Genomic DNA, 222543 nt, shown 5'->3' with positions numbered 1-222543 from the left:
CGCTGGCGGACCCCACCCGGCGCGCGCTCTTCGAGCGGCTGTGCCGCGAAGGCGAGAAGACGGTGGGAGCGCTGACGGCCAAGGCGGGCGTCTCGCAGCCGGTCGTCTCCAAACATCTGAACCTCCTCAAGCAGGCAGGCCTCGTGCGCGACCGGCACGAGGGACGGCAGACGCATTACAGCGCCCAGCTCGGCGCGCTCGCGCCGCTTATCGACTGGACCAGCCAGATGGCCCGGTTCTGGGAAACGCGCTTCGACGATCTCGAAAATTTGCTGAGGAGAATGGATCAATGAGTGACGCAACACCCGAGACGCGCGCCGTCGTCGTCGAGCGCGAGATCGCCCATCCGCCGGAAAAGCTCTGGCGCGCACTGACGCAGCCGCATCTCATCTCGGAATGGCTGATGAAGACCGATTTCGCCCCCGTCGTCGGCCATGATTTCACCCTGCGCGGCGATTGGGGTAGTGTCGATTGTCGCGTGCTGACGGTCGAGCCCGGCAGGATGCTGAGCTATACGTGGGATCATGTGCATGACGACCCCGCCTTCGACCTCCGGAGCGTGGTGAGCTTCACGCTGACGCCGACGGCCACGGGAACGCATCTGCGGATGGAGCAGACGGGGTTCCGGTCGGAGCAGAAGCAGGCCTTCGGCGGCGCCCGCCATGGCTGGCAGGAGCATTTCACGAACCTGGAGCGGGTTCTGGCGGGACTTGCATAACGCGGAGCGAGGATCATGACCGGCGAGACCACCAAGAAGGCGCCCAGGAAGCAGGCCGGGCAACCGGTCCTGCTTTCGGGCGGCAATCCGCAGATCGCCAAGGGCTACGGCGACGGGCCGATTCAGGCCTATATCGCCGCCATGCCGGGCTGGAAGAGCGACATGGGCCGCCGGCTCGATGCGCTGATCGAGAAAACGGTGCCCGGCGTGTACAAGGCGGTCAAGTGGAACTCGCCGTTCTACGGCATCGAGGGTGACGGCTGGTTCCTCGGCCTGCATTGTTTCAACAAATACATCAAGCTGGCCTTCTTCCGCGGCACCGCGCTCGATCCGATGCCGCCGGTCGCTTCCAAGACCGCCGAGACGCGCTATTTCCACATCCACGAGGACGACGTGCTCGACGAAGCCCAGCTTGCGGACTGGATCCGCCAGGCAAGCCGGCTTCCCGGCGAGCGCATGTGACGAACGAAAGGATGGAAACCATGGACCAGGTCAAGAGTGAAGCGGAATCCCCCTCCCGTCTGATCGACAAGAGGATCGAGGAGCTTGCCGATTGGCGCGGCGAAACCCTGGCCCGGTTGCGCGCCATCATCAAGAAGGCCGATCCCGACATCGTCGAGGAATGGAAATGGCGCGGCGTTCCGGTCTGGGAGCATGACGGCATCATCTGCACCGGCGAGACCTACAAGGCGGTGGTGAAGATGACCTTCGCCAAGGGCGCATCGCTGCCCGACCCGGCCGGGCTGTTCAATTCCAGCCTGGAGGGCAACACGCGCCGCGCCATCGACGTGCATGAGGGCGAAGCGATCGACGAGGCTGCGCTCACCGCGCTGGTGCAGGCTGCCGTCGCCCTGAACACGGCGAAACGCCCGAAGAAGACGTAGGAATCACGACAAATTGAGTGCGGGCGGCCGGCGTCCGCAAAATGCCCCAATTGCCCGGGAGAACTCGGGCAGTGCGTCGGTTTGTGCGGTATCAATCCGGCGAAATACGCTCTAGACTTGCCGAAACGGTTGAAATCGCGCGCCGCATTCTGCATGTGACAGGCTAACGCGGTCAAAGCCGCATGCCCGGGTCGGGCTCCACAGCGGAGTTTTCGGCACGCGGGCGAGAACACGAGGCATGAGAGTGACACAAGCACCCGCCACACCGCTGCTCGACAAGGTCCACATTCCGGCGGACCTGAAGGGCGTGGACGATCGCGACCTGCCGCAGCTGGCAGCCGAACTGCGCGCCGAGATGATCGACGCCGTATCGCGCACCGGCGGGCATCTGGGCGCGGGCCTCGGCGTGGTCGAGCTCACCATCGCCATCCACAAGGTGTTCGACACGCCCAAGGACCGGCTGATCTTCGATGTCGGCCACCAGTGCTATCCGCACAAGATCCTCACCGGCCGGCGCGACCGCATCCGCACGCTTCGCCAGGAAGACGGCCTTTCCGGCTTCACGCGGCGCGCCGAGAGCGAATACGATCCCTTCGGCGCCGCCCATTCCTCGACCTCGATTTCCGCCGGCCTCGGCATGGCGGTCGCGGCCGATCTTTCCGGCGAGAACCGCAATGTCATCGCCGTCATCGGCGACGGCGCGATGTCCGCCGGCATGGCCTATGAGGCGCTGAACAATGCCGGTGCGCTCGATGCCCGCCTCATCGTCATCCTCAACGACAACGACATGTCGATCGCCCCGCCCACCGGCGCCATGAGCGCCTATCTCGCGCGGCTTGCCTCCGGGCGCACCTATATGGGCTTCCGCGACCTCGGCAAGAAGCTGACGGCCTATCTCGGCAAGAAGGTCGACCGCGCGATCACCCGCGCCGTCGAGCATGCACGGGGTTATGTGACCGGCGGCACGCTCTTCGAGGAAATGGGCTTCTACCATATCGGCCCGATCGACGGGCATTCGTTCGAGCACCTGCTGCCCGTGCTGCGCAATGTGCGCGACAATTCCAAAGGCCCGGTGCTGATCCACGTCGTCACCCAGAAGGGCAAGGGTTATCCCCCGGCAGAAGCCGCCGCCGACAAGTATCACGGCGTCAACACCTTCGACGTCATCACCGGCGCGCAGGCGAAGGCCAAGCCCAATGCGCCCGCCTATACCGCCGTCTTCGCCGATGCGCTGGTGCAGGAAGCCGGTTTCGACGAGAAGATCGTCGGCGTCACCGCCGCCATGCCGAACGGCACCGGCCTCGACAAGCTGGCGGCCGCCTATCCCATGCGCACCTTCGACGTGGGCATTGCCGAGCAGCATGCGGTGACCTTCGCCGCCGGCCTCGCGTCCGAAGGCTACAAGCCGTTCTGCGCGCTCTATTCCACCTTCCTGCAACGCGGCTATGACCAGGTCGTGCACGACGTGGCGATCCAGGGCCTGCCGGTGCGTTTCCCGATCGACCGCGCCGGCTTCGTCGGCGCCGACGGGCCGACCCATGCGGGTTCCTTCGACACGACCTATCTTGCCACCCTGCCCGGCTTCGTGGTGATGGCGGCCGCCGACGAGGCGGAACTAAAGCACATGGTGCGCACCGCCGCCGCCTATGACGACGGCCCGATCTCCTTTCGCTATCCGCGCGGCGAAGGTGTCGGCATCGACATGCCGGCACGCGGCGAAATCCTGCAGATCGGCAAGGGCCGCGTCGTCAAGCAGGGGTCGAAGGTGGCGTTGCTCTCCTTTGGCACGCGGCTGGCCGATTGTCTGCTAGCCGCCGAGGACCTCGATGCCGCCGGCCTTTCCACGACGGTCGCCGATGCGCGTTTCGCAAAACCGCTCGACCACGACCTCATCCGCCAGTTCGCCCGCCACCACGAGGTGCTGATCACCATCGAGGAAGGCGCCGTCGGCGGCTTCGGCAGCCATGTGCTGCAATTCCTCGCCATGGAAGGCCTGCTCGACCACGGCCTGAAGGTGCGCCCGCTGGTGCTGCCGGATATCTGGATGGAACAGGCCAAGCCCGACGCCATGTACGCCAAAGCCGGCCTAGACCGCGCCGGCATCGTCTCCACCGTCTTCAAGACACTCGGCCAGAAGGCCGTGGGTGTGGGCGCAGCCGGCTGACCTTAGCCTATTCGATGAAGCCCGCGCCGCCCGGTCCTACTGCGCGGTGCTTGGTTTCAGCAGCAGGATGTCGATCTCGTTTGCCGGCGTGAAATCCTTCGCCTTCATCTCGAAGGTCGTCGGCCCCGTCTTTTTGATGCCTTCGCCGCAGAAGCTGACGACGTTTTCCGGCGCGCCCTTGTCGATCGTCAGCGAAAAATCCTTGATCGGGCCGGACCAGTTGGCGCCCGTCGTCAGGATGTAGGAAATCCAGTTCTCGAAGAGGTAGGATTTTCCAGCCTGCATGTCCTGTTCCGACTGCTGGGCGCGACGCACGATGTTTTCCTCGATGCAGTAGCGCTTCACATAGTCCTCATAGCGCTCACCCTTTGCCGCCCCCTCCTCCAGGAAGCTGATGCCCACCGTTCCGCCGACGCTCGGCTTGTAGCGGTGCTGGACTTTCACCTCCTTGCCCGCCGGGAAGGTCGTGCGCCACCAATAGACGGATTTCAGCGACCAGAGCGGCGTGCGGTAGTCCTTCATGCCGTTGCCGTCATTGTCGTAGGTGTCGATGAAGATGAGCCCGCGGGCGATCCAGTCGGCCGCCACATGCTCGGGGAGCTTTTTCAGCGCGTCCTTCGTCGCCGTCGCGAAGGGAAGCAGCGGAACGCCGCTGGCCTTAAGGTCTTCGGTCACGTCGATATCCGAGGCATAGGCGCGCTGCTGGAGATTGACGGCGACGGTCTTGCCGTCCTGTGATGCCGTGAAGGCGAGATAGTTATCCGTCTCGAAATCGCCCATCGCGACATTCGCATAGGGATCGCCGCCGATATCGGGCATCGGGAAGGCGACGAGGCCGGAAACATCCTTTTGAGACGTGTTGGTGAAGACATAGTCGACGCGGATTTCCTCCGGCGAGATGAAAAGGGCCTCGCTCGTCATCTCGACCTCCGGCGTGCGCACGAAGGTCAACCCGCCCGTCTTCAGTTCCGCCATCGTGTCGTTGGCGAGCGCCGGCGCTGCAAACAGCGCGAGAAGCAGCGGAGCAAGGCGGAGAGCGGCGTTCATGGATGTCCTCGCAAGATGTCTGTCGGTCGCGATATCAGCCGAAACGACACCGCGCAGCAAGCGCGAAACGCGGTCACGCTTTCTCAACCATCCCGTTTTGCAACCGCGTAACCACATCCCTTGGGCGTTCCGAAACCTCCGGCTGCTAGGTTCCGGCTCAACGAAAAGAAAGACCGGACAGGGATTTTCCATCATGCGTTTCGCGCTGCTTGCGGCTCTCGCCGCCACGCTTTGCCATGCCTCCATCGCGGCGGCCGACGAACGGCCGTCGCATGACCCGGCCATCGAGGCCGCAGCGCTGGCCATCCTGCAGAAGAAGCTGCCGGAGATCCGCAAATCGCACGAGATCGGCCGCGATCCGGTGATCGTGCGCGCAGCGCGGCCGGAAGCGGAGCCGCAAGGTATTTCCGCCCTTATCGACATCGATTCGCTGCAAAATTTCCCGGGCCGTATCATCTGGCTCTGACGGCGAAGGGCACATCCGGCCCTCCCAAAGGGTGGAATGCAGCGCGCGGGGCTTGCCACCTGCGGCGCGAGGCGTCATGAGAGGCGATGTCCGAACCCACAGAAACCATCCGCCTCGACCAGCTCCTGCTGAATGCCGGTCTCGTTGCCAGCCGTTCGCGGGCGCGCGACGCGATTTCGCGCGGCACCGTCAAGGTCAACGGCCGCACCGTTACCAAGCCGAGCTCCACCTTCCCCGCCTCGGCCGTCATCGAGATCGATGATCCGGCGCAGGCCTATGTCTCGCGCGCAGCGTTGAAGCTGAAGGCGGCGCTCGACGACTTCGGCCTCGATCCGGCGGGGCTCGATTGCCTCGACATCGGCGCCTCGACCGGCGGCTTCACCGATATCCTGCTGGAGCGCGGCGCCAGCCACGTCATCGCGGTGGATGTCGGCCACGACCAGCTTCACCCGCGGCTGAGAGCTGACGAGCGCATCACCAATTACGAAGGGCTGAATGCGCGGGTGCTCGACGAGGATCATCTCGAAGGGCGCGAAATCGGCGCCGTCGTCTCCGACGTCTCCTTCATCTCGCTGAAGCTGGCGCTGCCGCCGGCCCTTGAAATGGCCGAGCCCGGCGCCTTCTGCGTGCTGCTGGTCAAGCCCCAGTTCGAGGCCGGCCGCGAGGCGATCAGCAAGGCGGGGCTCTTGAAGGACCCGGACAGCGCGCCTGCGGTTGCGGCGGAGCTGGAGCGCTGGCTGGTGGAGGACATGGGCTGGAAGAGCCTCGGCCTCCTGCCCTCGCCGATCACCGGCGGGGACGGCAATGTCGAGTTCCTGCTCGGGGGCCGCAAGCCATGACGACGGAGACGCTGACCATCGCTCGGCTCGGCTCGGGCGGCGACGGCATTGCGGAGGCGCCCGGTGGCCCGGTCTACGTGCCCTTCACGCTGCCCGGCGAAACGGTCGCCGTGGCGCGCGTGAAGAACATTGGCACGGTCATGTCGATGTCGGTCGCCTCGCCCGAGCGCGTCGAGCCGCCCTGCGTGCATTTCGGCCCGGACGGCAAGAATGGCATCTGCGGAGGCTGCACGCTGCAACATGCGGGCGACGCGCTCTACCACGCCTTCAAGCGCGAACTCGTCGTCAATGCGCTGAAATCCAAGGGCCTGACGCCCGAGGTGGCGCCGCTCGTCATCGCCCGGCCGGGCGAGCGCCGGCGCGTCGTCTTCACCGCGCGCAAGACGGAAAAGGCCGTGCTGCTCGGCTTCAACCAGGCCGGCAGCCACCACATCGTCTCTATCGACCACTGTCCGATCTCCAGCGACGGCATCATCTCGCGGCTCGACGCGATCCGCCGCGTCGCGGGCGCCATCGCCACCAGCAGCGAACCGTTTCGCGTGACGGTGCTGGAGACGCTCGCAGGCCTCGACCTCGCCTTCGAGGGCATCAAGAAGGTGGGCGACAAGGAACGGCGTGCCGTCACCGCCTGCGTGCTTTCGCTGCCCGGCATCGCGCGGGTTTCCAGTGACGGCGAGATCCTGATCGAGCCGCAGCGGCCGGTGATCGATTTTTCCGGCGTGCGTGTTTCCCCGCCGGCCGGTGGTTTCACCCAGGCGACGAAGCCGGCCGAGGACGCGATGGCCGATCTGGTGCTGGCGGCCCTCGGCAAGGCCAAGCGCGTCGCCGACCTCTTTGCGGGCTCCGGCACCTTTGCCTTGCGTATCGCCCGACAGGCCAAGGTGCATGCGGTGGAGGGCGAGGAGAAGGCGCTGAAGGCGCTGGACCAGGCCGCGCGCAACACGCAGGGCCTGAAGCCCGTGACGGTGGAAAAGCGCGACCTCTTCCGCCGCCCGCTGATGACCTCCGAACTGAAGGTTTTCGACACCGTGGTCTTCGACCCGCCGCGCGCCGGCGCGGAAGACCAGTGCAAGGAACTCGCCCGCTCCGGCGTAAAAACCATCGTGGCCGTCTCGTGCAACCCCGTCAGCCTCGCGCGCGACCTTTCGATCCTGACAGCCGCCGGCTACCGCATCCGCCTTGTGACGCCGATCGACCAGTTCCTCTGGTCGGCCCATGTCGAGGCGGTGGCGGTGCTGGAGAAGTAGGCGGACCTAGAGCATTTAAGGTGAGCCGGAAATGCTCTGGGCTTTTGTTTTGGCGCATTATCCGACGCCGAAGCGATGCCGCTTCGGCTGGAAATGCTCTAGCCGGGGAACACCCCGCCATGATCCGCATCCAGCACGATGGAGAGCGACACGTTGCGCGGACGCGTGACGGCGAACAGCACGGCCTCCACCACATCCCGATTGGTGGCGCGCGCGCTCTTGGCCCGCCCGGGCGCCTCCGCCCATGCGGGTTCGCCGGGCTGGATGTCGTCCAGATCCGGCGGGTGCAGGATGATCGAGCGGACGGGCGTTCCCGACAGCATTTGCCGCAACCCTTCCGCAATCGCCGTCTGGCCCCGCTTGGCCGCGTAGAAGGGAACGGAAACGCCGTCGAGCATCGCATTCGCCAGGCCGCTGACCGAACCGATGGTCACGATATCCGGGTTGGCGGAGCGCCGGAGAAGCGGCAGAAGGCCCTGGCTGAACAGGAATGTGCCGGTGACGGCGGAGTTGATGACGCCGAGGACCGTCTCGACCGGGAGCGGTTCGTCGCGCGCCTCCAGCCACATCGCGCCGTTGTTGATCAACAGGTCGATATGCTCGTGCGCGCGGGTGATCGCATCGACCGCCTGGCGCACGCTTTCGCTCTCGGCGAGATCCATGGCGATGCAGGCGGGGCGGCGGCCCGTGGCGCTGGCGATCCCATCGGCCACCGCTTCGAGCGCCGCGAGGTTGCGGGCGCAAAGGACCAGGTTGCACCCCGCCTCCGCCAGAGACGTGGCAAGTGCTGCGCCCAGCCCGCGTGCTGCACCCGTGATGACGACCGTTCGCCCCTCCAATTCACCCATTCTTCGCGTCCTCGTATCAGCAATGCGGAACCTGGTTATACCCGCTAAGGCCTTGACCGGAAATGCCAAAATAAAAAGGCCCGGGAACGATCCCGGGCCTTTTTCTTAACGTGAGACTGCGGATTATGCCGCGCGGCGGGATGGCGTGGCGGCGTAGCTTGCGCCGCCACCCAGCCGGAACTGCGCCAGCAGCGCGTTGAGGGCGGCTGCTTCGGTCGCGAGGCCGTGGCTGGCGGCGGTCTGTTCTTCCACCATGGCGGCGTTCTGCTGGGTGCCCTGGTCCATGGTGTTGACGGCGGTGTTGATCTCCTGGAGGCCGGTCGATTGCTCGCGGGCGGAGAGAACGATGGCGTTGACGTGGCCATTGATCTCCTGCACCTCGCGCACGATCGCTTCGAGCGCCGCACCCGTCTCGTCGACCAGCGCCACGCCGGAGCGCACCTGTTCGCCGGAGGCAGTGATCAACGCCTTGATCTCCTTGGCCGCGTTGGCCGAGCGCTGGGCGAGCTCGCGCACTTCCTGCGCGACGACGGCAAAACCCTTCCCGGCTTCACCCGCACGGGCGGCCTCGACGCCGGCATTCAGCGCCAGCAGGTTGGTCTGGAAGGCGATGTCGTCGATGACGCCGATGATGTTGGAGATCTCGCCCGAGGACTTTTCGATGCCCTGCATGGCCGAGACGGCGCGGCGCACCACTTCGCCCGACTTTTCGGCGCCGGTGCGGGTGCGCGAGACGAGCGAGCCGACCTCTTCGGCGCGGCGCGTCGAGTCCTTGACCGTCGTGGTGATCTCCTCCAGTGCGGCAGCGGTCTCCTCGACGGAGGCGGCCTGCTGTTCCGTGCGGCGGGCGAGGTCGTCGGCGGCCGAGCGGATTTCCGTGGCACCGGCATCGATGGCGCGGGCGTTCTGGCCGACCGTCGTCATCGCCGTGTGCAGCTTGGTGACGGAGTGGTTGAAGTCGGTGCGCAGGCGATCGAGATGGCCGGCGAAGGGCGCGTCGATGCGGTGGGCGAGATCGCCCTCGGCAAGACGGCCGAGGCCATCCGCCAGCGCCTCGACGGCGTGCTGGATTTCGGCCACTTCGCGGGCCTTCAGGGCTTCGCGGTCGCGGCGCTCGCTTTCGGAAAGCACGCGGCCCTCCTCGGCGGCGTTTTCGAGACGGGTGCGCTCGATGGCATTGGCGCGGAAGACGGCGACCGCGGCGGCCATGCGGCCGATCTCGTCGGTACGCTCCTGGCCGGGAATTTCGGTGGTGACGTCGCCCGAGGCGAGCTTGTCCATGGCACCCGTCATGTCCGTGACCGGGCGCACGACGAGGCGCGAGAGCACGGTGGCGAGGAAGCCCATCATGACGACGACGGCGAGGATGGTGGCGATGGTCGCCGCGATGCGGAACTGGTCGATCGCCGCATAGGCCATGCCGCTATCGATGGTGAAGCCGAGATACCACTCGACCGACGGCAGGCCGGTGACCGGCACGAAGGAGACGAGCACCGGCTTGCCGGCATAGTCCGTATGCGTGATGCCGCCGCCGATGGCCGGCGTCGTCTGCGGGAAGGCATCGGTGAGCGACTTGGTGACCAGCGCCTTGTCCTGGTGCACGAGGATCTGGCCGTTCTTGTTGACGAGGAAGGCGAAGCCCGTGCCGCCGAGATCGACCGAGTTGACCATGTCGACCAGCGACTTCAGCGAGAAATCGCTGCCGGCGACGCCGAGCAGCTTGCCGTCGCGCTTGACCGGGGTCGCGGCGCTGATGATCAGGTCGTTGGTGGAGGCGTCGGTATAGGGCTCCGTCAGCACGCTGCCATTCGCCTTCACGGCATCCTGATACCAGGGGCGCTGGCGCGCGTCGTAGCCTTCCGGCATGTCCGACTTCGGCCACATGGTGAAGGTGCCCGCCTCGTCGCCGACATAGGTGGTCATGAACTGGCCGACCAGCACGTCGTTCTGGAGAACGGCCTCGATGCCGGCGGCGTCATTGGCCTTGCCGGCGGCCTTGCCGGCGGCGTTGCCGGCCATTTCGGTCAGCGCCACGCGGGCGTTCAGCCAATTGGCAATGCTCTGGGCGGCCTGCTTGCCGGAACTGTCGATGCTTTCCTCGACGGAGTTCGTCAGCACGCCGCGCTGCAAGCTGTCGATATAGAGGGAGAAGCCGGTGAAGGCGGCGATGACGACGAGCGACGCGACGACAAGGATGCGCGTCATCAGATTGGAGCGCTTGGACATGGGCGCGATGTTCCTTCGGAAGCGCCTCGCCAGGACGGCGGGCGCATGGTGCTGAACGGCATGCCGGAAAGGCGAGTGTCGGGCGCATCATGCGGCCGCCGGCACGGAGCACCGGAGAATGGCCGCACCCTAGGAAAACGTGTTTAAGGCCCTCTTAAAATTGATAGACCACAAATTGCAGCCGGCCCCTTTCGGCTACGGAAATCCGCTCAGCGGCGCGCCATGAAGGCCTCGAAGGCGGCGCGCGCTTCCGGGCTTTTCAGCTGTGCGGCGAAAAGCCCCGCCTCCTCGTCGATGCGCGTCGCCACTTCGCCGCGGTCGCCGCGGATGAGGTTGCGGGCGATCGCGAGTGCCTTCGGCGGCTTGGCGGCAAGCCGCGCCGCGGCGGCAAGCGTCTGTTCTTCGACTGCACGCGGTTCGACGACGGCATAGACGAGGCCCGCATCGCGCGCGGCAGTCGCGGAAAATCCATCGCCCGCGGCGAGCAGCGCGAAGGCGCGCTGGTGGCCCATCAGGCGAGGCGCGAGCAGGCTGGAGGCCGCCTCCGGCACCAGCGCCAGGTCGACGAAGGGCGTGCGGAACTCCGTGCGGATCGAGGCATAGGTGAGGTCGCAATGCAGGTGGATCGTCGTGCCGATGCCGATCGCCAGGCCATCGACGCCGGAGACCAGCGGCTTGCCGTGGGCGGCGAGTGCATGGAGGAAATCGATCACCTCGCGGCCCATCGTGCCGCCCATGGCGAAGGCCATGAAGTCGTTGAGGTCGTTGCCGGCGGAAAAGCAGCCCTCGGAGCCGAGGAAGACGGTCGCTCGCACCGCCTCGTCCGCGTCGCCTGCCGTCAGCGCATCGGTCATCGCCTGGTACATGGCGCGCGTGATGGCGTTCTTCTTGTCGGGGCGGTTGAGACGGATCACCATGACGCCGGGGGCGTTTTCCGGGCGTTCGATCAGGATGTGGTCGGTCATAGTGTCCTCTTCTTCCGAATGATGTCCGTGCCGCCCTCGGCAGGCTCCCCGGACAGGCCGGGCGCGTCGTTTCGATTTGAGCAGGGTTCCAACCCCCTGCCAATCTCCCCCATCAGGGGGAACGTTGGCAGGCAGAGGGGGTAGCGACTGCCTCAGCCCAGAACCGCCCGCGCCGCTGCGAGGCTCGCGGCACCCGACATCACGCGATCCCGCAAAGCCGCCGTTTCGCCGATGATGTTTTCGGCGGCGAAGCGGCAAAGCGCGGCGCGTTCGGCATTGCGGCCGTCGCCGCCGTCGGCGAGTGCGCCCTTGGCGAGGTAGGCGCCCGTCAGGACGAGGCCGAAGAGGCGCTGGTAGGGCGTGGCGCCGGCGAGCGCCTCGGCTTGCTTTCCTTCCGCGAGTGTCGTGAGCAGCCATTCGGTGGCAGCTTCGAGGTCGGCGATGCTGGCCTCCAGGCGGGCGCCGGTTTCGCCAACCGCGGGCGTGTTGGCGGCCCCGGCCTTGGCGGCGATCTCGCGCAATTCGACAATGAAGCCGCGCACATGGGCGCCTTCCGACAGCGGCAGTTTGCGCGTGACGAGGTCTATCGCCTGGATGCCGTTCGTGCCCTCGTAGATCGGCGCGATGCGGGCGTCGCGGAACAGGCGGGCGGCCCCCGTCTCCTCGATGAAGCCCATGCCGCCATGCACCTGCACACCGAGCGAGGAGACATCGACGCCGGCATCGGTGGCAAAGCTCTTGGCGATCGGCGTCAGCAGGCTGGCGCGCTCGCTCCAGTGTTTTGCCTCCTCGCCATGCGACCGGTCTACGGCATGAGCACAGGCATAGGTGATGGCGCGCGCACCCTGGGTCAGCACCTTCATGGTCAGCAGCATGCGGGCGACATCCGGGTGTTCGATGATCGGGCTCATGCCCGAGCCCTGCCAGCCGGGCGCCTTGCCCTGCGTGCGGTCCTTCGCATAGGCGAGCGCCTTCTGCGTCGCGGCCTCGGCGATCGCCACGCCCTGCATGCCGACGGCAAGGCGGGCATTGTTCATCATGGTGAACATGCAGGCGAGCCCGCGGTTTTCCTCGCCCACCAGCCAGCCGATCGCGCCGGCCTCCTCGCCAAAACGGCCGTCGCCATAGATCATGGTGCAGGTCGGCGAGGCGTGGATGCCAAGTTTATGTTCGATCGAATGGCAATAGGCATCGTTGCGGGGGCCAAGCGAACCATCCTCGTTGACGAGGAATTTGGGCACCAGGAAGAGCGAGATGCCGCGCGTGCCGGCCGGCGCATCCGGCAGGCGGGCGAGGACGAGATGTACGATGTTGTCGGTAAAGTCGTGTTCGCCATAGGTGATGAAGATCTTCTGGCCGAACAGGCGATAGGTGCCGTCGTCGCGGCGTTCGGCGCGGGTCTTCATCACGCCGAGGTCGGAGCCGGCATGGGGCTCGGTCAGGTTCATCGAGCCCATCCATTCGCCCGAGACCATTTTCGGCAGATAGGTGGATTTCAGATGGTCGGAACCGTGCACCGTCAGCGCCTCGATCGCGCCGATCGTCAGCGTCGGGCCGATCGCAAAGGCCATCGAACCGCTGTTCCACATTTCGAGCGCCGCGACATGCAGCATATGGGGAAGCCCCTGCCCGCCGAAATCAGGAGAAGCGGTCAGCGAGTTCCAGCCACCTTCCGCCCAGGCCTTGTAGAGCGCCGGCCAGCCGTCGGGCATTTTCACCGCGCTGTCGACAAAGCGGGCGCCCTGCTTGTCGCCGATCTCGGCGAGCGGGGCCACCTCCTCGGTGGCGAATCGGCCGGCTTCGGAGAGGATCGCATCGACGAGGTCATCCGTGAGATCACCGAGATGGCCGCCCTCCAGCGCGGGTGCCAGCCCCGCCACGTGTTTCAGCGTGAACGCAATCTCCTCGACCGGCGCCTTGTACATGTCTATCCTCCTCCACGACGTGCTGGCGGGCAGATTATTGATTTTTACGTAAACGTCAACTTTTCCCACGCAAATCCCCAAACGGAAACAGGCCGGCCGGTGATTAGACCGGTCAGCCTGCTTCCTGTGCCGGGGGGACCGTCCGGCACTTTAAAATCAACCCTTAGCTATAGGGCGAGATGCACTGGCGACGCGGGCCGCCATAGGGCTGGAACGTGTTGTCGTAGGCGCGATACGAACGGTAGCGGTTTGCGCACCAGTTCACATGCGAGCCGCCGCCACCGACATAGCCGCGGTCGTTGGCGATCGCACCGCCGATGACGGTGCCCACGCCGAATGCGGCCAGCGGGAACCAGAAGCCATTGTGGTAGCGGTAACCGCTGCGCTGGTAGCGGTAGCCGCGGTGGCCACGATACCAACCGTTGCGGTAGCCGCGGTCACCGCGCCAGCCGACATTACGGTCACGACCGCGCCAGCGGCGGCTTTCACGATAGCCACGATTGTTGCTCCAGTTGCGGCCGCGGTCAAAGCGTTCAGCGCGCCAGGTGCTCCCCCCGCGCCGCCAGATACGGCGGTTGTGGTCGCGCACGAGCTGCACCGAGGTTCCACCTTCGGTCGCAGTCGACTGGATCTTCGCGACGGGAAGCGGCATGGCGCTCGCCGGCACGACCGGCGTGGCGGCGAAAAGCGCCGACATCGCCACCGCAAGGACTTTATTGATAAACTTCATGACAATTCTCCCTAGGCGTGCCCTTCAGCATTTGCTCGAATGGCAATTTGAACGCGAAACGCACGAGAGTCCCTTTCGTTCCATATGCGGTCTTCCCGCGCGCGTTTCAATGGCTCGGCTCGTCACAAATTCGGGAGCCTTGTTCTGGAACCTTGGGCGGATTAGCGCTCCGTTAACCATGTCTCGTTCACCATGCTCGCTTGATCCGGCGCGGGATTCGAACAGGAGCGTCCATGAACCCGAAGCATCTTTCCGGCCTGGCGGCCCTCATCCTGCTGGCGGCCCTGCCCTTTTCGGCCCGCGCGGTCGATGTGGAACCGTGGAGAAAGCCGGAAAACGCCATCGTCATCGATGCCTATGAGCTGAACGAGATCGACTGGTCGGAGATGCTGTCCGACAAGCGCATCGCCGGCTTCATCTCGAAGGCCTCCGACGGCCTGCCGGAAAGCTACAGCTGCAAGGGCGAGCACAGCGGCGATACGGTGGCGCACTGCAAGACCATGTGGCGCAAATATGCGGTGAGCCGCGAACTCTACGAGACCCGCCGGCTGCTCGCGCGCTCGAAGGGCCTGCTCTGGGGCGCCTATCACCTCGCCCGACCGGGCAACCCGGTCGACCAGGCCAATCATTTCCTCGACTATGCCAATCCGCAGGATGACGAGATGATGGTGCTGGATATCGAGGGCATCGATCCGGACACCTACATGTCGCTTGCGGATGCGCAGGTTTTTGCCGGCCATATCAAGACGCGCACGGGCCGCTATCCGGTGCTCTACACCAACCATTCGACCGCGCGTTACATCGCCGCCCATCGCGACGAATACCGCATCCTGTCGCGTCTGCCGCTCTGGTATGCCCGCTACAAGCCGGGCATCGAGGGCGCCTTTCCGATGGGCAACTGGGACAATTATGCGCTCTGGCAGTTCTCCGCCGGCGTCAACTGCTCGAAGCGCCGCTGCCCCTACCGCGTGAAGGGCGCGCTCAACGACATCGACGTCAACGTCGCGCCGATGAGCAAGGCCGCACTCGGCAAGGCCTGGGCCTTCGGCGGCCTGGTGCCGGAAAAACCCTTCGAGCCCGTGGACGAGATGCTCACAGCCTCCATCCCCACCGGCGGCGCGCTGCAGGCGACCGTCGAAGCGGCCGCATCTATCGGCGCCGAGGCGCAGACGACGGGCGCCGTCACGCTCGCTTCCGGCACGACAGCGTCGTTCCCGGTGACGGTAACGGCCGAAGTGCGCGCCGGCCTCGCCGCAAAGGGCGCGGCGACTGCGGCGCTTGGCCAGCGTGTGGTCGACGTGACGCCGTTGAACTACCAGGATTTCTGAGTTTCACGCCTCGATCGACACATCCCCGATCGGGCGCGAGCAGCAGGCGAGGATGTAGCCTTCCTCGATCTCGTCGTCGAGGATGCCGCCGTTGTGGCGCATGTCGACTTCGCCCGAGACCTTCATGACCCGGCAGGTGCCGCACAGGCCGCCCTCGCAGGCGGCGCCGATGCGCACGCCGGCCGCGCGGGCGGTTTGCAGGATGGTCTGGCCGGGCGGGCACTTGGCGTCCTTGCCGGCCATGGTGAAGGTGACGGTGGAGATCGCCTCGGCGTCCACCTCGCCCGGGCCGCCGCGAATGGCGAGTTCTTCGGGCGCGGGTGCGGCGGCCGGCTGGAAGCTCTCCTCGTGGTAGCGCTCCATGTTGAAGCCGCAGACCTTCAGCATATCGCGCACGCCGCGCATGAACGGCTCCGGGCCACAGCAGAAGACGGTGCGATCGCGGAAATCGGGCGCCAGCAGCGAGAGCCGGGCGGCATCGATGCGGCCGCGCAGGCCATGCCAGCCGTCACGCGGGTTGTGGCCCTCGACCACGAAACCGAGCGCAAGGTTCGGCATGTGGGCGGCGAGACATTCGAGCTCCGCCTTGAACAGCAGGTCCTCCGGCTTGCGCGCGCAGGTGACGAAGGCGACATCCGACTGCGGCGCGCAATCCGACATCCAGCGCGTCATCGACATCATCGGCGTCACGCCGGAGCCGGCCGAGATGAAGAGATACTTTTCCGCCGGATAGCGCACGAAGGAAAAGTCGCCGAGCGGGCCGAAGGCCTTGAGCTTCACGCCGGGGCGCAGGTTGTCGAACATCCAGCGCGTGCCGATCGAATTCTTCTGCACCTTCACCGTCACGGAGACGGCGAAGGGGCGCGACGGCGTCGAAGACAGCGTGTAGGTGCGCATCACCGGATCGTCCGGCGCCACCGGCAGCTCCAGCGTAACGAACTGGCCCGGCAGGTAGCGGAACCAGTTGTCGCGATCCGAGCGGAAGGTGAAGGTCATCACATCCGTCGTCTCCGCCGTCACGGCGATGCATTCCAGCAGGTGCTGGCGATCGTTCCACGGATAGAGTTCGTCGAAATGGTGGAAATGGCTCGCGACCGTCATGTCAGGCCACCCGCGAGAGCGGCTTTTTGGCGCCGTCGAGCCGTTCGATCATGAAGTTGGCGTACCATTCGACGAATTGCATGACGCCGCCTTCGTCCTCCGGCGAATAGGGGCCGGGCTGGTAGGCGGGCGAGCGAATGCCGAAGGCGTTTTCCTCGACGATCCGACGGTCCTGGTCGTTGGTCTCGGTCCAGACATGGGTGAGTTCGTCGAGACGATAGTCGATGCCTTCCACCGCATCCTTGTTGACGAGCCACTTGGTGGTGACCTGGGTCCGTTCGGGGCCGAGCGGGATCACGCGGAAGGTGATGGCATGGTCGGCCAGCACATGGTTCCACGTCGTCGGATAGTGGAAGAGCAGCAGCGTGCCGATATGGCTCTCCAGCACGTCGCTCGACAGCGGGCGCTGGACGGCGCGCGCACCGGACATGGTATAGCTCTCGGCGTCCTGGATGAGCGGCATGCGCGCGGCGCGGAACTGGCCCGTCGGCGACATCCTGAATTCGCTCGGCAGGCCCGCGGCCTCGCATTTCGCCCAGTGCTCGGCGATGACGGGATCGTCCTTGGCGCCCTGCACGCCGGTGGCACTGGGGGCTTCCGGATAGGTGCGGCAGAGTTCCGGATGGTTGGCGGCGCAGTGATAGCACTCGCGGTTGTTTTCCCAGACGAGCTTCCAGTTGCCCTTCTCGATGATCGTGCTTTCGAAGGCGACCTTGGTCTCGCCGAGGCGATGGCGCGCGAGATAGGGCTCGACCAGATTGCGGAAGGCGGAGAAATCCGGCGCCTGATCGGCCAGGCAGATGAAGATGTAGCCGCCGACCGTCTCGCAGTGGATCGGCTTCAGGCTGTGCTGCGTCTTGTCGAAATCCTCGGCCATGTGGCGGGCGAAGAGCAGGGAACCGTCGAGTTCATAGGTCCACTGGTGATAGGGACAGACGAGTTTTGCCGACGTTCCCTTCTGCTGGTTGCAGACGCGCGAGCCGCGGTGGCGACAGGAATTGTGCAGCGCGCGCACCGTGCCCTTGCGGTCGCGCGTGATGACGACGGGATAATCACCGACCTGGACGGTGAAATAATTGCCGGCCTTGGGGATCTCGCAATCATGGCCGATGAACAGCCAGTCGCGATACCAGATCGTCTCCATGTCGAGCTTGTAGTGGTCGGGGTCGATGTAGAAGGCCTGCTCGAGGCTGTAGCCATCGCGCCGGTTCTTGAGCTTGCGGAGCACGTCGCTGCGAATGTCCATGCCGGATCCTCGGATAATCTAAATTGGGGCTGAGGCGCACGGAAGAAGACGGCATCCGGGCGGCGAACCGCACGGAATGCACGCTTCCCAGCCGCCCGCCGCAGCCAGTCACGATCGTTTCTCCAGGCTGGTTTCCGGGCTGAGGAGCGTTCTGCGGGGCATGACCTTGTCGGGTCATTCCTCTTCGAACCGTCGCGGCGCCTTCCCAGACCTCCCGTCCAGTGACGTATGCCGCGTCTTGCTCCAACACCGTTGCGGGGGCAGCGCCGGATTTTAACCGGCTTCCCAATTCTCCAGGCTCCTTTCGGGAACTTGGCACCTTGAGTGTGCTTATCTAACCGCAAGAATCGTCGCGCGACATGTCGAAAAACGACATGCCATCATGATTTGGCGACAGGATTTTCGCGTGGTTAAAAAGCGGAACGCCAAGATTTCTGCATATATGTCAGGGTGATATGCCTAGCTTTGCGGCAGGGTGCCCATCCCCTTGGCAGTTTGCTGCTCACGATCATGCGCTTGTCATATTGCGACCCGGTGCCCTTGCCTGCAAGGAATGGGGAGCGGACAGGAAAGGATTGTTTAACGTCGTTTGCATAAACTTCCCAGCGATCAAGGCGCTAGGATGGGGTGCTCGCCACGTGCAGCAGACGAAGTTCCGATATTACGACGCCGTCGCCTACAAGCGCGCGAACCCGCCCAAATCCGCCGTGCACACGGAATTCCTGCGCACCGGCCGCATCGATCGCAACCTCGACTGGCTGCCGAGCGAGAAGCGCTACCTCACCTACCAGGAGGTGGCCGAGCGAACGGGCCGCAAGCTGGAGCGAGCTGGCACAGTCACGCATGACCGCATCAACGGCTTCCACCGGTCGATCCAGTTTCCCAAGCTGATCTTCCACCGCACGCTCGCCCACACGCCGCATCTCGGCTATTGCCACATCACCGTCGCCAATTCGCGTTTTGCCGAATTCGAGAGCGTGCAATGGGCCTTCTACATGGCAAACTTCTTTGCCGACATCGGCGACGAGGAGCAGTTCTTCGCCGGCATTTCGCAGAAGCCCGGCCGCATGTATTTCGCCGTCGCCATCGTGCCGGGCGAGGAGGAAGGCCGCTTGCAGATCGACCGCAAGGTGCGCGGCAACGGCGTGATTTTCCGCACGGACGACCCTGCCCTTGCCATGAAGAACGTGCTGATGCTCGGCGCGCGCGACGAAGCGCTCCGCAAGATCATCCGCGCCATTTGAAGCTAGAACGCATGTCGTTATCGCAAAACCGCTGCACACTTTTGCGCGACATGCTTTAGGCTCTATACAGCAGCCATTCCTTGCCCGCCGGCACTTCGTCGCCGCGGCCGTAGACGATCACGAGATCCCCGCCCGCCCCCTTTGCCTCCGCAAGCGCCCGTTCGCAGGCGGACGAGATGTCGAGCGCGCTGTCGGCGCGGTCCGACATGCAGACGCCCGCCGAAAGGGTCAGGTGGCCGAGGTTGCGGCCGGTGCGCGGATCACGCAGCGCCATCGTCTGGAAGGCGGCGCGCAGCAGGTCGATCAGCCGCGTCACCTCGCTTTCGTCGGCGGTGTGGAACAGGAAGCCGAAGCGCAGGCCATCGATGCGCACGGCAAGCTCGCCGGCCGGGAAGACCTGGCGGATCAGCCCGCCGTAGAAGCTCACGAGATGCTCCGACAGGGCTTCGATCTGGGCGGGCGAGAAGCGGCGGTCGGCATCGACCTCCGCGACGGCGACGCCGCAGAGCATCGGCAGGTCCGGATTGGAATAGATGCGGGCGAGCGCCTTGTTGAAGGCGCGGCGGTTGCCGAGCTTGGTCGGCGGATCGACGAATTTCATCGCCTCGAACTCCGCCATCTCCTTCTGGATGCCGTCCATGATGGCCGATTGCGCGGCGACCTTTTCCGCCATTTCCGCCGTGTGGGTGACGCGCAGCTCGGTCGCCCGCTGAAGGGCTTCGAGCGACGAGCCGAGCGCGCCCTCGCCCGCCGCGCTGCGGATGACCTGCGAGGCCTCACCGATCAGGCGGCCATAGTCGGACAGCGACGTGCGCTCCTGGCTGAGCAGCTCCATGAAATTGCCCATCTCGCTGCTGATCGCGCCGGCGGAGCGTTGCAGCACGCTCGCCTCGTGCTGGTGCGGCAGGTATTTGCGCCCGAGCTCGTCGAGGGCTGCCTGCGTCTTGTATTTGCCGAGCGCGATGAAATCGCGCACCAGATCCGGGTTGCAGCCGGCATAGGCCTCGTAGACCAGCTCGTAATTGCGCGGCAGGCCATCGATGCCCATCTGCTTCATGGCGGTTGCGACGCGGAGCGCGATATCGGTCGTCGAGGATTTCTTGTGAGCCATCAATGCGGGACCTGTGTGCGGGACTTTTCACCCCTTCGTAACAGCCCCCGCTTTCAGTCGCTCTAATCGGGTCGCTCGCATTTTAGGGAAACCGCCGGCCCTTGGCATTTCCCGGCAAAGGGCGGTAAAGGAGGCCGGGAGTGACGGAAGGGCAAGATGGCAGATATCGTGGATACGCGGACGGAACCGGAGGTGGCACTTGCCCGGGCGTGCGAGGTGCTCGGCCGCGGCGTGCCGGTCGCCATTCCCACCGAGACGGTCTATGGCCTCGCCGCCGACGCCACCAATCCGCTGGCCATCACCCGCATCTATGAAATGAAGGGCCGGCCGCGCTTCAATCCGCTGATCTGCCACATGGCCGACCTAACCATGGCGGAACGGCATGCGGTCTTCGATCCGCTGTCGCGACAGATCGCCGAGGCCTTCTGGCCCGGCCCGCTGACGCTGGTGCTGCCGATCCGGCCGGACAGCGCCATCCATCCGCTCGCCCGCGCCGGGCTCGACACGGTCGGCATTCGCGTGCCGGCGGGTTTTTCGAGCCGGCTGCTCGCCGCCTTCGGCCGGCCGCTGGCGGCCCCGAGCGCCAATACGTCCGGCCGCATCAGCCCGACCACTGCCCGCCACGTCGCCGAGGATTTTGGCGCGAAGCTGGAGCTGGTGCTGGATGCGGGGCCGGCCGTCGTCGGCCTCGAATCCACCATCCTCAAGGTCGAGGGCGAGACGATCCGGCTGCTCCGACCCGGCGGGCTCGATGCCGCGGAGGTCGAACGCATCACCGGCCGCCCGGTGCTGCGCAACGACAAGGCCGGCGCGACGATCGAGGCGCCGGGCATGCTCGCCTCGCATTATGCGCCCGATGCGCCCGTGCGACTCGATGCCCGCGAGGTGCGGCCGGGCGAGGTGCTGATCCGCTTCGGCGGCACACCGCTGCCGGGCGAAGCCGACGCGGCGCTCGTGCTGGATCTGAGCCCGGGCGGCGATCTCGCGGAAGCGGCGGCCAATCTCTTCGGCTATATGAAACAGGCGGATGCGACGGGTGCTGCCGCCATCGCCTTTTCGCCGATCCCCTCGACCGGCCTCGGCGAGGCGATCAACGACCGTTTACAGCGCGCCGCCGCACCCCGCGGCTAGAGGAATAGACGATGGTCCAGGCAAAGCTTTCCCCCGATCTCATCGCCCGCTTCGCCGCCATCACCGGCCCGGCCTATGCGCTCGTCGAGGACGGGGATATCGCGCCCTATCTCGTCGAAAGCCGTGGGCTTTACCACGGCACGTCGCCGCTGGTGCTGCGCCCCGGTTCGGTCGCCGAGGTTTCGGCCATCCTGGCGCTCGCCACTGAGACGCGCACGGCGATCGTGCCGCAGGGCGGCAATACCGGCCATGTCGGCGGTGCCGCGCCGCGCGAGGGAGAAGCCGATGTCGTGCTGTCGCTGTCCCGGCTCAACCGCATCCGCGATGTCGATCCAGTCGGCAATGTTATCGTCGCCGATGGCGGCGCCGTGCTGGCGGAGATCCAGAAAGCGGCCGAGGCGGTCGACCGGCTGTTTCCGCTGTCGCTCGGCTCGGAAGGCTCGTGCCAGATCGGCGGCAACCTCTCCACCAATGCCGGCGGCACGGCGGTGCTCGCCTATGGCAACATGCGCCAGCTCTGCCTAGGCCTCGAAGTCGTGCTGCCGACCGGCGAGGTCTGGAACGGGCTGCGCCGCCTCAAGAAGGACAATACGGGCTACGACCTGCGCGATCTCTTCATCGGCGCGGAAGGCACGCTCGGCGTCATCACAGGGGCGGTTCTCAAGCTCTTTCCGCGGCCGCTCGGCCATGAGGTCGCCTTTGCCGGGGTGAAATCTGTCGCGGACGCGCTCACCCTTTTCGAACGCGCCTCCAGCCGCTGCGGCCATGCCCTTACCGGCTTCGAACTTATGCCGCGTCTCGGCGTCGAGTTCACCACGCGCCACATTCCCGGCGTGCGCGATCCGCTCGCCACCCCGCACGACTGGTATGTGCTGGTCGACATCTCGACCTCGGATGCCGCGGAAACGGCGACGCGCATGATGGAAGCGCTGCTGGCCGAAGGCATCGAGGCCGGGCTGGTGGAGGATGCGGTGATCGCGTCGAGCGAGGAGCAGCGCCGGGCGCTCTGGCACATGCGCGAGAACATGTCGCCGGCGCAAAAGCCCGAGGGCGGCTCGATCAAGCACGACGTCTCCGTGCCGGTCTCGGCCATTCCGGCCTTCATGGCTGAGGCCGACGCGGCGGTGATGGCGGCCATTCCGGGCGCGCGCATCTGCTCCTTCGGCCATATGGGCGACGGCAACATTCACTACAACATCTCGCAGCCGGTCGGCGCCGACAAGCAGGCGTTCCTCGACCGCTGGAGCGAGATAAACCACCTCGTGCACGGCATCGTGCTCAGCTACAACGGCTCGATTTCCGCCGAACACGGCATCGGCCAATTGAAGCGGGATGAACTGGCCGCAGTGCGCGAGCCGATAGAGATGGACCTGATGCGCCGGGTGAAACGATCTTTCGACCCCGCCGGCATCATGAATCCCGGCAAGGTCGTCAAAGTTTAAGAGCCGCCGGTGCGCAGTTGCGCCAGCGACATCATCAGGTCGGCGCTGATGCCTGCGGAGCCGGTGCCGTTCAGCACGGAGAGCGCCGGATCGACGGTGGTCTGGTTGTCCAGGTCGTAGAGCACGGCGAACTTGACGATCATCTTGGAGACCTTCTCCGGGTCCTGCAGGTCCTCAAGTTCCAGATAGCGCTCGATCATGCTGGCCTGGGCGTCGATGTCGGCGCTGCCGATCTCGTCCGGCAGCTGGTAGATCGTCTTGAAGACCTCGAACAGCGCGTCGTCGGCGAGCAGGTCGTAGGGGCTTGAGATGGTTTCCGCCTTGCGCTCGAAATAAAGCGCCAGGCGCACGCCGGCATTGTCGTTGCCGGCCTCCTCTTCCAGTTTCTGGCGCACATAGCTGTCGAGCGTCTCGTAGATGCCGCGGCGCGACTGGATCTGCGCGTCGTCCGGACGCTCGACCAGGCCCTCAGCATTGAAGTTGAACGAGGCGACGAGCTTGCGGTAGTCGCGATCCGCTTGCTGGTTGACGAAGCTCTTCGGGTCGTCGAGGTCGGAGGTGAAGATCTTTGCCATGAACTCAGCATCGACGCTTTCCGGGTCGATGCCGTTGGCCGTCAGCACGAAGGCGACGAGGCGCGGATCGGCGAGGAATTCCTTGACCGATTCCACCTTCTGCATCTGCACGGAGTAATATTTCGCCTCTTCCTCGGCAAGCGTGCGGTCGTCCTCCGTTCCGAAACGGGATTTCTCCACCACATAGGCGCGCGACATCACCAGGATCTCGGCCTCGGATTGTGCCAGCTTCGGCACGGTGATGTTGCCGTCCGACCCGAAATTGAACGCCTTGGCGAGTTCGACGTAACGCTCGTCCTTCAGCTGGTACACATAGCTCTTCGGATCGTTGAGGTCGCTTTTCAGCACGTTCTTGATCGTCAGCGGCGTCACCTTGGCCGGATCGAGGCCGAAGGCTTTCAACGCGAAGTCGTAGATCGTTGCCTCGCCGACGAAGTCCTGCACGGTCTTCACCGCGCCGATCTGGCTCTTGAAGCGGTTGACCGCAAGCTCGTCCGCCTCGTCGTCGACGTCGTTGTAGCGGATCATGTAATTGTTGGCGGTCGTCGTGGTCTGCGCGGCCGTCTGCGGCGTGTCGCCGGGCGCAAGCGTGCCGTCCTGCTGGAAGTTGAAGGCGGCGCGCAGCGCCTTGTACTGCTCCTTGTCGGAACCGCCGAAGAGGTTGATGTAGCTCGTCGGATTGTTCGGGTCCGGATCGCTCTCGATGATGTTGCGGATCGTCAGGTTGGTGACGGCCGGCTTGTCGAGCCCGAAGGCAACCTTGAGATAGGAGACCAGGCGCGGGTCGTTGGCAATCTCGTCAGTCGTGGTGATGCTGGCGATACGGCTTTCGAAATAATCGCGGTGGATCAGTGCCGCCGCCGTCGTCACGCGTGGATTGGAGAGCGTATAGAGCTCCTTCGTGCTGGTCTTCTGGCTATCGGTCTGCACCGTGCCGGCGACCGCCGTGCCATCCGACTCGAAATTATAGGCCAAGGCGAGCACCTGGTACTTGTCGACATTGGCAAGCACGCCGTTCTGGCTGGCGATTTCCGCTTTCAGCGCGGCGATGCGCGCGGCAGCCTCAGAACGCGGAACGAGCACCGCATCGAGATCGGCGACGGCAACCTGCTTGTCCGCCAGCTCCGTCTGGTATTCCGCCCGCCGGGTCTGGAAGAGCGTGATCTCCGCCCGCTTGCCATCGATGATTTCCTCCAGCTCCGCAGCCGGCAGGCCATTGGGATTGGTGGAGAGCGTGGCGATCTCGGCTTCGAGCGCGGTGATGCGCGTCTGCATCGCCGGAATATCGGTTTGCAGCTTGGTGATGCGCTTCAGATGGCTCTCGCGCAGTTCCAGCGGCTCCAGCGCGTCGCTTGCCGCCTGGCGCGCCGCCAGGGCATCCGCCGCCCGGCCGCCGAACTGGGTGTTGAAGAAGCTGTTCGGGTCGTCGAGGTCGCTCGTCAGCACGTTGCGGATCGTCTGGCGCGAATAGGTATCCGCGTTGATGCCGAACGCGGTCAGCATGTAGTTGCGCAGGCGATCATTGTTCAGCAGCTGGTCGACGCTCGTCACGCCGTCGATGACGGCATCGTAATAGCGCGTCTCCTCCTTGATCGCCGTGCCGGCATTGGCGGCGGTCGAGGAATAGAGGCCGATGATTTCGTCGAGCTGCACTTCGGTCTGGGCGGTCGCGGCCGTCGAGGCCTCGAAGCTGAAGGCGTTGGCGAAGGTGCGGTAGCGCTCGTCGGTCAACAGGTTGACGAAGCTGTTGGCGTCGGAGAGATCGCTTTCCAGCACCTTGCGCATGAAGGCCTTGGCGTAGGTCATCTCCTCCAGGCCATGCGCCTTCATGGCATAGGTATAGAGCCGGTAGTCGTCGAGGAACTCGTCGACCGAGGTGACCTTGCCGATCGTCTCCTTGTAATAGGCCGTGTCGCGCGCATTGACCGTTTCGTTCGCGGTGCGGTCCAGCGACGTCAGCATGTCGCGCGTGATGAGGTTGTAACTCGTGTAGGTGGACAGCATCGAAAGCTCTCTTTTCCGGGCGCGGGCAGGCCGATCGAAGGCCATTTTCGCGCGCGAGGCTTGTCCCGGCCTGTCGGGGGCGTGGCACAGATTGGCCGGCCCGCGTTCACCTCTCCTAAACCCTGCGCCGTGGAGTTTTGCTAACCATCAGGAACTGCAAAGTTTTCTTAACCGCAATTTTTAAGCGGCTCGGAAGGGGCCGCGCCTATTCTCGCCCTCAGAGGACGAAAAGTCCCGATGAGAAGACCGGACACCGGCTCTCAAGGAAAACAAGGGCGAAAGACATGCTGAATACCGTTTCCAAGCCGGCCTGGGCCGGCACCACGCTCCGGCTCGACCCCAAGCGCTTTCCGCAGCAGGTGACATTCGAGCTGCGCGCCGAGGGAACCAATGCCACGATCACGCTCGACGAACGCGGCGCCGTGCTGCGCAAGGTGCTACCGTCGAGCGGCCTGCCGCTCTCGATAGCCCTGCCGCCCCGCGCCTTCAAGGGCGTGGCCGCCCGCGCCATCGATCACGGCAACGGCCAGGTCACCGTCACCCTCGAACTGCACCACGACGACCCGGACCTCTGCATCCCGCTGCTCGTGGCGCACGATCTCTGCGATATCGCCGCCGACTGGCGCAGCTGGGCCGAGGCCTATCGCATTCCGATGCTGATGGTCGAGGCCGACGGCATCGCGCGGCCGCTCGACGACAACCTGACGGTCGGCAGCCGCCCTGCAAAACCCCGCCGCCGCCACTCGTTCTTCGCCGATCGCCGCCCGCGCTTCCTCGTGCGCCGCACCACCGGCAAGCTCGGCGTGCAGATGAAGATCAACGGCCGGGAGATCACCGCCCGCAGTTGAGCCTGCAATGAAAGAATGACCTCCAAGAAGCCGGCCGTCCCCTGCGGCCGGCTTTTTCGTGCGCCTGTTCCCCTGTTCCCTCAGGAACACTTTTCACGCCGCCATCGTGGGAAACAGCTTCCAACAGACCGGCCCAGACCGGCACCGCGAAGCAAGGGACAGATCGCCATGGCAAAGTTCATCACCACCCTCCTCGGCCGCATCCGCACCGGCGAGAGCGCCACCACCGAACGCGCCCGCCCGCCGCGCCGCGGCTTCGAGATCGCCCCGCACCCCTCCATGCTCCGCCGCCTGGAAGACCGCCCGCAGACGGGCGCCCGGGCACCGCGGCACCGCTAAAGGTCAGGCAAACGGGATCGCGATCGTCAGGGCGAGGAAGAGGCAGAGGCCGACCACACCGTTGAACTTGAAGAGTGCGAGGCACTGTTCGGGGTCGTCGATGTCGAGGGTGGCGATCTGCCAGGCGAGCATGAGGGCCGCGATGGCGAGGCCGAGCCAGGCGACGAGGCCGATGCCGGCGAACCAGAAGGACAGCGCGACCAGCACGACGGTCAGGCCGTAGAGGCCGATCAGCCATTGCGCCGTGCGCTCGCCGAACAGGCGCGCGGTGGAGCGCACGCCGATCAGCGCATCGTCTTCCTTGTCCTGGTGGGCGTAGATCGTGTCGTAGCCGATCGTCCAGGCGATGGCGGCGATATAGAGCGCGACGGAGGCGCTCGACACTTCCGCGAATTCTGCCGCCCAGCCCATCAGCGCCCCCCAGGAGAAGGCCATGCCGAGGAAGAATTGCGGCCAGTCGGTAAAGCGCTTGGCGAAGGGATAGATCGCGACGATGGCGAGCGAGGCGACACCGAGCAGGATCGTGAACAGATTGAACTGCAGGAGCACGACGAGGCCGACGAGGGCCTGCAGGCCCATGAAGATCTTCGCCTGCCGGCGCGTGACGCGGCCGGACGGCAGCGGGCGCGAGCGGGTGCGGGCGACGGCCTGGTCGATTTCGTGGTCGACGAGGTCGTTATAGGTGCAGCCGGCGCCGCGCATGGCGACGGCACCGACGAAAAACAGGAAGAGCTGGGTGAGGAAGCGCACGGTGTCGAAGGTACCGATCGCTGCCGAGACATTGGCCGCCAGCGCCGTCGACCAGAGGCAGGGCAAAAGCAGAAGCTGCCAGCCGATCGGCCGGTCCCAGCGCGCGAGCTGCGCATAGGGCCAGGCGCCGCGTGGCAGCACGCGGTAGACCCAGTTTCTGGACGGCGCGTCGGCGACGCGGCCGGAATCGGAGGGAGAGCTGATCATATCCCTCAATCGCAAGCGGCACCGCGCGGGTCAAGCCGGCGCGGTGCCGCAGCGCTCAAGGCACCGTAAAATCGAAGCGGTAGGTGGCGGACAGGCCGATCAGCAGCTGGTCGCGGTCGCCGCGCTCTTTGACGAGGCTGGACTTGGCCGCGTCGCCGACGAGGCGCTTGTATTCGGCAAAGGCGCTCGTTTCGATCTTCTCGTTGACCTGCCAGGTGATCGCCGCACCCGCGCCGACGGAATGGATGCCGCCGTCCGGATCGTAGGCGGCGAGGCCGGATTTGGCGACCTGGTTGCGGTTCACGCCGTAATAGGTGTCCATATAGTCGTTCGAGGCGAGCGTCACGCGGGGGCCTGCGGAAATGCGCACGTCCGGCCGCACGTCGACGAAGGCGTCCGCGGCAACATCGGCGACGATGCCGTCATGGCTGCGGATACCGTGGCGCACTTCGCCGCGCACGCGCAGCCAGTCGGTCGGGTAGGCTTCGGCGAAGCCGCCGAGTTCGCCGCCGAACTTCACCGGCGTCAGGCCGCGCAGGTCCTTCGAATCGTCGTCGTCACGCGGCATGATGAGCTTGCCGGTGGCGCCCGCACGAAAACCGCCATTGTCGATCAAGGCGAAGGACGGGTTGTCGTTGCGCGAGGAGAAACGCACCGTGCTGCCGGCCTTGCCGAGCGAGATCATCGGGGTGACCTGGAACAGGTATTTTTTCGCGCCCTCGTAGCGCGGCGCGGCAAAGCCGGCAGCGCCGACCTTCAGATACCAATCCCCGGACCAGAAATAACCGCCTTCGCCGGCAAGGGCCGAAACGGGCGCAAAAAGGAGAGCGGCCGCAGTCATTGCGGTCGAAACACGGATACTCAAAACACAATCCTCGCTTCACCGGCAGGTCCGCCGCGGGCTGCCGAAACCTTTGATTGCGTCAACATTAGCCCCCTTTCATTACCGTTTCGCTAACCATCCGCCGGGTCGGTCGATAGGAACGATTCGCCCCAGTCTGCGTTTTCTGCGAGACGAAACAAGGAGTTTCCCGATGACCGTCAGCACGATGGAACTGAAGCTGCAGGCAATCCGCTCCGACGAGGGGCTTTCGCGCAAGGAGAAGATAGCCCAGCTGGAAAAGCTGCGCACCGAGGCCCGCGCCCTGCAACGCGCCGCCAGCGAAAGCGCGATGGTGGAGGATGACGGCTGGTACGAGGACGTGCACCTGATCGACACCGAGCTTGAAAATCTCGGCCGGGGCACACCGGAAAAGGGCGCGGCGACGCTCTGACGCCGCGCAACCCTTGACCTTTCAGCCCCATCCCCTTAACCCGCCAACAACCAAGGACGGATCGAGGGTATGGGCATGAAGGTTCTGTTGATCGGATCGGGCGGACGCGAGCACGCTCTGGCCTGGAAGCTGGCGCAATCCCCCCTCCTCACCACGCTCTATGCCGCCCCCGGCAATCCCGGCATCGCCGAATGCGCGACGCTCGTTTCCCTCAATATCGACGACCACGCCGCCGTCTCCGCCTTCTGCAAGGAAAACGGCGTGACCTTCCTGGTGGTCGGGCCGGAAGCGCCGCTGGTCGCGGGCATTGCCGATGCGCTTCGCGCTGACGGCATCGATGTCTTCGGCCCGTCGGCCGCCGCGGCACAGCTCGAAGGCTCCAAGGGTTTTACCAAGGACCTCTGCGCCAAATACGACATTCCAACCGGCGCCTATCAGCGTTTCACCGATGCCGCCGCCGCCAAGGCCTATGTCGAGGCGGAGGGTGCGCCGATCGTCATCAAGGCCGACGGGCTTGCCGCCGGCAAGGGCGTGACGGTCGCCATGACGCTCGACGAGGCGCTGGCCGCCGTTGCCGACTGCTTTGATGGCGCCTTTGGCGCGGCGGGTGCGGAAGTCGTGGTGGAAGCCTTCCTCGATGGCGAGGAGGCGAGCTTCTTCTGCCTCTGCGACGGCGTGAACGCGCTGCCGCTCGCCTCTGCGCAGGACCACAAGCGCGTTGGCGACGGCGATACCGGCCCCAACACCGGCGGCATGGGCGCCTATTCGCCGGCCCCCGTCATGACGCCGGAGATGGTCGCGCGCACGATGCAGGAGATCATCGAGCCGACGATCCGCGGCATGGCGGCGGATGGCCATGCGTTCCAGGGCGTGCTCTTCGCCGGACTGATGATCACCGCCAAAGGCCCCGAGCTCATCGAATACAATGTGCGGTTCGGCGATCCGGAATGCCAGGTGCTGATGATGCGGCTCGAAAGCGATCTGCTGCCCATCCTGCATGCGGCTGCCACCGGCCGGCTCGACACGGTTTCCGCCGCCTGGCGCGACGCCCCGGCGCTCACCGTCGTCATGGCCTCCAAGGGTTATCCCGGCGCTTACGAGAAGAACACGCCGATCCTCTCGCTGCCGGCCGATGACGCTGCCACGAAAGTGTTTCATGCCGGCACAGGCCTGAAGGACGGCCAGCTCGTCGCGACCGGCGGGCGCGTGCTCAACGTCACGGCCGTCGCACCGACGGTCGCCGAGGCGCAAAAGGCGGCTTACCAGGCGCTCGACCGGGTGGAATGGCAGAATGGTTTCTGCCGCCGCGACATCGGCTGGCGCGCCGTCGAGCGTGAAAACGGCTGAATCCGGCCCATAAAAAACGCGTGGTCGTTCAAAGTTTACCATTTCCCCTGACGGGACCGTAACCGGCGGGCGCTATTCTTCCCTCAACCCTGAGGGAGAACCGTTTCATGCGTACCCTGCTGCCGACCCTTGCCCTGATGCTTCTCGCCGCCCCGGCCTTTGCGGGTTCGATCGAACCGCTCGCCAGCGCCACCGCCGACGGCACCAGCGTCGCGACGATCCGCTGCGAGGATTGCCCGGCGCTGAAGCCGAAGGCCAAATCCGCCACCTACCATGTCGACGCCATCGAGCCCGGCACGCAAAAAGTGGAGATCCGCGAGCAGAACGGCGAACGCAAGATGTTCCGCACCGAAGCCTGGATGGGCGGCTCGCCCGTGCTCTTCGTGAGCAAGGCCCCGGCCGAGACGGTGCAGGCTGCCGACGCCGAAACGCCGCTGGACGAGAAGGCGACGGCGACGGAAACCGTCGATGCGGGCGCGAAGACCGGCGCGCTCGACGGCACTGCCGCCCGCGACGCGGCGACGGCCGCGATGGCGACTTCACGGGAGTTTGATCCGGCAGGGTTTGAACTTCGCCTCAACTGACCGCATACTGCAGACCCCTGCCTCTCAGTCCCTCCAGGCTGACAGGAATCCGCGAAAGCGGACGTTTTGCGCCCCTGACCTCAAGCGGGGGCGCAATCGTGTCGGCCGGCCTCTCCCAAATCGCTGACGAGCTGGTCGACCTCACGGTCGGAATAGACGGCGATGCCGTTGCGGCGCAAAAGCGCTGCCGTCACCCCCTGCCCCGCATGCCTTATACCTGAAAAGCTGCCGTCATAGACGAAGCTGGAGCCGCAGGACGGGCTGCCGTCGATCAAGAGCGCATGCAAGCAGCCGTTTTCCCGCGCCACGTCGAGCGCGATGCGCGCGCCGTCGATATAGGCCGCCGAAACATCCCCTCCGGAAACCTCCAGCACGCGCGCCCGCCCGTCGAGCACGTCGTCGCCATCGAGCCCCGCTTCGATCTCCGCCGGCGGACGTGGCACCTGGAAGCCGCCCGCAAGCTCCGGACAGAGCGTCACCAGCCGCCGCTGCGACCGCCAGCGATCGACGGCGTCATGCAGGAGCGGTTTCGCCGAGCCATTGTAACGGACCGGCAGGCCGGCAAGGCAGGCGCTGATGAGGATTTTTCCCGGCATCAGCGCCTTCCCCTTATCCCGCGATCTTGGAGAAATCCGCCACTGTGCCCGTGGCCGCGCGGATGGCGGCGAGGAGTGCCAGACGGTTGGCGCGAATGGCCGGGTCCTCGTCGTTGACGAGCACGTCGGTGAAGAACTGGTCGACCGGCGCGCGCAGCGCCGAGAGCGCTTCCATGGCGGAGCGGAAGTCCTCACGGGCGACGGCGGCGGCCGCCTCCTTCGAGGCGGTTTCCACGGCGGCGTAGAGCGCCTTTTCGGCGTCGAGCTTCAAGAGATCGGCCGAGACGGCGCCTTCGACGACGGTGCCCTTCTTCTCTTCGGCGGCGAGCAGCTGCGTTGCGCGCTTGGTGCCGGCAAGCAGGTTCTGGCCGTCTTCCGAGGTGATGAACGCCGTCAGCGCTTCGACGCGGCGGGCGACCATCAGCAGGTCGTCGGCCTCCGGCGTCAGCACGGCGTCGATCAGGTCGTGGCGGGCGCCGAGATCGCGGAGGTAGACCTTCAGGCGATCGTGGAAGAAGTGAAGTACCGAGTAGTAGGACGGATACGCGACAAACTTACCATTGTTGAATTTATCGCCTTCAACCAACCGCTCATGCAAAGCGGCTTCTTCCAGAGAAGAACGCCCGTACAAGGGTGATATCGAACCCAACAAAGCGCGAGCATCTTCACGCGCCGCTTGCGGATACCATTCTAGATTGAGTTCAAGAAGTTGTGAGCGCAGGGAAAGCCTAATGCCCCGCTCCAGAAGCATTCGAACCACGCCGAGTGCGGCGCGGCGCAGCGCATAGGGGTCCTTCGAGCCGGTCGGCTTCTCGTCGATCGCCCAGAAGCCCGTCAGCGTATCCAGCTTGTCGGCAAGCGCCACGGTCACGCCGATCTTGTCGCCCGGCAGACGGTCGGAGGGGCCGTTCGGCTTCCAGTGATCCTCGATCGCCTCGGCGACCGCAGCGTCCTCGCCCTGGAGGAGAGCGTATTTGCGGCCCATGATACCCTGGAGTTCGGGGAATTCGCCGACGGCTTCGGTGCGCAGGTCCGCTTTCGCGAGCACCACGGCACGGTCGACGAGCACCAGATCAGCGCCCGTCACCTTGGCGAGTTCGGCAGCGAGCTTACGGATGCGTTCGACGCGCGCACCCTGCGTGCCGAGCTTGGCATGGAAGGTCACGTTCAGCGCGTCGAGCTTCGCCATGCGCTGGTCGAGCGGCTTTGCGAGATCGAGGCCGAACTTTTCGGCCGATGCCTTCAGCGTATCGAGGTCGGGCAGGTCGCGCTGGTCGCGCTGCCAGAAGTGTTTTGCGTCCGACAGGCGGGCGCGCACGACCTTTCCGTTGCCGTGCACGATCTCTTTGCCGCCGTCCTTCGCCTCGATGTTGGAGACGAGGATGAAGTGGTTGGAGAGCGTGTCGGCGCCTGGCTTGCGGGTGACGAAACATTTCTGGTTGGTCTTGATGGTCAGGCGGATGATTTCCGACGGGATCGCCAAGAATTCCTCCTCGAACGTGCCCATCAGCACCTGCGGCCATTCGACGAGGCCGGAGACTTCCTCCAGCAGGCCCTCGTCCTCGACCAGTTCAAGGCCGTTGGCAAAGGCGATGTTGTTGGCGTCCGTCGCGATGATCTGCTTGCGGCGCTCGGCATCGAGCACGACCTTCGCCTTTTCGAGATTGGCGGAATAGTCCTCGAAGCGGCGCACGGTGATCGCGTCCGGCGCATGGAAGCGGTGGCCGTAGGTGACGTTGCCGGCCACGAGCCCGTCGACCTCGAAGGGTACGACGCGCGTCTCTTCCGTCTCCGAGCCGAAGGTGCAGACGATCGATTGCAGCGGGCGCACCCAGCGCAGCGCGCCGGGTTTTGCCGAGGCGGCACCGGAGCGCATCGACTTCGGCCAGGGGAAATTGCGGATGATGCCCGGCATCACCTCGGCGATGATCTCATCGGCCGGCCGGCCCGGCTTGACCGTGTGCGCGACGTAGAAATCGCCCTTCTTGGGATCGCTGTGCACATGGGCCTCAGCGACCGAGGCAAGGCCCGCCTTGCGCAGAAAGCCCTGGATCGCCTGCTCGGGCGCCGAGGTCGCCGGACCCTTGATATCCTCGCGCACATCGCTGGAGCGGGCATTGAGGCCGCGAATATCGAGCGTCAGGCGCCGCGGCGTCCAATATTCGCGCGCACCCTCATAGGTCAGGCCCGCCTCCACCAGCGCGTCCGTGACGAGTTTCTTCAGATCACCCGCCGCCTTGCGCTGCATGCGGGCGGGGATTTCCTCGGAGCGGAGTTCAAGCAGAAGATCGGGCATAAGGGTCACTGACTGGTGGAGTTTTCGACTGGCGGGGACTTAGCAAGCCCCATGCAAAAAGTCATCCAGTGATTGCCCGAAAAGTCGCATATCAGGCCGCGTCGTGAACGGGGATGCGCGCGATGTCGGCCTTCTTGCGTTCGGCCTCGATCTTGAGCTCGTATGCGGTCTGCAAGTTCATCCAGAATTCCGGCGTGGTATCGAAGAATTTCGCAAGACGAAGCGCAGTATCGGACGTTATGCCGACACGGCCTGCAACGATGCGCTCGACACGCGTGCGCGGCACCTTCAGTTTGCCCGCCAGTGCGCCGGCGCTCATCTCCAGCGGCGCCAGATAGAGGTCGTTCAGGATTTCACCCGGATGAATGGGCGGCAATTTTACCGAAATCATGACGTCATTCCTATCTTCAATGGTAGTCGACAATTTCGACATCTTCCGGCCCCGCATCGGTCCATCGAAAACAGATCCGCCATTGCTTGTTGATGCGCACCGAATGCTGGCCGTCCCGATTACCGACCAGTTTTTCCAGCCGATTTCCCGGCGGTGAACGAAGGTCGTCCAGGGTGACCGCTGCGTGCAGCACGGTGAGCAATTGCTGGGCACGTCGAACGAGTTCAGGCGGAAACCCCTTCTTCACCGTGCCGTCGGCGACCGATTCGACAAGCTTCCCCCTGTACGAGCGGATCATTTCACTGCCTTCGCATTTGTATCACTGAATGATACATCCGTCCATCCACTGCTTATGGCAGCCTACCACCCGCCTCCCCCACCGCCGCCGCCGCCTCCCCCCGAGGAGCCGCCACCGCCGCCGCCGGAGGAAAAGCCGGAGGAGGAGCTTTTTGGTGGGTCGGGGAGCGAGGAGGTCATGGTGCTGGCCATGGAGCCGGCGAAGCCGCCCATCTGGTCGGAGAAGCGGCCGGAGGAAAAGCTGTCGCCGTGATACCAGGCGGGCTGGTAGGCGGCAGCGGCGGCGCCGGCGGCCGCCGCAGCCAGGAGCCAGCGGTCGAAGGTTTGCGACCAGGGTTTTTCGACGCCGAGGGCTACCGCATAGGGCAGCAGCGTTTCGAAGTGGCGGGGCGACATTTCCGGCACGCCGGCCATGTTCATGCGGTCCTTTTCGGCAAGCGTCAGATATTGGCGCAGGCCCTCGATGCCATCCATCAGCTTGCGGCCGAGCGGCGTGGGCGCGCCCATCAGGAAGAAGAAGACGAGATTGGTGACGATGATGCCGCCGACGGCGGCAAAGAGCGGCATCTGGCCGGCGCCAGCGGTCGTCAGGAAGATCGCGACGGTGATGCTGCCGAAGACGGTGAGCGACACGAAGCCGACGAAGGCGGCGATAGCGACGGCGAGGATGCGCGCGCCCAGCGAATTCGCCCGCTTGAAATTCTGCCCGAGCGCCACTGCGAAGATCGACACGAAGACCGAGGCGAAGAGCGGCAGGATGACCAATGCGATGCTGTCCTCCGGCAGCCCGCCGAAGATCAGCAGGCTGGCAAGGCAGGCGAGCGACAGGAGGATGCCGCCGATGACCTGGGGCCAGTTGGCGAGGTAATATTTGCGCCGGTGCTCCTTTTCCATCGCATCGCGAAAATCGCTGCCGAGCGTCTGCACGCGCTTGCCGTTGGCCTTGTCGATGACGAGGCTGGCGCCGGGGCTTTTGAGCGCGTTGAGCAGCACCTTCTCGCTCGTCGGCAATTCACCCTCGACGGGTTTTTCCGTGCGGGTGACGGTGAGCGAGTTTTTCAGGTCCTGAAGCTCGACCAGCCCCTTGACCGCGAGATTGAGGAAGGAGGCGGAAACCGCCGTCCAGCCGCGCCCGCCAAAACCCTTCTCCTCGATATAGTTGACGAGGGCGGGCGACATGCCCTCCGGCGCATCCCAGCGCGGCACGACGACGCCCTCCGGCGGATCGCGGCCGACGGAGAGCCAGGCCCAGAGATAATAGCCGATGACGAGGACGAGGCCGCCGAAGGCGAGGATAAGGCTGCGGTTGTCCTTGAAGAACAGCGCGCGCTCCTCGGCTGCCGTCGGCTTGTCGATGCTGCCGGCCGGCATCTTCACGCCGATCGTCAGGCCCTCCTGCGGCCCAAGTTCCCGCGTCGTATCGAAGGTCGCCTGGTTGCCGCGGTTTTCAGCCCGCGCATTCCTGTCGGTCGCGCCGAAGGGGCCGGTGAAGAAAGTCAATTCCTCCGCATTCACGCCCGGCGGCAGCGTGACCGTCGCGCTCGCCCGGTAGATCGGAAAGGCCCATTCGGTGCCGGTGACGTTCCAGAACAGTTCGTCATGCGTGTCGAAGAAGCGGATCTGCCGCGTCGTCTCGTAGGTCAGGCGGTATTGGTGGAAGCCCGGATCGATGAGCACGTCGGCGGAGCCGAAATAGATGCGGATGCCGCGGCGGATACTCTCCGTGCGGTAGGGTTCCGGGCGGCCATCGCGCTCGACGCTGAGGATCTTGAAGCCCACCTCGCGCTCGCGGCCCTCGGCGTCCACGAAGGTCAGCGGGAAATCGCGGTATATGCCGCGGCGGATCTGGTTGCCCTCGGCATAGACGCGGATCGCCTCCGTCACCGTCAGCGTGCCGTTCTTGGCGACCGTGATATCGGAGTGGTAGCGGTCGAAATATTCTTCCGCCCGGGCCGCGCCTCCGACCAGAAGGCAGAGCCACAGCGTCAGGAGGGCGGCAATCCGCATCATGGAGGACTCCAGGTCTAGAATTTCACGGTCGGCACGGCCCTGTCAGCCGGGTTCTCGATCTCGAAATAGGGCGCCTTCAGGAATTTGAAGAGGCCGGCGACGAGGTTCGAGGGGAAACTCTCGACCTTGACGTTGAGATCGCGCGCCGCACCGTTGTAGTAGCGCCGCGACATCTGGATCTCGCCTTCCAGCGTTTCCAGCGTCTGCTGCAATTCGGCAAAGTTCTGGTTGGCCTTGAGGTCCGGATAGGCCTCGGCGAGCGCGAAGATGCGGCCGAGCGCCTGGCTCAGCATGCCTTCCGCCTGGGCGCGGCCGGCGACGTCGCCGGCAGGCACGGCCTGCGCGCGGTTGCGCAGGTCCACGACGTTTTCCAGCGTCTCCTTTTCGTGCGCGGCATAGCCCTTCACGGTTTCGATGAGGTTGGGGATGAGGTCGGCGCGGCGCTTCAGCTGCACGTCGATGCCGGACCAGGCCTCCTCCTTCACCTGCCGTGCGCGCACGAGGCCGTTGTAGATGATGATGGCGTAGATGACGACCACCGCCGCGATTGCCAGACCGATCATGAGGTTCTCCGCTCCTTCAGTGCGTTCGGCGCGAGCTTAGCATCCGAAGCGCCGCAGGAAAGCCCCGCAAGGCCGGATGAAGCGTCAATTTTCCCAAAGACATCAGCGTCCTGTCACCCCGGGAACCGCGGGAGGACGGGCTTTCATCGATAGTCGCTTCATCAACAACACGAACCCCGAAGCAACCGCCATGAAAGCCCTCGTCCTCACCATCAACGTTCTCGGTTTCACCGCCCTCTTCCTCGCCTACACGATGGGTGCAGCGGTCGACCGTCCGAAGGGTGTACGCCGGGCTCTCCAGACCTATGCCGGCCAGCTCCCGACCGGCACGTTCCCCACCCTGAAGCCCGTCTGGGAACTGGGCGTGAAGGCCTCCACGCTGGCCTGAACGAAAACGCCTCCCCGGCGAAACCGGAGAGGCGAAGGCAGTCGCAATGTTCGCCGTGTCAGATCGAGCGGGTGATGCCGCCGTCGACGCGGATGTTCTGGCCAGTGATATAACCAGCACCGTCGGAGGCGAGGAAGGCGACCGTGGCTGCGACCTCCTCGCTCGTGCCGTAGCGCTTCATCGGCACGCCGTCACGCCGTTCGTCCGTCGCCGGCAGGCTGTCGATCCAGCCGGGCAGCACGTTGTTCATGCGGATGTTTTCGGCCGCGTAGGTATCGGCGAAGACCTTGGTGAAGGAGGCGAGGCCGGCGCGCGCGACGGCGGATGTCGGGAACATGGCGCTCGGCTCGAAGGCCCAGGCGGTCGAGATGTTGATGATCACGCCGGATTTCTGCTTCTGCATGACCGGGGTCACGAGGCGCGTCGGACGCACGGCGTTCAGGAAATAGACGTCGATACCGGCATGCCAGTCCTCGTCGGTCAATTCGAGGATCTGCTTGCGTGGGCCATGGCCGGCGCTGTTGACCAGCACATCAATGCGGCCCCAGCGTTCCAGCGCGCCGTCGACGAGGCGCTTCAAGTCGTCGTTCGACTGGTTGGAGCCTGTGACGCCGAGGCCGCCGAACTCTTCCGCCAGCGCCTCGCCCTTGCCGGAGGACGAAAGCACGGCGATCTTGAAGCCATCCGTCGCCAGCCGCCGCGCCGCAGCCGCGCCCATGCCGCTGCCGCCTGCGGTGATGATTGCCACTTTTTCTACTGCCATCTTCCATCTCCCTGTCGAGAATGCATGGCGGACGAACCGCCTTTCTTCGTGATGTTCCAAGTGATACCATCGGCAGGCCAGGAGCGCGAGCCAGTTCCACGCTCATCATCCAGTAGAAATTCTATCGCATGTCCGACGCCATACGCCGCCTCCCCTCGCTGAATGCCTTGCGTGTTTTCGAGGTCGTGACGCGCCATCTCAATTTCCGGCTCGCCGCCGAGGAGCTCGCCGTCACCCAGGGTGCCGTCGCCCAGCAGGTGCGCGGGCTGGAGGCGGAGCTGGGGCTAAAACTGTTCGATCGCCAGCCGCGCACGCTCGCGCTGACGGAAGCGGGGCGCAGTTATGTCGCCAATGTCCGCCGCGCCTTCGAGCTGATCGCCGAGGCGACGGAGGCCCTGCGGCCGGAGCCGCAGCACCTGACGATCAGCGTCACGCCGACCTTCGCCTCGAAATGGCTGATCCCGCGCCTGCCCGAGTTCACCGCCGCCCATCCCGATATCGACCTGCGCATTCTTGCGACCGACCGGATTTCCAACTTCCAGACGGACGCCGTCGATCTGGCGGTGCGCTACGGCCGCCCGCCCTTCGGTCCAGGGCTCGATGTCGACCTGCTGTTCGAGCAGGTGGTGGTGGCGGTCGGCAGCCCACTCCTCATCGAAAAGCTCGGCAGCCCGGCGCAGGCGGAGGCCTTTGCACGCTATGCGCTGCTGCACGACGCGCATGATTTCTGGCCGCAGTTCCTCGAACAGGTCTTTCCGGAAGGGGCGCCGGCCGCGCCGAAGAACATCCGCTTCAACCAGACGGCGCATGCCATCGAGGCGGCGATTGCCGGCCAGGGGCTGGCGCTGGCGAGCCGGCTTTTCGTCGAGGGGGATATTCGCGACGGCCGTCTGACGCGGCTATTTGCCGTGGAAATGCGGGCGGGGGCGGATTTTTATGCCGTCTCGCCCCGCAAGCCGCGCCATGCGACATCCGTCGCTGCGGTGCGGACCTGGCTTGCGACCGCGGACGGCCGCAAGCGCTAGAAAACGGTCAGGCCGCGTCCTTCGTCCAGTTCACGCCGCCGGCATCCGTCAGCAGGAAGGCCTCGCCGCAGGCCTTGGCCAGCGTGCGCACGCGCAGGATGTAGCTCTGGCGTTCGGTGACCGAGATCACGCCGCGGGCATCGAGCAGGTTGAAAACGTGAGACGCCTTGATGCACTGGTCGTAGGCCGGCAGCACGCATTTGTGCAGACGCTGGTTGTCGGCATCGCCCGGGGCACCGGCGGCCAGAAGCGCCTGGCACTCCTTTTCCGCATCGATGAAATGGCGGTGCAGCATGGCGGTGTCGGCGAATTCGAAGTTGTGTCGGGAATATTCCTGCTCGGCTTGCAGGAAGACGTCGCCGTACGTGATCTTCTCGTCGCCCTCGCGGCCGTTGAAGTTCAGGTCGTAGACGTTGTCGACGCCCTGCACATACATGGCGAGGCGTTCGAGGCCGTAGGTCAGTTCGCCGGCGACGGGCGCGCATTCGATGCCGCAGACCTGCTGGAAATAGGTGAACTGCGAGACTTCCATGCCATCGCACCAGCATTCCCAGCCCAGCCCCCAGGCGCCGAGCGTCGGGCTTTCCCAGTCGTCCTCGACGAAGCGCACATCATGCAGCAGCGGATCGAGGCCGATCGCCGCCAGCGAGCCGAGATAGAGCTCCTGAAGGTTCGACGGGTTCGGCTTCAGGATGACCTGGTACTGGTAATAGTGCTGGAGGCGGTTCGGGTTTTCGCCGTAACGACCATCCGACGGGCGGCGCGAGGGCTGCACATAGGCGGCGCGCCAGGGCCGCGGGCCGAGCGCACGCAGCGTCGTTGCCGGGTGGAACGTGCCGGCGCCCACTTCCATGTCATAGGGCTGAAGCACCGCGCAGCCCTTGTCCGCCCAATAGTTGTGCAGCGTCAGGATAAGCCCCTGGAAGGAGCGCGTCGGGTTCATATGGTCAGGCAGGGCGGCTGAGGTCATCGGTTTCGTCCGGGCATTCTTTGAAAAAGCTGGCGGACTGGTGCCACGATGCGCCGGAAGGGTCAAGGGTTTCGGGCGGCTCACCCGAAACCTCTCAGTGCCGTTCGAGCGAGCGGAACAGGCCGGAGCCGGCGGCCTGGGTGACAGCCTGCACGCGCTGGGGCGCCAGATCCGGCACCTGATGCAGCTGCCGGCGCAGGCCCGCCGGCACGCGGGCACCATACCAGGCAGCGAGCATCGGAAGCTCGCGGCGCAGAGAGCTCTTCGCCTGCCAGCCGAGCGCCTTCAGCGCGCGCGTATCGAGCGGCGGGCGGCCGACATTGTCGGGACGGCCGGCGGTGAAGCTCACGCCGGAGACGGGATCCTGCACCGCATCGAGCACCAGGCGCGCGACGGAGAGGATGTCGTGCAGGTCGTCGCCCGCGACATTGTAGGTGGCGTTTTCCGCGCCGCCGGTCACGACCGTGCGCAGCGCCGAGCAGAAGTCCGTCATGGTGACGAAGGCGCGCGTCTGCATGCCATCACCATGCACCGGCAGCGGGCGGCCGACGGTTGCGAGTTCCAGGAAGCGCGGCAGAAGCTTTTCGGTGTTCTGGCGGGTGCCGACGATGTTGACCGGGCGCAGCACGCGGATATCGAGGCCGAAGGAGCGGCGCAGGCCTGCGATCAACATTTCGGCGGCGGCCTTGGAGGCGCCGTGCGGATTGTCGGGAAGCAGCGGCGCAAGCTCGCCGACCAGCCCGCCATTGCCGGTGCCATAGACTTCCGCCGAGCTGATATGGATCATCAGCGGCACGCGGCGGCGGCCCATCGCCTCCACCAGCACCTGGGTGCCGAGCGCATTGGCGAGCGTAAAGCGTTCCGGCACGGAGAAGGCGCGCTCGACATGGCTTTCGCCGGCCGCATGCACGACGAGGTCGGCATCCTTCAAGACCTCGGTCACGAGATCGAGATTGCCGACGTCGCCTTCCTGGAGCGCTACGCGGCCGGTGCGGAAGGCGGCGTCGAGATGCGACATGTCGGCGGCATAGGTGAAGGAATCGAGCACGCGCACGCGGGCATTCGGGCAATGCTGGAGCAGGTCGTCGACGATATGCGAGCCGACGAAGCCGGCACCGCCCGTCACGACGATGGTGCGGATCCGATCGAGATCGAGCGAGGCCATGGTATACTCCCGTTTCATCGCAGGCGCTTTGCGGGATGCCATCATGGCGACCCTTGCCGTTAGATCGGGCTTCCTGCCCGCGCGGGCAACGCCAACCTTGGGCTGCAAAGGAATAAATGCGGCATTAACCTTACGACGCTTGGTTAATGTCCCGGCGCGGCACGGTGCGAGCTGTAGGCCGCTCCCGCGACGGCACGAAAACGTGCCGAAAGGCTACTCGTCGTCGCGGCGCAGGCGGTATTCGCCGGTTTCCGGATCCTTAACGAGCGTGCCGGTGGCGCCGGTGCGGCGCTCCTCCTCGCTGCGCTTGCGCAACTTGCTCAACCGCTCGGCATCCGCCACGAACTTGCGATAGCCGAACCAGGCAAGGCCGACGACCAGAAGCAGAAAGATGATCTGGGCCATCGCCCCTCCCCTATTCTTTTATTGTGCGCGCTATCAGGAAAGGCCGAAGCGGCCCCAGAGCGCCTTTTCTTCCGCGAGACTGGCCACGGCCGCCACGCCGGCAGAGCCTATACGCTCCGCCACGTCGCCGGAAAGCCCCCCGATGCCCGGCGCCTTGCGGCCAAACAGCCCCTTGGGCGCCGAAACCAGCTCCAGCCGCGTCTTCGGCCCATAACGCCGCTTCAGCTCCGAGCGCATGTCCGAGAGACCATCGACGAGGCCAAGCGCGACACCGCGCCCGCCCGTCCAGAACAGGCCGGAAAACAGGTCCGGATCGTCGGCGAGTTTCGCGCCGCGGCGGTCCTTCACCATGTCGATGAAGACCTGGTGGATTTCGAGCTGGAGGGATTTCAGATATTCGATCTCGTTTTCGCGCTCCGGCTGGAACGGGTCGAGGATCGCCTTGTTGGTGCCGGCGGTATAGACGCGCCGCTCGACGCCGATCTTCTTCAGCATTTCCGGAAAACCGAAGCCGCCGGAAACCACGCCGATCGAACCGACGATCGAGGTGGGATCGGCAAAAATCTCGTCACCGGCCAGCGCGATCATATAGCCGCCGGACGCCGCGACATCCTCGACGAAGACCAGCACGCGCTTGTTCTTTTCCGCCGCAAGTTCGCGGATACGCTGGAAGATCAGCCGCGACTGCACCGGCGAGCCGCCGGGCGAATTGATGGAGATGGCAACCGCCGGCGCATCACGATAGGCAAAAGCCTTTTCCAGTGCCGGCGCGGCAGTCGAAAGATTGAGCGGCGGACGGAACTGGCTACCCGCCGCCATGATCGCCCCTTGCAGCCGGACAACGGGGATCGCGACCCCCTCCTTGCGGAACCTCTTCGGCACCAGCGACTTCAAAAATCCGGCCATCGCGCGATCCTGTCTCCTGTTTCGTTGCCCGGCTGATGTATGCACGACCGGGGAAAACGCAATGGCGAGTGCCGAAATTCAGGGTTTTCGCAGCCGCGGATAGCTTGTGCGGCCGTTGTTGAGATCGTCCACGAAGGGTGTGAAGGCGTGTTGGGGGCCGTCATGCATGACGAGCGGCATGCGCAGAGCGAGGCGGGCACGGGAGCCCTTGATGGCGGTGACGAGGATGCGCAGTGCGCTCTCGCCGGCGCGGGGGTGGATGGGGGTGATCTCGATGCCGCCGAAGCGGCGGCCGCAGGCGGCGATGATCTCGGCGATCGATTCCGGCCGGGCGATGAGCGAGAGCTGGCCGCCGGGTTTTAGGATGGCGCCGGCCGTGCGGATCCAGCGCTCGAAAAGGTCGTCCTCCATCGCATGCGCCTCGGCCTTCAGCGCATCCGGCGTGCGCCGGTCGGCACCGTCGTTGAAGGGTGGATTCATGATGACATGGTCGTGCACGTCGTCGGCAAGACCGGCCGCGACGCGCGCCCTGCCGGCGAGCGAGACATCCGCTTCGATGACCGAGACACGGCCGGCGAAGGCGGCGTTCAGGTCCAGGGCCAGCGACTTGCGGGCGAAATCGGCCATGAGCGCGGAACGCTCGACGAGCAGCACCTCGGCCTTTTCGAGGCGCGCGGCGACGGCGAGACCGGCCGCACCCGCGCCCGCGCCAAGATCCGCCACCCGCATCGGCCTATCGCCGGCAACGAGGGCGGCGAGCAGCATCGCATCCATGCCGGAGCGGTGCCCGATGCCCTTCGGCTGGACGAGATGGAACCGGCCGCGGTGGAAGGCATCGACGGTTTCGGCGATGGCCATCCGCGCATCCGCCTGCTCCTGGCTCACGGCCGCAACTCCGCCGCCAGCCCCGCGTCCCTGAGGATGCGGCGTGCCTCGTCTTCCCGGTCGGCTTCCACCAGGAAGCGGCGCGGCAGCATGCCGAGGGAGCCTTCGAGGATGCTCATCGCCTCGTCGGCGATCAGGCAGTGGATGCCGGCCTCCTTCATCAGGCTTTCCGCGAAGGAAAGCAGGACGACGTCGTTGGTGCGGATCAATTCGATCATACGGGTTCTTTTTCCAGCCATAATTGCCGAGGCGGGACAATTCGCCTCTTGCCGCAGGAAGCCCCGCTTTCTATTGTCTTTCAACAAAAATGAACAGGAGTCCGGGCATTTGGGCGTCGTGATACCGCTTGAAGAAGGCAAAAACAAACAGGCATCGGTGAAGCCGCTCGTCGATCTGACAAAGGCCGACATGGAGCGGGTGAACCAGCTTATCCTGTCGAAAGCCGGCTCCGACGTGCAGATGATCCCGGAGGTCGCCAACCACCTGATCTCTTCGGGCGGCAAGCGCCTGCGCCCCATGCTGACGCTCGCCGCCGCCTCGATGTTCGGCTATGACGGCGACCATCACATCAAGCTCGCGACCAGCGTCGAGTTCATGCACACGGCGACGCTGCTGCATGACGACGTGGTGGACGAAAGCGACCTTCGCCGCGGCAAATCCACCGCGCGCATGATCTGGGGCAACCAGGCGAGCGTGCTCGTCGGCGACTTCCTGCTCGGCCAAGCCTTCAAGATGATGGTCGAGGTCGGGTCGCTGGAAGCGCTCGACGTGCTTTCCACCGCCGCCACCGTGATCGCCGAGGGCGAGGTGCTGCAATTGTCGGTCGCCAAGAACATGGAGACGACCGAGGACGACTATCTTCAGGTCATTCGCGCCAAGACCGCTGCCCTCTTCGCGGCCGCTGCGGAAGTCGGCCCGATCATCGCCAGCACCAATAGGGCCGAGCGCAACGCGCTGAAATCCTACGGCATGAATCTCGGCCTCGCCTTCCAGCTCGTCGACGACGCGCTCGACTACGGCGGCAAGGCGGCCGACCTCGGCAAGAACACCGGCGACGATTTTCGCGAGGGCAAGATCACGCTGCCCGTCATCCTCGCCTGGCGGCGCGGCACGACGGAAGACCGCGCCTTCTGGCGCGAGGCCATCGAGGGCGGCAAGAGCGACGATGCCAACCTGGAGCGCGCTTTCAACCTCATCACCCGCTATGGCGGCCTGACGGACACGATCGCGCGTGCCCAGCACTATGGCATGATCGCGCGCGACGCGCTCGCCCCCCTGCCGGCGAGCCCGTGGAAGGACGCGCTGCTCGAGGTCATCGACTTCTCGATTGCCCGCGTGAGCTGAGCCACGGAAGGTTGAATTCGGTCCGGCAGGATTTTCTTGCCGCACCGCGCCAAAAAAGCCATTCTCTACCGTCATGAGTCCGTGACTGATTTGGGCCTGATCGTGGCCGGATTTGGCGCGACCGGCCTCCGGGGCGAACTCTACACTTTCTGGCGAAAGGCATTTTGATGCGGCATTCCCTTCTCCTTCGGCTTCTCTCCGGCGTGGCGATAGCGGCCAGCATCGTGCTTGCCGGTCCCCTGGCCGGCCCCCAGGCGGCCTATGCGGAGGACAAGCCCGCAGCGGCAGCCGCCGAAGACACGCCGTTCGATCCCTTGAGCGTCAACACCTTCTCCGGCGCGTTCCTGGCCGCCCGCACGGCGGATTTCGACAAGGACTACGAAACCGCCGTCGCGCTCTACAAGATCGCGCTGCAGTTCGACGCCACCAACACCGACGTCAAGCAGCGCCTGATGGTGACGCAGCTGATGAACGGCGACTTCGAGGAAGGCGTGAAGCTCGCCGATGCGCTGCGCAACGACCCGGCCGTCGAGCGCATCACCGCCGTGGTGCGCGGCATGGAGGCGATCCGCAAGCGCGAATACAAGAGTGCTGAAAAGATCCTCGTCTATAACGGTCCGAACGATCTGGACCGCATGATGAACGACCTGCTGCTCGCCTGGGCGAAGTTCGGCGACGGCAAGTCGAAGGACGCCATCAAGCTGATCTCCAGCATGGACGGGCCGGAATGGCTCGCCATCTTCAAGAACTACCATGCCGGCGCGCTCGCCGCCGCGGCCGGCGACAAGGCGACGGCCCGCGCCCGCCTCAACGATGCAGTCCTCGACCGCAATGGCGCCAGCGCCGCGCCGGACACGTTCATCCGCGCCGTCATGGCGCTTGCTCGGCTTGAGGCCCACGAGGGCAACAAGCAGAAGGCGCTCGATGCGATTTCGGTCGGTGACAGCTTCATCACCAGCTACGCGCCGCTGAAGGCGCTGCGCCAGAGCATCGAGGCCGGCGAAAAGCAGGAACAGCAGGTGCGCACGGCAGCCCAAGGCGCCGCTGCGGTGCTGTTCTCGATCGGCGGGGCGCTGAACCGCGAAGGCGCGGAAGACATCGTCTCGCTCTATATGCAGGCGGCGCGCGCGCTCGACCCGGATAGCGACGACATGCTGGTGCTGCTCGGTGGGCTTGCCGAAAACCAGAAGAAGCCGGAACGCGCGATCGAATATTACCGCGCCGTGCCGGAAAAGTCGCCGATGCGGCGCATTTCCGAATTGCAGCTCGGCCTCAACCTCGCCGATACCGGCAAGGTGCCGGAAGCCAAGAAGCACCTCCAGGAGCTGATCGAGGCCGACCCGTCGGATCTCCGCAGCTATCTGGCGCTCGGCAGCGTGCTGTCGGACGCCAAGGATTACAAGGACATGGCGGCGCTCTATGACCGCGCGGTCGAGGCCATCGGCCCGGTGCCGACGCGCAACCACTGGAGCGTCTTCTTCCAGCGCGCCATCGCCTATGAGCGGCTGAAGGAATGGGAAAAGGCCGAGCCGAACTTCCGCAAGGCGCTGGAGCTCAACCCGGAACAGCCGCAGGTGCTGAACTATCTTGGTTATTCCTGGGTCGACATGAACATCAACCTCGACGAGGGGCTGGACATGATCCGCCGCGCCGTCAGCATCAAGCCTGACGACGGCTATATCGTCGACTCGCTCGGCTGGGCCTATTATCGCCTCAACCGCTTTACCGACGCCGTGGCGGAACTGGAGCGTGCGGCGGAGCTGAAGGCCGGCGACCCGACGATCAACGACCATCTGGGTGATGCCTACTGGCGCGTCGGCCGCAAGCTGGAAGCCACCTTCCAGTGGAACCGCGCGCTCGGCCTGAAGCCGGAAGAGGCGGAAATCCCGAAGATCAAGCTGAAGATCGAAAACGGCCTGCCGGAACTCAAGAAGACCGAGCCGGCCTCGGCGGAAGCCAAGGACGAAAAGCCGGTGCAGAACCCCTCGCCGGAAGGCACGGCGGTCGACCGCAAGTCCTGACCGCATGCCTGACGCCGACCCGCTCTCGGGCTTCGCCGTCCTTGAACGGGCGCCTGCCAAGATCAACCTCGCGCTCGCCATCGTCGGCCAGCGCGAGGATGGTTATCATCTCCTCGAAAGCCTCGTGACCTTCACCGCCTATGGCGACCGCATCGGCCTGTCGCCGGCGGCAGAGGATCTCTTCACGCTATCCGGCCGCTTTGCCGAGGCACTTGCGGCCGATGGCGACAACCTCGTCACCCGCGCACGCGACCGGCTGCGGGCCGCGCTGGCGAAGCATGGGCAGTCCGCCCCGCCCGTGCACATCCACCTTGAAAAGAACCTGCCCATCGCATCGGGCATCGGCGGCGGATCGGCGGACGCGGCGGCGACCCTGCGCGGGCTTCTGGCACTCTGGCAGGCGGACCTGCCGAAGGACGAGCGCGACGCCATCGCCATCGGCCTCGGCGCAGATGTGCCGATGTGCCTTGTCGGCCAGCCGCTGATGGCCCGCGGCGTAGGGGACAGCATCACGCCGCTGACCATGCCATCCATGCCGATGGTGCTCGCCAATCCCATGGTCGGCGTTTCGACGCCGGCGGTCTTCAAGGCGCTCGCCTCCAAGCACAATCAACCCTTCGTTCCCGTCACCGGCCGTGAAGGCTGGGTGAGCCTGCTTTCGCGGCTGCGCAACGACCTCGAACCCCCTGCCCGGCAGCTCTGCCCCGACATCGCCGCTCTTTCGGAGAGCCTCTCGGCCACCGGCGCGGATCTCGTGCGCATGTCCGGTTCCGGCGCGACATGCTTCGCGCTATACAAATCGGATGACGCCGCCCAAGCCGCAGCCGCCGATCTTGGCAGGCAGCACCCGCACTGGTTCTTCGTGGCGACCCGCACGATTGGAGCAACCCATGGCACGCATTGACGAGACAAGGCCTTTCATCCCGGTCGGCATCGCCGTGCTTACCGTCTCCGACACGCGCACGCCCGAAACGGACCGCTCCGGAGATACGCTCGTCGCCCGCATCGCCGAAGCCGGCCACCGGCTCGCCGCCCGCGCCATCGTGACGGACGACGTCGCGGCGATCCGTGCGACGGTGGAGGCCTGGACGCGCGACGAGGCGATCGACGTCGTCATCACCACCGGCGGCACGGGTTTTACCGGCCGCGACGTGACGCCGGAGGCGCTGGAGCCGATCTTCGAAAAGCGCATGGACGGCTTTTCCGAAGTCTTCCACCGCATCTCCTATGACAAGATCGGCACCTCGACGATCCAGTCGCGCGCGACCGGCGGCGTCGCGAACGCCACCTTCATCTTCGTGCTGCCGGGCTCGCCCGGCGCCTGCAAGGATGCCTGGGACGGCATTTTGAAGGCGCAGCTCGACTATCGCCACATGCCCTGCAACTTCGTGGAAATCATGCCGCGCCTCGACGAACACCTGAGGCGCACCGCCGGCTGACCTGTTCCTTAGGAGACTGCGCGCGCCCGCATCGCCACCTATGACTTTCCCAGCAATCGAAGAGTTGAGGAGAGAACAATGGGACGCACGATTAACGGCACCAACCGCGCAGACCGCTTCGTACAGGGCAGCAGCTTCAACAATGTCGAAGTGACGATTTTTGCGCGCGGCGGCAACGACACCATCATCCTCAACCGCACCGACGATTTCGGCGGCCGCAACCAGGTGGATGCCGGCGCCGGAAACGACAGCGTCGTCAACATGAAGGAAGACGGCAGCGTCATCCTGCTCGGTGCGGGCAACGACACTTATGTCGGCACGGGCTTCGGCTCCTTCGTCAACGAGCGCGCCGACATCGTCAAGGCCGGCGCCGGCAACGACAAGATCGCCGTCAGCACCTTCAAGAGCAGCTATTTCGGCGAGGGCGGCAACGACCGCTTCTTCTCCGTCGGCGAGCAGAACACCTTTCATGGCGGCTCGGGCGTCGATTCGATCAGCTACCTCCCGCGCGACGACGACAATGTGGTCGGCGGAACCGGCGTCGGCATCGATCTCGGCAATGGCCTGGCGCAGACCGGCTCCAACCGCTTCGAGCGCCTGATCAGCATCGAGAATGCCGAGGGCACCAATGCCGGCGACATTCTCTTCGGCTCCAGCGTCTCGAACCTCCTGAAGGGCCTTGGTGGCGACGACCAGATCGCCGGGCGCGGCGGCAACGACGTGCTTACCGGCGGCCGCGGCATGGACCTGCTGCAGGGCGACAGCGGCGCCGACCGCTTCGACTTCAACGGTGTCTTCGAATCGGCGGTGGGCGCGCGACGCGACGTCATCCTCGATTTCACCGGCGGCGAAGGCGACAAGGTCGACCTGCGCGACATCGACGCCAATGCCGGCCGCGGCGGCAACCAGGCCTTCGCCTTCATCGGCGGCAACGACTTTTCCGGCAATGCCGGCGAGCTTCGCGTCCAGGGTGGTGTGGTGTCCGGCGACGTCAACGGCGACGGCCAGGCCGATTTCGAGATCGAGGTCCGCGGGCTGGACGGCCTCTTCCGCAGCGACTTCCTGCTTTAATCCACGCTCTCGGCCCGCATGGCCTTCACCGCCCAGGCGGGCACGATCTCGGCGACCAGCTTTCGCACGCCGGAGCGGCCCGCCATGTCGGCGAGCGCCATGCCGGTGCGCACGGTCGCCGATGCCTGGCGCTTGCTGACGAGATACCCCTGTTCCAGCGGCGCGGCGCGGCGCACAAACCGCTTGAAGAACGGCCGGCGATGGTTGCGCGAGCCGAGAAAACGCGCCGGGTTCTTGTTGATCGACACATGGTCGACGATGGCATCGACCCAGCCCGCCAGCGGGCGCGCGCCCGGCTCCAGCAGCAGCAGCCAGTCGCCGCGCGCCGAGCGCACGACATCCTTCATGTCCCAGCTCGTCAGGAACCGGCAGCCAGCCGCATCCGCCACCTTGGCCGAGCCGTCGCGCGAGCCGTGGTCGAGCACGATCACGTCGCGCACGATGCCCTGCACGGCGCCCGTCACCAGCGCCGACAACGTCTGCGCAAGCTCGGCCTCGTTGTCGCGGCATTCCAGGATGATTGTCAGCATTCCTTTGCAATACCGCATTGCAGCATGGATTTCCACCGCCCCCGCCCCGCCATGTTCCGGCATGGTTAGAAAGCATGGTTAGCGGCGCGGGGAATTTTGTTCTTGCATTGTTCTCGTTTCGGCGATAGGAATATAGTCATTGGAACGGGGGTCTGCCCCGCCGGAGACAGCCATGAACGATCTTGCCGATCTCAGGCAGGGCGCCCTCGCGCCCGGCCACACGAAAGACGTTGCCGAGGCGCTGATGGCACAGACGGGCATGCGCGTCGATGGAGACCGCCGGCGCGGCCGCGGGGCCGGGCTCAACTTCACCGGCCGGTTCGAGCCGGTGACGCGCGAGACGGTCGACGACGGCTGGCAGACGCTGGAGGAGCTTCCGCCCTTCCGCACCGAGGTGCAGGTGGAAAAGCCGCGCACCATCATCACCAGCAACGATTCGCCCGATATCCCCTTCGACCGCTCGATCAATCCCTATCGCGGCTGCGAGCACGGCTGCATCTATTGTTTCGCCCGGCCGACCCATGCCTTCATGGGCCTCTCCGCCGGCCTCGATTTCGAGGCGAAGCTGTTTGCCAAGCCGGATGCGCCGAAACTGCTGGAGCGCGAGCTTTCCAAGCCCGGCTACAAGCCGCGGGTCATCGCGATCGGCACCAACACCGATCCGTACCAGCCGATCGAGAAGGAATGGCGCATCATGCGCCAAATCCTCGAAGTGCTGGATGCCGCCAATCATCCGGTGTCGATCGTCACCAAGTCGGCGCTCGTCATGCGCGACATCGACATCCTCGGCCGCATGGCGGCGCGCGGGCTTGCCTGGGCCGGCATATCGGTCACCACGCTCGACCGAAAGCTGGCGCGCACCATGGAGCCGCGCGCCGCGACCCCGCCGCGCCGGCTGGAAGCCATTCGTGCGCTGTCGGAGGCCGGCATCCCCGTCGCCATCATGATGGCGCCGATCATTCCAGGCCTCAACGACCACGAGATCGAGCGCGTGCTCGATTCGGGCAAGGCGGCCGGTGCCTGCGAGGCGAGCTATGTGCTGCTCCGCCTGCCACTGGAAGTAAGCCCGCTCTTCCGTGACTGGCTGCTGCGCCATTATCCGGATCGCTACCGCCACGTCATGTCGCTGGTGCGCTCCATGCGCGGCGGCAAGGATTACGACGCGGAATTCGGCAAGCGCATGAAGGGCGCCGGTCCCTATGCCTGGCAGATCGCCCGCCGCTTCGAGATGGCGGCCAAGCGGCTGGAGTTGACCCGCACCCGCCGCAGCCTCGCCAGCGACCAGTTCGTGCCACCTTCGGGCAGCGGCGTGCAGCTTTCGCTGCTTTAGCTGTACCCCGGGCGGTCCCGGGTCGCGCGAAAACGACATTCGACCGGGCGTTCGCGCCCGGCATCATCTTCCGGCCCGTCTTCCCCGGGCGTGCCGGTTGCTCCTCCGGCATCCGCCTCCTGCCGGGGGACTTGCAGGGAATCGGACGGATGTGCGAGGTTCGCCGCATGTCCCGTCCCGCATCCTCCGATTCCCGCCTTCTTTTCGACCTGCCCGAAGGGCCGGATTTCCTGATGGAGCTTGCCGCCCGCAAGCGCGGCCTCTGGCCGGTCGCCGGCACGGACGAGGCGGGCCGCGGTCCGCTCGCCGGCCCCGTCGTCGCGGCGGCCGTGGTGCTGGATCCGGATAATATTCCGGAGGGGCTGAACGATTCCAAGCAGCTGAGCGCCGCGAAGCGCGAGCAGCTCTTCACGCTCATCATGCAATCGGCCTTCGTCTCCGTCGCCTCCAGCTGTTCGCGGCGCATCGATGTCATCGACATCCGCAAGGCAAGCCTCGATGCCATGCGCCGCGCCGTCGCCGGGCTCGAAGTCGCACCCAAGCTGGTTCTGGCCGACGGCCGCGACGTGCCGCCCGGCCTTGCCTGCGAAGGCCGCGCCGTCGTCAAGGGCGACGCCCGCTCGGTTTCCATCGCCGCCGCCTCGATCGTCGCCAAGGTCATGCGCGACCGCATGATGGCGCGTGCGGAAGCCACCTTCCCCGGCTACGGCTTCGCCCTCCACGCCGGCTATGCGACCGAGGTCCACCGCAAGGCCATCCAGGCCATCGGCCCCTGCCGCCTGCACCGCATGAGTTTTCGCCCGCTGAAGCAGGAATAGTCCACCCCTGTTCCATCCGGAACAGCGCGCATCTCAGCGATATGGGAAAGTCTGATCACTGGATGAGAGAGGCTCATCCCTCACAGAGATCAGGAGAGACCCCCATGCGCAAGATCATCGTTTCCGCCACCATCGCCCTCGTCGCCGCCGTTTCCTTCGCCGCCCCGTCGCAGGCCGGCTACTACAGCTACGGCTACAAGCCGCATTGCTTCGTCAAGAAGATCCATTCCTACGACTACTACGGCAACCTGATCGTCAAGAAGATCAAGATCTGCAAGTAAGCGTCACCCTCGCTGACCTCCCCGAAGGCCCGGATGTTCCCCTGCATCCGGGCCTTTTGCCGTCCGCCAAAAAGCAAACGGCCGGATCGCTCCGGCCCTGTTCCATCCGGAACAGCGGGCGGCCAAGCGATATGGGAAAGTCTGATCACTGGATGAGAGAGGATCATCCCCAACCAGAGATCAGGAGAGACCCCCATGCGCAAGATCATCGTTTCCGCCACCGTCGCCCTCGTCGCCGCTGTTTCCTTCGCCGCCCCGTCGCAGGCCGGTTACTACAGCTACGGCTACAAGCCGCATTGCTTTATCAAGAAGATTCATTCCTACGACTACTACGGCAACCTGATCGTCAAGAAGATCAAGATCTGCAAGTAAGCGTCACGCCCACTGACCTCCCCGAAGGCCAGGATGTTCCCCTGCATCCGGGTCTTTTGCCGTCCGCCAAAAAGCAAAAAGGCCGGATCGCTCCGGCCTTTTTCAACTCATGCTATGAAAAGACCTCAGTTGAGGCGGGTCTTTACTTCGCTGATGGCGTTGTCGAAGAGTGCCTTGCCGGTGGCGGCATCGGCCTTGGCGGCGATGACCTTTTCGGCGGCAGCGACTGCGAGGTCGACGGCGGCGGCGCGCACGGCGTTGATCGCGTCGGCTTCCGCCTGCTTGATCTTCTGCTCGGAGAGCACCGTGCGGCGGGCGACGTATTCCTCGGTCTTCTGCTTGGCTTCCGCGGTCAAAAGGCTCGCTTCGCGTTCAGCGGCGGCGACGATGCTGGCGGCTTCCGCCTCGGCATCCTTGCGCTTGCGCTGGTATTCGGCGAGCAGGTGCTGGGCTTCCTCGCGAAGGCGCTTGGCTTCCGCCAGCTCGTTCTGGATCTTTTCCGCGCGGGCGTCGAGGCCCTTGGCCATCATGCCCGGAACCTTGAGGTAGGCGATGAGGGCCAGGAACAGCAGGAGGCCGACAAAGGCATAGAATGTTGCGTCGAATGCCATGGGATGCTCCTTATTCGCCTGCGGCCGATTTGACGGCCGACGCGACTTCGGCCTTGGTAGCCTTGGCGCCGATCAGCTGCTCGACCACGGCTGCCGTGGTTTCCTCGGCGATGGCGCCGACATCGGCGAGCGCCTTGGCCTTGATTTCGGCGATGCGGGTTTCGGCACCGGCGATCTTTTCCTGCAGCGAGGCTTCGATCTTGGCGCGCTCGGCGTCGGCCTTGGCCTTGGCTTCGTCGCGGGCGGTCGAGGCGATCGCATTGCCCTTGGCGCGGGCGGTGGCGAGATCCTGCTCGTAGGCAGCGATCGCAGCATCCGCTTCGGCCTTCAGGCGCGAGGCTTCGTCGAGATCCTGCGCGATGCGGTCATGGCGGGTCTCGAGGATAGAGCCGATGCGCGGAATGACGACCTTCGACATGAGAAGGTAGAACAGACCGAAGGTGATCGCCAGCCACAGGAGCTGCGATGCGAACGTGGTCTGGTCGAAAGGCGGGAAGACGCCGGTGGCGTGTTCGTCGCCATGGGCCACACCCGTTTCGGTGTGCGTTTCGCCTGCCGGCTGAGCCGCATGCGCATCCGCAGGGGTCTCATGCGTTTCCGCAGAGGTTGCCGCCTGGGCGATTTCGAAAGGGGTGGACTCGGCCGATGCCAAGGTCACAGACATGCTGACCTCCAGGGGGCATTCTCAATCATGTACGAAACGTACGATGGACCACGGCCCGCAAGGGCCATGGTCCAGTCCTCGGCCGATATCAGACGGCGAAGAGGAGGAGGAGAGCGATGAGCAGCGAGAAGATGCCCAGAGCTTCCGTAACGGCGAAGCCGAATACGAGACGGCCGAACTGGCTGTCAGCGGCAGACGGATTGCGCAGAGCGCCGGCAAGGTAGTTGCCGAAGATGTTGCCGAGGCCGAGAGCCGTGCCGGCGAGACCGAACGTGGCAAGACCTGCGCCGATGAACTTTGCTGCTTCCGCTTCCATGATGAACTCCTTGAATGGGTTGTTGCGGCTTATGAGCGACGCCCGAAGGCGCCGGCGACTGTTTCCTTAGTGACCACCCGGATGCACGGCATCGTTGAGGTACATGCATGTCAGAACTGCGAAGACGTAGGCCTGCAGGAACGACACGAGGAATTCGAGACCGGTCAGGGCGACGGTCATGAGAAGGGGCAGGATCGAGCCGACCACACCGACGGCGCCAAGGGCGCTGAGCGAAGTGACGAAGCCGGCGAAGACCTTCAGCGTGATGTGACCCGCCAGCATGTTGGCGAAAAGACGGATCGAGAGGCTGATCGGACGCGAGAGGAACGAGATGACCTCGATCGAGACGACCAGCGGCAGGAGCGCGCCGGGAACGCCCGACGGCACGAAGAGCTTGAGGAAGCCGAAACCGTGCTTGTAGAAGCCGTAAACGACGACCGTGCCGATGACGAGCAGCGCCAGCGCAAACGTGACGATGATCTGGCTCGTGACGGTGAAGAAGTAGGGCATCATGCCGAGCAGGTTTGCCGTCAGCACGAACATGAAGAGCGAGAAGACGAACGGGAAGAACTTCATCCCGTGGCTGCCCGCCCCTTCCCGGAGCATCGAGGCGATGAACTCGTAGGACATTTCCGAGACCGACTGCATGCGGCTCGGGACCAGGCCGCGCTGGCCGGTCGTGAAGTAGAGGAAGCCCGTGGCGACCGCGACGGTGGCGACCATGAAGAGCGAGGCATTGGTGAACGAGAAATCGATACCGCCGATTTCGATCGGAACAATCTTGTTGACCAGGAACTGATGGGTCGGATCGTTGGACACCGCTTATCTCTCTCGCTTGCCCGCCTTGCGGCGGAAGTCACCCATTAAGTGGACCGCACCCTCAGGCGCCATCCTTCGTCTCGGTTTCTTTCCGCCCGCTCCCGGCCTTACCGGGATCGCGCCCGGCCAGCCTGTCGACCGGATGGGGCGATGCCACCATGCCAGCCGCGCGCATGACGTTCAGAACGCCGGCGCAGAAGCCGAGGAGCAGAAGAACGATCATCCCCCACGGCCCTGTACCTGCAAAATGGTCCAAAAGATAGCCCAGAAGCGCCCCGACGATGACGGCAGCAACGAACTCGCTCGAGAGCTTCATGGCCACCGCGTAGCCCTTGCGGCTCTCGGATGCCCGTGCCTCGGCGGCCTGTTCCACCCCGTCGTCCTTGCGCCGTTCCGCGAGTTCCGCGTCCAGGCGCTTCAGCCGGTCTTCCAGACTTCCCTTTTGCTGATCGGTCATGGCGTCCTCCCGTTCGTTCCCGCCGGAGCTTTCGCCCCATTGCGGACATATTGAAGGCTAGGATTCAAGCCATATCCGACCCCTTTCGAAGTCGGCCGCAACATAGTTTTAGGTGCCAGCATAGTCAAGGCATGGCGAAGCTTTGCGCCACAGCAAATATATTGAAGAAAATCAATAAATTATCGGGATTCACGCCGGAGGCGCGACCGATCGTCCCGGGAATCGTTTCCGCTTGCGCGCGGACTCACCTGCAGCCGCGACAGCGCGCCCCTCAACTCCAGCCGCCGCCATAGGTGCGGTAGAAGATGTGCTGGCCGATCTTGGCGACCCGCTTCATGGTGCGCCCCCACGGCGGCTTCACATAGGTCGCGTGGTAGTGCGTGGCTGAGCCGACGTCGTCGAGCCAGATCTTGCCCGCGGTGACCGCCATGGCGATCTCCTTGGCGGTCTTCCAGTGCCAGGGGGCGAGAATCAGGTCGGGAATGCGGTCGCAGGCAAAAGAGAACTGGCAGCGGTTGCGCCAGTTTTCATTCTGGTAGACGACGCCGCAGATGGTGTTCGGATAGGTTGGGTTGCGCACGCGGTTAAGGATGACCTGCGCCACGGCGGCCTGGCCCTTCACCTCCTCGCCGCGCGCCTCGAAATAGATGCCTTCGGCGAGGCATTTCTGTTCCTTGGCGGTGAAGACCCCGGCCGGCAGCGGGGTCGCGGCCCAGGCGTGGTCTTCCGGAGAGATGTCGGGGATGAAGCGACCAAGCTCCTTGTTCGGCTTCAGGATCGAATCGAAGGGTGATTCCCGGGCGTAATCCGGCTCGACGCGGGCATAGGCGGTGGCGAGGATGTCGGCCTTGTCGCTGGTGACGAGGCTTGCGATCATCGGCGAGAGGCCCTCGTCCTTATGGACCGGCTTCTTCTTGTAGAAGGCCGTGGCGATCTCGATTTCCTTGCCCTTGATCTGCGGCTTGGCGAAGGCCATGCGCTCGCCGGTGTCGAAGACCGGCGAGAAGATCGCGCTGGTGCGCTCCAGGATGGAGCCGGCGGTAAAGCCCTTCGGCGGCGTGACCGGCAGGACGGCGATGATGCGGCCCTTCTTGTCGCGGCGGTTGACGCGGTCCTCGTCGGGAATGCCGCCCTTGCCCTTGTGCTCGCTGCGCAGCGCGGCCTTGACGCCGCCCGGCAATTCCACGCCGGCGCCGCTCTCGATGCCGCCGGTGGTCATGGCGTCGGCAAAGGCGATCTCGACTTCGTGGATGGAGCCGGCGGGCGAGCGGGTCAGCACCATGGTCTGGTTGCCGCCCTTGCGGTTGAGGCCGGAAAGGTAGGTGGCGAGGTCCGTATGGGCCGCCTGGGTGGGAAAGCCGGCGACGATGCCGAGGCCGACAACGAGCGGGATCTTCCATTCCCGCTTCGCAAGGGTCTCACGCAATTCCGCTGTGCATCCTTGCCGGAACTGCCGCAGAAAGGCCAGGAAGCGCCCTGCCCCTGCATGACGAATGCTACGCTTACGCAACTTTTTACTCCGCACGCATGCGCAGGCACGCCGCCACTATGCGATGGCGTGTCTTCCTGCCCGAAACTGACTGTATGGGAGCCCTGCCGCGCCGAAGCACGGGCCCGAAGCGGCTCGTTGTCAGGGTAAAATGAAGCATTAACCTTGATGCTTGGTTAATGCTGATAAACCGCATTGGGGAGGCCAGTCACCTCCCCTTCACATTTTCGTCAGATGACGACGTGCGAGCCAAGCTCGACGACGCGATTGGTCGGCAGGCGGAAGTAATCGGAGGGGTCGGTCGCGATATTGGCGAGGCCGATGAACAGCCGGTCCTGCCACATCGGCATGCCCGATTCGGCATCCGGGACCAGCTTGCGGCGGCCGAGATAGAATGAGGTCGACATGATGTCGAACTTGTGCCCCGCCTTTCGCATAAGGCCGAGCGCGTGCGAGACGTTCTGCGTCTCCATGAAACCGAAGCGCATCTCGATCCGCGAGAATCGGTCGGAAATCCGCTCCACCGAGAATCGCTCGGCGGGGATGACGCGCGGCGTGTTGGACGTCTTGACGGTCAGGATGAAGTTCTGCTCGTGCAGGACGTGATTGTGCTTGATGTTGTGCAGCAGCGCCGCGGGCGCAAAATCCGGATCGCTGGTCAGGAAGATCGCCGTGCCGGTGACCTGCACCGGCGCATGCGCGCTCTGCTTCTCAACCGACTTTACGAAGGCCGGCAGCGGCACCTCGATGCGCCGTGTCTTGTCGCGCAGGATGCGGGTGCCGCGCGTCCAGGTCCACATCAGCACCACGACGGCACCGGCGATGGCCACCGGCACATAGCCGCCGTCATGCACCTTGAGCAGGTTTGCGCCGAGGAAGGTCAATTCGAGCAGGAAGAGCGGCAGCAGCACGGCGACGGTGGCCAGCAGCGACCAGCGCCAGCGTTTGCGAAGGAATTCGAAGGCGAGCACGGTCGTCACCACCATCGCGCCGGTGACCGAGATGCCGTAGGCGGTCGCGAGCGCCTCGGACGAACCGAAAATGAAGACCAGCATCATCACGCCGAACAGCAGCACCGTGTTGACGCCCGGCAGGTAAATCTGGCCGGTCTGGGTTTCGGATGTGTGGAAGATTTCCATGCGCGGCAGGAAGCCGAGATGGATTGCCTGGCGGGTCAGCGAAAAGGCGCCGGTGATGACCGCCTGGCTGGCGATGATGGTGGCCGCCGTCGCCAGGATGACGACGGGCAGCAGCGCCCAATTCGGGAACATCAGGAAGAACGGATTCTCGATCGTCTCGGGATGCGCCAGCACCAGCGCGCCCTGGCCGAGATAATTCAGCGTCAGCGCCGGGAAGACCAGACAGAACCAGGCCCACTGGATCGGACGGCGGCCGAAATGGCCGAGGTCGGCGTAGAGCGCTTCCGCGCCGGTGACGGTCAGGAAGACCGCGCCCAGCACGACGAGGCCGACATAACCCTCATTATACATGAAGAGCACGGCGTAATAGGGATTGAAGGCGGCCAGGATGCCGAGGTCGTCACTGATATGGTTGATGCCGGCGACGCCCATGACGATGAACCAGACCGCGGTGATCGGCCCGAAGAACCGCGACACGGCGGCCGTGCCCCATGACTGCACGGCAAAGAGCAGCACGAGGATGACCACGGAAATCGGCACGACATAGTCGCCGAGCGTCGGCGTCACCAGCTTCAGGCCCTCGACGGCCGAGAGAACCGAGAGCGCCGGCGTGATCATCGCATCGCCGATGAAGAGTGCGGCGCCGGCCGCCCCCATGAAGAACAGCACGGTGGCGCGGCGGCCCGCCGTTTTCATCAGCAGCGCCAGAAGCGAGAGCGTGCCGCCCTCGCCATGGTTGTCGGCGCGCAGCAGGAAGAGCACGTATTTCAGCGTGACGATGATCGTCAGCGTCCAGATCATCAGCGAGATCAGGCCGATCACCTCGACGCGCGTGACGCCGTCGTCGGCGACCGGGCGGAGCGCCTCACGGAAGGCGTAAAGCGGGCTCGTCCCGATATCGCCATAGACGACGCCAACGGAGCCGAGGGCGAGAAGGAACAATGTGCGCGCCCTGTTGTGGGAATGCGGGGCGCTACCGGCGTGTTCGTGCATGGGGCGATCAGGCTCTAGAGCCAGCCTTTCCAGCGAAAGAAGAAGAACGGGAGGATGGCCGACAGCAGCATGGCCGCCAGCGTCAGCGGGTAGGCATAGGCAATGTGCAGTTCTGGCATGAATTCAAAGTTCATGCCGTAGGTCGAGGCGATCAGCGTCGGCGGGAGCAGCACGACGGAGGCGATCGAGAAGATCTTGATGATGGCGTTCTGCTCGAGATTGATGAGGCCAAGCGAGGCATCGAGCAGGAAGGTGATGTTGCCGGCGACGAAGCTTGCATGTTCGGACAACGACTGCACGTCCCGCGTCACCGTGCGGCAGAGTTCGAGGCTCTCGCGGTCGGATTGCAGCGCCGGCACGCCATGCAGGAAGGTCAGCATGCGTGAGAGCGACATGAGGCTGTCGCGCGCCTTGGCCACAAGCCGGTGCAGCGCGGAGACCTGCACGACGCGGTCTTCCAGGTAGTGCGCCGGGCGACGGCTGAGATGGTGGTTGCCGAAAACCTCCAGCGAGAGCTTGTCGGCACGACCGACCGCGATCTCCAGGATTTCGGCGGTGCGGTCGGCGATGGTTTCGAGAAGCCGCGTGATCAGCACGGTCGGCGAGGCACAGCCGCCCGGGATGCGGTGCATGCCGGCCTTGAACAGCGAGAACGAGCGCGGCTCGGCATAACGCACGGTCAAAAGCCTGTCCGACGTCAGGATGAAGGCGACGTCGGTCAGGTGCGGCAGGTCGCTTTCGGCCTTCACCATCAGCGAGGCGGTCATGTAGGTCGCGTTGCCGTCGGTGTAGAGGCGGCTCGACGGCTCGATGTCCTTGAGTTCGTCGCGGGTGGGCACGTCGATCCTGAGCGCCCGCTCGATCAGCGCCTCGTCGTCGCGGGTCGGCTCCATGAGGTCCACCCACACGGCACGATCGAGAATCTCGGCGGCGGCGGAATCGCTTTCCGCCGGCAGGGTGCATGCCTCGCCGTTGGGACGGAAAACCGTGATCACCGGCGAATGGCTCCGGAACGGACCATCGCTCACACTCCTGATTGAACGCCGCCTGTGGCGGGGTTGGCCGCGCATATTGCGCGGCGCAACATAAAAATCAAGCTCACGGCGCTGAACGCGGTTGGGGACCGAAAGGTTCGCCTATTCGAAGACGATGGCCGGGGCGCCGCGCCCACCCTTGCCCTGCACCGCCTGCAGTTCCTCCCAGACCCGGGTGGCGATGGCGCGGTAGGTCTTTGCCGCCGCACCGTCCGGGTTGGAGACGACGACCGGCGTGCCGGCATCGGAGGTCTCGCGGATATCCATGGTCAGCGGCACCTCGCCGAGGAAGGGCACGCCGATGCGTTCCGCTTCCTTGCGCGCGCCGCCATGGCCGAAGATGTCGTAGCGGTTGCCGGTGTCGGGCGCGATGAAATAGCTCATGTTCTCGACGATGCCGAGCACCGGCACCTCGACCTTGTTGAACATGTTGAGACCTTTTCGCGCGTCGATCAGCGCGAGGTCCTGCGGCGTCGAGACGATGACGGCACCGGCGAGCGGCACCTGCTGGGCCATGGTGAGCTGGGCATCGCCCGTGCCGGGCGGCATGTCGACGACGAGCACGTCGAGCTCGCCCCAGGCGACCTCGCGCAGCATCTGCATCAGCGCCGACTGGATCATCGGCCCGCGCCAGATCATCGCCACTTCCTCGTCGACGAGGAAGCCCATCGACATGACCTTGATGCCGTAATTCTCCATCGGCTTGATGATACGGCCGTCGATCTGCTGCGGCCGGCCGGAAATCTGGAGAAGCCTCGGCATGGAGGGGCCGTAGATATCGGCATCGAGAATGCCGACCCGCAGGCCATTGACCTTGAACCCGAGCGCCAGGTTGACCGCGGTGGTCGACTTGCCGACGCCGCCCTTGCCGGAGGCAACCGCGATGATGGCGCCCACACCCGGAATGCCAGATTTTGCGCGCTGCTGCGGCTGGGCGGGTGCCGCGTGGGCATGGCCTGCGTGGGAGTGGCCCGCATGAGAATGGCCGGAGTCGCCGCGGCCCGGCGGCGGCGGGGCGGGTGCGCGCGTGGCGGCGGGGCCGGTGGCAGCGCGCTTGTCGGCGGTCAAGGCCACCATGGCGGCCTTGATGCCGGGGATTTCCTTGACGACACGCTCGGCGGCGGCGCGCATCGGATCGAGCTCACGGGCGCGGTCGGCAGGCACGGTGATCGAGAAATAGGCCTTGCCGTCGGAGATGAAGACGTCCGAGACGAGGCCGAGATCGACGATATTGCCGTCCATCTCCGGCCCGCGCACCGTGCGCAACCGTTCCAGCACCTGTTCCTTGCTTACATCCGTCATGAAACCCTCGATCGTCCTGTCGTGGCGTCAAACCACAGCCCTGCCCCCGTAGATAGTGTACGGGACGGCCATCGCCAAACGAATTTCCCTGTGACAGAAAGCTCAGGCGATCAGCCCGCGGCGGATCGCCTTGACCACCGCCTGGGTGCGGTTGACCGCTTCCAGCTTGCGGGTGACCTGGTTGAGATAGTGGTTCACCGTGTGCTCGGAAAGGCCGAGGATTTCGGCGATCTCCAGGCTCGTCTTGCCCGCCGCCGTCCAGCTCAGGCACTGGATCTCGCGTTCGGTGAGCACCACCTGGCCGGATTTCCACGCCGCACCGATCTCGGCCAGGCGGTTGAACAGGTGCACGGAGATCATCTGCAGCATCAGCCGGTCGTCGCGTGCCAGCGTTGGGCCCTCGCCGCCCCAGACGACCGCGCCGCGATTGCCGAGTGCATCGTGGACCGGGAAGAAATGGCCGACCAGCATGCCGTGATTGGTCATCATGTCGAGCAGTTCGGTAAAATCCGCCTGCTCGGAGGATTCGCCGATCCATTCGCGCATGTCATACGTAAAAGGCACCGTGGTGAGCCGCAGCTTCCGGATTCCGGCGGAGTGGCGCACCATGCGCAGGGCATCGTATTTGGCGAGAATTTCCTGCGGCCAGTTGCTGACGATGGAATAGGCCGACAGCTTTTCCGCCTCGAAGCCCGGCAGGTTGAAGACGATGAAGAATTTGAGCCCGTATTCCTCGCACTTGCGCCGCATATAGCGCACGATATCGAACTGCGTTTCGAGGGCGGCGATGTCGCTGCCCTCGTCCTGTAGCTGGTTGTCGGTACTGCTTGTCTCGTCAGCTGTCATGGTCCCCCGCAATTTTGTTCTTAGCCTTGAGCAACTGGAGCCGAGCCGCACGTGTTCCAGAAGATCGCAAGGTTTTTTTGTGCATCAGTTCAAAAGTCCGGCGCGGATCGCCTTTGCGACCGCCTGGACCCGGTTGACGGCATCAAGCTTGCGCGTCGCCCGGTTGAGATAGTGGTTGACCGTATATTCCGACAGGCCGAGAATTTCCGACATCTCGACACTGGTTTTCCCGGCAGAAGCCCAGGACAGGCACTCGATCTCGCGGCGCGAGAGAGAGACGTTCTGCCGGCGCCCGGCGCGCAGGTCGACGACCTCGGTGAAGATGAGGTTGGCGACCGCGTTGAGCTCGGCCATTTCACGCGGATTGAGGGTTTCGCGCGTGCCGCCGAAGGCAAGCGCGCCGCGCAGGCCGGCCGAATTGTGCGCCGGGAAATAGGCCCCGCGCGACAGGCCGTGCTGATCGAAGAGGCAAGCTGCAATCGCCGACTTGCCATCGATCCGCCCACGGTTCGTGCGGTCCGCATCATAGGTGAAAGGGTTGGTGCTCTGGCGCAGTCGCTCAATGACGGGGCTGCCGAAAATCAGGCCGGCATGGTCGTATGTCTTGAGCATCTCGTCCGGCCAGGACGTCAGCAGCACATTGGAGGAGAAATCGGTCGACGTTTCGGAAGGAACGTTGATCAGCAGGTAGCTGCGAAAGCCATAATGCTTGGCGAGGCCATCCAGCGTCTCGGCAACATCCTCCTCCGAGCCCAGAGTCGAGGGACTGACGTCCCAGCGATGCCGAAGCTGTGCAGATGTCGTGTGAAATCGATCCGCCATATCCATTTTCCTTCAGCACGCACGCGAACGTGCGGCAAAACATGCCGACACGATGCACTGCTTGCTTCAGGAACCCCCGTATCCCAATGCAAGTATGTAAGATGAACCGCGCCTCAAGTTCGCGGGTGAGCGACGCAAATCTGAGCCGGCCAAGAGGGAAGCTAATGGTGCCCCCATCCCGCGTCCAGCGCGATTTTCTAATTTACCGTAAAATGGGGGTCGAAGACAACCATGCCATTATTTACGTACCTCAAACCTCGACCTACCGTTGCGGGCCGAGGCGAGCCGCCAGTTCCGCCGTGATGGCGCGGGCAGCATGGCTGACGCGCGGCGCCCAGCCGTCGAGCTGCTCCTGCCCGACCCGATAGGCCGGCCCCGTCACCGAAACGCCCGCGAAAAGCGCGCGGCCGGCATCGAAGACCGGGGCTGCGACGCAGCGGATGCCGGGCTCGTGCTCCTCCCGGTCGAAGGCTATGCCGCTCGCCCGGATTTCCGAAAGTTCGGCGAGAAGCGACGCTCGGTCGGCGAGCGTCTGCGGCGTAAAGCGGCGGAATTCCAGGCCCGACAGGATGGCATTGAGCGCGGCCGCATCGAGCACCGACAACGCCGCCTTGCCGACGCCGGTGCAATAGACCGGCGAGGCGTTGCCGATCTGCGAATTCATGCGCACGGCCTGCCGGCTCTCCACCTTGTCGAGATAGATGATTTCCCGCCCGCGCAGGACCCCGAGATGCACGGTCTCGCCGGTCTCCCGGTGCAGCGCTTCGAGAAAGGGCGCGGCGACGGCGCGGAATTCGTTGCGCGCCCAGCTGGCGGAGGCGAGTTTCAGCAGGCGCAGGCCGGGCGTATAGGAATGGTCGGGGCGCAGTTCCAGGAGCCCCTCCTGCACCAGATGGGAAAGCTGGCGGTGCAGCGTGCCGCGCGGCTGGCCGCTGACGGCGAGCACGTCGGTGAAGCGCATGGGGCGGTCGGCAAGCGCCACCGTCTCCAGCACGGCGATCGCCTTTCCGAGCGTGCCGGTGGCCGCACCGCCCTCGTCCTGCCGTTCCGGTTCCATTGTCGCAGCTCCCGCCGATCCCTTGACAGAGGCGTATAGTAACGGAATAATTCCGAATAATCAAACTCAGTTCCAAATAATGGAATTTATGTCGGGAGCGTGACGATGGCGAGCCGCTATTCGGACCTCGCAGGACAGGGCGTTTTCATCACCGGCGGCGGATCGGGCATCGGGGCGGCACTGGTGGCGGGTTTTGCCGCCGAAGATGCGCGCGTCGCCTTCGTCGACATTGCCGAGGCGGAGAGCCGCGCCCTCGTCTCTGATCTTGACGGCAAGGTCGACCACCTGCCGCATTTCATACGGGCGGACCTGCGCGATATCGCGGCTTTGCGCAGCGCGATCACCGAGGCGGCGGCGGTGCTCGGCGGCATTCGCGTGCTCGTCAACAATGCCGCGCGCGACGACCGGCATGATCTCGACACCGTCGAACCGGACTATTGGGACGACAACCAGACGGTCAACCTGCGTCCCCACTTCTTCGCCGCGCAGGCCGTCGCCCCGTTCATGCGGCAGGCCGGCGGCGGCGCGATCGTCAATTTCTCCTCGATCGCCTACCTGCTGAACATGGGCGAGTTTCCCGGTTATGCGGCGGCCAAGGCCGGCATCGTCGGCCTCACCAAGTCGCTCGCCGGCCGGCTCGGCCCGGAGAAAATCCGCGTCAACGCCATCCTGCCCGGCATGGTGTTGACCGAGCGCCAGAAGCGCCTGTGGATCGACGAGGCGGCGATTGCCGGCGGCATCGAGCGGCAATGCCTGAAGCGCTCCCTGACGGCCGACGACATGGTCGGCCCCTGTCTTTTCCTGGCGTCGGAAGCCTCCGCCGCCATCACCGCACAGACGCTTATCGTCGATGGAGGCATGCTCTGATGACTGAACCCGCTTATGTCGCGGTCGACTGGGGAACGTCCAGCTTCCGCCTCTGGCTCATCGGCCGGGATGGCGGCGTGATCGCCGAGCGCCGCAGCGGCGAAGGCATGACGACCGCCGCGCGCACCGGCTTCGCCGACGTGCTGGCAAGCCACCTCTCGGCAATCGCCGCGCCGGCCGGCCTGCCCGTGCTGATCTGCGGCATGGCCGGCGCCAAGCAGGGCTGGGTCGAGGCCGGTTATCTCGATACGCCGGCGGCCCTCTCCGCCATTCCCGCTGCCGCCGTGCGCATTCCCGGCACCGAGGCCGATATCCGAATCCTTCCCGGCCTCGCCCAGCGCGATAGCGCGGCACCCGACGTCATGCGCGGCGAGGAGACGCAGCTTCTGGGGGCTGCCGGCGAACTCGGCAGCGGCGACCACCTCGTCTGCATGCCCGGCACGCACAGCAAATGGGTGCGCCTCTCCGGCGGCAAGGTGCCGGGTTTTTCCACCTTCATGACCGGCGAGCTTTTCGAGACCATCGCCAAGCACACGATCCTCAGCCACGCGATCGCCGATGCCGGCGCGATTTCGGGCGGCAGTGCCGCGTTTCGCGATGCCGTGACCCGCATGGTCGCAAACCCCGCCATCGCCACCAGCCAGCTCTTTTCCGTGCGCGCGGGCTCGCTGATCGCCGGCCTTTCGCCGGAAGACGCCAAAGCGCGGCTTTCCGGCACGCTGATCGGCCTGGAGATCGCCGGTGCCCTCTCGCTCGTCGCCGCCGGCACGCCGGTCGCGCTCGTCGTCTCGGGCGGGCTTGGCGCGCTCTACAAGGAAGCGCTTGCCGCCGCCGGCATCACACCCTCCATCATCGACGCGGACACGGCCGTACGACACGGCCTTGCCGCAGGCGCCAAGGCGCTCTGGTCCCTCTGAGAAAGCAAAACAAGATGTCCCGCATTCCCTTCCCCCCGATGAAGTACCCGCTGATCGCCATCCTGCGCGGCCTGAAGCCGAGCGAGACCGAGGCGGTCGTCGGCGCCCTGATCGAAACCGGCCTGACGGCGATCGAGATCCCGCTGAACTCGCCCGAGCCCTTCAAGTCGATCGAGATCGCCGTGAAGATGGCGCCGGAAGGCTGCCTGATCGGCGCCGGCACGGTGCTCACCGTCGAGGATGTCGGCAAGCTTGCCTATGTCGGCGGGCGGCTGATGGTGAGCCCGAATGTCGACCCGGAGGTGATTTCCACCGCCGCCGCCCGGGGCATGGTGACGATGCCGGGCGTCTTCACCCCCACCGAGGCGCTCGCGGCCGCGCGCGCCGGGGCGACGGGCCTGAAATTCTTCCCGGCCAGCGTGCTCGGCCCTTCCGGCATCCAGGCGATCCGCGCGGTGCTGCCGGCCGAACTGGAAATCGCCGCCGTCGGCGGGGTTTCGGAGAAGAACTTTGCCGATTATGCCGCGATCGGCGTGCGCAGCTTCGGCCTCGGCTCCAGCCTCTACAAGGTGGGCATGGGCGCCGACGAGGTGCGCGCCCGGGCAAAAGCGACGATCGAGGCCTATGATGCCGTCTATGGAGGAAACCGATGACCGAGACCCATTCCTTTAACGGTCGCATCCTGTGCGACGTCGCCAGCGAACTCGGCGAAGGCCCGACCTACGATCCGGCGACCGACAAGGCGCTGTGGTTCGACATCAAGGGGAAGAAGCTGCACGAGTTGCACCTTTCGACCATGACCAAGGTCGTGCACGACCTGCCTTTCCTCGGCAGCGTGCTCGCCGTCATCGATGCGGAGCGCCAGCTGATCGTTTCCGACCAGGGCCTCTTCATTCGCGCCACTGCGGACGGCAAGCTTACACCTTTTACCACGCTGGAGGACAAGGCGCATAACCGCTCCAACGATGGGCGCGTGCATCCCTCCGGTTCGCTCTGGGTCGGCACGATGGGGCGCGAGGAGGAGAAGCGGTCCGGTGCGATCTATCATGTGGCGCGCGACAAGGTCACACGGCTCTATTCCGACATCACCGTTCCCAACGGCATCTGCTTTTCGCCGGACGGCAACATCGGCTATTTCACGGATACGGGCGTCAATCATCTGATGCGCGTGGCGCTCGACCCGGCGACCGGCCTGCCCGTCGGCCAGCCGGAGGTGCTGAGCGATGAAACCGCTAACGCCGGCGGCATTGACGGCTCGGTCTGCGATGCGGACGGCCTCATCTGGAACGCGCGCTGGGGCGGCAACGCGGTCGAGGTCTACAAGCCCGACGGGACGAAGATCGCGCGTCATCTGGTGCCGGCGTCGCAGGCGACCTGCCCCGCCTTCATCGGCAGCAAGGCCGACCGCATGCTGGTGACCTCCGCCTGGGCGGGATTCGATGCGGCGCGGCGTCTGGCCGATCCGCATGCCGGCCAGACCTTCGAGCTCGGCATCGCGGTAAAGGGGCGATTCGAACCGAAATTCCTGCTCTAGATTTGTTTAGCCGCATTATCCGACGCCGCAGCGATGCCGCTTCGGCTGGAAATGCTCTAGACGCATAGCTGCAATCAAAAACGAGGCAATTTTTATCGGAACCAAACCAGGGGGTCGCCGTTCCTTGTCCATCAGCCGGTGCGGACGGGCACTTCAAAACCTCCGCCGCGCCTTGATGCCAACGAGACGAAAGGCAGGTTCCAAAATGACCAACAAGCTTCTTACTTCCGTTGCCGCTGGTGCAGTTTTCCTGGGCGCGGCTCTTGCTCCGGCAGCGTATGCGCAGGACACCACCCAGCCGGCCGCCGGTGAAACCCAGACCATGGAAAAGCCGGCCGTAATGCCGGGCGATGACGCGACGGGCACGACGCCTGGCGACACCGCCGCCAACCCGACGACGACCCCGACCGACGACACGGCCCAGACGCCGGCCACCGGTACGGCAACCCAGGATACGGCTGAAACGCCGGCAACCGCCACGGAAGACACCGCCCAGGCTCCGGCCGCCGGTGGCGACTACCTGACGGCCCAGTCGCCGGAACAGATCAGCGCCAACACCTATATCGGCCAGGCTGTCTATAACAGCGCGGACGAAAGCATCGGCAAGATCTCCGACCTGATCATGGAGAAGGATGGCGGTATTTCCGCAGCTATCGTCGGTGTTGGCGGCTTCCTGGGCATCGGTGAAAAGTGGGTTGCGGTTCCGTTCGAGAAGATCTCGATCGCGCAGGTTCCGGACACGGATGACGTCAAGCTGACGACGACCGAAACCGCCGAAAGCCTGCAGGCCGCGCCGGAATTCAAGACCACGGCGCAGCAGGTAGCCGAACGCCAGGCCACGACCCCGGTCGACACCTCGACGACCTCGTCGACGACCGATACGGGCACGGCCCCGGCGACCACCCAGCCGGTTGAATAACCGCCCAGCCGGTTGAATAATCCGGCAGGTATTTTCTGACCTCTCCAGCCCGGTGGCGTCCCCTGCGCCACCGGGTTTTTCGTGTGCAGTCTAAAACAGCACCCCGTATCGCAGGGCATCGTAGATGCCGGCGTGGATGTTGCGGCTGTGAACGGCGTCGCCGATGCGGATGAGGTCGAAGGCGCCCTCCGGATTGCGGGCCGCGATGGGGTTTTCCTGGCGGATCAGCGCCTTGTAGTCGACGGCGCCGAGATTGCGCGACAGGGGCTTCAGCTCGAAATAGAGATCGGCCATCGGCATGGTGCCGTGTTCGACCACGACCTGCGCGACGCGGCGTTCGGCGGAGGCGGTCGGCGAAAAGTCGGAACAGAGCGTCGCCACCAGCGCATTGCCGTCACGGCGCACCGACTTCAGCCGCGTGTTGATGGTGACGCGGACGTTCTTCTCCGCGAAGGTTTTTGCGTAGGGAACGTGGTTCATGCCGCCGATTTCAGGGGCGAAGAAGCGTTCCGGCGAGACCACTTCGAGCTCGGCGCCGGATTTGGCGATCAGCTCCGCCGCCGTCATGCCGCTATGCGCGCCGTTATCGTCATAAAGAAGCACCGGACCTTCCGGCCGAACGGCACCGGCGATGATGTCCCAGCTCGACACGACGAGATCGTCGCCCGCTTCCAGCTCGGGATTCTGCGCGATGCCGCCGGTGGCGATGACGACGAGATCCGGGTTAAGGGCAAGCACGTCATCGCCGCCGGCAAAGACGTTGTAGTGAATCGGCACGCCAAGGCGTTCCAGTTCGGCAAGCCGCCAATCGACGATGCCGACCAGTTCCTTGCGGCGCGGATTGCGGGCGGCGAGCAGGATCTGGCCGCCGGCCTCGCCGGTCGCCTCCAGCACCTCGACCGCATGGCCGCGCTCGGCGAGCACGCGGGCGGCCTCCAGCCCCGCCGGGCCGGCGCCCACCACGACGGCCTTGCGGGCCGGGCCTGTCGTCTTGGAGATGACGTGCGGGATGGTCGCCTCGCGGCCGGTCGCCGCATTGTGAATACAGAGTGCGCCACCGCCCTCGTAGATGCGGTCGAGACAGTAGGTGGCGCCGACGCAGGGGCGGATCTGCGCCTCCCTGCCCTCCTCGATTTTTTTCACGATATGCGGATCGGCGATGTGGGCGCGCGTCATGCCCACCATGTCGAGCTTGCCCTCGGCGATCGCGTGCCGGGCCGTCGCGACATCGGCGATGCGGGCGGCGTGGAAGACCGGGAATTTCGTCGCCGCGCGCACCTCGCCCGCGAAATCGAGATGTGGCGAGGCGGCCATGCCCTGGATGGGGATGACGTTGGTCAGGTGCGCGTCGTGGTCGATATGACCCTTGATGATGTTGAGGAAATCGACCTTGCCGGAGCCGGCAAGCCGGCGGGCAATCTCGATGCCCTCCTCTCTCGAAAGGCCGATGTCCCAATCCTCATCCGCCACCATGCGGATGCCGACGATGAAATCCGGCCCGACGGCCTTGCGCACCGCCTCCAGCACCATGTCGGAAAAGCGCAGCCGATTGTCGAGCGAACCGCCGAACTCGTCCTCGCGCCGGTTGGTGGCGGGCGACCAGAAGCCGTCCATCAGGTGGCCGTAGGCTTCGAACTCGATGCCGTCGAGGCCGGCGGCCTGCATGCGTTGCGCGGCGGCAGCATAGTCCCCGACGATGCGCTCGATGTCCCAGTCCTCGATCTCCTTGGGGAAGGCGCGGTGGGCGGGCTCGCGCACGGACGAGGCTGACAGCACCGGCAGCCAGTCGCCCTTGTTCCAGCCGGTGCGGCGGCCGAGATGGGTGAGCTGGATCATCACGGCGCAGTCATGCTCATGACAGTCGTCGGCGATCTTCTTCAGCCACGGCACGATCTCGTCCGAATAGGCGTAGAGATTGCCGAAGGCGGGCGGCGAATCCTCCGACACGATGGCCGAGCCCGCCGTCATGGTCAGCGCCACGCCGCCCTTGGCCTTTTCCAGATGATAGAGCCGGTAGCGGTCCTTCGGCATGCCGTCTTCGGAATAGGCCGGCTCGTGCGAGGTCGACATGATCCGGTTCTTCAGCGTCAGGTGCTTCAGCTGGTAGGGCTGGAGCAGCGGGTCTTTCGATGGCGTCATTTCAAGTCTCAATACCACGCATCTGCCATGGCGGCCTTCTTGCTGTCCATATAGTCGCAGAGCGCCGCGTCGATGGCGATATCCAGCGGCGGCGCTTCATATTCGGCGAGCGTCTTTTTCCACTGCCGATTGGCGCGCGTCGCCATGTCCGTCGAGCCGCCCTCCTCGCTCCATTTCTCGAAGGGCTCGTTGTCGGAGAGCGTCGAATCCCAGAAGGCCGTCTGGTAGTTGCGCATCGTGTGGTCGCAGCCGAGGAAATGGCTGCCGGGGCCGACCTGCAGGAAGGCATCCATGGCGAGCGTGTTGTCGTCCACGACGACGCCCGCGAGATAGGAATGCAGCGCGCCGCAGAGATCCGCATCCATCACGAATTTTTCGTAGGACATGGCGAGCAGGCCATCCAGGAAGCCGGCGGAATGCAGGATGAAGTTTGCGCCGCAATGCACGGCCGACAGCATGGACATCAGCCCTTCCTGCATGGCCTGCCCGTCCGGCAGCTTGGAGTTGGAAAAATTGCCGGCGCAGCGCAGCGGCAGTTTCAGGCGGCGCGCGAGCTGGCCGACGACCATGGAGCCGATCGCCGGTTCCGGTGTGCCGAAGGTCGGAGAGCCCGAGCGCAGCGACATGGACGACAGGAAGTTGCCGAAGATGACCGGGGCGCCCTTCCTTTCCAGCTGGGTCAGGGCGCAGCCGGCGAGCGTTTCGGCGAAGGATTGCGCGATGGCGCCGGCATTCGTCACCGGGCCCATGGCGCCGCCGAGGATGAAGGGCACGATGACAGCGGCCTGGTTGGCGCGGGCATAGGCGCGCAGCGACTTCGTCATGGTGCCGTCCCAGACGAGCGGCGAGTTGACGTTGACATTGCCGAGGATGACGCAGTTTTGATCGACGAAATCGGCGCCGAACAGGATACGCGCCATATCGATGGAATCCTCCGCGCGCTCCTCCGCGGTTATCGAGCCCATGAAGGGCCGGTCGGAATATTTCATATGGCTGTAGACCATGTCGAGGTGGCGCTTGTTCACCGGGATGTCGACCGGCTCGCAGATCGTGCCGCCGGAATGGTGCAGCCAGGGGCTCGACTGGGCGAGCTTGATGAAGTTTCGGAAATCCTCCAGCGTGCCGTAGCGCCGGCCCTTGTCGAGATCCATCACGAAGGGCGAGCCATAGGCGGGCGAGAAGACCACCTTGTTGCCGCCGATCTGCACGTTGTTGGCCGGATTGCGCGCATGCTGGGTGAATTCGGCGGGCGCCGAGGAGACGATCTCGCGCAGCATGCCGGGTTCGAAGCGCACGAGCAGGCCTTCGACCTTGGCGCCCGCCCGCTTCCAGTGCTCGATCGTCGCGGGATCGTCGCGGAATTCGATGCCGACCTCGGCGAGGATGCGGTCCGCGGCACCCTCGATCTTCAGGAGATTCTCCTCCGACAGCACGTCGTAGGTCGGGATGCCGCGCACGATATAGGGCACGCCGAGCGGCTTTGCGCTGTTGTCCCGACGCGTTCCCCTCGTCCGCCGTGCCGGTGCTTCGATCGTCGCTGCCTCGCCCATGCTCGCCTCCATAATTTGAACCGAGGCTAGGCGCGAAAAATCCCGCTGTAACGCTGGAAAAAACTTACCGAGACTATAAGCTGCATTTATGGAAACCCTGCGCCGCCTGCTCCCCTCCGCCTCCAGCCTCATCATCTTCGAGGCCGCCGGGCGGCACCAGAATTTCACCCGCGCCGCAAGCGAGCTCGGCATGACGCAGGCCGCCGTCTCCTATGCGGTGCGCAATCTGGAGGAACAGCTCGGCGTCGCGCTCTTCCACCGCGTCCATCGCGCGGTGGAGCTGACGGACGCCGGAGAGCGCTTCCATGCCGACGTGACGCTCGGCCTGTCGCGCATCCAGAAATCGGCGGAGGATATTCGCGCCAAGGGGCGGGAGGCGAATGTGACGCTTGCCGCCTCCACCGCCTTCACCTCGATGTGGATGCTGCCGCGGCTCGGCAAGCTGCGCGCCGACCTGCCGGATGTCGATCTCAGAATCCAGACCAGCGTGCGCGATCTCGACCTCGATGAGGAGCCGATCCCGCTCGGCATTCGCGGCGGCGATCCGGCAAAATGGCCGCGCTACCACGCCGCGCTGCTGGCGCCGGAGGTGATCACCGCCGTGGCGAGCCCCGCCTTCATCGAAAGCCGAGGGCACCCGAAGACACCGGAGGAACTGCTGAAACTGCCGCTCATCCATCTGGAAGAGCCGGTCAGGGCCGCTTGCGACTGGCCGGAATGGTTCGCCAGCGCCGGTGTGCGCTATCCGTCACAGGCCCGGCGGCTGTCGATCAACGATTATGTGCTGGTGATCCAGGCGGTGCTGGCGGGGGAAGGTGTGGCGCTCGGCTGGCAGCACCTCATCGAGGGGCAGGTGCGCTCGGGGGCGCTCGTCACCGTCGGCGGCCATGTGCTGCGGATGGAGGAGGCATTCTACGTGGTGTGGCCGCGCTCGCGGGAATTGAACGGCCCGGCCCGGCGGGTGCGCGACTGGCTCGTGGAAGAAGGCCGGCAAAGCCGGGCCGGCGAGGCCTAGCGGCGCAGGACCGGGCGCACCTCTTCGTGGAAGAAGCGGAAGTACGAGGTGATCTGCGCCAGCGCATTGGTCGATAGCTTGTACTGGATGCCGAGGCGACCGTTGCGGAACCAGCGGATCGTGCCGCTGAGCCTGCCGAGTTCCTCGCTCTCGATGGTCACGAGCTGGCCCGGTATCGCCTGCACCGGCTTTTCCAGGTCGAGCGCCATGCCGTTCTCCGACAGGTCGACCACACGGCCGCGCGTCGACTGGTGCATGACGTGCACCGTCGCGAAAATACGCACATTCGAACGGCTGGCGGCCCTGACGGGCATATCCTTGATGGTGGTCATCCGCGGCTCCACTCACGAATTCATTCAATGGAGCTCACCATAATGAGGAGTGTTTGCCGCTCCGCTAAACGAAAGCGTGCAATTTTACCGAACTGCCCTATTCGGAGACAAATCGTCAGGCGGAGGCGGCGCGGCCTTCGATGCTGACATAGCGGTCGGAGAGGTAGCGCATGGTGGCGACGGCATCGGCCGGCTTGCCGTAGAAATAGCCCTGCCCCATGCCGCAGCCGAGCGCCTTCAGCTTCAGCGCCTCGGAGAAATCCTCGATGCCCTCGGCGACCACGGCAAGGTCGAGCCCTTCGCACATGGCGACGATCGCCTTGATGATGTGCTCGGAGGCCTTGTCGTTGGAGATGCGCGAGACGAAGGCGCGGTCGATCTTCACCTTGTCGAAGGTGAAGTCACGCAGGCGCCCGAGACTCGACTGGCCGGTGCCGAAATCGTCCAGCGAGATACGCACGCCGGCAGCGCGAAGCTCGCCGACGATCTTCTGGGCCGTGTCGGCATCCGTCATCACGGCCGTTTCGGTGATTTCCAGCTCCAGCCGACGCGGATCGAGCCCGACGCGGTTGAGGATCGCCAGTGTGTTGAAGGCCGTCTTCGGGTCCATCAACTGGGCGGAGGAGAGGTTGAACGACAGGAAGAGCTCGCGCGGCCAGGACAGGGCCGCTTCCGCTGCCTTGCGCAACAGCGTGTCCGACAAGGCATCGATGAAGCCGCGTTCTTCGGCGAGCGGCACGAAGACGGCGGGCGAGACATAGCCGAGATCGGCATCGCACCAGCGCGCGAGCGCCTCGAAACCGACCACCGTATCGTCGCGCAGGCTGACGATCGGCTGGAAATGCACGTCCACCTCGTTGGCGATGATGGCATTGCGCAGCGCCTGTTCGAGCTGCGTCGCGCGCTTCATCTCCTGGGCGATTTCCTGCGAATAGACGGTGATCTGGCCGCGTCCACGGCGCTTCGAACGGTAGAGCGCGGTGTCGGCGCTTTTCAGAAGCTCGGTGAAATCCTCGCCGGCGAAGGGATAGATGGAAAAGCCGAAGGAGGCGGAGAGGCGCACGTTGCGGTCGCCGAGATCGAAGGGGGCGGACAGCACCTCGCGCAGCATCTGGCCGATCTTCTCCGCGCCCTTGCGCTCGAAAACCAGCGGCAGGACGAAGGCGAATTCGTCGCCGCCATGGCGGGTGACGGTGGCGCCATCCGGAATGCAGGCCTTCAGGCGGTGGGCGACCTGGCAGAGGATCTCGTCGCCGGCACGCGGGCCAAACAGGTCGTTGATGGGTTTGAAGCCGTCGAGATTGGCGATGCCGACGGCGAAGGGTGCGGGATCTTCCTCGCGCTCCTTGGCGATCTGGCGGACCTTGTCGCGCAGGCGATAGAGATTGCCGAGCCCGGTCAGCGGGTCGGTATAGGCCATGGCATGGAGGTCAGTCTGGGAAACATCCAGCGCCGCATGATTAGCAGACTTCATCAATGATTTCCCGTACTTGCCTCGACCTCCGACGACCGCTTCACGATGAGGCATGATCGTTAACAAAAGCATATCAAACGATCGTCACTCCTGTCCTCACGCCTCCCCAAATCTGGGGAGTTGACCGGTCCTTTTCAACTTATGCGACAGATTTCTCCGGTTGCGGGATGGCGTAGCGCCGATAGATCACCTCGATCATGTCGGGGCTGACGGGCTTGGTGATATAGTCGTCCATGCCGGCGTCCATGCAGTTCTGCATGTCGACATTGAGTGCCTGTGCGGTGACGGCGACGATCGGGGTGTGGGTGCCGGTCAGCTTCTCGGCGGCGCGGATTTCCATCGCCGCGTCGATGCCGTTCATCACGGGCATGGAGATGTCCATCAGCACGAGGCGCGGCTGGTGCTTGCGCCACAGCATGACCGCCTCCTCGCCATTTTCGGCGATGCGGTGCGAGATGCCCATGCCTTCGAGGATCTGCGAGAAGACGAACTGGTTGATCTGGTTGTCTTCCGCCACCAGCACCTCGATATCGCCGACGGCGCCGGGCAGCATGGTGGAGATGTCGGTGGCGATATACCAGTCGTCGGTGAGCGAGACCGGCGTCACGATATCGCCGAGCGGCGACTGGTTTTCCGAGAGCAGCTCGTGCTGCTCGACGAGCCCGCGCATGAAATCCGGGCCGATGCCGTCCGGCGCGATCACCCGCGTGGCGATGCCGCGGCCATTGTCGATGATGGCTTCATGGTCCGGCATATTGGCGTCGATCACCACCGCGTCGAGGGTAAAACCCTGGCGGGCGGCAAGGGCGAGGAAGGCATCGTGTTCACCGACGCTGCGCACCGCGCAACAATCGGCACCGCGCGCCTTGAACTCGCCGACGAGGATTTCCTCGATGCGCGGATTGGGGGTCGCGATCAAAACGCGCTTGCCGGAGAGTGCGCGCAGTTCCTCCGGGTTCATCTGGTCGAGCAGCAAGCGACGTTCGGCGTCGTGCACCGGGTCGAAGCAGTTCTGCGCCTCGACGAAACCGCCAGGCACGCGCAGGAAGGCGTCCTCGTCGTCCGAGACGGCCTTGTCGCCGGCAACGAGCGCGCTCACGTCTTCCATGACCGTGACCAGTGCGTGGTGGCCGGGGGCGCCGATGCGGTATTTGCGGGTAAGGACGTAGAGATCGGAGCCGTCGGCGCGGATGACGTGTTCCGGCACGCTGAAGGGTTCGCCGGTCTCCAGCACGGCGCGGTCGCTGCGCTCGATGCGCTCGGCATTTTCCGCATCGGCGAGATCCCAGACGGTGCGGCCGAGCACGCCGTCGGCATTGACGTCGTAGATGGCGCAGAAGGCCCGGTTCGCCGCGATATAGGCGAGGCTGCGATCCTTGATGATCACCGGCGACGGCAGGGTCTCGAGGATTTCCTCGGTCAGCGCGATGCGCTCGAGATCCGAGCGCCACTGCTCTTCCTGCTTCTTCTGTTCGGAAACGTCGACCAGCGTCGTGACATTGTAGCCGTTCGGCAGGCGGCGCTTGCGGAAATGGATCCAGCGGTCACGGCCAAGCCGCTCGACGGCGTCGTACTGTTCGCGCCAATGGGCGGAAATGCGGTTGGAGATCCACTCCTCGCGGTTGACCGCCTTGTGGCGCTGTTCGGGCGGAATGCCGTAGCGCACGCCGCTGTCGAAGATCGCGCCGAGCACGTCGCGCAGCCGCGTTCCGGCCTTCAGCGTATCGGCGGGAATCGGGAAATAACGGAGAACCTGGCGGCTGGCGAAGACGAGGCAATCGTTCTTGTCGTAGACGATCACGGCGGCGGCGAGGATATCGCACGCGGCTTCAAACATTCCCAGCCGGATGTTCGCGTCTGACGACGCTACATCATTCATAGTGGCAGACCTCGCCTGTCTGGCATTCCCGGTATCATGCTGATCGGTGCATTGCACCTTCGGACGTGCGGGAATGACAGCGGCCAGCGACGCTGAAATTGTCCACCGGAGGACCCGGCCGGCTTGTGTTCATACAAGCGTCTGGGCACGTTCGCAGCATTTTATTAAAGCCTGATTAAACGATTTCAGAAGGCCCTGTGACGCAAGCCGGGATAAGGCAAGTTGGCCCTTCCAAGCCCGCGCCGAATCCGCGAAAATGGCGGCATGACCATCAGGCAGCTTTCCGAAACCCTCATCAACCAGATTGCCGCCGGCGAAGTGATCGAACGGCCGGCAAGCGCTGCCAAGGAATTGATCGAAAACGCGCTGGATGCCGGTGCGACGCGCATCGAGATCGCCACGGCCGGCGGCGGCAAGACGCTGCTGCGCGTCACCGACAATGGCAGCGGCATGGCGCCCGCCGAGCTGGAAATGGCGATCCGCCGGCACTGCACCTCCAAGCTCGAAACGGATCTCCTGGACATCCGCACGCTCGGCTTCCGCGGCGAGGCGCTGCCCTCGATCGGCTCCGTCGCGAAACTCTCGCTGCTGAGCCGCACGGCGGAGGCCGGCGAAGGCGCGGAGATCAGCGTGACCGGCGGCAAGGTGCAGCCGGTGCGGCCGGCGGCGGCCAATCGCGGCACCGTGGTCGAGGTGCGCGACCTGTTCTTCGCGACACCCGCGCGCCTCAAGTTCCTGAAAAGCGAGAAGGCCGAGGCGTCGGCGATCTCCGACGTGGTGCGGCGCATGGCGATCGCCTTCCCGCAGGTGCGCTTCGTTCTGTCGGGCTCCGACCGCACGACGCTGGAATTTCCCGCGACCGGCACGGACCGGCTCGCCCGCATCGCCCAGGTGCTCGGCCGCGATTTCCGCGACAATGCCATCGAGATCGATGCGGCGCGCGAGGACGTGCGGCTGACCGGCTTTGCCGGCGTGCCCACCTTCAACCGCGGCAACAGCCTCAACCAGTTCGCCTTCGTCAACGGCCGGCCGGTGCAGGACAAGCTGATCTGGTCGGCGCTGCGCGCAGCCTATGCCGAGACGATCCCGCACGGGCGCTATCCGGTGGCCGTGCTGGCGATCGACATCGATCCCGCACTTGTCGACGTCAATGTGCATCCCGCAAAATCCGACGTGCGCTTCCGCGATCCGGGGCTGGTGCGCGGCCTGATCATCGGCGCGATCCGCGAGGCGCTCGCCCGCGAGGGCGACCGCGCCGCGACCACCGGAGCCGCCGGCCTGATGCGTGCCTTCAGGCCGGAGACCGCCCGCCCCGCCGCACCCTGGACGCCGTCAGCCTCGCCCTATCGCCCCTTCGAGACGGCGGGTGCCGCGCCAAACCATTTCCGCGAGCAACAGGCGGGTTTTGCCGATTTCGCCACGCCCTCGGCGCGCAGTGAGCCAGTCTTCCCCTCGCCGGCAGCGCGCGAGGAGCCGCCGCCGCAGCGCCATCCGCTGGGTGCCGCCCGCGCGCAGCTTCACGCCAACTACATCGTCGCGCAGACGGAGGACGGGCTCGTCATCGTCGATCAGCATGCGGCGCATGAGCGTCTGGTCTTCGAGGAAATGCGCAATGCGCTGCATTCGCGCGCCGTGCCGGCGCAAGCGCTGCTCATTCCCGAGATCGTCGATCTCTCCGAGGACGATTGCGACCGGCTGGTCGCGCATGCCGACGAATTCGCCAAACTCGGCCTCGGCATCGAGCGCTTCGGCCCAGGTGCCGTCGCGGTGCGCGAGACGCCGGCCATGCTCGGCGAGATGGACGCGGCCGGCCTCATCCGCCAGCTTGCCGACGAACTGGCGGAATGGGACACGGCGAGCGGGCTGAAGAACAAGCTGGAATATCTCGCGGCGACCATGGCCTGCCACGGCTCGGTGCGCTCCGGCAGGCGCATGCGGCCGGAGGAGATGAACGCGCTGCTGCGCCAGATGGAAGCGACGCCGGGCTCCGGCCAGTGCAACCACGGGCGGCCGACCTATATCGAGCTGAAGCTGTCGGATATCGAGCGGTTGTTCGGGCGAAGCTGAGAGGGAAACCGCTGGAAATTTAGCCTATGCCGAGATATGGCATAGGCGTCACATGAGATGGATATTGAAATCGATGATGAACCGTTTTGAAGGCCGCGGCAGCCGCGAAGCGAAGATCCGCTATCTCGATGGCGATTTCCAGATCCTGATGCCGGGTTCGCACGTCACCTGCGCGATGACCGGCGAGACGATCCCGGTCGATGAGCTGCGCTACTGGAGCGTGCTGCGCCAGGAGCCCTATATCAGCTGCGAGGCTTCTCTGGAGGCCGAAAAGCGCGCCGGCGCGCTGCCGACGCAGAAGCGCTAGACCTTATTTCTCCGCCAGCCGGTGCAGCTTGCGCCGCCGTGCGCTGGCAATCGCCGCGTCGATGATCGCATCCGGCCCCTTCGGGTCGTCGAAGCGGATTTCCACCTCGATCACCCGGCTTTTCGCCTTCAGCTCCTCCGAACGGCCATGCCCGCCGGCAAGGCGCACGCTGTCCTTCGCCGTGGTGACGAGCTGGTAGCCGAGCCCTTCGGCATGGTCGAGGATATCCGCCGCCTCGTCGTCGCTGAGGTAGTGATGATCGGGAAAGCCGCGCGTCACATAGAGATGCGCGCCGGTCTCGGTGACCGTGCGGAAGAACTTTTCGTTGTCGGCGATGCCCGACCAGGCCATGACGACCTGGTCGCGCAGGTCGTCCGCGCCGACGGTGGCGAGCGTCGCGGAATGAATTGCCTTGCCGGCGCGGGCCGCCTGGCGGATCAGCCGATCGGCCGCATTGCCGTCGCCGATCGCCAGCAGCGCATTGGCCTGCCGCATCTGTTCGGCGAGCGGCGCACGCACCGGGCCGCTCGGCACGAGATAGCCGTTGCCGATGCCGCGGCGGGTGTCGATGACCAAAAGCGCATAATCGAAGGTCAATTGCGCGCTCTGGAAGCCGTCGTCCATGATGATGAGGTCGGCGCCCTCCTCCACCAGTTTCCTCGCCCCTTTGGCGCGGCGGCGCGCGATCACCGTCAATGCCTCGCGGGCGAGCAGCAGCGGCTCGTCGCCGACGGCGCGGGCGCGGTGGTGGTGCGGATCGACAACGGTGGTGACATCCAGCGAGCCGCCATAGCCGCGCGACAGGAAGCCGGGCTTGAGGCCGCGGGCCTTCGCCGCGCGGGCGAGCGCGATCGCCGTCGGCGTCTTGCCGGCGCCGCCAACAGTGAAATTGCCGACGCAAATGACGGGCACCGAAATCTCGGCGCGCCGCCCCTTGCGCATGCGCCGGCCGGCGATGAGCCCATAGAGGCGCGAGACGGGCCAGAGCGCATAGGCGCGCCAGTCAGCCTTCGTCCACCAGAAAGGCGGCGCTTCACTTACCATTCAGTCCCCCGCGGGCGTCCCGACCCGGTCGCGTCCAAGAAACGCGAGATGCTGCGGAAAATCAACCGGGGGAATTGCGGGCGTGCGGCTCGCGGTGACGGCCTATCGCCGCAAAGCGGGCGCGATCGCCCGTGAACGATCGAGAGGTCATGACATAGCCGCATACCCCCCTCTGGCCTGCCGGCCATCTCCCCCTCAAGGGGGGAGATTAGATGAAGCAGCGTTCCGCCCATCTTTGACGCCGCGACTTGAGCGAGGTTCGAGCCTCCTGTCGATCTCCCCCCTTGAGGGGGAGATGGCCGGCAGGCCAGAGGGGGGTAGTTCAACCCGCTCACGCCGCCGGGCGCGCGGTGGCTGCTTCGGGGAAGAGGGGCACGAGTTCGGTGATGTCGTTGAAGCAGTAGTCGGAGGCGTCGGCCAGCGACTGGCGCGAGCCGGTGCCCGTCAGGACAGCGACGGTGAGGCCGGCGCCGGCGTTGCGGCCCATGTGCATGTCGTGGTTGTTGTCGCCGACGACAGCGATCTGGTGCGGTTCGAGACCGGTTGCCGCGCAGAAGCCCATCACCATGCCGGGTTCGGGCTTGGTGCCGAAACCGCTGTCGTAGCCGGCGACGTAATGCAGATAGCTATCGAAACCGAAGCGTTTTGCCGTGGCGCGGATCGAGGCCTCGTTGTCGCTGGAGGCGACGCCGAGCCAGTAGCCGCGGGCATGCATGGTGGCGAAGAACTGGGCGAGGTCCGTGACGGCGACGGCAAGCTGCGCCGAATTGGCGAAGAGCCCGTCGAAATGGGCGGCGAGCGCCTCCACCGTGAAGGGCGAGCCGGCAGCGACCATGCCTTCGGCAATCTCGACCGTGTTGCCGGCGGCCAGCAGGCTGTCGGGCGTCACATAGCCGGTGTCCGGGTTCATGCCGCCGGCCAGGAGCAGCACGCGGGCCAGATCCTCGTCGCCGGCGGCGGCGATGCGGGCGAGCTCGTAATTCACCGGCACCCAGCTCTTGGCATAGTCGAGCAACGTCCCGTCCTTGTCGAAAAGGATGCCGGAGATGGTCTGCGCCTTGGTCATGGCTTGCCTTTTCGTCTGGTTTTCAGGTGGTCTGGCGCGGATGCAGCCGCGCCTTCACGGTGAGCGGATTGATATAGGGTTCCAGCCCCTTGATGGTGGCGCGTAGCGCCCCGCGCATCTCCTGCACGGTCTCCTGCCCCGCCTCGATCATCTGCTTGCGCATGTCGTCGTTCATCATGAGGTAGTGCACGCCCTTGGCCAGCATTTCCACGTCGCGCACCATCTTGGCGCTGCCGTTGCGGGCGAGCTGCTGGTAGGACTCGCGGAAATTCTGCACGTTGCCACCGGACAGGATGGCGCAGCCGAGCATGGCGGGCTCCAGCGGGTTCTGCCCGCCTTCAGCAAAGAGCGAGCGGCCGACGAAGGCAATCTCCGTCATGCGCAGGTAGAGCCCCATCTCGCCGATTGTATCGCCGAGGAAAATATCGGTCTCCGGCGTCAGCGGATCGTTCAGCGTGCGGCGGGCGACCTTGAGGCCGCGCGCGGTCAGCATATCGGCAATGGCATCGCCGCGCTCGGGATGGCGCGGCACGACGATGGTGAGCAGGCCGGTCCGCTCCTTGAGCGCCCGGTGCACGTTACCGGCAGCGGCCTCCTCGCCCTCGAAGGTCGAGATCGCCGCCCAGGTGCGCCGGTCACGGATCTGGTCGAGATAACCCCTAAGCACGGCGGAATCGGCCGGCGGCGCATCGGTGTCGACCTTGAGGTTGCCCGAGACCATGACCGGCAGCGCACCGAGCGTGCGAAACCGGTCGGCATCGAGTTCCGACTGGGCGACGACGAGGGCGAAATTCTCGAAGATCGCATCGGCGATCGACATGCGCCGCTTCCAGCGCGGGAAGGAGCGGTCCGAAATGCGGCCGTTGACCAGGACCTGCGGGATATGCCGCTTGCCGAGTTCCAGGATGGTCATCGGCCAGATCTCAGACTCTGCCATGATAGCGAGGTCAGGGTGCCAATATTCGAGGAAGCGGCTGATCGCCGGCTTCACGTCGAGCGGCACATATTGGTGGATGACATCCGGTCCGAGGCGCTCGCGCACCACCTTGGCCGAGGTGATGGTGCCGGTGGTGAGGAGGACCGCAATGCCGCGGCGGCGCACTTCCTTGATGAGCGGGATGACGGCCATCGTTTCGCCGACACTGGCCGCATGGAACCAGACGAGCGGGCCGGCGGGACGCGCAACGCTGGCAAAACCATAGCGCTCGCGGCGGCGGGAGCGGTCTTCCTTGCCCTTCGCGGCGCGGAAGCCGAGATAGGGTCCGACGATCGGATAGAGCGCGACGCCGCCCCAGCGATACAGCGACAGCGCGAAACGGGCGAGCCGCCTGCTCATGCGCAGGGCACCGTCGTTGTGAGCTTGGGGCTTTTCGGCATCATGGAAGGTCCGGTCTTTCTGTTCGGCGCGGCCTCAGCCGCGCGGAACGGTGTCGGGGGAACGTGGCTCAGCCGTTCTGCGGGTCCAGAAGGCGATGCATATGGACGATGAAATAACGCATATGCGCATTGTCGACGGTCAGCTGCGCCTTGCCCTTCCACGCGGTGAGCGCGGATGCATAATCGGGGAAGATTCCGACGATATCGAGATTGTTGAGATCACGGAACTGGGTGTCCGTGAGCGTCTTCAGCTCGCCGCCAAAGACGAGGTGGAGGAGTTGTTTCGGTTCGGTGGTTTCGGTCATGTCTTCTCTCTTTTTCTTACCGATTTCGGCAGGTGGTTTGCGGTATTCCGCACCAAAGGTCAATGGCCGGCAAGGTGCCGGGAGGCGTCCACAAGCCCGGAAAGCCGGGACAAACCGGCGGCAGCCAGCGTCTCGTGGCTGACGGTCGGGCGGTTGTAGAGGAGCGCCTCGCCATCGAGCGTCACGAGCGCGCCGCCGGCGCGCGAAAGGATGAGGTCGGCGGCCGCCAGATCCCAGTCGTGGGCGTTGCGCTTGACCAGCGTCGCATCGATGCGCCCGTCCGCCACCATGGCAAGCCTGTAGGCGAGCGACGGCACATGCGAGATGCGGTGCACGCCGCCGGAAAGGCCCCGGTGGAGATCCTGCGTCATGTCCTCGGGGATCGCCATGCGCGTCGAACGGCTGGCATCCGGCTCGGTGACATGGATGGGCTCGCCGTTCTTCAGCGCCACGCCGTCGGCGGCGGCGGTGAACAGTTCGTCGAGCGACGGCGCAAAGAGCACGCCCGCGACGGGGCGGCCCCGGTGCACGACGGCGGCGCTGACGCACCAGATGTCCTTGCCGGCGATGAAGGCGCGCGTGCCGTCGATCGGGTCGATGACGAAGACCGTCTCGCAGTCGAGCCGGCCGGCATCGTCGTCGGTCTCCTCCGACAGCCAGCCATAGTTCGGCCGGGCGGAGAGCAGCTCCTTCTTGAGGATATCGTTGGCCGCGAAATCGGCGGCACTCACCGGCGAGTGGCCGCCGTTCTTCCACCAGACTTCCGGCCCCTTGCGGAAGAAATCGAGCGCGCGCGCCCCCGCCAGCCGCGCCGCGCCGACGAGCAGATCGAGGTCGGCGGTCCAGGGGTTGGCGGGGTTCGACATGGTGTCACGTCCCGGCAAGCGTCATGCCTTCGATGGCCAGCGTCGGCGCGGCGACGCCGAACGAGCGGTCGATGTCATTTGCCGGCGTGATGCGCATGAACATGTCGACGAGGTTGGAGGCGATGGTGACTTCGGAGACCGCGAAGGTCAGCGCGCCATTCTCGATCCAGTAGCCGGAGGCGCCGCGGCTGTATTCGCCCGTCACCATGTTGACGCCCTGGCCGATCAGCTCGGTCACGTAGAAACCGGTGCCGACGGAGCGGATCAGGTCTTCCGCCGAAATATCGCCGGGCTCCAGCGCAAGGTTGGTGGAGGCCGGGTTGACCGAAGTGCCGCCGCGCACGCCACGGCCGTTCGTCTTGAGGTCGAGTTCGTTGGCGGTGGAGGTGGAGAGGAACCAGTGCTGCAACACGCCGTCCTCGATCATCGCGAGGCGCTTGCCGGTGACGCCCTCGCCGTCGAAGGGACGGGAGGAGGAGCCGCGCACGATGAGCGGATCATCGGTGACCGAAAGCCCTGCCTTCAGCACCTGCTTGCCCATGCGGTCGCGCAAGAAGCTCGTCTTGCGGGCGACGGAGGCGCCGTTGATGGCGCCGGCGATGTGGCCGGTCATGCCGCGCGCCACGCGCGGATCGAAGACGACGGTGACGTTCTTGGCCGTCGGCACCTGGCGCGGGTTGAGCCGGCGCACGGCGCGCGCCGCTGCCTCGCGGCCGATCTCTTCGGCATCGCGCAGGTCGGCGAAATAGAGGCTCGAATCGTAGTCATAGTCGCGCTCCATCTTCGTGCCTTCGCCGGCAATGACGCTGACGGAGCGGCCGAAGCGGCTGGCGCTATAGGCGCCGGAAAAGCCGTGCGAGGTGGCGAGCACCAGGCCGCCCATGCCGGCGGACGCGCCGCCGCCGCCGGAATTGGTGATGCCGGAGACCGCCAGCGCCGCGGCTTCGGCGGCAAGTGCTGCCTCGGTCAGCTGTTCGGCGGAGACTTCGGTCGGGTCGTAGAGTTCGAGGTCCGGCCAGTCGCGCGCAAGGTCGGCCTCTGCGGCAAGCGACGCATAGGGATCTTCCGGCGAGGCCTTGGCCATGGCGACGGCGCGCTCGGCGAGCACCGTCAGGTCGAAGCCGGGATTGGCGGAAACGCTGGCGACGCGCTTGCCGACGAAGACGCGCAGCGAGAAGTCGTCGCTCTCTGACGCTTCAGTGCCCTCGACCTTGCCGAGCCGCACGCTGACGGATGAAGAGCGGCCGCGCACGACGACGGCATCGGCCGCCTCCGCCCCCGCCTGTATGGCGCGGTCGATGAGTTCGCCGGCGCGCGCGAGAAGGCTTGCGGAATCGATCGTCTCTGACATGACTTGGCCTTTCTTTGCTGACCCATTTATTGTGCAGTAGCACGAGCATCAAGGGCAGCCGCGCCTTTTTTGCCCTCGCGCCCGCGCCCCTCGAAGAAAGCCTTCCGCATGTCCTATACCCACAGCCCGTATAACGAGGTCCTGCTGATGCTCGGCGGCGCGCTTCTCGCCGCGCCGATCTTCAAGCGGCTGGGGCTCGGCACCATTCTCGGCTACCTTGCCGCCGGCGTGGTAATCGGCCCGATCCTGCACCAGATCCGCGATGGCGAGGAACTGCTGGGCGTCGCCGAACTCGGTGTCGTCTTCCTGCTCTTCCTGATCGGGCTGGAACTGAAGCCGTCTCGCCTATGGGCGATGCGCCACGACATTTTCGGGCTCGGCCTGGCGCAGGTCGTGCTGACTGGCCTGGTGCTGGCGGGGCTTACGCTGCTGTTCGGGCTGGAGGCGTGGGATGGGGCGCTGATCATCGGCTTCGGCCTGGCGCTCTCCTCCACCGCCTTCGCCATGCAGATCCTCGACGAGAAGGGCGACACCAACACGCGCTTCGGCCAGCGTGCCTTTTCCATGCTGCTGTTCCAGGACCTCGCCATCGTGCCGCTGCTGGCGCTGATCCCGCTGCTTGCCGAACAGGCGCCGCAGGACACGACGACCGCCTTCCAGGACTTCCTCGTCGCCGTCGCCGCCATTGCCGCGCTCTTCGTCGCCGGCCGCTACCTGCTCAATCCGCTGTTCCAGATCATTGCGCGCACCGGTGCACGCGAGGCGATGATCGCGGCCGCCCTCTTCGTCGTGCTGGCCGCCGCCATGCTGCTGCAGATGGCCGGCCTTTCCATGGCCATGGGCGCCTTCCTTGCCGGCGTGCTGCTGGCCGATTCCTCCTATCGCCATGAATTGCAGGCGGATGTCGAACCGTTCCGCGGAATCCTGCTCGGCCTGTTCTTCATGGCCGTCGGCCTGTCGCTGCATCTCGACGTGATCTTTTCGAGCTGGCTGACCATCCTGATCGCCACGCCCGCCGTCATGCTGGTGAAGGGCTTCGTGATCTACGGCCTCTGCCGCTTCACCGGCTCCTCGCACAATGACGCCGTGCGCATTGCGCTGCTGCTGCCGCAGGGCGGCGAATTCGGCTTCGTGCTGTTCACCGCGGCGGCTGCCGCCGGCATCTTTTCCGGCGGCCTCGCCTCGCTGCTCATCGCCATCGTGACGACCTCCATGGCGCTGACGCCGATTGCGGCAGCACTTTCGCGCTTCCTGCTGGTGGCGGATGTCGAGGAGGAGATGGAGGAGGATTTCGAGGGTGCGGGGGCGGACGTGCTGATGATCGGCTTTTCGCGCTTCGGCCAGATCGCCGCACAGATCCTGCTTGCCGGCGGGCGCGAGGTCACGGTCATCGACCATTCGACCGACCGCGTGCGCCAGGCCGCGAATTTCGGCTTCCGCATCTATTTCGGCGACGGCACGCGCAAGGACGTGCTGCGCGCCGCCGGCATCGAGCGCGCCAAGATCGTCGCCGTCTGCACGCAGGGCAAGGCCTCGACGGACCGCATCGTCGATCTCGTACAGTCGGAATATCCCAACGCGACGATCTTCGCCCGCTCCTACGACCGGGTGCACACCCTTTCGCTGCGCGCCCGCGGCGTGCAGCACGACGTGCGCGAAACCTTCGAATCCGCCCTCGTCTTCGGCCGGGAAACGCTGGAAGCGCTCGGCGTCGAGCCGGACGACGCGCTGGCCATCGGCGACGACATCCGCCGCCGCGATGTAGCCCGGCTGGAGCTTCAGGCCGCCGAGGGAATTTCCGCCGGGCGGCACATGCTGCACTCCAAGCCGGTCAAGCCGGAGCCGCTGCTGAAGCCGAAGAACGTGACGCAGGCGGACGAGGAAGAGAGCGTCTAGGCCACCGCAGACAGCTTTTCGTCGAGCGCGCGTTTCAGCTCGTCGCGGATGCCGGCGGATGTGGCGAGGACTTCGCCGGCCTTGACGAAATCGAGCACCCGGAAGCGGCCGACATCCGGGCGGAGATAGATGTCCGGCGCGCCCTTTTCGAGTTTTAGCGTGACGATGGAGCGCATGGTGAGCTGGGTCGCACCATAGAGGCTGTCGATGCTGTTGGGCAGTTCCGCGGTGCCGGCCGCCGGCTGGCCGATCACGTCGACGCCGATGGTGATGTCGGCGTGGCCGATGAGGTGGTCGAAGGGCACCGGGTTCCACAGCCCGCCGTCGATCATCACGCGGCCGTTGATCATCACCGGGCGGAAGACGGCCGGGAGTGCGGCGGAGGCGGCGATCGCCGGGAACAGCGGGCCGCTCTCACAGACGCATTCGCACTGGCCGTAATAATCCGACGTCACGACCTTCAGCGGGATCGCCAGGTCTTCGAACGTCTCCGGCAGGCGATCCGGCAGGAAGGCCTTCAGCACGCGCTCCAGGTTGAACTGCCCGACGCGGAAGCCGACCTCGGAGAGCCGCGTGGGCCGGAGACTCCAGAGCCGGTTCATGATGCGGCTCGGATGGCCGATCGCGGCGAGCGTGTGCTCGCGGATTTCCTTGCCCGACATGCCGGCCGCCATGGCCGCGCCCAGGATGGCGCCGATCGAGGCGCCCGAGATCAGCACCGGGCGGATACCGAGTTCGTCCAGCACCTCGATCACATGGATATGGGCAAGGCCGCGCGCACCGCCGCCGCCAAGCGCGAGGGCGACCGTGGGTCCACTTGGCCGCGACACGTCTGCGGAAACGAGGGCATCGGTCATCGCGGCGGTCTCCTGCTCGCTTTTTGTTTCCGCCGCATTATCCGACGCCGAAGCGATGCCGCTTCGGCTGGAAATGCTCTACGGTTCAGCCGGACCGGTAGCGGTAGAAATGCATGCGCGTGTCGCCGAAGGTGCGGACTTCGAGAAGCTCGTAACCATCGACGGCGGCAGGCTGAATATCGGCACGCTCTTCGAGGATGGCAAGGGCGCCATCGACGAGCCAGCCGCCGCGCGCCGCCGCATCGAGCGCGCGCTCCCCAAGGCCCTTGGCATAGGGTGGATCGGCGAAGAGAAAGTCGAACGGCTCCACCGTGCCGACGCTGCCGAGCGCCGTGGCATCGCGCCGGAAAATCTTGGCGCGGCCGATGAGGCCGAGCGTTTCGATGTTGGAATGCAGGAGCCCCCTGCCCTCGACGCTCTGCTCGACGAAGAGGGCCGCGCGCGCGCCGCGCGACACCGCCTCCAGGCCTACAGCGCCGGTGCCCGCGAAGAGATCGAGCACGCGCGTGCCGTCGAGCGCCTCGGGGTAGGCATGCGACAGGATGTTGAACAGGCTTTCGCGCGTGCGGTCCGTCGTCGGACGAATGTCATCCGACTTCGGCGTCGCCAGCGCGCGGCCGCGAAACTCTCCGCCGACGATCCGCACGGGCGCTTACTTGCCCTTGCCGCGCGGACGGCTGCCACCGGCGGGCTTGCCGCCAGCGGGTTTTCCACCCGAGGGGCGTCCACCACCCGGCTTGCCGCCGAAGGATTTGCCGCCGGACGGCTTTGCGCCGAAAGGCTTGCCGCCATCGCGACGCGGCGGGCGATCCGAGAAGGTGCGTTCACCCTCGGCGCGGGGCTTGCGATCCGTACGATCGCCAAAGGAGCGCTCGCCTTCCGCGCGGGGTTTGCGGTCGCCACGGGCCGGACGGTCACCGAAGGAGCGGTCGCCGCGCGGCGGGCGATCACCAAAATCACGTGGCGCGCGGTCGTCGCCGGCGCCGGAACGCTTGCGACCGAAGCCGCCGCGACCGCCGTCGTCACGATCCTGCTTTTCCGGCTCGGAGGCGCGGATCCACTCGCCGTCCTCGTCGCGGGTCTTCAGCACGCGCGGCTTGTCGGCGCGGTCGTCGCCCGGGCGGCCACGGGCCGGTCCCCCCTTACGGTCGGGATCGAATTTCTTCGCCGTGCGGGTCGGCGCGCCATCGGCCGTGCGGCCGTAGCGCTTGGTCTTCGGCGCACCTTCCGGCCGTTCGCGCGGCTCGCGCTTCACGCCTTCGGCGGTCTCCGCCTTCTTTTCGGCAACCGGACGGGCGCCGGGCGCCATCCAGACATTCGACTTGCGGGCACGCACGGCGGGCTCGCGCTTCGGCTTGCCTTCGAAACGATCGTCGGTGCGGTCGCGAGGGCCGCCGCGCGGCTTCTCGCCAAAGCGGTCGTCGCGCTTGGTGTCGAGGCGGGCGCGGGCCTTTTCGCGGCGGTCTTCCGGCTTGTCGCGGCGGCCGGCGGGCTTTTCACCCCAGGCCGGCTGCGCGGCCTCACGGGTCTTGGCGGCCGGCTTCTCATCCGCATCGTCAACCGCATGGTCGAAGAGCGGCGCATCGAAATTCGCCTTGGCTTCCTCGATGAGGCGGGGGCCGAGCTGGTCGCGCAGCGTGCGGCCGCGGATTTCCTGGGCGTGGCCTTCCGGCAGTTCGCCGAGCTGGAACGGGCCGTAGGAAATGCGGATCAGCCGGTTCACGTCGAGGCCGAGCGCGCCGAGCACGTTCTTGATCTCGCGGTTCTTGCCTTCGCGAAGACCCATGGTGATCCAGACATTGGTGCCCTGCACCTTGTCGAGCGTCGCGTCGATCGCGCCGTAAAGCACGCCGTCGACGGCGAGGCCGTCCTTCAGCTTGTCGAGGTCGGCCTGCTCGATCTTGCCGTGGGCGCGCACGCGGTAGCGGCGCAGCCAGCCGGTCGTCGGCAGCTCCAGCATGCGGGCGAGGCCGCCGTCATTGGTCAGCAGCAGCAGGCCTTCGGTGTTGATGTCGAGGCGGCCGATGGACATGACGCGCGGCAGGTCTTCGGGCAGGTTGTCGAAGACCGTCGGGCGGCCTTCCGGGTCGGCATTGGTGGTCACCAGGCCGGCCGGTTTGTGGTAGAGCCAGAGGCGCGTGCGCTCGATGCCGCGGATCGGCATGCCGTCGACCTCGATGCGGTCGGCGAAGGTGGCGTTGAGCACCGGCGTGTCCAGCACCTTGCCGTTCACGCTGACACGGCCTTCCATGATCATGCGCTCGATATCGCGGCGCGAGGCGACGCCCGCACGGGCGAGCAGCTTGGAAATGCGCTCGGGCGCGAGGTCGGCGCTTGCCGAAGCGGCCGGTGCCGCCTTGGCGGGCTTCGCGTCGCGGGCCGGCTTTGCATCACGCGCGGGTTTTCCCGCGAAGGGTTTGCCGCCCGGCTTCTTGCCTGCCGGCTTGCCGGCGGCAAAGGATGGCTTGCCCTCGCCGGCCGATGCGGCGGCACGGGGCTTGCGGTCACGGCCCGCGGGCTTGTCGCCCGGCCGTTTTGGCTTGTCTTTGAATGTCATTTGTGCTGCCTGCGTTTTGGCGTGTCCTATCAGGTCACACGCCCCGGGTTAAGAGGAATTCGTGCCGCTCATGACAAATCGCTTCATGGAGATCGCGCTGGCCGAGGCGCGTGCGGCAGGAGAAAGGGGCGAAGTGCCCGTCGGCGCCGTGCTGGTGCTCGACGGCGCGGTCGTCGCGCAGTCCGGCAACCGTACGCGGGCGGAGAGCGACGTCACCGCCCATGCCGAGGTCGCCGTCATCCGCGAGGCCTCCCGCAAGCTCGGCCAGGAGCGGCTGACGGGCGCCGATCTCTACGTGACGCTCGAACCCTGCACGCTCTGCGCCGCCGCCATTTCCTTCGCCCGCATCCGTAGGCTCTATTACGGTGCGGAGGACCCGAAGGGCGGCGCGGTGGACAATGGCGTACGCTTCTTCGCTCAGCCGACCTGCCACCACGCGCCCGATGTCTATTCCGGCATCGGCGGCCTGGAAGCGGCGGAAATCCTCAAGGATTTCTTCGCCGAGCGGCGCTGATCAGCCTTCAGCGAACTGTTTAAGCTTGTCGCCGCTCAGGCGGTAGCGGACCCATTCGGACTGCGGCTCGGCGCCGATGGCGTCATAGACGCGGATGGCCGGCGTGTTCCAGTCGAGCACGCTCCATTCGAACCGGCCGCAGCCCTCCTCGATCGCGATGCGGGCGAGATGGCGCAGCAGCATCTTTCCGACGCCGGCGCCGCGGTGATCGGGCGTCACATAGAGGTCTTCGAGATAGAGCCCGTTCTTCGCCTGCCAGGTGGAATAGGACAGGAACCAGACGGCGGAACCGGCGGGTTCGCCCGCCTCCGTCTCGCAGATCACCGCGCGGGTGACGGAGCCTTCGCCGAACAGCGAGGAAGCAATCGTCTCCTCGGTCGCCGCAACCTCGTGCAGCGCCTTTTCGTAATCGGCAAGTTCGCGGATGAAACGCAGGATGGTGCCGGCGTCGCTGACCGACGCCGGGCGAATTCTGTAAGCCGTCATCGGCTTAGAAAGGCCACCAGGCGGAACCGCTCTGCTTGGCCGCCTTCGCTTCCTTCTTGCGGCGGCGCTCCTTGGTGCGCTCCGGCTCGCCGAGATCGGCCGAGGCCTCTTCCGGAAGGCGGCGATAATCGACCGGCGGATCGCTCAGGTAACGGCGCTTGTCGGAATAGGCACCCATCTGCAGCCGGCGCGCATCGCGATAGGCAGCGGTCTGTTCAGCGGCGGAAAGCTTGCGGTTCGTCGTGCTCTGCGCGGCGAGCGGCGAACGATAGTTCCCGTCGTCGCTGTTGGCCGCAGCCTCGGTACGCAAACGCTCGCGCATCTCCTCGGGGCTTTCGATCCACTCGGGATTGTCCTTGCTGGAGACGGACTGCTGCGGCGTGGCAAGGGCGACCTCGTCCTTCGGCACCACGAGGCCCCCGCGCGGCTGGTAGCGGATGTTCTTCTTTTCCGCGTCGTCGGGCCGGAGCGTCACCGCATTGCCGATATCATCCACCAGCTGCTCGCCGGCGGTCTTGCCGGTGCCGTAGGTCGGCCCCATGCAGCCGGTCAGCAGGAGGCTTCCACCGAGGAGGCCGATCAAGCCGGTACGCAGCCGAATATTTCGCGTCATTCCCATGAATACCCTTCCAGCAGAGCCGGCGCCCAAAGCCCGAACACGGCAATAGATCGCCGTGCCATGGCGGAAAAATCCGACCATTTTCAGGCAGCAATACCGGATGAAGACCGCAAGCGCAATTCATCCGGAATATTGACGGCCGGAAAGCCCCGGCCGTCAACAATGCTGTGCCTTACGCCGCGCGGCGAAAACCGATCTCGCGCAGTGCCGCCGCATCGCGGGCCGAGACGTCCGGATAGTCCGGATCGGCGCCAACATCCGTGGTGATGCGCCAGGAGCGCGCGCACTTCCTGCCCTCGGCAAGCTGCGGCTCGACGGAGACCTTGGCGACGTCCTGAAGACGGAAGGCATTGGCCGGGCCTTCGCCGGCAACCAGCGTGATGGCCGAGGTGATGCAGATTTCCGCAAAGTCCTGGCCTTCGAGGGCTGCAAGCAGCTCCGGATCGTCGATGTGCACGACCGGGGCAGCCTCCAGTGAGGCGCCGATGCGCTTCTCGCGGCGTTCGATCTCCAGCGCGCCGGTGACCACCGAGCGCACGGCGCGGATCTTCTCCCACTTGGCTTCCAGCGCATCGTTGCGCCATTCGGCCGGCACCACCGGGAACTGTTCCAGATGCACCGAAACGGCGTCCGGCTTCAGTGACAGCCAGGCTTCCTCCGTGGTGAAGGGCAGCATGGGGGCGAGCCAGGTGACGAGGCACTCGAACAGCTTGCGGATGACCGCGAGCGAGGCGCGGCGCTTCAGCGAGGACGGGGCGTCGCAGTAGAGCGCATCCTTGCGGACGTCGAAGTAGAAGGCCGAGAGTTCGACATTCGAGAAGTCGATGAGCGAACGGGCGATCTTCTTGAAATCGAACGCGTCGTAGCCTTCGCGCACGACGGCGTCGAGCTCGGAGAGCCGGTGCAGCATGAGCTTTTCGAGCTCCGGCATGTCGGCATAGGCGATCTCCTCGCCCGTGTCGTGCGCCAGTGTGCCCAGCATCCAGCGCACCGTGTTGCGGAGCTTCCGGTAGGCGTCGATGTTGGTCTGGATGATCGTCTTGCCGAGGCGCTGATCTTCCCAGTAGTCGGTCGTCATGACCCAGAGGCGCAGGATATCGGCGCCCGATTCCTTCATCACGTCCTGCGGCGAGACGACGTTGCCCTTGGACTTCGACATCTTCTCGCCCTTCTCGTCCATGGTGAAACCATGGGTGATGACGGCGTTATAGGGCGCGCGGCCACGGGTCGCCGCCGATTCCAGCAGCGAGGAGTGGAACCAGCCGCGATGCTGGTCGGAGCCTTCCAGATAGACGTCGGCCGGCCATTTCAGGTCGGGGCGGTCTTCCAGCGTGAAGGTGTGCGTCGAGCCCGAGTCGAACCAGACGTCGAGGATGTCCATGACCTGCGTCCACTTGGCCGGGTCGTGGTCGTTGCCGAGGAAACGCTCCTTGGCGCCTTCGGCAAACCACGCGTCGGCGCCTTCCTGCTCGAAGGCTTCGAGGATGCGGGCATTGACGGCCTCGTCGATCAGCACTTCGCCCTTCTCGTCGGCGAAGACGGCGATCGGGACGCCCCAGGCGCGCTGGCGCGACAGCACCCAGTCCGGGCGGCCTTCGATCATGGCGCGCAGGCGGTTCTGGCCGGCGGCGGGCACGAAGCGGGTCTCGTCGATGGCGTTCAGCGAACGCGAGCGCAGCGTCGTGCCGTCGCCGAGTTCCTTGTCCATGTAGACGAACCATTGCGGCGTGTTGCGGAAGATGACCGGCTTCTTGGAGCGCCAGGAATGCGGATAGGAATGCTTGATGCGGCCGCGGGCAAACAGGTTGCTGGCGGCGATCAGCGCCTTGATGACGCGCTCGTTGGCGTCGCCCTTCTTGCCGTTGTCGTCCATGACGCGCGCGCCGTCGAAGCCGGGGGCGTCGGCGGTGTAGAAGCCGGCGTCGTCGACGGTGAACGGGATTTTCGACGAGATGCCGCGGGCTTCGAGCGCGCGGGCCGCTGCCGTCCAGGCGTCAAAGTCCTCGCGACCGTGACCGGGTGCGGTGTGCACGAAGCCGGTGCCGGCGTCGTCGGTGACGTGGTCGCCATCAAGCAGCGGCACCTTGAAGTCGTAACCGAGCGAGGCCAGCGGATGGGCGCAGACGACCGCCTCCAGCTCTTCCGGCGCGATATCGCGGAGGAACTTGAAGGTGAGCTTTGCCTTGGCCGCCGATTCATCGGCAAGACGGGTGGCGAAGATCAGCTTTTCGCCCGGCTGCGGACCGAAATCGTTCTGCGCGCTTTCCACCTCGTAGAGGCCGTAGGGATAGCGCGACGAGAAGGCGATGCCGCGGTTGCCGGGGATCGTCCAGGGCGTGGTGGTCCAGATGACGACGGAAGCACCCTCAAGATCAGCAACCTCTTTCATTACTGGCATCAGCTGGTCAGATTCCAGGGGGCCGGCATGGGTTGCTACGTGATGTTTCCACTCGACAATCGGGAACTTTACCCAGATCGCATCGCTCTCGACATCGGCATATTCGACTTCGGCTTCGGCCAGTGCCGTGCGCTCGACAACCGACCACATGACGGGCTTGGAGCCGCGGTAGAGCTGGCCGCTCTTGGCGATCTTCAGCAGTTCGCCGGCGATGCGGGCTTCCGCGTGGAAGTTCATCGTCGTGTAGGGGTTGTCGAAGTCGCCCTCGATGCCGAGGCGCTTGAACTCTTCCGCCTGGATCTTGATCCAGCCGGCGGCGAAGTCGCGGCATTCCTGGCGGAATTCGTTGACCGGGACCTCGTCCTTGTTCTTGCCCTTCTCGCGGTACTTTTCCTCGATCTTCCATTCGATCGGAAGGCCGTGGCAGTCCCAGCCGGGCACGTAGTTGGAGTCAAAGCCGCGCATCTGGAAGGAGCGGGTGATGACGTCCTTGAGGATCTTGTTCAGCGCGTGGCCGATATGGATGTTGCCGTTGGCATAGGGCGGGCCATCGTGCAGCACGAATTTCTCGCGGCCGGCGGCGGAGGCGCGCAGCTTTTTGTAGAGACCCATCTGCTGCCAGCGGGCCACCGTTTCCGGCTCCTTCGTCGGCAGGCCGGCGCGCATCGGGAAATCCGTCTGCGGCAGGTAGAGGGTGGACGAATAATCGACTTTTTCGGGCGTATCGGTCATGGATATGGCTATCGTCTTTTTTTCGCGCGCGTTTGCGCATGCGGGGATATTGTCAGGCTCCGACGGCGGGGGCGCTTTTCGAAAACGCCCAAAATCCCGGACCTTCCGGCCTCGCTCAGAGCGCGCGGAAGGCCGGGCCACTAATTCGCAGATCGATGGTCAGCCGGTTGAGCATCATGCGCGCGGTATTACGGCCTTTTCGCCATTTTGAAAAGACGCCAGAGTCGTTTGTTCCTAGAAACAGATGCGCTGGTCGATCGGCCCCAGCGGCGTGACGCCGGAAAGCAGCGCGCGCGCCTCCTCCTCGTCGCGCTTCATCTGGATGACGAGCGGGTCGAGGCCGTCGAATTTCAGCTCGTCGCGCAGGTGGCCGAAGAAGGAGACGGCGGAGACTTCGCCGTAGAGATCGCCGGAGAAATCGAACAGGAAGGTTTCGAGCAGCGGCACGCCGTTCGAGGTGACCGTCGGGCGGCGGCCGTAGCTGGCGACGCCGTCGTGCAGGCTGCCATCGGGACGGCGGAAGCGCACGGCATAGATGCCGTTGCGCAGTTCCACTTCCGGGGGGAGCTGCATGTTGGCGGTCGGGTAGCCGAGCGTGCGGCCGAGCTTCTTGCCGTCGATGACCTCCGCCTCGACCGTATAGCGGTAGCCAAGCTGGCCGGCCGCTTCCACGACGGCGCCCTCGCCAAGCAGGGCGCGGGTGAAGCTCGACGAGATGACCGAGGCGTTCTCGTCGCGGAAGGCATCGACCAGCGTCACGCCGAAACCGTTGTCCTGGCCGGCGGCCATCAGGAAGGCCGGGCCGCCTTCCCTGCCCTTGCCGAAGTGGAAATCGAAGCCGGTGACGACCTCGGAGGCGTGCAGCCACTCGATCAGCACCGAGCGGATGAAATCATGCGCCGACATTTCGGAAAAGCCGCGGTCGAACGGGTATTCGATGACCGCGGAAAAACCCATGCCTTCGAGGATGCGCGCCTTCAGCGGCGCCGGCGTCAGGCGGAAGACCGGGCGCTCGGGGCGGAAGACGGTGCGGGGATGCGGCTCGAAGGTCAGCACGAGGGCCGGGATGCCGCGGTCGCTCGCAAGGTCGAGCGCGCGTTGCAGCACGGCCTGGTGGCCGCGGTGCACGCCGTCGAAATTGCCGATGGCGATGACGCCGCCGCGCAGGTGTTCCGGCAGCGGCTGCTTTGTCTCGTTCCTGTGAAATACCGTCATGACGACCGTCTCCGTCACTGCAGCCGGGGCATCCACCATTTGGGGTGGGAACGTTCGCGCGTCAGGAAAGCCGCGAGCTTCGCCTCGTCGGTGCGGCCCGCTTCGACATATTCCTGCGCATGGATGCCGCCGGAAATATAGAGCACATCGAGGCCAAAGGCTTCCGCGCCGCGCACATCCGTCGGCATGCCGTCGCCGACCGCGATCACGCGCGACAGGTCGAAGTCGCCGCGCACGTCCTTCGCCTCGGCGATCGATTTCTCATAGATCGGCCGGTGCGGTTTGCCGGCGATCAGGCTCGTGCAGCCGAGCTCCTCGTAGAATTTCGCGAGCGCCCCGGCACATTGGATGAGCCGGTGGCCGCGCTCGACGACGAGGTCCGGATTGGCACAGATGAAGGGCAGCTTTTTCGCGGCGAGGCTTTCCAGCTCCTCGCGATAGTCCTCGACGGTTTCCGTCTCGTCGCTGCGCAGGCCCGCACAGACCACGATGCCGGCCTCGTCGATGCCGACAGTCTCGACGCCGAGGCCGTCGAGCAGCGGCAGGTCCTTTTCGGCGCCGATGAAATAGACCTTCTTCGGGCCTTCGGCGATCAGCGCGCGGGTGACGTCGCCGGAGGTGACGATACGGTCGTAGGAATCGTCGGCGACGCCGAGGCCGCGGATCTGCACCTTGACGCCAGGATGGGGGCGCGGCGAATTGGTGATGAGCACGACGGTAAGGCCGGCGGCGCGGGCGGCGGCGAGCGCTTCCGAGGCATAGGAGAAGGCTTCCACGCCATTGTGCAGGACGCCCCAGACGTCGCAGAGCACCACGTCATATTGCGAAGCGATGTCGCGGAAAGATTGGATGCGTTCAGCCATCAGGTAGTCCTGTTCGAAATCGAGCCCGGCTGACATTGCAAAGCGAGGCCAAGAAAACAAGCCTCTCCACACAATTTTGCCCCATCAACAGGCAAACTGCCGGAAATTCATGGCCCTGACTTGATGGCGTGCGATTTCACTCCCATCTGCCGGCTGCGGTAACCATCCGGGGCAAAATAATTTCCGGGCGTCGTCCTTGACTCGAAAAGCGCCGGCGCCTATCTCCGGGCCGCTAGCACTCCTAACCAGTGAGTGCTAACATCCATCCATCGGGTCCATACCGGGATCCGCAATGTCATTCGATCGAGGGATAAGACAATGGCAAGCACCACCTTCCGCCCGCTTCACGATCGCGTCGTCGTACGTCGCGTCGAATCCGAAGCCAAGACCAAGGGCGGCATCATCATTCCGGACACCGCCAAGGAAAAGCCGCAGGAAGGCGAAATCGTCGCCGTCGGTTCCGGCGCCCGTGACGATTCCGGCAAGGTCGTTCCGCTGGACGTCAAGGCTGGCGACCGCGTTCTGTTCGGCAAGTGGTCGGGCACCGAAGTCAAGCTCGACGGCGAAGACCTTCTGATCATGAAGGAAGCCGACATCATGGGCATCATCGGCTGATCTAGCCGTTCATCCCCTTCCGAAATTCGCTGATACCTCTTTCAGGAGTTCACACAATGGCAGCCAAAGAAGTCAAGTTCGGCCGCACCGCGCGCGAAAAGATGCTGCGCGGCGTCGACATTCTCGCAGACGCAGTCAAGGTAACGCTCGGCCCGAAGGGTCGTAACGTTGTTATCGACAAGTCCTTCGGCGCACCGCGCATCACCAAGGACGGCGTTTCCGTCGCCAAGGAAATCGAACTGGAAGACAAGTTCGAGAACATGGGCGCCCAACTCGTTCGCGAAGTCGCTTCCAAGACCAACGACATCGCCGGCGACGGCACGACGACGGCAACCGTTCTTGCCCAGGCCATCGTTCGCGAAGGCAACAAGGCTGTTGCAGCCGGCATGAACCCGATGGACCTGAAGCGCGGCATCGATCTCGCCGTTGCTGAAGTCGTCAAGGATCTCCAGGCCAAGGCCAAGAAGATCAACACCTCGGAAGAAGTCGCCCAGGTCGGCACGATCTCCGCAAACGGCGACAAGCAGGTCGGTCTCGACATTGCCGAAGCCATGCAGAAGGTTGGCAACGAAGGCGTCATCACGGTTGAAGAAGCCAAGACCGCCGAAACCGAACTCGAAGTCGTCGAAGGCATGCAGTTCGACCGCGGCTACCTGTCGCCCTACTTCGTGACCAACCCGGAAAAGATGGTCGCCGACCTCGAAGACGCTTTCATTCTCCTGCACGAGAAGAAGCTCTCGAACCTCCAGGCGATGCTCCCGGTTCTCGAAGCCGTCGTCCAGACCGGCAAGCCGCTCGTCATCATCGCTGAAGACGTCGAAGGCGAAGCCCTTGCTACGCTCGTCGTCAACAAGCTGCGTGGCGGCCTCAAGATCGCTGCCGTCAAGGCTCCGGGCTTCGGCGACCGCCGCAAGGCCATGCTCGAAGACATCGCCATCCTGTCGGGCGGCACCGTGATCTCCGAGGACCTCGGCATCAAGCTCGAAAACGTCACGCTCGACATGCTCGGCCGTGCGAAGAAGGTCTCGATCACCAAGGAAAACACGACGATCGTCGACGGTGCCGGCCAGAAGTCGGAAATCGAAGGCCGCGTCGCGCAGATCAAGGCCCAGATCGAAGAAACCACCTCCGATTACGACCGCGAGAAGCTGCAGGAACGCCTTGCCAAGCTCGCTGGCGGCGTTGCCGTGATCCGCGTCGGCGGCTCGACGGAAGTCGAAGTCAAGGAAAAGAAGGACCGCATCGACGACGCCCTCAACGCGACGCGCGCTGCCGTTCAGGAAGGCATCGTACCGGGCGGCGGCGTTGCCCTGCTGCGCTCCTCCGTCAAGATCACCTCCAAGGGTGAGAACGACGACCAGGAAGCCGGCATCAACATCGTTCGCAAGGCGCTGCAGTCCCTCGTTCGCCAGATCGCGGAAAACGCTGGTGACGAAGCTTCGATCGTTGTCGGCAAGATCCTCGACAAGAACGAAGACAACTACGGCTACAACGCCCAGACGGGCGAATACGGCGACCTGATCGCACTCGGCATCGTCGACCCGGTCAAGGTTGTCCGCACGGCTCTGCAGAACGCAGCTTCGGTTGCTTCGCTGCTGATCACGACGGAAGCCATGATCGCCGAACTGCCGAAGAAGGATGCACCGGGCGGCATGCCTGGCGGCATGGGCGGCATGGGCGGCATGGACATGATGTGATAGGCGCAAGCCTTCACATCTGAGCCAGCTGGTTCAGTTCGGAAAGGGCGGTCTTCGGGCCGCCCTTTTTGTTTTTCGGGCAAAGGGACGCATTTCAAAGAGGTTCACCGGACTGCATCGTTTCCGTGAAAAGAATTTTTCCGTTTGTACAATAATTCTCAAAAAGCCGTTGCTGGCATCAAAAAACCAATTATAAAGACGCCCCAAGTGAACTGTAAGATTCACCCGGGGTACAGGTGCTGGTTTTGGACAGGAACATGTCGATAAACCGCGCAGCCAGTTCTCCCTGAAATATATTGATAGAACCGCCGGAAGACTTGAAAGAAGGGTCAGCGGCGGTTTTCACGCGTACGTCCGATCCGATACGCATAGCAGGATCCGGACGAAGTTCAGTACATGGGAAAGTGGTTCGGCGGACTTCGAGGGTTGTCGCCGGCGCTCTCTTTTAACGTGTCGCGTGCCCGAAACGGGGCGTGACATGTCGGCCAAATTCGAGCAACTGCCTGAGGTCGTAGGTGTTCAAGATAATCAAGACTGATCTCTCGTCGCCCTTTCTTCCGGGCTCGATGGGGTTCGACGAGACGGACAACGAACTGCTGACGCAATATTGCGTGACGGAGCGCTGGACCGGCGATCTTTCCAACGGCCTCTTCACGCTTGGCGACAAGGCGATGCAGGCGCATGGCCTGCCGCAGCGCGCCTGCGGGCTGTTGAACCTCATCCGCTGCTACGAGCCGCTCGACCGCACGCGCGTGCTCGAACTCTTCGAGCAGGCGGCCTCCTCATCCTCGTCCTTCTGCTTCTCAACGACCATTCACCTCGACGGCGCGCCGCGCCAGCCGGTGTTCTGCGTTGGGGAATCGACGGGCCTGGAGGAGAAATACGCCGGCACGATCATCGGCGTCTTCATCTTCCCCCGCTTCCAGATCGACCTCGCCGGCCGCCGCTTCAAGCGGCAATAGGCCGCTTCAGGCGGCCTTGCTGGCCTCGACGCTGGTACGGATGCTTTCCACCGGCATCGGGCGACCCAGGAAATAGCCCTGCGCCTCGTCGCAACCCTCGTCGAGCAGGATGGCAAGCTGGTTGCTCGTCTCCACGCCCTCCGCCAGGACCGGCACGCGCAGCGTCTGGCCGAGCGCCAGGATGGCGCGGATGATGGCCTTGGCCTCCGGGCTTGCCTCCACCTCGCTCATGAAGCTGCGGTCAAGCTTGATCTTGTCGAAGGGGAAGGCGCGCAGCGTTTCCAGCGACGAATAGCCGGTGCCGAAATCGTCGATGGCGATGGTGACGCCGAAGGCCTTGATGCGGCGCAGCGTCTGGAGCGCCCGCTCCTTGTCGGCGATGATGGTCGATTCGGTGATTTCGAGCTCCAGCCGGCGGGGGTTGAGGCCCGTTTCCAGGAGCACCCGGTGCACGAGGTCCGCGACATCGGCATTTCCAAGCTGGATCGGCGACAGGTTGACGGCGATCTTGTGGTCGTTGTTCCATGTTGCAGCCTCGCGGCATGCCTCGCGCAGAACCCATTCACCGATCGGCAGGATGGCGCCGCACTCCTCGGCAATCGGGATGAAATCGCCCGGAGGGATCTTGCCGCGCAGCGGATGGTGCCAGCGCAGCAGCACCTCGTAGCCGATCGTCTCGCCGGAGGTAACAGCTTTCTGGACCTGGTAGTGCAGTTGCAGTTCTTTGCGCTCCACGGCCTGCCAGAGGTCGTTGGCGATGAGGCGGCGGCTGCGGGCGGCCTCGTCCATCGAGACCTCGTAGAAGCAGACCGTCTGGGTCAGCGCATCCTTGGCGCGGTACATGGCAAGGTCGGCATTGTTGATGAGCGCTTCGACCGTGTCGGCATCCTGCGGGTAGATCGCGACGCCAAGGCTGGCGCCCGGCTTGATATCGTAGCCGTCGATGCGGATCTCCGCGTTAAGGCAGTTCTCCAGACGCTGGATGAAGTCGGTGAGGTCAGCCACGTCCGAAAAACGCTTGGCGGCGGCGAATTCGTCCCCGCCGAAGCGGGCGACCGTCTCGTCGGCCTCCAGGCAGGCCTGCATGCGCTTCGACAGCGTGGTGAGCACTTCGTCGCCCGCCGCGTGACCGCGCGTGTCGTTGATTTCCTTGAACTTGTCGAGGTCGATGCCGATTGCTGCGACCTTGCCGCCGGAGAGGCGGGCGGCATCGAGGTCGGCTTCGAGACGGTTGTTGAAGCTCGCACGGTTCGGCAGGCCGGTCAGTCCATCGTGGCGGGCGAGGAAGGAGATCTGCTCCTCGGAGCGCAGGCGCTCGGAAATATCCTCATAGGTCGCAACCCAGGCGCCGTCAGGCAGCGTGCGGTAGCGTAGTTGCACCGAGGTGCCGTTCGGTAGCTTCTCGACCATCGCGCCGCCGTCGTTCGCGAGAATCGCAGCGCGGCGACGCGCATAGACGTCCCGTGCCTTCGCCTGGCGCACATCCGGATCGGAAAACAGGTGGGTGACGCCCTGGTCGACGATCTCGCGCAGCGTCATGCCGGGCTGGATGCGGCCTTCCGGGAAGCCGAAGATCTCGCTGTAGCGCTTGTTGGCGATGAGCAGGCGTTCGTCCTTGTCGAACAGGCAGAGGCCCTGCGACATGTTTTCGAGCGCGAGGTCGAGGTTCTTCGTCACGGCAGCGAGCCGGTCGGCGTCGGCCTTTTCCTTCGTGACGTCCTTGGTAATCTTGGCGTAGCCGACGAGTACGCCGCCGGCATCGTAAATCGGATCGATGACGACATTCGCCCAGAAGCGGCCGCCGTCCTTCTTGTAGCGCCAGCCCTCGCTCTCGTATTTGCCTTCCGCGCGCGCAAGCGCCAGCGCGCGCTCGGGCAGGCCGGCCGCGCGGTCCTCCTCGCTGTAGAAATGCGAGAAGTGCTGACCGACGATCTCATGGGCCTTGTAGCCCTTGCTGCGCTCGGCGCCCGCGTTCCAGTTGGCGACCCGGCCTTCCGGGTCGAGCATGTAGATGGCGTAATCCTTGACGCCCTGCACGAGCATGGCGAACTGGCGTGTGCTCTCGCTGGCGGCAAGCTCCGACTGCCTGGCGAAGACGGCGGCCGTCAGCCCTGCGAAGAGCAACGAGAAGGCGACGACGGCAATCAGCGGCACCATCAGGCTGGTGGAGATCAGCGTGTCGTCGCTGACCGGCATCAGGCCCGGCTCGATCATCACGGCCGCCATTGCGGTGAAATGGAGCGAGACGACGCCGAGCGCCATCAGCACGGTGGCAAGGGCGCGACCCCGTGCGCCAAGCTGCGGGCGCATGCAGACATCGAGCGCCAGCATGCCGAAGAGACCGGCGCAGACGACGGAGGCCGCTACATAGACATTGTCCCAGACGATGCGGCCCGGAAGCTCCAGCGCCGACATGCCGATATAGTGCATGGAGGTGATGCCCGCGCCGAGCAGCAGGCCGCCCGCCACGACCGCGCTGCGACCGGGAACGTAGCTTGCGAGCGCCAGCCCGATCGTCGTGACGACGATCGCGACGGCCAGCGACAGCAGCGTCGGCTCCATGTCGAAGCCCATGGCGACGCCGGGATCGTAGGCCAGCATGGCGATGAAGTGGGTGGCCCAGATGCCGAAGCCGCTCGATGTGCCGGCGGCACCGAGCCAGAGGCCGCGCGCCTTCCCGTCGGAGACCTGTGCCCTTTGCGTCAGCGAGACCGCGACATAGCAGGACAGGAAGCATATGAACGCCGCGAGCAGCACGAGGCGGAGGTCGTGCTCGACGGCAATGCAGGTCAGGATACGAAGCATGAAGGGGCACCGGAGTGGGAGCGAAGTGGCCCCACTCAGCCGGAGAACCCTAAAAAATCAGTGAATTCAGAAAGCTTAACGCCGAACCGCTATATTTCGCATCAGTTCATACTTAACAAAGATCAAAACAGTACAACTGTTTCATTCAGCGACGAAAATGCAGCTCAACCTTCGGGCTATACACCTTTCAGAGCGTCAGGGCCTTGAGGTCCGTCGCTGGGTCCTCCAGTGCTTCCCGCGCGGGCGTGCGGCCCATCTCGATCAGCTTCTTGCCGACCACATAGGCCTTTGCATCGTTGACCGCGTCCACCGCGATCAGCCGGCCTTCGCGGAAATACCAGACGGAGACGCTGCCTTCGCGCTGTCCGGGGCGCACGAACGTATCGTCGAAGCCCATGCAGAAGCCGGCGATCTGCAATTTCACGTCATACTGGTCGGACCAGAACCAGGGTTTCGGCTCATAGGGCGCATCGCCGCCGGCGATGACGGCAGCCGCCGCTTCCGCCTGGTCGACGGCATTCTGTACGGATTCCAGCCGCACGCGATTACCCTCGAAGGGCAGAACGGCACAGTCGCCCATGGCGAAGACCGCGGGATCGGACGTGCGGGCATGGGCATCGACAACGATGCCGTTAGTGACCTCAAGACCCGCATCGCGCGCGAGCCCATCATTCGCCGCCACGCCGATGCCGGCGATCACCACGTCGACCGGCAGCACGAAGCCGTCGGAGAGTTCCGCGCCGGTGACGCGGCCATTCTCTCCCAAGAGGCTCACGAGGCCGGTCTTTTCGCGCACGTCAACGCCGCGCGCAGTGTGGATGGCCTTGAGGATGGTGGCAGTGGCGGGCGAAGCGACGCGGGCGAGAATGCGGTCGGCCATTTCGATGACAGTGACGTGCAGCCCCCTGCCCCGCGCGACGGCCGCGGCCTCCAGACCGATATAACCGCCGCCGACGACGAGCGCGCGGCGGCCTTCCTGCATTTCGACGCCAAGGCGGTCGGCATCGCGGTAGTCACGCACCGTGAACACGCCGTCGAGGTCGCCGCCGATCTCGGCCGGCAGGCGGCGCGGCGTCGCACCGGTTGCGAGTGCCAGATAGGCATAGTGCAATGTCGAGCCGTCGCTGAGCGTCACGCTCTTGGCCGAACGGTCGATGGCGGTGACCTCGGTCGACAGGCGGATGTCAACATTGTTGTCCGCATACCAGCTTTCCGGGCGGAACTTCAGGCGTTCGAGATCGGCCTCGCCGAGCAGGTATTTTTTCGAGAGCGGCGGTCGTTGGTAGGGGTGGCTCGCCTCGGCGGCGATGATCGTGATCGGCCGTTCGTCCTTCAATGCGCGCAATTTGGCAACGAGGGCAAATGCGGCCTGACCGCCACCCACAACAACCAGTCTTCCCGTCACGATGTTTCCCCGTCTTTGGTTTTACCGACAGGTAGCGCGCTCCGGCGGGCGGCGTCAACTCGTCGCCGCGCCGCCGGATTTTTCGTTTGCGTCAGGCTTTTGCCGGAATATCGAAGCCCTTCTGGGCCGCCGGGCGGGCCGAGGCGCGCTCCACCCAGTCCACGACGGACGGGAAGCTCGCATAGTCGAGCGCCTCGCGGCCGCCATAGAAAATATCCGCGCCGCGCACCCACGGATAGGTCGTGATGTCGGCGATGGTATATTCATCGCCCATGATCCACGGACGATCTTTCAGCCGGTCCTCCAGCACCGAGAGCAGGCGCTTCGATTCGTCCCGGTAACGCTCCGTCGGATAGGAATTGTTGGCGACCTTGTCGGCGGCGAATTTGTAGAAATGGCCGAATTGGCCGAGCATAGGCCCGACGCCGCTCATCTGGAACATCACCCAGCTCAGCGTCTCGTAGCGCAACGCCGGATCGGCGGGGATGAGTTTTCCCGTCTTTTCCGCGAGGTACACGAGGATGGCGCCCGATTCGAAAAGGCCGATCGGCTTGCCGCCGGGGCCGTTCGGATCGATGATCGCCGGGATGCGGCCGTTCGGGTTGAGCGAGATGAATTCCGGCGACTTCACGCCATCAGGCCCGAACTCGATGCGGTGCGGCTCATAGGCGAGGCCGAGTTCTTCCAGCGCGATCGACACCTTCACGCCATTCGGCGTCGGCAGCGAATAGAGCTGGATGATATCGGGGTTCTTGGCGGGCCACTTTTTGGTGATGGGGAAGGACGACAGATCTGCCATGGAGGACTCCTTGCGATGGGAGCTTTTAGATAGGACACTCAAACAGGGTTTGTGAGGGTCGGGCCGAAACATTTCAACGGGAAAACGGAGGGCGCATGACGATCTTTCAGGGCATCAATGTCGTTTCCGTTTCCGTGACCGACCTTGACGCGGCCCGCAACTTCTATCGCGATACGCTAGGGCTCGGAGAGCCATCCTTCGACCTGCCGGATGCCGGGTGGATCGAATTCTCGACCGGCGCTGCGAGCGGCAATCTTTCGCTCACTCTGGCTGAAGAGGGCTGGCAGCCCGGCTTCGGCACGACCATCGTCTTGAATGTCGCGGATTGCCGGGTGGCGGTGGAGGTCTTGCGGAGCCGAGGCGTACGGTGTGACGATGCGCAGGATTTTCCCGGCTTCGTCACCTTTGCAAGCTTCTACGATCCGTTCGGCAATCGGCTGCAAATGTGCAGCCCGGCGCCGTGAAGCTCACAGCGCCTTGCGCACCGCCTCGATGATTTCCGCCACCACCGCATTGCCCTCGTGCTCCGGCTTGCGGGCGCGCACGAGGCAGGCTTCGGACTTCAGGATCACGCCATCCGAGAGGATCTTCAGGTGGTTGGCGTGGAGCGTCGAGCCGGTGGAGGTAATGTCGACGATGATATCGGCGGAGCCGGAAGCCGGCGCGCCTTCCGTGGCACCAAGGCTTTCGACAATGCGGTAGAGCTGGATGCCGTGGTTGCCGGAGAAGAACTGCTGGGTCAGCCGCCAGTATTTCGTGGCGATGGTGAGCCTGCGGCGGTGGCGGGCGCGGAAATCCGCGGCGACATCGCCGAGATCGGCCATGGTATCGACATCGAGCCAGATTTCCGGCACGGCGACCACGACATCCGCATGGCCGAAACCGAGGCGGGCGCAGAATTCGACGCGGGCATCCGCCTCCGCCAGTCCCTCGCGCACGAGGTCCTCGCCGGTCACGCCGAAGTCGACGGTGCCGTTGGCGATCTCGCGGGAGATTTCGGAGGCCGACAGGAAGGCGATTTCGATATCGTCGCGCCCCTCGACGCGGCCGCGATAGGAGCGATCGTTGCCGACGGCGACGACGGAAAAGCCGGCGCGGGCGAGCACGGCGGAGGAATCCTCCTTCATACGGCCCTTGGAGGGCAGGCCGATGGTGATAGTCATGCGGCGGCTCCCTTCACGCTCGCGATCCGGTCGAGCCAGAGCGAGAAGCCGACCGCCGGAATGCGCTCCTTCGCGCCGAGCAGCGTCAGCAGCCGGTCGAAACGGCCGCCGCCGGCGAGCACCAGCGCGTCGCCGTCCGGCGTGATCTCGAAGACGAGGCCGGTGTAATAATCAAGCGGGCGGCCGAAGGCGGCGCGATAGGTGATATCAGCCGGGTCGACGCCGATATCGCGCAGGGCCGCCACGCGGCTTTCGAAACGGGCCAGTGCCTCGCCGAGCGAAAGGCCGGCCTTTTGCGCGAAGGCGGCGAGTGCCTGGGGCGCTTCCGCAAGGCTGAGTTCGAGGGCCAGGAACTCCTTGAGCAGCGCCAGCGTGCGGTGGTCGAGCCGCGTGTTGGCGAGTTCCATTTTTTCGCGCAGCCGCCTTGCGATATCGGCGGGGCTGCGGCTGGCATTGGTGGAATAGCCGGTCGCTTCCATGGTCTGGTCGATATGGGCGACCAGCGTCGCCTCGTCGTCGAGTTTTCCCAGAATGGCGAGGCGCTCGACCTCAGGGCCGAAGACGCCGGAGGGGGCGGGATCGGACAGATCGGCCATCAGCTTCTGCAATTGCGCCTGGTTGCCGAAGGCATGCACCAGCCGCTTCTGCCAGCCGGCCGGCAGGCCGCAGGCGGCAACGACCGCCTCAAACACCGACTGGTCGCCGAGCACGACCGAAAGGCCGACGCCCGGCAGGCGGTTCTTCAGCACGGAAAGCGCATCGCAGACCGCGCGCGCATCGGCGCGGGCGACATCCTGTTCGCCGAGGTCTTCGATGCCCGCCTGGTAGAACTCGTTCGAGCCCTCGCGGCGCTGGCGGAAGACCTCACCGAGATAGGCGTAGCGCTTCGGCGTGCCGGTCGCCGTCTCGATGTGGCGCAGGCAGACGGGAATGGTGAATTCGGGGCGCAGGCACAGGCTCTTGCCCGTCTCGCTCTCCGTCATGAAGATGCGCCGCCGCAGATCCTCGCCCGCCATGTCGAGGAAGGGTTCTGCCGGCTGGATGACCGGCGTATCGACGCGCTCCGTGTGGAGGTTTTCCAGATCGGCGATGAGGTCGGGCGCGAAGGCGGGCAGGTTGATCAGGGGCATGGCAGTCGCTCCGGCCGCGGGGATGCATACCCCCCTCTGTCCTGCCGGCGGCAAGACCCCCTCATCCCACCCTTCGGGCCACCTTCTCCCCACTGGGGAGAAGGGGAAACGAGAAGTCCGCGATCCTCCCCTTCTCCCCAGCGGGGAGAAGGTGCCGGTAGGCGGATGAGGGGGTCTTGCAGCACTATACCCATCGCCGTCAGCCAGCCCGTGCCCGGTCTTCGGCCTGCGCTTCGAGGATTTCGCGGACCTTTGCGACGAGTTCGGCTTCCGGCACGGAAACCTGCGCCACGCGGGCCTCGCGCCAGGAGGTGTTGTCCTCGATCTCGCCGGAAAGGCGCTTGCCCTCGATGAGGTCCTTGATCTGCACGAGGCCTTCGGCGCGCTCGTCGCCGCCCTGGATGATGGCGACGGGGGCGCCGCGGCGGTCGGCATATTTCAGCTGGTTGCCGAACTTCTTCCAGTTACCCTGGTACATTTCGGCGCGAATACCGGCCTTGCGCAGTTCCTGCGTGAAGCGCTGATAGCGACCCATGCTCTCGATATCGCCGTCCATGACGGTGACGAGCACGGGGGCGACCACTTCGTTCTGGCCGAGCTTGCCGAGGTTCTTCAGCGCCGTCATCAGGCGCGAGACGCCGATGGAAAAGCCCGTCGCCGGCACCGGCTGGCCCATGAAGCGCGAGACGAGACCATCATACCGCCCGCCACCGCCGACCGAACCGAAGACGACCTTTTCGCCCTTCTCGTTGGTGACGGCGAACTGCAACTCGGCTTCGAAGACGGGGCCGGTGTAATATTCGAGGCCGCGAACGACGGACGTATCTATTAATATTTGACTGTCGTCGTAACCACCGCTTCTGCAAAGAGAGCGGATTTGCTTCAATTCCTGAACGCCAGCCTGCACTATTTCGCTGTCTACAAAAGCCTCTTCGAGCTTCTGCAGCCGCAGCGCACCGACAGAGAGCGCATTCGCAGCATCATTGCCGGCCCCACTGATTGCAAAGAGCAGAAGAACTCTTTCGATTTGCTCCGCACTGAGCCCTGCGCCCTTCGTGAAGTCGCCAGACTCGTCCTTGCGGCCAGCACCAAGCAGCGATGTTACCCCCTCGGTCCCGAATTTGTCGAATTTGTCGATGGCACGCAGCACGTTGAGGCGGGCGCCCGCCTTGTCCTCGCCGCCAAGCCCGATCGCTTCCAGCACGCCGTCCAGAACCTTGCGGTTGTTCACCCGGATGACGTAGTCGCCGCGGGCGATGCCGAGGGCTTCCATCGTGTCGGCCATCATCATGCACATTTCGGCATCCGCCTGCACGCCGGCAGCGCCCACCGTGTCGGCGTCGAACTGCATGAACTGGCGGAAGCGGCCCGGGCCGGGCTTCTCGTTGCGGAAGACGTAGCCGGCGCGATAGGTGCGGTAGGGGAGCTGGATCTCGTTGAAGTTTTCCGCGACATGGCGGGCGAGCGGCGCCGTCAGGTCGTAGCGCAGGCTCATCCACTGCTCGTCGTCGTCCTGCAGCGAGAAGACGCCCTCGTTCGGGCGGTCGGCATCCGGCAGGAACTTTCCGAGCGCGTCGGTATATTCGAAAAGCGGCGTTTCCACCGGATCGAAGCCGTAATGCTCGTAGACCTCGCGGATCTTCGCGGTCATCTCGTTGACGGCGCGGATATCCGCGGCATCACGATCGACGAAGCCGCGCGGCAGGCGGGCTTTCAGCTTCTGCGGTTTTTTCTGCTTTTCGCTCATCGGGATACCCGAAATTCCTGTATTTCCGTTGCGGTTTCCCTAGCGGATTGGACGGGCAGCGGCAAGGGCGAGATCACGGCCGATATAAGCGCGGCCCAGTATCAGGGCCGGAGCAGCAGCGTATCCCAGCTGTGCACGATGACGGCGGAAGCGGTCGGGGCTTCCGTGGCGGGAATGAGCACCGAATGGGTATCGCCGCGGATGATGCCGCGCATCTCCGACTGGAAGGAGAGCCGCTTCATCTGCACGGTGCCGTCCGGGATCGACGTCGTCGATAGCGCGGTGCCGCCGTAGATCTGGATGCTGGCGATCTCGCGGGCATAGAGGCTTGCGACGAGCGCCTTGTCTTCCAGGCAATCGCGATAATGGCCGGTGAGGTAGCCGCGGATGCTGGTGCCGACGACGGCGCGCATTTCCGGGCTCTCGCGATATTCCTGCTGCGAGCCGCCGAGATAGCGGATGTCGCGGCCTTCCCAGAGATTGCGGCTATCGCGCGCGGTCAGGATCGCCTTCAGCAGGCGCCGTTCGGTCTGCGCATCGGCGCGGCGCAGGAAATCGACGATGGCGCCGGTGGCGCGCAGGTCGGGTGCCGCGACGCCGCGCTCCCAGCGCGAGACGGTGGTGGGGGAAAAGCCGAGTTTCCAGGCGATGTCGTCCTGCGTCAGCCCGACCTTGAGGCGGTAGGCCCGGAGCTGGTCGACGAGGTCATGACCGGTGGTGAGGACGAAATGGGGCAAATTCAACCCTGCGGAGTGAGAAAATTCAGTTCCACGCCCTGTGGTCGAGTAAACGACCAGTTGCCTCGCTTTCAGCCGCCCTCGATGTCGGCTACCTTTGAGCTCAGCTAACCTTGGGTAGCTGTACTTGGATAAGCGGGAACGTAAACCCGTACTTTTACCGATTGGCGACAGCCGAAAATGGCTGATAATTTACGCGCCGCGACCGTGCCGGGCAGGGTTGGTCGAACGCTCTCGGACACCACCGAATGGCATTGAAATCGACAATGACATCCAACCGTCTCGCCACCGTGGCGCAGTTCATCGGTATCGATCCGCGCGAGTTGGAAAATCTCTTCGTCTGCGAGGAATGGAGCGCGGAACTGGCGACGGGCCTCGTGTGGCTGGGGCCGCAGGCGGCAAGCCTGCACGGCACGGCCAGCACGCCCTGCGGCATCATGGACCTCATCCACCTCTACGACCCGGCCGACTGGCAGAAGGTGTTGCAGGCGCTGGAGGATGCGGCGACCTCCTCCACCACCTTCAGCTTCTCCACGACCATCCGGCCGGGGCCGGGCCTGCATCGGCCGGTCTTCTGTTTCGGCCAGTCGGAGACGATCGACGGCTCCGACGGCACGATCCACGGCACCTTCGCCATCGCCCGCGTCTGCATGGAGACGGTGCCGGATCGGCGCGGCAGGCTGAACTGACCCTTTTCTTTTCCGCTGCAAGCGCCTATCTCTCGGAGCATGAGACAGATCCTGTTCGTCTTCGCCATTCTGGGCGCCGTTCTTTCCGGCTGGGTGCCGGTGGTCGCGGCGACGCTGAATGCCGGGCAAACGGCCGGCATGCATGCGATGCACCAGATGGCCGGAGACGACGGCGGCAGCGAGCACGGCAAGGCGAAACCCGCCGCCCATCCGCTTGCCTGTTCCGCCTGTTTCGCGATCGAGGCCGCGCGGCTGGAACCGATGAACCGCACGCTCGACATTTCGGGCCGCGTCTCCGCCGCCACGCCGCAGCTTGCCGGCCTGGCGCTTCCCCCGCTCGATCCGCCTCCCCGGGCCTGAACGACGCTTGAGTGAACAACCGGGTGCCTAGCACCCGGCCATCAACCGTTTTCAGAACTGGAAAAGACAATGAACGCAAAAACCCTGTTTTTCGGCGCAGCGCTGGCGCTCGCCTTCACCCTGCCCGCCTTCGCCCAGGAGGTCGACCATTCCGCCCATCAGGCCATGACGATGAGCGGCCCCAAGGGCGACCAGAGCGCGCCCAGCAAGGCTTTCGTCGAGGCCAATGCGAAAATGCATGCGGGCATGGACATCGAGTTCACCGGCAATGCCGATGTGGACTTCGTGCGCGGCATGATCGCCCATCACCAGGGCGCCATCGACATGGCGAAGATCGAGCTGGAATATGGCAAGGATGAAGGGATGCGACAGGTCGCGGAAGACATCATCACCGCCCAGGAAGGCGAGATCAAGATGATGCAGGAGTGGCTGACGCAGAACGCCCAGTAATCAACGCCAAGTAAAGAAGCAAAACAGGAGGCCCGCCGGCTGCCCGGCGGGCCTTCCAAATGCCTATTCGCCGGCCGGCTGTGCCCGGTGGGCCGCCGAGGCCTCGACCAGCGAGGCCGCGATGACGCGGGCCATCAGGAGGCTCGTTTCGCGAATTTCGGTGTTGCTGCCGTTGCGGGCCGACCGGATGAGGCGAAAACCTTCCCGGAGCATGATCTCCTGGGCCTTGTCGCAGGCCCAGACCTCAAGTGGAGATTCATCGAATGCAGGTGCGTTTGGCGTCATGTTTCCCCTCATGCCAAATCATTCAGCACAAAGCGGCACGCCGCGACTACCCCCGCGCACGTCGACCCCAGACTACCGATGTATGATTTTGCCGCTTTATAATAAGCTACATGATTCGTTGTAGAATCAAAGATATATTTGTGACGGCAATACCGGAATTATGGCCTTTCAAGGCCTTTCCTCTCCGCTTCCACTTCAGCGCGGCAGAAACATCCCTCGATATGGTCGTTGACGAGGCCCATCGCCTGCATGAAGGCGTAGACCGTCGTCGGGCCGACGAAAGTCCAGCCGCGTTTCTTCAGGTCCTTCGACAGGCGCACGGAGGTGGGCGTCGTCGGGTTGGCGGCGATCGTCTCCCAGTCCACCAGCGCCGGCCGCTCCTCCGGCCCCGGCTCGAAACTCCAGAAATAGCGGGCGAGCGTGCCGAACTCGTCGCGCAGCGCCTGCGCGCGCCGCGCATTGTTGATCGTCGAGACGATCTTGCCGCGGTGGCGCACGATGCCGGGATCGGCAAGGCAGCGGGCGATATCGTCCTCGCCGAACGCCGCGACCTTGTCGAAATCGAAGCCGGCAAAGGCGGCGCGGAAGGCCTCGCGCTTGCGCAGGATGGTGAGCCAGGAGAGACCCGACTGAAAGCCTTCGAGGCAGATCTTCTCAAAGAGGCGCAGATCGCTTACGACCGGATGCCCCCATTCGCCGTCATGGTAGCGGCGATAGTCCTCCAGATTGCCGTGCCACGCACAGCGCACGCGCCCGTCGTCGCCTTCCACAAGTCCCCGTGCCGTCATTGCCGTCTCCGTTTCCTTTTTGTTCCGGTTTACCACTCATCAACCACATTTGGAAAGCCGGCAATAACCCTACTCAAAGCTTTATCGGCATCGTGCATATTGAATGAACGGCCGTTTACCATTCGCTTCATCGGACAGTGCAAGCATTCTTTCCGAACCGGCGCCGCATCCTTCAATCGTGGCGGCGCATCCCGGCGACGATCAGTAGCGAGTACGTCCGATGTTGATACGAACCCTTCTTGCAGCGACCCTTTTGTGCACCACGACGGTGGCGCAGGCGAACGACCGGTACATGAGCCGCCCGCCGGTCGTCATCAGCCCCGATCTCACCGCGCCCTGGGTGATGCAGCTCACCGGCGAAGGCGTGCAGCCCGCCGTCAACACGCGCCGCATCCTCCAGCGCCAGAAGGTGCAGCAGCGCCGCGTCATCCGCCGTGATGGCGCCGCCCGCGTCGAGCAGGCTTCGGTAACGACGCATGCGAAGAACCCGATCAAGTCGAAGTTCGACCCGATGTACCTGCCGCAGGTCGTCTCCTACGAGAGCGAGCACAGGGCAGGCACCATCGTCATCGATACCAACAACCGCTTCCTCTACCTCGTGATGGGCGACGGCAAGGCGCGGCGTTACGGCGTCGGCGTCGGCAAGCCGGGCTTCGAATGGGCGGGCGCCCACACGATCACCCGCAAGGCGGAATGGCCGAGCTGGACGCCGCCGAAGGAAATGGTCGCCCGCGAGGCGGAAAAGGGCCACTACCTGCCGGCCTTCATGGAAGGCGGCCCGGAAAACCCGCTCGGCTCGCGCGCCATGTATCTCGGCTCGACGCTCTACCGCATTCACGGCACCAACGCGCCCTGGACGATCGGTTATGCGGTCTCGTCCGGCTGCATCCGCATGCGCAACGAGGACGTCGTCGACCTCTACGAGCGCGTGAATGTCGGCACCAAGGTCATCGTGATCTGAGGCGAGCCGCCGTAAAGACAGACGCCGATCGAGCATCTCCGGTCGCCCCGCGGCCGGAGATCTTTGCTTTTATGGCAACACTTCGTGCAACAACCCGAAGAAATCCGCCTTCACAATCGTCTTACTGCGCGTGGGCTGGCTTGAATTCGGTCAGGACTCGGCTAGCCTCTCGGAATTGAGGATTGAGAGGGAATACACCATGCGGAAATACGCATCGATCTTGCTGGCGGCCGCCGTCGCGGCCACGGCGATCATGCCGGCCACCTCGGCGGGCGCCTTCCCTGCCGCCCGTCAAGGCGGCCAGGTCGAGACCACGTCGGACGTCACGCTCGTACAACAGTACCAGAGCAAGAAGCAGGTCGCGGCGAAGTTCAAGCGCACCAAGGTGCGCTTCGTCACCGACCAGGCGCGCGGCACCGTGATCGTCGATACCAACAACAAGTTCCTCTACTATGTCGAGGGCAACAACAAGGCGACGCGCTACGGCATCGGCGTCGGCCGCGACGGCTTCGGCTGGTCGGGCGTGGTGAAGGTCGGCCGCAAGGCCGAATGGCCGAGCTGGACCCCGCCGGCCGAAATGCGCCGCCGCGAGGCCAAGAAGGGCCGCATCCTGCCCGTCACCCAGGCCGGCGGCGAGGACAACCCGCTCGGCGCACGCGCGCTCTACCTCTTCAAGGGCGGCCGCGACACGATCTTCCGCATCCACGGCACGAACCAGCCCTGGACGATCGGCCAGAACATGTCGTCGGGCTGCATCCGCATGATGAACAAGGACGTCGAGCATCTCTATGCCCGCGCCGACATCGGCACCAAGGTCATCGTCGTCGGCCCCGGCAACCGCCAGGGCAGCGTCAGCTACAACGACCGCGGCGTCGATTTCTTCGGCAACCTGTTCGGCTTCGGCGGCTGATCTGGCCACCCCGATTGAATACCTCGATGCCGGCCTCGCGCCGGCATCGTCGTTTCAGCCGACCGAGCAGGAAACCTTGCCGGTGCGCTCGACGCTATCGGCGTCCGCCCGGTTGAGGATCAGCTTGTAATCGCCGTCATAGGTGGTCTCATCGTCCGTCATCTTCGTCCTGACGATGATATCGACCGAGCCGAACGGTAGGTCGCCTTCGGTTTCCGCGTGCAGGAGAAGGCGGAGCTCTCCATCGTAGAGCCAGTCGTGCGCCAGATGCGACGGCGTGAGCGTCACCCGCTCCAGCCCCTTGGGCGCAAGCTTCTTCGGCAGTTCGAAAGCGCCGCGAAAATTCAGGAGGCCGCCGCCGATGCTGTAGCTGAAACCGGCTTCCGCATCGAGCGTGAGGTTCTTGTCCTTCACCGCGCAGCTGAAGCCGCCGGTGGCGAAGGCGGGCGAGGACAGGGCCGCAAGGGCGGCGAGCGAAAGCAGGAAGCGGCGCATGGCGATCTCCGGACGGGTTTGCACGCTGCTGCTCTAGCTGTTTGCCTGACGTTCGGCTGTTTCGCGCGTGACAGGATCAGGAAAGCACGGCCGGCTTTTTCCCGCCATAGGCCCAGTCAAGCAATTCCACCGTGTGCAGGATCGGGATCGGCGTGCCGGTCGCGATCTGCGTGATGCAGCCGATATTGCCGGTGGCGATGAGATCGGCCTTCGTCGCCTCGATGTTCTTCACCTTGCGCGCCTTCAGCTTGGCGGAGATTTCCGACTGGAGGATGTTGTAGGTGCCGGCCGAGCCGCAGCAGAGGTGCCCCTCGGCCGGATCGCGCACCACAAAGCCGGCCTTCTTCAGCAGCGTCTTCGGCGCCATGGTGATCTTCTGGCCGTGCTGCATGGAGCAGGCGGAATGATAGGCGACGGTCAGCCCCCGCGCCTCCTGCTGCGGCAAGTCGAGGGTCGACAGATATTCCGTGACGTCCTTGGCAAGTGCAGAGACACGCGCGGCCTTGTCCGCATAGGCGGGGTCGAGGCGCAGCATGAAACCGTAGTCCTTGATCGTCGTGCCGCAGCCGGACGCCGTGATGATGATGGCGTCGAGCCCGCCCTTCTCGACCTCGCCGAGCCAGACGTCGACATTGCGCCGCGCGGCTTCCAGCGCCTGCGCCTCGCGGCCCATATGGTGGACGAGCGAGCCGCAGCATACCTCACCCGCCGGCGCCACGACCTCGACGCCGAGGCGGGTCAGCAGCCGGATCGTCGCCTCGTTGATCTCGGGCTTCAGCACCGGCTGGGCGCAGCCCGACAGGATCGCCACCCGGCCACGGCGCGCACCTGCCGCGAGATGCGTACCGGGCTTGGCGCTGTCGGAGGCTTTCGGCAGGGTGCGTGGCGCCAGTTCCAGCATGGCGGCGAAGGGTTCCAGCACCTTGACGCGCTTGAGGAGGCCCGCGAAAGGCCGGCCGAGGGCCGCGGCCTTCAGCGCCAGGCGGAAACGGCCCGGATAGGGCAGCACGGCGGCGAGGACGTTGCGCGTCAGGCGGTTCCAGAACGGCCGCTTGTAGGTCTCCTCGATATGCACGCGCGCGTGATCGACGAGATGCATGTAGTCGACGCCGGAGGGACAGGTGGTGGTGCAGGCGAGGCAGGAGAGGCAACGGTCGATATGGGTCACCACCTCGGCATCCGCCGGCCGGCCGTTTTCCAGCATGTCCTTGATGAGGTAGATGCGGCCGCGCGGGCTATCGAGTTCGTTGCCGAGCGTCACATAGGTCGGACAGGTGGCGGTGCAGAAGCCGCAATGCACGCATTTGCGCAGGATCTTTTCCGATGTCGCGACATGCGGATCGGCCAGCTGCTCGGCGGTGAAATTGGTCTGCACGGCAATACTCCCTAGCGCAGCATGCCGTTCTTGCGGGCTGCGATGATGTAGTTCTTCTCGGCTTCGGTGACGTGAGCGGCCGCCAGCGCCTGTTGTCCGGCCGGCGTGATCGTCAGCACGTTGTCGCGCCGCAGGGTATTGGCGGGCATGTAGCTGCCGTGGCGCGCCAGCTTGAGATAACCCTTCCTGATCAGGACGCGCATATCCGGCGTCAAAGGCGGCATCCCTCGCGCGCCGACGGTCACTGACGGGCCGGTGTCGCCGCACAGCCACCAGAGCAGCGCCATCTGGCGCCGCGCCGCGCCGAGCACGGCGAACGGCGCAGCCGGAAGATTTCCCCAAGCGGCCTTGTCCTCGCGCGCCTGCCGGACGCGCTCCTTCCATGTCCGCCTCTGCTGCCGCGCAATCGAATCGCCTGCCAGCCGTCCCATCCTCATGCCCCCTGTTTGCGGTCGATCAGGGGAGAGACGTAGAGGCCGGCCGGATCGAAGCTCGCCTTGACGCGCGCCGAGAGTGCCGCGACCGCATCGGCCTGCGGCTCGAACGTTTCCGTCGCGGCCATCACCTCCGGCCGGGCGCGCAGCAAAGTCGCATGCCCGCCGCCAATCGCCTTGACGTAGCGGCGCAGCAGAGCGGCCTCCGGGTCGGCTTCCATGCGCAGCCAGACGAGGCCACCCTGCCAGTCGTAATAAGCGTCGACGCCGGTTTCGAGGCGCAGCGCCGCGACAAGCTGGTGGCCGGCGGTGGGGGCGACGGAGACGCGCCAGAGCGGGCGTGGAGTGCCGTCGGCATAGGGCGCGGCATCGCGGACTTCGCGCCAGAGCCGGGCGGTGAGGTCGGCATCAAGGCGCGCGACGGGGCCGAAGCTGGCCATGGTAGCGGCCAATTTTTCCGCCCGCACGGCGACGGAGGCGGCGAGGCCTTCGAGGCGAAGCACGGTTGCCGCGCCATCCGGCAGGACGCCGCCGGCGAAACGGCCGCGCACGCTTTCCGGCAGGTGGGCAGCACCGGAGACTTCCACCGACATCGACATGGCGGTCGCCATGGCCGCGACGGCTTCGGCGTCGTTGAGGTTCGAGACGACGATGGTGACGGCGGTTTCCGGCACCGGCAGGACGCGGAAGGTGACTTCCGTCATCAGCGCCAGCGAGCCGTGCGAGCCGGCGAGCACCTTTGCGAGATCGAGGCCGGTGACGTTCTTCATCACCCGGCCGCCGGCCTTCACCACCTCGCCCTTGCCATTGACGAAACGCACGCCGAGCAGGCTGTCACGCGCGGCACCGGCGACGAAACGGCGCGGACCGGAGGCATTGGTGGCGAAGACGCCGCCGATGGTGGGGATGCCGGAGGAGCCCAGCGCCCCGCGCAGGTCGCAGGGTTCGAAGGCGAGCATCTGGCGGTTTTCGGTAAGCGCGGCCTCCACCACCTCCAGCGGCGTGCCGGCTCGGGCGGTCATGGTCATCTCCGCCGGGTTATAGGCGACGATGCCGGTAAGGCCGCGGGTGGAAAGGATGTCGGCACCATCGGGTGCAGCGTTGAGGCCCCGCGTGCCGCCGCCGCGGATGGCAAGCGACGACCGCGACAGGGCGGCAACCTGGACGAGGCGGGCGGCGGCCTCTTCGGAGAGCGGTTCGTGGATCGGCGTCATGCGGCGGGGCGCCCTTCGAGCGGGAAGACTTTTGACGGGTTGAGCAGCCATTGCGCATCGAAGGCGGCGCGCACGGCCATCTGCTGGTCGAGGTCGACTTCGGCATATTGATGGCGCATCAGGTCGCGCTTCTCGATGCCCACACCATGTTCGCCGGTCAGGCACCCGCCGGCATCGACGCAGAGCCGCAGGATATCGTTGCCGGCGGCCTCGGCGCGTGCGGCATCCTCCGGGTCGTTGGCGTTGAAGAGGATCAGCGGATGCATGTTGCCATCGCCGGCATGGAAGACGTTGGCGACGCGCAACCCGTATTTCGCGACGATCTCCGCCGTGCCGCGCAGCACATGCGGCAACTGGCCGAGCGGCACGGTGCCGTCCATGCAGATATAGTCGGCGATGCGGCCGGTGGCGCCGAAGGCGGATTTGCGGCCCTTCCAGATGAGGGCCGCTTCCGTCGCCGACTGGCTTTCCTTGACGACCTTCACGCCGTGGCGGCCGGCGATCTCGATGATGCTGGCAAGCATCGCGTCCATCTCCGCCTCGGAGCCCTCGACCTCGACGATCAGCAGTGCCTCGACATCCATCGGATAGCCGGCATGCGCAAAGGCCTCGCAGATCTCGATGGCCGGCTTGTCCATGAACTCGATGGCGACGGGGATGATGCCGGCACCGATGACGTCGGCCACGCAGGCGCCCGCCTCCTCCGACGTGTCGAAGCCGAAGAGCACGGGGCGCGCGCCTTCGGGCTTGGCGATCAGCCGCACCGTCGCCTCGGTGACGATGCCGAGTTGGCCCTCGCCGCCGCAGACGAGGCCGAGCAGATCGAGCCCGCCGGCATCGAGCCCCTTGCCGCCGAGATCGACGATCGTGCCGTCGATCAGCACGAGCTTGGCGCCGAGCAGGTTGTTGGTGGTGACGCCGTATTTCAGACAGTGCGCGCCGCCGGAATTCATGCCGATATTGCCGCCGATCGTGCAGGCGAGCTGGGAGCTCGGATCGGGCGCGTAGAAATAGCCATCGGCGGAGACGGCATCGGAAATGTTGAGATTGGTGACGCCGGCCTGCACGGTCGCCGTGCGGTTGGCGTAATCGACCTCCAGAATGCGCGACATCTTGGAAAGGCCGATGACGACGGCATCCTCCTGCGGGATGGCGCCGCCGGAGAGCGAGGTGCCTGCACCGCGCGGCACGACGGGCACGCCGTAGCGGTTGCAATATTTCAGCACTGCGGCGACCTGCGCCGTCGTTTCCGGGAGCGCAACGGCGAGCGGCAGGCGGCGATAGGAAACGAAGGCGTCCGTCTCGAAGGGCACGAGCTCGCGCGGCTCATGCACGAGGCAACCTGGCGGCAACAGATCGAGGAGATCGGCGACGATCTCCCGGCGGCGGGCAATCACCGCCGGCCGCGGCTCCAGAAACCCGATCTGATCCATGCTTCACCCCCCTTCGCGTCAAGTGGTCTGTTTTCTTTACCACTTCCTATTGCAAGGCGCAAATGCTAAGCATTTTCTCCGCTTCGGCAACAATGGAATGCGATGGAATGACCAATCTCGGCGACCTCGAAATCTTCTCCCGCGTCATTGCAATGGGCAGCATGTCGGCCGCGGGGCGGGCCTTGGGACTGTCGCCGGCCGTGGTCTCCAAGCGTGTGAAAAGACTGGAAGAACGCCTCGGCACAAGGCTCTTCCAGCGCACCACGCGGCAGATTTCGCTCACCGAGGCCGGCCAGGGTTTTTATGACCGCATCGTCGGCATTCTCGCCGGCATCGAGGAGGCGGAGGCCTTCGTCTCCGGCCGCTCCGGCGCCGTGCGCGGCACGCTCCGCATTTCCGCGCCCACCTCCTTCGGCCGCATGCATATCGCGCCCAATCTCAAGGGCTTTATGGACACCTATCCGGAGCTCATCGTCAACCTGATGCTGACCGACGATTTTTCCGATATCGTCGGCGGCGGGTTTGACCTCGCCATCCGCATCGGCGAACTGTCGGATTCCTCGCTCGTCGCGCGCAGGCTGGCCTCGGTCCGGCGCGTTCTCTGCGCCTCGCCGGATTACATCGCCCGCCACGGCATGCCGACCTCGCTCGAAGACCTGAGCAACCATATCTGCCTGCCGCCGCATACGCAGGATGTCTGGCGGCTGGAGGGGCCGGAGGGCAGCGTCAACTATCGCCCGCAGGGGCCGCTCTACACCAATTCCAGCGAAGTGGTGCGCGAGGCGGTGTTTTCCGGCCTCGGCGTCGCGCTGCGCTCCACCTGGGATGTCGGGCTGGCGCTGAAGAGCGGCGAGCTGAAGCAGGTGCTGCCGGATTATGAGGGCTCGCGCAATGTCGTGCTCTCGGCAGTCTATCCGAGCCGGCAGTTCCTGCCGGTCAAGGTGCGGCTGTTCATCGACTATCTCGCCGACCTCTACGGCCCCCTGCCCTATTGGGAACGCTAAGCGCAATTGGCGCGGCGAAGACCTTGCGCTACGCTGCGGGTCTCAAGCGGAGGGCGCGCGATGATCGGCAGGGTGACGGTGATCCTATTGGGACTGACGCTTCCGACGGCGGCATTCACCAAACCGCTCGATCCATTGCTCGATGGTTTCGACGATGCCTGCGACTATAGCGATGCGCTCGGCGCCCTGCTCCAGTCGAGCTACGCCTTCGCGCGCAAGGAGGGCGAGATCGCGCTTCCGGCCGGTTACGAGGCGGTCTTCGGCGCCCCGACCGTCAAGCCCGACAACGAATATCTCCAGGTGACGCTGCCCGTGGTGGATGGCACATGGCGTGGCGTGCCGGTCAAGGAGATCGAGATCTATATCACAGAACTCGCGAGCGGCTTCAGCTACCAGGCCGTTATCTTCCCGACGGAGGCCCTGAAGGAAGCGGAAGCCGCCTTCAAGGAGCGCGGCATCGCCGCACAGAAGAAACTCGCGGCCCAGGATGATTCCGGTTTCGGCTGGGACACCGGCTTCGCCGTGATCGAGGGCGCACCGCGCTACCAGTGCGACCTCTCCACCTAAGCTAGTGTTTATCCTCTTCGGCATGTTTATGGCGGATGGCGCGTACGAGCAGCCACATGCCGACGATGACGAAGGGCACTGCGATGCCGGTCAGCGTTTCCGGTTTGACCGGCACGCCGAGTCCATGCGCCGCCTTCGCCACGTAGCCGAACAGCCCCACGACATAGTAGGAGATCGCCGCGACGGACAGGCCTTCGACGGTCTGCTGCAGGCGGAGCTGCAGTTTCGCGCGGCGGTCCATGGAGTTGAGCAGCGTCGTGTTGAGCTGTTCCAGCTCCACGTCGATCCAGCTTCTGAGCAACGCGGTGGCGCGGGCGAGCTTGCGCGACAGGTTCGCCTGCCGCTCCTCGACGGACTGACAGGTGCGCATGGCGGGCGCGAGCCGGCGTTCCAGGAAGAAGCCGAGCGTTTCGTAGCCGGGCACTGCGGTTTCCGCGAGCGTGCGGATACGCTCCTGCACGATGCCGTAATAGGCGCGGCTGGCGCCGAAACGGTAGAGGCTGAGGGCGGCGTTGGCCTCCAGCTCTGCGGCAAGGCGGGTGATCTCGGTGAGCAGCTCGTCCGCCTTGTCGCGGGCGTGCTGCTTCATGGCATTGGTGATGCCGGTCAGCCCGTCCTCGATGCGGCGGATATCCGGCGAGAGCGACTGGGCGAGCGGAAGGCCCATCATGGCGAGCGTGCGATAGGTCTCGATATCGAGCAGGCGCTGCACGACCGCGCCGCGCCCGGCCTCGTTCATGCCGCGGTCGATGACGAGGATCTGTGTCAGCCCGTCGCCGTTCTGGCGAAAGTCGGTCAGGATCATCGCCTGGCCGTTCTTGATCTCGCTATAACAGAGGCTCGTCGGGTCGAAACTGGCAATAGCCTCTCGCGTTTCCGGCGAATCGGGCCGGATTTCCAGCCGGATACCGGAGATCAGCGTGCCGGGCGGCGAAAAGCTGTCGCCGAACGGATGCACCGCCACCTCGGCGCCGAACTTGTCCGGCACCGGACCATCCCAGAAATAGGTCGAGAATTCCGTGTGCCGCTCCCAGCGCAGCGTGCCCTGCCCCCAGCTCAGCGCATGGTGGCTGGAATCACGCCCCGGCGGCGAGATGCCGCGCGAACGCGAAAGCTCCGCCATCACGGCGTGATCGACCGCCGAGCCGCCCTCCGTCAGGAAGGCGAGCTGGAAGATGACGCGCGGCACCGGCACCAGCGCGTATGGTCTTGCGTGAATTTCCCCGAGCGCCTGCGCACGCGCGGTCGCCTGCGGAAAGGCGAAGCTGCCATTTGCCATGTCTGCACCGTCCCCTCATGTGCAACAGTTCTTTCTTAACAAATGTCAGGGACCGGAAGATAGGACGCATTGACGCAGGCTGAAGACTCAAGCGTTGCGCAATTCCGGACGGAAAACCGGTTCCCACTTTTCCTGGAATTGCTTTGGACTGGACAAGATTGTTGACCAGTTTTCGGCCGCGTTGATACTATCGCGGCCGTGACCGACACCGCCTTCGACCTTTTTGCCCGCATCAGCCACAGCCGCACCGCCGACGAGGTCGTGCGGCAGATCGAGCTGTTGCTGCTCGAAGGCATTCTGCGCGACGGTGATCGGCTGCCCGGCGAGCGCGAGCTTTCCAAGCGCCTCGACGTGTCGCGGCCCATCCTGCGCGAGGCCCTGAAGGAGTTGGAGAACCGCGGGCTGCTCGTCAGCCAGCATGGCGGCGGCACCTATGTGGCCGATATTATCGGCCAGGTCTTTTCGCGTCCCGTCGTCGATCTCATCGCCCGCCACCAGCGGGCGACGGAGGACTATATCGAATACCGCCGCGAGCTCGAAGGCATCACCGCCGAACTCGCCGCCCGCCGCGCCACCGCCTACGACCGGCAGATGCTGACGCGCATCATGGAGGCGATGCGCGCGGCGCATGCGACCGGCTCCTTCGATGCCGAACTTGAAACCGATGTCGAGCTGCACAACGCCATCGGCGAGGCCGCGCATAACATCGTGCTGCTGCACACGCTGCGCGCCTGCTACCGGCTGCTGGCGCAAGGGATCTTTTTCCACCGTCACCTCGTTTTCTCGTCCGAAGAGGCACGCGGGCAGCTGCTCGCCCAGCACGAGGCGATCTACGCGGCCATCATGGCGGGTGACGGAAATGCAGCAAGAAATGCCGCACAGGCGCATATGGACTATATTGCTGTCGCAATCCGCGATGCCGAACGCAGCGGCGAATGGCAAAGGATTTCACAACTGCGCATGCAAAAGCGAGGCCATTCTCCACAGGCCTGACTTGCGCCGTAAATCTCGCGCAAGCATTATAGAATATAACGACTCAATGAGCCGTTTCCCATGAAAGGAATCAGGAAGACCTTGAACATTCTCGACCGCATCGTCAGCGACGTCCATCTCATGTTCCGTCGGCCCGTCCGGGAGCAATATGGTGCGCTGTGCTACCGCGTGAAGAAGAAGCGTTCGGGCGTCGAGGTTCTTCTCATCACCAGCCGCGACACCGGTCGGTGGGTTATCCCCAAGGGCTGGCCGATGGACGGCAAGAGTGCCGCCGGGGCAGCCGCGCGCGAGGCCTGGGAAGAGGCCGGCGTGAAGGGCAAGGTCGCCGAGGAGCCGATCGGCAGCTATCACTACATGAAGGGTTTGCCGGAAGGCCTGAAGGTCGATTGCCGGGTGCGCGTCTTCGCGCTCGCTGTCGACGACATCTGCAAGAACTTTCCGGAAAAGGGCGAGCGGCGCGCCGAATGGGTCGATTGCACGGAAGCGGCAAACCGCGTGCAGGAACCGGGCCTGAAGAGCCTCCTCCTCGCCTTCGAGGAAAAGATGCTCGCCGAGCTCGCGCCCAAGCCGAAAAACGGCACGACGGGCGCCTGATCCATCATTGCCATATTGCCGCCGATGCCTTGAAGCGATAGTGCGTCTGGGCAAAACGGAGCAGTTTGAATGGCCAATTCACAGGTCCAGCGCGGCAAGCCCACGCTGGACAAGGATCTCGAAAAATTCACCTTCACGGAACAGGCGACGCACTTCGTGCTGAAGTCCTGGACGGGTGTGGGCATTTCGCTGGTCTTCCTGCTGATCACCATGGCCGTCGCCGACAGTTTCGCCACCGGCACGCCGGGCGTGCTGGTGATTGCAGTCACCGCCGCCCTTGCCGCCTACATGGCCATGAACATCGGCGCGAACGACGTGACGAACAATGTGGGCGCCGCCGTCGGCGCGCGCGCCATGACCATGGGCATGGCACTCGTCATCGCCGCCATCTTCGAGATTGCGGGCGCGCTTCTGGCTGGCCAGGGCGTGGCCGCGACAGTCGCCTCCGGCATCGTCGATCCCGCCATCTTCCCGAGCCCAGAGGTTTTCGCCTGGGCGATGATGGCGGCGCTGGTCTCCGCTGCACTCTGGATCAACATCGCGACGCTCGCCAATGCGCCGATCTCCACCACCCACTCCATCATCGGCGGCGTGATTGGCGCGGGTGCGGCGGCGAGCGGCTTCCACAGCGTGCAATGGGACGCGATCGCCGTCATCGTGGTGAGCTGGACCGTCTCTCCGATCCTCGGCGGCGTCATCGCGGCGATGTTTCTCTATTTCATCAAGGAATTCATCATCTACCGCGAGGACAAGATCGCCGCGGCCAAGACCTGGGTTCCCGTGCTCGTCGGCGTGATGGCTGGCGCCTTTGCTGCCTTCATCGCCAATGGCGGCACCAACGGCTTCTATTATGTGCCGATCGGCCGGGCGCTCGTCGTCGGCCTCGTCTTCGGCATCGTCACCTATGTCGTCACACGGCCGATCATCCGCCGCCATGCGGAAGGCCTCGACAACCGCAACCAGTCGCTGCGCACGCTCTTTCGCATTCCGCTGATCTGTTCGGCAGCACTTCTCTCCTTCGCCCATGGCGCCAACGACGTGTCGAACGCCGTCGGGCCGCTCTATGGCGTTGTTTCGGCTTTGCGCGCGAGTACCGCCGACGGCCAGAACGTGATCCCGCTCTGGGTGATGGTGATCGGCGCCTTCGGCATTTCGCTCGGCCTGCTGCTTTTCGGCCCGCGCCTCATCCGCATCGTCGGCAACGAGATCACCAAGCTCAACCCGATGCGGGCCTTCTGCGTGGCCCTCTCCTCGGCCGTCGCCGTGCTCACCGCCTCGGCCTTCGCCATTCCGGTCTCCTCGACCCATATCGCCGTCGGCGCGGTCTTCGGGGTCGGGCTGTTTCGTGAATGGTACACGCGCAATTCGCAGCGCCGCATCGACTATATCCGCAACCGCGGCAACGGCATCGCGCCGGAAGAGCCGACGGCCAATCCCGACGAGACGCGCCGGCGCTATCTCGTGCGCCGTTCGCATTTCATGACGATCGTTTCGGCCTGGATCGTGACGCTGCCGGTCTCGGCCATCCTGTCGGCCATCGTCTTCCTCGTGTTCAACGCGCTCTTTACTTGAGAGACAAGCCATGCGTGCCAATTACCGGATGCAGCGCCTTTTCATCGGCGACGCCCTCGTTTCAGGCCATGCCATCGAGGCGTCGAAGGAGCATTTTCACTATCTGAGCAACGTGCTGCGCATGGCGGATGGCGATGCCGTGCTGCTGTTCAACGGGCGCGACGGCGAGTGGCAGGCGACCCTTTCGCTGCCGACGCGCAAGCGCCTGCTGCTGATCCCCGTCGAGCAGACCCGCCCGCAACCGGCACCGTCGGATTTGCACTATCTCTTCGCCCCCCTGAAGGTCGGCCGGCTGGATTATCTCGTGCAGAAGGCCGTGGAAATGGGCGCCGGCGTGCTCCAGCCCGTCATGACCCAGCATGTGCAGGGCAAGATCACCAGCATCGAGCGGCTGGAGGCCAATGCGGTCGAGGCGGCCGAACAGTGCGGCATCCTGGCGATCCCCACCGTCGCCGCGCCCCGCAAGCTCGACGATCTCCTCGCCAACTGGCCGCGGGAGCGCCGCATCATCTTCTGCGACGAGAGCCATGGCAGCCAGAACCCGCTGCCGGCGCTGCAGGCGATCGAGGAGCGCAAGCTCGCCTTGCTGGTCGGCCCGGAGGGCGGATTTTCCGATGAGGAGCGCGCGATCCTGCGCAGCCTCGATTTCGTGACGGCCATTCCGCTCGGCCCCCGCATCCTGCGCGCCGACACCGCGGCCGTCGCGGCGATGGCCGTCATCCAGGCGGCGATCGGCGACTGGAGCTAAATTCGGCCGAAAAGTCGATTGGGTTTTTTTGAATCTGCCTTGAAAGGAATTCGCTTGCACCGCATCTAATTCCGGTCCAAGCACCCTCCTATGCCCAGCGGCTCCGCCGGGCGCATCCACTCAGAAGAAGACGCCCATGGCCCGTGATACCACCGACCAGACGCCGGTCCGCACCGTTCAAGACATGGCGGAATACCTCGCCGACGGCAACAAGCCGAAGGAGAAGTTCCGTATCGGCACCGAGCATGAGAAATTCGTCTTCTTTACGGCCGACAACAGTCCGGTGCCCTATTTCGGTGAGGCCAGCATTTCGGCGCTCCTGAACGGCATGCAGGCCAAGACCGGCTGGGAGCCGATCGTCGATGCCGGCAACATCATCGGCCTTGCCGAACCCACCGGCATGGGCGCGATCTCGCTGGAGCCCGGCGGCCAGTTCGAGCTGTCCGGCGCGCCGCTGGAAAACCTGCACCAGACCTGCAAGGAATCGAACCAGCACTTGGCGACCTTGCGCGAGATCGCCGAGCCGCTCGGCATCCGCTTCCTCGGCATGGGCGGCAGCCCGAAATGGACGGCGGCCGAGACGCCGCGCATGCCCAAAAGCCGCTACGACATCATGACCCGCTACATGCCGAAGGTCGGCAGCCAGGGTCTCGACATGATGTACCGCACCTGTACCATCCAGGTGAACCTCGACTTCTCCTCCGAGGTCGACATGCGCCGCAAGATGCAGGTATCGCTGAAGCTGCAATCGATGGCGACCGCCCTCTTCGCATCCTCGCCCTTCACCGAGGGCAAGCCGAACGGCCTGCTTTCCTGGCGCGGCGACATCTGGCGCGACACGGACAACAACCGCGCCGGCCTCATCCCCTTCGCCTTCAAGCCGGATTTCGGCTTTATCGATTATGTGGAATGGGCGCTCGACGTGCCGATGTATTTCGTTGTGCGCGACGGCAAGTACCACGACTGCACGCATATCACCTTCCGCCAGTTCATGGCCGGCGCGCTGAAGGGCGAGCTTGCCGACTGGGAGCCGAACCTCGGCGACTGGACCAACCACCTCTCGACGCTCTTCCCCGACGTGCGCCTGAAGCGCTTCCTCGAAATGCGCGGCGCCGATGGCGGCCCGTGGCGGCGCATCTGTGCGCTGCCCGCCTTCTGGGTCGGCCTGCTCTATGACGACGGCGCGCTCGATGCCGCCGAGGCGCTCACCCGCGACTGGACGGTGGACGAAGTCCAGGCGCTGCGCGATGCGGTGCCGGCGCAGGGCCTCCGGGCCGATTTCCGCGGCAAGCCGCTGCTCGATGTCGCGCGCGAAGTCGTGTCGATTTCCCGGCAGGGTCTGAAGGCCCGCGCCCGCCTCAATGGCGACGGCGTCGACGAGACGATCTTCCTCGCGCCCCTCGACGAGGTGCTGGCGAAGAAGGCCACGCTCGCGGAAGACATGCTGGCGCTCTACAACGGCCGCTGGAACGGCTCGGTCGAGCCGGTCTTCACCGACTACCAGTACTGAGCCCTGCGTCCTGAAAAAGCGGTTTGCGCGGCCGAAATTCCCGTTATAGTGCAGGGACATGCCTGCTAACGGGAAGGGGTCCGCCCATGCTTTCGCTCTACGACATGATGATGCAGGCGCAGAACGGCAATGCCGTGGAGATCATGGCGCGGCAGTTCGGGCTGGCGCAGGAACAGGCGGCGAAAGCCGTCGCCGCGCTGATGCCGGCCTTTTCCGAAGGGTTCAAGCGCAACGCCGCCAATCCCTACGATCTCGCCGCCTTCATGACGGCGGTGACCTCCGGCGAGCACGCCAAATATTTCGAGGATGTCAGCAAGGCCTTCACGCCGCAGGGCATGGCCGAGGGCAACGGCATTCTCGGCCACCTCTTCGGCAACAAGGACGTGTCGCGCGCCATCGCGGCGCAGGCCGCGCAGATGACCGGAATTGGCCAGGAAATCTACAAGCAGATGCTGCCCGTGATGGCGAGCACGCTGATGGGCGGCATCTTCAAGCAGTCCTTCGCGCCCTTCATGCCCGGCGGCACGACGCAGGCCAATCCCTTTGCCGACATGATGCAGCAATGGGCGGAAGCGACGGGTTTCGCCAAGAAGCCGACGCCGGCCAACCCCTTCGACAATCCCTTCACCCAGGCCGCGCAGGAATTCTTCGGCGGCGGCCCGAAGAAGGACGCGCCGGCCGCCAACCCCTTCACCGACAATCCTTTCGCCAAGGCGTTCCAGGACATGATGGCGAACATGGGCGGCCAGCAGGCGGCGACCGCCAAGCCGAGCGAACCGGCCGCCTCGCCGGCGGATTCGCTGACGAGCTTCGTCAACACGATGTTCGATGCCGGCCTCGACATGCAGAAGGATTACCAGCGCAACATCGAGTCGATCTTCGAGACCATGCGCAACGGCATGGACACGGACGGCGGCAAGAAGCCCTGACATTTCGGCGGTAAAATTGAAAAAGCCCGACGCGGACCTTGGGAGTCGCACGCCGGGCAAGCGGCAGGGTTATTGGCTCTCACCCTGCGGGGAAGTGCGGCGCCGTCCCGGGAGCGGGGACGACACCAAGGGAAATCAATCCATGCGGCCATTGCGCAGGTGACGGCGGGCGCGCTCGCGCGCCGCGATCGTCAGGTAGAGGCCGGCATCGGAGAAGAACGAGGAGGTCATGACCTCCCGGACGTCGCTGCGGCGCAGCCCCATGTCGAGGAGCTGGTGGTCGTCGAGTTCGCTCAACCGGTTGATCACGCGGCGATTCTGCCAGGCGCGAGCAAAGCTGTAGGCGGCATTGCGGACACGGACGAGGACGCTCGGGGCCTGACGGCGCGTTGCGAGAATATCGATTTCCAGTCTGCGGTCGATCATGCGCATGGCATTTCTCCTTTCCGGCTCGGCGATCCATCGTCCTTCAATGGGGTTTCGCGCGGCGCCTGTGATCGTTCACCGCCAGCAGGGGCCGGGCGGCGGTTCAAATATTCGGTTTCCAAGAAGAGCCCTTTGCCGGGAGGTCGTGGCGAAAGCGGCAGATCCTGCCAAGCGACTGATCGGCTACGGCGTCAATCGTTCAACAATTGCTTTTTCGCAGAAAGCCATTGATCAGTCCAACGAATGTTTCTAATAGTATCAATCAAACAATCTTATGGGTGTATCCATGTCCGCTCCCTTAGACATCGACCAGCTCCAGACTTTCGTGGCGATTGCCGATACCGGAAGCTTCACCCGCGCCGCCGAGCGGGTCTTCAAGACGCAGTCGGCCGTGTCCATGCAGATGCGGCGTCTCGAAGAACGCATCGGCAAGCAGCTCTTCATGAAGGACGGCCGCGGCAACCGGCTGACGGCGGAAGGCGACCGGCTGCTCAACTTCGCGCGCCGCATGCTGCGCCTCAACAACGAGGCCATTGCCGCCTTCGACGACAACCGCCTGGAAGGCATGCTGCGCATCGGCACGCCAGACGACTATGCCGACCGCTACATGCCCGAGATCATCATGCGGTTCGCCAAGACGCATCCGAATGTCGAGCTCTACATCGTCTGCGAACCCTCGGTGGACCTTGCTGAAAAGATGGCCAAGGGCGAGCTCGACATCGCGCTCGTCACCCACAATCCGCGCCAGCGTCAGTCGGACGTGGTGCGCACCGAGCCGCTCTGCTGGGTGATGTCGGCCAACCATCCGCTGCCGGAAAATGCGCCGGTGCCGCTCGCTGTCGGCCGGCGGGACTGCCAGTGGCGGCAGATTGCCTGCGCGGCGCTCGATTCCGTCGGGCGCGATTACCAGGTCCTGTTCACCAGCTGGTCGTCGACCGTCGTCGCCGCCGCCGTCATGGCGGGCATGGCGGTCTCCGTGCTGCCGGAATCGGCGCTGCGCCCCGGCATGAAGGTGCTGACGCAGGCGGATGGCTTCCCGCCGCTTGCACCGGTGCAGATCGGCATCATGCGGCGGCCGGGCCTCTCGCCCTCGCTCTCCAATGCCATCACCAGCCATATCACCGCCTGTCTCGATAACATCACCCCGCTTTCGGCCGCAGACGACCTGCCGGAAGCCGAAGTGAAGGTGTTTCCGCGCATGCCGCGGGCTCGGCAGGGCAATATCCTGCCCGGATGGTGACGCAGCTCCCGCTCGACGGCATTCCCGCTGGCAAGGCCGGGCCGTCGAAGGTGACGATCCGGCTTGCCCGCGCAGATGAAGTCGAGACGCTCCGCCAGATCGAACGTTCCGCCGCGCAGGCTTTCAAGCTGATCGAGGCCTTCTCGTGGCTCGCCGTCGGCGAGGTGCAAAGCGCCGAGCGTCACGAGGCGATGATCGCGCAGGGAACGAACTTCGTGGCCGCGGCCGACGGCGACTATCCCGTCGGTTTTCTGAGCGCGGAGGTGGCCGATGGCGAGCTGCATATCGAAGAGATTTCCGTCGACCACCTGCACCAAGGTTTCGGCATCGGCCGCAAGCTGATCCGGCGCGCCATCGACGAGGCCGCCGCGCGCGGGCTGGCCGCCGTAACGCTCACCACCTTCCGCACCATCCCCTGGAACTGCCCCTATTACCAGCGGCTCGGTTTCCGCACGCTGGACGAGGCCGATCTTTCGCCGCGCCTCGACAACTTGCTCGCCCTGGAGGCCGAACACGGGCTGGCGCGCGACACGCGCTGCGCCATGCGGCTCACCATCAACGAATAAACCCCAAGAAAAAGCCCCGGTGCGTTGCCTCACCGGGGCTGCCGTTCCTCACCATGCGCGAGCGATCAGTCGTAGGTGGCTTCCTTGCCATCGAAATAGATGGTGCTGGCCTCGCAGATGTTGATCGTCGTCTCGTCACCCTTGATGCTGGAGCCGTCCTCGGCTTCCCAGGTCACGTAGAATTCGATGTCGCAGGGGCCATCGTAGTTGAACTCCATGTTCGCCGTCTCGTTGGCGCTGAGCTTGAAGTTCATCCAGTTGGCGCTCCATTCGCCACCCTCGCCGGTGTAGAAACCGTCGATGATGTAGCCGGAGTCGTTCTTGATATCGAATTTCATGCCGGCGGCGAAGGCGACCGGCGCAGAGATGAACAGCGCCGCCGCTGCAAGCACGGCGATCGATTTGGTAGCGATAAACTTCACGGGAATGATCCTGTTCGAGTGATGATGAAATCGCTGACCTGATGCCGCAATCTTTTGCTTGGCCGCATGCGCGCGATGGTTCTGTTGCCCCTAAAGAAACGGGGCCTGACTCGCTAGAGCCTGGCCCCGTTTTCTCAAACGGATCAGTTATTTGCTTTATTCGAGGCGAGCAACCCTCAGGCGAGATTCTTCTTCAGGAAGTCCACCGTGCGCTGCCAGGCGAGGTCGGCCGCCGCCTTGTCGTAGCGGGCGGCAGAGGTGTCGTTGTTGAAGGCGTGGTTGACGCCGTCATACATATGGATCTCGAAGGTCTTGCCACCCGCTTCCAGCGCCGCGCGATAGGCATCGATGCCGGCATTGATGCGCTCGTCGAGCCCGGCATAGTGCATCATCATCGCTGCCTTTATTGCCGGCACATCTTCCGCCGGCGGCTGCGCGCCGTAATAGGCGACACCGGCCTTCAACTCCGGCGACTTGGTGGCGAAGCGGTTGACGAGGCCGCCGCCCCAGCAGAAGCCGATCGCGCCGACATTGCCGCTGGCGCCCTCGAGTTCGGCGAGGAATTTCAGGCTCGCCTCGGCATTGGCCACCGTCACCGCCGGATCGAGCTTGCCGATCAGTTCGCGCGCCTGGTCCTCGTTGTCCGGCGTGCCGCCCGACGGCGACAGGAAATCCGGGGCGAGCGCGATGAACCCTTCGAGCGCCATGCGGCGCGCGACATCGCGGGTATGGGCGTTGAGGCCACGGTTCTCGTGGATGACGATGACGCTGCCGAGCGGGCCTGTGGCCTCCGTCGGGCGCACGACATAGCCCTTCATCTCGCCGCTGCTGCCGCCATAGACGACATCCTTGGCGGTGAGGCGCTGGTCGTCCGCGGCGATCATCTCGGCGCTTGCCGAATTGGCCGCAAGCAGCGGCGCGATGGCGGCTGCGGCAGCGCCCGAGCCCGCAAGCGCCGTCAGGCGTTCCATGAAGCGGCGGCGGTCGAGCGTCAGATGGGTATATTCGTCATAGGCATTGATCATTGCCTGCGTGATCTTCGGCTTGTCCATGGCGGATCCTCCGGTTGACTTTTCGGAAGATAAGATAGGCCGCCGAGGCGCTGCCGCGGAACACAACTGCGTTACCGTAGGGTCAGGTCAAGGCAAGCCAGGTGGCAAGCCAGATCCACAGCAGGCCGACGACCGCGAGGCCCGCGATGAACAGCGGCCGGCGGTAGCGGATGCGGTTGCTGGTGACATGCACATAGGCATGCGCATAGCGCAGCGCCACGAACAGCCAGCCGCCCGCCACCGTCACCGGATTATCGGCATCGACGAGATAGAGCAGGATGCTGACCGCGTAGAACAGCACGGGCAGCTCGAACTGGTTGGCGAGGCAGTTCTTGACGATGAGGCTTTCGGCCGGCTCCTCGCGGTTCTCGCGGAACTGGGAGACACTCGCGCGCCCCTCCTTGACGGCGCTGACGCGGCGGAGCGAGAGCAGCAAATAGAGGCAGAAGACGAGCGCGACATGCGCGATCATCGGCCAGATCGTGGCTTCCGTGGGAGACATGAGGATCCTTCGGCTTGTCGTTGCGACCGATGCATAGGGGTTTCCGGCCGAAGCCTCAACCGGAAAGGGCCATTGCGACAAGCCGAAGGGGAAAGCGTGTTATTGCGGGGTCAGGACTTCCGTGCCGGAGCCGTCCTGTCCGCTGATCGTCCAGGCGCCGTGCAGCGACCCGTCGCCCTGGACGTTATAGACGATGAGGCCGACGGCATCGCCGAGCACGTAGCCGGCAGCGAAGGCGTCACCGTAGAGCATGCAGATGCCGTTCGAGGTGGTCGAGCCGGTATGCCATTCGATCGAGCAGGTCGTTTCGCTCGTCAGCTCGATCGTCGCCGTTCCGTTATAGGCGGAGCCGTCGAGGTTGGTGCCTTCCACATTGTAGGTGCCGGCATTGACCGTCTGCGCGTGTGCAGGCGCGACCAGCGCAAGGCCCAGAAGGGCGCCAGCCAGTATCTTCTTCATGATGTCCCCCAGATGAAGCCGGCGAGATTGCCGGTGCCCGATCCTAGCAGGAATCACAAGTCCGTGAAGACGGAAATGCCCGGCAAGGCCGGGCATTTTCAGGCTTATGAGCAGATGCCGAACAATCAGACGGCGCCTGGATAATTCGGGCTTTCGCGGGTGATCGTCACGTCATGAGCGTGGCTTTCACGAAGGCCCGCGCCGGAGATGCGCACGAAGGTCGCCTTCTCCTGGTAGTCCTTGATGTCGTGGCCGCCGACATAGCCCATCGAGGCCTTGAGGCCGCCGGCGAGCTGGTGCAGCACGCCCGAGACCGGGCCCTTGTAAGGCACCTGGCCTTCGATGCCTTCCGGCACCAGCTTCAGCGTGTCGCGCACTTCCGCCTGGAAGTAGCGGTCTGCCGAGCCGCGCGCCATGGCGCCGACGGAGCCCATGCCGCGATAGGCCTTGAAGGAACGGCCCTGGTAGAGGAACACTTCGCCCGGGCTTTCATCCGTACCGGCGAGCAGCGAGCCGATCATGACGGCCGAGGAGCCGGCGGCGATCGCCTTCGCGAGGTCGCCGGAGAACTTGATGCCGCCGTCGGCGATGACCGGAATGTCCTGGGCATGTGCCGCCTCGACCGAGGCCATGATGGCGGCGAGCTGCGGCACGCCGACGCCGGCGACGATGCGGGTTGTGCAGATCGAGCCCGGGCCGATGCCGACCTTGACGGCGTCGGCGCCGGCATCGATCAGCGCCTTGGTGCCGCTCGACGTCGCGACGTTGCCGGCCATGATGCGCACCGAGTTCGACAGTTTCTTCACGCGGCCGACGGCGTCGAGGACGCGCTGCGAATGGCCGTGCGCGGTGTCCACCACGATGAGGTCGACGCCGGCATCGATGAGGCGCTCGGCGCGCTCGAAACCATCGTCGCCGACGGAGATGGCGGCGGCGGCGCGCAGGCGACCCTGCGCATCCTTCGAGGCATTGGGGTTGAGCTGCGACTTCTCGATGTCCTTGACCGTGATGAGGCCGACGCAGCGGCCGTCGCCGTCGACGACCAGCAGCTTCTCGATGCGGTGCGAGTGCAGCAGGCGTTTTGCCTCCTGCTGGTCGACGCTTTCCTTCACCGTGATGAGGTTCTCACGGGTCATCAGTTCGTAGATCTTCTGGTTCGGATCGGAGGCGAAGCGCACGTCGCGGTTGGTCAGGATGCCGACGAGGCGGCCGGCCTTGCCGTTGCCGCCGTTTTCGACGACCGGGATGCCGGAAATGCCATGCGCCTTCATCAGCGACAGCGCGTCGGCGAGCGTGGCGTCGGGGCCGATCGTCACCGGATTGACGACCATGCCGCTTTCGAACTTCTTGACCTGGCGAACTTCCTCGGCCTGTTCGGCGGGCGTCAGATTGCGGTGGATGACGCCGAGGCCGCCGGCCTGCGCCATGGCGATGGCGAGACGGCTTTCCGTCACGGTATCCATCGCGGAAGAGAGGATCGGCAGGTTGAGCTCGAAATCGTGGGCGATGCGGGTCGCGATGTTCGTCTGGCCCGGCATGACCTCGGAGTGACCGGGCTGCAGGAGAACGTCGTCGAAAGTGAGAGCTTCGAGACCGGTTGCGGTTTCTATGATGCGCGCCATGGGCCAAGTTCCTTTAAGGGTAAAGCTTACGCACCAAGGGGAACATTGGGAGTTGTCCGCCTCGGTCGCTTGCAAGAAATTCTTGGAAGTTGGCGAGGGCTGGTAACACGTTCATGACGGGTTGGGAATAGCAAAAGCGGCCCCGTGGCCCGCATTGCCGCGTTGACGATTTTTTAGCCGTGCCTGCTGGCGTTCTTTTAAATCTTCGCATGTATAACCGTTTTCGTGGCCAGGACAGAAAGGCCAACAGCAAGAAACAACCAGAGAAAACGGGGAATAACAATGTCTGCACTGAAGAAGAGAGCACGCGCACTCGAAGACGAATTCGCCTACCAGCAGGAATTTCAGTTCAAGGCTCAGGCCCGCCGCAATGCTCTCATCGGCCTTTGGGCCGCCAATACCATGCGCCGTCCCGATGGTGAGCAATATGCCCGCGAACTGGCCGTGGCCGATGTCGCAGCACCCGACGGCGCCTTCAACCGTATTCGCGCAGACTTGCGCTCGGCGGGCGTCAACTGTCCCGACGAAGAATTGCGCGACCGCATGGTCGTGATGCTGAAGGATGTAGCCCGCGAGATGCGCGGCGGCTACTGACCGGTTTTTTTGACGAGACGGCCCGCCCATGATGAGGCGGGCCGTTTTGACTCAAAAGCAATTCCAGCAAAAGTGTGAAGCGGTTTTGCGTTCGGAATTGCGAGAATAAATCAGATATCGAACTGGTAGCTGACAGGCACGAAGCGGTAGCCCTCGCCGGCCTTCTCGACGAAACCGGCTGCCGGGAACGGCATGTGGTAGCCGATGAAGGCGAGCTTGTCGGTTGCGATCATGTCGAACACCTTCTTGCGGGTGGCCGCCGCCTGCGCCTTGTCCATGTCGAAACGCACTTCCCAGTCCGGCCGCTGGAGCGACAGCACGTAGTGGTTCGCCGTGTCGGCCGTCAGGATGATCGCCCTGCCCTCCGATTCGACGCGGAAGATCATGTGGCCAGGCGAATGGCCGAAGGCATCGAGGCCTGTGATGCCGGGCACGACCGCGCCGCCATCCTCGATGAAGGTGAGCTTTTCGGCGAGCGGCTGCACCTTGGCGAGCACGCCCTGGTGGCCCTGCTCGGCCGGCGTGCCCATGCGCTCGGGATTGACCCAGAAATCATATTCCGTGCGACCGGCGACATAGCGCGCATTCGGGAAGGCCGGCTTGCCGTCCTCCATCAGCCCGCCAATATGGTCGCCATGCATGTGGGTGATCACCACCACGGAAACCTGGTCCGGCGTGTAGCCGGCATATTTCAAGCCTTCGAGCAGGCGCCCCATGCCGGCCTCCCGGCCGCCCTCGCCCATGCCCGTATCGAACAGCACGACTTCGCTGCCGGTATCGACCAGCGTCGGCGCGAAGCTGTTGACGAAGCGGTCGGCCGGCAGGAAGTTCTCCGCCAGCAGCGCGCCCACGGCATCGGCCGACTGGTTGATGCCGAAGGTTTCGTTCGGCGCGCCGGAGGGGCGCATGCCGTCGCGCACGACGAGCACGCGGAAGCTGCCGAGCTTGAAGCTGCGTGTTTCGAGGGGGCTTACTCTCATGTCGGTGGCGTCCGTGTCGGATTGGGCGAAGGCTGTTGCACGGTTGAGCAGCAGCGGTGCAGCCAATGTGCTGACGCCGGCGGCCAGAAACAAGGAGCGGCGCGAAATTGTCGAAGTGTCTCCCATGGAGCGTCCTCTTTTTGTGAAAAGCTGTTCGTGAAAAATCTGCATGGCCGGTTGTAGGGCACGGCATCGGCATGAAGATGACATGCGTCCATCTAGGGCGCTGTCACGATCCGGGCACGCCCCATCACGGCCTTGTGAAGCGAGCGATTTGACAGACGGCAACAAGGGGCGCAGAAGACGGACGGGCCTGCACGAGGGCCTCGAACCCGATTGCCTGATGAACCGTATCGTCCCCCTCATCCTCGCCGTCGCGCTCTTCATGGAGCAGATGGACTCCACCGTCATCTCCACGTCGCTGCCGGCGATCGCCGCGGACCTGGGGGTGGGGCCGATCACGCTCAAGCTCGCGCTCACCTCCTACATGGTGTCGCTCGCGACCTTCATTCCCTTGAGCGGCTGGATGGCCGACCGGTTCGGTGCCAAGCGCATCTTCCGCCTGGCGATCCTCGTCTTCGTCGGCGGCTCCATCCTCTGTGCCGTCGCCGACAGCCTCGTCGCCTTCGTCGTCTCCCGCTTCCTGCAGGGCATGGGCGGCGCGATGATGACGCCGGTTGCCCGCCTCGTTCTGGTGCGCAGCACGTCGCGCTCCGAGCTCGTCTCGGCCATGGCGCTGCTCACCATTCCGGCCCTCGTCGGCCCGCTCGCCGGCCCGCCGCTCGGTGGCTTCATCACGACCTATTTCTCCTGGCACTGGATCTTTCTCATCAACGTGCCGGTCGGCATCGTCGGCTATATCCTCTCCGGCATCTACCTGCCGGAAATCCGCGCCGCGGCCCCGCCGCCGCTCGACTGGCTCGGCTTCTTCCTCAGCGCCGTCGCCGCGTCGGGCACGATGTTCGGCCTGTCGGTCGTCAGCCTGCCGGCATTGCCGCCGATCATCGGCATCGTCTCGACCCTGGTCGGCTTGCTCTGCGGCGTGCTCTATGTGCGCCATGCGCGGCGCCATCCCGCCCCGTTGCTCGACCTCAAACTCTTCCGCGACAGCGCGTTTCGCGCGGCGTCCGTCGGCGGCACGCTGTTTCGCATCTCCGTCGGCGCGGTGCCTTTCCTCATGCCGCTGATGTTGCAGGTCGGCTTCGGCCTGTCGCCCTTCCAGTCCGGCCTCGTCACCTTCACCGGCGCGGTCGGCGCGCTCACCACGAAGTTCCTCGCCAAGCGCGTGCTGACTTTCGCCGGTTTCCGCACGACCCTGATCATCGCCTGCCTCTGCGGCACGGCGCTGACCTTCGTCAACGGCCTCTTCACGCCCGCGACACCCTTCTGGTTCATGGCGCTGGTGCTGCTCGTCGCGGGTTTTGCGCGCTCCTTCTTCTTCACCAGCGTGAACGCGCTCTCCTTCGCCGACATCCCGGACGAGGACGCCAGCAAGGCGACCTCGATGAGCGCCGTGCTTCAGCAGATCAGCCTTGCCATGGGCGTCGCGGTGGCCGGCGCGATCCTCGAGATCGAGACCTCGCTCACCGGCTCGGCGCTGGAGCTGCGTGATTTCCAGATCGCCTTCATGGTCATATCGGCGATCACGCTCACCGCCGTCATCCCCTTCATCGCCATGGCCAAGAATGCCGGCGCCACGGTCTCCGGCCATCGGCTGGAGGCAGAAGAAACGGCGGCGGTGAAGTAGGGTTTATGCCGGCTGTTCGCAGACGGCGGCAAGCTTGTTGCCGTCGTGGTCGCGGATGAAGGCCGCGTAGAAATTCGCATGGAACGGGCGCAGGCCCGGCGCGCCTTCATCGGTGCCGCCCTGAGCAAGGGCTGCGGCATGGAAGGCATCGACTGCCGCGCGGGTCGGGGCGACGAGCGCGATGGTCACGCCGTTGCCGAAGGTTGCAGGTTCACGGTTGAAGGGCTCCACCACCCAGAAGCGGGCGCGCACGTCCTCGTCCGCCGCATAGCCGATCTCGTCCGCCCCCTCCTTCTGCCGGCTATAGCCGATGAGCGGCAGAATGGCGTCATAGAAGCGGCCGGCGCGTTGCAGGTCGTTGGTGCCGACGGTCGTGTAGAGCAGCATCAGGCGTCTTCTTCCGTCGCCGCCGCCTCATCCCTTGCCTTGCGGCCCTTAAACCCCTTGGCAAGCAGGAACATCTCCACCGATTCGGTGCGCGAGGCGCCGGGCTTCACATGGATGACCTGCTTGAAGTTCTGCTTCAGCAGGTTGAGCAGCTCGCGCTCCGTACCGCCCTGGAAGGTCTTTGCCAGGAAATGCCCGCCCTCGGCCAGAACCTCGATCGCGAAATGCGCGGCGACTTCGCAGAGATGCATGGTGCGGATATGGTCCGTCTGGCGGTGGCCGGTCGTCGGCGCCGCCATGTCCGAGATCACCAGGTTCGGCGTGCCGCCGACCGCCTCGATAAGCTTTTCCGGCGCATCGGGCTCCAGAAAGTCCATCTGAAGGATGCGCACGCCCGGAAGCGGGTCCATCTCCAGAAAGTCGATCGCCGCGACGCGCGGGTCGGCATCGGTAGAATCCGTCACCTTGGCGGCGATCTGCGACCAGCTTCCGGGTGCGGCACCAAGGTCGATGATGCGGCGGGCGCCGGCGAGGATATGGTGCTTCTCGTCGATCTCCAGCAGCTTGAAGGCCGCGCGCGCGCGATAGCCTTCCAGCTTGGCGCGCTGCACATAGGGATCGTTGATGTGGCGCTCGATCCAGCGGCGGGACGACGCCTTGAGCTTGCCCTTCTTGACCTTCTGGCCGAGCTTGCGGCCGATCGGGGGCTTGGTCATGACGCCTGTCCTTCGGGCTTTGCCGGGTTGCGGGGGCCGCCGCGATGGTTGCGGCGGTGGCGGCCGCGGCGCCAGACGCCGTCATCGGCCATCATGTCGGTGAGCAGGCCTTCGCGCAGGCCCCGGTCGGCGACGCGCATGCGGCGCGATGGCCAGCGCTTGCGGATCGCCTCCAGAATGGCGCAGCCCGCCAGCACGAGATCCGCCCGGTCCGGGCCGATACAGGGATTGGCGGCGCGGGCGGAAAAATCCCAGGAGAGCAGCCGCGCCTGCATGGCGGTCACTTCGTCGTCGGACAGCCAGACGCCATCCACCCGGCGGCGATCGTATCGCGGCAGGTCGAGATGCACGCCGGCCAGCGTCGTGACCGTGCCAGACGTGCCGATGAGGTGGAAATCCTCGGGTGCCGCGCGCGCGACATCGCCCGGGCAATCGAAATTCGCCAGCATGCCCTCGACTTCCGAGACCATGCCCGCAAAGCTCTCGGGCGTCACATCGCGCCCGCCATGACGTTCGGAAAGCGTGACGACGCCGACCGGCAGCGAGGTCCAGTGCGTGATGTGGTTGGCAAGCCGGCTGGAGCGGTTATCGCCGATGCGGATGACCGCGATTTCGGAAGACCCGCCGCCGATATCGAACAGCACGACCGACTTCGCCTCCCGCCCGACGAGCGAGGAGCAGCCGGACACCGCCAGCCGCGCTTCCGTCTCGCGGTTGATGATCTCCAGGTCGAGGCCGGTCTCTTCCAGCACCCGCTCCAGGAACGCTTCGCCGTTCACCGCCGCCCGGCAGGCCTCGGTGGCGATGAGGCGCGCGCGGCGGATGTTGCGGTTCTTCAGTTTCGCGGCGCAGATCTTCAGCGCCTCGACGGAGCGATCCATCGCCTCGTCGGAAAGCTGTCCGCTCGCAGCCAGGCCCTCGCCAAGCCGCACGATGCGCGAAAAGGCATCGACGACGCGGAACTGGCCGGGCCGGGTCGGCTGGGCGATGAGCAGGCGGCAATTGTTGGTGCCGAGGTCGAGCGCCGCATAAAGCGGCGCATCGTAAACGTCGCGATCGGCCGGCCGGTGGGCCGCCGAATCGCGCCGCGGTTCCGGCATGTGGAAGGCCGGCCGCTCTCCGTTGGCCTGCTCGACGGCCGGGTGCTGCACGACGGCCGCTTCGGCAACGAGCGGCACGGCGCGCGGCGCCTTCTTGCCACGATTCTTGCGGCGGTTGCGGCGGCCTTCGGCCGTGACCTGATCGGGAAGTTCCCGCTGGCCGACGGGCGCAAGCGGGCGCACGTTTTCGCTGCCGGCAGTTTTACTGCGTCGGCGGCGCTTGTTCCTGCGCGTGGAATCACCGGCCTCATTGGCCTTGGGGCGCTCAGCCGATCCGGACAAACCGGTCGCCTGGCCTGCGGACAGGGAAACGGCAGAGGGACTTGTTGCGCCCTTCTGTTTTCCCTTGCGACGGCGCGACCGCTTCGGACGCCCCGTATCTTCCGCATCTCGCGCCCCGGAAACGGACGGCTTCACGCCGCTGTCGGGGTCGTTCACGTTGCTGCCTATGGCGCCGCGCAAAGCTCATAAAGCTGCAAGCAGGCGCTCTCTCGATCTTCGTTGGCGCGACACTACCAGCGCCCGGCCCGTTCGCCAAATTCTTTTTATGACGGACCGACGACACCTGCGACCGAAAAAGCCCAGCAACGATTTTCCCAAAAAAACCATTTGCATCTCCCCGCCTTTTGTTTATAAGCCCGCCTCACAGGCGCCGGCCCAGCCGGAACCGTTGCTGGGGAATAGTTCAACGGTAGAACGACGGACTCTGACTCCGTTAATCTTGGTTCGAATCCAGGTTCCCCAGCCAATCTCTTCTCCCGTATATTTTCCCTTCATTGCCGGAATGCTGTTAGCATTCGCGGGGAGTGGTGCCGGATTCCGGTTGCAATCGGGGGCCGAGTCACTAGTTGACTCAGGAAAGAGCGGATCTGCGCCGAGAGTTGTTGTCAATGATGTGCATGCGCCAGTGGTTTGCCGATAGATTTGGCGGGGCTTTTGCTTGAGCGACGTGGGGGCGCCACGGCAGGGGTTTCGCGGCGAAAGCGATGGGCGGCCGGCGGCCTCAAGGGCGTTTTTGCGCCGGCTTCGGCTTTGGACCGGGCTGGTCCTGTTTCTCTATGCGACGATGCATCTTGTGAACCAGGCCTTCGGCATCCGCTCCGTCGAGGCCATGGACATGGCGAGCCTGGTGCTTTTCGACCCATGGCAGAGCGCGCCGGGGCGCGTGCTGCTCTACGGCTCGATGAGCATTCATGCCGCGCTCGGCTTGCGCGCGCTCTATCGACGGCGGCATCTGCGGCTGCCGCCGGTCGATGCGGTGCAGCTGATTCTCGGCCTTGCGATACCCGCCGTTCTCTTCGCCCATGCCGGTTCGATCGCCTATCTGAAAAGCGTTTATGACGCTCGGGTCGGCTTCGACAAGATCATCTATGCGCTGTGGGTCGCCAACCCACAGATTGGCCTGCCGCGGCAGTTGCTGCTGATCCTTGCCGTGTGGATTCACGGCTGTCTTGGCGTACGGGCCTGGCTTCGAACCAAACAATGGTATGCGCGCCATGTTCCGGTCCTGATGTCGCTCGCGACGCTGGTGCCTGTGCTGGCGATCCTCGGCTTCGTCAATGCCGGGCTGGACATGCGCGAGCTTGCCGCCCTCGGTATAGACTACCTGTCGCCGGGTGCATACGACGCCCCGGGTTCGGCCGCCGCCGATGCGACGGCGCAGGCCAATGCGATTGCCGACCGGATTACCCTCGGCTACCTCGCGCTGCTCGGCAGCATCCTCGTGCTGCGTTTGGCGCGCGACTGGCATTCCTCGCGGTTCAGCTCGGTCAAGATCACCTATCCCGGCCCGCGCACCGTCTCCGTCCCGGTCGGTTTCAGCGTGCTGGAGGCGAGCCGCTGGTGCGGTATCCCGCATGCCTCCGTCTGCGGCGGCCGCGGCCGGTGTTCGACCTGTCGCGTCGAGATCGTCGCCGGCGGCGAGGCCTTGCCGGCAGCGGCGGGCGACGAAGAGCGCCTGTTGCGGCGGATCGGGGCGCCGCCATCGATCCGGCTCGCCTGCCAGATCCGGCCCAAACACGACCTCGCCGTCGTGCCGCTGGTGCATTCCGCCACCGCGGCGCAGACGAAAGGCGGAGCGTTCGCACAGGTTGCCTCCGCCCGCCGGGAAACCGAGGTGGCCGCACTTTTCGTCGATCTGCGCCAATCCACCCGGCTTGCCGACGACCGCCTGCCCTATGACACGTTCTTCATCGTCGAGCGCTACATCAAGGCCGTCTCCACGGCCGTGCGGGAAAGCGGCGGCCATGTCACCAACATTGCCGGCGATGGCGTCATGAGCGTCTTCGGCGCCGACGGCCCGACGCATGATGCGGCGCGCGACGCGTTTCGCGCGGCGCTGCGCCTGTGGGAGGGCATCGATGCCCTGAACGAGGATCTGCAGCAGGAGCTGAACGAGCCGTTGCGGGTCGGCATCGGCCTGCATGTCGGGGTCGCGGTCGTGGGCACGGAATGGACGGGCGGCCTGGAGGGCATGCCCTTCCTCGGGGATACCGGCAATGTCGCGGCGCGCCTGGAGGCGCAGACGAAGCGGCTGGAAGCCACGATGGTCGCCTCCCGGGAGGCGATCCTGATGGCGGCCGGCCCGGAGCAGGTTTTCGACTTCGCGCCCGTGCTGCTGGCCGGCAAGCAGGAGCCGATCGAGGTTGCGTGTTTTCGCGAAAGCGAGGAGCTTCGTTTGCTGCTCGGTGCTCCTGTGGCCGGCTAAATCTCCACCACAGAAATCTACGGCACTCTTGTCAGCGGTTTGCCCGACTGGCAGGTTGCGCATGTCGATTCACACCTGCACGGAGGGGACAACCCATGGCGCACAAGTTCGAGATCTACAAGGACAAGGCTGGCGAGTTTCGCGTTCGCTTCAAGTATAACAGCGAAGTGATGTTCTCCACCGAAGGCTATTCCAGCAAGGCGAGCGCCCAGAACGCCATCGATTCGATCAAGAAGAACGGCCCCGGCGCGCCCGTCGAAGACACGACGACAGCGCAGGCCTGATCAGGTCTAACCCTCGAAAAGCCCGCCATCGGCGGGCTTTTTGCCGTTCAGAAGGTTGGCGGCGTGCAGGCGCTGATAACCTCGCAAGGCACCGGGCCGACGCAGCGGAAACGGTGCGGCCGGCGGCTTTCGAAATAATAGGCGTCACCCGGGCCGAGGATGCGGCGCTCGTCGTCGACGGTCACCTCCAGCCGGCCGGAGAGCACGATGCCGCCCTCCTCGCCATCGTGCACCAGCGGCACCTTTCCAGTATCCGCGCCGGGCTGGTAGCACTCTTTCAAGATTTGCAGGCTGCGGCCGAAGAGATTGTCGCCGACCTGGCGGAAGGAGATCGGGCCCTTGCCGATCTCCACCAGTTCATCCGACCGGTAGAAGGCCTTTTTTGGCCGGTCCGGCTCGAAGGCGAAGAATTCCGCAAGGCCGATGGGGATGCCGTCGAGGATGCGCTTCAGCGCACCGACGGACGGGTTAGAGGCGTTCGATTCGATCAGCGAGATCGTCGAATTGGTGACGCCGGCGCGTTTGGCGAGCTCGCGCTGCGACAGATTGTGGGCGAGACGCAGATGGCGCAGCCTGCCCCCGATATCGACCGACATGATCTTTCCTGTTCTAGATGTTCGGAATATCGCAATTCTTGACTTCCATATCCTTTCTTTTCAAGAGCTTGACGTCAACCAGAAAAGGACTTGTTCGGCATCGCAAATCATGGCGTCTATCGCCCCAGCCAGAGGAGATCTGCCATGAACGCCCATAACAAGCCCAATGCACCGGTGCTCGACAGCTACTGGATGCCCTTTACCGCCAACCGCCAGTTCAAGGCGGCACCGCGCCTGCTCGCCGCCGCCGAGGGCATGTATTACACGAGCGCCGACGGACGCCGCGTGCTGGACGGCACGGCCGGACTCTGGTGCGTGAACGCCGGCCACGGCCGCCGGCAGATTGCCGCAGCCGTCGAGCGTCAACTCACCCAGATGGATTTTGCGCCCTCCTTCCAGATGGGCCATCCGATCGCCTTCGATTTTGCCGAGCGGCTGGCCGAAATCGCCCCCGGCCCGGACGGCGCCAAGCTCGATCGCATCTTCTACACCGGCTCCGGCTCCGAATCGGTCGACACCGCGCTGAAGATCGCCATCGCCTACCAGCGGGCGATCGGCCAGGGTACGCGCACGCGCCTCATCGGCCGCGAGCGCGGCTATCACGGCGTCGGTTTCGGCGGCATTTCGGTCGGCGGCATCATCAACAACCGCCGCGTCTTCCCGCAGCTTCCCGGCTCCGACCACCTGCGCCACACCCATGACCTGGCGAAGAACGCCTTCGTGAAGGGCCAGCCGGAGCATGGCGCGGAGCTTGCCGACGATCTGGAGCGGCTGGTGGCGCTGCACGGCGCGGAAACCATCGCGGCATGCATCGTCGAACCCGTTGCCGGCTCCACCGGCGTGCTCATCCCGCCGAAGGGTTACCTCGAAAGGCTGCGCGCGATCTGCGACAAGCACGGCATCCTGCTGATCTTCGACGAAGTCATCACGGGCTTCGGCCGTCTCGGCGCATCCTTTGCCACCAACTATTTCGGCGTCACGCCGGATCTGGTGACCACTGCCAAGGGCCTTACCAACGGCGCGATCCCGATGGGTGCCGTCTTCTCCAGCCGCAAGGTGCACGACGCGCTGATGCATGGGCCGGAAAACGCCATCGAGATCTTCCATGGCTACACCTATTCCGGCCATCCGGCGGCCTGCGCGGCGGGCATCGCGACGCTCGACATCTATCGCGACGAGGGCCTGCTCACCCGTGCCGCCGAGCTTGAGGACGACTGGCAGAATGCGATGCATTCGCTGAAGGGCCTGCCGCATATCATCGACATCCGCACGATCGGCCTGATCGCCGGCATCGAGCTTGCCTCGCGCGACGGGGCACCCGGCACGCGCGCCTATGACGTCTTCGTCGATTGCTTCGAAAAGGGCCTGCTCATCCGCGTGACCGGCGACATCATCGCCTTCTCGCCGCCGCTGATCGCGGAAAAGCAGCACTTCGAGGATATCGTCTCGATCCTCGGCGATGCGTTGAAGCGCGCCGCTTAAATATTTTACGCACTTTCAGGAAAACCGCTTCACACTTTTCCTGGAATTGCGTCGACTGCAATTTGCGAAAAACGCTGTTATAGCTGGGCCCGTAGCAGTACGGGCCCACATTCATGTCAGCATCCGCCAAGACCGAACCGAAAATTATCTTCCGCCTCCAATTCGAGCCGGAGGGGCGCCTCGGCCGGGGCAAGATCCAGCTTCTCTCGCATATCAAGGATACCGGCTCGATTTCGGCCGGTGGGCGGGCGATGGACATGTCCTATCGCCGGGCCTGGCTGCTCGTCGACGAGATGAACCGGCTGTTTCGCGCGCCGGTGGTGGAATCGCAGCGCGGCGGAAAACAGGGCGGCGGCGCGGTGCTGACGCCCTTCGGCGAGGCGCTGATCGCGCATTACCAGGCGATGGAGGAGAAGGCGCGCGCGGCCCTTGCCGACGATATCGACTGGATCGTCGGGCAGCTCGCCGACTGAGTAGAGCGTTTCCGCTTTTCTTCGAATCGCGAAAACACTCTATCTTTTTGTTTTTACGCAATTCCGGACGCCAAACCGCTACGCACTTTTGCTGGAATTGCTCTATTCCAGCGCCACCGTCTTGATGACGGCGTGTACGGAGAGGCCCGGCACGAGGCCCAGACGCTCGACGGAAAATGCGGTGATGCGGGCACGGACAGGATCGCCGCCGCAGGCGATGCGCAGGCTCGCCATGCCCTCGCCGTCCGGCTCGATCGCCTCCACGATGCCTTCCAGAATGTTGAGCGCGCTGAGGCCTTCCGGGCGCACGGTCGCCACCATGACGTCGCGGGCGGGGATGCGCAGCCGCACGGTCTCGCCGGGCGAAACGGCAGCCCCCGGCACGAGGATGGTCGCGCCGCCATCGAGGCGGATGGTGGCGAGGCCGTGGGCGGCGTCGCGCGCCTCGACATGGCCGGACAGCACGCTGCCGGCCTCGCGGCGATCGGCGGCGGACGACAGGCGCGGGCCGCCCAGCACGTCGGAAGCGGCACCGACCGCCTCGATGCGGCCGCCCGCCATCAGCACCACCCGGTCGGCCAGGCGCGCGACCTCTGCCACCGAATGGCTGACATAGACGATGGGAATGCCCACCTCGTCGCGCAGGCGTTCCAGATAAGGCAGGATTTCCGCCTTGCGCTCCTCGTCGAGCGCGGCGAGCGGCTCGTCCATCAGCAGCAGGCGGGGTGACGCGAGCAGCGCGCGGCCGATGGCGACGCGCTGCTTTTCCCCGCCGGAAAGGTTGTTCGGCTGGCGATCGAGCAGGTCGGCGATGCCGAGCAAGTCGACGATGCGTTCCGGATTTTCCGCGCGTGCGCCTTTCGGCGAGAACCAGCGGCCGTAATTGAGGTTCTGGCGGACCGTGAGGTGCGGGAAGAGGCGCGCCTCCTGGAAGACGTAGCCGAAGCGGCGGCGGTGGGCGGGAACGAAGATGCGCCGCGCGGTATCGACCAGCACCTCGTCGCCGAGCAGCACGCGGCCTTCCTCCGGGCGCGTCAGGCCGGCGATGATGCGGACCAGCGAGGTCTTTCCCGAGCCGGAGCGGCCGAACAGCGCGGTAACGCCGCCATCGGCGCTGAAGGCGGCATCCAGCGAAAAATCGCCGAGCCGGTGGCGGGCTTCGACGACGAGGCTCATTCGAGGTTCACCTTGCGGCCGATGCGTTGCGCCAGCACTTCGGAGGCGAGCAACGCGACCATGGAGATCGCGATCGCAACGAGGGTGAGGCGCATGGCGCCGGCGTCCCCACCGGGCACCTGGGTGAAGGTGTAGATGGCGGCAGACAGGGTCTGGGTCTCGCCGGGAATGTTGGAGACGAAGGTGATGGTCGCGCCGAACTCGCCCATGGCTTTCGCGAAGGCGAGGATCACGCCGGCGATGACGCCGGGCAGGATCAGCGGCAGGGTGACGGTGAGGAAGACCCAGAGCGGGCTCGCACCCAGCGTGCCGGCCGCCTCCTCCAGCTTGCGGTCGACGGCCTCGATGGAAAGCCGGATGGAGCGCACCATCAACGGAAAGCCCATGACGCCGCAGGCAAGCGCCGCGCCCGTCCAGCGGAAGGACAGCACGATGCCGAACCATTCGTCGAGCACCGAGCCGATGGCACCGCGCCGGCCGAACAGCACGAGCAGCAGGAAGCCGGTAACGACCGGCGGCAGGATCAGCGGCATGTGCACGATGCCGTTGAGGATCGACTTGCCCCAGAAGCGGCCGCGGGCGAGCGCCAGGGCGACCAGAATGCCGAGCGGCAGGCTGACGAGGACCGCAACCGCCGAGACCCTGAGGCTCAGCCGGATCGCCGTCCATTCCTCGTCGCTCAAGGCAAGCCAGTCCACGTCGGTTCCTTCGAAATGCCGGAAGCCCCGGAGATTGAACCGGGGCCGGACCGTCGACAAGACCCAAACCTCATGTCCGTCATGGTCGGGCCTAACCCGACCATCCATGCCACGGATGCCGTGTGCGGGGTTTGGGACTTCCCGACAAACGAAGCCCCGGGTTTAGCGCCCGGGGCTGTCGCGAGGCTCGTCTTACTTCAGGATCGAGAAGCCCTGTTCGGTGAAGAAGGGGGCGGCCTTGTCGGACTTCAGGAAGTCGAGATAGGCGGCCGCTGCGGCGCTCTTCGATTCGTTCAGGATGGCGACCGGGTAGATGATCGGCGGATGGCTGTCTTCCGGGAAGGTGCCGACGACGGCGACGCCCGGATCGGCAGCGGCATCCGTCTGGTAGACGATGCCGTAGGGCGCCTCGCCGCGCGAGACGAGGGCGAGCGCCGCACGCACGCTTTCGGCACCGGCAACCTTGCCTTCGACCGACGACCAGACGCCGAGCTTTTCGAGCGCCGCCTTGCCGTATTTGCCGGCCGGCACGGTTTCGACCGCGCCCATGGCGAGCTTGCCGTCACCGACGAGGCCGGCGAGGTCGAAGCCTTCCTTGATCTCGACGGTCGATGCCTTGTCCTTCGGCGCGACGAGCACGATGCGGTTGCCGAGCAGGTTGACGCGCGTGTCGTCCTTGATCAGTTTCTTTTCAGCAACGTAATCCATCCAGGCAAGGTCGGCCGAGATGAAGAGATCGGCGGGTGCTGCGGCCTCGATCTGCTTGGCGAGCGCCGAGCTTGCGGCATAGGAGACCGTCGTCTCGTTGCCGGTTTCCTTCGACCAGGCGGCATTGGCCGCATCGAGCGCGTTCTTGAGGCTGGCGGCGGCGAAGACGGTGACCTTTTCCGCGGCGGCGGCCGGCAGGGCAAGCGGGAACGCCGCGAAGGCGGCGACGACGAGTTTCAGAAGCAGACGACGGTTCATTCCTGTTCTCCCTTATTCCTGCCTTCGGGCAGCGTGATATCCCCTTGAATATATCGGCGCTTCCGGCTTTGCCAGCGCTATATTTTCAAAAATACAGGGAAACAGACCACCGCCAAACGGCCGTGAAGACCGTCCGGCGAAGTCGTGGAATTCACAGGGAAATTTGACCGCCTAGAACAATGCGTCGTCGAACAGTTCGTCGTCCGTCTTCGCAGCCGCCGGTGCGGCGGGCGCTTCCATCGGCGTGCCGAAGATGCGGGCATGCACCTCGCGCTCGGAAACCATGGTGTAGGTGCGGGAAATCCGGCTGCCGAGATCGGCGAGCGCCTCGTCAAGGCCCGACAGATCGGGAAGCTCGTGGCCGAGGAGGTCGCCGGCGCGGGCCGAGCAATCCGCCAGCACGTCGCCGAGTTCGGCGTTGAAATCGAGGTCGGCGATGGTGCGGCCCGCCTTGGCGGAAACGTCCGCGCCGCAGGCACGCAGCGCCGTCATGTCTTCTTCCATGCGGTCGCCCGCGCGGCGGATATGGTCGAGCGCCTCTTCCAGATGCGCATCCAGCGAGCCGCCGGCGCTGGCGCCTGCCTCGCTCAGCCTGCCGGCATCGTCTTCCAGCGATTGCAGGGCGACGAGGATATGTTCCGCCGTCTCGTCGAGCCGCGTGGAGAAGGTGCGCAGTTCAGCCGTCACGACGTTGATCGCGCGTCCCTCCTCGCCGAGCTTGCTGCAGCGCAGGTTGGTGTTGAGCGCCATGTACTGGATGTCGGTGCGCACCAGCTTGATCGTCTCGACGCCCTTCAACAGTTCGCGCACGGTCTCGACCGTGCTGTGGCCGAGCGCATTGGCCTTGTCGGCGGCCTGCTCGATGTCGCGCACGACGGCACGCGCCGCGGCAATATCGGCCTCCAGGATGCGCATGGCGCGGTCGGCCGACTTGCCGTCGGCGGCGTCCATGTCTCCGTAGAGCATCATCAAGCCGTCGATATCGGCGCCGAAACTGCGGATCGTGCTGACGACCGTCTTGCACTCGCGCGCAAAATCGCGGGCGATCTCGCCGAGCTGCGCATGGACGAGATGGCGCACAAGCGCGGTCAGCCGGCCGGCCGCCTCCGCGTCGAGCGTTCCGGCGGCCAGATAGTCGTCCAGAAAGGTGAAGGCGGACTGGCAATGTTCGATGCGCTGGCGGGTAATGTCGCCGATCTGCATGGCCGAGAGCGTGGTCGCGACCTTGGTCTGCACATGGCGTGCCGAGGCGCCGACCTTGGCGGCGAGCTGCGAAAGGTGGCGGCGCTGCGCCGTGAGGTCGCCGGCATTGCGCGACAGGTTGCCGGCAATATCCGGCACGCTGCGGCGGAACCGTTCGAGTGCCTCCCCGCCCCCGGTCGAGGCGCTGCCGATCACGCTGCTCAGCGTGCCGATCTTGGTGCCGAGCGCGTCGACCTGGGTCCTGCCGTATTGAATGCGTTCGAGGATTTCTTCCGCAAAGCCGGAAAAGTCCGGAATGGCGGCGCCGGTGATTTTTGCGGTCGTGGCGAAGGTGCGGAGGTAGCGCAGGGTCTCCTGCATGTCGGCAATATAGCCGCCGAGCGACTTTTCCGTCACCGCGACATTGCCGAGGCGCTGCTGGCGCATCTCCTCGATGCCGGGAAGCGCTGTGAGCTGGTCGACGGTTGCCACGAGCTGGCCGATCGTCGCCTCGGCGGCCTCGTCGCCCAGCGAGCCGGAGAGGTTCTCCAGCGATGCAACCAGACGGTTAAGGACATCGAGCACGTTGAGCAGGACGACGCCGCCATCAAGGAACCGCTGCTCGATGCGCGAGCGGGCTCCTTCGAGGCGCGACACGAGTTCCGTCTCAGCCGTTTGTCGCTCCACGCGCTTTGCGCTTGTTATTCCTGACACGCCATACCCCACTCACAAGAACCCGTGAGCGGCACCCTAGGGCGAACAATGTAACGCCCAGTAAATTCGCAATGCCTTATCTAAAGGAGTCCCGCCGCGGCAGGTCGATTTCGGCGCCACTACCCGAAGATGCAGGCATCCCTAGAATTAGGGATTTATAAATGATATTACTTATATTTAATTTATTGAATTAGTTTATTAAAACAAAGGCTTGTTTGATTTTCCTCCCCATACGTGAGGCGGTGTAGATACGTGCAGTTATCTACCAATGGATGAAATTAGCAACCGAACTTTACCCTTCATTAAGCGTGACTTGGGAATCTGGCGCGGGAAATACTTTGTCCCGGAACGATTATCGAGGCCTCCATGTCATCAACCCTGCCGGGTGACACGTCGTTAACCTTACCGACGACCCTCACCATCAAGAATATAGTGGCAGTTCGAGAGTTGATCTTGGACTGCTTGAATAGAAACACGTCCGCGACTCTGGATATTGATGAAGAAGCGCAGGTCGATCTCAGCTTCGTGCAGCTCATTACGGCGGCCCGCAAACAGGCAGAGATGAAGGCGGGGCGCATTCTACTTGCCCGGCCCGCTGCCGGAGACCTTTACGACGTGCTGAGGCGCGGCGGCTTCCTCGATGACATGACGCCGGACGCCGCGCATTTCTGGTTGCATCAGGAGAAGAATTGATGACCGCGAAGATCTTGACCGTTGACGATTCCGCCAGCATCCGGCTGACAACGCGCGTCACCCTTTCCAATGCCGGCTACACCGTGACCGAAGCGGTCGACGGCGTCGACGGCCTGAACAAGCTGAAGGGCGGCGAATACGACCTCGTCGTTACCGACCTGAACATGCCGAACATGGACGGCCTGACGATGATCCGCGAGCTGCGCAAGCTGCCCGCGCACACAGGCGTTCCGGTCATCTTCCTCACCACCGAATCCGACGGCGAGCTGAAGGCCCAGGCGAAAGCCGCCGGTGCCACCGGCTGGCTCACCAAGCCGTTCGATCCGGAAAGCCTCGTCAAGATCGCCAAGAAGGTGCTGGGCAAATGAGCAACCCGGACCCGATCTCAGTCTTCCGGACAGAAGCCGCCGAACTGCTGGAACAGATCGAGTCCGGCCTTCTGGATCTGACGCGCAGCCTCGACGACCGCGACCAGATCGACGCCGTCTTCCGCGGCCTTCACACGCTGAAGGGTTCGGGCGCGATGTTCGGCTTCGACGCGCTCGCCGCCTTTACCCACCATTGCGAGACCGCCTTCGACCGGGTGCGCAAGGGCGACGTGCCCGCCACGCACGAGCTGGTTTCGGCCGTGCTTTCGGCGCAGGACCACATGCGTGCGCTCTTGGAAACGCCGAACGGCGACCATGATGCGATGAGCACCAGCCTGCTCGACAACCTGCACCGCGCCGTCAACGGCGCCGGCTCCCCTGCCCCGGTGGCGGTCGCCGCCACGGCTGCCGCGCCCGTCAAGGAAGACGCCGGCGGCATGCGTGAATGGCGCATCCGCTTCCGCCTGCCGGCCAATGCCATGGCGAACGGCACCAACCCGCTCGGCCTGCTCGACGAAATGCGCGATCTCGGCGATTGCAAGATCGTCGCCGACATCTCGCAGGTGCCGGACCTCGCGACGCTCGAGCCGCGCGACATGCATCTCGGCTGGGACGTGGCGCTAAAAACCGATCGGCCGCGCGCCGACATCGAAGACGTCTTCATCTTCGTGATGGACGACATGGAACTGGAGATCGCGGAAATCGCTGGCGAAAAGCCGGCTGCGGCACCGAAGCCGGTAGAAACTCCCGCCGCCAAGGCCGTGGTCGTTGCCGAGCGCGAGGCGCCGGCGATCCAGGCGGCCAACGATTCCAAGCAGAACAAGTCCGCCGAAAACGTCCGCGTTCCGGCCGAACGGCTCGACGAGATGATGGACCGCGTCGGCGAGCTCGTCATCGCCCAGTCCCGCCTCACCCAGCTTGCCGGCACCGCGGCCGATCTCGGCCTGCGCTCCGTCTCGGAAGAAATCGAGCGGCTTTCCGGCGAGTTGCGCGACACGATGATGGTGCTGCGCATGATGCCGGTCGCGAGCCTCTTCAGCCGCTTCCGCCGCCTCGTGCACGATCTTTCCCGCGAGACCGGTAAGGAAATCGAACTCATCACCGAGGGCGAGACCACCGAGGTCGACAAGACGGTCATCGACCGGCTCGCCGATCCGCTCGTCCACCTCGTGCGCAACTCGATCGACCACGGCCTCGAAAAGCCGGAAGAGCGCCTTGCCGCCGGCAAGGAGGCGAAGGGCCAGGTCATCCTTTCCGCACACCAGACGGGCGGCGAGGTCATCATCACCATCAAGGACGACGGCCGCGGCATCAACCGCGAGCGGGTTCGCGCCAAGGCGGAATCCTCCGGCATCATCCAGCCGGGCGCTACCCTCACCGACCAGGACCTGCTCCAGCTGATCTTCCAGCCCGGCTTCTCCACCGCCCAGGCGGTCACCAACCTGTCCGGCCGCGGTGTCGGCATGGACGTGGTGAAGAAGACGGTGGAGGCGCTGCGCGGCACGATCGACATCGTCAGCAAGCCGGGCGAAGGCTCGACCGTCTCGCTGCGCATTCCGCTGACGCTTGCCATCATCGAGGGTCTTCTCGTGCGCGTCGGCCAGGGCTGCTACGTCATCCCGCTTTCGGCGGTCGAGGAATGCCTCGAACTGTCGCTCGAAGACGATCTTCGCTCGCGCGGGCGCAGCTTCATCTCGCTGCGCGACAGCCTCGTGCCGTTCCTTCGGCTGCGGGAACTGTTCAGAACCGGCACCGAGCCCGATCAGCACCAGAAGGTCGTCGTCATCTCGACGGGCTCGGAGCGCGTCGGCCTCGTCGTCGACCAGATCATCGGCGACCACCAGACAGTCATCAAATCCATGTCCAAACTGCACCATGACGTCGTCACCTTCTCGGGCGCGACCATCCTCGGCGACGGCAGCGTCGCCCTGATCCTCGACGTCACGCACCTCATCGCAGTCGGACAACATCAGGAGGCGCAATTGCGGGCGGCAGGATGAGCGAAGCGGCACGAAAACTCGACTACGAGACAATATGGGGCGGCGAGGAAGAACTCTCTGTCCTCACCTTCAACCTGAACGGCGAGACCTTTGCCATCGAGGCGATCGTCGTGCAGGAAATCCTCGATCTTTTGCCGGAAACCCATGTTCCCGGCAGCAAATCTTTCGTTTCCAGCGTCATCAACTTCCGCGGCAAGGTCATTCCGCTTGCCGATATCCGCCTTGCCTTCGGCATGGACGCGACGGAAACCACCATCGACAGCCGCATCGTCGTCATCGAGCTCGATCTCGACGACGAGGCGACGCTGATCGGTCTGCGCACCGACAAGGTCAACGAAGTCACGACCCTGCCGAAACTTGCGAGCGAGCCGCCGCCGAGCGTCGGCATGCGCTGGCGCGCCGACTACATTAATTGCCTCGTCAAGCGGGGCGGCGAATTCATTATCGTTCCCAATTTACACGCGATTTTTTCCTCCAAGCGAGATCGCACCGGTGCGGCCCAAGTGCCGAACTAGGACATCAGGAGAGACCCATGCGCTTCACCATTAAACTCAAGTTATTCCTGGCCTTTGGTTTCATCATGGCCATGCTGGCGGGCACCGCCGGCTACGGCATCCTGAGCCTCGGTGGCCTCAATGCGACGCTCGGCGACGTGCTCACCGGCCCGGCGACGCGTCTGCGGCTGGCACAGGAACTCAACGTCCTGCAACTCCAGCAGATCCGCCAGCAGAAGAACATGCTTTCGGCGACCAGCAATGCCGAGACGAACAAGTATATCGATGTCAGCAACAAGGCCCGCGCGGATTTCGACGCCGCCTTCGAGCAGGTTCTCGCCAAGGCGACTGAACAGGGCAAGGTCCTGTGGTCGAAGCTCCAGACGCACAGCACCGATTTCCGCCGGGAAGACGACCGCATCCGCAGCATGATGCTCGCCGGCGACAGCGCAGGCGCATTGCGCGTCTCCACCACCGACGCCCGCACCGTGACGAACGAGATCGACGCGCTGCTGGATGAGGTGGTGACGCTCGAACAGACGCGTCTGCAGGAAGCCGACGACAATGCCGAGGCACAATATACAAGCACGCGCACGATCATGATCGCCGTCGCGTCGGCCGCCTTCCTGATCGCCGGCTTCGCCGCCGTCTGGATCGTCTTCTCCATCAACCGCGGCATTTCCCGCGCCGTCGGTGTCGTGCAGAACGTTGCGGATGGTGACCTCACCCGCTTTGCCGAGATTTCCACCAGGGACGAGCTCGGCGACCTGCTCGGCCATGTCAACACGATGATTGAGCGCCTGCGCGGCGTCGTCGCCGATGCGCTTTCGGCCTCCGACAATGTCTCGTCGGGCAGCCAGGAACTGTCGGCCAGCTCGGAAGCCCTCTCGCAGGGTGCTACCGAACAGGCATCGTCCGCCGAAGAGGCTTCAGCCTCCATGGAAGAGATGGCGTCCAACATCAAGCAGAACGCCGACAACGCCGCCCAGACAGAAAAGATCGCCCGCCAGTCCTCAAAGGATGCAGAAGCCTCCGGCCAGGCTGTCGGCCGCGCCGTCGGCGCCATGCGCACGATTGCCGAGAAGATCTCAATCGTCCAGGAAATCGCCCGCCAGACAGACCTGCTCGCCCTCAACGCGGCTGTCGAAGCAGCCCGCGCCGGTGAACATGGCAAGGGTTTTGCCGTCGTCGCCTCGGAAGTGCGCAAGCTTGCCGAACGCAGCCAGGCGGCCGCAGCCGAAATCAGCGCGCTCTCGGGTGAGACCGTCTCGGTCGCCACCGAAGCCGGCGAGATGCTGACCCGGCTGGTTCCCGATATCCGCAAGACTGCCGAACTGATCTCCGAGATCTCGGCCGCCTGCCGCGAACAGGATATCGGTGCCTCGCAGATCAACGAAGCGATCCAGCAACTCGACAAGGTGACCCAGCAGAATGCCGGCGCCTCGGAAGAAATGTCGGCGACCTCGGAAGAACTCGCCGCCCAGGCGGAGGAACTCCAGGCCTCCATCGCCTTCTTCCGCGTCGACAACGCCTCCCGCAAGGAGCCGAACCATGCCGACAAGCTGCGGGCGACCGCAGCGAAGATGGCAGCGCCCGCCAGGCGCCCGGCCAACACCTCGGCCCACCGCCCGGCACCGGCTGGCACCAAGGGCCGCGGAAACGGCTTTGCCCTCGACATGTCGATGGGCGGCCCGGACGCCGACGACGCGGATTTCCGCGAAAGCGCCTGATCTGGAAATGACAGCGGCGCGCCCGGCGACGGGCGCGCCGCATTAGACCCGGCGCGTGTAGGCGACGGCAAAAGGGCCGCTTTCCCGGCCCGCGGAAGGGTGAGTGTATCGGTCTTCTCGCATTAGGGCGTCCGCAATCGCGGCGCCCCTGCCCTGAACATGGCATCTGCGACAAAGGAGACCATTCGAGATGCGCCTTACCATCAAACTAAAGCTAGCGATCGCCTTCGGCATCATCATCGTGATGATGGCCGGCACGTCCGTCTACGCGATCCTGAGCCTCTCTTCCCTCAACCAGGCGATCACCGACATGATCGCTGGTCCGGCCGCACGCCTCGAGGCAGCACAGAACCTCGGCAACATCCAGCTTCGCCTGGCACGCGCCCAGATGAACCTCGCAACATCGACGAACACGCGCGACGCCGCGACCTTCCTGGAGGCAAGCGACCGCAACCGTCAGCGCTTCACGGAAACCAACGAGTGGCTGATGAACGCCGCAACGACAGAGGCCGGCAAACAGCAGTGGCGCGACGTCGCCGAAAAACAGAAGAAGCTGCTTCAGATCGACGATCAGGTACGCGCCGCGGTCAGCAGCGGTAACTCCGCAGAGGCTATCCGGCTCGTGACCGGTGATGGTCGCCGGTTTATGGACGAGATTGAAGAAATCATCACTGCCCGCATCGAAGCCAACAAAGGCCAGATGAAGGACGCCGATGAGCAGACCAACGTACAATATGCGACGACCCGCAACCTGATCCTGGGCATTTCCGGCGCTGCCTTGCTGCTTGCTATCGGTGCTGCCGTTTGGATCGCGCTTGGTATCAACAATGGTCTTCGCAAGATCCAGTCCGTCGCGGAAGCCGTCGCCATAGGTGACCTCAACCAGAAGGTCGAGATCAAGACGAATGACGAGATCAAGGACCTGGTCGATACGATCAACGTGATGACCGGCAACCTGCGTAACACCGCGACGATTGCCGACCAGATCGCCAACGGTGATCTCACCGTCACGCCGAAGCCGCTCTCCGACAAGGATACGCTCGGCATCTCGCTGGAAAGCATGGTCGAGCGCCTGCGTGGCGTCGTCTCCGATGCGCTTTCGGCGGCCAACAACGTCTCGTCGGGCAGCCAGGAACTGTCGGCAAGCTCCGAACAGCTCTCGCAGGGCGCAACCGAACAGGCATCGTCTGCCGAAGAGGCTTCCGCTTCGATGGAAGAAATGGCCTCCAACATCAAGCAGAACGCCGACAACGCCGCCCAGACGGAAAAGATCGCCCGCCAGTCCGCCAAGGATGCCGAGGCTTCAGGCGAGGCCGTAAACCGCGCCGTCGGCGCCATGCGCACGATTGCCGAGAAGATCTCGATCGTCCAGGAAATCGCCCGCCAGACCGACCTGCTCGCCCTGAACGCTGCCGTGGAAGCGGCGCGTGCCGGCGAACATGGCAAGGGGTTTGCCGTTGTCGCTTCGGAAGTGCGCAAGCTTGCCGAGCGCAGCCAGGCGGCCGCCTCCGAAATCAGCGCGCTGTCCGGCACGACCGTCTCGGTCGCCACCGAGGCCGGCGAGATGCTGACCCGCCTGGTGCCGGATATCCGCAAGACCGCGGAACTGATCTCCGAAATCTCGGCCGCCTGCCGCGAGCAGGATATCGGCGCCTCGCAGATCAACGAAGCGATCCAGCAGCTCGACAAGGTGACCCAGCAGAATGCCGGCGCCTCGGAAGAAATGTCCGGCACCTCGGAAGAGCTCGCCGCCCAGGCCGAAGAGCTTCAGACCTCGATCGCCTTCTTCCGCGTCGATCGCGCCTCCAGCGCGCCGTCGGTCGCCCAGCGTCGCCCGGCGCCGGTAACCCGCGCCGCCGCCAAGCCCGTCATGGCGTCGGTTCGCAAGCCCGACAACAGCGTCAACGCCCAGCAGGCCCGCGCCCGCGGCTTTGCCCTCGACATGTCGATGGGCGGCCCGGATGCCGACGACGCAGACTTCAGGGAAAGCGCTTGATCATGGCCGGCACATCCTCCGAATCCCAGTACGTCACCTTCAGTCTCGACAACGAGGTCTTTGCCGTGCCGGTCTCGGTCGTCCGGGAAATCCTCGACCATGAGGATGCCTTCAAGATCCCGCATGGGCCGGAGTACCTGCTTGGGCTCCGCGACGTGCGGGGCCAGGGTGTGCCGGTCATCGATCTTCGTCTCCGCCTCGGCATGACGAAGACCGAGAAGACGCCGCACACGCGGGCACTCGTGCTCGACGTGCCGATGGGGGAGAAGACGCTCACCCTCGGCCTCGTCGCCGACCGGGTCTTCGAGGTCATCCCCTTCCGCACGGAGGAGATCGAGGGCGCGCCGGATATCGGCGTGCGCTGGTCGTCCGACTACATTGCCGGCGTGGTGCGCCGCAACGGCGCCTTCGTCGTCATCGTGGATCTCGCGCGCCTGTTTTCCGGCGCCGAGGTCGCGATGATGGGCACGGCAAACCGCCTCGCCGCCACGGCATAATTTCAGGAGTACGGGCGTGGGAGCAGCATTGCGGGCGCAAGGGACGGAGGACGGGCTGAGCAGCCGGAACTTCGACGCCCTGTCGCGCTACATCTATGATTATAGCGGCATCAAGATGCCGGTTTCGAAGCTGACGATGCTGGAGGGCCGCCTGCGGCGACGCCTGCGTGCAACCGGCATTTCCAACTTCAACGACTATTGCGACTATCTCTTCAAGCGTGGCGGCATCGAGAAGGAAGCGATCTTCCTGATCGATGCCGTGACGACCAACAAGACGGATTTCTTCCGCGAGCCGAAGCATTTCGAATATATGTCGAGGACCGGCCTGCCGGAAATGGTGGCGGCCGGGCACAAGCGGCTTCGGCTGTGGAGTGCGGCCTGCTCGATCGGCGCCGAGCCCTATACGATGGCGATGGTGCTGCAGGATTTTGCCGATGCGACATCCGGCATCGACTACCGAATCCTCGCCACGGATCTTTCGACGGACGTGCTGCAGGCGGCGCGCCGTGGCGTCTATCCGCGCGACATGATCCAGCCTGTCTCGGCCGAGATGCAGCGGCGCTACGTGATGACGTCACGCGATGCCGCGCGCGGCGAGGTGCGCATCCATCCGCGCCTGCGCGCGACGGTCGGCTTTGCCCGCATGAACCTCATGGACAGCGCCTACAAGGTGGGCGATCCGATGCACATGATCTTCTGCCGCAACGTGCTGATCTATTTCGACAAACCGACGCAGGCGAAGGTGCTGGCACGGCTCTGCGACTGCCTCGTGCCCGGCGGCTACCTCTATGTGGGCCATTCCGAAACGGTCACCGGCATCACCCTGCCGGTGCGCCAGGTCGCCAACACGGTTTTCAAGAAGATCTGATGCCCCTTCCGGTGAAGAAAATCCGCGTTCTCATCATCGACGACTCGGCGAGCGTGCGCCAGGCGCTGACCCATGTGCTGGAGCAGGATCCGGAGATCGAGGTGATGGGGGCGGCCTCCGACCCTTTCATGGCTGCCAAGAAAATCCAGGAGGAAATGCCCGACGTCATCACGTTGGACGTGGAAATGCCGCGCATGGACGGCATCACGTTCCTCCGCAAGCTGATGTCGCAGCGGCCGATCCCGGTCGTCATGTGCTCGTCGCTGACGGAAGAAGGCTCGGAAACCTTGATGCAGGCGCTGGAGGCCGGCGCCGTCGATATCATCCTGAAGCCGAAGATCGGCGCTGCCGACCACCTCGCCGAATCCGGCACGCGCATCCGCGAGGCGGTCAAGGGTGCGGCCGTCGCCCGCATCGGCTCCCACCGCCGCGCGGCCGTGCCGACCGGTCCCACGGCAAAACTCACTGCCGATGCCGTGCTGCCGCCGCCGTCGGGCCGCGCCATGGCGAAGACGACGGAAATGGTCGCCTGCGTCGGCGCGTCCACCGGCGGCACCGAGGCGCTGCGCGTCATGCTCGAACAATTGCCGGCCAATTCCCCCGGCCTCGTCATCGTGCAGCACATGCCGGAAAAATTTACCGCCGCCTTCGCCAAGCGGCTGAACAGTCTCTGCGAAGTCGAGGTCAAGGAGGCCGTGCATGGTGATCCCGTGCTGCGCGGCCATGTGCTGATCGCGCCCGGTGACCGGCACATGATGCTGGAGCGGCAGGGCGCGCGCTACCATGTGGCGGTGCGCGAAGGCCCCCTCGTCTCGCGCCACAGGCCCTCCGTCGATGTGCTGTTCCGCTCCGCCGCGCGTTCGGCCGGCGGCAACGCCATGGGTGTCATCATGACCGGCATGGGCGATGACGGCGCGCGCGGCATGGCCGAGATGCACCAGGCCGGCGCCTATACGGTGGCGCAGGACGAGGCGACGTCCGTGGTCTTCGGCATGCCGAAGGAGGCGATCGCGCATGGCGGCGTCGACCGCATCCTGCCGCTCGACCAGATCGCCCGCGAAATCCTCGCCGCCGACCGGCGCCGATAGGGCGATTTTTACGCGCCGTTAACCATAAATGGCGAGGATGACGAAGCACCATGCAAGGTGTTTCTTCAGGAGCGATGACCGGCTCACGAACCGATCCGGGGACCATCATGCCTGTCATCACCTTCGCCAACACCAAGGGCGGCGCCGGCAAGACCACCGCCGTGCTGCTGCTTGCGACCGAACTCGCCCGCCTCGGCTACCGCGTCTCGGTGCTCGATGCCGATCCGCAGCACTGGATCACCCGCTGGTTCGAAAATTCCGAAGGCGCGCTGGGCAACCGGCTGAATGTCGTGCCCTATGTCACCATGAGCTCGATCGACCGGCAGCTCAGCGACGAGAAGGCGCGTGCCGATTTCGTGCTGATCGACCTTCCGGGCTCGCGCAGCTCGCTGCTCGCCAAGGCGGTCGGCTATTCCGACTACGTGCTGATCCCCGTGCAGGGCTCCGCCATGGACGCGCAGGGCGGCGCCAATGTCATCGAGCTGCTGCAATATCTGGAAGACAAGGCGAATATCCGCATCCGCCATTCCGTCGTGCTCACCCGGGTGAACTCCATGGTGACGACGCGCGCGATGAACGCCGTGAAGGACCTGCTCGCCGCACGCCGCGTGCACCTGCTCGAAACGCCGATCATCGAACGCTCCGCCTTCCGCGACATGTTCGGCTGCGGCGGCACGCTCTATTCGATGGACGCCAAACGCGTCAGCAATCTCGACAAGGCACAGGAAAATGCCCGCGCGCTGGCGCTCGAAGTACTCCAGCAGATCCCGGCCGCCCGCCAGGCCCAAGCGCCGAGCCTTCGCAGCGTCGCCTGACGGGGGCTCCCTCCCCTTCGTCATGGTCGGGCCTGACCCGACCATCCCTCCACGCCGCGAATGATGGATCCTCGGGTCGAGCCCGAGGATGACGCAAGAATGTGCGGCACGCGGCTTGCCGGCATGCCAATTGCGTCAGCGATTTCAATATTTTGGGAAAAACATGGTCCAGAATTGGAAAAGCCTGCCGCGGGAGGAGGTGCGGCAGGCTTTCCGATAGAACCGAATGACGACTGGGAGGAGGAGTGTCGCCATTCCCGCAGTTGGCCCTGGGAGGAGGAGTGGGCCTTCTGCAACATCGAAGCTTCGTGGGAGGAGGTACGTTGCTTCGATAAGTATGACTATACGCGATTCTTGCTCAATTGATAGGCATTGTTTTGCAAGGCAGCTATGCGCTATGCGCTTAACGGGTACCTCAACTGGGTTGAATTATCCCCACGCAGGCACCACCTTCGCAGATGCAAAAACGCCCGCCGGAGGCGAGCGTCTTCGAAATTCTGCTATTTTTCGGCGTGTTTATCAGAAGCCGACGGCAGCGCGGGCGACTGCCTTGATTTCCGAGCGCTCGATGCCGAGATCGCGCAGTTCGCGGGCAGTCATGCGGTCGAGTTCGGTTACGGTCTGACGGTACTTGCGCCAATTGTTGAAGGAACGTGCCATGTTCATGATGATCCCCTTTCGTTAGGCTCTCTGTTCGGCACCGGTCCGTGGCGCCGCGTCTTTCGATGGCCCCTTTATAGGCTTATGCTGCACTGCGGAACAGCGCTAAGCTGGCAAGCCACCCATGCAGATCGCGCATGGGTCTGGTAAGCCTCCGTTAACGAAAACGGGCCGCCGAGGGGCTTCAGGCCGCCAAAACGGCCTGTTCCTCCTGCAAAAATGCGGAAATTCGCCCCAAACCCTCGCGCAACACCGCTTCACCGTTCGTGTAGCCGATGCGCAGGTGGCCTTCCATGTCCATGGCGCTGCCGGGTGTCAGCATGACGCCGGTGCGCTCCAGCAGCTTGATGCAGAAGGCCTCGGAGGTGAGCGGCAGGTCGTATTTCAGGAGCGCCGTCGTGCCCGATTTCGGCTTGACCCAGGAGATCAGCGGCTCGCCCTCCACCCATTCGGCGAGGATGGCGAGGTTTGTCCGGGTGATCGCCTGGCTGCGGGCGAGGATCTTGTCGCGGTTCTCAAGGGCGATGGCGGCAAAGTGGTCGTCCAGCATGCCAACGCTGATCGTGTTGTAGTCGCGATGGATCGAGACGGCGTGGAGCAGGTCCTTCGGGCCGACGATCCAGCCGAGGCGAAGGCCGGCCAGCGAATAGGTCTTCGACATGCTGCCGGTGCTGATGCCCTTTTCATAGAGGTCGGCGATCGACGCCGTCATGCCGTCGCCCTCCTGGTCCGTGCCGCGATAGACCTCGTCGCAGAGGATCCAGGCGCCGCAGGCCCGCGCGATCTCGACAACCTGAAGCAAGAAATCCCGGTCCATCAGCGATCCGGTCGGGTTGTTCGGATTGTTGAGGCAGATGAGCTTGGTGCCCGGCGTCGCGAGGCGGCGCAGTTCCGTGAGGTCCGGCAGGAAGCCGTGCTCGGCGGTGAGCTTCAGGATCTGCACGTCCGCGCCAAAACTTTCCGGGATGGAATAGTGCTGCTGGTAGGTTGGCAGGACCGAGATGACGCGGTCGCCGGGCTCCACCAACGTCTCGTGCACCAGCGCATTGGCGCCGATCGCGCCGTGGGTGACGACGACATTTTCCATCGCCTGCTTATCGTACATGGCGGCGATGAGGCGGCGCAGGCGCTCACTGCCCTCGATCGCGCCATAGGTAAGCTTCATCGGCAGGAGTTCAGCGAGGATCGTCTCCTTCTTGCCGGCCATGTCGAGCAGCTCTTCCACCGTCAGCGATTCGACGCAGGTCTCCGCAAGGTTCAATTCGCAGCGGTTCTCGTAACGGTTCATCCAGATCTCGACGCCGAAATCGCGTATCTTCATGGCGGGGTCCTTTCGGGTTAGAAGGCGGCAGGCGGACAGGCCGCCCTTTTGATGACGGAACGATATGAGCAATATATTGCACAGTCAAGAACGCGGCGACGTGCTCGCCCATGTCTCCGGCAATCTGCGCCGCTTGCGCCAGCAGGCCGGCCTCAGCCAGGCGGCGCTGGCGGAGGCGTCCGGCATCAGCCGGCGCATGATCGTGGCGGTCGAGGGGGGTGACGCGAATATCAGCCTGTCGAGCCTCGACAAGCTCGCCGCCGCGATCGGCGTCGGCTTCGTCGATCTTGTGCGCGATCCGGCACGCGCGCCATCCGCCGAGATCAACGAGGTGACGTGGCGCGGGGGCGATGCGGAGAGCACCGCGGTGCTGCTTGGCTCGGCGCCGGCGACGACGGAGGCGCAGATGTGGCTCTGGTCGCTCGGCCCCGGCGAGCGCTACGATGCCGAGCCGGACCCGGCCGGGTGGCACGAAATGGTTTTCGTGACCGAGGGCATGCTGCGGCTCGAACTCTCCGGCGCGGCTAAGGATTTTCCGGCCGGCAGCTTCGCCGTCTACGGCACCGACCAGGCCTATGCCTATGTAAACCCCGGCGAAACGCCGGTGCGTTTCGTGCGAAACGTGGTTAGCTGACAGCCAGCGTCCAGGCCATGCCGGCAAGCGCCGACAGGCCGAGCGTCAGCAGCACCGATGCCTTGAGGCGGAAGAGCGCGAAGGCGGAGGCGGCCGCCAGCAGCGCCGAGGGCAGGATGAGCGTTGCCGGCACCGGCAGTTCGAGGTGCAGCGGCCCGGCGGCGAAAACCGTCACCTCGCGAAACAGCGTGTGCACGGCGAACCAGACCGCGAGGTTGAGGATGACGCCGACAACGGCGGCGGTGATTGCCGACATGGCGCCGGAAAGCGCCGCATTGCCGCGCAGCTTTTCGATGAAGGGCGCGCCGAGGAAAATCCACAGGAAACAGGGCACGAAGGTGACCCAGGTGGTGAGGATCGCGGCGAGCGTCGCCGCCGTCAGCGGGTTCAGGCTGCCGGGGTCGCGCCAGGCGGCGAGGAAGCCGACGAATTGCAGCACCATGATCAGCGGCCCCGGCGTCGTCTCCGCCATGCCGAGACCGTCGAGCATTTCGCCCGGCTTCAGCCAGCCATAGTGCTGCACGGCCTCCTGCGCGACATAGACGAGCGCTGCATAGGCGCCCCCGAAGGTGACGACCGCCATCTGGCTGAAGAATACGCCGATCTCGGCAAACACGCTGTTGCCGCCGGCGACGAACCAGATCAGCGCCACCGGCCCGAGCCAGAGACAGGTGAGCGCGCCCGAGATCTTCAGCGACCAGCCCACCGCCGGCCTTGCATGGGCCGGCGTCGCCTCGCCGAGCAGCGAATCGCGATCCTGCAACACCCTGCCGTTGGCCGAGGCGTGGCCGTTTGACGTGCGGAACAGCTGGGAACCGGATCTGGAACCGGCATAGCCGACAACGGCGGCCACCAGAATGATCAGCGGGAACGGCACCTTGAAGGCGAAGATGGCGATGAAGGCGGCTGCGGCGATCGTGATCATCGCTGGATTGGTGAGCGCGCGGCTGCCGATGCGGAACACCGCCTGCACGACGACCGCCAGCACCGCCGCCTTCAGGCCGAAGAACAGGCCCTCGACGAGGCTCGCATCGCCGAAGAGCACATAGATGTAGCTCAGCGCCAGGATCGACAGGAAACCGGGCAGGATGAAGAGCAGGCCGGCGACGAGGCCGCCCAGCGTGCGGTGCATCAGCCAGCCGATATAGACGGCGAGCTGCTGGGCCTCCGGGCCGGGCAGCAGCATGCAATAGTTCAGCGCATGCAGGAAACGGCTCTCGCCGATCCAGCGTTTTTCATCGACGACGATGCGGTGCATCAGCGCGATCTGCCCGGCCGGGCCGCCAAAACTCAATGCCGCCACGCGCGCCCAGACCTTGAGCGCCTCGCCGAAGGGCACGCCATGGCCGTGCGCCTCGGGCGCATGGCCGGGCTCGGCCGCTCGTTCTGTCATCTGCATGGTTCTCCCCGTTGCCGTCGCGATCGATCGCAGCGGCACCCTGCCCTGTCAAGGCGACGGGGGCTTGACGGACGATGTGGATGGCATTATTAAACCGATAAGTTAATTAACTGAACGGATAAATACGTGAGCGATCCGCTGAGCCTGACCTTCGCCGCCCTTGCGGATCCCACGCGCCGCGCGATCCTCGCCAGGCTTTCCGAAGGAGACGCGACGGTGAACGACATTGCCGCCCCCTTCGAGATGAGCCTGCCGGCCGTCTCCAAGCACCTGAAGGTGCTGGAGGGCGCTGGGCTGATCACCCGCAGCCGCAGCGCCCAGTGGCGCCCATGCCATCTGGAGGCAGCACCCCTGAAGGATGCCGACGGCTGGATTGCCCGCTACCGCCGCTTCTGGGACGCGAGCTTCGACCGGCTCGACGACTATCTCCGGGAATTGCAGGCCGGCGACCCGGACAAAAAGAGCTGAGGAGAAAAACCATGCAGCAGACCGCCGAACTCATCGGCCTTTTCATCGAACGGCTGATCGACGCGCCCTGCCCGCTCGTCTTCAAGGTCTGGACGACGCCCGAACACATGGCCCGCTGGCTCGGGCCGAAGGGTTTTTCGGCCCATGCGATCCACGTGGATTTCCGCCCCGGCGGCGCCTGGTCGGCGGTCATCCGCTCGCCGGAGGGCAAGGATTATCCGATGGGCGGCACCTATCGCGAGATCGAAGATAACCGCCGCATCGTCCTCACCTTCCGCTGGACCGGCGAGGACGACCCGGACACTCTGGTGACCGTGACCTTCGAGGACCGGGACGGCAAGACGCGGCTGACCTTCGCCCAGACACCGTTCGACACCGTCGAATCCCGCGACAGCCATGCCGAAGGCTGGGGCGAATGCCTCGACCGGCTGGTCGCCTATATCCTGCAAGCCCGAGGAGAAGGACGATGAAAAAGACCTATCACGGCCGCTGCCATTGCAGCGCCATCCGCTATGAAGCGGTGCTCGATCTCGATGAGGGCCTGCGCCGCTGCAACTGCTCCTTCTGCCGGCGCACGCGCATGCTGAAGACCTTTACCCCGCGCGAGGATTTCAAGCTGCTCTCCGGCGAGGACCATCTCGTCAGCTATCGCGCCGACAAATCCGGCTGGCCGGTGGGCGATGTCGACCACTATTTCTGCAAACGCTGTGGCATCCGCCCCTTCTCGCGCGGTTATCTCAAGGACTTCATGGGGCACTTTTATTGCATCAATGCGGGCACGCTGGAGGACATTTCCGAGGAGGAGATGAGCGCCGCGCCGGTGATCTATGAAAACGGCCTGGCGGACGATTTCTTCAACCCGCCGCCCTATACGGCACATCTTTGAGATAGCCGGCCATTGCCTCCAGCATAGCGCGCCAGCCTTCGCGGTGGTCGTCGGCCCTGTCGCGACCATCGAAATAGAGGCCCTGCTCGACGAGCCGCATGCGCGTGCCGCCGTCCGCCGGCTCGAAGGTCACCACCACCGTGCCGGAAAAGCCGAGAATGCCGGCTTCCCGCAGGGTGCTGGCATAGACGATACGCCTGTCCGGGGTGATCTCCAGATAGCGGTTTTCGTTGAGATAGGTCGGCCCGTCCTTCGGGCCGAAGCGGCAGAGGTCGCTTTCGCCGACGGTGAAGCGGAAACGCTCGAAGCTTATCTGCCAGTCCGGGCCGGGATCGCCCCAGGCCAGTTGGGCCGTCTCCTGCGACCAGGCCGCAAAGACCGCGGCGACCGGCGCGGCAAAGGTTTTGATGATGTCGACGGTTCCCTGTTCGATGCTCACGGCTTTCTCCTTTCCGGGTTGCTGACGGTGAAACCATGGTGGAGATTGCCATTCCTTCGTAGAGACGTTCTCGACAGATTCGGGGCAAATGTGCCAAACTTGCCCCATGCCGTCCCGCCCGAAGCCCACAAGCCCGCTGACCATCGCCATTCTTTCGCTGCCGGAAAGCGGCACCATGGCGCCCTATGGGCTGCATGAGGTGCTGGGCGAAGCCGGCCGCGGACCCAATGCGCTGCGCAGCCTGCACCCGACGCTCGTCGCAGCGGAGACCGGCGCCTACGAGACGGGCAGCGGCGTACGGGTGACGCCGCAGCAGGGGCTTGAGGACAGCACGGCGGATATCGTCGTTGTCTGCGACATCCACCTCGAACCGGGCCTTTCGCCGGAAGGGCGCTGGAGCGAGGAAATCGCCTGGGTCCACCGGCATATCGCGGCGGATGTGCTCGTCTGCTCGGCCTGCAGCGGCGCGGTGCTGCTGGCGGAAGCCGGCCTGCTCGATGGCGCGGACGCGGCGTCGCACTGGATCATGGCTGACCTGTTTCGCGACCGTTATCCGAACGTCAAATTCCGGCCGGAACGCATTCTCTGCGACAGCGGGCGTGCCGGGCGGCTGATCACCACCGGCGGCGCGTCGTCGTGGCAGGATCTGGCGCTCTATCTGATCGGCCGGTTCTGCGGGGCGGAGGAAGCCGCCCGCATCGCGAGGCTCTTCCTGCTTGGCGACCGGGCTTACGGCCAGCTTCCCTTCGCCTCCATGACCCGCCCCCGCCAGCACGACAATGCCGCGATCGCCGACGTGCAGACCTGGCTTGCCGACCACTATGCGAGCAGCAATCCGGTAACGGCGATGGTCGCGCGTTCGGGCCTGGCGGAGCGCACCTTCAAGCGGCAGTTCAAGGCGGCGACGGGTTATGCGCCGGTGGATTATGTGCAGGCCATGCGCATCGAAGAGGCCAAGCAGATGCTGGAGACCGAACCCATGGCGATCGAAGAGATCGCGGTCGCGGTCGGCTACGAGGACCCGACCTTCTTTCGCAAACTCTTCCGCCGCCGTGTCGGCATCACACCCGCGCAATACCGCCAGCGCAACCGCCTTCGTACGCTCGGAGAATAGTGGCGTATTTGCCCCGAAGGCAGCCCGTTTGCCTCTGACCCCGTTGGGCAACCGCCTTCACACTCGGCTCATCGAAAACGAGGAGACGAGAGATGGACTTCTATTACACGCCCACCGCCTGCAGCCAGGCCGCCCATATCCTGCTGGTCGAAACCGGCCTGCCCTTCCGGCCGCACAAGGTCGATATCTTCCGGCATGTGCTGGAGGACGGCAGCCCTTATGAGGCGGTCAATCGGAGCGGCTACGTGCCCGCCCTCGTCTTCGACGACGGCACGCTCCTGACGGAAAATGTCGCGCTTCTCGACTGGATCGCCATGCAGGGTGACGGCCTCATCCCCGACGGCCCCCTCGGCCGCACGCGCCACCTGCAAATGCTCGCCTTCCTTTCCACCGAGGTGCAAAAACCCTTCGTGCGGCTTTCTTCACGGAAAGTGTCGAGGAGAAGGCATGGCTGGGCGAGACCCTTGCGCTGCGTTTCGACTGGATCGCCTCCCGCATCGAAGGCGACTTCCTGTTCGGCCGGCGTTTTTCCGCGGCCGATGCCTTCCTCTATGTCATGCTGCGCTGGGCGGCCATGTGCGGCATCGCCGTGCCGGACACGCTTCGTGCGCTCGGCAGTCGCGTGGAGGCGCGGCCCTCGGTGCAGGCGGTGCTTTCGCATGAGGCTGTCGCGCCGCTTGGCGCGGCAGCATGAACCCGACGAAAAGCGTTGCGCCGGCCCGATGATCGGCTAGGGTCTCCCGGCCGGCGCAGAGCCCTTGCGACACGACCAGTTCCCGCGACTGTCGGAACTGGTCGCTGGCCCGTCGCAGACAGGCTGCACTGGCACCGAACGAGGCCCTAAAATCGGCTTCAATATTTCATCGGGGTCCAGAAAATGGCAGAGTTTCCGCAAAAGGCGAAGGTCGTCATCATCGGTTTGGGTGGCATCGTGGGCGCATCGATCGCCCATCATCTCATCGAGCGCGGATGGGACGATATCGTGGGCATCGACAAGTCGGGCGTGCCGACCGATATCGGTTCGACGGCGCATGCCTCGGACTTCTGCTACACGACGAGCCACGACTATCTTTCGGTCTGGACCACCCAGTATTCGATCGATTTCTTCGAGAAGATGGGCCATTACGCCCGTATCGGCGGCCTGGAAGTGGCGCGCACCGGCGACGACACCTGGATGGAGGAGATCAAGCGCAAGCTTTCCTCCGCCAAGGCTTTCGGCACGCGCGCGCATTATGTTTCGCCCGCTGAGATCAAAAAAATGTTCCCGCTGATCGAGGAAGATCAGGTGATGGGCGGCATGTTCGATCCGGACGCCGGCCTCGTCGTGCCGCGCTCGCAGACGGTTGCCGGCAAGCTGGTGGATGCGGCGGAAAAATCCGGCAAGCTCCAGGTCTATGGCAACACGCCGGCCCAATCGCTGATCGTCGAGGGCGGCCGCATCAAGGGCGTCGTCACGCATCGCGGCACGATCATGGCGGACCATGTCATCGTCTGCGCCGGCATCTGGGGCCGTCTCATTGCCGAAATGGTGGGCGAAGACCTGCCGGTCATGCCGGTCGATCATCCGCTGACCTTCTTCGGTCCGTACAACGAATTCGAGAACACCGGCAAGGACATCGGCTTCCCGCTTTTGCGCGACCAGGGCAACTCCGCCTATATGCGCGACACCGGCGACCCGAAGACCACCGAAGGCGGCCAGATCGAGTGGGGCTATTACGAGACCACCAATCCGCGCCTCTGCCACCCGCGCAACATTCTCGAAAAGCACGAGGCACGCCTTTCGCCCTCACAGCGCGATCTGGAAATGGAACAGATCATCGAGCCGCTGGAACGCGCCATGGAGCTGACGCCGATCCTCGGCGAGCTCGGCTACAATGAAAGCCACTCCTTCAACGGCCTGCTTCAGGTATCGGCTGCCGGCGGCCCGTCCTGCGGCGAGAGCCAGAAGGTGCGCGGCCTGTGGTACTGCGTCGCCATCTGGGTGAAGGACGGCCCCGGCTACGGCAAGCTGATCGCCGACTGGATGACGGACGGACGCACCGAGATCGACCACAACTCGATCGACTATGCCCGCTTCTACCCGCACCAGCTGACGGAAGAATTCATCGAAGGCCGCTGCTTCGAGGCTGCCCAGAAGATCTATTTCCCGGCCGTGCACACCCGCGAACCCTATGCATCGGGCCGCGGCGCCAAGCGCTCGCCCTTCCATGAGCGCGAAAAGGAACTCGGCGGCTACTTCATGGAGCTCGGCGGCTGGGAGCGTGCGCATGGCTACAAGGCCAACGAGCATCTTCTGGAAAAATACGCCGACAAGGTTCCGGTGCGCGAGAATGAGTGGGACAGCCGCCACTTCTGGCGCGTCTCGAATGCCGAGCATATGGCGATGAGCGAGGATTGCGGCATCGTCAACCTCTCGCATTTCCACATGGTGGACATCGAGGGGCCGGACCATGTCGCGCTGCTCGAATGGCTCTGCGCAGCGAAAATCGGCGGCGACGGCAATATCGGCAAGGGCATCTATACCCATTTCCTCGATGACGAGGGCATGGTGCGCGCCGACTTCACCGTCATCCGCATGGCGGACCGTTGCCGGCTGATCAACGGTGCGGACGCCGGCCCGCGCGACTTCCACTACATGAAGCGCGTCGCCGAAGACCGCGGCCTCGACGTCACCATCACCGACGTGACGGAAAAATTCATCACCATCGGCATCTGGGGGCCGAATGCCCGCGATACTCTGAAGAAGGCCGTGTCCGACCCGGCCGCGCTCGATCCCGAAAATTTCGCTTTCGCCCAGATCAAGCAGATCGAGATCGGCGGCAAAAACGTCACCGCCTTCCGCATCTCCTATGTCGGCGAGCAGGGTTGGGAACTGCACATGAAATACGAGGACGGCCTCGCCGTCTGGGATGCGCTGCGCGCCACCGGCGTGATGGCCTTCGGCGTCGAGACCTATGCCAACTCGCGCCGCATGGAAAAGAGCCTGCGCCTGCAGAACGCCGACCTGCTGACCCAGTACAACCTCATCGAAGCCGACCTCGCCCGCCCGAAGGTGAAAGAGGCCGACTTCCGTGGCAAGGCAAAACACTTGGAATACAAGGCGCGCGACCACCAGCCCGCCATGCTCTGCACGCTCGTCATGACGGAAAACACCGACAAGGCCGGCGTGAAGCGCTATCCGGTCGGCACGCTGCCGGTCATGGACCCGGAGACCGGCGAAGTGCTGGTCGACGAACTCGGCCGCCGCTCCTACACGACCTCCATCGCCTTCGGCCCGACCATCGGCAAGAACATCGCCCTCGCCTACCTGCCCTGGGCCTATTGCCAGGAAGGCCGCAAGCTGAATGTGGAATATTTTGCCGAGACCTATCCGGTCGAGGTGGTCAGCATCGGCTACAAGCCGCTGTACGACCCTGAGAACTTGAAGCCGCGGACGTAAGCGACAGCCGCCCCCTCATCCGCCTGCCGGCACCTTCTCCCCGCTGGGGAGAAGGGGAAGAGCACCGGCGTCCCGTTTCCCTTCTCCCCTCGGGGAGAAGGTGGCCCGAAAGGGCCGGATGAGGGGGCGCATTCTTCGCTGCTACCGCACCACCGCCCCATTCTCCGCCACAAGCCGCCCCTCCTTGAACACCCGACGCGGCTTCGGCACCGCCACCACGGCCTCCGGCACATGTTCGGCGGCGAGCGTCACGAAATCGGCCTTGGCGCCGAGCGCGATGCCGTAGCCTTCGAGGCCGAGGGCCTTGGCGCCGGCGGTAGTGACCACGTCGAAGGCGGCGGTGAGTTCGTCGTCGGTGTAGAAGCCGGAGCGGTAGCCGATCATCATGGCGCGGCTCAGCATGTCGCCATCGCCATAGGGCCACCAGGAATCGCGGATATTGTCGCTGCCGCTGAAGACGGTGACGCCCTCGCCACGCAGCAGGGCGACCGGCGGGAAGACGTGGTCGCCGGGGGCGTTGGTCATGATGGAGACGCCGGCCCTGGCGATTTTTCCGCCGATGCGGCGGGCGGAATCGGGGTCGAGATCGCCAAGGCCGTAGGCGTGGCTGATCGCCACCCTGCCCTGCATGCCGAGCGCCGCCGTGCGGGCGCAGATTTCCTCGACGGTGAAGGCGCCGAGCGAGCCGAAATCGTGCAGATGGATATCGACGCCGACGCCATGCTTTTCCGCCACGCCGAAGACGACGTCGAGATGGCCCTGGAGGTCGCGGTCGAAGCTTGCCGGGTCGAGCCCGCCGACGAGATCGGCACCGAGCGCGATCGCCTCGTCCAGCAGTTCGGGCGTGCCAGGGCTTTTCAGGATGCCGTTCTGCGGGAAGGCGACGAGCTGGATGTCGATGATATCGCGGTATTCCTCGCGGATCTTCAGGATCGTTTCCAGCGACTTCAGCCCGACCGAGCCATCCACCATGACATGGCTGCGCATCTGGAGGGAGCCGTTGGCGACGCAGAGTTCGAGCTGTTTTCGCGCGCGCTCGTCTATCGGGGCCGCTTGCGCCATGTTCTGCGCCTGGAAGGCGACGCGCTCGTGCACGTCAAAACCATTGGTGCAGGCTTTGTGCGGGATCCATTTGTCGCCGTAGAAGCTGGTATCGAGGTGGATATGGCCCTCGACGAAGGCCGGCACCAGCAGGGCACCGGCAATATCGACCGTGGCGGACGCCTTCGGGGTCGTACCGGCCGGCTCAATTGCGACGATGCGGCCGCCGGCAACGCCGATATCCTTCAGCGAGCCGTCCGCCAGCGTCGCATTGGTGAAAAGCGTCTCGATCCCGGCCATGATATCGCGTCTCCGTTTGCGCACAGCTCGATCCACCGCCTGAAGGGCAGATCAAGAATTGTGCGCAATAACGCGCGAAAATCGTATGCAGTCAATAGGCGGCAGCGACCGCGGCATTGCCGAGCACGAGGATGGGCGTGCCGTTCTGCACGCGGTTGAAGAGATCGACCACGTCCTGGTTCATCATGCGCACGCAGCCCGACGAGACGGACTTGCCGATCGTCCACCATTCCGGCGAACCGTGGATACGGTAGAGCGTGTCCTCGTTGTTCTGGAAGATGTAGAGCGCGCGGGCGCCGAGCGGGTTCTTGAGGCCCGGCTCCATGCCGCCATTGGCTATGCTGTAGGGTTCCAGCTCCGGCTGGCGGGCGACCATTTCGTCCGGCGGGGTCCAGCGCGGCCATTGACGCTTGTATTGGATGACGCCGCGGCCGGCCCATTCGAAGCCCGCACGGCCAAGGCCGACGCCGTAGCGCATGGCCTGTCCGTTTTCATAGGTGAGATAGAGGAAGTGGCTTGCCGTATCGACGACGAGCACGCCGGGGCGTTCGCCTGTCGGGTTCGGCACCATCTGGCGATAGAAGCGCCGATCGATCTTCTGGTAAGGAATGGCCGGCAGCTCGTACTGGCCATCGAACTGCGCGCCGTACATGCCGGCATAGATGCTGGTATCGACCGGTTCCGGTTCTATCGCGACCCGTTCGCGCACCGGCGTGGTGCAGCCGGCCAGAACCGTGGTTGCCAATCCGGCGCTGCCGAGCAGGAAGGAACGGCGGCTTACGCTTTCACCCGTCAATGCGTGTCCTCACACTTCAATCGTCATAGGGGTCAGCCAGGGCCGCATCGGGCCGGCTGACCGGATATTTCGTGCGCGAGATCTGGGCCGCCAGGCCCTTCGCGCCCTGCTTCTTCAGAAGCGTGCGGAAGCTCGGATGCATGCCGCCGTCCACATAGGCGAAGCTCGAAACCGGTGTGGCGCCGGCAAAAGCCGCATCCAGCTTCTTTTGTTCCGCGCCGATCTTCGCCATCAGATCATTTTCTCCGACGGCCGCCGGGCATTGCGCCAGCGGGTCGCTCGGCTCGCCATCGACGAACTCCCTGTTGAAGACGTAGCGGCCACCGCAGACAGAAACCTTCGGCTGGCTGCGGGTGAAGGCGAAGGCGTCGTAGCCTTCCTTCAGCGTGCGCCAGAACGGCATGTTCGGATCGCCCTTGTGCTTGGCCATGTTCTGCGTCGTCATGCGGAAGGGATAGGCCTGCACCTGGAAGCGCTGCTGGCCGCCATCGAGCGCCTTCTGCACGATGGCATAGATTTCGCCCACGCCCTGGTCGGTCATGGCGTAGCAGCCGGACGACGAGCAGGCGCCGTGCACCATCAGCGCTTCGCCGGTATAGCCGAGAGCGGATTCCAGCCGGTTCGGATAACCGAGGTTGAACGAGACGTAATATTGCGAATTCGGGTTCAGCATGCCCTCGGAGACATGGTAAAATCCTTCCGGCGCCTGGCGGTCGCCGCTCTTCGTCTTCGGGCCGAGCTTTCCGGACCAGCGGCACATCGGATAGGTCTTGAAGAGCGCATATTTGCCGCTCGCATCGACCTTCCAGACTTCCAGCTCGCTTTCCTGCTTGAAGATGCGCACCAGCACGGGGCTTTCCGGCCGCATCTTCTTCTTCGACATTTCAGCCTTCACCTTGTTGGAAAGCTGCGGCGCCTCGGCCAACGACGCGACGTCCATGGCCATGCAGCCGGCAAGCAGGCCGCCGGCGATGGTCGCGGCGGCAAGCCGCGCGAGGAGCGAAAGACGCGGACGGGCGGTTTCAAGAGAAAAGCGATTGCGAAACATGGTGCGTTTTCGGTTGTTAGGGATCCGGGGGGCGCCAAACAGGGACGGCGCATCTCGGGCTTAGACTCCAAGCGATTGCTTAGAACTTCGTTAATCTTAAGGCCCCTTTGGCCTCACTCGTCGCTTTGGCGCCCCGAATCCGGGCAAATCCGATTTTCGCAAGCATAAAACCTCAAGCGGCTGGAGCATCAAGACCCTTATCGCCGCTTTCTTGCGCGAAGCGATCACGAAGGCACACGCGGCGAACAACAATTCGTCAGCAGCCCTATTCGAAGTCGCCGATGCCGTGGTGATGCGCGGTACGCACGCCGCCGGGCGGGTGCAGCGTCACCGGCACCACCAGCATGCTGCCATCGTCGAGGGTGACGGAGATCATGCGCTCGCCTTCCACGTCCAGCGTCTCGTCGAGTTCAAGGAACAGCGCGCCCGGCGCCATGAACAGTTCGGCCTGCCGGGGGATGACCAGGAAGGCGTCCTCCACGGAGAGGGTTTCGCCCTGCCGCTTCACCATCGGCGCGCCAAAACCATCGACGGAGACGTCCAGGATGCGCTTGTCGGCGGTGCCGGCATTGTAGAGCGTCAGATAGGCTCGCGCCGGCGCGCCATCTGCACCCGCGACGATATCCGCATGTTCGATGGCAAGGCCCGACAGCACCGCTTCATGCGGCACGATCGCGCCTCCGGCGCTCATCGGCGCGGCAATGGCGGCGCTGGCGGTCAAGATTGAGAACAGCGACAGAAGGCATGCTTGATTTGGCACGATTCTCCTCACATTTGTGTGGGATCACTGTAAGGCCATTGCACGCGGCTTCTCTTCAGGATTTCGTGAGGGTCGAAAATGTCGCGGGTGGCGGGTTAGGAGAAGCGCATGCTGACGATCGGCGATCTTTCCAAGGCGACGGGCGTCAAGGTTCCGACCATCCGCTATTACGAACAGATGGGGCTGCTCTCCCACGCCGAACGCTCCGAGGGCAACCAGCGGCGCTATTCGAACGGCGAGCGCGAGCGCCTCGCCTTCATCCGCCATGCGCGCGATCTCGGCCTCACCATCGATGCCATCCGCGCGCTGATCGAGCTCAGCCAGCACCCGGAACGCCCCTGCCAGGATGCCGATCGCATCGCCGCCGAGCAGCTTGCGACCGTGCGGCAGAAGATCGCCCGCCTGCGCAAGCTGGAGGCCGAGCTTGAGCGCATCACCACCCATTGCCATACCAACCAGGTGCGCGACTGCTACGTGATCCGCGCGCTCGCCAACCACGATCTCTGCCACGACGAGCACGACTAGGTGCCGGCGAGCAGCTTCAGCTTCTGGAGCTGCGTCTCGCGCGGCTCGTGCATGTCGAGCATGCCCTGGAGCCGACCATCGGCGCGGATGAGGAAGAGGCCGGCGGTGTGGTCCATCGTGTAGCTGTCCGATGCTGTCGGCACCTTCTTGTAGAAGGCCGAGAAGGCGTCTGCCGCCGTTTTGGTCTCGGCCGCATCGCCGCGCAAGGCGATGATGCGCGGGTCGAAGGAGGTCATGTAGAGCTTTAGAAGCTCCGCCGTGTCGCGCTCGGGATCGATCGAGATGAAAAGCGGCGTGATGCGGTCTGCCGCCGGCCCGATGTCCTTCAACAGGCCCGTCAGCTCGAAGAGTGCGGTCGGGCAGACATCCGGGCAATGGGTGAAGCCGAAGAAGACGAGATAGGGTTTTCCCGCCAGATCGGCCGAGCGGAAGGGTTCTCCGTCGACCGTCTGCAAGGTGAAGACCCGCTCTTGCGCCCCGCCGCCGACCGGCGCCTTTGCCGCGACCGTCGCTCCGACGATCGCGGCAAGCACGGCAAGGCCTATGACTGCCCTGCGCTTCATTTGATCGGCCGGAGCAGGCGCAGCGCGTTCAGCGTGACCAGCACGGTGGCGCCGGTATCGGCGAGGATCGCCGGCCAAAGGCCGGTGATGCCGACGATGGTCGTCACCAGGAACACACCCTTGAGACCGAGCGAGAGCACGATGTTCTGCACGATATTGCGCATGGTGCGCTTGGAAAGATCCGTCATCAGCGCGACGTCGCCGACGCGGCCGTGCAGGATGGCGGCGTCCGCCGTTTCCAGCGCCACATCGGTGCCGCCGCCCATGGCGACGCCGACATTGGCGGCGGCGAGCGCCGGGGCGTCGTTGATGCCGTCGCCGATCTTGCCGACGACATAACCTTCGCGCTGGAGTTCGCCGACGATGCGCTGCTTGTCCTCCGGCATCAGCTCGGCGCGCACCTCTATGCCGAGTTCGGCACCCACGGCCTTTGCCGTGCGGGCATTGTCGCCAGTGAGCATGATGGTCTTGATGCCGGCATCCTTCAGCGCCTTGAGGCCGGCAGCAGCGTCTGCGCGGGGCTCGTCGCGCATGGCGATGGCGCCGGCGAGCACGCCGTCGACGATCAGCATGGAGACGGTCTTGCCATCATCGTTGAGCGTTGCGGTGGCGGCCTTCACCTCGTCGGAAAGCGCGACGCGTTCGGCCGTTGCCTTGGGCGAGCCGAGGAAGACCTCCTTGCCCTCGACGGTGGCCGTGACGCCCTTGCCGCCAAGTGCCTTCGAACCGTTTGCCACCGGGGCGACGATGCCGTCTTCTGCGGCCTTGCCGAGAATGGCGAGCGCCAGCGGGTGGCTGGAGCCGGCTTCGAGCGCCGCGGCGAGGCGCAGCACCTCGTCGGCCGGCGTGGCGAAGGCGATGATGTCGGTGACCTTCGGCTTGCCTTCCGTCAGCGTGCCGGTCTTGTCGAAGGCGATGGCGGTGAGCTTGCCGAGGCCTTCCAGCACCGCGCCGCCCTTCATGAGCAGCCCGCGACGGGCGCCGGCGGATAGCGAGGCGGCAATGGCGGCCGGCGTCGAGATGACCAGCGCGCAGGGGCAGCCGATCAGCAGCACGGCGAGGCCCTTGTAGACCCACTCGCTCCAGATGCCGCCGAGGAAGAGCGGCGGAATGATCGCGACGAGCGCCGCGACGACGACCACGCCGGGCGTGTAATATTTCGAGAAGCGGTCGATGAAGCGCTCCGTCGGGGCCTTGGATTCCTGCGCTTCCTCGACCAGCTTGACGACGCGGGCGATGGTGTTGTCCGCCGCCGCCGCGGTGACGCGCACGCGCAGCGCTGCATCGCCATTCACCGTGCCGGCGAAGACGGTGTCGCCGATCTCCTTGCGCACCGGCGTGCTTTCACCTGTGACGGGCGCCTCGTCGATGGCGCTGTCGCCGTCGATGATCGTGCCGTCAGCGGAAATGCGATCGCCCGGGCGCACGAGGATGACGGCGCCCACTGCCAGCGATTCGGCCGGGACTTCCCGGGTCTTGCCGTTCTCTTCGAGCAGCGCCGTCTTCGGCACGAGGGCGGAGAGCGAGCGGATGCTGTCGCGCGCCTTGCCGGCGGCGACCCCTTCCAGCAGTTCGCCGACGAGGAACAGGAAGACCACCGCGGCGGCCTCTTCGGTCGCATTGATGATGACGGCGCCGACGGCGGCGATGGTCATCAGCATCTCGATGGAGAAGGGCGTGCCGGCAAGGGCGGCCATGACGGCGCGGCGCGCGATCGGCACGAGGCCGATGAACATGGCGATGACGAAGGCATAGGTCTCGATCGCCGGGAAGAGATGGCCGATGCCGTAAGCGACGACCAGCGCCGCGCCGGCGAGAATGGTCAGACGGCCCTTCTTGCCCTTCCACCAGGGGCCTTCGGACGGGCCATGATCGTGGCCGTGCAGGCCTTCGACGGCGGCCGCCTTCGGCTTGTGGTCATGGCCGGCATGGTCGTGATCGTGGTCATGGCCGAGCGAATGATTGTGGTCGTGTCCGCCGCAGCAGCCGGCGCCGTGCTCATGTTTCGCGGCCGGCTTTTCCGCGATGGCTGCTGCCTGCGTCACCGCGTAACCGAGGCCGGTGACCTTGCGGGCGATCGCTTCCAGGTCGCTTGCCGCATCGTGCTGCACGCGCATGGTGCCGGCGGTCACGGAAACGGACACATCGGAAACGCCCGGCATGCGGCGCACGGCGGTGTCGATCTTTCTGGCGCAGGAGGCGCAATCCATGCCGCCAACCCGGAAACGCGTCTCTTTCACATCGGACATCGTACAATCCTCTTTAATCTGTCGAGGATGTTCTACGACCTCTAGCGACTAGAGGTGCAAGAGGGAAATTCAGAAATTTCGAGACAAAGAGGCGCATTGAAATCTGCGGCGCAGCCATGTTAGAGAGCCGCCACTGAATGCAGGTTTCATCTGCTGGTTGGGGAGGACGCCATGTCTTGCGACGCCCTCTTCCAATCGGGGATGGGCGCTCTCGATGCCCCCCGAACGGAAGAACGCTTTTTGATCGGTGCCCTTGCGGCACAGTCGGGCTTTTATGCCGTTTTGCCGACAGGCTCCCTGCGTGCGGCCCACAGCGCAAAAGCGCTGCCGCATCGCCGTGTCCGCACGACGATCCCGTAACCACGGTTTTCCCAGTTCCGAATAGCGTGAAGCAGGAGGTTTTCGCCTCCGCTATGCGCGTTTCCGTCGGCATTGCCCCCAATCCAACCGCAAAAGAGGTCCCGCCATGTCCCTCACCACGCCCTATTACCTTATCGACAAGTCGAAGCTTCTCGCCAACATGGAGAAGGTCGCGCGCCTGCGCGAACTCTCCGGCGCCAAGGCGCTGCTGGCGCTGAAATGCTTCGCCACCTGGTCGGTCTTCGATTTCATGCGCGACTACATGGACGGCACGACCTCCTCGTCGCTCAACGAGGTGCGCCTCGGCCACGAGCGTTTCGGCAAGGAAACGCACGCCTATTCCGTCGCCTATGCCGATTACGAGATCGACGAGGTCGTGTCGCACGCCGACAAGATCATCTTCAACTCGATCGGCCAGCTCGACCGTTTCGCCGACAAGGCGGCCGGCATCGTGCGGGGCCTGCGGCTCAATCCCGGCATCTCCTCCTCCAGCTTCGACCTCGCCGACCCCGCCCGCCCCTTCTCGCGGCTCGGCGAATGGGACGTGCGGCAGGTGGAGGCCGTGATGGACCGCATCTCCGGCTTCATGATCCACAACAATTGCGAAAACGGCGATTTCGACCTGTTCGACCGCATGCTCGGCACGATCGAGGAGAAGTTCGCGCCGCTTTTGAAAAAGGCGGACTGGGTGAGCCTTGGCGGTGGCATCCATTTCACGGGCGAGAACTATCCGCTGGAAAAGTTTGCCGAGCGGCTGAAGCGGTTTTCCGGCGCGTTTGGCGTTCAGGTCTACCTGGAGCCGGGCGAGGCCTCGATCACCAAGTCCACCACGCTGGAAGTGACGGTGCTCGATACGCTTAACAACGGCAAGCACCTCGCCATCGTCGACTCATCGATCGAGGCGCATATGCTCGACCTGCTGATCTACCGCGAGAGCGCCAAGATTTCCCCCAACACCGGGCCGCACCGCACAATGGTCTGCGGCAAGTCCTGCCTCGCCGGCGATATTTTCGGCGAGTTCAATTTCGAGACCGAGCTAAAGGTCGGCGACCGCCTCTCCATCCAGGATGCGGCCGGCTACACCATGGTCAAGAAGAACTGGTTCAACGGCGTGAAAATGCCGGCGATCGCCATCCGCGAGCTGGATGGCAGCATCAGAACGGTCCGCGAATTCACCTACGCGGACTACGAAGAATGCCTCTCCTGAGGCTTCTACCGGGTAGAAGGAGATATCCCCCGACATGAAAAAGAACGTGCTCATCATCGGCGCTGGCGGCGTCGCACAGGTCGTGGCGCACAAATGCGCCCAGAACAACGACGTGCTCGGCGATATCCATATCGCATCGCGCACCAAGGCGAAGTGCGACAGGATCATCGCGTCGGTCCATGAGAAGAAGGCCATGAAGCAGGCCGGCGTGCTCGAAGGCCATGCGCTGGATGCGCTGGACATCGAGGCGACCAAGGCGCTCATCCAGTCCACCAAATCCCAGATCGTCATCAATGTCGGCACCGCCTTCCTCAACATGTCGGTGCTGCGCGCCTGCATGGATACGGGTGTCGCCTATATCGACACCGCGATCCACGAGGAGCCCGGCAAGATCTGCGAGACGCCGCCGTGGTACGGGAACTACGAGTGGAAGCGCGCGGCCGAGTGCGCGGAGAAGGGCATCACCGCCATCCTCGGCGCCGGCTTCGATCCGGGCGTCGTCAACGCCTATGCGAAGCTAGCCAAGGACGAATATCTCGACACGGTGACGGACGTCGACATTGTCGACATCAATGCCGGCAGCCACGGCAAGTATTTCGCCACGAACTTCGACCCGGAGATCAATTTCCGCGAATTCACCGGCGTCGTCTATTCCTGGCAGAACGGCCAGTGGCAGACCAACAAGATGTTCGAGATCGGCAAGGACTATGACCTGCCCGTCGTCGGCACGCGCCGCGCCTATCTCTGCGGCCATGACGAGGTGCACTCGCTGGCCAAGAACATGGACGGCGCGAATGTGCGCTTCTGGATGGGCTTCGGCGAGCACTACATCAACGTCTTCACCGTGCTGAAGAACCTCGGCCTGCTCTCCGAGCAGCCGGTGAAGACCGCCGAAGGGCTGGAGGTCGTGCCGCTCAAGGTGGTCAAGGCGGTGTTGCCGGATCCGTCGTCGCTGGCACCCAACTATGAGGGCAAGACCTGCATCGGCGATTACGTGAAGGGCCTGAAGGACGGCAAGGAAAAGACCGTCTTCATCTACAATGTGGCCGACCATAAGGAAGCCTATGAAGAAGTCGGCAGCCAGGGCATTTCCTACACCGCCGGCGTGCCGCCGGTCGCCGCCGCGATGCTGGTCGCCACGGGCGAGTGGGACGTGAAGACGATGGCGAATGTCGAGGAGCTGCCGCCGAAGCCGTTCATCAATCTGCTGAACCGCATCGGCCTGCCGACGCGCATCCAGGACGAGGACGGCGACCGCGCCGTCAGCTTCTAAGCCTGACAAAACCGGCCGCGCCTCGCGTGCGGCCGGCCCCTTGGAAGCGAGGTCGGCATTCACTACAACAAGCGACCGCCAACACTTGGGCAGCGGACGATGAATCGGTATCCCATGTTCAGCCCGCAGCTTCTGGTCAGCTTCGTGGCCGTCGCAGAGACCAGCAGTTTTACGCGCGCGGCAGACCGTGTGTCGCTGTCGCAATCGACCGTCAGCCAGCAGGTACGCCGGCTGGAGGAACTGCTCGGCAAGGCGCTGTTCGAGCGCACGTCGCATGAGGTGCGGCTCACCGAAGAGGGCATCAAGCTGCTCGGCTATGCGCGGCGCATCATCGCGCTCAACGAGGAGGCGCATGATGCGCTGACGGGGCCGTGGCGAGACGGCGTGCTGCGGCTCGGCATGCCGGAAGATTTTACCGTGCCGACGGTCGACCTGCTGGCGGCCTTCAAGCGGGAGCACCCGCATCTGAGGCTCGACGTCACCAGCGGGCTCAGCCCCGACCTGCACCGCGCCTATCTTCAGGAAGAGCTCGATCTGGTGCTCGTCAAGCAGCGGCGCGTGCACCTGCCGCGCGCCGCCCGGCCGGAGCCGCTGCTCTGGCTCGACAGCCAGGAGCATCCGGCCATCGAACAATCGCCGGTGCCGCTCGCGGTCTTTCCGGTGAACGGGCTCTACCGCGAGGAACTGTGCCAGACGCTGGACGGGCTCGGCATGCGCTGGCGCGTCAGCTATAGCGGCGCGGGGCTGGCGGCCATTGCCGCGGCCTCTGCGGCAGGGCTCGGCGTCAGCCTGCTGCCCGCAAGCTGCCGGTTGCCGGGGCATCGGGTGCTGGGCGCGGCCGAGCACCTGCCGCCGGTCGACGATTTCGAGCTTGCCCTGTTCTACCGCGATACGGCCTCGGCGGTGGCGCTGGATCTCGCCGAACGGCTCATTGCCTTCTGCGGTCTTTCGCGCTGACATTGGCGAATCGAATAGCCAGCATTGCCAAATGTCGCTGCCATGCGGCAGCCCCGTCTCCTAGAATGCGTCATCCCTTCCATGCTTGACCAGGAGACGATGTTGCAACATGCCATATCGCAGAGCCGCAGGGCTTTTCTGAGCCGCACCGGCCAGTTCACCACCGCCGCCGCCGTCGCCGGATTGACCGGCGGCATGAGCCGCAAGGCCGCGGCGCAGACGACCGATTGTGCCCCGGAGAGTGCCGTGACAGCCGTGAAAGACAGCCATTACCTGCTCGCCGACGTGCGCCTCGAAGAGGGTTTCGAGCGCGACGGCGATGTCGTCATCGCCACCCGCACGGCGCTTCACACGCTGGAAATCAAGGACGGCAAGATCGCCGCGCTGCATGGCGCAGGCGCGACGCTGCCGACGGGCCTTCCGACCTACCAGGCGAACGGCCAGCTTGCGCTGCCCACCATGCGCGACATGCATATCCATCTCGACAAGACGTTTTACGGCGGCCCCTGGCAGGCACCGCGCCCGCGGCAGGGCAAGACGATCATGGACATGATCGCGCTGGAGGAAAAGCTGCTGCCGCAATTGCTGCCGACCTCCGTCGAGCGTGCGGAGGGGTTGATCGCGCTGCTGCAATCCAAGGGCAGCACGGTCGCCCGCAGCCATTGCAACATCGATCCGGTGAGCGGGCTGAAGAGCCTGGAACACCTGAAACTGGCGCTGGAGAAGCACAAGGACGACTTCGTCTGCGAGATCGTCGCCTTCCCGCAGCACGGCCTCCTGCATTCCAAGGTCGACGGGCTGATGCGCGAAGCGATGCAGATGGGCGTCGAATATGTCGGCGGCCTCGACCCGACCAATGTCGACGGCGCCATGGAAAAGTCGCTCGACGCGATGTTCCAGATCGCGCTCGACACCGGCAAGGGCGTCGATATCCACCTGCATGAGACGAGCCCGGCCGGTGTTGCGGCGGTCAACTACATGATCGATACGGTCGAGAAGAACCCGGCGCTGAAGGGCAAGGTGACGATCAGCCATGCCTTCGCACTGACGACGCTGACACCCGAACAGCTGGAGGAGACCGCCGCGCGGCTGGCGGCAAACGGCATGACGATCGCCTCCACCGTGCCGATCGGCGGGCTGATGATGCCGCTGCCGCAGCTTTCCAAGGCCGGCGTCTTCGTGATGACCGGCACCGACAGCGTCATCGACCACTGGTCGCCCTTCGGCAGCGGCGACATGCTGGAAAAGGCCTATCTCTATGCCCAACTTTATCGCGGCTCGGACGAGTTCCACCTGTCCCGCTCGCTCGCCATTTCCACCGGTGGCATCCTGCCGCTCGACAATGACGGCAACCGCGCCTGGCCGAAGGCCGGCGACGAGGCGGGCTTCACGCTGGCCGCCGCCAGCTGCTCGGCGGAAGCCGTCGCCCGCGTGGCGCCCCGCGGCGCGACGTTCCATAAGGGGCGGCTGGTTGCCGGCGGCGTCGGCAAGGCCTGATCGCCAAGACTGAGTGCAGAAAGGCCGGCTTGAAGCCGGCCTTTTTGTTATTCGGCGAAGAGTTTCCAGCGTGTCGGCTTGAAGCGGATGATGGTTCCGGTCGCAGCCTGGGCATCAAGGGGAATTTCGATCTCGACATGGTGGGATTCACCCTGCCTGGAGATGTCGAGGTCGGCGATGCGGGTGCCGGCAAGGCGACGGGAGGTAGCGACGCGGCCTTCCAGCGCCGGTGTCGCCGGGTCGGTGACGAGGGTGACGTCCTGCGGGCGGAAGAACAGCGTGCCGCTGCCGCTCTGGATGTCGTTCGCCTTCGGGGCGATGCCGATCGGCTCGTCCTGGAAGCGCACGGCATTGTCCGCGACGGTGACCGGCAGGCTGGCGCTATCGCCGATGAAGGAGAAGACGAAGGGCGAGTTCGGCCGGTCGTAGACATCGTCGGACGAGCCGACCTGCTCGATCTGGCCCTGGCTCATCACCACCACGCGGTCGGCGAGTTCGAGGGCTTCTTCCTGGTCATGCGTGACGAAGACGGTGGTGTGGCCGGTGCGGTCGTGGAATTCGCGCAGCCAGCGGCGCAGTTCCTTGCGCACCTTGGCGTCAAGCGCGCCGAACGGCTCGTCGAGCAGCAGCACCTTCGGCTCGATCGCCATGGCGCGGGCGAGCGCCACGCGCTGGCGCTGGCCGCCGGAGAGCTGGTTGGGATAGCGCTTTTCGAGACCGGAGAGCTGCACCATGTCGAGAAGATCGCTGACCCGGCGACGGATTTCCGTCTTGGGCGGGCGTTCACCGCGCGGGCGCACGGTCAGGCCGAAGGCGATGTTGTCGGCGACCGTCATGTGGCGGAACAGCGCGTAGTGCTGGAAGACGAAGCCGACATGGCGCTCCTGCACGGTGCGGTGGGAGGCGTCCTCGTTGCCGAAGAAAATCTTCCCGAGGGTGGGCTGTTCGAGGCCGGCAATGAGGCGGAGCAGCGTCGTCTTGCCGGAGCCGGAGGGGCCGAGCAGCGCGATCAGTTCGCCGGAACGGATGTCGAGCGAGACATCGTTCAGTGCCGGGTAGCGGTCGAATTCCTTGCGGATGTTGGAAACCCTGACGTCCATGGAGGGCTTTAGCCTTTCAATGCTTGCGGCCGGCAGCGATTTCCGCGCCGTAGTGAAGTTCAAGGACCGTCTTGACGACGAGTGTGACGAGAGCGAGTGCCGCGAGCAGCGACGCCACAGCGAAGGCGGCGACGAAATTATACTCGTTGTAGAGGATCTCAACATGCAGCGGCATGGTGTTGGTGAGACCACGGATATGGCCCGAAACCACCGAGACCGCGCCGAACTCGCCCATGGCGCGCGCATTACAGAGCAGCACGCCGTAGAGCAGGCCCCATTTGATATTGGGCAGCGTCACGTACCAGAAGGTCTGCCAGCCCGAAGCGCCGAGCGACAGTGCCGCCTCCTCGTCGCCGGTGCCCTGCTCCTGCATCAGCGGGATCAGTTCGCGCGCGACGAAGGGGAAGGTGACGAAGACGGTGGCGAGCACGATGCCGGGCACGGCAAAGAGCACCTCGATGCCATGGCTCTTCAGCCACGGCCCGAGCACGCTGCCCGCACCGAACAACAACACGTAGACGAGGCCGGAAATGACCGGCGAGACCGAGAACGGCAGGTCGATCAGCGTGGTGAGGAACGCCTTGCCCTTGAACTCGAACTTGGCGATCGCCCAGGCCGCCGCCATGCCGAAGACGAGGTTGAGCGGCACGGCGATGACGGCGACGAGCAGCGTCAGCCGGATGGCGGCGAGCGTATCCGGGTCGTTCATCGAGGCGAAGAATTCGCCCGGCCCCTTGCGGAAGGCCTCGATGAAGACCGCGGCAAGCGGCAGGAGCAGGAAGAGCGCCAGGAACAGGAAGGCAGCGGTCATCAGCGCGTAGCGGGCGAAGGGCGCTTCCGTCGTCGGCGAGCGCAGGCGGCGGGATGAATTAGGCGCCATGACCGTACCTCCTGCGGCTCCAAGCCTGGATGAGGTTGATGACGAGCAGCATGGCGAAGGACATGCTCAGCATGATCGTGGCGATCGCTGTCGCCGCACCATAGTTGAACTCCTCCAGCCGGATGACGATGAGGAGCGGCGCGATCTCGGACACATAGGGAATGTTGCCGGCGATGAAGATGACTGAGCCGTATTCGCCCACGCCGCGAGCGAAGGCCAGCGCGAAGCCCGTCAGGATCGCAGGAGACAGGCCGGGCAGCAGCACGCGATAGACGGTCTGGAAGCGGTTGGCACCCAGCGTTGCGGCCGCCTCCTCCACCTCGCGGTCGATCTCTTCCATGATCGGCTGCACCGTGCGCACCACAAAGGGCAGGCCGATGAAGACGAGCGCGATGACGATGCCCGTCGGGTTGAAGGCCGCCTTGATGCCGAAGACGTTCAGCACCTGGCCGACCCAGCCATTCGGCGCATAGAGCGCGGCAAGCGCGATGCCCGCCACCGCCGTCGGCAGCGCGAAGGGCAGGTCCACCACCGCGTCAACGATGCGCCGGCCGGGGAATTCGTAGCGCACGATGACCCAGGCGACGATGACGCCGAAGACCACATTGACGAGCGCCGCGATGAAGGCCGTGCCGAAGGACACCTCCAGCGCGTTGATCGTGCGCTCATCGGTGAGGATAGCCAGGAACTCCGCACCGGAAAGCGAGGCGGAGCGCCAGACGAGGCCGGCGAGCGGGATGAGGATGATGAGGGTCAGATAAGCGAGCGAAAAGCCGAGCGTCAGTCCGAAACCCGGAATGACACTCGGCTGTCTCACGCGCCACCGCACCGAAGCAGCAGCAGATGTCGTCAAAGGACTTAGTTCCCCGGCTTGTAGATCTGGTCGAACACGCCGCCGTCACCGAAATGCTCGGGCTGTGCCTTCACCCAGCCGCCGAAGATCGGATCGTCGATCGTCACCAGCTTAATGTCCGGAAGCTGTTGCAGCAACTCAGGCTTCACCAATTCGCGCTTCGACGGACGGTAGAAGTGTTTCGCCGCAATGTTCTGGCCTTCCTCCGAGTAAAGATATGTGAGGTAGGCTTCGGCCTGCTTGCGCGAGCCCTTGGCATCGACATTGCCGTCAACCACGGCGACCGGCGGCTCTGCGAGGATCGAGATCGGTGGAGCGACGATGTCGAAGGCATCCGCGCCGAACTCGGCACCGGCCAGATAGGCCTCGTTTTCCCAGGCGAGCAGCACGTCGCCGATCTGGCGCTGTGCAAAGGTGGTCAGCGAACCGCGTGCACCCGTGTCGAGAACCGGCGCGCGCTTGAAGAGTTCGGCGATGTAAGCCTTGATCTTGTCCTGGTCGCCGCCGTATTCTTGGTTCGCCCAGGCCCAGGCTGCAAGGTAGTTCCAGCGGGCACCGCCCGAGGTCTTCGGGTTCGGGGTGACGATCTGCACGTCGCCCTTCACCAGGTCGCCCCAGTTATGGATGCCCTTCGGATTGCCCTTGCGAACCAGGAAGACGATGGTCGAGGTGTAGGGCGAAGAATTGTTCGGCAGACGGCCGCGCCAGTCCTTGTTGATCTTGCCGGTCTTTTCGGCGATCGCGTTGATGTCGCTTTCGAGCGCCAGCGTCACCACGTCCGCTTCCAGCCCGTCGATCACCGAACGTGCCTGCTTGCCGGAGCCGCCATGCGACTGCTGCACCGTCACGTCTTCGCCGGTCTCAGCCTTCCAATGTTTTGCGAAGGCCTCGTTATATTCCTTGTAGAGTTCGCGCGTCGGGTCATAGGAGACGTTGAGCAGCGTCGTTTGTGCAAACGCCCCCGTCACCCCGCCGAGCACAAGCCCGACACCCACCACGAGAGCCCCAAAACGTTTAGCCAATATCGACATTCTCCAACCTCCTGGATCGTTATCCCTCATAAACCCTAGTGAATTAGTAGAGTTAGTCAACAACGCCCCAGCAACTTGCAAAACGGGTTCCAAACGAGCCGTAAAGGCGCAATGGAAGACCTGCGGAGTCCTGCCGCAGGCGAACGGTTCATCCCACGATGCCGACGACCACGCAAAATGCATCCGCGGAAAACCGCTGTTTTTGCCGCGCCGCCCAAACTTTTTTCAGCAGGTAGGCTTCAGCGGTGCGAGACGCGGGCGAGGCCCTGCGGCGCGATGTCGAGCACGGCCCGGTAGGTCTGCCGCACCGTTTCGGCGAAGGTGAACGGGCCGGGGCGCAGGCTGGAGGCGATGGCGCCGACCACGGACAGCCCGCACAGCGCCTCGCTATGGCTGAGCAGGCGTCCGCAATCGTCGACCGTCAGTGCCGCTGCGTCGCGGCCGATGAGCCCGGCGAGCGCGCGGGCGGACGGCATCTCGCGGCAATCGATGGTGTTCTCGTCGGCGGATCTGGGATCGCAGGACGGCACGAAGCGGGTGCGGCCGGTCTCGAATTCGGCGCCGAGGCGGCGGTGTACGTCACGGGCGATGCGGACGGAGAAGTGCCGGTGCAGGCGCAGAAGATGGCGGCGATAGTGGTTGCGCTCGGCCTGGGGCAGGTTGCGCCAGACGACGGACAGGCGGGCGGAGGCTGCATCGACGACGGTCTGCCACTGGCCGCCGTCGCGCGCCTCCGCGGCGCTACACTCGTTGCGGATATAGCGAAAGGCATCCTTCAGCGAACGGGTGGCCGGCGGTTCGCCGAAGGCCATGCCCTCATGCCCGCGGCCATGCGGCTGCGGCAGGCGGCCGGAGGCGGCGGCGACATTGATCTCACCGGCAAAACCGCGCGCCCGCAGGTCGAGGAGGATGGCGGCAAGGCGCGGGCCATTGCCGACCAGCGTCAGCGGCGACGGGTCTGCCTGCTGCGACAGCCGCTCGGCTGCGGCTGCGGCGCCCCGCCAGGAGGCGGCCTCGCGCTCGGCGATGCCGAAACCGGTGGCGACCACGACATGGTCGAATTCGGCGCTCTCGCCATCGCGGAAGGCGACGCGCAGGCCCGTTCCCGCCACCCCGATATGGCGCACCGCGCCGCGGAAGGTGCGGATGCGCACGTCGCGGCGCAGGCTCAGCGCCTCGCCGAAGCGGGCCATCACATAATCACGGAAGACGGCGCGCGGCACATGCAGATCCTGCGGCCCGCGCAGCGCGGCAACGGCGCCGCCCGCAAGCAGGCTGCCCTTCAGCCACTCGGCGAAATCATCCGGGCGATCCGGCAGGACGGAGAGGTCGCGGGCCGGCTCGGTGGTCAGCGCCTTGCCCGCAGGGCCATCACCGAAAGCGCCCGGCGCATCCTCGGCATCGATCAGCCAGGCCTCGAAGGGGCGATGAACCCGCCGCATCAGCGCGATCGTCGTGGCAAGACCCGACGGCCCGGCGCCGATGACCGCAATGCGCATCGCCGGCACGGACGAAGCCCCCTCTTCCCTCACGGCCCTTTCGAAGAACATGCCCTGTCCTTTCCCTCACGGTGAACAAGAAGCCAGGCCACCATGATAGCGCGGCTCGATATAATTTTCTACCTTTTTAGTAGAATAATGGAAGCCCGCTTGCCGCCGGGAGAATCCGGCGTGCCGGCGGCGGTTTCCGGGGGTTCATGCAGGAAATCCGCCAGCGTCGTGCCGTCGAGGATTTCGCCGGAAGCGGCGGCGACCTTGGCAAAGACCCGGCGCACGGCGCAGAAGCGGTCGTCGCGGCAATCGGCGCAGCGCTGGTCGCCATCATTGGCAAGGCAGGCGAGCGGCACGAACGGGCCTTCCAGGATGCGCAGCACCTCGCCGAAAGCGATATCCTCCGGGCGCCGCAGCAGCCGGTAGCCGCCATGCTGGCCGCGCCGGCTGACCACGAGGCCGGCATGTTTGAGGTCGAGCAGAATCTGTTCGAGGAACTTCTTGGGGATCGCCTCGCGCGCCGCGATCGTGCCGATCTGCACCGTTTCGCCGGGACCGGCCCGGGCGAGCGCCAGGAGCGCGCGCAGGGCATATTTGGATTTCTGTGCGATCATGGCGGGGTGCCACGCGTTGCAGGCGCGGAACCGGCTTGCCATTCCTGGAGCCGGCGCCGCCTGCTCATCCGGCCGCGACCAATGCGCCGATGCGGGTGGCAACCGCGCGGGCCTGGACGCGGATATCGGGAACGGCGGTGATCTCCCAATGGCGGCCGGCAGTGAGCGGCCCGAGCGCGAAGAAACGCGCGTTGCTGGTGTCATCGGCGGCAAGAACGCTGTCCTCGTCGTCGACGGCGATGCCGAGGCCGTGCGGATCGGCCCGCACGAGGCCCCTTTCCGCGAGGCTCTTCAGCAGGGGCGAGGCGCTGACCGTACATCGGTCCAGCCCGGTGCAGTTGACCACGAGGTCGGCCGTCACGGACGCGCCCCCGCGCAGATCGACGGCCAGCCGGCCATCTTCCCGGCGCAGCGCCTCCAGCCGTCCGCGGTGGATGACGAGCTGGCCGGAGCGGCGAAGGTCGTCGATCTCCTGCGCAACGGCGGGCGCCATGCGGTGGCGGTGGACATTCCAGAAGGAGGCGGCATGACGCAGGAAGCGGCTGCGCTGCGCCTCGCTCAGGGTCTGCCAGAATTCATGCGTCGTGTGGCGCAGGCCATCCATGACGGCCCGCCAGTCGGGCGCGGCGGTGGCCTGGGCGCGCAGCGCCGCGAGCATGGCGCTGATCTCGCTTTGGCCCGGGACAAGCACGGTCTCCACCGGATCGGCACGGTGCGCGAGATGCGCCTGCGGCAGCAGGCCATGCCGCGACACGGCATGCAGGGTGCCGCGGAAACCGCGGCGCTTCAAAAGCAGCAACTGGTCGACCGTAGTGAGGCCGGTGCCGACGAAGAGCACGTCCGCATCCGCCGGCAAGCGCTCCCACCAGGCATCGGCCCAGGGATCGTGCACGACGGACCCGCGCACCGCGGGCGACAGCGCCTCTTCCGGCAAAGGCAGGCGGCGCGTGCCCGCGCCCGTACACAGCGCCGAAGCGCGCGCGGACAGGCGCGTGCCATCCGACAGGGCGAAACACAGCCCGCCATCCTGCTCCGCTTCGGCGCTCAGCGCCTCGGCATCGACGAGGGTGAGGGCCGCGCGATTGCCGGTGCGCTTCAGCGCAGCATCGAGGCAGTCGCGGACGTAGTTGCCGTAAATCCGGCGCGGCACGAAATCGTCCGCCGACCAGGGATAGCCCTCTTCGGCCAGCCAGGACAGGAAGTGATTCGGGCGGTCGGCGAAGAGGCTCATGCGGCCGGCCGGCACGTTCAGGAGGTGGCACTCGGCCTTGGTGGCATAAGCGATGCCCCTGCCCTGCGCGGCCGCTTTCCCGACAAGGCTGACCTTTGCGGTCGGCGGCAGTTGGTCGATGAGGTTGAGTGTCAGCGCAACGGCCGAAAGGCCGGAGCCGATGACGGCCACATCCGTTTTGAGCGTCATGCATTCCCTCCTGCGAAGACCGTGGCCGGCAGTCTAATCAGATTTATCCAGTAAATCTATAGACTATTATCGGCCAAAATCTGCAAGGGAAACGGCGAAGACGCGGAGCGGGTTCCGCAAGGTTCCCGCCCCCTTTTTTAGCGGCTGCCAACCAGCATGCGGTAGCGCAACTGGTCGATGACGACCGCGAGCACCAGCAGGCTGCCGAGCAGGACCATCTGCATGTAGGAGCCGATCTGCATGATGTTCATGCCGTTCTGCACCAGCACGATGAAGAAGGCGCCGAGCACGACGCTTTCCACCCGCCCGATACCGCCGCGCAAGGATACGCCGGCGATGACGCAGGCGGCGATCGATTCGAGCGCGATGGTGCCACCGAGATTGGTCTCGCCGCTTTCGACACGCGCCGTCAGCAGGATGCCGGCAAGCGAAGCGAGCAGCGCGCAAACGACATAGGCGATGAACAGCGTGCGGCGGGTATTGATGCCGGACAGATGCGCCGCCTTGATATTGCCGCCGACGGCATAGATCTGCGCGCCGGTGCGGGTGCGGTTCATCAGGATCCACATGGCGGCGATCGCCAGAAGCGCGACGAGCACCGGCACGGGTACGCCAAAAATGCGGCCGAAGCCGAAGAATTCTCCGAACTCATAGGGCAGGCCCGAAACCGGCACGCCGCCGGTGATGAACAGCGCGATGCCGGCACCGACCGACTGCACACCGAGCGTCATGATGAAGGGCGAGACGCTGAAGCCGGCAATGCCGATGCTGTTGAGCGTGCCGATCAGGAGCGCCGAGCCAAAGCCGGCGGCAAGACCAAGCGCGATGACCAGCCAGACGGCATCCGGAAACATGCCGGACGCCGCGACCATCGCCGTCGCGGAAACCACGGAGGTCAGCGCGATCGCCGTGCCGACGGAAAGGTCGAAGCCGCCGGTGATGAGCACCAGCATCTGCCCCAGCGACACCAGGATCAGGTAGACCGACTGGCGCGCGACATTGGTGAGGTTCTGCACCGACAGGAACTGCGTCGAGGCGAGCGTGAAGATGATGAGGGCGGCGACGAGGAAGAACGGCAGGACGCCGGCGCGCACGAAGACGGTGCGCAGGAAGGCGAGGATCGGCGAGCCGGCCGAAGCTTGTGTCTCCGCCACCGGTTGGGCGCTGGTGTTCATGCGTCTGGCCTTTCATGGGAGAAGAAGGAGGCGAGGATGGTTTCCTCGTTGATGGCGTCGCCCTCAAGCTCCGCCGAAATGCGGCCGGCGGAAAAGACGACGAGACGGTGGGCGAGGTTCATGGCTTCCGGCAGGTCCGAGGAGATGACCACGACGGCCTTGCCGGCCTCCGCCAGTTCCTTGATCAACCGGTAGAGGGCGGCGCGCGTGCCCATGTCGACGCCGACGGTCGGTTCGTCGAAGATGTAGAGGTCGTAGTCGCGGCCGAAACCCTTGCCGAACAGCGCCTTCTGCTGGTTGCCGCCCGAGAGCGTCGAGATGGCGCGGCCCATGTAGTTTTCGGGAATATCGACGCGGCGCGCGATGCCATCGGTGATGGTGCGCAGTTTTGCCGGCGACAGCGCGCCGAGGAAGCCGGAGGCCTCATCGCGTTCAAGCGCGCCGAGATCGATGTTGCGGCGGGTCGTTGCGGAGAGCATCAGCCCTTCGGACTTGCGGTCCGGCGGCAGATAGAAGACGCCGTCGCCGACGAAGCGGCGGGTCGGCGCGTGGGTCACGTCCTTGCCCTTCAGCGTCACGGAGCCGGCCTTGATCGGCAGCAGCCCGACGGCGGCCCGCCAAGTGCGCGACTTGCCGCTGCCGACCAGGCCGGCGACGCCGAGCACCTCGCCTGCGCGCACATCGATATCCACGCCGCCGACACCCCAGGCCTTCAAGCCGCGGATCGACAGCAGCACGTCGCCATCCGGCTTGCGGGCGATCGTCGGGTAAATCTCGTCGATGGCGCGGCCGGTCATCATCTCGACGAGCGCCTTGGGAGAGAGCGCATCGACGCCGACCGTGCCGATCAGCTTGCCGTCGCGCAGCACCGTGATGCGGTCGGCGATCTGTGAGAATTCCTGGATGCGGTGGGAGATATAGACGATGCCGACGCCACGGGCCTTCGCCTCGCGCACGATGCGGAACAGCGTTTCCGTCTCGCGCTCCGTCAAGGAGGCGGTCGGCTCGTCGAGAATGAGGATGCGCGCCTCGGAATGGATCGCCTTGGCGATCTCCGTCATCTGCTGCTCGGCGCGCGAGAGGCTGACGACGGAGCGGCGCACGTCGATCGGGAAGCCAAGATCGGCGAAGAGCTTTTCGGCACCGCGGCGCATGGCGCCCTTGTCGGTGAAGGGGCCGCGCTTCGGCTCGCTGCCGAGATAGATGTTTTCCGCCACGCTCATGGTCGGCACGAGCGAAAATTCCTGGAAGACGGCGGCGACGCCGTTCTTCTTGGCGTCCCCCACCGAGGCGAAGGACACCGCGTCGCCGTTCAGCATCAGCGTGCCTGCCGTCTGAGGATAGACGCCGGACAGGATGGAAATCAGCGTCGACTTGCCGGCACCGTTCTCGCCGAACAGCACATGCACTTCGCCCGGCATCAGCGTGAAGGAAACGCCATCCAGCGCCTTCACCCCCGGAAATGTCTTGGTAATGCCCGTCATCTCGACGAGCGGTATCGCGGAACCGGTCACCCTCGTCCCTCCTCAATGGCGGCCCCGGCGCGTGCCGGGACCGCATGCGGTCGTCTTGGGTTCGCTTAGTTCACGCCGAAGACCGGCTTGAAGCCATCCGGCGGCAGGATGTTGGTCTGCGGCACGGTCTCGACATTCGACGGATCGACGACGAAGATCTTCGGGCCGACATGCTTGGTAAGTTCCTTGCCTTCCAGCGCGCGCACCGCCTGGTCGATGGCGATGCGGCCCTGGATGACCATGGAATCGGCGGGTGCGGCGAGGATGAAGCCGCGCTTGATGCCCTCGTAGACGCCGGGCGTCATGTAGAAGGCGAGAAGCTCGACCTGGCCCTTGAGGCCGCGTTCGCGGATGAGGCCCTGGGCGGCTTCCGCCGTCACCGCCGTGCCGGCGATGTAGCGCACGTCGGGCTCGGCCTGCAGCACGTCCTCGACGAGCTTGAGCTGGGCTTCCTTGCCGGTATCGCCGAATTTCGGATCGAGCACCTGCACGGCGGAGCCGGCAACGGCTTCCATGAAACCCTTGTTGGCGGCTTCCACCCAGCCCGCACCGGCCGGGCCGGGGAACCAGCCGACCTTGACCGGATCGCTGCCCGCCGGGTGCTTCTTGGCGAGATAGGCGCCGGTCTCGTGGCCCATCGTGTAGAAGGAGACGAGCGACTTGGCCGTCACGTCCGGCGAGGAAATGCCGTTGATGACGTCGATGACCGGAATGCCCTTCTTGGTGACTTCCGAGACGAGGTTGTTGAGGCCATCGAACGAGATGGCGCCAATCACCACGGCCTGCGCGCCGCCGGCGACGCAATCCTCGATCTGGCTGATCTGTTTGGCGAGTTCGGTATAGCCGCCGGCATCGACGAGGTTCATCTTGACGCCGAGGTCCTTCGCCTGTTCGGCGACGCCGTAATCGACGCCAAGCCAGTAGGCATCCTTCATGTGCGGGAAGGAGACGCAGATGTTCCAGGGCTTTTCCGCCTTGGCGAGCGGCTCGTATTTCACATCGACCGGCTTGCCATCCGCGGCAAAGGGCGGTTCGATCGCCTGGGCGTCATAGGGATACCAGGTCTCGGCCATGGCCGCGCCGCTCAGCGCGAAGGCCAGGGCCGTGGTGGCGAGTGCAGTTCTAACGAGCGTGTTCATTATGTTCCCTCTCTTGTTTTGATGAATGGCTGTCAGGCGAAGGTGGCGCGCAACCTCCCGAGCAACGCGGCGCGGTCCTTGCGGGCAGCGAGCGCCTCTTCCATCGTCACCTTGACGAAGCGGGTGGGTGTGTGCGGCTGAAGCTGGCCGATCAGGTCCATGTCGGCGGAGATGACCGTGCCGACCATGAAATAGCCGCCGCCGGAGACGGCATCCCGGTGCAGGATGATCGGTTCCGTGCCGCCCGGCACCTGGATCGAGCCATAGGGGTAGCAGCTATCGACGATGTTCGACGGGTCGGAGCCGGCGCCGAAGGGCTGGTCGCGCTCGACGAAATCGAGCTTGCGGCCGCCCTTGAAGCGATAGCCCATGCGGTCCGCCTCGTTCGCCACCTTCCATTCGTCGGCGAAGAAGTTTTCCTGCGATTCCTCGGTGACGCGGTGCCAGTAGAGGCCCGGCAGTACGCGCAGTTCCGCCGGCATGCCTGGCTTGCGGCGCAGTTCCTCGACAACCGTCTTGCCCTCGTTGGCAAGACTGCCCTTGCCGACCGGCAGTTCGTCACTGGCGGCGATTGGCCGGCCCTTGAAGCCGCCGAGCGCGCCGATCGGATAGGTCGAGCGGCTGCCGAGTGCTTCCGGCACGTCGATGCCGCCGGAGACGGCGATGCAAATGCGGGCGCCGGACTTCAGGAAATCGAAGGTCAGCGTCTGGCCGGCCTTGACCTTGAAAGCGGTCCAGCCGGGTTGCGCGACGCCATCCACCTTGGCCGGCATGTCGGCGCCGGTAATGGCGACGAGCGCGTCCTCGGTGAATTCGAGCTTCGGGCCTATGAAGACGGCTTCGAGGCCGGCCGCACCCTCGTCATTGCCGACGAGCAGGTTTGCGGCGCGCATCGCATAGCGGTCCATCGCGCCGCCGACGGGAATGCCGAGGTGGAAATAGCCGGGGCGCCCGAGATCCTGGACGGTGGTCGAAAGACCGTGGTGGAGAACCTTAATGGCCATAGAGCATGCCCTCCAGCTTGGCGTTTGTGCCGTCGATATCCTTCTGGAATTCCCGGAGGTCGAAGCTCACCTCGCGGATCGGCGGGGCGAAGCGGCCCTTGTCGACATCCTCGACCGCCTGGTCATAGGCATCGCGGTCGATCGGCTTGAACTTCACGATGTCGCCGGGGCGGAAGAACACCATGAAATCGCAGAGATAACTGGTCGTCTGCGTCGGATCGAAGATCGGCATCGGCGTGATGCCGAACATCTGGTAGCCGCCGGCACCGCGCACCGAATAGATGCAGCCGAAGCAGCCGCCATGGCCGACTGTCAGTCTTGGCGTGTCCGTGCGGGGGCGCAGATATTTCGGCACCTGGATCTGCCGCTGCCGCTCGACCATCTGGTACATGAAGGGCAGGCCGGCGACGAAGCCGACCATCGAGACGAACCAGGGCGAGCCGGAATGGGCGCCGACGAAATCATCGACCGAGCCGTAGTCGTTGATGCGGGCGGCGTAGTCGAGGTCGGTGCCCGTCGGGTCCTGATGGCGCTCGCGGAAGCGCATCAGCGTCTCGTGCGTCCACGGGTCGTTGTAGAAGACGGGGATTTCGACGATGCGGGTCTTCAGCACCGGCTCGGCCTTGGCGGCCGCGCCCTCGATCGACTTCACTTCCTTCAGGATGTCGTCGGGATGGATGATGTCGGGGTTGAACTTGATCTGGAAGGAGGCATTGGCCGGGCAGATTTCCGTGACACCCTTGATGCCGCTTTCGCGCACACCCTTCGCCATGGAGAGGCTCTTGAAGAAGGCTTCGAGCGACATGTCCTCGCTGCATTCGACGAAGAGGTGCTCATCGCCCCCGAATGTGTATCTGATGCTCATCAGGCAACCTCCGCAGTCGCGCCGGCTTTCGCGGCGAATTCGGTTTCAAGCCATGTTTCGAGGAAGCGCGTGTCGAAGGCGCCGCGCCGGACGCTGTCGTCCTCGGCGAGTGCCAGGTGCAGCGGCACCGTCGTCCTGATGCCCTCGATCGTCAGGCCTTCCAGCGCGCCCTTCAGCCGTTCGAGGCAGGCATCGCGCGTCTGCCCCCAGACGATCAGCTTGCCGACGAGCGAGTCGTAGAAGGGCGGGATCGTGTAGCCTTCGTAGAGCATCGTATCGAAGCGGATGCCCTCGCCTTCCGGCACGACGAGCCTGGTGATGGTGCCCGGCGCGGGCAAAAAACCCTTGGCCGGGTCTTCGGCATTGATGCGGCATTCGATGGCATGGCCTTCGGCCTGCACATCCTCCTGGCGGATCGACAGCGGCGCCCCACCGGCAACGCGGATCATCTCTTCGACAAGGTCGATGCCGGTGATCATCTCGGTGACGGGATGCTCGACCTGGATGCGGGTATTGACCTCGATGAAATAGAACTCTTTCGTCACCTCGTCGTAGAGATATTCGACGGTTCCAGCGCCGCGGTAGCCGACCTCGCGGGCAAGTGCGACGGCGCTGTCGCAAAGCCGGGTGCGCACATCGGCGGGCAGCAGGAAGGACGGCGCCTCTTCCCAGACCTTCTGGCGGCGGCGCTGAAGCGAGCATTCTCGCTCGAAACAATGGATGAAGTTCTGGCCGTCGCCAAGGATCTGCACCTCGACATGGCGCGCCTTGGTGATGACCTTTTCCAGATAAAGGCCGCCATCGCCGAACGAAGCCAGCGCTTCCGCGGAAGCCTGCGGGAAATGGCGTTCGAGATCGGCGAGGTCGGCGGCGATGCGGATACCGCGACCGCCGCCGCCTGCCGCCGCCTTGATCATGATCGGGAAACCGGTCTTTGCCGCCACGGCCCGGGCTTCCTCGATCGTTGCAAGGCGTCCAGCGCTGCCCGGCACAGTCGGAACACCGGCCTTGGCAGCAACTTCACGGGCCGCGACCTTGTCGCCGAGCAGGCGGATCGCATCACCCTTGGGACCGATGAAGATCAGCCCGGCCGCTTCGACCGCATCGGCGAAATCGGCGTTTTCCGACAGGAAGCCGTAACCCGGATGCACGGCATCGACGCCCGCCGCCTTGGCGGCGTTCACCACCGCTTCGATGTTGAGATAGGACTTCTTCGGCGCCGGCGATCCGATGTCGACGGCCGCATCGGCGAGCTTCACCGCCAGCATGTCGGCATCCGCGGCGCTGTGGACCTGCACGGTGCGAATGCCGAGCGCCTTCGCCGCCTTGATGATGCGCACCGCGATCTCGCCGCGGTTGGCAACGAGGAGCGAGCGGATCGTCATGCCTCCACCTCGGCGATGACCTGGCCGGCCATGACCGGCTCTTCATTGTCGACGAGGAAGGTGATGTTCTTGCCATCGACGCCGGCCGGCACTTCCTGGAAGGTCTTCATGACCTCGATGAGCCCGATCGCATCGCCGCTCGCCACGCTGGCGCCATCCGCCTTGAACGGCGGCACATCCGGCGAGGAGGCCCGGTAGAAGGTGCCCGGCAGGGGCGATCTGATCTCGATCTTGCTCATGTCTCTCTCCACTTAAGATGTTAGTGCCCAGCCACGTCCGAAACGGGCGTTATGCGAATGCCTTCGGCCACGAGCGCCTCGCGCATCTGGCGCACGATGTCGAGCGCGCCGAGCGTGTCGGAATGGAAGCAGATGGATTCGAAATCGATGGCGATGTCGTTGCCCTTGACCGTCTTGACCTTGCCTTCCTTGCAGGCGCGCACGACCTTGCGGGCGATGGCCGCGGGGTCCGGCCGGCCGGCATCACGGGTGAAGACAATGGAGCCGCTGTCGTCATAGTCACGGTCGGCGTAGAACTCGCGCACGACCGGCTGGCCGACCTCCATCGCCGCGCGCCAGGTAGCCGAGCCCCCCATGCAGAAGATGTAGGCGTTCGGCTCCACGGTGCGCATGTACTGCACGAAGATCTGCGACAGTTCCGGATTGACCGCCAGTTCCATGTAGAGCGCGCCATGCGGCTTCACATGCTGGAGGCGGGCGCTGTGGCGGTGGGCGAATTCCTTGATGGCGCCGACCTGGTAGACCATGTCGTTGACGAGTTCCTTGGCGGTGCCGGCGATCTTGCGGCGGCCGAAACCCTGGAGGTCGTTGTAGCCCGGATGGGCGCCGATGCCGACGCCGTGCTGGGTGGCAAGACGGACGGTCTGGTCCATCAGGCTCGGATCGCCGGCATGGAAGCCGGCGGCGATGTTGGCCGAGCTGATCAGCGGCATGAGGGATGCGTCATCGGTATCACCGACGCGCCAGCGGCCGAAGGCCTCGCCCATGTCGCAGTTGATGTCGACTACCTCACGCAATGTCTCTTCCCTCACATGCTTTTGTCGGACGAGGGAAACGCTAGGCCATCTATCTTCATTTGAAAAATTCTATTTTTACATATATGAATTCTGATAATCAGAACACGATGCCCATTTTTATTGCGCTGCAAAAACAAGATAAAACAGATGGATAGACAGGTAATGCCCAGGATAGAGCGGCTTCGTGCCCATTTCGATATCGTCTGTTCTGATTTTTTGATACCGCTTCGCGAGAAACCAGATAGGGGCACACAGCCTTGACGATCAGCCTCAGACAGATCCGCTACTTTGTCGCGACCGCCGAGCTCGGCCAGATCTCGCAGGCCGCCGTCGACCTCTCGATTTCCCAGTCCGCGGTGACCACGGCGATCAAGGAACTGGAGCGCACCGTCGGCGTCAGCCTGTTCCTGCGCACGCCGCATGGCATGGACCTGACGTCCGCCGGCCGGCAGTTCCTGTCGCATGCCTATGAGATCCTGAAGAAGGTCGACGAGGCGATGCATTTGAACGTCGTCAGCAGCGAGATCGAGGGCACGCTGACCGTTGCCGCGACCTATACGGTCATCGGCTACTTCCTGCCGCTGCATATCGAGCGGCTGCGACGGCTGTTTCCGAAGCTGGAAATTCAGCTTTTCGAGCTCAATCGCGAGTCGATCGAGGAAGGGCTCTTGAGCAACCGCTACGACATGTCGGTGCTGCTCACCTCCAACATCCTCAATCCGGCGCTCATCACGGAAAAGGTGCTGAGTTCGACGCGCCGTCTCTGGCTTCCGGCGCAGCATCCGCTGCTGCAGGCCGAGACGGTGGGACTGCGCGAGATCGCGGAAGAACCCTACATCATGCTGACGGTGGACGAAGCGGCGCATTCGGCGCTGAAATACTGGAGCGCCACGCCCTACCAGCCGCGCGTCATTTTGCGCACCTCGTCCGTCGAGGCGACGCGTTCGCTCGTCGCCAACGGCCAGGGGGTGGCGATCCTGTCCGACATGGTGCACCGGCCCTGGTCGCTGGAGGGCCGGCGCATCGAGACGGTCAATATCAGCGATCCGGTGCCGGCGATGGATGTCGGCCTCGCCTGGCGCCGCAACATGGAACTCTCCCCGCCGATGCTCGCCTTCCGCTCCTATTTCCAGCAGGCCTTCCACCTGCCGGAGCGGTGAAGCTTAGCGGCGAACGCGCGGATAGCTGGTGGAGAAAATCTCCTCCACCGGCGGATGGCCATAGGTACGCTCAGGGTAACGCGCGACAAGCCCATCGAACTGGCGCTGCGCCCTCTCCTGCTCCGCCCTGGCGTCGAAGCCCGGGATCTTGCCGTCGACCATGACGAAGCGGCCGTCGATGATGACATTGGTCACGTCGCGGCCGGAGCCCGACATCATCAGCGTCTGGATCGGATCGATGACATGGCCGATGCGATCATGGCCCATGTCGATGACGATGACATCCGCCTTCGCGCCCGCTTGCAGCCGGCCGAGATCGGGCCGCCGCAGCGCATCCGCGCCACTGATCGTGCCGGCATCGAAATAGTGTTCCGAGCGCACGCTGTCGATCGAGCCGTCCATGACGCGCGACAGCAGGATGCCGACCTGCATGTTCTGGATGAAGTCGCTCGGCCAGGTATCCGTGCCGAGGCCGATGCGCACGCCCATGTCGCGGAACTTCGAAAAGCTGTCCATGAAGCCGGCATGGCGGGCCGAGACGATCGGGCAATGCACCAGCGTCGCGCCGGCATTCTTCAGGATATCGAGGTCGCGGCCGGCGCGGTCGACATTGCGCGTGCCGGCGACGAGTTCGCCATGCGGCAGCAGCATCCGCTCGTTCAGCACGCCGAGCGACTCCAGCCATTCCAGCGGCGTCATGCCATAGGCGCTGGTGATGCGGTCGAATTCCAGTTCCGACTGGCAGCAATGCTGGCGGATCGGGATATCAAGGTCGCGGCCGGCATCCGCGGTGCGGCGCAGCAGTTCGGGCGTGCAGGTCTCGATGCGGTCGGGCGCCAGCATCGCGCGTACCAGCGGCGAGGCCTCAGCCTCGATGCGCTCGGCAAAGGCGAGCGAGGCGGCAAAGCTCTGGAAACCGCGCTCCTCGTCGTAGTGGAAGGCGATCTTGCCATTCTCGTCGACATAGCTGTTGCCGGTGCGATAGGCCGGGCCGAGATAGACGCGCAGGCCCAGTTCATGCGCCGCATCGGCGGCAGCGGAGAATTCGGCATCCGTCTCGCCCCATTCGCGGTAGAACAGCGAGGCGATCGGCAGCGCGGTGGTGACGCCGTTGCGGATGAGCTGGGCGAAGGCGTAGCGCTTCTGGAAGCCCAGCTCCTGCTGCGTGTACATCTCGTAGGCGCGGTCCATGTAGCTCTTCGGCCAGACCCGGCCCTTCTTCCAGGAGGGCTGGTTGTCGAAGGCGAGCACGGTCGTGTCGAGATCGGACAGTGCGTCGAGATCGATGAAGCCGGGCGAGAGGATCGCATTGCCATAGTCGATGCGCTCTGCGACCTCGCCGGGATAATCGTGCCCGACGAAGACGACCTTGTCGCCCTCGAAGACCACGATGCCGTCATCGAAGATAACGTGGCGGCCTTCACGATGGCCGACGACCCAGCGGGCGGTGAGGAGAACCGGGCCGTCGATGCGGCCGGATGCGGGAAGTGTCGTCATGATGCTCGTTCCATCCTTCTAGCCTTTGGTGCCATTTTCGCTGTCGGGGCACGCATGCAATGGCTTTAATCTATGGGATGCAATTATTGTATGCATATCTTCGCGAAGCAAGCCGCATTTCTTTGAGCATAAAGAGGCGTCGCCATTGGCGAGAAGGAATATGCGCCCGGGGCTGGTCTTCGGCCCCATACGATCCCGCGCGTGGCGCGCGAACAGGTGGACAGAATCGGCCTTTGTGTGCAATTTGCGCGATATATTTTATGACTATGGAGACTGCCGCATGGCGAAGAAAGTTGACGATCTGGGCCGCGGTCGCTCGCAGGCCGTTCATCGTGCGCTGAAGCGCGCCATCCTCGACCAGGCGCTCTCGCCCGGCTCGAAGCTGCCCGAGGATTCGATCGGCGAACGGCTCGGCGTCAGCCGCACCCTCGTGCGTGAGGCGCTGGTGCGGCTCAGCGAAGAAGGCCTTGTCGACCTGCGCCCCAACAAGGGCGCGACGGTGGCGCGCCCCACGCTCGAAGAGGGCCGTAACCTGTTTTTGACGCGCATGGCGCTGGAGCGCCTCGTCGTCGAGACGCTTGCGGGCAAGCTTACCAAGGAGCAGATCGACATCCTCGCCGCCCATATCGCGGCGGAAGATGCCGAGAAGGAACATGCGACCTCGATCCGGCTCGCCGGCGAGTTCCATACGATGCTGGCGCAGATGACCAACAATGCCAGCCTCATCCGCTATGTGAACGAACTCGTCGCCCGCAGTTCGCTGATCCTCGCGCTCTACGGCCGGCCGCATTCCTCGGACTGCGCCGTTTCGGAGCACCAGGAGCTGCTCGACAGTCTGATCGCCGGCAAGGCCGAGGATGCCTCGAAGCTGATGGCCCACCATCTCGATTCGATCACCACCCGCGCCCTGCTGCCGCGCGAAGACGACCGCAATATCAAGGACGTGCTCACCGCCTATGCGGCGGCGGAAGGCCTCGCCTGACCGGCTCGCCGTTCAGGCGCCGTTCGGCACGCTCAAGCGTTCGGCTGGCGCATCGACGACCATGCGCCGCACCCAGTTCACGAAGTTGCGGATATCGGGCTCGTTGCGGCGGGCGTGTTTGACGTTGAGATAATAGGCGCGGCCCGACGGCATGCGCGCATCGTTCCACACCTGGAGCCCGCCCTCGGACACCCGCTGCTCGGCCAGGAAATGCGGCACCAGCGCGATGCCGAGGCCCTGCTCGGCCATTTCCACGGCGAAGAGATAGTGGCTCGCGCCGAGCACGGCGGCATTGTCGAGCAGATCCTTGCGGTCGACGAGTTCGAGATAACCCTGCCAGTCCGCCATGAAACCGCGCTCCTCGACTTCCGTCGTGATGAGCGCATAACCGCGCTTGCGATCGGGCGGGATCTGCTCGGCCGTGCCCACGGCAACCAGATCCTCGGGCAGGAGCTTGACGCTCCAGAACCCGTCCTTGATCGGCGTGGTCGTGAAGAAGATGTCGGCGATCGCGTCGCTGAGATCCGGCTGGTAGGCCTGCAGCTTGATCTGCATGCGACAGTCGGCGGCATGCGCATAGAGTTTCACCCGGGGGATGAGCCAGCCGGAGCCGAAGGACGTGCACACCGCCACGCGAAGCGCCGGCGTCGTCTCGCTGATGCTCTTCTGGATGGAGTGCTCGATCTGGGCGAAGGCGAAGGACAGGGACTTTGCAAGCTTGGTGCCGCGCTCGGTAAAGGACAGGTCGCGGCCGGTCTTCTCGATCAGGTCCTCGCCGATCTGGGTGCGCAGATAGCGCAACTGATGGCTGATCGCACTACGGGTAATCGCCAGCTCATCGGCTGCCTTGGCAATGGAACGGTGGCGAAACACGCATTCGAACACCTGTAAGGCCCTGATATTACATTGCATTCTTACATCACCTCATCCCTTGGCGTTCCGGGTCGCGTTGGGCGTGGGAAGGCACCTGCCATCTCATCTGAGCCAGCCGGCCACAGCCTTCCCTCTTAAATTGATAAATTAGAATCCCGTTCAAGAGTACCTACGCAAACGCTGAGATAGAGCGCAATTCACCGCACGAGAGGGATGGAACCGTGAATTCTCCTCATCACGGTGAAAAACCGTCACAAATTGGTCGCCGCACCCGTGCGTTGTACGCATCAAGGCGGGATTAAACCTGGCGTGTCGTTGCAGCGTGGGAGGCCCATGCCGCCTGTCAGGCGACGGGTTTACACATGAAGAACTCAGCCGTGTACCGTGGGCGAGTTTAGAAGGCGGTCAGGGACGGAACCGCGCATAGCCGTCGCAGCCGCGTTCGGCCTGACGGCAGCCCTTCTGGCGGTAGAGCCGGCGGTAGTTGCCCTCTTCGTAGCGGATGCGCTGCTTTCGCTGGTGTTCCCGCAGCGCCGGCGAGACCGAACCGGAGTAGCCGGGGCGGATGTCCGGGGCGCTCTGGGTGGTGCAGCCCGCGAGGACGAAACCGGCGGCCAGCCCGATCATCAGCAGTTTGGAAATGGCCGGGATAGAATGCATCTCACCTCTCCGTGCCCGCGTGCCACGGTTTTGCCTTCGAATGACACCTTTGCGAACAATTTTCTTTAAAACGCTGTTAACTGCGTACCGTACAGATTGCCATGGGCCGGATGACTCCAGAATGAACGTCGTGCTCAGCGATGGTTCAGGTCACGGCAGTCATATCTTCAGACGAACACCAGGTTCGTTTCGAAATCGAGGAAAACTCATGAAAACCGTTGGTATCGTGCTCGCATCCCTCTTTCTTGCCACGGCCGCCTATGCGGACGACATTTCGCTCGGTACGCCCGGTTACGGCGGCAGCGGCTGCCCGGCAGACAGCGTTTCGGCGACGCTGAGCCCGGATGGCAAGGCGCTCAGCCTGCTGTTCGACGAGTATGTCGTGGAAGCCGGCGGCGAGACGGGCAAGTCCTTCGACCGCAAGACCTGCAATGTCGCGATCCCGGTCCACGTGCCGCAGGGCCGCAGCGTCTCGGTGCTGGCGATCGACTATCGCGGCTTCAACCAACTGCCGCGCGGCGCGCGCTCGCAGTTCAACGTCGAATATTTCTTCGCCGGCACACGCGGCCCGGCCTTCCGCCAGACGTTTACCGGCCCGAAGGAGAAGGACTACCTGATCTCCAACAAGCTGACGGCGGAATCGCTGATCTGGTCGGCCTGCGGCGAGGACGTCAACCTGCGCACCAATTCCAGCATTCGCGTCAACACGACGCGCGGCCAGGAAGCCATGGCGACGGTCGACACGCAGGACGTCAAGGCGGCGATCATCTACCAGCTGCAATGGCGCACCTGCCGCTAAAGCATTTCCGCTTTTCTCCGAATCACGAAAACGCTTTATCGATTGTTTTCTTACGCAATTCCGGACGCAAAACCGCTTCGCACTTTTGCTGGAATTGCTTCTAATCTTGCATAAAGCCGGGCGGCGTTGATCGCTGCCCGGCCGTTTTCAGGGAATCCTTTGCATGCGTCTCCCCCTCCGCCTCGCCCTTCTCGCCGCCGCTTCGGTTCAACTTCCGGGGCTCGCGCTCGCGGCAAATGGCTGCGCGGATGGCACGTTCTCGTCCACGCAATCGCCGGATGGCAACGCGACGAGCATCCTGTTCGACGATTTTTCCGCCATGGCGGGTGGAGCGTCGGGCGTGCGGCGCGCCACCAGCTCCTGCAAGCTCAGCGTGCCCGTGACGCAGAAGGACGGGCACTCGGTCTACAACGTGGATTATCGCGGTTTCGCCTCGACGGAGGACGGCCAGACCGCTTCCCTTCGCACGACGCAGGACGGCAAGCAGATCCTGAAATACGAGATCAAGGGGTCGCTGCAAGACGACGTCGCCATCTCCGACAGGGTGGGCGTTTCGGGGTCCGATACGCTCGACCTCGCCGTGATCCTCGATGCGACGGGGCCGCTCGACGAAAACGGCTTCGAATCCACCCTCTCCATCGACTCGATCGATTTCGCGCGCATCGGCTTCACCACCACGGCCTCGGTCGTTGGCTCCATGAACCAGATCGCGCGCCAGCGCCAATCGATCACGCTCGACCTGATGGACACCGCGCAGAACCTGCTCGGCCAGAAGAGCCGCTTCGACGAGGGAAGCTACCTCGCCGCCTTCGCCAGCTCGGATGCGGCGGCGGGCTTCAACGGGCGCTGGGAGGCCGGCAACGGCGTGAGCGTTCTCGGTGGTGCCGCCATCGTCAACCCGAACCGCACCGAGGTCGCGCTCGACACGCTGGCGCTGCTTGCCGGCGCCGTGCGCTACACCACGCCCGCCACCACCTGGCGGGCTTTCGGCGAGGCCGGCGCCTGGGGATCGCCCGATGTCTCGGCCTCGCTTTCGCGCAGCTACGTGAACCTCGATTCGCTGGTCTTCGCCAGCGGCACCCCCTCCGGCTCGCTGGTCAGCGCCTATGGGCGGCTCGGCGTGATCTATGCGCCGGACGACGCCAACGAGATCGCGCTTTCCACCCGCTTCACCCGCTCCTGGCTCGACCTAGACGGCTATGACGAGGATGCCTCCGGCAAGAACCTATTTGCGGCCCATATCAAGGGCGGCCGGTCGCATTCGGACACGGTAAGTGCCGAACTCGCTTGGAGCCGTAGGCTGGATGACAGGCTCGACTATACCCTGCTCGGCGCGGTCGGCCGCACCTTTGCCGGCAGCAACGGCGTCAAAGCGTCCGTCGACTGGGTCGGCGACGTGAAGGGCAAGGCCGAGGACCAGAATTTTGCGACGGTCGGCGGGCGCGTCGGCTGGAAATTCGACGAACGCTGGCAGGTCGATACCGCGGTTTCCGCTACCTTCCGCGAAAACGACAAGCCTGACTGGAACATCGGCGGGCAGTTGAAGGCGTCGTTCTGACGCCTTCCCATTCGGGCTGTTTTGCGCCCCTTGAAAATATATAGGACTCCTATATATTAACGGCATGGAAACGCCGAAGACCCCCCTTTCGATCGACACCCGCATTCGCGAAGGCCTTTCGCGCGTGGGCATGGTCCTGCGCGTCGACGAGTGGAACCGGGCGAAGGCCACCGGCCTGAACCCGACGCAGCTTTCGATCCTGACACTGCTGGAAGGGCGCGAGAAGGACGGGCTCGGCGTCAAGGAGATCGCCGCCCATCTCGGCGTCTCGCAGCCGACCGCGACGGATTCGATCAATGCGCTGGAGCGCAAGGGTTTTCTCGCAAAGCGGCAGGGCGCGGCCGACAAACGCGCGGTCAGCGTGGTGCTGACGGCCGACGGAGCCTCGGCGCTCAACGCGACCGACACGGGGGAAGGCCTTGCCGCCCAAGCGATCGGCGCCCTCGACCACGGCGAGCAGGAAGACCTGCTCGTCACCCTGATCAAGATGATCCGGCGCCTCCAGGAGGCCGACGCGATCCCCGTGCAGCGCATGTGCGTGACCTGTCGCTATTTCGCGCCCTTCGCCCATGCGGATGCGGCGCGGCCCCACCATTGCAAATTCGTCGACGCGGCCTTCGGCCAACGGGAACTCCGCATCGATTGCCGCGATCACGTCGAAGCCGATCCCGCCTCCCGGGCTGCCACCTGGGATGCATTCCAAACGGGATAATTCACCCCCCCTCCAGGCAACGAAAGGACAATTCGCATGTTCGGCAGATTTTTAACCGGCGCGCTCATCGCCGGAACGGCATCGCTATGGCTGGCGACGGCCTCGGCCCATTCCATCAAGGCGGAGCCTACGGAGGCTGTTCAGGCCTCTTTCGACATCATCGAGACGACGATCGCCACGAAGGGCGACAGCGCGATCTTCACCACCCGCGTGCGCGGCGAGGCTGGCAAGGACAAGCCCGATGCGACGGGCAAGTTCGAAGGCTCCAGCGTCTATGCCTATGTCTGGCCGACGAGCCTCGATAGCGGCCAGATCGGCTTCGACAAGGGACAGGGCATCGTCGCGCTCGCCGTCACCTTCCATCCGGATTTCGACGATGCGGCCTTTGGCGGCAAGAACCGCCATGTCTGGCATCCGCACTGGGTGGTGCTGGCCGAGGACAAGGCCTGCGGCGGCGGCCTCAAGGTCATCGACATTCCGGAAGGCGCCAAGCCCAAGGTGCCGGAGACCTGGCCCGGCGTGCCGCTCCTGATCGACAGCCCGGACTATCCGACCAGCTTCAAAGGCGACACGGTCGACGTCGCCATTCCGCTGTCGCTGATCGGCGGCATCAAGGGTGCTTCCTATGACGGTGTGACGGCCGGCCTGAAGGTCAACGGCAACCTGCATGCCCCGCTGCTCTGCGTCAGCAACGTGTTCAAGGTGGCATCCGGCAATCTCAGTCTGCCCGGCAAGGTCGCGCCTGCCCAATGATTGAGCGTCGGTCCGGCGACTGCCATCGCCGGACCGACAATTCCTCCCCTCCAGGCAATGGAAAGAAAGAACATGACAAGGATTACCCGTATCGACCCCCGCCAGCAAGGAGGCGACCATGTCTAAGCCTGATGCCCGGCCTCTTGCCCCGGAACTGGCCGTCAGCGCCTGGTTCAACACGCCCGGCCCGCTGACGCTGCAAGGCCTTCGCGGCCGGCCGGTCTTCCTGCACAGCTTCCAGCTGCTCTGCCCCGGCTGCGTGGCGCAGGCCATTCCGCAGGTGCAGCGCATCGAGCGCGTCTTCGCCCATACCGACCTGCAGGTGATCGGCATCCACACGGTCTTCGAGCATCACGCGGCCATGTCGCCGGTGACGCTTCAGGCATTCCTGCATGAATACCGGCTGAAATCACCCGTCGCCGTCGACCTCGCGGAAGAGGGTTCCGACATTCCCGTGACGATGCGGCGCTTCGGGCTGTGCGGCACGCCGTCTTCCGTGCTGATCGGGCGTGATGGCACCATCCTGCACCAGGTTTTCGGCGTCGAGGATGATATTGCCGTGGGCGCGCGGATCGCCATGGCGCTCGCTGACCCTGTTCCGGTGCGGGCCGCGGAGACGACGGATGCGGATGATGGGTGCGTCGGCGGCCGTTGCGCGGCACCGTTGCTCTCATGACGGGTCTTCCCCTGCTCAGCCTTCGCGTCGGCGCCGTGGCACCGCTTGGCGCCCGCGGCGTGCCGAGCGGCATTGCGAAATCGGCGGTGGCGGGGCCGCTTGCGCTCTCGTTGACCGGCTTCCGGGGCGACGAGCAGGGCGATACCATGCGGCATGGTGGGCCGGAAAAGGCCGTGCACCACTATCCCTTCGAGCACTATGCCGCCTGGGCGCGCGATCTCGGCGCGCATCCGCTGCTGGCCTCCCCCGGCGCCTTCGGCGAGAACATTTCGACCGCCGGCCTGACCGAAGACACGGTGGCGGTCGGCGATGTCTTTGCGCTCGGCACGGCCATCGTCGAGGTCAGCCAGGGCCGGCAGCCGTGCTGGAAGCTGAACGAGCGTTTCGGCCGGGCCGAGATGGCGCGCACGGTTCAATCGACCGGGCGCACGGGCTGGTATTATCGCGTGCTCCAGCCCGGCACCGTCACGCCCGCGGACCGCCTGACCCTGCTCGACCGCGCGGCACCGGAATGGACGCTCGCGCGCATCTGGCGCGCCTTCTATATCGACACGCTCAACCGGGAAGAACTTGCCGGCATCGCGGCGCTGAAGCCGCTTGCCGCCGGCTGGCAGGCCCATGCCGCCCGGCGGCTGGAAAGCAACCGGGTCGAGGACTGGACAAGACGCCTCACCGGCTCCACCTAGGCTCTGCGACGCAATCGCCCTTTCGGCCGGATGCGGCGCGGGTTAAGACTGATCTTCACCGCCCTGCCGCCGGGAGACGCTGCATGACCGACGCCCAGCCCATCATTCTCAGCCGTGACGATGCGGGCGAATTCCTGCTGCCGGCGGAAATGCTGGCCGAGCGTTTTGGTTGGCCGACGCAGACGCTACGCGACATGATGCGGCGCGGCTTCGTCGCGTCGCGCGTCGAGCGTGGCGAGGGGGAGGATGCGGGCCGCTGGCGGCTCACCGTGCGCTGCGGAAACCGGCGCTGGCAGGCGATCGTCGAGGCGGACGGCACCGTCGGCACGCAGCGCGTCGAGGTCATCCCCTCTGCGCCGCCGCGCACGGGGCGCTGACATTCAGTCGCCGAGAAGCTGGCGGTCGTCGCCGTCGCGGCGGCTCACCAGTTCCTCCTTGATGCTGCGCAGCGTCTTCAGCGCCTTGGCCCTATCGGTATAGGCGACGAGATTGGCCAGCATGTCGATGACCGCCAGATAGGCATAGCGCGTCGAGGTCGGCCGGAAGATGTTCTTGCCCTCCGGCAGGTCGACCGAGATGACCACGTCCGCCGCGGTGGCAACGGGCGAGCCGCTCTGGGTGACGACGATGGTGGGGATGGCGCGCTTGCGCAGCAGGCCCAGGCAATGCACCAGCGCGGGGTCGCGCCCGGTGAAGGACGAGCCGAACACCACCGTGCCCGGCAAGGCGGCTGCCGAGATCATCGCGTTCATATTGTGGTCGTTGGAGGCATTGACGCGGCAGCCGAGGCGGAAAAGCCGGTTGTGCAGCTCGTTGACGATCATCGCCGAATTGCCGCTGGCGCCGAAGGCCTGGATGAAATCGGCGCCGCGCAGCAGGCGGGCCGCCGTGTCGAGGGCGGCAAAATCGAGCTGGCGGTGCAGTTGGAATAGCGCGTTCTGCGCCTTGGCGATGATGTCCTCGGCCACCTCGTCCGCCGTCTCTGTCGGCACTTCCGGCTTGACGTAGCGCAGGCCGACATAGGTGAGCCGGGCGAGCTGCACCTTGAAATCCGGATAGCCCTTGCAGCCGAGCCGTCGGCAGAAGCGGGTGACCGTCGGCGGCGACACGCCGGCACGCTCGGCAAGCTCGCCGATAGACGAGTTGACGACGAAATCCACGTCCTCCAGGGCGAGTTGCGCGAGCCTGCGGTCCAGCCCGGAAAGCCGGCCATCCTCATCCGACAATGCGTGAAAAAGGTCCATCGGCTCTCCGCCCTTGCGCGATGCGTGAAAACGAATTTCTTATACGGTAGTCATAACACAGTGCCGCGTCGCATCAATGGGTTTGGCATGAGGCTTCGCGGCTGGGGCCTTGCTTTACCCAGGCGAAATGCCGGTATAGCAGACTTTACAGCCATCCCCACCGCACTCCGGACGTCGCAATGTATCTAATTTTTACAAGCGGAGGAGAAATATTTTTTCATAATTTCACCTCGCACGGCTGCAAAGCCGAGGCGACGGCAGACGACGGTGAAATTCCGACCCTCTTCGCCACCTTGCATTTTCAGGCCATTTTCACTGCTCGCATGCGGCGAAACCAAGGGCTGGCTTCGGAACGACTTGATATTCATAGAGGATTCGAAGTGCTCGCTTCGCCGCTGACCTCTCCGCAAAATTTGGCTACGTGAAAATTCCTCTCTTTTCCAACCTATAAGAAAACAGATTACACATCGAGCTATTGAAAGCGCACTCGATCTTGACTTTTCGTGAAATTATCGCACTATCGGGAAAATAAATTACATCGCAGAAGCGGTGAAACAAGCAACGGGAACATTATCGGAAAGCCTCAGGGCCGAACATGTCAACGCCCTCACCGGTGGCTGATGGCGGCTGGGCTTTTCCGCGAGCTTCAACCCATTCGGACGGATCAACATGCGCATCTTCACGGCCTCGCTGGCGACCGAGACCAATACATTCTCCCCCGTTCCGACGGACATGAACGCCTTCAAGGCCGCCTTCTATGCGGGGCCGGGCGAACATCCCGACACGCCGACGCTCTGCTCCTCCGTCGTGCCGATCCTGCGCCGGCGCGGGCGCGCCGAAGGATTTACCGTCATCGAGGGCACCTCCTGCTGGGCGGAGCCGGCAGGCCTCATCCAGCGCAGGACCTACGAAACGCTGCGCGACCAGATTCTTGACGAACTGAAGGCCGCGCTGCCGGTGGATGCGGTCGTGCTCGGCCTGCATGGCGCGATGGTGGCGCAGGGTTACGACGATCCGGAAGGTGACCTGTTGTCCCGCGTTCGCGCCATCGTCGGGCCGAAGGTGCTGGTCGCTGCAGAGTTCGATCCGCACAGCCATCTGACGGCGCTGCGCGTCGCCAGTCTCGATTTCATGGCGACCTTCCTCGAATTTCCGCACACGGATTTCGAGGAGCGCGGCGAACATGTCGTCGATCTCGCGCTGCGCACGCTGCGCGGCGAAATCCGGCCGGTCATCTCCACCTTCGACTGCCGCATGATCACCCTCTACCCGACGAGCCGCGAGCCGATGCGCTCCTTCGTCGACCGGCTGAAGGCGATGGAGGGCCGCGACGGCATCCTGTCGATTTCCGTCATCCACGGCTTCATGGCCGGCGACGTGCCGGACATGGGCACCCGCATCCTCGTTGTCACCGATGGCGACAAGGCGAAGGGCGACGCGCTGGCGGAAACACTCGGCCACGAGCTCTACGCCCTGCGCCGGCAGGCAGCGATGCCGATGCTCGACACCGAGGGCGGGCTCGACCGGGCCTTGGCGGTGCGCACCGAGCGGCCGGATGTGCCGGTCGTCATCGCCGATGTCTGGGACAATCCCGGCGGCGGGGTGGCGGGGGATGCGACCCATATCCTGCGCCGCATGATCGAGCGCGGTTTCGAGAATGTTGCAGTGGCGACGATCTGGGATCCGATTGCCGTATCCTTTTGCCATGCGGCGGGCGAAGGGGCGGAGCTTGCCTTGCGCTTCGGCGGAAAATCCGGGCCGGAGGGCGGCGAGCCGCTCGACCTGCGCGTGACGGTGCAGGCGGTGTTCGATGCCGGCTGGCAGAGTTTTCGCAACAGCCGCGTGACGCTCGGCGCCGCCGCCGTGGTGCGCCCGCTCGGCACGACCATCGACATCGTGCTCATCACCAGCCGCACCCAGACCTACCAGCCCGACATCTTCGCCAACCAGGGCATCGACTTCACGCGAAAAGCCTTCCTGCTGGTGAAATCGACCAACCATTTCCATGCCGGTTTCCAGCCGGTCTCCTCCGAGATCGTCTATGTCGCCGCGCCGACCTCCTACCCGACGGACCCGGCCACGACGGCCTATCGCAAGGCGAGCCTTACGCTCTGGCCGCGCGTCGCCGATCCGCTCGGACTGGAAAGCTGAACCACCTGCCGGACGGGAGCCGGCGCCAACTTCGAAAAAAGAGAGGGTTACACGATGAAAAGTGCATTGGTTCTCATGACATTGGCCGCACTTGCCGGCACCAGCAGCCTGGCGATCGCCCAGACCACCGACGGCGTATTGACCGTCGCGACCATCGGCGAGCCGCCGACGCTCGACGCCATGCAGACGCCGACCGACATCGTGCTGACCATCGACCAGCACATTTTCGAGACGCTCTATACCTATGACACCGAGTGGCGCTCCGTGCCGCTGCTCGCCGCCGCCATGCCGGAGATTTCCGAGGACGGCCTCACCTATCGCATCGCGCTTCGCGAAGGCATCAAGTTCCATGACGGCAGCGATCTCGACGCCAAGGACGTGACCGCCTCGCTGACGCGCTGGATGGCGGTCAATTCCAAGGGCAAGCAGGTCGCCGAAGTGATCGAGAGCCTTTCGGAAGACGGCGCGAACGCCGTCGTCGTCAAGCTGAAGTCGCGCTATGCGCCGCTGCTCGCCACCTTCTCGCAGGCCTCCATCATCATGCCGTCGGAAAAGATCGCCGACACGCTGACCGACTTCATCGGCACCGGACCCTATGCGCTGAAGGAGCGCAAGCCCGACCAATATACCCAGCTCGTGCGCTTCGACGGCTACAAGTCGCCCGAGGGCGAGCCGAGCAACTATGCGGGAAAACGCGAGGCGATTGCCAAGGAAATCCGCTTCGTGCCGGTGCCGGACGCCAATACCCGCGTCGAGGGGCTGATCTCCGGCCAGTTCGATTTCGCCGATTCGCTTCCGGTCAGCGCTTATGAGCGCGTCGAGGCGAGCGGCAATGCCAAGCCGGTCATCTACGAAAACACCGGCTGGGCCTCGCTCAACATGAACATGAAGGAAGGCCTGCTCACCAAGAAGGCGCTGCGCCAGGCCGTGCAGGCCGCACTCAACCCCAACGACATGATGCTCGCCGCCTTCTCCGACGAGCGCTTCTTCAGCGTCGACGGCTCGATCTTCCCGAAGGGCTCGCTCTGGCACACGGAATCCGGCGTCGCGCGGTATGGCGAAGGCGATCCGGAGGCGGCCGCCAAGCTGCTCGAAGAGGCCGGTTACGACGGCACGCCGCTGCGCCTGATGACCAGCCGCCAGTACGAATTCCACTACAAGATCGGCGAGGTCGCCAAGGCCTATCTCGAAGCCGCCGGCTTCAAGGTGGACATGCAGGTGGTGGACTGGGCAACGCTGACCACGCGGCGCGCCGACCCGAAGGAATGGGACATCTTCATCACCCATTCCAACTTCCCGGGCGACCCGACGACGATCAACACGATCACCGACAGCTATCCCGGCTGGTACGTCTCCGATGAGAAAGCCAAGGTCGTCGCGACCTACATGGACGCCGTCTCCGACGCGGACAAGCAGAAGGCCTGGGAAGGCATCCAGGCGGTGATCTACGACGATGCGCCGCTCTTCAAGGCCGGCAATTTCAATGCGGTCACGGGGGTTTCCACCGGGGTCTCCGGCTATACGCCCACCTACTGGCCGCATTTCTGGAACGTAACCCCGAAGAAGTGAGGCCCTAGATCATGGTTCGGATCGCTCAGGCACTGTTGAAACGGCTGGGGGGCATGGCCATCGTGCTCGCCCTGGTCGTGACGGTGGTTTTCGTCATCGTCCGCGTGACGCCGGGCGATCCGGCCGCCGTGATGCTGGGGTCGGATGCGACCCCGGAGGACATCGCGCAACTGCGCACCAAGATGGGGCTCGATGCGCCGCTGATCGCCCAGTACGGCCAGTTCGTGCTTGGCATTCTCAAGGGCGATCTCGGCCAGTCGATCTTCCTCGACCAGCCGGTGACGACGGCGCTTGCGGCGCGCGCCGAGCCGACCTTCTTCCTCACGCTGTTCTCGATCCTGATTGCGGTGGCGATCGCGCTGCCGGTCGGCATCTTCTCCGCCGTCAAGCGCGGCACGCTGTTCGACCAGGTCGTCGTGACGCTCACCATGGTGGCGGCAAGCGTGCCGAGCTTCTGGCTCGGCCTCATCCTCATCCAGGTCTTCGCCGTCGGCCAGGGCTGGTTTCCAGCCTCCGGTTATGGCGGGCCGGACACGTCCTTCCTGGAGCGGCTGCATCATCTCGTGCTGCCGGCGGTGGCGCTCGGCATCGTCAATTCGGCGCTGATCACCCGCTTCACCCGCGCCGCGATGCTGGACGTGCTCGGCGACGACTATGTGCGCACGGCGCGGGCCAAGGGGGCGAGCGAACGGCGCGTGATCCTGAAACACGCGCTGAAGAACGCCCTGATCCCGATCATCACCGTCATCGGCCTCTCCATCGCCATGCTGGTGGCAGGCGCGGTGGTGACGGAAACCGTGTTCGGCCTGCCGGGCGTCGGCAATCTCGTGGTCTCGGCCGTGCTGCGGCGCGACTATCCCGTCATCCAGGGCGCGCTGCTGGTCGTCGCGGCGATCTACGTGCTCATCAACTTCATCGTGGACATGCTCTACATCCTCGTCGACCCGCGGGTGCGCCTATGACGACCGCCTCCCTCCCCCTGCCCTTCACCGCCAGCCTGCGCCGGCTTTTCCGCAACCGCGCCATCCTGTTCGGCGCGATCATCCTGGCGATCGTGCTCTTGGCAGCGATCCTCGCGCCCTGGATCGCGCCCTATGCGCCGAACAAGCTGTCGATCGTCAACAAGCTGAAGGCGCCGTCCTTCGCCCATGTCTTCGGCACGGACGAATTCGGCCGCGACATCTTCTCCCGCGCCATCTTTGCCGGCCGCATCTCGCTGCTCGTCAGCCTTGGCGTGGTGTCCATCTCCACCGTGCTCGGCGTGCTTTTGGGCGTGACCGCCGGCTTCTTCCGCAAGCTCGACGCGCCGATCTCGCGGCTGCTCGATGCCATGATGTCCTTTCCGGATATCCTGCTCGCCATCGCGCTCGTCGCGGCACTCGGTCCGTCGCTGACGACCGTCATCCTGGCGCTCGGCATCACCTATGCGCCGCGCCTTGCCCGCATCGTGCGCGGCTCCACGCTGGTGCTGCGCGAACTGCCCTATATCGAGGCCGCCGTCGCCATGGGCCTGCCGACCTGGCAGATCCTGACGCGCCATGTGCTGCTCAACCTCGCCTCACCCATCCTCGTGCAGGCGACCTTCGTCTTCGCCTCGGCGATGCTGGCGGAGGCGAGCCTCTCCTTCCTCGGTGTGGGCGTTTCCACCGACATGCCGACCTGGGGCACCATGCTCGCCTCCGGCCGCGAATATATGAACAACGCCCCCTGGCTGATGGTGTTTCCGGGGCTGGCCATCGTCTTCTCCGTGCTCGCCCTGCAACTGCTCGGCGACGGGCTGCGCGATCTGGTCGATCCGCGCCTTGCGAAGGAAAGCTGACATGACGGACACCGTGCTTTCGGTCGAGAACCTGACGACCTCGTTCAAGACCGCGGACGGATGGCGTGCCGTCATCCGCAACATCAACCTCACGGTCGATGCCGGAGAAACCGTCGCCATCGTCGGCGAATCCGGCTCGGGCAAAAGCGTCACCGCGCTCTCCACCATGCGCCTGCTGCCGCCGGGCCGGGCGCGCTGCGAGGGCCGCATCCTGCTCGAAGGCCGCGACCTGCTGCAGGCGAGCGAGGCGGAGATGCGCGCGGTGCGCGGCGGCGTTATCGGCATGATCTTCCAGGAGCCGATGACCTCGCTCAACCCGGTCTTCACCATCGGCAACCAAATCGCCGAGGCGCTGGTGCTGCACCGCGACCTCTCGTGGAAGGCGGCCGAAGCCGAGGCGCTGCGGCTGATGGAACGGGTGCGCATCCCCGCGGCGAAATCCCGCCTGCACGAATATCCGCACAAATTCTCCGGCGGCATGCGCCAGCGCGTGATGATCGCCATGGCACTCGCCTGCCGGCCGAAACTGCTCATCGCCGACGAGCCGACGACGGCGCTCGACGTGACCGTACAGGCGGAAATCCTCCATCTGCTGCGCGAATTGCAGCGCGAGGAGAACATGGGCGTGCTGTTCATCACCCATGACATGGGCGTGGTGGCCGAAGTCGCCGACCGCACCGTGGTGATGTTCCGCGGCGACATGATCGAAACCGGCCCTACACAGGAAATCTTCGCCGCGCCGAAGGCGATCTACACGAAGGCGCTGCTCGCCTCCATTCCGCGCCTCGGCACGATGGGCGATGCGGCGGCGCCGCGCCGCTTTCCGGATGTCGATCCCGCGACGGGTTTCGCGACCGACGGCCGCGTCACGCAACCCGTTTCAGCGGACGCCAAGCCGATCCTGACGGTCGACAAACTCTCCGTGCGCTTCGCCCTGCCGCAGGGACAGATCCACGCCGTCGAGGACGTCTCCTTCGATCTTCGGCCGGGCGAGACGCTGTCGCTCGTCGGCGAATCCGGCTGCGGCAAGTCCACCACCGGCCGGGCGATCATGCGCCTCGTCGATCCGAGCGCCGGCTCCGTCGTCATCGACGGGCAGGACGTGACCAAGGCCGGGTCAGGCGTATTGCGCGCCATGCGCCGCACCTCGCAGATGATCTTCCAGGACCCCTTCGCCTCGCTCAATCCACGCATCACCATCGGCTCGGCCATCGCCGAACCGATGCTGGCGCACGGCCTGCTGGGGCGACGCGAGGCGAAGGAGCGCGTCGCCGAACTGTTGGAACAGGTCGGCCTGTCCGGGACGATGGCGGGGCGGCATCCGCATGAGTTTTCCGGCGGCCAGCGTCAGCGCATATCGATTGCCCGCGCGCTGGCACTCCAGCCGAAATTCATCGTGGCGGACGAGGCGGTCTCGGCACTCGACGTGACCGTGAAGGCGCAGGTGTCCAACCTGCTGCTCGACCTCCAGGAAAAGCACCGCCTCGCCTATCTCTTCATCTCGCATGACATGGCGGTGGTCGAGCGCGTCAGCCACCGCGTCGCGGTGATGTTCCTGGGCGAGATCGTCGAGATCGGCCCGCGCGCCGCGATCTTCGACAATCCGCAGCACGCCTATACCCGCCGCCTCATCGCCGCCGTGCCGATGCCCGACCCCACCCGCCGCGGCCACCAGCCGCCACCGCTCAACGAGGAGATCAAGAGCCCGCTGCGCCCGCACGGCTACGTGCCGCCGAAGCGCGCCTATCGTGAGGTTTCGCCGGGGCATTTCGTGCAGGAGGCGGCCTAAAATAGCCGCATGGTTGCGGTGCCGGCGATGACGAGGGAGACGGCGATCATCAGCGGTTTCGTCGGCAGCCGCTTGACGAGGAGGGCACCGAAGGGGGCGGCGAGCACGCCGCCGATGATCAGGCCGACCGCCGAGGAAAGCTCCGACCAGCCGAGCGCCAGGATGAAGGTGATGGATATCACCACCGTCACGGCGAACTCTGTGAGGTTGGTGGAGCCGATGACCTTTTTCAGGTCGTGACCGCGCCCCAGCAGGGTGCTGGTGACGATCGGCCCCCAGCCACCGCCGCCCATCGCATCGAGCAGGCCGCCCGCGCCGCCGACATAGGGGATGATCCAGTCGCGCACGTCGCGCGGCCAGGAGGGGCTGAACGCCTTGTAGAGGATGAAGACGCCGACGGCGATGAGATAGACGGAAACGAAGGGTTCGATCGCCTTGGCATCGATGTTGGAAAGCAGATAGGCGCCGATCGCCCCGCCGATCATGCCCGCGGGCGCCAGCCGCGCCACCAGCCGCCAATCGACATTGCGGTGATAGGCATGCGACAGGCCGGAGGCCGCGGTGGTAAAACATTCCGTCGCATGCGTCATGGCGCTGGCGGTTGCCGGCGGTACGCCGACGGCTAGCAGGCTCGTGGTGGTGAGCACGCCGAAGGCGAGACCGAGCGCGCCATCCACGATCTGGGCGAAAAAGCCGATCACGACAAAGAGCAGCAGGTCCGCGGTCAGGTAATCCAGCATCGGCCTCTCCTCGCCTCTCACGCGAAACGCTAGACGCCTTTCCGCCCGATTTGGTTCCACTACGGAACTTTTTGCACCATCTGCGATTGTAGGAAGAGAACAAGCATAAGGCAGGTTTCGATATGGACAGCGATCACAACTGGCAGATGCCCGTCGTTCTGGCCAATCCGGAAGCGCAAGCCTTCGTCATCGTGCGAAGCTCCGTCGAGGCGGCGGCCTATCTGCTGCAATTCTGGCCAAAACAGCACGGCATCGCCTTCTACAAGGCAATCCGCCTCTGTGCGGACGCGCTCGACGGCGACGTCGAGGACAACGAGGCGCGTGACGCCTTTCTGGAAGCCGCGCACGAGGCGAAGATCGCCATCACCCTGCACTGAGCCGCAGGGCCGCAATCCCGGCGGCGGAAAATTCTCAAAGAGGACGATACGCGCGCCATTCACATGTTTCGGCGGCCGGTCGTTCTCGTCGGGATTGGGATCCGGGTTTTCGTCCGGCAGGCGGTCGGGCTCCGGTTCTTCAATCGGCGGGCTCGGATTGTCGATCGGCGGCAGGTCGGGAATGGGGACCGGACCGGGCGTGGGCTCGTTGGGGATGATGGCCATGATGCCCTCCTGTTCACCCAACCAATCGGCGACAGCGGCAATTGTTCCCCACGATGCGTCTCGCCAAAAACCGAGAGCCTATGCCCGCTCGGCCGTCGCCTGCCACGCGGTCTGCAACGCCTCGAAAAGCTGGGCATATTGGGAGGCGCTGCGCTCCCAGGAGAAATCGGCCTTCATGGCCTGGCGTTGCAGGCTGCTCCAGGCCTCGCGATCCTCGAACGCCTCGCAGGCCCGGCGCACCGCCTCGCGAAAACTGTGCGGATCGACCGGGTGGAACTGAAAGCCGGTGGCGACCGCCCGGGCCATCGCGGCCTCGTTGGCGTCGATGATGGTTTCCGAAAGCCCTCCGGTCCGCCCGACAAGCGGGATTGCGCCGTAGCGCATGGCATAAAGCTGGGTCAGTCCGCAGGGTTCGAAACGCGACGGCTGCATCAGCACGTCGCAGCCCGAAACGATGAGATGCGCGAGCTCCTCGCTATAGCCGATATGGACGCTCACGCGGTCGGGATAGCGCCAGGCGCAGTCCCGGAGCGCCGCTTCGATGGCCGCATCGCCCTGCCCGCAGACGACGAGTTGCCCACCGTGCTGGACGATTTCCTCGGCGACCTCGGCAAACATATCAGCCCCCTTCTGCCAGGTCAGCCGCGTCAGCGCTGCAAAGAGCGGGCCATTCGCATCCGGCAGGCCGAAATGCTGGAGCACGGCCGCGCGGTTCTCCTGCCGGCGCGCCAGCGAGCGGACGTCGTAGGGCCTGGGGATCAGCGGATCGGTCGCCGGATTCCAGATATCGGCATCGATGCCGTTGACGATGCCGTAAAGGGCTGCGCGCCGCGTCTGCAACACGCCGTCGAGCCCCATGCCGAGTTCCGTCGAGAGGACTTCGCGCGCATAGGTGGGGCTGACCGTCGTCACGATATCCGAACAGACGAGGCCACCCTTCAGGTAGCCGATGCCGCCGTAATATTCGAGGCAATCCATGCCGAGGGCGGCGTCCGGCAACTCCAGGCGGGGCGCGATATCGATGGAAAACTGCCCCTGGAAGGCGAGATTGTGAACCGTGCAGACCACGGGAAGCGAACTCTGGAACCGATACCGCAGATAGACCGGCACGAGCGATGTCTGCCAGTCATGCACATGGACGATATCGGCGCTGCCCAACGGCAGGTGTCCGAGCGCGATGCGCGCCCCGGCCAGCGACAAGGCGGCGAAACGCAGCCAGTTGTCCGGATGGTCGTAACCGGCGCCATCGAGATAAGGCCCGCCGGTGCGCTGGTAGAGTTCGGGGATCTCCAGCGCCAGCAGATCGAGCCCCTCGGTGGTCGCGCGGGAAACGACGGCCCGGTGCCCGAGCAGGCCTTCAAGGCACCCGATTTCCACCCGATCCGGCAGGCGGTCCAGCACCTGCGGATAACCCGGAACCAGGGTCAGGACGTCGATACCCAGCGGGCGCAGGGCCTTCGGAAGGGCGCCCGCCACGTCTGCCAATCCCCCGGTCTTGATGAGAGGAAAAACCTCCGAAACAATCGACAGAACGTTCATGGCCTGTCAGATACCACTCCGCTGAAGGGATCGAAAGCCCCCGCCGGGCGGCGAGGTGCAAAGCGACGACATAGCGAAACGGTCAAGCGGACGCGCGAAAGGTTTCCGCCAGCTGCGGCTTGCGCGTCGCACGTGCCAGGAGCGCCACGCGCTGGAGGGGAAGCGGCTTGACCGGCGCCACGGTCTTCACGGTCTTTACAGGCATTCGCGACCGGACACGCTCGGTCGCCATCTCCCAATGCCGAGCATCCTGCCCATGCGGCCGCCCTTCCGATTGCCAGATAAGATAGGCCTCGGTGCGAACCAGATCATCAAAATCAGCCATCTGAATGTCCCTTTCTGAAAAAGACTGCCCATCGCGCCACCACCCGTTTTCTGTCAAAGGACGGCCAAAAAGGCACCTTTCGGGTTTAATGCGCGCAACTCTGACAGCCGTATTTTGAAACCGGATGACGGGCTGTTTGTTCCCAAGAAAATAGACGTTTTGACGCGGCTGTTCGATGGTGTGGGACGTGAGAAAAGGGGCCCCCGGAAACGTCAAAAGCCCTCCATGTTTGGAGGGCTTTTTGTTATGATTTGGTTGCGGGGGCCTGAGTCCACAGAGACTTGTGTAATCTTCTGAAGGGCGATGAGACATCCTTGTTTGGATTATAGGCGTTCGCGGAGGATTTCGTAAGGTGCCTTTCCATTGAAAGCGCCATGCGGCCTTGCAAGGTTGTAGAACTGAACCGCCCCGGCTTTGCCGGAGACCCCAACTCGTGAGAAGTAGGGTCTATGACAAGCAAAACGACGAACAAATTTTCTCCTGAAGTCCGTGCCCGCGCCGTTCGAATGGTGGCAGAACACGAGGC

222 protein-coding genes, 1 tRNA gene, 1 pseudogene and 1 riboswitch (1 of these 225 only partly in view) are annotated in these 222543 nt (G+C 64.8%); of the genes and pseudogenes, 103 read left to right on the top strand and 121 right to left on the bottom strand.

The features are described from left to right. The 5 genes from GB927_RS18040 to dxs form a co-directional block, all read left to right on the top strand. Window positions 1-293, top strand: the 3' portion of a protein-coding gene (locus GB927_RS18040; protein ID WP_305111820.1) for an ArsR/SmtB family transcription factor. Its footprint begins 40 nt before the window's first position; 293 of the gene's 333 nt are visible here — the last part of the coding sequence; the start codon falls outside the window, past its left edge; the stop codon is at window positions 291-293. Next, window positions 290-718, top strand: coding sequence for an SRPBCC family protein (locus tag GB927_RS18035; protein ID WP_256118582.1), 429 nt, complete (start codon window positions 290-292; stop codon window positions 716-718). Before GB927_RS18040 ends, GB927_RS18035 begins: the two co-directional genes overlap by 4 nt. A gap of 15 nt (window positions 719-733) precedes the next feature. After that, a complete protein-coding gene (locus GB927_RS18030; RefSeq protein ID WP_256118581.1) occupies window positions 734-1180 on the top strand; it encodes a DUF1801 domain-containing protein in 447 nt (148 codons plus the stop codon). Between the two features lie 20 nt (window positions 1181-1200). Further along, entirely contained in the window at window positions 1201-1602 is a 402-nt protein-coding gene (locus tag GB927_RS18025) for a DUF1801 domain-containing protein (protein WP_256118580.1), read from the top strand. A 244-nt stretch (window positions 1603-1846) separates the two neighbouring features. Further along, window positions 1847-3766 (top strand): 1-deoxy-D-xylulose-5-phosphate synthase, encoded by a 1920-nt coding sequence (gene dxs, locus GB927_RS18020; protein ID WP_256118743.1) that lies wholly within the window; start codon window positions 1847-1849, stop codon window positions 3764-3766. Window positions 3767-3802: 36 nt separating this feature from the next. Here dxs and GB927_RS18015 read toward each other — a convergent pair whose 3' ends face one another. Beyond that, window positions 3803-4813: a DUF4424 domain-containing protein gene (locus tag GB927_RS18015; protein ID WP_256118579.1), complete on the bottom strand. Its 1011-nt coding sequence runs from the start codon at window positions 4811-4813 to the stop codon at window positions 3803-3805. On the opposite strand from GB927_RS18015, the gene GB927_RS18010 reads away from it, so the two are divergent. The 3 genes from GB927_RS18010 to GB927_RS18000 all read left to right on the top strand — a co-directional run bounded on the left by GB927_RS18010 (window position 4812) and on the right by GB927_RS18000 (window position 7365). Continuing rightward, window positions 4812-5279 carry a hypothetical protein gene (locus GB927_RS18010; protein WP_256118577.1) on the top strand — a complete coding sequence of 156 codons (468 nt, stop codon included), beginning with the start codon at window positions 4812-4814 and terminating at the stop codon, window positions 5277-5279. The genes GB927_RS18015 and GB927_RS18010 overlap by 2 nt on opposite strands. A gap of 86 nt (window positions 5280-5365) precedes the next feature. Next, window positions 5366-6118 carry a TlyA family RNA methyltransferase gene (locus GB927_RS18005; protein ID WP_256118576.1) on the top strand — a complete coding sequence of 251 codons (753 nt, stop codon included), beginning with the start codon at window positions 5366-5368 and terminating at the stop codon, window positions 6116-6118. Then, window positions 6115-7365 (top strand): class I SAM-dependent RNA methyltransferase, encoded by a 1251-nt coding sequence (locus GB927_RS18000; RefSeq protein ID WP_256118575.1) that lies wholly within the window; start codon window positions 6115-6117, stop codon window positions 7363-7365. The genes GB927_RS18005 and GB927_RS18000 overlap by 4 nt, the downstream gene beginning before the upstream one ends. A gap of 98 nt (window positions 7366-7463) precedes the next feature. Here the strand turns inward: GB927_RS18000 and GB927_RS17995 are convergent, their stop codons facing one another. The 5 genes from GB927_RS17995 to GB927_RS17975 form a co-directional block, all read right to left on the bottom strand. Then, window positions 7464-8213 (bottom strand): SDR family oxidoreductase, encoded by a 750-nt coding sequence (locus GB927_RS17995; RefSeq protein ID WP_256118573.1) that lies wholly within the window; start codon window positions 8211-8213, stop codon window positions 7464-7466. Window positions 8214-8336: 123 nt separating this feature from the next. Then, the gene (gene mcpU / locus GB927_RS17990; RefSeq protein WP_256118572.1) at window positions 8337-10439 is read right to left on the bottom strand and encodes a methyl-accepting chemotaxis protein McpU; all 2103 of its coding nucleotides are present in this window, start codon (window positions 10437-10439) and stop codon (window positions 8337-8339) included. A 209-nt stretch (window positions 10440-10648) separates the two neighbouring features. Next, window positions 10649-11404, bottom strand: a complete 756-nt coding sequence (locus GB927_RS17985) for a crotonase/enoyl-CoA hydratase family protein (protein WP_256118571.1) — start codon at window positions 11402-11404, stop codon at window positions 10649-10651. A gap of 152 nt (window positions 11405-11556) precedes the next feature. Then, on the bottom strand, window positions 11557-13329 hold the full coding sequence (locus tag GB927_RS17980; RefSeq protein ID WP_256118570.1) for an acyl-CoA dehydrogenase family protein: 1773 nt from the start codon (window positions 13327-13329) through the stop codon (window positions 11557-11559). A 163-nt stretch (window positions 13330-13492) separates the two neighbouring features. Further along, window positions 13493-14059 carry a BA14K family protein gene (locus GB927_RS17975; protein ID WP_256118569.1) on the bottom strand — a complete coding sequence of 189 codons (567 nt, stop codon included), beginning with the start codon at window positions 14057-14059 and terminating at the stop codon, window positions 13493-13495. Window positions 14060-14292: 233 nt separating this feature from the next. Between GB927_RS17975 and GB927_RS17970 the strand changes: the two genes are divergently transcribed. Continuing rightward, entirely contained in the window at window positions 14293-15387 is a 1095-nt protein-coding gene (locus GB927_RS17970; protein ID WP_256118568.1) for a glycoside hydrolase family 25 protein, read from the top strand. Window positions 15388-15390: 3 nt separating this feature from the next. Here the strand turns inward: GB927_RS17970 and GB927_RS17965 are convergent, their stop codons facing one another. After that, the gene (locus GB927_RS17965; protein ID WP_256118567.1) at window positions 15391-16488 is read right to left on the bottom strand and encodes an FAD-binding oxidoreductase; all 1098 of its coding nucleotides are present in this window, start codon (window positions 16486-16488) and stop codon (window positions 15391-15393) included. Window position 16489: 1 nt separating this feature from the next. Then, window positions 16490-17734, bottom strand: coding sequence for an aromatic ring-hydroxylating oxygenase subunit alpha (locus GB927_RS17960; RefSeq protein ID WP_256118566.1), 1245 nt, complete (start codon window positions 17732-17734; stop codon window positions 16490-16492). A gap of 108 nt (window positions 17735-17842) precedes the next feature. Next, a riboswitch (cobalamin riboswitch) is annotated at window positions 17843-18072 on the bottom strand. Window positions 18073-18372: 300 nt separating this feature from the next. Between GB927_RS17960 and GB927_RS17955 the strand changes: the two genes are divergently transcribed. Continuing rightward, entirely contained in the window at window positions 18373-18978 is a 606-nt protein-coding gene (locus GB927_RS17955; protein WP_256118565.1) for a DUF6656 family protein, read from the top strand. A 55-nt stretch (window positions 18979-19033) separates the two neighbouring features. Here the strand turns inward: GB927_RS17955 and GB927_RS17950 are convergent, their stop codons facing one another. Then, window positions 19034-20089 (bottom strand): GGDEF domain-containing protein, encoded by a 1056-nt coding sequence (locus GB927_RS17950; protein ID WP_256118564.1) that lies wholly within the window; start codon window positions 20087-20089, stop codon window positions 19034-19036. 156 nt (window positions 20090-20245) lie between these two features. Between GB927_RS17950 and GB927_RS17945 the strand changes: the two genes are divergently transcribed. Beyond that, window positions 20246-21220: an L-threonylcarbamoyladenylate synthase gene (locus GB927_RS17945; protein ID WP_256118563.1), complete on the top strand. Its 975-nt coding sequence runs from the start codon at window positions 20246-20248 to the stop codon at window positions 21218-21220. Between the two features lie 11 nt (window positions 21221-21231). Continuing rightward, the gene (locus GB927_RS17940) at window positions 21232-22662 is read left to right on the top strand and encodes an FAD-binding oxidoreductase (protein WP_256118562.1); all 1431 of its coding nucleotides are present in this window, start codon (window positions 21232-21234) and stop codon (window positions 22660-22662) included. Here the strand turns inward: GB927_RS17940 and GB927_RS17935 are convergent. After that, the gene (locus tag GB927_RS17935) at window positions 22659-25241 is read right to left on the bottom strand and encodes a DUF1217 domain-containing protein (RefSeq protein WP_256118561.1); all 2583 of its coding nucleotides are present in this window, start codon (window positions 25239-25241) and stop codon (window positions 22659-22661) included. The genes GB927_RS17940 and GB927_RS17935 overlap by 4 nt on opposite strands. A 284-nt stretch (window positions 25242-25525) precedes the next feature. On the opposite strand from GB927_RS17935, the gene GB927_RS17930 reads away from it, so the two are divergent. Both GB927_RS17930 and GB927_RS17925 read left to right on the top strand, forming a co-directional pair. Continuing rightward, window positions 25526-26089 (top strand): DUF6101 family protein, encoded by a 564-nt coding sequence (locus GB927_RS17930; RefSeq protein ID WP_256118560.1) that lies wholly within the window; start codon window positions 25526-25528, stop codon window positions 26087-26089. 168 nt (window positions 26090-26257) lie between these two features. Next, window positions 26258-26428 (top strand): hypothetical protein, encoded by a 171-nt coding sequence (locus GB927_RS17925; RefSeq protein ID WP_256118559.1) that lies wholly within the window; start codon window positions 26258-26260, stop codon window positions 26426-26428. 3 nt (window positions 26429-26431) lie between these two features. Here the strand turns inward: GB927_RS17925 and ubiA are convergent, their stop codons facing one another. Together ubiA and GB927_RS17915 are read right to left on the bottom strand one after the other, a co-directional pair. After that, window positions 26432-27385, bottom strand: coding sequence for a 4-hydroxybenzoate octaprenyltransferase (ubiA, locus tag GB927_RS17920; protein ID WP_256118558.1), 954 nt, complete (start codon window positions 27383-27385; stop codon window positions 26432-26434). Between the two features lie 55 nt (window positions 27386-27440). Next, entirely contained in the window at window positions 27441-28226 is a 786-nt protein-coding gene (locus GB927_RS17915; protein ID WP_256118742.1) for a MipA/OmpV family protein, read from the bottom strand. 193 nt (window positions 28227-28419) lie between these two features. On the opposite strand from GB927_RS17915, the gene GB927_RS17910 reads away from it, so the two are divergent. The 3 genes from GB927_RS17910 (at window position 28420) to GB927_RS17900 (ending at window position 30590) form a co-directional block, all read left to right on the top strand. Further along, entirely contained in the window at window positions 28420-28659 is a 240-nt protein-coding gene (locus GB927_RS17910; protein ID WP_256118557.1) for a hypothetical protein, read from the top strand. A 75-nt stretch (window positions 28660-28734) separates the two neighbouring features. Continuing rightward, entirely contained in the window at window positions 28735-30006 is a 1272-nt protein-coding gene (purD, locus tag GB927_RS17905) for a phosphoribosylamine--glycine ligase (RefSeq protein ID WP_256118556.1), read from the top strand. A gap of 107 nt (window positions 30007-30113) precedes the next feature. After that, window positions 30114-30590 (top strand): plant virulence effector HPE1-like domain-containing protein, encoded by a 477-nt coding sequence (locus GB927_RS17900; RefSeq protein WP_256118555.1) that lies wholly within the window; start codon window positions 30114-30116, stop codon window positions 30588-30590. A gap of 80 nt (window positions 30591-30670) precedes the next feature. Here GB927_RS17900 and GB927_RS17895 read toward each other — a convergent pair whose 3' ends face one another. The 6 genes from GB927_RS17895 to GB927_RS17870 form a co-directional block, all read right to left on the bottom strand. Continuing rightward, window positions 30671-31186 carry a 2-thiouracil desulfurase family protein gene (locus tag GB927_RS17895; protein ID WP_256118554.1) on the bottom strand — a complete coding sequence of 172 codons (516 nt, stop codon included), beginning with the start codon at window positions 31184-31186 and terminating at the stop codon, window positions 30671-30673. A gap of 13 nt (window positions 31187-31199) precedes the next feature. Then, complete coding sequence (gene glyS, locus GB927_RS17890) at window positions 31200-33434, bottom strand: glycine--tRNA ligase subunit beta (RefSeq protein WP_439655512.1); 2235 nt, start codon at window positions 33432-33434, stop codon at window positions 31200-31202. Window positions 33435-33573: 139 nt separating this feature from the next. Then, the gene (locus tag GB927_RS17885) at window positions 33574-33873 is read right to left on the bottom strand and encodes a HigA family addiction module antitoxin (protein WP_256118552.1); all 300 of its coding nucleotides are present in this window, start codon (window positions 33871-33873) and stop codon (window positions 33574-33576) included. Window positions 33874-33889: 16 nt separating this feature from the next. Continuing rightward, window positions 33890-34171: a type II toxin-antitoxin system RelE/ParE family toxin gene (locus GB927_RS17880; RefSeq protein WP_256118551.1), complete on the bottom strand. Its 282-nt coding sequence runs from the start codon at window positions 34169-34171 to the stop codon at window positions 33890-33892. A gap of 62 nt (window positions 34172-34233) precedes the next feature. Then, window positions 34234-36180, bottom strand: a complete 1947-nt coding sequence (locus GB927_RS17875; RefSeq protein ID WP_256118550.1) for a DUF2207 domain-containing protein — start codon at window positions 36178-36180, stop codon at window positions 34234-34236. A 14-nt stretch (window positions 36181-36194) separates the two neighbouring features. Beyond that, a complete protein-coding gene (locus GB927_RS17870; RefSeq protein ID WP_256118549.1) occupies window positions 36195-36743 on the bottom strand; it encodes a LemA family protein in 549 nt (182 codons plus the stop codon). Between the two features lie 190 nt (window positions 36744-36933). On the opposite strand from GB927_RS17870, the gene GB927_RS17865 reads away from it, so the two are divergent. After that, complete coding sequence (locus GB927_RS17865) at window positions 36934-37131, top strand: hypothetical protein (RefSeq protein ID WP_256118548.1); 198 nt, start codon at window positions 36934-36936, stop codon at window positions 37129-37131. Between the two features lie 58 nt (window positions 37132-37189). Here the strand turns inward: GB927_RS17865 and GB927_RS17860 are convergent, their stop codons facing one another. After that, window positions 37190-37894 carry an SDR family oxidoreductase gene (locus tag GB927_RS17860; RefSeq protein WP_256118547.1) on the bottom strand — a complete coding sequence of 235 codons (705 nt, stop codon included), beginning with the start codon at window positions 37892-37894 and terminating at the stop codon, window positions 37190-37192. Between the two features lie 128 nt (window positions 37895-38022). Here GB927_RS17860 and gcvA point away from each other — a divergent pair, with 128 nt between their 5' ends. Continuing rightward, the gene (gene gcvA, locus GB927_RS17855) at window positions 38023-38919 is read left to right on the top strand and encodes a transcriptional regulator GcvA (protein WP_256118546.1); all 897 of its coding nucleotides are present in this window, start codon (window positions 38023-38025) and stop codon (window positions 38917-38919) included. A 7-nt stretch (window positions 38920-38926) separates the two neighbouring features. On the opposite strand, the gene GB927_RS17850 is transcribed toward gcvA, so the two are convergent. From GB927_RS17850 to GB927_RS17825, 6 genes are all read right to left on the bottom strand, one after another. Then, entirely contained in the window at window positions 38927-39889 is a 963-nt protein-coding gene (locus GB927_RS17850; protein ID WP_256118545.1) for a glycine--tRNA ligase subunit alpha, read from the bottom strand. A gap of 94 nt (window positions 39890-39983) precedes the next feature. After that, entirely contained in the window at window positions 39984-41054 is a 1071-nt protein-coding gene (locus GB927_RS17845; protein ID WP_256118544.1) for a dTDP-glucose 4,6-dehydratase, read from the bottom strand. Window positions 41055-41267: 213 nt separating this feature from the next. Continuing rightward, entirely contained in the window at window positions 41268-41459 is a 192-nt protein-coding gene (locus GB927_RS17840) for a hypothetical protein (protein ID WP_064329246.1), read from the bottom strand. Between the two features lie 33 nt (window positions 41460-41492). Then, window positions 41493-42365 (bottom strand): S49 family peptidase, encoded by an 873-nt coding sequence (locus tag GB927_RS17835; protein WP_256118543.1) that lies wholly within the window; start codon window positions 42363-42365, stop codon window positions 41493-41495. Between the two features lie 78 nt (window positions 42366-42443). Beyond that, window positions 42444-43223, bottom strand: coding sequence for a tRNA1(Val) (adenine(37)-N6)-methyltransferase (locus GB927_RS17830; protein ID WP_256118741.1), 780 nt, complete (start codon window positions 43221-43223; stop codon window positions 42444-42446). A gap of 23 nt (window positions 43224-43246) precedes the next feature. Further along, window positions 43247-43468, bottom strand: coding sequence for a putative signal transducing protein (locus GB927_RS17825; protein WP_256118542.1), 222 nt, complete (start codon window positions 43466-43468; stop codon window positions 43247-43249). Between the two features lie 109 nt (window positions 43469-43577). On the opposite strand from GB927_RS17825, the gene GB927_RS17820 reads away from it, so the two are divergent. The 5 genes from GB927_RS17820 to GB927_RS17800 all read left to right on the top strand — a co-directional run bounded on the left by GB927_RS17820 (window position 43578) and on the right by GB927_RS17800 (window position 49125). Beyond that, window positions 43578-44594: a polyprenyl synthetase family protein gene (locus tag GB927_RS17820; RefSeq protein ID WP_256118541.1), complete on the top strand. Its 1017-nt coding sequence runs from the start codon at window positions 43578-43580 to the stop codon at window positions 44592-44594. A gap of 167 nt (window positions 44595-44761) precedes the next feature. Continuing rightward, on the top strand, window positions 44762-46615 hold the full coding sequence (locus GB927_RS17815) for a tetratricopeptide repeat protein (RefSeq protein ID WP_256118540.1): 1854 nt from the start codon (window positions 44762-44764) through the stop codon (window positions 46613-46615). 4 nt (window positions 46616-46619) lie between these two features. Next, the gene (locus GB927_RS17810) at window positions 46620-47519 is read left to right on the top strand and encodes a 4-(cytidine 5'-diphospho)-2-C-methyl-D-erythritol kinase (RefSeq protein WP_256118538.1); all 900 of its coding nucleotides are present in this window, start codon (window positions 46620-46622) and stop codon (window positions 47517-47519) included. Continuing rightward, on the top strand, window positions 47506-48054 hold the full coding sequence (gene moaB, locus GB927_RS17805; RefSeq protein ID WP_256118537.1) for a molybdenum cofactor biosynthesis protein B: 549 nt from the start codon (window positions 47506-47508) through the stop codon (window positions 48052-48054). Before GB927_RS17810 ends, moaB begins: the two co-directional genes overlap by 14 nt. Window positions 48055-48132: 78 nt before the next feature. Beyond that, window positions 48133-49125, top strand: coding sequence for a calcium-binding protein (locus GB927_RS17800; protein WP_256118536.1), 993 nt, complete (start codon window positions 48133-48135; stop codon window positions 49123-49125). Here the strand turns inward: GB927_RS17800 and GB927_RS17795 are convergent. Continuing rightward, window positions 49122-49655: a glycosyltransferase family protein gene (locus GB927_RS17795; protein WP_256118535.1), complete on the bottom strand. Its 534-nt coding sequence runs from the start codon at window positions 49653-49655 to the stop codon at window positions 49122-49124. The genes GB927_RS17800 and GB927_RS17795 overlap by 4 nt on opposite strands. A 172-nt stretch (window positions 49656-49827) precedes the next feature. Here GB927_RS17795 and GB927_RS17790 point away from each other — a divergent pair, with 172 nt between their 5' ends. From GB927_RS17790 to GB927_RS17775, 4 genes are all read left to right on the top strand, one after another. Further along, window positions 49828-50985: a PA0069 family radical SAM protein gene (locus GB927_RS17790; RefSeq protein ID WP_256118534.1), complete on the top strand. Its 1158-nt coding sequence runs from the start codon at window positions 49828-49830 to the stop codon at window positions 50983-50985. A 167-nt stretch (window positions 50986-51152) separates the two neighbouring features. Next, window positions 51153-51803, top strand: a complete 651-nt coding sequence (gene rnhB / locus GB927_RS17785) for a ribonuclease HII (protein ID WP_256118533.1) — start codon at window positions 51153-51155, stop codon at window positions 51801-51803. 104 nt (window positions 51804-51907) lie between these two features. Then, window positions 51908-52084, top strand: coding sequence for a hypothetical protein (locus tag GB927_RS17780; protein ID WP_256118222.1), 177 nt, complete (start codon window positions 51908-51910; stop codon window positions 52082-52084). A gap of 195 nt (window positions 52085-52279) precedes the next feature. Continuing rightward, window positions 52280-52456, top strand: a complete 177-nt coding sequence (locus GB927_RS17775; protein WP_256118532.1) for a hypothetical protein — start codon at window positions 52280-52282, stop codon at window positions 52454-52456. Window positions 52457-52581: 125 nt separating this feature from the next. Here GB927_RS17775 and GB927_RS17770 read toward each other — a convergent pair whose 3' ends face one another. The 12 genes from GB927_RS17770 to GB927_RS17715 form a co-directional block, all read right to left on the bottom strand. Beyond that, window positions 52582-53067, bottom strand: coding sequence for a F0F1 ATP synthase subunit B (locus GB927_RS17770; protein WP_256118531.1), 486 nt, complete (start codon window positions 53065-53067; stop codon window positions 52582-52584). A 10-nt stretch (window positions 53068-53077) separates the two neighbouring features. Beyond that, window positions 53078-53731, bottom strand: coding sequence for a F0F1 ATP synthase subunit B (locus GB927_RS17765; protein WP_256118530.1), 654 nt, complete (start codon window positions 53729-53731; stop codon window positions 53078-53080). An 88-nt stretch (window positions 53732-53819) separates the two neighbouring features. Then, window positions 53820-54047 (bottom strand): F0F1 ATP synthase subunit C, encoded by a 228-nt coding sequence (locus tag GB927_RS17760; protein WP_024270186.1) that lies wholly within the window; start codon window positions 54045-54047, stop codon window positions 53820-53822. A gap of 66 nt (window positions 54048-54113) precedes the next feature. Beyond that, on the bottom strand, window positions 54114-54866 hold the full coding sequence (locus GB927_RS17755) for a F0F1 ATP synthase subunit A (RefSeq protein ID WP_256118529.1): 753 nt from the start codon (window positions 54864-54866) through the stop codon (window positions 54114-54116). Window positions 54867-54927: 61 nt separating this feature from the next. Continuing rightward, complete coding sequence (locus tag GB927_RS17750; RefSeq protein WP_256118528.1) at window positions 54928-55323, bottom strand: AtpZ/AtpI family protein; 396 nt, start codon at window positions 55321-55323, stop codon at window positions 54928-54930. A 271-nt stretch (window positions 55324-55594) separates the two neighbouring features. Beyond that, the gene (locus GB927_RS17745) at window positions 55595-56749 is read right to left on the bottom strand and encodes a cell wall hydrolase (RefSeq protein WP_256118527.1); all 1155 of its coding nucleotides are present in this window, start codon (window positions 56747-56749) and stop codon (window positions 55595-55597) included. Window positions 56750-57042: 293 nt separating this feature from the next. Beyond that, a complete protein-coding gene (locus GB927_RS17740) occupies window positions 57043-58944 on the bottom strand; it encodes a potassium transporter Kup (RefSeq protein WP_256118526.1) in 1902 nt (633 codons plus the stop codon). Window positions 58945-58958: 14 nt separating this feature from the next. Further along, window positions 58959-59939: a magnesium transporter CorA family protein gene (locus GB927_RS17735; RefSeq protein WP_439616554.1), complete on the bottom strand. Its 981-nt coding sequence runs from the start codon at window positions 59937-59939 to the stop codon at window positions 58959-58961. Between the two features lie 141 nt (window positions 59940-60080). Beyond that, the gene (locus GB927_RS17730) at window positions 60081-61280 is read right to left on the bottom strand and encodes an Mrp/NBP35 family ATP-binding protein (RefSeq protein ID WP_256118525.1); all 1200 of its coding nucleotides are present in this window, start codon (window positions 61278-61280) and stop codon (window positions 60081-60083) included. A gap of 102 nt (window positions 61281-61382) precedes the next feature. Further along, window positions 61383-62126 carry a helix-turn-helix transcriptional regulator gene (locus tag GB927_RS17725; RefSeq protein WP_256118524.1) on the bottom strand — a complete coding sequence of 248 codons (744 nt, stop codon included), beginning with the start codon at window positions 62124-62126 and terminating at the stop codon, window positions 61383-61385. Between the two features lie 84 nt (window positions 62127-62210). After that, on the bottom strand, window positions 62211-62948 hold the full coding sequence (locus GB927_RS17720; protein WP_256118523.1) for a helix-turn-helix transcriptional regulator: 738 nt from the start codon (window positions 62946-62948) through the stop codon (window positions 62211-62213). A 262-nt stretch (window positions 62949-63210) separates the two neighbouring features. Then, window positions 63211-64005 (bottom strand): IclR family transcriptional regulator, encoded by a 795-nt coding sequence (locus GB927_RS17715; protein WP_256118522.1) that lies wholly within the window; start codon window positions 64003-64005, stop codon window positions 63211-63213. A gap of 105 nt (window positions 64006-64110) precedes the next feature. Between GB927_RS17715 and GB927_RS17710 the strand changes: the two genes are divergently transcribed. From GB927_RS17710 to GB927_RS17690, 5 genes are all read left to right on the top strand, one after another. Beyond that, a complete protein-coding gene (locus tag GB927_RS17710) occupies window positions 64111-64872 on the top strand; it encodes an SDR family NAD(P)-dependent oxidoreductase (RefSeq protein WP_305111790.1) in 762 nt (253 codons plus the stop codon). Further along, window positions 64872-65789 (top strand): 2-dehydro-3-deoxygalactonokinase, encoded by a 918-nt coding sequence (locus GB927_RS17705; protein WP_256118520.1) that lies wholly within the window; start codon window positions 64872-64874, stop codon window positions 65787-65789. The genes GB927_RS17710 and GB927_RS17705 overlap by 1 nt, the downstream gene beginning before the upstream one ends. A gap of 14 nt (window positions 65790-65803) precedes the next feature. Next, a complete protein-coding gene (locus GB927_RS17700) occupies window positions 65804-66442 on the top strand; it encodes a 2-dehydro-3-deoxy-6-phosphogalactonate aldolase (RefSeq protein ID WP_256118519.1) in 639 nt (212 codons plus the stop codon). After that, complete coding sequence (locus tag GB927_RS17695; RefSeq protein WP_256118518.1) at window positions 66439-67323, top strand: SMP-30/gluconolactonase/LRE family protein; 885 nt, start codon at window positions 66439-66441, stop codon at window positions 67321-67323. Before GB927_RS17700 ends, GB927_RS17695 begins: the two co-directional genes overlap by 4 nt. Before the next feature lie 205 nt (window positions 67324-67528). Beyond that, window positions 67529-68242: a PRC-barrel domain-containing protein gene (locus GB927_RS17690; protein WP_256118517.1), complete on the top strand. Its 714-nt coding sequence runs from the start codon at window positions 67529-67531 to the stop codon at window positions 68240-68242. A 90-nt stretch (window positions 68243-68332) separates the two neighbouring features. Here the strand turns inward: GB927_RS17690 and GB927_RS17685 are convergent, their stop codons facing one another. Both GB927_RS17685 and GB927_RS17680 read right to left on the bottom strand, forming a co-directional pair. Beyond that, window positions 68333-70381: an NADH:flavin oxidoreductase gene (locus GB927_RS17685; protein ID WP_256118516.1), complete on the bottom strand. Its 2049-nt coding sequence runs from the start codon at window positions 70379-70381 to the stop codon at window positions 68333-68335. Between the two features lie 8 nt (window positions 70382-70389). Further along, window positions 70390-71931 carry a trimethylamine methyltransferase family protein gene (locus tag GB927_RS17680; RefSeq protein ID WP_439655508.1) on the bottom strand — a complete coding sequence of 514 codons (1542 nt, stop codon included), beginning with the start codon at window positions 71929-71931 and terminating at the stop codon, window positions 70390-70392. An 88-nt stretch (window positions 71932-72019) separates the two neighbouring features. Here GB927_RS17680 and GB927_RS17675 point away from each other — a divergent pair, with 88 nt between their 5' ends. Next, on the top strand, window positions 72020-72946 hold the full coding sequence (locus GB927_RS17675) for a LysR substrate-binding domain-containing protein (RefSeq protein WP_256118514.1): 927 nt from the start codon (window positions 72020-72022) through the stop codon (window positions 72944-72946). On the opposite strand, the gene GB927_RS17670 is transcribed toward GB927_RS17675, so the two are convergent. From GB927_RS17670 to GB927_RS17660, 3 genes are all read right to left on the bottom strand, one after another. After that, the gene (locus GB927_RS17670; protein ID WP_256118513.1) at window positions 72943-73278 is read right to left on the bottom strand and encodes a PilZ domain-containing protein; all 336 of its coding nucleotides are present in this window, start codon (window positions 73276-73278) and stop codon (window positions 72943-72945) included. The genes GB927_RS17675 and GB927_RS17670 overlap by 4 nt on opposite strands. 115 nt (window positions 73279-73393) lie before the next feature. Next, window positions 73394-74752: a putative bifunctional diguanylate cyclase/phosphodiesterase gene (locus GB927_RS17665; RefSeq protein ID WP_256118512.1), complete on the bottom strand. Its 1359-nt coding sequence runs from the start codon at window positions 74750-74752 to the stop codon at window positions 73394-73396. Window positions 74753-74891: 139 nt separating this feature from the next. Next, window positions 74892-76589: a response regulator gene (locus GB927_RS17660; RefSeq protein ID WP_256118511.1), complete on the bottom strand. Its 1698-nt coding sequence runs from the start codon at window positions 76587-76589 to the stop codon at window positions 74892-74894. 306 nt (window positions 76590-76895) lie between these two features. On the opposite strand from GB927_RS17660, the gene mutL reads away from it, so the two are divergent. Beyond that, entirely contained in the window at window positions 76896-78698 is a 1803-nt protein-coding gene (gene mutL, locus GB927_RS17655; RefSeq protein WP_256118510.1) for a DNA mismatch repair endonuclease MutL, read from the top strand. A 76-nt stretch (window positions 78699-78774) separates the two neighbouring features. Further along, window positions 78775-79005, top strand: coding sequence for a DUF2093 domain-containing protein (locus GB927_RS17650; protein ID WP_256118739.1), 231 nt, complete (start codon window positions 78775-78777; stop codon window positions 79003-79005). Between the two features lie 3 nt (window positions 79006-79008). On the opposite strand, the gene lpxK is transcribed toward GB927_RS17650, so the two are convergent. The 6 genes from lpxK to GB927_RS17620 all read right to left on the bottom strand — a co-directional run bounded on the left by lpxK (window position 79009) and on the right by GB927_RS17620 (window position 85014). Further along, complete coding sequence (gene lpxK, locus GB927_RS17645; protein WP_256118509.1) at window positions 79009-80049, bottom strand: tetraacyldisaccharide 4'-kinase; 1041 nt, start codon at window positions 80047-80049, stop codon at window positions 79009-79011. 331 nt (window positions 80050-80380) lie between these two features. Continuing rightward, window positions 80381-81115 carry an HAD family hydrolase gene (locus GB927_RS17640; RefSeq protein WP_256118508.1) on the bottom strand — a complete coding sequence of 245 codons (735 nt, stop codon included), beginning with the start codon at window positions 81113-81115 and terminating at the stop codon, window positions 80381-80383. A gap of 22 nt (window positions 81116-81137) precedes the next feature. Further along, window positions 81138-82451, bottom strand: a complete 1314-nt coding sequence (waaA, locus tag GB927_RS17635) for a lipid IV(A) 3-deoxy-D-manno-octulosonic acid transferase (protein ID WP_256118507.1) — start codon at window positions 82449-82451, stop codon at window positions 81138-81140. Window positions 82452-82560: 109 nt separating this feature from the next. Next, window positions 82561-82797 carry a DUF4170 domain-containing protein gene (locus tag GB927_RS17630; RefSeq protein ID WP_256118506.1) on the bottom strand — a complete coding sequence of 79 codons (237 nt, stop codon included), beginning with the start codon at window positions 82795-82797 and terminating at the stop codon, window positions 82561-82563. A 59-nt stretch (window positions 82798-82856) separates the two neighbouring features. Beyond that, window positions 82857-83663 carry a 3'(2'),5'-bisphosphate nucleotidase CysQ gene (locus GB927_RS17625; protein WP_256118505.1) on the bottom strand — a complete coding sequence of 269 codons (807 nt, stop codon included), beginning with the start codon at window positions 83661-83663 and terminating at the stop codon, window positions 82857-82859. Between the two features lie 4 nt (window positions 83664-83667). Continuing rightward, a complete protein-coding gene (locus GB927_RS17620; protein ID WP_256118504.1) occupies window positions 83668-85014 on the bottom strand; it encodes a TldD/PmbA family protein in 1347 nt (448 codons plus the stop codon). 108 nt (window positions 85015-85122) lie between these two features. On the opposite strand from GB927_RS17620, the gene GB927_RS17615 reads away from it, so the two are divergent. Next, on the top strand, window positions 85123-86910 hold the full coding sequence (locus GB927_RS17615) for a monovalent cation:proton antiporter-2 (CPA2) family protein (RefSeq protein ID WP_256118503.1): 1788 nt from the start codon (window positions 85123-85125) through the stop codon (window positions 86908-86910). Here the strand turns inward: GB927_RS17615 and GB927_RS17610 are convergent. The 3 genes from GB927_RS17610 to GB927_RS17600 all read right to left on the bottom strand — a co-directional run bounded on the left by GB927_RS17610 (window position 86907) and on the right by GB927_RS17600 (window position 90324). Further along, window positions 86907-87767 (bottom strand): patatin-like phospholipase family protein, encoded by an 861-nt coding sequence (locus GB927_RS17610; RefSeq protein ID WP_256118502.1) that lies wholly within the window; start codon window positions 87765-87767, stop codon window positions 86907-86909. The two genes, GB927_RS17615 and GB927_RS17610, sit on opposite strands and share 4 nt — an antisense overlap. Before the next feature lie 85 nt (window positions 87768-87852). Then, window positions 87853-88413 carry a 16S rRNA (guanine(966)-N(2))-methyltransferase RsmD gene (gene rsmD, locus GB927_RS17605; protein WP_256118501.1) on the bottom strand — a complete coding sequence of 187 codons (561 nt, stop codon included), beginning with the start codon at window positions 88411-88413 and terminating at the stop codon, window positions 87853-87855. A gap of 6 nt (window positions 88414-88419) precedes the next feature. Continuing rightward, a complete protein-coding gene (locus GB927_RS17600; RefSeq protein ID WP_256118500.1) occupies window positions 88420-90324 on the bottom strand; it encodes a pseudouridine synthase in 1905 nt (634 codons plus the stop codon). A gap of 70 nt (window positions 90325-90394) precedes the next feature. On the opposite strand from GB927_RS17600, the gene GB927_RS17595 reads away from it, so the two are divergent. Next, window positions 90395-90838 carry a nucleoside deaminase gene (locus GB927_RS17595; protein WP_256118499.1) on the top strand — a complete coding sequence of 148 codons (444 nt, stop codon included), beginning with the start codon at window positions 90395-90397 and terminating at the stop codon, window positions 90836-90838. On the opposite strand, the gene GB927_RS17590 is transcribed toward GB927_RS17595, so the two are convergent. The 5 genes from GB927_RS17590 to GB927_RS17570 all read right to left on the bottom strand — a co-directional run bounded on the left by GB927_RS17590 (window position 90839) and on the right by GB927_RS17570 (window position 97151). Further along, a complete protein-coding gene (locus GB927_RS17590) occupies window positions 90839-91324 on the bottom strand; it encodes a GNAT family N-acetyltransferase (protein ID WP_256118498.1) in 486 nt (161 codons plus the stop codon). It abuts the gene before it with no gap. Window positions 91325-91328: 4 nt separating this feature from the next. Further along, complete coding sequence (locus tag GB927_RS17585; RefSeq protein ID WP_256118497.1) at window positions 91329-91943, bottom strand: hypothetical protein; 615 nt, start codon at window positions 91941-91943, stop codon at window positions 91329-91331. Between the two features lie 172 nt (window positions 91944-92115). Further along, window positions 92116-95073: an isoleucine--tRNA ligase gene (ileS, locus tag GB927_RS17580; protein ID WP_256118496.1), complete on the bottom strand. Its 2958-nt coding sequence runs from the start codon at window positions 95071-95073 to the stop codon at window positions 92116-92118. A 234-nt stretch (window positions 95074-95307) separates the two neighbouring features. Beyond that, window positions 95308-96288 carry a bifunctional riboflavin kinase/FAD synthetase gene (locus GB927_RS17575; RefSeq protein WP_256118495.1) on the bottom strand — a complete coding sequence of 327 codons (981 nt, stop codon included), beginning with the start codon at window positions 96286-96288 and terminating at the stop codon, window positions 95308-95310. 14 nt (window positions 96289-96302) lie between these two features. Continuing rightward, on the bottom strand, window positions 96303-97151 hold the full coding sequence (locus GB927_RS17570; RefSeq protein WP_256118494.1) for a TIGR01459 family HAD-type hydrolase: 849 nt from the start codon (window positions 97149-97151) through the stop codon (window positions 96303-96305). 318 nt (window positions 97152-97469) lie between these two features. Between GB927_RS17570 and groES the strand changes: the two genes are divergently transcribed. From groES to GB927_RS17555, 3 genes are all read left to right on the top strand, one after another. Next, window positions 97470-97766: a co-chaperone GroES gene (gene groES / locus GB927_RS17565; protein WP_256118493.1), complete on the top strand. Its 297-nt coding sequence runs from the start codon at window positions 97470-97472 to the stop codon at window positions 97764-97766. Between the two features lie 56 nt (window positions 97767-97822). Further along, entirely contained in the window at window positions 97823-99463 is a 1641-nt protein-coding gene (gene groL, locus GB927_RS17560; protein WP_256118492.1) for a chaperonin GroEL, read from the top strand. A 515-nt stretch (window positions 99464-99978) separates the two neighbouring features. Beyond that, window positions 99979-100425 (top strand): hypothetical protein, encoded by a 447-nt coding sequence (locus GB927_RS17555; protein WP_256118491.1) that lies wholly within the window; start codon window positions 99979-99981, stop codon window positions 100423-100425. Window positions 100426-100431: 6 nt separating this feature from the next. Here the strand turns inward: GB927_RS17555 and GB927_RS17550 are convergent, their stop codons facing one another. The 3 genes from GB927_RS17550 to GB927_RS17540 all read right to left on the bottom strand — a co-directional run bounded on the left by GB927_RS17550 (window position 100432) and on the right by GB927_RS17540 (window position 105434). Further along, window positions 100432-103230, bottom strand: coding sequence for a bifunctional diguanylate cyclase/phosphodiesterase (locus GB927_RS17550; RefSeq protein ID WP_256118490.1), 2799 nt, complete (start codon window positions 103228-103230; stop codon window positions 100432-100434). 187 nt (window positions 103231-103417) lie between these two features. Then, window positions 103418-104635, bottom strand: a complete 1218-nt coding sequence (locus GB927_RS17545) for an NAD(P)/FAD-dependent oxidoreductase (RefSeq protein ID WP_256118489.1) — start codon at window positions 104633-104635, stop codon at window positions 103418-103420. A gap of 91 nt (window positions 104636-104726) precedes the next feature. Continuing rightward, window positions 104727-105434: a glutathione binding-like protein gene (locus GB927_RS17540; RefSeq protein ID WP_256118488.1), complete on the bottom strand. Its 708-nt coding sequence runs from the start codon at window positions 105432-105434 to the stop codon at window positions 104727-104729. 95 nt (window positions 105435-105529) lie between these two features. On the opposite strand from GB927_RS17540, the gene GB927_RS17535 reads away from it, so the two are divergent. After that, window positions 105530-105898 (top strand): VOC family protein, encoded by a 369-nt coding sequence (locus GB927_RS17535; RefSeq protein ID WP_256118487.1) that lies wholly within the window; start codon window positions 105530-105532, stop codon window positions 105896-105898. A 3-nt stretch (window positions 105899-105901) separates the two neighbouring features. On the opposite strand, the gene hisG is transcribed toward GB927_RS17535, so the two are convergent. The 4 genes from hisG to GB927_RS17515 all read right to left on the bottom strand — a co-directional run bounded on the left by hisG (window position 105902) and on the right by GB927_RS17515 (window position 110211). Beyond that, window positions 105902-106597, bottom strand: a complete 696-nt coding sequence (hisG, locus tag GB927_RS17530) for an ATP phosphoribosyltransferase (protein WP_256118486.1) — start codon at window positions 106595-106597, stop codon at window positions 105902-105904. Continuing rightward, window positions 106594-107727, bottom strand: a complete 1134-nt coding sequence (locus GB927_RS17525; RefSeq protein WP_256118485.1) for an ATP phosphoribosyltransferase regulatory subunit — start codon at window positions 107725-107727, stop codon at window positions 106594-106596. The genes hisG and GB927_RS17525 overlap by 4 nt, the downstream gene beginning before the upstream one ends. A gap of 199 nt (window positions 107728-107926) precedes the next feature. Beyond that, complete coding sequence (gene hisS, locus GB927_RS17520) at window positions 107927-109474, bottom strand: histidine--tRNA ligase (protein ID WP_256118484.1); 1548 nt, start codon at window positions 109472-109474, stop codon at window positions 107927-107929. Between the two features lie 101 nt (window positions 109475-109575). Then, window positions 109576-110211, bottom strand: coding sequence for a helix-turn-helix domain-containing protein (locus tag GB927_RS17515; RefSeq protein WP_256118483.1), 636 nt, complete (start codon window positions 110209-110211; stop codon window positions 109576-109578). A gap of 266 nt (window positions 110212-110477) precedes the next feature. On the opposite strand from GB927_RS17515, the gene GB927_RS17510 reads away from it, so the two are divergent. The 3 genes from GB927_RS17510 (at window position 110478) to copM (ending at window position 111710) form a co-directional block, all read left to right on the top strand. Beyond that, a complete protein-coding gene (locus GB927_RS17510; RefSeq protein ID WP_256118482.1) occupies window positions 110478-110900 on the top strand; it encodes a hypothetical protein in 423 nt (140 codons plus the stop codon). Between the two features lie 39 nt (window positions 110901-110939). Then, window positions 110940-111260 carry a hypothetical protein gene (locus GB927_RS17505; protein ID WP_256118481.1) on the top strand — a complete coding sequence of 107 codons (321 nt, stop codon included), beginning with the start codon at window positions 110940-110942 and terminating at the stop codon, window positions 111258-111260. A gap of 69 nt (window positions 111261-111329) precedes the next feature. After that, complete coding sequence (gene copM / locus GB927_RS17500) at window positions 111330-111710, top strand: CopM family metallochaperone (protein ID WP_256118480.1); 381 nt, start codon at window positions 111330-111332, stop codon at window positions 111708-111710. Between the two features lie 63 nt (window positions 111711-111773). Here the strand turns inward: copM and GB927_RS17495 are convergent, their stop codons facing one another. Then, on the bottom strand, window positions 111774-111995 hold the full coding sequence (locus tag GB927_RS17495) for a hypothetical protein (RefSeq protein ID WP_256118479.1): 222 nt from the start codon (window positions 111993-111995) through the stop codon (window positions 111774-111776). A 158-nt stretch (window positions 111996-112153) separates the two neighbouring features. Further along, entirely contained in the window at window positions 112154-112783 is a 630-nt protein-coding gene (locus tag GB927_RS17490; RefSeq protein ID WP_256118478.1) for a DNA-3-methyladenine glycosylase I, read from the bottom strand. Window positions 112784-113003: 220 nt separating this feature from the next. Between GB927_RS17490 and GB927_RS17485 the strand changes: the two genes are divergently transcribed. Beyond that, entirely contained in the window at window positions 113004-113744 is a 741-nt protein-coding gene (locus GB927_RS17485; RefSeq protein ID WP_256118477.1) for a L,D-transpeptidase, read from the top strand. Window positions 113745-113943: 199 nt separating this feature from the next. Beyond that, complete coding sequence (locus tag GB927_RS17480) at window positions 113944-114654, top strand: L,D-transpeptidase (RefSeq protein ID WP_256118476.1); 711 nt, start codon at window positions 113944-113946, stop codon at window positions 114652-114654. A 54-nt stretch (window positions 114655-114708) separates the two neighbouring features. On the opposite strand, the gene GB927_RS17475 is transcribed toward GB927_RS17480, so the two are convergent. Genes GB927_RS17475 through GB927_RS17455 form a run of 5 tightly spaced genes read right to left on the bottom strand, consistent with a single transcriptional unit; the run spans window position 114709 to window position 119605 of the window. Next, window positions 114709-115173, bottom strand: coding sequence for a hypothetical protein (locus GB927_RS17475; RefSeq protein WP_256118475.1), 465 nt, complete (start codon window positions 115171-115173; stop codon window positions 114709-114711). A 52-nt stretch (window positions 115174-115225) separates the two neighbouring features. Continuing rightward, a complete protein-coding gene (gene glcF / locus GB927_RS17470; RefSeq protein WP_256118474.1) occupies window positions 115226-116524 on the bottom strand; it encodes a glycolate oxidase subunit GlcF in 1299 nt (432 codons plus the stop codon). An 11-nt stretch (window positions 116525-116535) separates the two neighbouring features. Continuing rightward, window positions 116536-116955, bottom strand: coding sequence for a hypothetical protein (locus GB927_RS17465; RefSeq protein ID WP_256118473.1), 420 nt, complete (start codon window positions 116953-116955; stop codon window positions 116536-116538). Window positions 116956-116957: 2 nt separating this feature from the next. Next, on the bottom strand, window positions 116958-118172 hold the full coding sequence (locus tag GB927_RS17460) for an FAD-binding protein (protein ID WP_256118472.1): 1215 nt from the start codon (window positions 118170-118172) through the stop codon (window positions 116958-116960). After that, a complete protein-coding gene (locus GB927_RS17455) occupies window positions 118169-119605 on the bottom strand; it encodes an FAD-linked oxidase C-terminal domain-containing protein (RefSeq protein WP_256118471.1) in 1437 nt (478 codons plus the stop codon). The genes GB927_RS17460 and GB927_RS17455 overlap by 4 nt, the downstream gene beginning before the upstream one ends. 107 nt (window positions 119606-119712) lie before the next feature. Here GB927_RS17455 and GB927_RS17450 point away from each other — a divergent pair, with 107 nt between their 5' ends. Together GB927_RS17450 and GB927_RS17445 are read left to right on the top strand one after the other, a co-directional pair. Further along, entirely contained in the window at window positions 119713-120609 is an 897-nt protein-coding gene (locus GB927_RS17450; RefSeq protein ID WP_256118470.1) for a LysR family transcriptional regulator, read from the top strand. Window positions 120610-120669: 60 nt separating this feature from the next. After that, window positions 120670-121176 carry a hypothetical protein gene (locus tag GB927_RS17445; protein ID WP_256118469.1) on the top strand — a complete coding sequence of 169 codons (507 nt, stop codon included), beginning with the start codon at window positions 120670-120672 and terminating at the stop codon, window positions 121174-121176. Between the two features lies 1 nt (window position 121177). On the opposite strand, the gene GB927_RS17440 is transcribed toward GB927_RS17445, so the two are convergent. Further along, window positions 121178-122455 (bottom strand): DUF3422 family protein, encoded by a 1278-nt coding sequence (locus GB927_RS17440; RefSeq protein WP_256118468.1) that lies wholly within the window; start codon window positions 122453-122455, stop codon window positions 121178-121180. Between the two features lie 198 nt (window positions 122456-122653). Here GB927_RS17440 and GB927_RS17435 point away from each other — a divergent pair, with 198 nt between their 5' ends. The 6 genes from GB927_RS17435 to GB927_RS17410 all read left to right on the top strand — a co-directional run bounded on the left by GB927_RS17435 (window position 122654) and on the right by GB927_RS17410 (window position 128801). Further along, the gene (locus GB927_RS17435; RefSeq protein WP_256118467.1) at window positions 122654-123448 is read left to right on the top strand and encodes a FadR/GntR family transcriptional regulator; all 795 of its coding nucleotides are present in this window, start codon (window positions 122654-122656) and stop codon (window positions 123446-123448) included. An 81-nt stretch (window positions 123449-123529) separates the two neighbouring features. After that, window positions 123530-124042, top strand: a complete 513-nt coding sequence (locus tag GB927_RS17430) for an NUDIX hydrolase (RefSeq protein ID WP_256118738.1) — start codon at window positions 123530-123532, stop codon at window positions 124040-124042. A gap of 69 nt (window positions 124043-124111) precedes the next feature. Continuing rightward, window positions 124112-125614 (top strand): inorganic phosphate transporter, encoded by a 1503-nt coding sequence (locus GB927_RS17425; protein WP_256118466.1) that lies wholly within the window; start codon window positions 124112-124114, stop codon window positions 125612-125614. Between the two features lie 10 nt (window positions 125615-125624). Then, complete coding sequence (locus GB927_RS17420; protein WP_256118465.1) at window positions 125625-126362, top strand: 16S rRNA (uracil(1498)-N(3))-methyltransferase; 738 nt, start codon at window positions 125625-125627, stop codon at window positions 126360-126362. Between the two features lie 136 nt (window positions 126363-126498). Then, window positions 126499-127872 (top strand): glutamate--cysteine ligase, encoded by a 1374-nt coding sequence (locus tag GB927_RS17415; RefSeq protein ID WP_256118464.1) that lies wholly within the window; start codon window positions 126499-126501, stop codon window positions 127870-127872. Window positions 127873-127958: 86 nt separating this feature from the next. Continuing rightward, window positions 127959-128801: a DUF937 domain-containing protein gene (locus tag GB927_RS17410; RefSeq protein WP_256118463.1), complete on the top strand. Its 843-nt coding sequence runs from the start codon at window positions 127959-127961 to the stop codon at window positions 128799-128801. Between the two features lie 135 nt (window positions 128802-128936). On the opposite strand, the gene GB927_RS17405 is transcribed toward GB927_RS17410, so the two are convergent. Further along, complete coding sequence (locus GB927_RS17405) at window positions 128937-129233, bottom strand: DUF1127 domain-containing protein (RefSeq protein WP_256118462.1); 297 nt, start codon at window positions 129231-129233, stop codon at window positions 128937-128939. On the opposite strand from GB927_RS17405, the gene GB927_RS17400 reads away from it, so the two are divergent. The 3 genes from GB927_RS17400 to GB927_RS17390 are packed head-to-tail and all read left to right on the top strand — an operon-like array spanning window position 129232 to window position 131033. Then, window positions 129232-129480: a hypothetical protein gene (locus tag GB927_RS17400; protein ID WP_256118461.1), complete on the top strand. Its 249-nt coding sequence runs from the start codon at window positions 129232-129234 to the stop codon at window positions 129478-129480. The two genes, GB927_RS17405 and GB927_RS17400, sit on opposite strands and share 2 nt — an antisense overlap. 33 nt (window positions 129481-129513) lie before the next feature. After that, a complete protein-coding gene (locus tag GB927_RS17395; RefSeq protein WP_256118460.1) occupies window positions 129514-130467 on the top strand; it encodes a LysR substrate-binding domain-containing protein in 954 nt (317 codons plus the stop codon). Beyond that, complete coding sequence (locus GB927_RS17390) at window positions 130461-131033, top strand: GNAT family N-acetyltransferase (protein WP_256118459.1); 573 nt, start codon at window positions 130461-130463, stop codon at window positions 131031-131033. The genes GB927_RS17395 and GB927_RS17390 overlap by 7 nt, the downstream gene beginning before the upstream one ends. Before the next feature lie 65 nt (window positions 131034-131098). Here the strand turns inward: GB927_RS17390 and GB927_RS17385 are convergent, their stop codons facing one another. The 5 genes from GB927_RS17385 to guaB form a co-directional block, all read right to left on the bottom strand. After that, window positions 131099-131455 (bottom strand): hypothetical protein, encoded by a 357-nt coding sequence (locus GB927_RS17385; protein ID WP_256118458.1) that lies wholly within the window; start codon window positions 131453-131455, stop codon window positions 131099-131101. Between the two features lie 176 nt (window positions 131456-131631). Then, a complete protein-coding gene (locus tag GB927_RS17380; protein WP_256118457.1) occupies window positions 131632-132507 on the bottom strand; it encodes a dienelactone hydrolase family protein in 876 nt (291 codons plus the stop codon). An 82-nt stretch (window positions 132508-132589) separates the two neighbouring features. Continuing rightward, window positions 132590-133009, bottom strand: a complete 420-nt coding sequence (locus GB927_RS17375) for an MAPEG family protein (RefSeq protein ID WP_256118456.1) — start codon at window positions 133007-133009, stop codon at window positions 132590-132592. A 99-nt stretch (window positions 133010-133108) separates the two neighbouring features. After that, window positions 133109-133468 (bottom strand): hypothetical protein, encoded by a 360-nt coding sequence (locus GB927_RS17370; RefSeq protein WP_305111764.1) that lies wholly within the window; start codon window positions 133466-133468, stop codon window positions 133109-133111. Between the two features lie 125 nt (window positions 133469-133593). Then, window positions 133594-135090, bottom strand: a complete 1497-nt coding sequence (gene guaB / locus GB927_RS17365) for an IMP dehydrogenase (RefSeq protein WP_256118455.1) — start codon at window positions 135088-135090, stop codon at window positions 133594-133596. A gap of 282 nt (window positions 135091-135372) precedes the next feature. Here guaB and GB927_RS17360 point away from each other — a divergent pair, with 282 nt between their 5' ends. Continuing rightward, window positions 135373-135684: a DUF1476 domain-containing protein gene (locus tag GB927_RS17360; protein WP_256118454.1), complete on the top strand. Its 312-nt coding sequence runs from the start codon at window positions 135373-135375 to the stop codon at window positions 135682-135684. Between the two features lie 110 nt (window positions 135685-135794). Here the strand turns inward: GB927_RS17360 and GB927_RS17355 are convergent, their stop codons facing one another. Next, window positions 135795-136790, bottom strand: coding sequence for an MBL fold metallo-hydrolase (locus GB927_RS17355; protein ID WP_256118453.1), 996 nt, complete (start codon window positions 136788-136790; stop codon window positions 135795-135797). Window positions 136791-137007: 217 nt separating this feature from the next. Between GB927_RS17355 and GB927_RS17350 the strand changes: the two genes are divergently transcribed. Further along, window positions 137008-138411: a DHA2 family efflux MFS transporter permease subunit gene (locus GB927_RS17350; RefSeq protein ID WP_256118452.1), complete on the top strand. Its 1404-nt coding sequence runs from the start codon at window positions 137008-137010 to the stop codon at window positions 138409-138411. Window positions 138412-138414: 3 nt separating this feature from the next. Here GB927_RS17350 and GB927_RS17345 read toward each other — a convergent pair whose 3' ends face one another. Genes GB927_RS17345 through GB927_RS17335 form a run of 3 tightly spaced genes read right to left on the bottom strand, consistent with a single transcriptional unit; the run spans window position 138415 to window position 141052 of the window. Then, the gene (locus GB927_RS17345; RefSeq protein WP_256118451.1) at window positions 138415-138798 is read right to left on the bottom strand and encodes a VOC family protein; all 384 of its coding nucleotides are present in this window, start codon (window positions 138796-138798) and stop codon (window positions 138415-138417) included. Next, the gene (locus tag GB927_RS17340) at window positions 138798-139514 is read right to left on the bottom strand and encodes an RlmE family RNA methyltransferase (RefSeq protein WP_256118450.1); all 717 of its coding nucleotides are present in this window, start codon (window positions 139512-139514) and stop codon (window positions 138798-138800) included. Before GB927_RS17340 ends, GB927_RS17345 begins: the two co-directional genes overlap by 1 nt. Further along, window positions 139511-141052: a Ppx/GppA phosphatase family protein gene (locus GB927_RS17335; protein WP_256118449.1), complete on the bottom strand. Its 1542-nt coding sequence runs from the start codon at window positions 141050-141052 to the stop codon at window positions 139511-139513. The genes GB927_RS17340 and GB927_RS17335 overlap by 4 nt, the downstream gene beginning before the upstream one ends. Before the next feature lie 236 nt (window positions 141053-141288). Between GB927_RS17335 and GB927_RS17330 the strand changes: the two genes are divergently transcribed. The 3 genes from GB927_RS17330 (at window position 141289) to GB927_RS17320 (ending at window position 143605) form a co-directional block, all read left to right on the top strand. Next, window positions 141289-141362 (top strand) — tRNA-Gln (locus tag GB927_RS17330). A gap of 201 nt (window positions 141363-141563) precedes the next feature. Then, entirely contained in the window at window positions 141564-143321 is a 1758-nt protein-coding gene (locus GB927_RS17325) for an adenylate/guanylate cyclase domain-containing protein (protein ID WP_256118736.1), read from the top strand. Between the two features lie 95 nt (window positions 143322-143416). Further along, window positions 143417-143605: a YegP family protein gene (locus GB927_RS17320; protein ID WP_256118448.1), complete on the top strand. Its 189-nt coding sequence runs from the start codon at window positions 143417-143419 to the stop codon at window positions 143603-143605. A gap of 47 nt (window positions 143606-143652) precedes the next feature. Here GB927_RS17320 and GB927_RS17315 read toward each other — a convergent pair whose 3' ends face one another. Further along, on the bottom strand, window positions 143653-144201 hold the full coding sequence (locus GB927_RS17315; protein WP_256118447.1) for a cupin domain-containing protein: 549 nt from the start codon (window positions 144199-144201) through the stop codon (window positions 143653-143655). Window positions 144202-144345: 144 nt separating this feature from the next. On the opposite strand from GB927_RS17315, the gene aptA reads away from it, so the two are divergent. Together aptA and GB927_RS17305 are read left to right on the top strand one after the other, a co-directional pair. Beyond that, a complete protein-coding gene (gene aptA / locus GB927_RS17310; protein ID WP_256118446.1) occupies window positions 144346-145683 on the top strand; it encodes an omega-aminotransferase AptA in 1338 nt (445 codons plus the stop codon). A gap of 113 nt (window positions 145684-145796) precedes the next feature. Next, window positions 145797-146156, top strand: a complete 360-nt coding sequence (locus GB927_RS17305) for a winged helix-turn-helix domain-containing protein (protein WP_256118445.1) — start codon at window positions 145797-145799, stop codon at window positions 146154-146156. Between the two features lie 102 nt (window positions 146157-146258). On the opposite strand, the gene modC is transcribed toward GB927_RS17305, so the two are convergent. The 4 genes from modC to GB927_RS17285 all read right to left on the bottom strand — a co-directional run bounded on the left by modC (window position 146259) and on the right by GB927_RS17285 (window position 150865). After that, the gene (gene modC / locus GB927_RS17300) at window positions 146259-147332 is read right to left on the bottom strand and encodes a molybdenum ABC transporter ATP-binding protein (RefSeq protein WP_256118444.1); all 1074 of its coding nucleotides are present in this window, start codon (window positions 147330-147332) and stop codon (window positions 146259-146261) included. Beyond that, window positions 147329-148030 carry a molybdate ABC transporter permease subunit gene (modB, locus tag GB927_RS17295; RefSeq protein WP_256118443.1) on the bottom strand — a complete coding sequence of 234 codons (702 nt, stop codon included), beginning with the start codon at window positions 148028-148030 and terminating at the stop codon, window positions 147329-147331. The genes modC and modB overlap by 4 nt, the downstream gene beginning before the upstream one ends. Window positions 148031-148222: 192 nt before the next feature. Further along, window positions 148223-148996, bottom strand: a complete 774-nt coding sequence (gene modA, locus GB927_RS17290; RefSeq protein ID WP_256118442.1) for a molybdate ABC transporter substrate-binding protein — start codon at window positions 148994-148996, stop codon at window positions 148223-148225. A gap of 171 nt (window positions 148997-149167) precedes the next feature. Continuing rightward, window positions 149168-150865 (bottom strand): chemotaxis protein, encoded by a 1698-nt coding sequence (locus GB927_RS17285; protein ID WP_256118441.1) that lies wholly within the window; start codon window positions 150863-150865, stop codon window positions 149168-149170. A 393-nt stretch (window positions 150866-151258) separates the two neighbouring features. Here GB927_RS17285 and GB927_RS17280 point away from each other — a divergent pair, with 393 nt between their 5' ends. From GB927_RS17280 to GB927_RS17235, 10 genes are all read left to right on the top strand, one after another. Continuing rightward, complete coding sequence (locus tag GB927_RS17280; RefSeq protein ID WP_256118440.1) at window positions 151259-151585, top strand: hypothetical protein; 327 nt, start codon at window positions 151259-151261, stop codon at window positions 151583-151585. Beyond that, window positions 151585-151953 carry a response regulator gene (locus tag GB927_RS17275; RefSeq protein WP_256118439.1) on the top strand — a complete coding sequence of 123 codons (369 nt, stop codon included), beginning with the start codon at window positions 151585-151587 and terminating at the stop codon, window positions 151951-151953. Before GB927_RS17280 ends, GB927_RS17275 begins: the two co-directional genes overlap by 1 nt. Further along, the gene (locus GB927_RS17270) at window positions 151950-153953 is read left to right on the top strand and encodes a chemotaxis protein CheA (RefSeq protein ID WP_256118438.1); all 2004 of its coding nucleotides are present in this window, start codon (window positions 151950-151952) and stop codon (window positions 153951-153953) included. Before GB927_RS17275 ends, GB927_RS17270 begins: the two co-directional genes overlap by 4 nt. After that, window positions 153950-154468 (top strand): chemotaxis protein CheW, encoded by a 519-nt coding sequence (locus GB927_RS17265; protein ID WP_256118437.1) that lies wholly within the window; start codon window positions 153950-153952, stop codon window positions 154466-154468. Before GB927_RS17270 ends, GB927_RS17265 begins: the two co-directional genes overlap by 4 nt. Window positions 154469-154485: 17 nt before the next feature. Then, window positions 154486-156177 (top strand): methyl-accepting chemotaxis protein, encoded by a 1692-nt coding sequence (locus GB927_RS17260; RefSeq protein ID WP_256118436.1) that lies wholly within the window; start codon window positions 154486-154488, stop codon window positions 156175-156177. A 190-nt stretch (window positions 156178-156367) separates the two neighbouring features. Further along, a complete protein-coding gene (locus GB927_RS17255) occupies window positions 156368-158173 on the top strand; it encodes a methyl-accepting chemotaxis protein (protein ID WP_256118435.1) in 1806 nt (601 codons plus the stop codon). A gap of 2 nt (window positions 158174-158175) precedes the next feature. Then, a complete protein-coding gene (locus tag GB927_RS17250; protein ID WP_256118434.1) occupies window positions 158176-158670 on the top strand; it encodes a chemotaxis protein CheW in 495 nt (164 codons plus the stop codon). 16 nt (window positions 158671-158686) lie between these two features. Further along, on the top strand, window positions 158687-159538 hold the full coding sequence (locus tag GB927_RS17245) for a CheR family methyltransferase (RefSeq protein ID WP_256118433.1): 852 nt from the start codon (window positions 158687-158689) through the stop codon (window positions 159536-159538). Beyond that, on the top strand, window positions 159538-160626 hold the full coding sequence (locus tag GB927_RS17240; protein WP_256118432.1) for a protein-glutamate methylesterase/protein-glutamine glutaminase: 1089 nt from the start codon (window positions 159538-159540) through the stop codon (window positions 160624-160626). Before GB927_RS17245 ends, GB927_RS17240 begins: the two co-directional genes overlap by 1 nt. 107 nt (window positions 160627-160733) lie before the next feature. Then, window positions 160734-161441, top strand: coding sequence for a ParA family protein (locus GB927_RS17235; RefSeq protein ID WP_256118431.1), 708 nt, complete (start codon window positions 160734-160736; stop codon window positions 161439-161441). A gap of 519 nt (window positions 161442-161960) precedes the next feature. On the opposite strand, the gene GB927_RS17230 is transcribed toward GB927_RS17235, so the two are convergent. After that, entirely contained in the window at window positions 161961-162107 is a 147-nt protein-coding gene (locus GB927_RS17230; protein ID WP_256118430.1) for a DUF1127 domain-containing protein, read from the bottom strand. 178 nt (window positions 162108-162285) lie between these two features. Continuing rightward, window positions 162286-163422: an aminotransferase gene (locus tag GB927_RS17225; RefSeq protein WP_256118429.1), complete on the bottom strand. Its 1137-nt coding sequence runs from the start codon at window positions 163420-163422 to the stop codon at window positions 162286-162288. Window positions 163423-163486: 64 nt separating this feature from the next. Between GB927_RS17225 and GB927_RS17220 the strand changes: the two genes are divergently transcribed. Further along, window positions 163487-164056, top strand: coding sequence for a helix-turn-helix domain-containing protein (locus tag GB927_RS17220; RefSeq protein ID WP_256118428.1), 570 nt, complete (start codon window positions 163487-163489; stop codon window positions 164054-164056). On the opposite strand, the gene chrA is transcribed toward GB927_RS17220, so the two are convergent. Further along, complete coding sequence (gene chrA, locus GB927_RS17215) at window positions 164049-165455, bottom strand: chromate efflux transporter (protein ID WP_256118427.1); 1407 nt, start codon at window positions 165453-165455, stop codon at window positions 164049-164051. The genes GB927_RS17220 and chrA overlap by 8 nt on opposite strands. 126 nt (window positions 165456-165581) lie before the next feature. On the opposite strand from chrA, the gene GB927_RS17210 reads away from it, so the two are divergent. The 3 genes from GB927_RS17210 to GB927_RS17200 are packed head-to-tail and all read left to right on the top strand — an operon-like array spanning window position 165582 to window position 166809. Continuing rightward, window positions 165582-165923 carry an ArsR/SmtB family transcription factor gene (locus tag GB927_RS17210; RefSeq protein WP_256118426.1) on the top strand — a complete coding sequence of 114 codons (342 nt, stop codon included), beginning with the start codon at window positions 165582-165584 and terminating at the stop codon, window positions 165921-165923. Between the two features lie 11 nt (window positions 165924-165934). Continuing rightward, on the top strand, window positions 165935-166393 hold the full coding sequence (locus GB927_RS17205; protein WP_256118425.1) for an SRPBCC family protein: 459 nt from the start codon (window positions 165935-165937) through the stop codon (window positions 166391-166393). Further along, complete coding sequence (locus tag GB927_RS17200) at window positions 166390-166809, top strand: GFA family protein (protein WP_256118424.1); 420 nt, start codon at window positions 166390-166392, stop codon at window positions 166807-166809. The genes GB927_RS17205 and GB927_RS17200 overlap by 4 nt, the downstream gene beginning before the upstream one ends. Here GB927_RS17200 and GB927_RS17195 read toward each other — a convergent pair. Next, window positions 166778-167248, bottom strand: coding sequence for an SRPBCC domain-containing protein (locus GB927_RS17195; protein WP_256118422.1), 471 nt, complete (start codon window positions 167246-167248; stop codon window positions 166778-166780). The genes GB927_RS17200 and GB927_RS17195 overlap by 32 nt on opposite strands. 106 nt (window positions 167249-167354) lie before the next feature. Between GB927_RS17195 and GB927_RS17190 the strand changes: the two genes are divergently transcribed. The 4 genes and pseudogenes from GB927_RS17190 (at window position 167355) to GB927_RS17175 (ending at window position 171801) form a co-directional block, all read left to right on the top strand. Beyond that, window positions 167355-168362, top strand: a complete 1008-nt coding sequence (locus GB927_RS17190; protein ID WP_256118421.1) for a GlxA family transcriptional regulator — start codon at window positions 167355-167357, stop codon at window positions 168360-168362. Between the two features lie 92 nt (window positions 168363-168454). Then, a pseudogene (locus GB927_RS17185) lies at window positions 168455-168616 on the top strand (thioredoxin domain-containing protein); the annotation flags it as partial. Between the two features lie 197 nt (window positions 168617-168813). After that, complete coding sequence (locus GB927_RS17180; RefSeq protein ID WP_369431683.1) at window positions 168814-169056, top strand: glutathione S-transferase C-terminal domain-containing protein; 243 nt, start codon at window positions 168814-168816, stop codon at window positions 169054-169056. Between the two features lie 183 nt (window positions 169057-169239). Further along, complete coding sequence (locus tag GB927_RS17175) at window positions 169240-171801, top strand: GcvT family protein (RefSeq protein ID WP_256118420.1); 2562 nt, start codon at window positions 169240-169242, stop codon at window positions 171799-171801. Window positions 171802-171942: 141 nt separating this feature from the next. On the opposite strand, the gene GB927_RS17170 is transcribed toward GB927_RS17175, so the two are convergent. The 4 genes from GB927_RS17170 to GB927_RS17155 all read right to left on the bottom strand — a co-directional run bounded on the left by GB927_RS17170 (window position 171943) and on the right by GB927_RS17155 (window position 175746). Next, entirely contained in the window at window positions 171943-173142 is a 1200-nt protein-coding gene (locus tag GB927_RS17170; protein ID WP_256118419.1) for an amidohydrolase family protein, read from the bottom strand. A 91-nt stretch (window positions 173143-173233) separates the two neighbouring features. After that, window positions 173234-173938 (bottom strand): L,D-transpeptidase family protein, encoded by a 705-nt coding sequence (locus tag GB927_RS17165; protein ID WP_256118418.1) that lies wholly within the window; start codon window positions 173936-173938, stop codon window positions 173234-173236. A gap of 16 nt (window positions 173939-173954) precedes the next feature. Continuing rightward, window positions 173955-174986 (bottom strand): L,D-transpeptidase family protein, encoded by a 1032-nt coding sequence (locus GB927_RS17160; protein WP_256118417.1) that lies wholly within the window; start codon window positions 174984-174986, stop codon window positions 173955-173957. 265 nt (window positions 174987-175251) lie between these two features. Further along, on the bottom strand, window positions 175252-175746 hold the full coding sequence (locus GB927_RS17155; protein ID WP_256118416.1) for a copper chaperone PCu(A)C: 495 nt from the start codon (window positions 175744-175746) through the stop codon (window positions 175252-175254). A gap of 108 nt (window positions 175747-175854) precedes the next feature. On the opposite strand from GB927_RS17155, the gene GB927_RS17150 reads away from it, so the two are divergent. Continuing rightward, the gene (locus GB927_RS17150; protein ID WP_256118415.1) at window positions 175855-176271 is read left to right on the top strand and encodes a MerR family transcriptional regulator; all 417 of its coding nucleotides are present in this window, start codon (window positions 175855-175857) and stop codon (window positions 176269-176271) included. On the opposite strand, the gene GB927_RS17145 is transcribed toward GB927_RS17150, so the two are convergent. Together GB927_RS17145 and GB927_RS17140 are read right to left on the bottom strand one after the other, a co-directional pair. Next, window positions 176268-176834, bottom strand: coding sequence for an SCO family protein (locus tag GB927_RS17145; protein WP_256118414.1), 567 nt, complete (start codon window positions 176832-176834; stop codon window positions 176268-176270). The genes GB927_RS17150 and GB927_RS17145 overlap by 4 nt on opposite strands. Continuing rightward, a complete protein-coding gene (locus GB927_RS17140; protein ID WP_256118413.1) occupies window positions 176831-179083 on the bottom strand; it encodes a heavy metal translocating P-type ATPase in 2253 nt (750 codons plus the stop codon). The genes GB927_RS17145 and GB927_RS17140 overlap by 4 nt, the downstream gene beginning before the upstream one ends. A 466-nt stretch (window positions 179084-179549) precedes the next feature. Here GB927_RS17140 and GB927_RS17135 point away from each other — a divergent pair, with 466 nt between their 5' ends. The 4 genes from GB927_RS17135 (at window position 179550) to GB927_RS17120 (ending at window position 184377) form a co-directional block, all read left to right on the top strand. After that, on the top strand, window positions 179550-180650 hold the full coding sequence (locus tag GB927_RS17135; RefSeq protein WP_256118412.1) for a carboxynorspermidine decarboxylase: 1101 nt from the start codon (window positions 179550-179552) through the stop codon (window positions 180648-180650). Window positions 180651-180684: 34 nt separating this feature from the next. Continuing rightward, window positions 180685-181923: a saccharopine dehydrogenase family protein gene (locus tag GB927_RS17130; protein ID WP_256118411.1), complete on the top strand. Its 1239-nt coding sequence runs from the start codon at window positions 180685-180687 to the stop codon at window positions 181921-181923. Window positions 181924-182022: 99 nt separating this feature from the next. Next, the gene (locus tag GB927_RS17125; RefSeq protein ID WP_256118410.1) at window positions 182023-182880 is read left to right on the top strand and encodes a LysR family transcriptional regulator; all 858 of its coding nucleotides are present in this window, start codon (window positions 182023-182025) and stop codon (window positions 182878-182880) included. Between the two features lie 99 nt (window positions 182881-182979). Then, the gene (locus tag GB927_RS17120; protein ID WP_256118409.1) at window positions 182980-184377 is read left to right on the top strand and encodes an amidohydrolase family protein; all 1398 of its coding nucleotides are present in this window, start codon (window positions 182980-182982) and stop codon (window positions 184375-184377) included. A 47-nt stretch (window positions 184378-184424) separates the two neighbouring features. Here the strand turns inward: GB927_RS17120 and GB927_RS17115 are convergent, their stop codons facing one another. The 15 genes from GB927_RS17115 to GB927_RS17045 form a co-directional block, all read right to left on the bottom strand. Beyond that, on the bottom strand, window positions 184425-185477 hold the full coding sequence (locus tag GB927_RS17115; protein ID WP_256118408.1) for a sulfate/molybdate ABC transporter ATP-binding protein: 1053 nt from the start codon (window positions 185475-185477) through the stop codon (window positions 184425-184427). A gap of 16 nt (window positions 185478-185493) precedes the next feature. Further along, window positions 185494-186357 (bottom strand): sulfate ABC transporter permease subunit CysW, encoded by an 864-nt coding sequence (gene cysW, locus GB927_RS17110; RefSeq protein ID WP_256118407.1) that lies wholly within the window; start codon window positions 186355-186357, stop codon window positions 185494-185496. Next, window positions 186347-187210 (bottom strand): sulfate ABC transporter permease subunit CysT, encoded by an 864-nt coding sequence (cysT, locus tag GB927_RS17105; protein WP_256118406.1) that lies wholly within the window; start codon window positions 187208-187210, stop codon window positions 186347-186349. Before cysT ends, cysW begins: the two co-directional genes overlap by 11 nt. Before the next feature lie 5 nt (window positions 187211-187215). Continuing rightward, complete coding sequence (locus GB927_RS17100) at window positions 187216-188241, bottom strand: sulfate ABC transporter substrate-binding protein (protein ID WP_256118405.1); 1026 nt, start codon at window positions 188239-188241, stop codon at window positions 187216-187218. 239 nt (window positions 188242-188480) lie between these two features. Continuing rightward, the gene (locus GB927_RS17095; RefSeq protein WP_256118404.1) at window positions 188481-189791 is read right to left on the bottom strand and encodes an FAD/NAD(P)-binding protein; all 1311 of its coding nucleotides are present in this window, start codon (window positions 189789-189791) and stop codon (window positions 188481-188483) included. Window positions 189792-189859: 68 nt separating this feature from the next. Further along, on the bottom strand, window positions 189860-190345 hold the full coding sequence (locus GB927_RS17090) for an RrF2 family transcriptional regulator (RefSeq protein ID WP_256118403.1): 486 nt from the start codon (window positions 190343-190345) through the stop codon (window positions 189860-189862). A 64-nt stretch (window positions 190346-190409) separates the two neighbouring features. Then, a complete protein-coding gene (locus GB927_RS17085; protein ID WP_256118402.1) occupies window positions 190410-191765 on the bottom strand; it encodes an FAD/NAD(P)-binding protein in 1356 nt (451 codons plus the stop codon). Window positions 191766-191902: 137 nt separating this feature from the next. After that, the gene (locus GB927_RS17080) at window positions 191903-192940 is read right to left on the bottom strand and encodes an ABC transporter permease (protein ID WP_256118401.1); all 1038 of its coding nucleotides are present in this window, start codon (window positions 192938-192940) and stop codon (window positions 191903-191905) included. Beyond that, window positions 192937-194454, bottom strand: a complete 1518-nt coding sequence (locus GB927_RS17075; RefSeq protein WP_256118400.1) for a sugar ABC transporter ATP-binding protein — start codon at window positions 194452-194454, stop codon at window positions 192937-192939. Before GB927_RS17075 ends, GB927_RS17080 begins: the two co-directional genes overlap by 4 nt. A 65-nt stretch (window positions 194455-194519) precedes the next feature. After that, the gene (gene torT, locus GB927_RS17070) at window positions 194520-195593 is read right to left on the bottom strand and encodes a TMAO reductase system periplasmic protein TorT (protein WP_256118399.1); all 1074 of its coding nucleotides are present in this window, start codon (window positions 195591-195593) and stop codon (window positions 194520-194522) included. Window positions 195594-195625: 32 nt separating this feature from the next. Further along, the gene (locus GB927_RS17065; RefSeq protein ID WP_256118398.1) at window positions 195626-196597 is read right to left on the bottom strand and encodes a 5-oxoprolinase subunit C family protein; all 972 of its coding nucleotides are present in this window, start codon (window positions 196595-196597) and stop codon (window positions 195626-195628) included. Beyond that, window positions 196587-197462 (bottom strand): 5-oxoprolinase subunit B family protein, encoded by an 876-nt coding sequence (locus GB927_RS17060; protein WP_256118397.1) that lies wholly within the window; start codon window positions 197460-197462, stop codon window positions 196587-196589. The genes GB927_RS17065 and GB927_RS17060 overlap by 11 nt, the downstream gene beginning before the upstream one ends. Beyond that, on the bottom strand, window positions 197462-198847 hold the full coding sequence (locus GB927_RS17055; protein ID WP_256118396.1) for an acetyl-CoA carboxylase biotin carboxylase subunit: 1386 nt from the start codon (window positions 198845-198847) through the stop codon (window positions 197462-197464). The genes GB927_RS17060 and GB927_RS17055 overlap by 1 nt, the downstream gene beginning before the upstream one ends. Then, on the bottom strand, window positions 198844-199086 hold the full coding sequence (locus GB927_RS17050) for an acetyl-CoA carboxylase (protein ID WP_256118395.1): 243 nt from the start codon (window positions 199084-199086) through the stop codon (window positions 198844-198846). The genes GB927_RS17055 and GB927_RS17050 overlap by 4 nt, the downstream gene beginning before the upstream one ends. Before the next feature lie 20 nt (window positions 199087-199106). Beyond that, a complete protein-coding gene (locus GB927_RS17045; RefSeq protein ID WP_256118394.1) occupies window positions 199107-199883 on the bottom strand; it encodes a 5-oxoprolinase subunit PxpA in 777 nt (258 codons plus the stop codon). Window positions 199884-200140: 257 nt separating this feature from the next. Between GB927_RS17045 and GB927_RS17040 the strand changes: the two genes are divergently transcribed. After that, window positions 200141-201043, top strand: coding sequence for a LysR family transcriptional regulator (locus GB927_RS17040; RefSeq protein WP_256118393.1), 903 nt, complete (start codon window positions 200141-200143; stop codon window positions 201041-201043). A 3-nt stretch (window positions 201044-201046) separates the two neighbouring features. On the opposite strand, the gene GB927_RS17035 is transcribed toward GB927_RS17040, so the two are convergent. Then, window positions 201047-202540, bottom strand: a complete 1494-nt coding sequence (locus GB927_RS17035) for an amidohydrolase family protein (RefSeq protein WP_256118392.1) — start codon at window positions 202538-202540, stop codon at window positions 201047-201049. 280 nt (window positions 202541-202820) lie between these two features. On the opposite strand from GB927_RS17035, the gene GB927_RS17030 reads away from it, so the two are divergent. Then, complete coding sequence (locus GB927_RS17030) at window positions 202821-203522, top strand: GntR family transcriptional regulator (RefSeq protein WP_256118391.1); 702 nt, start codon at window positions 202821-202823, stop codon at window positions 203520-203522. A gap of 12 nt (window positions 203523-203534) precedes the next feature. Here GB927_RS17030 and GB927_RS17025 read toward each other — a convergent pair whose 3' ends face one another. Continuing rightward, entirely contained in the window at window positions 203535-204434 is a 900-nt protein-coding gene (locus tag GB927_RS17025) for a LysR family transcriptional regulator (RefSeq protein ID WP_256118390.1), read from the bottom strand. A 366-nt stretch (window positions 204435-204800) separates the two neighbouring features. Then, window positions 204801-205055: a hypothetical protein gene (locus GB927_RS17020; protein ID WP_256118389.1), complete on the bottom strand. Its 255-nt coding sequence runs from the start codon at window positions 205053-205055 to the stop codon at window positions 204801-204803. A gap of 208 nt (window positions 205056-205263) precedes the next feature. On the opposite strand from GB927_RS17020, the gene GB927_RS17015 reads away from it, so the two are divergent. From GB927_RS17015 to GB927_RS16985, 7 genes are all read left to right on the top strand, one after another. After that, complete coding sequence (locus GB927_RS17015) at window positions 205264-205854, top strand: DUF4360 domain-containing protein (protein ID WP_256118388.1); 591 nt, start codon at window positions 205264-205266, stop codon at window positions 205852-205854. A 163-nt stretch (window positions 205855-206017) separates the two neighbouring features. Then, window positions 206018-207412, top strand: a complete 1395-nt coding sequence (locus GB927_RS17010) for a DUF4360 domain-containing protein (RefSeq protein WP_256118387.1) — start codon at window positions 206018-206020, stop codon at window positions 207410-207412. A gap of 64 nt (window positions 207413-207476) precedes the next feature. Further along, window positions 207477-208124: a MarR family winged helix-turn-helix transcriptional regulator gene (locus GB927_RS17005; protein WP_256118386.1), complete on the top strand. Its 648-nt coding sequence runs from the start codon at window positions 207477-207479 to the stop codon at window positions 208122-208124. A 36-nt stretch (window positions 208125-208160) separates the two neighbouring features. Continuing rightward, window positions 208161-208877, top strand: a complete 717-nt coding sequence (locus tag GB927_RS17000; protein WP_256118385.1) for a hypothetical protein — start codon at window positions 208161-208163, stop codon at window positions 208875-208877. Between the two features lie 118 nt (window positions 208878-208995). Then, complete coding sequence (locus GB927_RS16995) at window positions 208996-209553, top strand: redoxin family protein (protein WP_256118384.1); 558 nt, start codon at window positions 208996-208998, stop codon at window positions 209551-209553. Further along, window positions 209550-210239 (top strand): MOSC domain-containing protein, encoded by a 690-nt coding sequence (locus tag GB927_RS16990; protein WP_256118383.1) that lies wholly within the window; start codon window positions 209550-209552, stop codon window positions 210237-210239. Before GB927_RS16995 ends, GB927_RS16990 begins: the two co-directional genes overlap by 4 nt. A gap of 83 nt (window positions 210240-210322) precedes the next feature. Then, window positions 210323-210616: a DUF6522 family protein gene (locus GB927_RS16985; RefSeq protein ID WP_256118382.1), complete on the top strand. Its 294-nt coding sequence runs from the start codon at window positions 210323-210325 to the stop codon at window positions 210614-210616. 3 nt (window positions 210617-210619) lie between these two features. On the opposite strand, the gene GB927_RS16980 is transcribed toward GB927_RS16985, so the two are convergent. Then, window positions 210620-211483, bottom strand: coding sequence for a MurR/RpiR family transcriptional regulator (locus tag GB927_RS16980; protein ID WP_256118381.1), 864 nt, complete (start codon window positions 211481-211483; stop codon window positions 210620-210622). A 179-nt stretch (window positions 211484-211662) separates the two neighbouring features. On the opposite strand from GB927_RS16980, the gene GB927_RS16975 reads away from it, so the two are divergent. The 6 genes from GB927_RS16975 to GB927_RS16950 all read left to right on the top strand — a co-directional run bounded on the left by GB927_RS16975 (window position 211663) and on the right by GB927_RS16950 (window position 218811). Continuing rightward, window positions 211663-211908: a hypothetical protein gene (locus tag GB927_RS16975; RefSeq protein WP_256118380.1), complete on the top strand. Its 246-nt coding sequence runs from the start codon at window positions 211663-211665 to the stop codon at window positions 211906-211908. Between the two features lie 244 nt (window positions 211909-212152). Beyond that, window positions 212153-213634: a M81 family metallopeptidase gene (locus GB927_RS16970; protein WP_256118379.1), complete on the top strand. Its 1482-nt coding sequence runs from the start codon at window positions 212153-212155 to the stop codon at window positions 213632-213634. Between the two features lie 54 nt (window positions 213635-213688). After that, window positions 213689-215203 carry an ABC transporter substrate-binding protein gene (locus GB927_RS16965; protein ID WP_256118378.1) on the top strand — a complete coding sequence of 505 codons (1515 nt, stop codon included), beginning with the start codon at window positions 213689-213691 and terminating at the stop codon, window positions 215201-215203. Window positions 215204-215223: 20 nt separating this feature from the next. Beyond that, a complete protein-coding gene (locus tag GB927_RS16960; protein WP_256118734.1) occupies window positions 215224-216165 on the top strand; it encodes an ABC transporter permease in 942 nt (313 codons plus the stop codon). Continuing rightward, window positions 216162-217022 (top strand): ABC transporter permease, encoded by an 861-nt coding sequence (locus GB927_RS16955; protein WP_256118377.1) that lies wholly within the window; start codon window positions 216162-216164, stop codon window positions 217020-217022. Before GB927_RS16960 ends, GB927_RS16955 begins: the two co-directional genes overlap by 4 nt. 1 nt (window position 217023) lies before the next feature. Further along, window positions 217024-218811 carry an ABC transporter ATP-binding protein gene (locus GB927_RS16950; RefSeq protein ID WP_256118376.1) on the top strand — a complete coding sequence of 596 codons (1788 nt, stop codon included), beginning with the start codon at window positions 217024-217026 and terminating at the stop codon, window positions 218809-218811. On the opposite strand, the gene GB927_RS16945 is transcribed toward GB927_RS16950, so the two are convergent. The 5 genes from GB927_RS16945 to GB927_RS16925 form a co-directional block, all read right to left on the bottom strand. Further along, window positions 218808-219551: a sulfite exporter TauE/SafE family protein gene (locus tag GB927_RS16945; RefSeq protein WP_439655507.1), complete on the bottom strand. Its 744-nt coding sequence runs from the start codon at window positions 219549-219551 to the stop codon at window positions 218808-218810. The two genes, GB927_RS16950 and GB927_RS16945, sit on opposite strands and share 4 nt — an antisense overlap. A gap of 59 nt (window positions 219552-219610) precedes the next feature. Continuing rightward, window positions 219611-220153 carry a hypothetical protein gene (locus tag GB927_RS34500; RefSeq protein ID WP_256118752.1) on the bottom strand — a complete coding sequence of 181 codons (543 nt, stop codon included), beginning with the start codon at window positions 220151-220153 and terminating at the stop codon, window positions 219611-219613. 78 nt (window positions 220154-220231) lie between these two features. Then, window positions 220232-221692, bottom strand: coding sequence for a glycogen synthase GlgA (glgA, locus tag GB927_RS16935; RefSeq protein WP_256118375.1), 1461 nt, complete (start codon window positions 221690-221692; stop codon window positions 220232-220234). 82 nt (window positions 221693-221774) lie between these two features. Next, window positions 221775-222017, bottom strand: coding sequence for a DUF2934 domain-containing protein (locus GB927_RS16930; protein WP_256118374.1), 243 nt, complete (start codon window positions 222015-222017; stop codon window positions 221775-221777). A 323-nt stretch (window positions 222018-222340) separates the two neighbouring features. Further along, window positions 222341-222543, bottom strand: a 203-nt coding sequence (locus tag GB927_RS16925; RefSeq protein WP_256118373.1) for a hypothetical protein, incomplete at its 5' end; no start/stop codon positions are given.

This window comes from Shinella lacus, from assembly GCF_010994755.1.
In the GTDB taxonomy this organism is placed as follows: Bacteria; Pseudomonadota; Alphaproteobacteria; order Rhizobiales; family Rhizobiaceae; genus Shinella; species Shinella lacus.
This window is presented reverse-complemented; position numbering and strand designations above follow the sequence as displayed.

Bases quoted from the DNA above. Each gene is read 5' to 3' on its own strand.
- GB927_RS17670 (WP_256118513.1), bottom strand. From the start codon at position 73,278: ATGACCACCATCAAGGATATGCCCGTCAGGGCCGCCAGCCGTTCGAAT.
- lpxK (WP_256118509.1), bottom strand. From the start codon at position 80,049: ATGGTAAGTGAAGCGCCGCCTTTCTGGTGGACGAAGGCTGACTGGCGC.
- GB927_RS17525 (WP_256118485.1), bottom strand. From the start codon at position 107,727: ATGCCCCTGATCAACCTGCCCGCCTTCGCGCCCGACCTCATCGCCGAT.
- GB927_RS17510 (WP_256118482.1), top strand. From the start codon at position 110,478: ATGACATCCAACCGTCTCGCCACCGTGGCGCAGTTCATCGGTATCGAT.
- GB927_RS17630 (WP_256118506.1), bottom strand. From the start codon at position 82,797: ATGACCGAAACCACCGAACCGAAACAACTCCTCCACCTCGTCTTTGGC.
- GB927_RS17950 (WP_256118564.1), bottom strand. From the start codon at position 20,089: ATGGCTCACAAGAAATCCTCGACGACCGATATCGCGCTCCGCGTCGCA.
- GB927_RS17400 (WP_256118461.1), top strand. From the start codon at position 129,232: ATGGCATTTCTCCTTTCCGGCTCGGCGATCCATCGTCCTTCAATGGGG.
- GB927_RS17825 (WP_256118542.1), bottom strand. From the start codon at position 43,468: ATGATCGAATTGATCCGCACCAACGACGTCGTCCTGCTTTCCTTCGCG.
- GB927_RS17130 (WP_256118411.1), top strand. From the start codon at position 180,685: ATGAAAAAGAACGTGCTCATCATCGGCGCTGGCGGCGTCGCACAGGTC.
- GB927_RS17870 (WP_256118549.1), bottom strand. From the start codon at position 36,743: ATGATCGGTCTGGCAATCGCGGCGGTGGTCGTCATCTACGCCATCATC.
- GB927_RS17680 (WP_439655508.1), bottom strand. From the start codon at position 71,931: ATGGGCGAGGCAGCGACGATCGAAGCACCGGCACGGCGGACGAGGGGA.
- GB927_RS17375 (WP_256118456.1), bottom strand. From the start codon at position 133,009: ATGTCTCCCACGGAAGCCACGATCTGGCCGATGATCGCGCATGTCGCG.
- GB927_RS17930 (WP_256118560.1), top strand. From the start codon at position 25,526: ATGCTGAATACCGTTTCCAAGCCGGCCTGGGCCGGCACCACGCTCCGG.
- torT (WP_256118399.1), bottom strand. From the start codon at position 195,593: ATGAACACGCTCGTTAGAACTGCACTCGCCACCACGGCCCTGGCCTTC.
- hisG (WP_256118486.1), bottom strand. From the start codon at position 106,597: ATGACTATCACCATCGGCCTGCCCTCCAAGGGCCGTATGAAGGAGGAT.
- GB927_RS17590 (WP_256118498.1), bottom strand. From the start codon at position 91,324: ATGACGGCTTACAGAATTCGCCCGGCGTCGGTCAGCGACGCCGGCACC.
- GB927_RS18030 (WP_256118581.1), top strand. From the start codon at position 734: ATGACCGGCGAGACCACCAAGAAGGCGCCCAGGAAGCAGGCCGGGCAA.
- GB927_RS17170 (WP_256118419.1), bottom strand. From the start codon at position 173,142: ATGGCCGGGATCGAGACGCTTTTCACCAATGCGACGCTGGCGGACGGC.
- GB927_RS17125 (WP_256118410.1), top strand. From the start codon at position 182,023: ATGAATCGGTATCCCATGTTCAGCCCGCAGCTTCTGGTCAGCTTCGTG.
- GB927_RS17960 (WP_256118566.1), bottom strand. From the start codon at position 17,734: ATGGACATTCGCAGCGACGTGCTCCGCAAGCTCAAGAACCGGCGCGAT.
- GB927_RS17200 (WP_256118424.1), top strand. From the start codon at position 166,390: ATGAAAAAGACCTATCACGGCCGCTGCCATTGCAGCGCCATCCGCTAT.
- GB927_RS17975 (WP_256118569.1), bottom strand. From the start codon at position 14,059: ATGAAGTTTATCAATAAAGTCCTTGCGGTGGCGATGTCGGCGCTTTTC.
- GB927_RS17650 (WP_256118739.1), top strand. From the start codon at position 78,775: ATGAACCGTTTTGAAGGCCGCGGCAGCCGCGAAGCGAAGATCCGCTAT.
- GB927_RS17205 (WP_256118425.1), top strand. From the start codon at position 165,935: ATGCAGCAGACCGCCGAACTCATCGGCCTTTTCATCGAACGGCTGATC.
- GB927_RS17915 (WP_256118742.1), bottom strand. From the start codon at position 28,226: ATGACTGCGGCCGCTCTCCTTTTTGCGCCCGTTTCGGCCCTTGCCGGC.
- GB927_RS17995 (WP_256118573.1), bottom strand. From the start codon at position 8,213: ATGGGTGAATTGGAGGGGCGAACGGTCGTCATCACGGGTGCAGCACGC.
- GB927_RS17025 (WP_256118390.1), bottom strand. From the start codon at position 204,434: ATGCAATGTAATATCAGGGCCTTACAGGTGTTCGAATGCGTGTTTCGC.
- GB927_RS16955 (WP_256118377.1), top strand. From the start codon at position 216,162: ATGACGACCGCCTCCCTCCCCCTGCCCTTCACCGCCAGCCTGCGCCGG.
- GB927_RS17440 (WP_256118468.1), bottom strand. From the start codon at position 122,455: ATGGCAAATGGCAGCTTCGCCTTTCCGCAGGCGACCGCGCGTGCGCAG.
- GB927_RS17790 (WP_256118534.1), top strand. From the start codon at position 49,828: ATGAACGATCTTGCCGATCTCAGGCAGGGCGCCCTCGCGCCCGGCCAC.
- GB927_RS17675 (WP_256118514.1), top strand. From the start codon at position 72,020: ATGGAAACCCTGCGCCGCCTGCTCCCCTCCGCCTCCAGCCTCATCATC.
- GB927_RS17150 (WP_256118415.1), top strand. From the start codon at position 175,855: ATGCTGACGATCGGCGATCTTTCCAAGGCGACGGGCGTCAAGGTTCCG.
- GB927_RS17145 (WP_256118414.1), bottom strand. From the start codon at position 176,834: ATGAAGCGCAGGGCAGTCATAGGCCTTGCCGTGCTTGCCGCGATCGTC.
- GB927_RS16930 (WP_256118374.1), bottom strand. From the start codon at position 222,017: ATGGCTGATTTTGATGATCTGGTTCGCACCGAGGCCTATCTTATCTGG.
- rnhB (WP_256118533.1), top strand. From the start codon at position 51,153: ATGTCCCGTCCCGCATCCTCCGATTCCCGCCTTCTTTTCGACCTGCCC.
- GB927_RS17585 (WP_256118497.1), bottom strand. From the start codon at position 91,943: ATGGGAATGACGCGAAATATTCGGCTGCGTACCGGCTTGATCGGCCTC.
- purD (WP_256118556.1), top strand. From the start codon at position 28,735: ATGAAGGTTCTGTTGATCGGATCGGGCGGACGCGAGCACGCTCTGGCC.
- GB927_RS17615 (WP_256118503.1), top strand. From the start codon at position 85,123: ATGTCCTATACCCACAGCCCGTATAACGAGGTCCTGCTGATGCTCGGC.
- GB927_RS17220 (WP_256118428.1), top strand. From the start codon at position 163,487: ATGAGCAATATATTGCACAGTCAAGAACGCGGCGACGTGCTCGCCCAT.
- moaB (WP_256118537.1), top strand. From the start codon at position 47,506: ATGGCACGCATTGACGAGACAAGGCCTTTCATCCCGGTCGGCATCGCC.
- GB927_RS17550 (WP_256118490.1), bottom strand. From the start codon at position 103,230: ATGCTTCGTATCCTGACCTGCATTGCCGTCGAGCACGACCTCCGCCTC.
- GB927_RS17900 (WP_256118555.1), top strand. From the start codon at position 30,114: ATGCGTACCCTGCTGCCGACCCTTGCCCTGATGCTTCTCGCCGCCCCG.
- GB927_RS16945 (WP_439655507.1), bottom strand. From the start codon at position 219,551: ATGCTGGATTACCTGACCGCGGACCTGCTGCTCTTTGTCGTGATCGGC.
- GB927_RS17965 (WP_256118567.1), bottom strand. From the start codon at position 16,488: ATGACGGTCGCGAGCCATTTCCACCATTTCGACGAACTCTATCCGTGG.
- GB927_RS17770 (WP_256118531.1), bottom strand. From the start codon at position 53,067: ATGGCATTCGACGCAACATTCTATGCCTTTGTCGGCCTCCTGCTGTTC.
- mcpU (WP_256118572.1), bottom strand. From the start codon at position 10,439: ATGTCCAAGCGCTCCAATCTGATGACGCGCATCCTTGTCGTCGCGTCG.
- GB927_RS18025 (WP_256118580.1), top strand. From the start codon at position 1,201: ATGGACCAGGTCAAGAGTGAAGCGGAATCCCCCTCCCGTCTGATCGAC.
- GB927_RS17020 (WP_256118389.1), bottom strand. From the start codon at position 205,055: ATGCATTCTATCCCGGCCATTTCCAAACTGCTGATGATCGGGCTGGCC.
- GB927_RS18015 (WP_256118579.1), bottom strand. From the start codon at position 4,813: ATGAACGCCGCTCTCCGCCTTGCTCCGCTGCTTCTCGCGCTGTTTGCA.
- GB927_RS17695 (WP_256118518.1), top strand. From the start codon at position 66,439: ATGACCGAGACCCATTCCTTTAACGGTCGCATCCTGTGCGACGTCGCC.
- GB927_RS17760 (WP_024270186.1), bottom strand. From the start codon at position 54,047: ATGGAAGCGGAAGCAGCAAAGTTCATCGGCGCAGGTCTTGCCACGTTC.
- GB927_RS17445 (WP_256118469.1), top strand. From the start codon at position 120,670: ATGATCGGCAGGGTGACGGTGATCCTATTGGGACTGACGCTTCCGACG.
- GB927_RS17360 (WP_256118454.1), top strand. From the start codon at position 135,373: ATGTCTGCACTGAAGAAGAGAGCACGCGCACTCGAAGACGAATTCGCC.
- GB927_RS17480 (WP_256118476.1), top strand. From the start codon at position 113,944: ATGCGGAAATACGCATCGATCTTGCTGGCGGCCGCCGTCGCGGCCACG.
- ileS (WP_256118496.1), bottom strand. From the start codon at position 95,073: ATGACCGATACGCCCGAAAAAGTCGATTATTCGTCCACCCTCTACCTG.
- GB927_RS17085 (WP_256118402.1), bottom strand. From the start codon at position 191,765: ATGACGCTCAAAACGGATGTGGCCGTCATCGGCTCCGGCCTTTCGGCC.
- GB927_RS17720 (WP_256118523.1), bottom strand. From the start codon at position 62,948: ATGGCGGATCGATTTCACACGACATCTGCACAGCTTCGGCATCGCTGG.
- GB927_RS17235 (WP_256118431.1), top strand. From the start codon at position 160,734: ATGCCTGTCATCACCTTCGCCAACACCAAGGGCGGCGCCGGCAAGACC.
- GB927_RS17100 (WP_256118405.1), bottom strand. From the start codon at position 188,241: ATGTCGATATTGGCTAAACGTTTTGGGGCTCTCGTGGTGGGTGTCGGG.
- GB927_RS17275 (WP_256118439.1), top strand. From the start codon at position 151,585: ATGACCGCGAAGATCTTGACCGTTGACGATTCCGCCAGCATCCGGCTG.
- GB927_RS17985 (WP_256118571.1), bottom strand. From the start codon at position 11,404: ATGACCGACCACATCCTGATCGAACGCCCGGAAAACGCCCCCGGCGTC.
- GB927_RS17660 (WP_256118511.1), bottom strand. From the start codon at position 76,589: ATGTTTGAAGCCGCGTGCGATATCCTCGCCGCCGCCGTGATCGTCTAC.
- GB927_RS17535 (WP_256118487.1), top strand. From the start codon at position 105,530: ATGACGATCTTTCAGGGCATCAATGTCGTTTCCGTTTCCGTGACCGAC.
- GB927_RS18035 (WP_256118582.1), top strand. From the start codon at position 290: ATGAGTGACGCAACACCCGAGACGCGCGCCGTCGTCGTCGAGCGCGAG.
- GB927_RS17885 (WP_256118552.1), bottom strand. From the start codon at position 33,873: ATGATTTCGGTAAAATTGCCGCCCATTCATCCGGGTGAAATCCTGAAC.
- GB927_RS17115 (WP_256118408.1), bottom strand. From the start codon at position 185,477: ATGGACGTCAGGGTTTCCAACATCCGCAAGGAATTCGACCGCTACCCG.
- GB927_RS17880 (WP_256118551.1), bottom strand. From the start codon at position 34,171: ATGATCCGCTCGTACAGGGGGAAGCTTGTCGAATCGGTCGCCGACGGC.
- GB927_RS17005 (WP_256118386.1), top strand. From the start codon at position 207,477: ATGGAAACGCCGAAGACCCCCCTTTCGATCGACACCCGCATTCGCGAA.
- GB927_RS17490 (WP_256118478.1), bottom strand. From the start codon at position 112,783: ATGACGGCACGGGGACTTGTGGAAGGCGACGACGGGCGCGTGCGCTGT.
- GB927_RS17135 (WP_256118412.1), top strand. From the start codon at position 179,550: ATGTCCCTCACCACGCCCTATTACCTTATCGACAAGTCGAAGCTTCTC.
- GB927_RS17935 (WP_256118561.1), bottom strand. From the start codon at position 25,241: ATGCTGTCCACCTACACGAGTTACAACCTCATCACGCGCGACATGCTG.
- GB927_RS17370 (WP_305111764.1), bottom strand. From the start codon at position 133,468: ATGAAGAAGATACTGGCTGGCGCCCTTCTGGGCCTTGCGCTGGTCGCG.
- GB927_RS17425 (WP_256118466.1), top strand. From the start codon at position 124,112: ATGGCCAATTCACAGGTCCAGCGCGGCAAGCCCACGCTGGACAAGGAT.
- GB927_RS17175 (WP_256118420.1), top strand. From the start codon at position 169,240: ATGGCAGAGTTTCCGCAAAAGGCGAAGGTCGTCATCATCGGTTTGGGT.
- GB927_RS17800 (WP_256118536.1), top strand. From the start codon at position 48,133: ATGGGACGCACGATTAACGGCACCAACCGCGCAGACCGCTTCGTACAG.
- GB927_RS17090 (WP_256118403.1), bottom strand. From the start codon at position 190,345: ATGATCGCACAGAAATCCAAATATGCCCTGCGCGCGCTCCTGGCGCTC.
- GB927_RS17415 (WP_256118464.1), top strand. From the start codon at position 126,499: ATGGCCCGTGATACCACCGACCAGACGCCGGTCCGCACCGTTCAAGAC.
- GB927_RS17810 (WP_256118538.1), top strand. From the start codon at position 46,620: ATGCCTGACGCCGACCCGCTCTCGGGCTTCGCCGTCCTTGAACGGGCG.
- GB927_RS17625 (WP_256118505.1), bottom strand. From the start codon at position 83,663: ATGTCGAACCCCGCCAACCCCTGGACCGCCGACCTCGATCTGCTCGTC.
- copM (WP_256118480.1), top strand. From the start codon at position 111,330: ATGAACGCAAAAACCCTGTTTTTCGGCGCAGCGCTGGCGCTCGCCTTC.
- GB927_RS17750 (WP_256118528.1), bottom strand. From the start codon at position 55,323: ATGACCGATCAGCAAAAGGGAAGTCTGGAAGACCGGCTGAAGCGCCTG.
- GB927_RS16970 (WP_256118379.1), top strand. From the start codon at position 212,153: ATGCGCATCTTCACGGCCTCGCTGGCGACCGAGACCAATACATTCTCC.
- GB927_RS17060 (WP_256118397.1), bottom strand. From the start codon at position 197,462: ATGAGCATCAGATACACATTCGGGGGCGATGAGCACCTCTTCGTCGAA.
- GB927_RS17390 (WP_256118459.1), top strand. From the start codon at position 130,461: ATGGTGACGCAGCTCCCGCTCGACGGCATTCCCGCTGGCAAGGCCGGG.
- GB927_RS17450 (WP_256118470.1), top strand. From the start codon at position 119,713: ATGACCAATCTCGGCGACCTCGAAATCTTCTCCCGCGTCATTGCAATG.
- GB927_RS18010 (WP_256118577.1), top strand. From the start codon at position 4,812: ATGGATGTCCTCGCAAGATGTCTGTCGGTCGCGATATCAGCCGAAACG.
- guaB (WP_256118455.1), bottom strand. From the start codon at position 135,090: ATGGCGCGCATCATAGAAACCGCAACCGGTCTCGAAGCTCTCACTTTC.
- GB927_RS18000 (WP_256118575.1), top strand. From the start codon at position 6,115: ATGACGACGGAGACGCTGACCATCGCTCGGCTCGGCTCGGGCGGCGAC.
- GB927_RS17840 (WP_064329246.1), bottom strand. From the start codon at position 41,459: ATGGCCCAGATCATCTTTCTGCTTCTGGTCGTCGGCCTTGCCTGGTTC.
- GB927_RS17595 (WP_256118499.1), top strand. From the start codon at position 90,395: ATGACAAATCGCTTCATGGAGATCGCGCTGGCCGAGGCGCGTGCGGCA.
- GB927_RS17270 (WP_256118438.1), top strand. From the start codon at position 151,950: ATGAGCAACCCGGACCCGATCTCAGTCTTCCGGACAGAAGCCGCCGAA.
- GB927_RS17095 (WP_256118404.1), bottom strand. From the start codon at position 189,791: ATGTTCTTCGAAAGGGCCGTGAGGGAAGAGGGGGCTTCGTCCGTGCCG.
- GB927_RS17305 (WP_256118445.1), top strand. From the start codon at position 145,797: ATGTCAGCATCCGCCAAGACCGAACCGAAAATTATCTTCCGCCTCCAA.
- GB927_RS18005 (WP_256118576.1), top strand. From the start codon at position 5,366: ATGTCCGAACCCACAGAAACCATCCGCCTCGACCAGCTCCTGCTGAAT.
- GB927_RS17230 (WP_256118430.1), bottom strand. From the start codon at position 162,107: ATGAACATGGCACGTTCCTTCAACAATTGGCGCAAGTACCGTCAGACC.
- GB927_RS17055 (WP_256118396.1), bottom strand. From the start codon at position 198,847: ATGACGATCCGCTCGCTCCTCGTTGCCAACCGCGGCGAGATCGCGGTG.
- groES (WP_256118493.1), top strand. From the start codon at position 97,470: ATGGCAAGCACCACCTTCCGCCCGCTTCACGATCGCGTCGTCGTACGT.
- GB927_RS17575 (WP_256118495.1), bottom strand. From the start codon at position 96,288: ATGACGGTATTTCACAGGAACGAGACAAAGCAGCCGCTGCCGGAACAC.
- ubiA (WP_256118558.1), bottom strand. From the start codon at position 27,385: ATGATCAGCTCTCCCTCCGATTCCGGCCGCGTCGCCGACGCGCCGTCC.
- GB927_RS17850 (WP_256118545.1), bottom strand. From the start codon at position 39,889: ATGACCTCAGCCGCCCTGCCTGACCATATGAACCCGACGCGCTCCTTC.
- GB927_RS17140 (WP_256118413.1), bottom strand. From the start codon at position 179,083: ATGTCCGATGTGAAAGAGACGCGTTTCCGGGTTGGCGGCATGGATTGC.
- GB927_RS17495 (WP_256118479.1), bottom strand. From the start codon at position 111,995: ATGACGCCAAACGCACCTGCATTCGATGAATCTCCACTTGAGGTCTGG.
- aptA (WP_256118446.1), top strand. From the start codon at position 144,346: ATGAACGCCCATAACAAGCCCAATGCACCGGTGCTCGACAGCTACTGG.
- GB927_RS17345 (WP_256118451.1), bottom strand. From the start codon at position 138,798: ATGCTGCTCTACACGACCGTCGGCACCAACGACCTGCAACGCGCCGGC.
- glyS (WP_439655512.1), bottom strand. From the start codon at position 33,434: ATGCAGCGCAAGGCGGCGGGTGATCTGAAGAAACTCGTCACGGACGCG.
- waaA (WP_256118507.1), bottom strand. From the start codon at position 82,451: ATGAGCAGGCGGCTCGCCCGTTTCGCGCTGTCGCTGTATCGCTGGGGC.
- GB927_RS17320 (WP_256118448.1), top strand. From the start codon at position 143,417: ATGGCGCACAAGTTCGAGATCTACAAGGACAAGGCTGGCGAGTTTCGC.
- GB927_RS17355 (WP_256118453.1), bottom strand. From the start codon at position 136,790: ATGGGAGACACTTCGACAATTTCGCGCCGCTCCTTGTTTCTGGCCGCC.
- glgA (WP_256118375.1), bottom strand. From the start codon at position 221,692: ATGAACGTTCTGTCGATTGTTTCGGAGGTTTTTCCTCTCATCAAGACC.
- GB927_RS16990 (WP_256118383.1), top strand. From the start codon at position 209,550: ATGACGGGTCTTCCCCTGCTCAGCCTTCGCGTCGGCGCCGTGGCACCG.
- GB927_RS17690 (WP_256118517.1), top strand. From the start codon at position 67,529: ATGACCAACAAGCTTCTTACTTCCGTTGCCGCTGGTGCAGTTTTCCTG.
- GB927_RS17080 (WP_256118401.1), bottom strand. From the start codon at position 192,940: ATGAACACCAGCGCCCAACCGGTGGCGGAGACACAAGCTTCGGCCGGC.
- GB927_RS17665 (WP_256118512.1), bottom strand. From the start codon at position 74,752: ATGAAGTCTGCTAATCATGCGGCGCTGGATGTTTCCCAGACTGACCTC.
- GB927_RS17225 (WP_256118429.1), bottom strand. From the start codon at position 163,422: ATGAAGATACGCGATTTCGGCGTCGAGATCTGGATGAACCGTTACGAG.
- GB927_RS17030 (WP_256118391.1), top strand. From the start codon at position 202,821: ATGGCGAAGAAAGTTGACGATCTGGGCCGCGGTCGCTCGCAGGCCGTT.
- GB927_RS17860 (WP_256118547.1), bottom strand. From the start codon at position 37,894: ATGGCAGTAGAAAAAGTGGCAATCATCACCGCAGGCGGCAGCGGCATG.
- GB927_RS17380 (WP_256118457.1), bottom strand. From the start codon at position 132,507: ATGGACAAGCCGAAGATCACGCAGGCAATGATCAATGCCTATGACGAA.
- hisS (WP_256118484.1), bottom strand. From the start codon at position 109,474: ATGAGCGAAAAGCAGAAAAAACCGCAGAAGCTGAAAGCCCGCCTGCCG.
- GB927_RS16980 (WP_256118381.1), bottom strand. From the start codon at position 211,483: ATGGACCTTTTTCACGCATTGTCGGATGAGGATGGCCGGCTTTCCGGG.
- GB927_RS17780 (WP_256118222.1), top strand. From the start codon at position 51,908: ATGCGCAAGATCATCGTTTCCGCCACCATCGCCCTCGTCGCCGCCGTT.
- GB927_RS17730 (WP_256118525.1), bottom strand. From the start codon at position 61,280: ATGACGGATGTAAGCAAGGAACAGGTGCTGGAACGGTTGCGCACGGTG.
- GB927_RS17240 (WP_256118432.1), top strand. From the start codon at position 159,538: ATGCCCCTTCCGGTGAAGAAAATCCGCGTTCTCATCATCGACGACTCG.
- GB927_RS17705 (WP_256118520.1), top strand. From the start codon at position 64,872: ATGACTGAACCCGCTTATGTCGCGGTCGACTGGGGAACGTCCAGCTTC.
- GB927_RS17340 (WP_256118450.1), bottom strand. From the start codon at position 139,514: ATGACCAAGCCCCCGATCGGCCGCAAGCTCGGCCAGAAGGTCAAGAAG.
- GB927_RS17035 (WP_256118392.1), bottom strand. From the start codon at position 202,540: ATGACGACACTTCCCGCATCCGGCCGCATCGACGGCCCGGTTCTCCTC.
- GB927_RS17945 (WP_256118563.1), top strand. From the start codon at position 20,246: ATGGCAGATATCGTGGATACGCGGACGGAACCGGAGGTGGCACTTGCC.
- GB927_RS17570 (WP_256118494.1), bottom strand. From the start codon at position 97,151: ATGGCTGAACGCATCCAATCTTTCCGCGACATCGCTTCGCAATATGAC.
- GB927_RS17540 (WP_256118488.1), bottom strand. From the start codon at position 105,434: ATGGCAGATCTGTCGTCCTTCCCCATCACCAAAAAGTGGCCCGCCAAG.
- GB927_RS16985 (WP_256118382.1), top strand. From the start codon at position 210,323: ATGACCGACGCCCAGCCCATCATTCTCAGCCGTGACGATGCGGGCGAA.
- GB927_RS17050 (WP_256118395.1), bottom strand. From the start codon at position 199,086: ATGAGCAAGATCGAGATCAGATCGCCCCTGCCGGGCACCTTCTACCGG.
- GB927_RS16965 (WP_256118378.1), top strand. From the start codon at position 213,689: ATGAAAAGTGCATTGGTTCTCATGACATTGGCCGCACTTGCCGGCACC.
- GB927_RS17280 (WP_256118440.1), top strand. From the start codon at position 151,259: ATGTCATCAACCCTGCCGGGTGACACGTCGTTAACCTTACCGACGACC.
- GB927_RS17640 (WP_256118508.1), bottom strand. From the start codon at position 81,115: ATGACCAAGGCGCAGACCATCTCCGGCATCCTTTTCGACAAGGACGGG.
- GB927_RS17865 (WP_256118548.1), top strand. From the start codon at position 36,934: ATGAAAGCCCTCGTCCTCACCATCAACGTTCTCGGTTTCACCGCCCTC.
- GB927_RS17620 (WP_256118504.1), bottom strand. From the start codon at position 85,014: ATGTCAGAGACGATCGATTCCGCAAGCCTTCTCGCGCGCGCCGGCGAA.
- GB927_RS17395 (WP_256118460.1), top strand. From the start codon at position 129,514: ATGTCCGCTCCCTTAGACATCGACCAGCTCCAGACTTTCGTGGCGATT.
- GB927_RS17980 (WP_256118570.1), bottom strand. From the start codon at position 13,329: ATGTACAAGGCGCCGGTCGAGGAGATTGCGTTCACGCTGAAACACGTG.
- GB927_RS16950 (WP_256118376.1), top strand. From the start codon at position 217,024: ATGACGGACACCGTGCTTTCGGTCGAGAACCTGACGACCTCGTTCAAG.
- GB927_RS17970 (WP_256118568.1), top strand. From the start codon at position 14,293: ATGAACCCGAAGCATCTTTCCGGCCTGGCGGCCCTCATCCTGCTGGCG.
- GB927_RS17350 (WP_256118452.1), top strand. From the start codon at position 137,008: ATGAACCGTATCGTCCCCCTCATCCTCGCCGTCGCGCTCTTCATGGAG.
- modA (WP_256118442.1), bottom strand. From the start codon at position 148,996: ATGAACCGTCGTCTGCTTCTGAAACTCGTCGTCGCCGCCTTCGCGGCG.
- GB927_RS17455 (WP_256118471.1), bottom strand. From the start codon at position 119,605: ATGGATCAGATCGGGTTTCTGGAGCCGCGGCCGGCGGTGATTGCCCGC.
- GB927_RS17120 (WP_256118409.1), top strand. From the start codon at position 182,980: ATGTTGCAACATGCCATATCGCAGAGCCGCAGGGCTTTTCTGAGCCGC.
- GB927_RS17010 (WP_256118387.1), top strand. From the start codon at position 206,018: ATGCGTCTCCCCCTCCGCCTCGCCCTTCTCGCCGCCGCTTCGGTTCAA.
- GB927_RS17315 (WP_256118447.1), bottom strand. From the start codon at position 144,201: ATGTCGGTCGATATCGGGGGCAGGCTGCGCCATCTGCGTCTCGCCCAC.
- GB927_RS16975 (WP_256118380.1), top strand. From the start codon at position 211,663: ATGTATCTAATTTTTACAAGCGGAGGAGAAATATTTTTTCATAATTTC.
- GB927_RS17940 (WP_256118562.1), top strand. From the start codon at position 21,232: ATGGTCCAGGCAAAGCTTTCCCCCGATCTCATCGCCCGCTTCGCCGCC.
- GB927_RS17405 (WP_256118462.1), bottom strand. From the start codon at position 129,233: ATGCGCATGATCGACCGCAGACTGGAAATCGATATTCTCGCAACGCGC.
- GB927_RS17065 (WP_256118398.1), bottom strand. From the start codon at position 196,597: ATGGCCATTAAGGTTCTCCACCACGGTCTTTCGACCACCGTCCAGGAT.
- GB927_RS17925 (WP_256118559.1), top strand. From the start codon at position 26,258: ATGGCAAAGTTCATCACCACCCTCCTCGGCCGCATCCGCACCGGCGAG.
- gcvA (WP_256118546.1), top strand. From the start codon at position 38,023: ATGTCCGACGCCATACGCCGCCTCCCCTCGCTGAATGCCTTGCGTGTT.
- GB927_RS17160 (WP_256118417.1), bottom strand. From the start codon at position 174,986: ATGTTTCGCAATCGCTTTTCTCTTGAAACCGCCCGTCCGCGTCTTTCG.
- GB927_RS17610 (WP_256118502.1), bottom strand. From the start codon at position 87,767: ATGACCGATGCCCTCGTTTCCGCAGACGTGTCGCGGCCAAGTGGACCC.
- cysW (WP_256118407.1), bottom strand. From the start codon at position 186,357: ATGGCGCCTAATTCATCCCGCCGCCTGCGCTCGCCGACGACGGAAGCG.
- GB927_RS17715 (WP_256118522.1), bottom strand. From the start codon at position 64,005: ATGGAACCGGAACGGCAGGACGAGGGCGGTGCGGCCACCGGCACGCTC.
- GB927_RS17015 (WP_256118388.1), top strand. From the start codon at position 205,264: ATGAAAACCGTTGGTATCGTGCTCGCATCCCTCTTTCTTGCCACGGCC.
- GB927_RS17600 (WP_256118500.1), bottom strand. From the start codon at position 90,324: ATGACATTCAAAGACAAGCCAAAACGGCCGGGCGACAAGCCCGCGGGC.
- GB927_RS17815 (WP_256118540.1), top strand. From the start codon at position 44,762: ATGCGGCATTCCCTTCTCCTTCGGCTTCTCTCCGGCGTGGCGATAGCG.
- GB927_RS17260 (WP_256118436.1), top strand. From the start codon at position 154,486: ATGCGCTTCACCATTAAACTCAAGTTATTCCTGGCCTTTGGTTTCATC.
- GB927_RS17420 (WP_256118465.1), top strand. From the start codon at position 125,625: ATGCGTGCCAATTACCGGATGCAGCGCCTTTTCATCGGCGACGCCCTC.
- GB927_RS17465 (WP_256118473.1), bottom strand. From the start codon at position 116,955: ATGGGACGGCTGGCAGGCGATTCGATTGCGCGGCAGCAGAGGCGGACA.
- modC (WP_256118444.1), bottom strand. From the start codon at position 147,332: ATGAGCCTCGTCGTCGAAGCCCGCCACCGGCTCGGCGATTTTTCGCTG.
- GB927_RS17775 (WP_256118532.1), top strand. From the start codon at position 52,280: ATGCGCAAGATCATCGTTTCCGCCACCGTCGCCCTCGTCGCCGCTGTT.
- GB927_RS17765 (WP_256118530.1), bottom strand. From the start codon at position 53,731: ATGTCTGTGACCTTGGCATCGGCCGAGTCCACCCCTTTCGAAATCGCC.
- GB927_RS17410 (WP_256118463.1), top strand. From the start codon at position 127,959: ATGCTTTCGCTCTACGACATGATGATGCAGGCGCAGAACGGCAATGCC.
- GB927_RS17795 (WP_256118535.1), bottom strand. From the start codon at position 49,655: ATGCTGACAATCATCCTGGAATGCCGCGACAACGAGGCCGAGCTTGCG.
- GB927_RS17835 (WP_256118543.1), bottom strand. From the start codon at position 42,365: ATGGCCGGATTTTTGAAGTCGCTGGTGCCGAAGAGGTTCCGCAAGGAG.
- GB927_RS17895 (WP_256118554.1), bottom strand. From the start codon at position 31,186: ATGCCGGGAAAAATCCTCATCAGCGCCTGCCTTGCCGGCCTGCCGGTC.
- GB927_RS17505 (WP_256118481.1), top strand. From the start codon at position 110,940: ATGAGACAGATCCTGTTCGTCTTCGCCATTCTGGGCGCCGTTCTTTCC.
- GB927_RS17460 (WP_256118472.1), bottom strand. From the start codon at position 118,172: ATGACGCCGATCCACGAACCGCTCTCCGAAGAGGCCGCCGCCCGCCTC.
- GB927_RS17265 (WP_256118437.1), top strand. From the start codon at position 153,950: ATGAGCGAAGCGGCACGAAAACTCGACTACGAGACAATATGGGGCGGC.
- groL (WP_256118492.1), top strand. From the start codon at position 97,823: ATGGCAGCCAAAGAAGTCAAGTTCGGCCGCACCGCGCGCGAAAAGATG.
- GB927_RS17190 (WP_256118421.1), top strand. From the start codon at position 167,355: ATGCCGTCCCGCCCGAAGCCCACAAGCCCGCTGACCATCGCCATTCTT.
- GB927_RS17250 (WP_256118434.1), top strand. From the start codon at position 158,176: ATGGCCGGCACATCCTCCGAATCCCAGTACGTCACCTTCAGTCTCGAC.
- GB927_RS16995 (WP_256118384.1), top strand. From the start codon at position 208,996: ATGTCTAAGCCTGATGCCCGGCCTCTTGCCCCGGAACTGGCCGTCAGC.
- chrA (WP_256118427.1), bottom strand. From the start codon at position 165,455: ATGCAGATGACAGAACGAGCGGCCGAGCCCGGCCATGCGCCCGAGGCG.
- GB927_RS17740 (WP_256118526.1), bottom strand. From the start codon at position 58,944: ATGCACGAACACGCCGGTAGCGCCCCGCATTCCCACAACAGGGCGCGC.
- GB927_RS17875 (WP_256118550.1), bottom strand. From the start codon at position 36,180: ATGATGCGGATTGCCGCCCTCCTGACGCTGTGGCTCTGCCTTCTGGTC.
- GB927_RS17710 (WP_305111790.1), top strand. From the start codon at position 64,111: ATGGCGAGCCGCTATTCGGACCTCGCAGGACAGGGCGTTTTCATCACC.
- GB927_RS17845 (WP_256118544.1), bottom strand. From the start codon at position 41,054: ATGGCCTCGCTCGATCTCGATCGGATCCGCACCATCGTCGTGACGGGC.
- GB927_RS34500 (WP_256118752.1), bottom strand. From the start codon at position 220,153: ATGGCCATCATCCCCAACGAGCCCACGCCCGGTCCGGTCCCCATTCCC.
- mutL (WP_256118510.1), top strand. From the start codon at position 76,896: ATGACCATCAGGCAGCTTTCCGAAACCCTCATCAACCAGATTGCCGCC.
- GB927_RS17700 (WP_256118519.1), top strand. From the start codon at position 65,804: ATGTCCCGCATTCCCTTCCCCCCGATGAAGTACCCGCTGATCGCCATC.
- GB927_RS17255 (WP_256118435.1), top strand. From the start codon at position 156,368: ATGCGCCTTACCATCAAACTAAAGCTAGCGATCGCCTTCGGCATCATC.
- GB927_RS17725 (WP_256118524.1), bottom strand. From the start codon at position 62,126: ATGACAGCTGACGAGACAAGCAGTACCGACAACCAGCTACAGGACGAG.
- GB927_RS17485 (WP_256118477.1), top strand. From the start codon at position 113,004: ATGTTGATACGAACCCTTCTTGCAGCGACCCTTTTGTGCACCACGACG.
- GB927_RS17830 (WP_256118741.1), bottom strand. From the start codon at position 43,223: ATGGCCATCGCCGAAACCGTCGATGCCTTCCACCGCGGCCGGTTCCAT.
- GB927_RS17685 (WP_256118516.1), bottom strand. From the start codon at position 70,381: ATGACGCCATCGAAAGACCCGCTGCTCCAGCCCTACCAGCTGAAGCAC.
- GB927_RS17000 (WP_256118385.1), top strand. From the start codon at position 208,161: ATGTTCGGCAGATTTTTAACCGGCGCGCTCATCGCCGGAACGGCATCG.
- GB927_RS17910 (WP_256118557.1), top strand. From the start codon at position 28,420: ATGACCGTCAGCACGATGGAACTGAAGCTGCAGGCAATCCGCTCCGAC.